The sequence below is a fragment of the Bacillus bingmayongensis genome (assembly GCF_000299035.1).
GTDB classification, from domain to species: Bacteria; Bacillota; Bacilli; order Bacillales; family Bacillaceae_G; genus Bacillus_A; species Bacillus_A bingmayongensis.
In genome coordinates this window covers 1,090,190-1,251,839 of record NZ_JH921518.1, presented here as the reverse complement: position 1 = coordinate 1,251,839, position 161,650 = coordinate 1,090,190, and the positions used below count along the sequence as shown (strand labels likewise).

Sequence of the window (161,650 nt, the reverse complement as noted above, 5' to 3'; positions counted from 1 at the left end):
GTGTTATCTAGTTTTGAGAGAACATAAAAAACTTGTTGAATTTTTTAATCAATTAAGTATAATAATGTTTGTCTCAAATGAATATAGTCTGGTAATGATGGCAGAGAGGTCACACTCGTTCCCATACCGAACACGGAAGTTAAGCTCTCTAGCGCCGATGGTAGTTGGGGCCTTGCCCCTGTGAGAGTAGGACGTTGCCAGGCAAAATGGAGGATTAGCTCAGCTGGGAGAGCACCTGCCTTACAAGCAGGGGGTCGGCGGTTCGATCCCGTCATCCTCCACCATATAATGTCGGAGGGGTAGCGAAGTGGCTAAACGCGGCGGACTGTAAATCCGCTCCTTCGGGTTCGGCAGTTCGAATCTGCCCCCCTCCACCATTTCTTAATTAATGGGCTATAGCCAAGCGGTAAGGCAACGGACTTTGACTCCGTCATGCGCTGGTTCGAATCCAGCTAGCCCAGCCATTAAGAGCCATTAGCTCAGTTGGTAGAGCATCTGACTTTTAATCAGAGGGTCGAAGGTTCGAGTCCTTCATGGCTCACCATTTTAAAAAAATATGCGGGTGTGGCGGAATTGGCAGACGCACCAGACTTAGGATCTGGCGCCTTTGGCGTGGGGGTTCGACTCCCTTCACCCGCACTTTTAATAAAATATCTCATACATGTCATGCGGAAGTAGTTCAGTGGTAGAATACAACCTTGCCAAGGTTGGGGTCGCGGGTTCGAATCCCGTCTTCCGCTCCAATTTTCAATATGACATGCCGGGGTGGCGGAACAGGCAGACGCACAGGACTTAAAATCCTGCGGTGGGTGACCACCGTGCGGGTTCGACCCCCGCCCTCGGCACCATATGCGCCCGTAGCTCAATTGGATAGAGCGTTTGACTACGGATCAAAAGGTTAGGGGTTCGAGTCCTCTCGGGCGCGCTTTATTAACGGGAAGTGGCTCAGCTTGGTAGAGCACCTGGTTTGGGACCAGGGGGTCGCAGGTTCAAATCCTGTCTTCCCGATATTTAAAACATGGGGCCTTAGCTCAGCTGGGAGAGCGCCTGCCTTGCACGCAGGAGGTCAGCGGTTCGATCCCGCTAGGCTCCACTTTAGTTTTATGGAGGTATACCCAAGTCTGGCTGAAGGGATCGGTCTTGAAAACCGACAGGCGGCGAGAGTCGCGCGGGGGTTCGAATCCCTCTACCTCCTCCATTTTATAATAATTAAAATGGAATGATAGGATAGTTAATAAAAACTATTAGATGTATAAAGATAACTAAAAGATATAATTAATATTTACTTCATGGAGGTATACCCAAGTCTGGCTGAAGGGATCGGTCTTGAAAACCGACAGGCGGCGAGAGTCGCGCGGGGGTTCGAATCCCTCTACCTCCTCCATTTTATAATAATTAAAATGGAATGATAGGATAGTTAATAAAAACTATTAGATGTATAAAGATAACTAAAAGATATAATTAATATTTACTTCATGGAGGTATACCCAAGTCTGGCTGAAGGGATCGGTCTTGAAAACCGACAGGCGGCGAGAGTCGCGCGGGGGTTCGAATCCCTCTACCTCCTCCATTTTATAATAATTAAAATGGAATGATAGGATAGTTAATAAAAACTATTAGATGTATAAAGATAACTAAAAGATATAATTAATATTTACTTCATGGAGGTATACCCAAGTCCGGCTGAAGGGATCGGTCTTGAAAACCGACAGGCGGCGAGAGTCGCGCGGGGGTTCGAATCCCTCTACCTCCTCCATTTTTAAAATAATATTATATCGTCGCGGGGTGGAGCAGTCTGGTAGCTCGTCGGGCTCATAACCCGAAGGTCGCAGGTTCAAATCCTGTCCCCGCAACCAATGGTCCCGTGGTGTAGTGGTTAACATGCCTGCCTGTCACGCAGGAGATCGCCGGTTCGACCCCGGTCGGGACCGCCATTTACATAAAGGCTCGGTAGCTCAGTCGGTAGAGCAGAGGACTGAAAATCCTCGTGTCGGCGGTTCGATTCCGTCCCGAGCCATCTTTTTTTTGACAAGCCGGCTTAGCTCAATTGGTAGAGCAACTGACTTGTAATCAGTAGGTTGGGGGTTCAAGTCCTCTAGCCGGCACCACTTAGGGGCATAGTTTAAAGGTAGAACAGAGGTCTCCAAAACCTCCGGTGTGGGTTCGATTCCTACTGCCCCTGTAGAAAATAAGGGCCTATAGCTCAGCTGGTTAGAGCGCACGCCTGATAAGCGTGAGGTCGATGGTTCGAGTCCATTTAGGCCCACCATATTCCGCAGTAGCTCAGTGGTAGAGCTATCGGCTGTTAACCGATCGGTCGTAGGTTCGAGTCCTACCTGCGGAGCCATGGCCCGTTGGTCAAGTGGTTAAGACACCGCCCTTTCACGGCGGTAACACGGGTTCGAATCCCGTACGGGTCATATAAAAGAGTCAGCAATTAGCTGGCTCTTTTTTGTGTGAAAATATAATGTGAAAGTTCTTTCCTTTTCTAATACAAGATAGGATCAATCTAAAATTCCCTTTATTTCATAATAAATAAAGGGAATTTGGAAAAACTATAGTATGTATAAAAAGGAGGGAATAGAGCTACATGACAACAGTTAGAGAATTTATGAGTACCGATATCGTACAATGTACACCGCTAGATAATGTATATGAAGCTGCTGTGAAAATGAAAGAAGAGGACATTGGAATGATTCCAGTTGTAGAGAACAATCAAGTGGTTGGTCTTGTCACAGATCGTGATTTAGTTGTTCGTGGAATTGCTGAGAAACATCCTGGGTCTAATAAAATTACAAATGTCATGACAACAGGAATTGTTTCCGTATCTCCTGATGACTCTATTGAAAAGGCTACGGAGTTAATGGCACAGCACCAAATCAGAAGACTACCTGTAGTTGAAAATGGCGAGCTTGTTGGGATGTTAGCGCTAGGTGATTTAGCAACAACAGAGAAAGCTGATGATCAAGCAGGATTTGCTTTAAGTGAGATTTCCGAGCATACAGAATAAAGGAGTATATACAGAGTATTTTTTAGTCTAGAAAATACAGTGTGTTTAGATGTTAGAAAATAAGTAAGATTGGATACGTTTTATTAATAATGCAAGTAAAACTATATTGTGATTAAAACGTATCCAAAATATTAGGAATAGATGTATAGAAGATGTAAAGATGCTTTATTAAGTATATCTGGAGAATGACGTATGTTAAGCTTATTTGAAATTTTGGTTAATAATTTTTATTACTAATTTTTGTTATGTTAAAAAATGATATAATAATAAATATAAGTTTCATAAGGGATTTTGAATATATTAATATCGATAATGCTATGATTATCTACTACGCTATCAAGGATTTCATATATAAATAGAAACGGAGGGGAAATGATATGAGGGATGTACAGAGTAACCCCAATTGGAATTTGGTTACAGATGTCTATGTGGAACCAAATAATTTTGCGGATTTATTTTCTTTACTTGTACCAAATCGTCCAAAAGGCGAAGGAAAAGAACGGACAATTTTAGCTTGGAAAGAAAAAGAATTTTATAAACAAGAAAACTTGGCTCCGTTTATCTTATATGCAATGAATAAAGTACAGAGCTTGCCACAGTTTCATAAAGATGAAATACCAACTTTAGTTCGTATTGTTCGTTTATGCCAGGAAATTGGTTGGTATAAAGAAGCTTATACATTTATGGTGAATCAAAGGTTAGATGAATTTGTGCATACATCTATGGAATATGAAACATGGGATATTTTAACTCAAGTTGTGGCTTGGAACTACTTAATCGTAAAATATCGAGTCGGTGAATTAGAAAATAAAGATATAATCATATGGGAAAGAATTAAATTTAATGAAAAATGTATTGAAAAATGTGAAAACCTATTATCTCATAAGGAAGTAATGGAACTTACATTCTTTTATATTTGCAAACAGGCAAAATTATTGTCCAAAGAAGAATTGGATCAAGAGATGATGCATTTAGCAATATACTGTAATACATACGTTTATGACATATACATATATGACTTATTAAAAAAATATCGTAAGTGTACAGATTTTTTAACATATTATGGACCGAGTCGTTCTGTTGTTGCATGTCAAAGGGCTGTAATTGCTCAAATTTCTGACCGCCTTAATCCGTTAAAAACTACGCATGTGGATGATTATCTTTATGTAATGAAGGAAATGATGGAGCACATGTCGTTTGAGTTTATGAATCGATACGAGCACTTCATTGGAAAACTATTATCATATGTACCATTTTTTGAAATGATTCAAGTTCCGCAACATGCATATTATTGTGAAGAGTTGATGTATGTTTGTAAAGGAATTGAACATAAAGAAGAAATCTTGCGGAATTATATATTTATACAATTACATGATTGTTTACCGTCATTTATTAAGCAATTTCTAAAGAATAAGCGCTATGCAACGATTCATGATATTTTATTTTACTGGTGTGATGATGAACAACGAATGGGCTTAGAAAAGAAGTATAATTTAAGTTTTATTTATGAACGATATGCGTGCGGATAAAGAGAAGCCCTTCGTTTTTCTTTGTTCAAGTAATATAGTGTATATAGAAAAAGGGATCTCACCTTCAGGTGGGATCCCTTTTGTAGTCGTAAATGTAGAAGATTGTTCTAAGCTTCTTGCTGCTTCTTACGGTGCTCAGGAATATAGATATATTGGGAAATAATTACTAATACCCCTATAAAAAATACAGGGAATATAGCAGCAACATGAAACCCACTATAAATAATATTTGTTATTAAACCGCCGATAATAACAAATGCAGCATATATATGAGAAATTTGTTTCTTTAGACGGATTTTGAATACTTCCATCAAAGATTCAATTGCAACAAATGAGATGATGATAGCTAAAAAGACAAGGTTAGTATTGTAAATTACTAAGCAACAGATTAAACCGAGAAAAGCTAAATACTCAATTATTAAGGGAATATTACGTGGCATACAATATTACCGAACCAAATAAGGCAGTGGATTTACTGCGTTTGTTTTTTCAAAATTCCATTCACCATTATGTAATTCAAAATGGAGATGTTGTCCAAATGAATGACCTGTATTTCTCATATGTCCTAATAATTGCCCGGTTTGAACTTGATCACCAACTTCTACTGAACGGTCTTTCATATGAGCGTAAACTGTTGTATATCGTTTACCTTGAATATAATGTGCCACAAATACGACATTTCCATAGCTAGCGGAGTAATAAGACTTTATAACTTTTCCTGCAGCAGCTGCATGAATTGAAACATTACCTGGTGCGGTAATATCTACACCATAATGCATTTGTTCCCAGCGCATATCAAATGTAGAACTAATCGTTCCTTGAGTAGGAAATTTAAAAACAGCAGGAATAGAAGGAGCGGCTTGTTTAGGTTGTGGTTGCTTTTGAATGATATAATGTTGTGCTACAAATCCATAAGCTGTTCCAAAACGGATTTTATACCAAGTACCGACTGTTTCTATAACTTCTACTTGTGTTCCGTTTTGTAAAGATCCAATCACGGAGGTATTTGTTCCGGCCCCACTGCGGACTTTTAATACAGGTGCACCAACATAAAAGGAAGATTGATTTTGTGTCGTAATTCCTTTTACTAATGGCTCTGATGTATGCGATACAAATTCTTTTTTTACATATCCTACTTGCCCATTATGTGAGATTTTATACCACTCCCCTTTTGTTTCTTGTACAGAGATGAATTTGCCGTTTGGTAATCTATCAATAATAGAGGATTTGATATTTGGCTCAGAGCGAACGTTTAAAATATTGGCATTTACGATATAACTATTTTTAAGTTTAGTAGATGTAGTAAACGCAATATCTGTTTTTTTTAAGGAGTTAGTTTTATTTCTTGTGTTTATTGCATTATTCAAATATAATATTTTTGTGTCTGATTTTATAGTTTGAGTGTTTTGAGTAGGCAATTGCTGAGCTGCTACAGTGCGCGTATCTACTTGATTTATGGATGGAAGTAGAGAGGCGACTGCGACAGTAGTTGCCGTTAAAGCTGTAGCTTTCTGTTTCATCTAATATTAGCCCCCCATAGATGTATTAATATATTTTTTATTATAGTATAAAGATATAATACTTTGTGCATTGTTCACATAACTGTAATATGAAATGAGAAAAAATAACAATTTTTTAATGGAATCGAAATATATGACAAGAATAACAGATAAATAATCATTATAATATGAATAAAGGATAATCGATATTTTCTGAATAGACAGTGAAAAGTTGCTTTTGTACTTATTAGTAGGAGAACAAGTAGCCATGCCTATATGAATGTTTATTTTTCATATTTTATATAGTGGAACTTAGATGTAAATAATTCTCGTTTTATAATCTGTAAGCCAACTGGTTATTAATCCTTATCAATTAGGATAAATGGGATTACAATAAGTTAAAACAGTTGCTGATGACCCACGACAGTGTTATACTGACTATGGTAATTTCATATTGTGCTAGGAGAGCTGGTGTTGCCAGCTGAGAGTAAGACCGAGAGTCTTTGATCCTTTTTATTACCTGATCTAGATTATGCTAGCGTAGGGAAGCAATTCGGACATGAACAGTCAGTCCCTGTTTCTTTGCGTAAAGAAACAGGGCTTTTTTATTGGACAAATTCATAGTAACAACCACTAGGGGTGCTTTGCATGCTGAGAGAGGAATAATCCTTAACCCTTACGGACCTGATCTAGGTAATACTAGCGAAGGGAAGTGGAACAACGAATAAATGTGTTTTTATTTGCTGTAGCCACTTCTTATATATAGGAGTGGCTTTTTTATTTAGATAAACAGATATGAAGGAAGGGGAAATATAAATGAAATTTTGTGAGAGATTATTTGAGACTGTGCAGCCTGTTTGGGAAAAAAGTCATAATCACCCGTTTGTAACGGGGATGGGGGACGGTACGTTAGACAAAGATAAATTCCAATATTACATCATACAAGATTATTTATATTTACTAGATTATGCAAAACTATATGCAATTGGAGTTGTGAAAGCGACTAATCCGCAAGTTATGGCAAAATTTGCAGAACAAATAGATGGCATTTTAAATGGAGAAATGACAATCCATAAACAGTATGCAAAACGCCTTGGTATTTCTGTAAAGGAGATGGAAGAGGCAAAACCATCTGCTAAAAATTTAGCGTATACAAACTATATGATGTCAGTATCTCAAAATGGTACGCTTGCAGAGTTAATTGCGGCTCTTCTTCCATGTATGTGGAGCTACTGGGAAATTGGAAAACGTTTAAATGATATTCCGGGAGCAAGGGATCATGAGTTCTTTGGGGAGTGGATTCAAGGATATAGCTCAGAAGAATATGGAGATCTTTGCATTTGGTTAATGGATTTATTAAATGAACTAGCTATTGGGAGATCTGAACAAGAGTTAGCCAAATTAGAAGAGATTTTCTTATATTCCAGCCGATTTGAGTACTTATTCTGGGATATGGCGTATCGTAAGGAGATGTGGGGTTTTGAGGAACAAGAGCATACTACAATTTCATAATGTTTCTTTTCATTATGATGAAAAGCCAATCATAAACGGCCTAGATGCTTTCGTGCAAGAAAAGGAGTTTGTTAGCATCATTGGACCGAGTGGCTGTGGCAAAAGTACATTGTTTCGTTTAATTACAGGATTAGAAGAACCGACGGCTGGAACTATCCAACTGACAGAAACAACGAGTCATCCTGTAGGATATATGCCACAAAAAGATATGCTCCTGCCGTGGAGAACGATTATTGAAAATGCGGCATTACCTTTAGAATGTCAGGGTGTAAAGAAAAAAGAAGCGCATGTAAAGGCAAAGGAACTCTTAGAACAATTTGGTTTGCAAGGATACGAGGATAAATATCCGAAAGATTTATCTGGTGGAATGCGGCAACGGGTATCCTTTATTCGAACCTTATTAACAGGTGGGAATATTTTACTGTTAGATGAACCGTTCAGTGCACTAGATGCATTAACGAAATCAACTTTGCAAGAATGGTTGTTTGAACAATGGAAACAATGGCAAAAAACAATTTTATTTATTACGCACGATGTGGAGGAAGCTCTTTTTCTTTCTAATCGAATTTTAGTTGTGAAGGAGCAGCCCATAACAACTTTGACGGAGCGTATCGTTCCCCTTGGAACTGATCGTTCAAGAAAAGATTTGTATAAGCCTGAGATACTCGCGCTAAAAGATGAGCTACTTGGTATGTTGCAAAGACAGGTGCTCGTATGAAACGTATGACAGAATTATTACCTGCATTGATTTTAAGTAGCATTTTACTTGTGAGCTGGGAAGTGGGAGCTAGAATTGTAGACGAGATGTACATCTTACCATCCCCGACTGCAATTCTAGCTAAAATGTGGGCGTTGCGAGATATATTGCTTACAGTTCATCTACCGGCGACATTATACGTAGTTTTAATAGGAGTTGTTATTTCCATCGTGCTCGGTGTGGGACTCGCGATGTTAATGAATGCTAGTTCATGGATGGAAAGAGCATTTTATCCACTGTTAGTTGCATCACAAACGATTCCAATTACAGCTCTAGCGCCATTATTTGTTTTATGGTTTGGATATTCAATTTGGAGCAAGGTAGTTGTGACAGTTTTGATTACATTTTTCCCGATTGCAGTAAATACGTATGACGGATTACGCAGTACAAAAAAGGAATGGGAGGAACTTTTAGTAACATACGGTGCAACGAAAAAAGACATTTTTCTAAAGTTAAAGTTGCCATCTGCACTTCCTTACTTTTTCTCTGCTTTAAAAATTGCAGTTCCTCTTAGTGTCATTGGAGCAGCAATTGGTGAGTGGCTTGGCGCTCAAGCGGGTCTAGGGTACTTTAGTAAACGAATGATGACACAATTAGATGGAGCAGGCGTATTTGCACCTATTGTACTCTTATCATTATTAGCCATCTTCTTTGTATTACTGGTTTCTATATTAGAAAAGAAATTGATTAGTTGGAGGAAACATTCATGAAATTATTCAAACGCATCTTTGTGTTTACATTATTAGTTGCAATGATTGCAGGATGTTCTAGTAATTCGGCATCAGATAAGAAAAAGAAAGAAAAAGAAATTACAGTGATGCTCGATTGGTATCCAAATGCGGTCCATAGTTTTATCTATGCGGCAATTGAAAAAGGATATTTTAAAGAAGAAGGAGTGAAAGTGAATATTAAATTTCCTTCTAATCCGACGGACCCATTAACGTTAGCGGCAGCAGGGAAAGTAACAGTCGGTTTATATTACCAGCCAGATGTTGTCATTGCAAAAGCAAATGAACAAATCCCGGTAAAATCAATTGGGGCGGTTGTACGTTCACCATTAAACCATGTGGTATCGTTAAAATCGGCTGGAATTCATTCACCAAAAGATTTAGAAGGAAAGACAGTAGGTTATTCTGGAACGCCTTTAAGTGAGGCATATTTAAAAACGATGGTAAAAGAAGCTGGTGGTAATCCAGATAACGTAAAAGTAGTAGATGTTGGGTTTGATTTAGTACCAGCGTTAATTACGAAAAAGGTAGATGCTGTCACAGGTGCTTATATTAACCATGAAGTTCCTGTTATGCGTCATCAAGGCCATGAACCTGCATACTTTAACCCAGCTGACTATGGTGTACCAAATTATCATGAACTTGTTTTTGTAACAGGTGATAAAACATTGAAAAAAGATAAAGAAGCGTTGCAATCCTTTTTACGCGGTGCGAAAAAAGGATACGAATTTATGAAGAAGAATCCCGATGAGGCACTGGGTATTTTATTAGATCATCAAGAAAAAGAAAACTTCCCGCTTGTTCCAGAAGTTGAAAAAGAAAGTATGAAAATTTTATTAGAGAAAATGGAAACGAAAGATGAGCCATTTTTATCAGATTCAAAAGAGTCATGGGAAAAACAAAATAAATGGTTGAAAGAAAAAGGAATGACAAAAGAGAGCGTTCCTGCTAATGAATTATTCGAAAACATTTTAAAGTAGGCGAATGAATATGAAAGACGAGCTCCATGTTATCTCAAATGGCCAGATGACATTCAAAGAGTTAGCGAATGTAGCAATGCAGATTGAGAGTGAGATTGATTATTTGCATATTCGTGAGCGGGAGAAAAGCACGAAAGAATTATATGAAGGTGTAGAGGGCCTCCTGAAGAGGGGCTTTCCAGCATCTAAGCTTGTAATGAATGATCGAATTGATATAGCGATCTTATTAAATATCCCTCGCGTACAATTGGGGTATCGAAGTGCTGATGTTAGATCTGTAAAGGAAAAGTTTTCTTATTTGCATGTTGGGTATTCTGTGCATTCTTTGGAAGAAGCAATAACAGCTTTCAAAAACGGGGCAGATTCCCTTGTTTATGGTCATGTATTTCCAACGAATTGTAAGCAGGGTGTTCCAGCAAGAGGGTTAGAAGAAATTGCAGATATGGCAAGGCGATTAACGATACCGATTACAGCTATTGGTGGGATAACACCTCAAAATACAGCAGCGGTTCTTAGCTCTGGTGTGAGTGGTATTGCTGTTATGTCTGGAATTGTAAGTGATAGTAATCCATACGAGAAAGCAAGAATGTATAAGGAAACAATAAGAAAGTGGGCGGAAAATCATGAGTAAGATATATGATGTAACCATTATTGGCGGTGGTGTAATTGGTAGTTCAGTTGCACATTTTCTAGCGGAAAGAGGATACCAAGTTGCGATTGTTGAGAAGAAAAGGATTGCATCTGAAGCTTCTAAAGCAGCGGCAGGTTTACTTGGTGTACAGGCAGAATGGGATGCGTATGATCCACTATTTGAGCTTGCTAGAGAAAGCCGTGCAATATTTCCGCAACTTGCAAGAGCTTTACGCGAAAAAACGGGTATTGATATTGGATATGAAGAGAAAGGCATATATCGGATTGCCCAAAATGAAGCTGAGAAGACAAGAATACTAGATATTATGGATTGGCAACAAAAAACAGGTGAAGAATCATATTTTATGACAGGAGATGAGCTTCGTGAAAAAGAGCCATTTCTCTCTTCGTCTATTACCGGCGCTGTATATTATCCGAAAGATGGTCATGTTATTGCACCGGAACTGACAAAGGCATTTGCGCATTCTGCGGCCATTTCTGGTGCTGATATATATGAACAAACAGAAGTATTTGATATCAAAATAGAAAACAATCGAGTAGTAGGAATGATTACAAATGAAGGTATGATTCCATGTGAAAAGGTAGTAATTGCCGGTGGTTCATGGAGCACAAAACTCCTTCATCATTTTGATAAAGAGTGGGGTACATACCCTGTGAAAGGAGAAGTTGTTGCTGTAAAGAGCCGTAAACCACTATTGCAATCCCCGATTTTCCAAGAGCGGTTTTATATCACGCCAAAACGTGGTGGACGCTATGTAATTGGAGCAACGATGAAGCCACATACGTTTAATAAGTCTGTACAACCAGAGAGTATTACATCGATATTAGAGCGTGCGTATACAATTTTACCAGCTTTAAAAGAAGCGGAATGGGAAAATACTTGGGCGGGATTACGCCCCCAATCTAATCATGAAGTCCCTTATATGGGGGAACATGAGGAAATAAAAGGATTATATGCTTGCACTGGCCATTACCGAAACGGCATTTTATTAAGCCCCGTTTCTGGTCAATATATGGCCGATTTAATAGAAGGAAAGCAAGGGAATCATTTATTAGATTCATTGCTTTCTAAATCGATTTATCCTGTATGAACTGGTAGTAAACGACTGATTGATGGGGAATAAAGAGAACAAATATTGATTAAAGTTTCACTTTATATAAACACATTTTGATTTTTTAACATGTAAGTCAATGTTACAAAGAATAAAAGCTGAACTACATTGGTTTTTTTCTCTTTGTTTTTACTTGGCATGGGGCAGGAAGAAGATCTGCCCGCTTCTATGCATGGTCGGATGCTCTCTCACATCTAAAAAGAAAAGGTTTATATAGAAAGGGGATGGAAGTTTGAACTTAAAAATTAATGGTAAGCAAGTAGAGGTACCGGTGAGCATTAAAACAGTAGCAGAATTGCTTACACATTTAGGATTAGATACAAAGATTGTTGTGGTAGAACGTAACCAAGATATTTTACAAAAAGAAGATCATCAAGATACATCTGTTTTTGATGGAGACCAAATTGAGATTGTAACTTTCGTAGGAGGCGGTTGATTATGTTAAACATTGGACCATTTACATTCAAATCTAGACTTTTATTAGGAACAGGGAAATTTTCAGATTTTGATGTGCAGAGAAAAGCAATTGAAGTATCAGAGGCTGAAATTTTAACATTTGCAGTACGTCGTATGGATATATTTGATGCAGGCCAACCGAATTTATTAGAAAAAATTGATGTGAAAAAATATACATTATTGCCAAATACAGCAGGAGCAAGAAATGCTGAGGCAGCAGTTCGTATTGCAAAATTAGCAAAAGCTTCAGGGCTTTGTGACATGGTAAAAGTAGAGGTTATTGGTGATGATAGAACGTTATTACCAGATCCAGTGGAGACTTTAAAAGCATCTGAAATGTTGCTTGAGGAAGGGTTTATCGTTCTTCCATATACATCTGATGATGTTGTATTAGCTCGTAAGTTGCAGGAGCTTGGTGTGCATGCGATTATGCCTGGTGCCTCACCAATTGGTTCAGGGCTTGGAATTGTGAATCCATTAAATTTAAGCTTTATTATTGAACAAGCAACTGTACCAGTCATTGTCGATGCTGGTGTTGGTAGTCCTGCTGATGCTGCGTTTGCTATGGAATTAGGAGCAGACGGTGTGTTATTAAATACAGCTGTATCAGGTGCGAAAGACCCTATTAAAATGGCAGAAGCAATGAAACTAGGTATTCACGCGGGACGTTTAGGATTTGAAGCAGGACGTATTCTACGTAAACGCTGTGCGACAGCAAGTAGCCCGTTAGAAGGAATGAGTGTAGTTGAATAATCGTTATTCTCGCCAAGAGTTATTTTCGCCAATTGGTGAAAAAGGACAGCAAAAGATAGGAGAAAAACATGTACTAATCATTGGCGCTGGGGCACTTGGTAGTGCGAACGCCGAGATGCTTGTGCGTGCTGGTGTTGGAAAAGTGACAATTGTGGATCGTGATTATATTGATTGGAGTAATTTACAACGTCAGCAGCTATATTGTGAGGAAGATGTAGAAAATAATTTTCCGAAGGCCGTAGCCGCACAGAGACGTCTGCAAGCAATTAACAGCAATGTAATCGTAGAAGCTTTTGTTCAAGATGTAACAGCAGAGGAGGTAGAACAGCTTGTTACAAATGTGGATGTGATAATTGATGCAACTGATAATTTTGAAACACGTTTTATCGCTAATGATATATCACAAAAATATTCAATTCCATGGATTTATGGAGCATGTGTAGGTAGCTATGGTCTTTCTTATACAATTTTACCAGGAAAAACACCATGTCTATCTTGTTTACTACAATCTATCCCGCTTGGAGGAGCAACATGTGATACAGCAGGTATAATTTCACCTGCTGTATCTCTTGTTGTTTCTCATCAAGTAACGGAAACTCTCAAAATTTTAGTAGAGGATTATGAAGCACTTCGAGATGGACTTGTATCGTTTGATGTATGGAAAAATGAATATTCATGTATGAATGTGCAAAAGCTTCGCAAACATAATTGTCCATCATGTGGTGAGGAAGCAGTGTATCCATATTTAAATAAGGATAATACTTCAAAAACAGCAGTTTTATGTGGAAGAAATACAGTCCAAATTAGACCTCCGCATAAAGAACGATTAGATTTTGAACGATATAAAGAACTGTTGCGTGACCATGTAGCGGATTTAATGGTGAATCCATATTTACTATCGTTTTCAGTTGAAGATAAGAGATTAGTTGCATTTCAAGATGGCCGGGTTCTCGTGCATGGAACGAAAGATATAGTAGAAGCAAAAACAATTTATCATCGTTATTTTGGATGAAAAGGATGAGTGAAATGAAAGTGAATAAAGCTTTAACAATTGCTGGATCTGATAGCGGCGGTGGTGCTGGTATTCAAGCAGATTTAAAAACATTTCAAGAGCTGGGTGTATACGGAATGACAGCCATTACAGCTATTACAGCCCAAAATACACTTGGTGTTCAAGGGGTATATCCAGTTACGCCCCAAGGGATTCAGGAACAATTAAATTCAATTGGTACTGATTTAACACCGGATGCTGTGAAGCTTGGCATGTTGTTTAGTAGTGAAATTATTAAGGGTGTTGCAGAGAATATTAAAAAGTTTGGCTGGAATAATATTGTACTAGATCCTGTAATGATTGCAAAAGGTGGAGCGTCATTGTTACAACAAGAAGCAGTGCAAGCGTTAAAGGAGTATTTATTACCAATTGCAACAGTTGTGACGCCGAATGTACCAGAAGCAGAAGTATTAACAGGGATGGAGATTCATAACATCCAAGATAGTAAAGAAGCTGCGAAAGAATTGCATAGATTAGGAGCTAAATACGTCCTTATGAAAGGTGGACATGCAGCGTATCAAGGAAATGAAGTAATTGATTTCTTATTTGATGGTGAGCAGTTTATTGAATATAGAAGTGAACGAATTGATTCCAAACAAACGCATGGTAGTGGTTGTACATTTGCATCTGCTGTAACGGCGGGACTTGCAAAAGGGTACCCAATCGAAGAAGCAGTTCAAGAAGCGAAGAAGTTTATTAGTATAGCGATTGAAGAGCAATTAAATATTGGGAGTGGTCATGGACCAACGAATCATTTTGCATATAAACGTCAAGGAAGTCATGTATAAATATTCAGGATTTGATGAAGAAGCCAGTTTTATAATTGGCTTTTTTATTGTTTACTTTTTCCATATTTAGGAGTATTATATCAGCCAGAATCTGTTTTTTTGTAACGCTGAGTCCAATTAATTTGGAGCGGAGGAACCAAATTGTGCATGGTCACTAGGGGTGAATCTTTCATGATGAAAGTAGGGCTACTCTCAAAGTCCGAATCCGACAGCTAACTTCGTAAGCGTCTTGGGAGAGGATGGTGCATTGATGGATACATCGCTTCATCGGTCTGATTAGTATAGGAGAATATCAAGCTATATTTGAATTCTTTTATGCTAAGGAGGAAGATGTGCATGGATGGGGAAAAAGAAGTAACGCTCATTTGTGTAGGGGAAGAGGAAAAAGTAAACAGTTTACGAGAATTAGTACCTTTTCAACAAGATATGATTATTTTTACAGTAAATGAACATGTAGCAGCTGAAGTGCGAGCATGTGGATTTGAAGCAACCTATTGCTGCAATGGGGAACAGAAATTAACCGATATTTGCAATGGGATTAAAAAAGTAATCCTTCTAGGAGATGAACTTCCAACAGTTGGCTTTTTTACCGAACGTATTCGTTTTTCTTTTCAAGCGCCTATTACAGTTGTCACAAGAAATAAAAGATATCCAGTAAGGCTCTATCAAACAATTGGAGCTAAATTTGTAGTGTTTACAAACTGTGATAACATTTCTTTTTTATTTTTTGAATAGGGTGGGGGAAGTGAAGATGAAGGTGTTATTACGAGAGGATATAGCGAACCGTTGGGCAGTATCAGTAGAGCGAGTTGAAGAATTAGCAATGCAAGATTCTATTTTCCCAAAACCATATATGATATTACCATCAGGAGATAGTTTGTATTTAGAGATTGAGCTGATTGCGTATGAAAAAATACATGTGGAGTTGACGCAAGTGTGCTTTCGTGGGCGGAGTTTACGAACGTTTTTATCATGTTATTAACAAATGATGAATGATTCTGATTATAGTGGATAATAGGCTTACGAATGAGAAAAGAGCGGATTCTAGGTACTAAAATAGTATCTGGAATTATTCGCTCTTTTTTATTATCATTTCAAATTAAAAGTTAATTTTAATGAAAAGCAAAGAAAAAACGAGAAAACAGACGGTAAAATATTAATATCAATCAATGTAAGCGGTTAAACAGGTGAAAACTTTCTTATTTTAAGTAATATACCTCTTTACAACTCAAATATAGAGGAGTATATTTACATTCATAAATTGTTCATAATATTTCCAAAAACAACCTGATATCGCTGAGTCCAAGTATTTGGAGCGGGGGAACCAATTTTGTGCATTGTCACTTGGGGTGAATCTTTCATTACGAAAGTAGGGCTACTCTTTAGGCCCGAATCCGACAGCTAACCTCGTAAGCGTTTGGAGAGGAGGTTTACTTTTGTGTTGTTCATTTTTGAACACTGAGTAGAGCCTCAGTGTTCTTTTTTTGATAGGTAGATGGTAAAATTTAACATTTTTGAGATGGGGGATTGGAATGCTAGATATAGTGATGATCGGAATCTTTGTTGTATTAGTAGCATCTATGATAGGGCTTGCGAGCTGGTCAGATAAAGTTGTGAAAGAAGGGAAGCAATCATGATGATTGCCTTATCAGTTATTGTCGCAGTGATTACTGTGTATTTAGTTTATGCGTTATTAAATCCGGAAAAGTTTTAATTAGGGGGAATCATTCATTATGATTTGGGTCGCAGTTGTTATCACAATGCTATTGTTTATTCTTGTGGCAAAGCCAACGGGCATTTATTTAGAGAAGGCTTTTCAAGGTAGTAGAAAACTAGATAAAGTATTTGGACCTTTTGAAAAGCTTATTTTCAAAATTACAGGTGTGAAGTCATACAATCAAACATGGAAACAGTATGCATTATCACTAGTTGCACTTAATGGTTTTATGATTGTTGTCGTATATTTCATTTTCAGGTTACAAGGCGTATTGCCGTTAAATCCGGCACATATTGAAGGTATGGAGCCAACGCTTGCTTTTAATACAGCAATCAGCTTTATGGCAGATACAAACTTACAGCATTATAGCGGTGAAAATGGATTATCTTATTTATCACAATTAATAGGGATTACATTTTTAATGTTTGCTGCACCGGCAACAACATTAGCCCTTGTAATGGCCTTTATAAGAGGATTAGCAGGCAAGGAACTTGGTAACTTTTTCGTTGATTTTACACGAGCTTTAACAAGGGTCTTTCTTCCGATTGCATTTGTTACAGCACTGATATTTGTTGCGCTTGGTGTACCGCAAACTTTAGATGGGGCGGTTACAGCACAAACGATTGAAGGTGTGAAACAAAGTATTTTACGCGGTCCTGTAGCTTCATTCGTTTCAATTAAGGAACTAGGTAATAATGGTGGTGGATTCTTCGGAGCAAACTCCACACATCCATTTGAAAACCCAGGACAAATCAGTAACATTTTGCAAATGATGCTTATGATGCTATTACCAACAGCTTTACCGTTTACGTACGGAAGAATGGTAGGGAATAAAAAACAAGGACGTATCCTTTTCGTTTCACTATTTATGGTATTTTTAGTGGGATTCACAACGATTGTGTCATCAGAATTGCATGGCAACCCAGCATTAAATCAAATGGGAATGGAAAGCGTGCAAGGCAGTACAGAAGGAAAAGAAGTACGATTTGGAACGGTATTTTCTTCGCTATATGCGACAGTAACGACGGCAGCCGAAACAGGTGCAGTTAATACGATGCACGACACGTTGACACCAATTGGCGGATCGGTACCACTTGTAAACATGATGTTAAATACAGTGTTTGGTGGGGTTGGTGCAGGCTTTGTCAATATCATTATGTACGCAATTATCGCAGTCTTTATATCTGGATTAATGGTTGGACGGACACCAGAATTTTTAGGTAAAAAAATTGAAGGAAAAGAAATGAAATTAATTGCGGTAACGATATTATTTCATCCATTGCTTATTTTAGGATTTTCAGCATTGGCTCTTTCAACGCATTTAGGAACGGATGCTATTTCTCATTCAGGATTTCATGGGTTAACGCAAGTTGTATATGAATACACGTCTTCTGCTGCTAACAATGGATCTGGATTTGAAGGGTTAGGAGATAATACACCGTTTTGGAATATTACAACTGGTTTAGTTATGTTTTTAGGACGTTATTTCAGCTTAATTACAATGCTAGCTGTTGCATATTCATTGAAAGAGAAGACGGTAGTGCCAGAAACAGTAGGAACATTCCGCACAGATAATAGTTTATTTGGGGGCATTTTCATTGGAACGATTGTAATCGTTGGTGCATTAACGTTCTTCCCAATGTTAGTATTAGGACCAATTGCAGAATTTCTTACATTGAAGTAATGGAGGGTAAATGATGAGACCTGTAGTGGTAAAAGAAAAACAAGTGAATCAATCACGGGTACATGTTGTAGAAGATGAGGTTAGACAAGCGAAAACGATGGATCGTGATATCGTGACCCATGCAATGAAGCAATCTGTTGCGAAATTGAATCCGAAAGTAATGGTAAAAAACCCTATTATGTTCGTTGTGGAAATTGGATTTATAATCACTTTGATTTTATCCTTTCTTCCGAATGAATCTAGTAGTATACCAGGTTGGTTTAATATAACAGTTTCTCTTATTCTATTATTTACTGTCTTGTTTGCTAACTTTGCAGAAGCATTAGCAGAAGGGCGAGGAAAAGCACAAGCAGATTCTTTAAAACAATCGAAGAAAGATGTATTTGCGAATGTCGTAAAAGAAGATGGTGAAATTGTTCAAGTTTCAGCAACTGAACTGAGAAAAGGTGACGTTGTAATCGTGAAACAAGGAGAAATGATTCCGAGTGATGGAGAGGTTATTAAAGGGTTAGCATCTGTTGATGAATCAGCTATTACTGGAGAATCTGCACCGGTTATTAAGGAAGCTGGTGGTGACTTTTGCTCGGTAACAGGCGGTACAATGGTTGTCAGTGATGAGATTACAATTTCGATTACAAGCAATCCAGGTGAGTCATTTATAGATAAAATGATCTCTTTAGTAGAAGGAGCTGCTCGTCAAAAAACACCGAATGAGATAGCTTTAAACACAGTATTGACAAGTTTAACTCTTATTTTCTTAATTGTTGTTGTGACACTACCTATCTTTACAAACTATTTAGGTTTCAAGATTGATACAGCTGTACTTGTGGCACTTCTTGTTTGTTTAATTCCAACGACAATTGGTGGTTTATTATCAGCCATTGGGATTGCTGGAATGGATCGGGTAACGAAATTTAATGTATTAGCGATGTCAGGTAAAGCTGTAGAAGCTGCTGGTGATATTAATACAATTATTTTAGATAAAACAGGTACTATTACTTTTGGGAATCGGATGGCACATACATTGCTTCCTGTAGGAAACGAAACAATTGAGCAATTAGCAAAATGGGCTGCATTAGGATCGGTTTTAGATGAAACACCAGAAGGTCGCTCTGTAATTGAATATGTAAAATCAAAATCTCTATCATATAACAGTGAGCTTGCTGAGCAAGGTGAGTTTGTTCCGTTTAAAGCAGAAACAAGAATGAGTGGTGTAGATCTACTTGATGGTACAAAAGTAAGAAAAGGTGCAGTTGGTGCGGTTATTGAGTGGGTACAAGCACAAGGTGGTACGATTCCAAAAGATGTGAATCAAAAGGCGGATTTAATTTCCAAAGAAGGTGGGACACCACTTGTAGTGGCAGTCGATGATCGCATTTATGGCTTAATCTATTTAAAGGATACTGTAAAACCTGGTATGCGCGAACGTTTTGAACAGCTTCGCCAAATGGGAATTAAAACGGTGATGTGTACAGGGGATAACCCATTAACAGCGGCAACAATTGCGAAAGAAGCAGGGGTAGATGAGTTTGTTGCGGAATGTAAGCCAGAAGATAAAATTGCAGTTATTAAAGCAGAACAAGATAAAGGAAAACTTGTTGCGATGACAGGTGATGGTACAAACGATGCACCAGCATTAGCACAAGCTGATGTTGGATTAGCGATGAATAGTGGAACAACAGCTGCAAAAGAGGCGGCCAATATGATTGACCTAGATTCCAACCCAACAAAAATTATTGAGGTTGTAGGTATTGGGAAGCAGCTATTAATGACACGTGGTGCGCTAACAACATTTAGTATTGCAAATGATATAGCGAAATACTTTGCGATTATTCCAGCGATGTTTACATTAGCAATTCCACAAATGGAAGCACTGAATGTGATGAAGTTAACTTCACCGCTGTCAGCCATTTTATCAGCATTGATATTTAATGCAGTTATTATCCCATTACTCATTCCATTAGCAATGAAGGGGATTGCGTATAAACCGATGAGTTCCAATGCATTACTTGGTCGTAACTTATTGATTTATGGACTTGGAGGAGTTATTGTTCCTTTCATCGGAATTAAGGTAATTGATATGATTGTGGGATTGTTTATTTAAGGAAGAGGGGAAAAGAAAATGTCTAAAAAACAAAATATACTTTCACCGGTCATTCGTGTCACCTTTACATTTCTTGTCCTGTGTGGATTGTTATACCCACTACTTGTAACTGGAATTGCACAAGCGGTTATGAAGGATAATGCGGACGGCAGTCTTATATATAATGAAAAAAATGAAGTGATTGGTTCAAAACTAATCGGTCAAAATTTTAAAGATCCACGTTATTTTCATGGACGTGTCTCTAGTATAGAATATAAAGCAGAAGCATCGGGATCAAATAACTATGCACCATCTAATCCTGATTTAGTAAAACGTGTAGAAGAAAGTGTAGCGAATTGGAAGGATAAAAATCCGGCTGTTCCAGTTACGGAAGTACCAATGGATTTAGTGACGAATTCAGGATCTGGATTAGACCCTGATATTAGCCCAGAGGCAGCTTACGTACAGGTCGATCGTATTTCGAAATTAACGAATATTCCAAAAGAAAAGCTGAATCAGCTGATTAAGTCTCAAACAGAAGGTGCAGCATTAGGGTTATTTGGCGAAGATCGTGTTAATGTCTTGAAATTAAATTTGGAATTACAGAAAATAATGAAATAGTACCGTTGCTACCTCAATCCAATCGATTGAGGTAGTGCTGTTTACTAGGAAAGGTTGTGTGTGTAATGTATGCAGATGACTATAAACCAACATTTCAAAGGCGAACACCAGAAGAATATTTAGAATATATACGCCAGCAAAATCGTGGGAAATTAAAGCTGTATGTAGGTGCTGCTCCAGGAGTAGGGAAAAGTTACAAAATGTTGTTTGATGCGCAGGAAATGAAAAAAGAGAACATTGATATTGTAATAGGTTTAATTGAAACACATGGAAGAAAAGAGACAGAAGAAGCAATTGCTGATTTAGAAAAAGTTCCTTTAAAAGAAATGAATTATAAAGGAAAGGTATTTTATGAGCTTGATATAGAGGGGATTATAAAGCGAGCACCTAAGGTTGTTGTTGTGGATGAATTGGCACATAGTAATATACCTGGCTCAAAACATAAAAAACGCTACATGGATGTAGAAGAATTGTTAGACGCTGGAATATCAGTTTTATCGGCGTTTAATATTCAACACTTAGAGAGTGTTCATGATATTGTGGAGCAGATAACGAATGTAAAAGTACGAGAGCGCATTCCTGATTTTATTTTACAGAAAGCGAATGAGATTCAACTCGTTGATGTAACACCGGAAGTATTAAGGAAACGATTAATAGATGGGAAGATATATAAAGAAGAAAAGATTCAGCAAAGCTTACAAAATTTTTTTACGGTTAATAACTTAGGAGCTTTGCGAGAGCTATCGTTGCGCGAAGTTGCAGACGATATGGATGAGAAAATTAGTCAGTCGGTGACGGAGCCAATAGGTGTAAAAGAGAAAATTCTTGTCTGTGTGCAATACAGTTCAACAGCGGAGAAATTAATACGGCGTGGATGGCGTATGGCCAACCGGTTAAATGCTGAATTATATGTGTTAAATGTAGAAAGAGAAAATATAGAATCATTATCGGCAGGCAAAAGGCACACAATCGATGAGTGGAAAGCATTGACGAATCAATTTCATGCGACTTTTTTATTGGAAGAAGCGAAAGGAAGAAAGCCAGCAGATGTCATTATTGAAGTTGCGAAACGATTGCAGGTTACACAAATCTTACTTGGTCAATCAGCAAGAACAAGGTGGGAAGAAATTCGAAAAGGATCAATTGTAAATGAAATTATGAGACAAACAAAACATATCGATATTCATATTGTGGCTGATCAGAGAGTATAAAGTGTTTCTTTGAAATAAAGTTTGATAATTTATAATACAGTCTGATCGTTTATAAAAAAGATTGATCAAAATCATGTAGTGAACATACAGAATATTTCTTTTCTTGTTAAGTTAACGGGGCATTTATCTTCAATAACTATAAAACATTAAGGGGAAAATTGAATATAAATTGTTTATAATTTTGTATTGTCATTGTTTTATTACTGCCCATTTTTGCCCATGTTGTATCCCTATAAATAGGCAACTGCATAGGATAAAAGGTAAATGAAATCATGAGAGGAGCATGAATATGTACCGTAAATCATGCCATCACTATCAATGGCAAAATCCAATGCATACCAACTGGAATAACAACAATTGGATTTATAATTGGAATCCTTATTATTACGATAGGAACAATAATAACTGGAATCCTTATTATGGAAACATCAGATTAAAAGATTATGGATCAAAACCATTTGTAGTGAATATTAACCAAGCTACTAAGCAAAACAATACTTACCGCACCGCTTTATGGACAGGGGAAAACTTACAAGTGACTCTGATGAGTATTAATGTTGGAGATGACATAGGTTTAGAGGTCCACCCGACAACTGATCAATTCATACGTATTGAAGAAGGGCAGGGACTTGTTCAAATGGGTGATAGTAAAGATAAATTAGATTTTCAAGAAATGGCCTATGATGATTATGCGATTATGATACCTGCTGGAAAATGGCATAATGTAACCAATATAGGTAATATACCACTTAAAATTTACGCTATCTATGCGCCGCCAGAGCATCCATATGGTACAGTTCATGAAACAAAAGCAATTGCCATGTCTACTGAAGAAAACCGCTATTACTAATTAATAATTCATCGATTGAAAAATATTATTCTGGATAAAATTACCTAAAGAGTGTTGCGAATTATGAAAAGGAAAGGCTGGTATGTATATATCTGAATTCAAAGCCTATTCAGCCGAAATATTAAATCCAAAAATGTATTGTTTTTGAATAAAAAATATAGAGTTAGATTAATGATTGGGTATTCAACTAATAGGTGTTAATGCTCGACAAAACGTATCTTAAAACGATTAAACTTTTTATAAAAAAACTTAAATTTGCTGAAGAAGAATCTGTTTTGATCAATCTTTTTTCAAAATAGATTCTTCTTATACACTTTAAAATATAAGTTTTTGGGGTGTTTTTAATCAAACTTTATTCCTAAACTACATAAAGCGAGAATGTCTAAGTGCAGTAAAAGAGCTGTTTTGGGACATTCTCTTTTTTGCTTGTTATTTAGCTTTTTGAATCTCGTTTTTTCTTGTGTGATAACGAGTTAGTTTTTTCATCACATATAAGACCACGATTAGAAAAACAATCGCCCCTGTAAAGAAAATCCAAAAGTAATTTTGATTAAATAATAGAAAACCACTTACAATTGGTCCTGTGCCCATTCCAATATAACGAATGAAGTTATAGGTTCCAATGGCAGTTGCTCTTTCTTCTACAAATTCTTCTGTCAATAAAGTGGTATGAGTCGGCATGGATAATCCCATGCTAAAACCGTATAGGGATGTAGCCACAATAAGCATTGGGATATTTATATGATATACGAAAGAGAATAGGATAACGCATGCGATATTAAAAAAACTAGTAAGAAGTAAAGCTTGTTTTGTTGAGAGTAATATTTGTGAAAACTTGTAGCAATAACTTCCTAGCATAATACATAAGGACATTGGTACGAACGTAAGTCCAATCTCCCCTGCATTTAGATGAAATAAATTTGTTAATATGTTAGGTAAAAAAACGAGGAAACAGAAATAAATACAAAACTGCATAAAGCCAATAATTGCGATAGAAAATCCAGTGTTATTTCTTAAAATACTCCGATAATGATCTGCTTTTCTAGCTGCTTTAGGCGTAGCCGGTTTTGTTTCTGGAAGCAATGTAATATTTGCAATTAACAGGAATACGCCAATTGTAGATAAGAATAGAAAAATAGATACGTGACCATTTATGTTTCCAAGATAGCCGCCTATTAGGGGGCCTACTGCAGGGGCGAGGGCGAGTAGCATTTGATATGTACTCATTGCTTTCCCACGTTCTTTTCCTTCGAATAAATCACCAATAATAGTAGCAGCTATAACAGGAATGGCAGCTATTCCTAACGCTTGAACGGCTCTAAAAATAAGAAATAAATAAATGTTTGTTGTAAAGGCACAAACAATGGAACCGATAGTACCAATGAATAGACTTCGAATAAGAATATATTTTCGTCCTTTTGCATCAATTAATGGTCCGTAAACAAGCTGCATAATTGCAAGAACAAAAGTAAAAATAGAGACAGTTAAATTTACAAGATAAAGAGAGGTGTGAAAGGAATTTTGAATCATTGGTAAGACCGGTGTGTAAATATTTTGTGCGAAAGATCCTAATAGAGCACTCATGCAAACAATGTATAGAATGGATTTTAATTTAGATGAAGATAATGAATGTCTCATAATAAAACCTCCTTATTTTAGTTTCCTTGGAAACTAAAATAATTGTAACATTATTTTCTTGCTTGTAAAGATAAAAAAATAATTTTACAATGGTATATAGATAAATTGTTTCTGTGGAAACTTATAAAGTATCATGGAGGGGATCCGACTTGGACCGCACATTAAGGCAAATAGAAATACTTTCGGATATTCGTACACTTTTTCATAAAAAAGAAGAGCATATGAAGGAAAATGATGAGCTTTTTCTTCGTGAGACAGGTGTAAGTGGTATGTCTCTATCAGAACTACACGTAATCCAATGCATAGGAACAAAAGGCTTAATGAATGTGACAGCGATTACGGAAGAGATGGGAATGACAAAGGGAGCAATTTCTAAAATTTGTACAAAATTGTTTAATAAACAATTCGTTGAAAAGATGAAAATGTTAGATAATCAAAAAGAAATATTTTTCCGTTTAACAGATAGCGGAAATGAAATTTATATGGCGCATGAGAAACTGCATCAACAAGCTGAAGAGAAGTGGTTGTTACTTTTAGATCAGTATACAGAAGAGGAATTATCATTTATTCAAAGGTTTGTAAAGGATGTAGGAGCTCATTTAGAAAAGTAGAGGAAGAATTTTTTTGCTCACATTAAGCCTTCTGAATATGGTTTTTGTAAAGACTCATATATAATAGAAAGAGATACTTAACAAGATGAATAATTAAAGAGTCTATATATATAAAGAGGAGAGAAAGCAATGCTTGAAAATACGAGTTTAGTATTAGAAGGCGGCGGTATGCGCGGCGTATATACAGGTGGAATACTAGAATACTTTATGGAACAGGATTTATATTTTCCATATATTATTGGTGTTTCAGCAGGGGCGTGTCATGCGGCGTCATATATTTCAAGACAAAGAAATCGGAATAAAACAGTAAATATTGATTATGCAACACATCCGAGATACTTATCTTACAAAAATTTATGGAAAAAACGGCAACTATTTGATATGGACTTTATTTTTCATGAAATTCCAGAAAAGCATGTGCCATTTGATTTTGACACATATTTTAATAGCGCAGAGCGTTTTCTAGTAGGGACGACAGATTGTGAAACAGGTAAACCAATGTATTTTGAAAAAGAAGGAACAAATGAAGATGCATTGACATTACTACAAGCTTCTAGCTCATTGCCATTTATCGCACCAGTTGTAAATTACCATGGTAAACAATTATTGGATGGTGGAATTTCGGATCCAATCCCAGTTCGGAAAGCACAGAAAGATGGCTATGAGAAATCAGTTGTTATTTTAACGAGAAATCATGGATATGTTAAGAAAAAATCAAAATTTGGATGGATTGCAGCGAAGGCTTATAAAAAATATCCTAATCTTGTCAATACGATGCTTTCTCGTTATGAAGTATACAATGAGACACTTCACTATATTGAAAAAGAAGAGTTAGCTGGTAATCTATTTGTCATTCGTCCAGAAGTACCATTGCAAGTAGACCGAATGGAAAAAGACCCACAAAAACTGCAAAATTTATATGAGCAAGGATATAAAGATGCGGCAAGACAATTTGCGGATTTGCAGGCATTTTTACAAAGTTAATGAATGTAAAACCTCTTTAAGAGGTTTTTTGTTTTCGGGAATAGATTGAATATAAAATCTATTCTAGTTCAATATGTGGTATAATATGGATATAATGTTTGAAGGAATGATATATGTGGAAAATGTATATAAAGGAATTCGACACATTGGATATTTGGCAATGCTCATTTTTGGTGGAGTATTTTTATTACGCTTTATGATTCATGACGAACTTTTATTAGATCAACTAATTGGTTTCAGCACGGGACTGGTGATGTTTATTTCTTCGTTTTTAATCCAAAAGTATAGTAAAGAATTGCAAATGAATGAGAAATATTAGAAAAAGCCTTGGTTCATGAAATTTACGAACCAAGGCTTTTTTATTAATGCGGTAAGAAAATCAATTGATAAGCAAACAAAATACCAAATACGTATACAAGTGGATGAACAGCACGGAATTGTCCTTTTGCCATTTTCATAAGTGGATATGAAATGAATCCAAGTGCAATACCTGTTGCGATGCTTGATGTAAGTGGCATGCTTAAGATTACTAAGAATGCAGGGAATGCTTCGTCGAATGTATCCCAATCAATGTGACGTACAGATCCCATCATTAAGCTACCAACAATAATTAACGATGGAGATGTAATCGCTGAAACACCTGAAACAGCACCTACTAGAGGGCCGAAGAATGCAGCAACTGCAAATAGTACAGCAACTGTAATTGTTGTTAAACCAGTACGTCCGCCAGCTGCAACACCTGCAGATGATTCAATATATGCTGTTGATGGTGTCGTTCCGAACATAGAACCAATCGTTGCTGAGAAAGAATCAGATAGAAGAGCTCGTCCAGCTTTTGGAAGTTTGCCATCTTTCATAAATCCACCTTGCTGAGCAACACCAAGTAGTGTACCTGTTGTATCGAATAGTGTAACAAGGAAGAAAGAGAATACTACGCCGTATAACCCGTAATTAATAACATCAGAAACAGCTGTAATTGGATTAGAAACAATAATTCCTTCTGGTAATCCAGGCATTGATGTAATGCCTTTTGAGAATGTTAACTGTCCTGTGAAATAAGCGATAATTCCTGTTAATAACATTCCGAAGAATAATGCGCCGTTTACATTTAAGGACATAAGAATAAGTGTGATTCCAAGTCCAGCTAACGCTAGTAATACTGGAGCAGAATGAAGATCTCCAAGCCCAACTAAGTTTGATTCATGTTTTACTACAATCCCTGTCATGCGTAAACCGATAAAAGCAATAAATAAGCCAATACCAGCAGTAATTGCGTGTTTTAAGTTTTCAGGAATTGCTTCCATTAATTTTGTACGGAAAGATGTGAATGATAGCAAAATTAAAATCATACCTGCTACGAATACAGCAGAGAATGCAATTGCAAATGTCATTCCTTCATGTGCTTTTACAACAGAGTAAGAGAAATAAGCGTTAAGTCCCATACCCGGTGCAATTGCAATTGGTAAATTTGTAAAGATTGCCATAAATAATGTTCCGACAACAGCTGCAATAATTGTCGCTGTAAATGCTTGTTCAAACGGAACACCTGCATCCCCGAGGATGACAGGGTTTACGACAATGATATATGCCATTGTTAAGAAGGTAATAATACCTGCCATAATTTCAGTTTTAATAGAAGTTTTATGTTTCGAAAGGTTAAACATATAAACATCCTTTCTGTTTACGAATAATTTTCACAACAGTTATATATAATATTCGTTTTTAAGTCATATTGCAAGAGTTTTGCACAAAAAAATTTATAACAATTCATATTTTATGTCTTAATTTCGAATGTTAATCAAAAAAATGCCCTTATATTTCGGTTTTATATAAGTACTTTTCATAATTGTGTACATCATAAAAGAGAGAAATATGAAAGGGGAATAGTGGATGTCAGAACAAAAGAAGTTTTTAACATTACCACCGCAGCATCAAAATAGACAACCAGGGATTGAATCAATTATGAACCCTCTCCCAGAGTATGAAGATCCTAATTATCGTGGCAGTGAAAAATTAAAAGGAAAAAATGTACTCATTACAGGGGGAGATAGTGGAATTGGAAGGGCGGTAGCCATTGCTTTTGCTAAAGAGGGGGCACATATTGCTATTGCTTATTTAGATGAGCATGAAGATGCAAATGAGACGACAAGACTTGTGGAAAAACAAGGTGTAAAGTGCATATTACTTTCAGGAGATTTAAGTAGTGAACAACATTGTCAGCATATTGTAAAAGAAGCAGCTTCGACGCTAGGTGGTTTAAATATTGTTGTAAATAATGTTGCACAGCAATATCCACAGCAAAGTTTGGAATATATTACAGCACAGCAACTTGAAAAAACATTTCGCATTAATATTTTTTCTTATTTTCACGTTACAAAAGCCGCTCTTGCACATTTAACAGAGGGAGATGTAATCATAAATACAGCTTCTATTGTAGCGTATGAAGGAAATGAGCAGCTCATTGATTATTCTGCAACAAAAGGAGCGATTGTTGCTTTTACTCGTTCACTTGCAAAATCGTTAGTTCAAAAAGGAATCCGTGTAAATGGCGTTGCACCAGGACCGATTTGGACACCGCTTATTCCAGCGAGTTTCGATAAGAAGAAGGTATCTGAATTTGGAAGCAATGTACCGATGAAAAGACCAGGACAGCCATATGAATTAGCACCTGCTTATGTATATTTAGCTTCAGGAGATTCCACGTATGTTTCCGGACAGATTATTCATGTGAATGGCGGTGTAATTGTGAACGGATAAAAATAACCAGGAAGGGGCCTTGTATTTTCATTCATAAGAATAGAGCTCGTAGTAAAAACTAACTGTACCATCATATGTTATGGTCAATTTTAAAGGGGATGCTCGGGGGGATATGAATGAAAAAAGTATGTTTATTTGTAATACTCTTTTTCTGTCTACCAATCAATACTTTTGCTAGTGCAGACCATTTAATACTGATTAATCTTACGACAAATCAGCTATCTTTTTTTGAAAATGGAAATTATATAAGGACATTCCCGGTAACAACAGGGAGACAAAACACACCAACTCCTGAAGGAACATTTTGTATTATTAACAAATATAAAAATAAAGAATATCACCGAAAAAAAATTCCCGGTGGTGCACCGAATAACCCACTTGGAACACGGTGGCTTGGTTTAAATGAAAAAGAATATGCAATTCATGGTACAAATCGAGAAGGATCGATTGGAAGAAGGGAATCAAACGGTTGTATTCGTATGCATGATCGAGACATACAATGGTTATATGACCGGGTATCGTTACAAACCAAAGTAATTATTTCTCAGTTTTATACATCTCCAGAATATGCAGCGCATAAGCTTGGATATCGTGTTACAAGTTGGAATGGACGTATAATAGAAGAAGAACAAATTGGAATATTAACACTTGTAGATCGTATGAATATATATTGGCAAGAACCAAATGGTCAATTTACGAAAGTAAAAACGGTATTGCCAAATGAACAATATGCTGTTTATTCTCGCGGAAAAAATGGAAGCTATTATATAGGTAATAATTTGTATATTATGGATGAAACAGGTGAAAAAATTCGTTATGAGCAAGTGCCTTATTCTACTTTAAGTAATATTTATAAACGGAAATATAATGTACCGTAAAAGCTATCGTAAATAGACGATAGCTTATTTATTATATAAATACAAATTGAAAAACGACATAAAGCCTTTCCTTTTGGGTGGGAAGAGAGGATCCAGCCGCGGATAGAAGTGGTCAGAGCTTTTTTGCTCCGTGCAAAGTTAGAATAAAGAGAGAAAACGAGTGCAGGTCACCTGTTATTCTTCATAGCAGCGACTTATATGTTGAAAAAACAAAATGAATTTATATAGAAAAGTGTAAATTAGTTGGTCCAATCGCAACTATTCTGTTCTTGTGAATATAATACAGTACAGATTGGGGGCGGGCGCGTTATGAAAAAAGGGAATAGCCAATTTGCATTTAAAATCTTTTTGTTAACAAATTGTTTATTCATTATTTATTTGTATGTATCATTTATGTTTGATCTTTACATTACTTATATTGATTTAGTGCTTTTAGTTGGCTTTATTTGGTCCTTTGTTGAAGCGAGAGAAGGGGAAGATGGAATATATCGCAGGGTAACATTATTTGGAACCGCTTTTATATTGATTGTGTACATGACGGTGATGCATGATGCCTGGAAATATGGGATTGTTATGATGTAGAAGCATACCTTTAGCGGTATGCTTCTATATCTTTAAGTGTTGGAAGAGCAGCAATTGCTCCATAATTTGTACAAGTTAGGGCACCTACTTTATTTGCAAATGCCACAAAATGACTTAGAGTTGTAAAGTTTGGTAGGAGCTTATATTCTTCGTTTGAAAATTGATATAACATTGCTCCAACAAAAGCATCACCTGCACCAGTCGTGTCTATTTGCTGAACGATAATAGAAGGGATAATGAGTTGTTTTTCTTTTGTTGCAAGAAGTGTCCCGTTTTTTCCAAGCGTAATTGCAACACATTTTGCTCCATATGACAATAATAATTGTGCAGCTTGATACATATCTGTTTCCATAGTTAATAATATTGCTTCTTCATCGCTTACTTTGACAAAGTGTGCATTTGAAATGAAAATCAGGCAATCTTTTCGAAATTGCGGGATATCTTTGATTAATGCATCACGATAATTTGGGTCAAAGGAAATGAACATGCTGTGCTGTTTGGCATGGTGTAAAAGTTTGATATATGTTTCTTTTAAATTTCCTGGTAGTAATGCAGTTGCTGATCCAAAGTGGAGTATGTCACCTTTCTTGATGGTAGCAAGATCAATATCTTCAAATGTATATTCACCGTCAGCTCCTCTGATAAAGGTAAAATCCCGTTCTCCTTCTTTATCAATTGATACAAAAGCAAGTGTTGTTTGCTTTTCTTTTATAAGCATAGAGGTATTCACATGTGCATCTTGTAATGTTCTTTCAAGGAAATCACCAAATGGATCATTGCCGACTTGTCCCATAAAGGAGGAGTAACCACTAAGTTTTGCAATAGCAGCTGCTACATTTGCGGGAGCTCCGCCAGCTTTCTTTTCAAAAAGATTACCATCTGTTAATGGTGAATGAATATCACGGCATACAAAGTCGATTAGTAATTCTCCGATACAAAAAACATGTCTCATTTTTGTTCGCCCCTCAAATATTATGTTTATCCCGCTATTTGCGGGCAGTAAGACCCCCAACTCAAAATTCAGCGAAAGCAAAGAAGTTAGGTGGTGGGAGCTGCCCGTAAAAGCCTTCACTTTATACATATTATGAAAGATATGAGGGAGAAAAGAAAGAAAAATCCCCATTTCAAAAGGAAATGGGGATTCATGTATTAATATTTCGATCTAAAGGTCTGACAGCATGTTTCAACGCTTGTTGCCGCAGAACTTTCAAGTGTTTCACCTGTTAAGGCCGCGTTTGTATAAGAGTCATTATTTGGCTGATTTGTGTTTTGATCATCAGGCTGAACAAAGATCGCATTTGCTTGACAAAAGTTCCCTTGTCCCCAAAATGAACAATTGGAAACAGAACATCGTACTTCTGGCATCAGATCCCCTCCTTATACATTAGTGTGGGATTTTACACACGTTTCATGTATAGAGGAAGTTTCCTTTTCTTGTTACTTTTTGTTTTCCTTAAACCATTTTTCAAAAGTTTCTTTTGGCTTTTCGCCATGAATACGACTTACTTCTTTGCCATCTTTAAAATGAATAATTGTTGGTGTACCTTCAATTTTATATTCATCCCAAGTTGGGTTGTCGTTTAAAATATCAATGACTTTCATATCGATATTCATATCTTTTGCCATTGGAACAACGATAGGTGAAACTTTTTCACAGTGTACACAACCTGTTTGATAAAAATAAACTGTTTGTTCTTTTTTCTCTTCATTATTTTTACGGATTTCATCGGCCGAAATTTTATTTGTATAGTAACTTTCTTTCTTATTTGTTTCCATATTTGTTACGGCTAAAATAGCTGCAAATAAAACGATAATAATACCGCCGAAGATAAGCATTTTTTTCATTATTTCATCTCCTTATTTGTTTTTGATTACAATTAAACTGCAAATAGCAATCGTGATAAATCCGATAAGTGCTAAAAACGGGATGGTAATAAACCCAAACCAGTTAATATATTCTCCCGTACAAGGCACACGTCCGCATACTGCTCCTGCTTCTGAGAATGCAGAAACCTTTTGAATTGCATAATGATATAGCGAAATACAGGCACCGATACTTGCAATTGGTAAAGAATATGTAGCAATGCGATAGTCTTTTTTTACAACTGCAATACCAAGCCATAAAACAAATGGATACATAAAAATGCGTTGATACCAACAAAGTACACAAGGCTCAAACTTCATGATCTCGGAAAAATATAAGCTTCCAAGTGTAGCGATAAACGAAGCTCCCCAAGCAGTAAACAATGCATATTCTTGTTTTGTTTCACGTTTCATGTTTTTACCTCTCTTATAATAGTTACATACTAAATTATAGTATGAAGAGGGCAAGAAAATAAAGAGAAAATATTTTTATCAAGGGAAGTTTTATAAGACGAAAACTTGGAAATAAAAAAAACAAGGTTCACAAACCTTGTTTTTTAGGGACGATTTACAGCTTTTGTAGCATTGAAAAAGTTTTGAATAGCTTCTTTATTTATTTCTTGATTTATTTTTAAGACGGAGCCAGCGTGTTCGGTAAGAGCTGGTTCATATTCTTTATCAATTGGAATTCGCATTGTTTCCATCTTATCAATGGGTTGAAATAAAATGCTATTTCCAAGTGTAAATAGCGCCCCTATATCTAAATTTGTTTTTATATATGGAGAGAGTTCGTGTGCCATTATTGGTAAATTTAGTACTCCATCTATAGAGTGAACTTTATCAGTAAGGGTTTGTTTCAATGCCCGGAGTACTTCTTGTTGCCGTTTCACACGACCAAAATCACTTTCAGTATCATGACGAAAACGGGCATATTTTAATAAATCTTTCCCATGAAGAGCTTGTATCCCCGGCTGTAAATGTAGTCCCATATCATCGATTATTGTTTGTGTAAGATTGACTTCAATACCTTCAGGTGCGATTGTATCCACAATTTTAACAAATGCTTCAAAATCAATCGTAACGTAATGAGAAACATCGATTCCGAAATTATGTTGAATCGTCTTTCGTAATAATTCAGGACCGCCGTAGTAATAGGCAGCATTAATTTTATTATATTTTTTATCATAAGAAGGGATTTCTACATAACTATCTCGCATAATCGAAGCAAGCTTTGCTGTATTTTCTTTTTTATTGTACTGGGCAATCATAATTGTATCAGCACGAGCTTGTCGTTCGCCTCGTGAATCGCTGCCGATAATTAAGATATTCCATATGTCTTTTTCCTGTTTTCCCCCTTGAAACGAATGAGGATTATTCGCTTTTTCACAACCGATAAGCAATATAATCATGCAGAGAAATACAGATAAGGATTTATGCAAATGATCACGTCCATCCACTATTGATATGTGTATTATGAACAGTTTTGTGGAAAAATATTCAAAAAAGCGCTATTCTCAAAGGAAGAATAGCGCTTCATTTACATTTGTACTTGATCTATTTCTTCTAAATGTGATTTTTGTGAAGCATGGTCAATGTATTGAAATAGAAGCTGAAGTTGTTTATCTACTTCTGGCAGTTCTTTACTATATTTATAAGCATGTAAAAAATGTTCAATTCGTTTAGAAAATAATTGATCATCAGTTTGTACCATTAATACAAGCAACTTGTCCCAATTACAACAATATGTGTAATAGAGAGCCTTATCGTAGTCGTTATATGTGTGCATTGTGTACCCTCCTTACTGAGGAGTTACAAATAGTTTACGACAAGAGAGAAGAAATACACTTGAAAGAATTTGTTAAGGAAAATGTTGAGTGAAAAATAAAAAAACGAGGAAATTCCTCGTTTTTACGCTTTTGGCATTGGTGTAGGCGTTGGTTTCGCATAGCCTTCTTTATATTTATTATCAATGTAGTTTCGAATTTCAAGGGTGGATTTGCCTTTTTGCTGCATAGATGCAGATTCGACAGCAATTTCTAAGCAGTTTACACATGTTGTTGCGTGGGAATCCCAGACTACTTCTCCACTTGGCTTAATTTCTTGGATAAAACAGTTCTTATTGTTTTTATGTCCAACACTTTCTCCGCACCCACAGTAACAAGGTATCCAGTTTAATAATTCGGCATTTTTTCCTGCAACTGCATAGATATCTTTTAGCTGCGGATCTAGCTTATCTAAAAAGGTTGGAAGCGTGTCGACGCCCTTTGTTGTTTCTTGTATATCACCTTGCTGAGTATGAGAAGTGTGTTCTTCGTGTTTTTCTTTAGGTTCAGAAGATGGTTTTTCATCTGCAACGCTGCATCCAGAAAGCGTAAGACTGCTTATTACAAGTAGAGAGAATAGATATTTTTTCATCTGCATTTCCCCTTTGTTTTCGTGTTAGTAAAATTGTATCAAACTCTCTACTGCTTTCCTACGGTGAAGTTTGATTGCGTTTATTTTTCAAGCGCCATCGAATGGAGTGCCATAGAAAAAGGAGAGGGATATAGATATATACAATGTACATACCCGTTTGGGATAAAAGTGTATTTAATGCGTTGATACTTTCTCGGTTTGTAAAAAATAAGGAAGCGATGTATACAATAAAAATAAAAAAGGGTAGTGTGATATTAAATGGGATATGAAATGAACGCTTCATAGACTGACAAGAGTACCATATTGTTAAACAAAGATTTGGTAAAATGATAAGAAACCATACAAAAATAATAATATATTCAAACCGCTGAATAAAAGGGATTTTAATAATTTTTAACATCGTTAACGTAGGCCAAATTGTATGCTTGAGTAGTCCTTCACTATAGTATATAAAAGAGATAAGCGCTAAAATTACATAAAGAATGATTGTAAAAGCAGCACCGCCATGTGCCCATCTTTTTAAAGATTTTCCTTTTTCAATAAGTGGATAAAAGAAAAGGAGCGCTTCAAATCCTAAAAATTCTAAAGCGGAGTCTTTCGCTGATTTTGCAATATCTAAAGGTGAATGAGTGAAAATTGGTAAAATATTGCGAAAATGTGCGTATTTCATTGGGAAAATTAAAAAGAACAATACGAAAATAGGTAGTACAATTCCCCAAAAACAAATTCCTGTTACAGAACGGAACCCACCTTTTATAATATAGTAAGTGACTAATAAAAAGATTAAAGTGAGTTTCCATAATTTAATGGTCGGGAATACCCAAACTTGAACTACTTCGATATATGTACGAAGGACAGTGAGACAAAATAATAAAAAATAAATCGTAACAAGTAAAGAAAATAAGGAACCAATCCATTTTCCAAAGCATGTTGTATGAATATTGATCAGATCGTTATCTTTTTCTAACATTTTTAACATACAAAACAATACAAAGTGAGTTGCAATTCCCGCAAGAATAAGGGAAATCCAAGCGTCATAACCGGCACTTTTTATAATAATGCGTTGATAACCTAAAATTCCGATTCCAACTTGAAGAGAGTGAATCAAAAAAAATACCAAGTAAGGGGAAACGGTTAGTTCTTTACTGGTTGTACCCATCTTATCACCTCACTATTCTCCGATACCAGATTGTACAACGTTAACATCAGCGTTAATATTAATATTTATAGATGGATACATTGCTTGAATTTGCTGTATGCTCCATTTTCTTGATCGACTTCTAATTTGGTCACGTATTCCTAAAGGGTCTATTTTTTTTGCTGAAATTGCTGAATCAATTTTTGAGACTGATTTTTAATACTTTGCTCTACTTGATTTTTTACAGAGTTTATATTTTCTTTTTTTGATAAATCAAGCCAACTAGGGGAGTTTTTTATTAATCCGTTTAATTTTAACCGGATGGTCACTTTAGGAACATCACCTGTTTGATCAACTTGATAGACACTTTTTCCAGATAAATTTTGTGCTACGATAAGACCTTTATGATTGTCTTTTTTTATTGGCGCTTTATAACGACCGTTTTTAGTCGGATTAAGGAGCAACTTTACTAAAAAAGAGTCTTTTTTATCGGTATACATCACCACTTTGTCCTCTTTTAAAAAGGCAAGACCTTTTACAGAAACCGCATGATTATCAGCGATTTGAATGTAAGGAAGAAATGGATCGCATACAAACGAATAATAATTGTATAAAAAAATATTCAAAGCTGTCCGCGGAATATTTTCATTCATTATATTTTGTTCAAGTAAGTCAGCTAGATACAATGAACCGTTTGATGTGACATGATTTAGAAGCTCTTCGACTGAACCATCTACAAGTGCTAAGGGTAGTAAGTAAGGCGATCCAAGTGATTTCAAATGTAATAAATGTGCCAATATCACAACAAATCCTATAATCAGACCAAGTCCTCCGAAGGCACCCGCTAAAAGGATGAGTGGGAATCGGAGTAAACGAATGGTAGTAGACATTTTCACAGTTGGTGTTGTGAAAGAAGCAAGTGCAGATAAAGCCACAGCGATTAATAGGATTGTACTTGTTAAAGCTGCTTCAACAGAAGCTTGTCCAATTACAATTCCACCAACAATACCGATTGTTTGCCCAACTTTTGTAGGTAAGCGGGCGCCGGCTTCGCGGAGTAACTCAATTGTAATTTCTAAAAAAAGTGCTTCTAGGATTGGTGGAAAGGGTACATTGGCTCGAGAAAAAATAATAGGTCCTAATAAATCTGATGGAATCATTTGGTAATGAAATGTTAATACAGCTGTATAGATTGCTGAGGAAAATAGAGAAAATATAGCCCCAAAAAAGCGAATCAATCTAAAAGCTGAGCCGATCATCCATGGCAAATAGTAATCCTCTGGTGAAATGAAAAAATCTAATAGTGTTGTCGGTCCAGCTAATGCATAGGGAGAATTGTCTGTTAAAATTAACACTTCACCATTAATTAAAGCAAATACAGCTCGATCAATCCTCTCTGTTGGTAAAAGTAACGGAAAAGGAGAGTTACTATTATCACTAATAAATTGTTCGATCATTGTTGCATCAAAGGGAACGTCGAAATCAATGTCCGCGAGACGCTGCGTTGTGGTGTTAATATATTGCTCATTCGTGATCCCGTCTATATAGGCCACTACAACTTTTGTCTTTGATATAGATCCAACAACAATTTCTTTAAAGATTAATTGCTCTGTTACAATAGAGCGGCGTAATAAATGTAGATTCGTATCAATGTTTTCCACAAAACCAATTTTGGGTCCAATTACGCTATATTCATTTTCTGTATCGTTATATAAACGCTTACCAAGGACGGTACTTTCTGCTCGAATCAGAGCATATTGTTTAGCCTGTGATATATTTTGTAGTTTAACGAGCACATATCCCCCCAATAACTTTTCACGGATATCGTCAATGGAAGGTGAGATAACAATGTCTTCAATAGAGACGATGTTAGTCAAGTCGGCAATATCTTGTATTTGTTCTAATTGCTTTTTGATAGGTGTTAAAATAAATTGTTTAATTATGAGTGCTTCTACGACAGATTTATAATAAAAAAGGCATAGTGTTTCGTTTTCTGTAATGTTATAAGAAGCAAAATCAGTAGATTCCTTCATCGTATGAATAAATTCTGGAATGGTACAGCTCGTTTTTTTGTTTTTGGCTTTAGATTTTTTTCGTGGTAAGCCAAACATATTTTTCACCTCTTTCCCTTATATGGAATGCTCTCGTTAGTTTTTGGGGAAGGCAGAAATTTATACAGGAAACATAAAAAAGGCTGTTCAAAAGTTAGATATTGATTGTCTTTTGAACAGCCTTTTTTCAATTTAATAAATTATTTTTACATCTTGAATTGCACGTTGGAGTAAAGAATCAAAGTGAGTATGAGATGGGGGAATACACATATTAACGGTGTTCATCTTAGTAAATTTCTCATATATTCTAATTTGCTCATAACAAAAGGAAGAGCAACAAATGCTTCTTTCTTTTGTTATATTTAGTTTGTCTTGTTTTGCTTTACAGACTGTATTAATTTCATCATTTCGGCTCTTATATCTTCTTTCTGCACATTTAATTTTTCTGCAATTTGTTTGACATGCATGCCATCTTTTTTCATTTGTAATACATCATTGAATGGTGTATTACTTTTTTGTGCAATGATAGTTAGAACCGCTAGGTGATGTAAACGAATATGGTTATCTTGCATTGTTTTTTTCATTTGTTCTGGAGTGGAGTTTTGCATTTCGGCTACTTTTTGCAATAGTGCTTGTTTCATTTCTTTACTTATATGATGTTTATGCAGTTTCTTTGGATCCACGCCAAAATGTTTCGCTGTTTCTTTCCAAGATTTATTTTGTTTATAGTACGATAAAACATCTTTAATATCTTTTTTGCTAATCTTTGCAATGTGTGCGGCTTTCCAAATTTCATGCTTTTTGTAACCTTGTTTTTCTAATGACTGGATTTGTTCTTCCGAGATTATCTTATGATGATGCATTACAACTTCTTTTTGTGTAGCAGCTGCAGCTGGGAAGACAGATACTCCACATAGCAGTGCTATCATAGTCATACTTAATACCATTTTTTTGTACATACAAATTCCTCCTAATTGAATGAAATGGAAAACTTTACACATAGCATGTCCGTAAGTTGTGGAGAAGTTGTGAAAAACTTGTGAACATTTCAAGTTTTTTTTCGCGATGTAACAAAAAAGTTTTTTGTTAGTTTTACAACATAAAACATTGATTAATGATAGAAAACTGCGTTATAATCGAAATTGAAAATCAATATCAATATCAATAATAGACGTATACATATAGATAAAAATAAGGGAGAGAAACATATGACTACATATACTTCCATTGCGAATATCATTAAGGAAAGACGTTCCATTCGTACATTTACAGATAAAGCAGTAGAAAAAGAATTATTAATTGAATTATTAAATGATGCAACGTGGGCACCAAACCATCAGCATCGCGAGCCATGGAAATGTAAATTATTTATTGGAGAAGGTCGTAAAACATTAGTAGATGCTGTATTAAATTCCTTTACAGAAGAAGAAAGAGCAAAACGAGGTAAAATTTTATCAGATCGTTTTTTAAGTACGCCGGCTCAAATTGTTGTTTATATGGATGAAGATCCACGTCAAGTGCAACGAGATGAAGATTACGCAGCAGTATGTGCATTTATGCAAAACTTCCAGTTACTAGCATGGGAACGTGGTTTAGGTTGTGTTTGGAAATCAGGTGGGCTAAACTATAATCCTTTATTTATAAAAGGAATTGGACTAACAAAAGGACAACGAATTGTTGGGATTCTTCATATTGGTTATTTCGATAAAAAGCCAGAAGGAAAAGCGCGTACACCGATTACGGAGAAGCTTGAAGTTATTGAAGGATAATAAGAGGGGCATTCTTGTTTTGTACAAGGATGCCTTTTATTGTGGAATTCGTTTTCGTGAAATTGAGCTAACTATTTTTAACTTCTTTTTTAGATGGAGTATTTTGTAGGTTAGGACATTTCTCTTTTAATAATGATATAAATGCATCTTGATCTTGTGGAGAAAGTTTTACACTACCGAAAAGTGCTTTAGGATAATGAATTTCAACGCCTTCTAAAGCTGAAGATAAACGAAACCCCATAAGCATATCATTCGTTTTATTGATTTTCGTAATATCTTCATAAGGAATATTACAGCGAAACGGACCACAACATGCGTAGAAAGTCTTTTCTCTAAATTCATATCGAATATCAAAGGTTATCCAAAACCAAAAGAAATTAAAAACTGCAATAATGGAAAGAAAAATAATAAAATCAACAGAGGTTAATGTAGGATCTAGCCATAGTGGGAGTGTTAAAAGTAGATTTGGTAATAGACTCAATCCCAAAACAATATATAGAAAACCTCGATCTCGATGCACCTTCCATTTCATTTTGCTACCTCCTTATAAGGGGCCATAACTTCGTTTAATTCAGAGGTTATTACCATATATTTTAATTATTCGCTATAGAAATATAAAATCCCTTGTAAACTTAAAAGATGTTTTTTATATTGTATTTTTGTTTTGATGTGTTTAGTCTTCATGAAAGCTTGTTTCCCCTCATACACTGTCTTAAGGGAAAGTGTAAGGAGGGAAAATAATGAGAGCTAGTGATGATAAAGCACTGCAATATGCAATTGCCGAAATTACTGAAATTGCAACTGGATTTGGGCTGGATTTTTATCCGATGCGTTATGAAGTATGTCCAGCGGAAATTATTTATACATTTGGTGCATATGGAATGCCGACGCGGTTTTCACATTGGAGTTTTGGGAAACAGTTCTTTAAAATGAAGCTGCATTATGATTTGGGACTTAGTAAAATATATGAGCTTGTCATCAACTCTGATCCATGTTATGCATTTTTACTTGATACAAACGCATTGATTCAAAATAAATTAATTGTGGCGCACGTTTTAGCACACTGTGACTTCTTTAAAAATAATATTCGCTTCTCAAATACGAAGCGCGATATGGTTGAAAGCATGGCAGCGACAGCAGAACGAATTAAAGCGTATGAACATAAATATGGAAAGGAAGAGGTAGAAACGTTTTTAGATGCTGTTTTAGCCATTCAAGAACATATTGATCCATCGCTTATGCGGCCGAAGCTTGCTTGGAGTATAGATGACTTAGAAGAGGAAGAAGTAGAAAAGAAACGAGTTTCACAGTATGATGATTTGTGGAATTTAGATGATAGAAATAAAAAACGAGAACGTTCAAGTATGCGGAAGAAAAAGAAAATCCCGCCACAGCCAGAGAAAGATTTACTTCTCTTTATTGAAGAATATAGTAGAGAACTAGACGAATGGCAACGTGATATTTTAACGATGATGCGAGAAGAAATGTTGTATTTCTGGCCACAACTAGAAACAAAAATCATGAACGAAGGCTGGGCGTCCTACTGGCATCAGCGCATTCTTCGCGAAATGGATTTAACCTCTGATGAAGCAATCGAATTTGCGAAATTAAATGCAGGGGTTGTACAGCCATCGAAAACAAGCATTAACCCGTACTATCTTGGTATCAAAATCTTTGAGGATATTGAAGAACGCTATAATAATCCAACAGAAGAAATGAAAATGCGCGGTGTAAAACCGGGATCAGGTCGGGAGAAAATCTTTGAAGTTCGGGAAATTGAATGGGACGTATCATTCCTTAGAAACTATTTAAATAAAGATCTCGTGATGAGAGAAGATATGTACTTATTCCAGCGCCAAGGGAAAGAATATAAGGTAATTGATAAAGAGTGGGAACATGTTCGTGATCAGCTCGTCAATATGAGAACAAATGGTGGATTTCCGTATTTAGTAGTGGAAGATGGAGACTATTTAAAGAACGGTGAACTGTATATTAAGCATAGTTATGAAGGAATTGAGCTTGATTTAAAATACTTAGAGAAAGTATTGCCTTACATTCATCAGTTGTGGGGAAGAACGGTGCATATGGAGTCGGTCGTGGAGAATAAAAATGTTGTCTTTTCTTATGATGGAAAGATGGTGCATCGGAAGTATGTGTGAAGCCGCTGGAATCAGCGGTTTTTTTAATGATCAGTTTGTTTCAATTTTGTGAACAAGTATAAAGTTTGAGGTTTATATATTGTCATTATATTTTTTTATGTTTATTATATACCTATACGGGTATATGTAATTAGAGGCGCTGTATATTCGTATTTAGTAAGCGAAAAGAAAATTAAGGATCGTGGAGGTTAGAGAAGGATGAGCAAAAAAATCGTTGTAGTCGGTGGAGTTGCAGGCGGAGCATCAGTAGCAGCACGTCTTCGTCGTTTAAGTGAAGATGATGAAATTATTATGTTTGAGCGAGGAGAATATATTTCATTTGCGAACTGCGGGTTACCATATTACATTGGCGGTGTGATTCAAGAGAGACAGAAGTTGTTAGTGCAAACAGTTGAAAAGATGTCAAAGCGCTTTAATTTAGATATACGTGTATTAAGTGAAGTGATAAAAATTAATAAAGAAGAAAAAACAATTATTGTTAAAAATGTAATGACAAATGAAACGTACGAAGAGTCTTATGATATTTTAATTCTTTCACCAGGAGCGAAACCAATTGTGCCACCTATTCCAGGAATTGAAACAGCAAAGGCGTTGTTTACATTACGGAATGTACCAGATACAGATCGTATTAAAGGGTATATTGATGAGAAGAAACCACGCCATGCGACTGTCATCGGTGGAGGATTTATTGGAGTTGAAATGGCAGAAAATTTGAGAGAAAAAGGAATAGGTGTGACGCTTGTTGAGATGAATAATCAAGTAATGCCACCAATTGATTATGAGATGGCAGCGTATGTACATGAACATATGAAACAGCATGGTGTTCAGCTCATTTTGGAAGACGGGGTAGATGCTTTTGAAGAAGATGGAGCAGTCGTACGTTTAAAAAGTGGTTCAAAAATCAATACAGATATGATTATTCTTTCAATCGGTGTCCAGCCAGAGAGTCGTTTAGCAAAAGAAGCAGGGTTAGAACTTGGAGTAAGAGGAACAATTAAAGTAAATGAAAAACTACAAACTTCGGATTCGGCTATTTATGCGATTGGTGATGCGATTGAGGTAAAAGATTTTGTAACGGAAACAGAAACAATGATTCCGTTAGCATGGCCAGCAAACCGACAAGGTCGTCTATTAGCGGATATCATTCATGAACGTGCAGAATCTGTATACAAAGGGACGATGGGAACATCAATTGCAAAAGTATTTGAATTAACGGTAGCTTCAACGGGGGTGAATGAAAAGGTATTACAGCGCTTAAATATACCCTATGAGGTAGTACATGTACAAGCAAATTCCCATGCAGGTTATTATCCGAACGCATATCCTGTTTTATTAAAATTGATTTTTAATAAAGAATCAGGGGAAATCTATGGTGCACAAGCTGTGGGGCGTGACGGTGTAGACAAACGAATTGATGTCATTGCGACGGCAATGAAAGCTAAGCTAAAAGTAATGGATTTACCAGATTTGGAATTAGCATACGCACCGCCGTATTCTTCTGCAAAAGACCCAGTAAACATGGTGGGGTATGCTGCAAGTAATATAATTGAAGGACTTGTAGATACAGTGCAGTGGTATGAGATTGATCATATTGTCCAAAACGGTGGATATTTAATTGATGTTCGTGAACCAAATGAGTTGAAACAAGGGATGATTAAGGGTTCAATCAATATTCCATTAGATGAATTACGTGAAAGATTGGATGAAATTCCAGTAAATGAAGAAATATATCTTACATGCCAGCTCGGTATGAGGGGGGATGTTGCTGCACGTATGTTAATGGAAAAAGGATATAAGGTGAAGAATGTAGATGGCGGTTTTAAATTGTATGCAACTGCTTTACCAGACCATATTGTATGTGAATAAGGTAGAAGTTACTAAAGTAAAGTCCTATTCCCTATAATAAATATAAAATAGGGCTTTACAAAATACCCTAAAGGGTATATGATGAGGTTGTAAATTCAAATAAGAATTTTACTACAATTTGGTGCAATAGACATTTTTTTAGATAAAACATGTCTATTAAAGTATTGAGGTGATAATACGTTGGAATATAATCAAGATATTAAAAACCGACTTAAGCGAATTGAAGGGCAAATTCGCGGTGTACTTCGAATGATTGAAGAAGAAAAAGATTGTAAAGAGGTTATTACACAGCTAACCGCATCACGCTCTGCTATGGATCGCACAATTGGATTAATTGTAGGAACAAACTTGGAACAATGTTTGCGAGAGCAATTTGAAAAAGGCGATACATCAAATGAAGATTTAATTAAAGAGGCTGTACAGCTACTTGTAAAAAGTAGATAATCTGTCAAACGAATGTGTTGACAGATTTTAAAAAACATTTTACTATACCCCTACAGGTATATGTGTTTGGTGCTGTAGGAAGGATGTACAAAATGTGTTAGGAAAGCATTAAAATTTTTTAAATAAAATATACCATAGGGGGTAAGGTAGTGGGTGTTATAGGATTACAAGCGCAAGATGTTGCTGAGAAGGTTTTATTTGGAGAATTATTTATTTTAGATGTTCGTAATGAAGCGGATTATATGGATTGGAAAATTGAAGGGAAACAAGTTTCTTCTATTAATAAACCATATTTTGATTTATTAGAAGGCGTAGAGGGCATCTTGGAAGAGTTGCCAAAGGAAAAAGATATTCTTGTTGTATGTGCGAAAGAAGGTTCTTCCAAATTTGTTGCTGAGCAACTCATGGAGAGCGGTGTGACAAATGTTTATTATTTAACTGGTGGTATGAAAGCTTGGAGTGAATATGTGAAGCCGATTAAAGTAGGAAACCTAAAAGATGGTGGCAGCATGTATCAATTTAACCGCCTTGGAAAAGGATGTTTGTCCTATATGGTTATTTCTAACGGTGAAGCCGCAGTTATTGATCCTGTGAGAACAATTGAAATATATGAGGAATTTGCAAGAGAACAAGGTGCTGTAATTACAAATATTATGGATACGCATTTACATGCCGATCATATTTCTGGTGGTCGTAAGTTAGCACAGAAGGTGAAAGGTACGTATTGGTTGCCACCAAAAGATGCTGAGGAAGTTGTCTTTTCTTATGAGCCTCTTGTTGAAGGAACAGTAATTACAGTAGGAGAGACGAAAATTGATATTGAGGCAATCTATTCGCCCGGACATACAATTGGAAGTACATCATTCATTGTAGACGATGCTTATCTTCTATCAGGTGATATTTTATTTGTAGATTCTATTGGGCGTCCGGACCTTGCGGGTAAAGCGGAGGATTGGGTAAACGATTTACGTAACACCTTATATAAACGTTACAAGGATTTATCTCAAGAGTTGATTGTTTTACCCGCGCATTATTCGAAAGTGAGTGAACTGGATGAGCAAGGTGTAGTTCGTGCAACACTGAAAGATCTATTTAAGCGAAATGCAGGATTAAACATAGAGGATAAGTCGGAGTTTCGTAAAACAGTTACAGAAAACTTGCCACCTCAGCCGAATGCATATGAGGATATTCGCCAGACAAATATGGGGAAAATCAATCCAAGTGTAGATGAAGAGAGTGAGATGGAAATTGGTCCAAACCGCTGTGCGGTTCATGGTTAATGCGGGATAAAAGAAAAAATATTTTGGAGGTATGAAACATGAATGTAAAACAAGTATTAGATGTAAAAGGATTAGCGTGCCCAATGCCGATTGTAAGAACAAAAAAAGCAATGGAGGCTTTACAAACTGGAGAAGTGCTAGAGGTTCATTTAACAGATAAAGGTGCGATAAAGGATATTCCAGCTTGGTCAAAAACAGGTGGACACGAAGTACTACAGCATACGGAAGAAAACGGTGTACTGAAATTCTGGATTAAAAAGGCGTAAAAAATAAATTGTATAGAGAAAGATTGGAGGAGATGGTCTATGAGTGCAAATGTAGTATTAAATATCGTTTTAATTGTACTTGTTACTTGGTTTATTATTTTTCGCTTTTTACCGATTAAGGGAGTTAAAAATATAAATGGAAAAGAACTAAAAGCTAAAATGAATCAGAAGAATAAACAATTTATTGATGTTCGCACACCAGGTGAATTTAGAGGGAATCATATTCAAGGTTTTCGTAATATTCCCTTAAATGAGTTAGTGCAAAAAGCGAGTTATTTAGATAAAAACAAAGAAGTAATCGTTATTTGTCAAAGTGGGATGAGAAGTAAGCAGGCAACAAAAATGTTAAAGAAATTAGGATTTCAACATATCACAAATGTTTCAGGTGGTATGAATGCTTGGAATTAAGGAGGAACTAAAAATGAAAGAAATGACAGCCAAAGAATTAGAAAATAAATTAATGAACCATGAAGGATTAAACATTATTGATGTTCGTGAAGTAGAAGAAGTGGCGGAAGGGAAAATTCCAGGAGCTCTTCATATTCCACTTGGTTTATTGGAATTTCGCATGCATGAATTAGATAAAGACAAAGAATATATTATGGTATGTCGTTCTGGTGGAAGAAGTTCAAGAGCTGTTCAATTTTTAGAAAGCAATGGTTTCCAGGTTATAAATATGACTGGTGGCATGTTAGATTGGGAAGGTAAAACTGAATAATACTGTGTACGATGAAGAGTTCTTTTATAAATAAAGGATTTCGTATATTTCGTAAGATACCTATATGGGTATAAGGAGGTGGGGAGTTAACATGGAGAACAAGAAAAAAACAACGATCGTATTATTTAGTGGAGATTACGATAAGGCGATGGCAGCTTATATTATTGCCAATGGTGCAGCGGCCTATGATCAAGAAGTGACGATTTTTCATACATTTTGGGGGTTAAATGCGCTTCGGAAAGATGAACATGTAATAGTAAAGAAAAACTTCTTAGAGAAAATGTTTGGCAAGATGATGCCTCGCGGTGCAAATAAGATGGGGTTGTCTAAAATGAACTTTGCGGGTATGGGCCCTAAAATGATTAAGCATGTTATGAAAAAGCATAACGCTATGCCACTTCCAGATTTAATTGATATGGCAAAAGAGCAAGGTGTTAAGCTTGTAGCATGTCAAATGACAGTTGATTTATTAGGGCTAAAAGAGGAAGAAATTATGGACGATGTTGAGTTCGCTGGTGTGGCAGCTTATTTAGCAGATGCTTCTGAGGGAAATGTGAATCTATTTATTTAAAGGTAATTAATTAAAGAACGCCTTCTTTTTAGAAGGGAGAAAAATAAAGATGAGCTTCAGTTTTATGATTGTAATCTTTCTTATTGGCTTTGTTGGTTCATTTATTTCAGGGATGGTTGGTATTGGCGGTGCCATTATTAATTATCCGATGATTTTATATATTCCGGTGCTATTAGGGTTTACTAGTTATACGGCGCATGAAGTGAGCGGTATTACAGCTATTCAAGTATTTTTCGCAACATTTGCGGGTGTATGGGCTTATCGGAAAAGCGGTTATATAAATAAAACATTGGTGTTATATATGGGGACGAGTATTTTAGTGGGGAGTTTTGTCGGGAGTCTAGGTTCAAAAGTGTTAGAGGAAGGGCAAATTAATATTGTATATGCTATTTTAGCTACAGTGGCAGCTATTATGATGTTTGTTCCGAAAAGGAATCAGAGTGATTTCCCTTTAGAAGCATTGACGTATAATAAAGGATTAGCTAGCATTTTAGCATTTAGCGTAGGTGCTTTTTCTGGTATTGTTGGAGCAGGCGGTGCATTTCTACTTGTACCAATTATGCTTGTCATTCTCAAAATCTCTACACATATGACAATTGCGACTTCATTAGCAATTACTTTTATTTCATCTATTGGGATTACGATTGGAAAAGTAACTACAGGACAAGTAGTAGTACTGCCGTCTATAATCATCGCGATTGCAAGTTTAATCGCTTCACCCCTTGGAGCAAGTGTAGGGAAGAGGTTAAATCAAAAAATATTGCAGTGGATATTAGCGATATTGATTGTTTCGACATCTATTAAAATTTGGATGGATATCGCGTTGTAATATGATTTTTTTGAAGTTTATTACCAAATATTACCGTATAGATATCTTAAGAAGAAGGCTAGTATAGAAAGAATGTAAGAACGCCACTGAAGAATCAGTGGCGTTCAATTATTAAGCCCAAACAAGTTTCATCAATCTTTCATATTCATCATTTGCAGCTTTATATAATAGTTTAGTATGTTCAAATACAAGGGCAGGATTAAAGTATGGTTCTGTAAATACAAGAGAAGTCGAAATATCGATAGAATCCCTGTTGCTAATCGTGAATTTTGCGAATCTATATGCCGTATTTAGTTCATTTAGTAAATGCAATACTTCACTTTTCTTAGCTGAATCGTGAACTTGAGCGACATTGAAGCAATATATATCGACAGTAGGATGGTCGTTATGAAAGGCAGCGATAAGGCGAACTTTTGCACCTGTCTCTGTTTCTAAGTTCACTGAAAAAAATACGGATCCATCATTCTCATCTATGTGTTCTTCCATATGTATTTCATTGGATTTTAGATAACCTTTAAAGTCTGAAACGTTATGTTTAACTGCGGCTTTCATATATTTGTGCCTCCTGTTAATTGGAATATACATCTACCCTTTATTATAATTTAAAGATATAGGAATTGATAGTTAAAAAGTTAGAATTTTTAATTTTTTATTGCGCATTAACAAACAATAGGATAAATAAAGAATCCTTCACTGACAGAAGCTTTAAAAGGTAGAAAAACCCAGCTCTACCTCCATAGAGCTGGGTTTTATTAATTTTCATTCGATGTTGTTTCTGTATCTTCATCGTTACTGTTATTTTTGTTGTTGTTAGAATTTTGTTGATTATCGTTATCTTGTTTTGTATTGTTTATTTTTTCATTCGATGTTGTTTCTGTATCTTCATCGTTACTGTTATTTTTGTTGTTGTTAGAATTTTGTTGATTATCGTTATCTTGTTTTGTATTGTTTATTTTTTCATTCGATGTTGTTTCTGTATCTTCATCGTTACTGTTATTTTTGTTGTTGTTAGAATTTTGTTGATTATCGTTATCTTGTTTTGTATTGTTTATTTTTTCATTCGATGTTGTTTCTGTATCTTCATCGTTACTGTTATTTTTGTTGTTGTTAGAATTTTGTTGATTATCGTTATCTTGTTTTGTATTGTTTATTTTTTCATTCGATGTTGTTTCTGTATCTTCATCGTTACTGTTATTTTTGTTGTTGTTAGAATTTTGTTGATTATCGTTATCTTGTTTTGTATTGTTTATTTTTTCATTCGATGTTGTTTCTGTATCTTCATCGTTACTGTTATTTTTGTTGTTGTTAGAATTTTGTTGATTATCGTTATCTTGTTTTGTATTGTTTATTTTTTCATTCGATGTTGTTTCTGTATCTTCATCGTTACTGTTATTTTTGTTGTTGTTAGAATTTTGTTGATTATCGTTATCTTGTTTTGTATCGTTTATTTTTTCATTCGATGTTGTTTCTGTATCTTCATCATTATTGTTATTTTCTTTGTTATCTGATTCATCCTTGTTACTGCTATTAGATTTTGATTCTTTCGTTTTCTCTGAATTTGTTTTCTTGCTGCTCTCTTTATCATTAGAATCAGCTTTTTTATATTTAGGTAGTCCAAGGTGAGTACGAAGTTGATCTGTTAAATCTTCTAAATCTTCCTCTACTGGTGCATAGTAATACGTACCGCCGTCACTCGCACGGCCACATTCTTTATCACCAGCGGACATATAACAATCTTTACCATTGATTTGTAATTTTTCAATTGAAGAATCTGCACCATATTTATAGAATGATAACATATCATCAAATGTTAGATTCGTAACAAATTGTCCATTAATATCATCGATAATATTTCCTATTTTTGTTACAGAGTCAACGCTTGTTACTTTTTTCAAAATGGCTTCGATAACAAGTTGTTGACGTTGACCGCGCATTGCATCACTATCAATGTGGCGTGTTCTAGCAAGAGCAAGCGCTTCTTCACCGTTTAATTTTTGAACACCTTTTTCCAAGTGGATTGCTTCTGCATTATCGTTGCTATCTTGTTCAGTAAATTCAACAGGAACATCTACTTCAATACCACCTAAATCATCCACAATTTTCATAAATGATTTAAAGTTGAATTTTACAAAGTAATCAACAGGAACATGAAGTAATTTTTCTACCGCATCAATACTAGCTTGCGGTCCACCATCTTTTCCATTTTTAGCAGAACCATATGCATGTGCATGTGTAATTTTATCCATTTTCTTTTCTATTGGGATATAAGTATATGTGTCTCGCGGAATGCTTAAAAGTTTTACAGTTTTACTATCTTTATTAAACGTTGCAAGTAACAGTGCATCTGTTCTTATGGCACCACCGTATTCTTTACCACGTACATCACTTTCGTCAACGCCCATTATCAATACAGATACATTATTAGAAATAGGTTTAACAGCTTTATCACGTAAATCTGATTTATCACCGCGTGCTAAATCATGAGCGGCATTTCGAACAGCAGAGGATGCTTTATTTACTAGAAACCAAGTATAACCGCCTCCTATTATTAAAAATAATAAAAGGAAACTTATAATAATTTTTGTTTTTCGTTTTCCTGTTTTCTTATTATTTCGTATATTTTCTTGCAAAGATGGGTTTTGATCCATTTCATATACTCCTTCATTTGGATTGAAATACGATACTCATATCACCTAATTATAATGAAATTTGGCGAAAAAGAACATTACAAATCATTTACATTTCGCAAAAATCCAACTTATTTTACGAAAAGTCAGATTTTTCGACTTCTTGTAAAGGGAATTTTGGGAGAATGAGCAATAGAACAAGTATAGTTTGTTCTATTTGAAATAGAAATACATATTATGAAAAAATAATAAAGAAGTAAGATTTGTTGAAATATGTTCAATAGGATGATTATATTACATTCTATAGACCTTATATAATGAAGTAGAAAGACAGTTTGTTAGGAGTAAAGGAGATAGACATAATGAATCATACATCATTTCGAGCAATTCTTGTAAATGAAAAGGAAGGAATTCAATTTGAAAGAACCTTTGTTGAGAGGGAGATAAATGATTTACCTGAAGGAGAAGTGCTAATACGTGTTCATTATTCTTCATTAAATTATAAAGATGCTCTTTCAGCTACTGGGAATAAGGGAGTTACAAGAAAATATCCACATACACCAGGAATTGATGCAGCAGGAGAAGTGATTAGCAGTCAAGATCCTTCCTTTAAAAAAGGGAATCAAGTAATTGTAACAGGATATGATTTAGGAATGAATACATCTGGTGGATTTGGTCAATATATTCGTGTCCCTGCATCATGGGTCGTTCCGTTACCAGAAGGGCTGTCATTGAAAGAGAGTATGATGTATGGGACAGCAGGGTTTACAGCTGCTTTGTCTGTACACAAGTTAATTACATCAGGTATTACACCTGACATGGGGAAAATTCTTGTTACAGGAGCAACAGGAGGAGTTGGAAGTGTTGCAGTTAGCATTTTAGCGCGATTAGGATATGAGGTAGTAGCTGCGACTGGAAAAACGGAAGAGAAAGAAATGATGCTTCATTTAGGTGCGAAAGAGATTATTCACCGTGATGAAATGAATGATCAATCGGGAAAACCGATGTTAAAAGGAATATATGCGGGTGTGATTGACACAGTTGGTGGAAATACATTAGCAACGGCTCTGAAGGTTATTCAATACGGGGGAAGTGTAACGACCTGTGGTAACGTTGCGGGACATGAATTTAAAACTTCTGTATATCCATTTATTCTGCGTGGTATCAATCTGTTAGGAATCGATTCTGTACAATGTCCAATGGCATTAAGAAAGAAGATTTGGTCAATGTTAGGAAATGAGTGGAAGAATCTAAATTTATTACCTTATACGACAGAATGTACATTAGAAGAATTAAACGATAAATTTGAACCTATATTGCAAGGGAAGTTAAAGGGAAGAACGATTGTGAACGTATTAACGCAAGGTACAGAAGATCCAATGAAAAATGTACTACAAGATTAGGTAGTTAGTATATATCTATTTTGATTTGCTGGCATATAAGTTGTGGTTGTGAGAATAAAAGGGGATCTCCACTCGTTTTCTCCCTTTGTTTTCACTTGGTATGGGCAGAAAAAGGGTCTGACCGTTTCTATGCAAGGTCGGACGCTCTCTCCTACCCAAAAAAGAAAGATTTTATATCAGTTTTTTCAATTTATATTTATATAAAAAGACGATCTTTTATCAAGATCGTCTTTTTGTATTATAGTGTTTGTTTTAATGCAACTTTTCCCTGTTCTCCTAAAACTCCATCTGCAATATTTACAGATGGAAGTTTCACTTTATAAATTTGGAGGGAGAAATCGTGCTAGATAAAATTAAAAGCTACTGGTTTACCCAGCGGCTTTTTCATTCTTTTTATCCATCTGTTTTTGCTTTCGTACATTTGTAATGTAAATAAAGAGAAAAGCGATAAGTAACACCGAAGAGTACCGATATACAGTTGCATAGTCTGTAAAGTGTGCGATGAATCCGAAGATAATGGCTCCTGCTCCAATGCCAAGGTCAAATGCAGAAAAGAATGTTGCGGTAGCAACGCCACGGCGATGCGGGGCTACACGGTCAATCATCCATGCTTGTAAGGCAGGTTGAATGGCACCGAATCCACTTCCGTAACAGCTTGCTGCAATAATTAAACTTGGTATTGTTGTTGTATACGATAACAGGATAATTCCTGCAAATGTTAAGATAACACCGGGAATAATAACAAATGTATGGCCTTTTACATCGTATAGTCTTCCTGAGAAGGGACGTGTTACTGCGATGGCAAGAGCGTTAAATAAGAAGAAAAGGCTAATATCAGCGATACCAACTTGTGTAGCAAATAAAGTGATAAAGCTACCAATCCCCCCATACATTAATGTAATACACAATATTAATAATGAAGGAAGTAAAGCTTTCTTTTCGATAAATCCATCTAAAAATGATTCATGTGTCTGGTGAATTGGTTTTTCAGTTGCTTGAATTTTGAGTAGCTTTGTTAATATTAAAGAAATCACTGTGCAAGATAGCGCACATAAAAAAAGAATCGTAAAGTTATAAGTTTGCATGAGCCACAGTCCGATAAGAGGGCCAAGTGCCATAGCTATCGTTCCAGAGAGGCCGAAATACCCCATACCTTCACCACGGCGGGCTGCTGGAATTAAGTAGGAGACTACAGTTCCATATGTAGTAGTTGTAATACCGAACCCAGCTCCGTGCAAAATGCGAACAGCAAGAAGAAGAAAAACGGTAGAGGCAAACAGGTAACTACCCATGGCCAGTAGACAAATGGCAGTTCCAGTCATTAAAATGAGTTTTTTACTAAATTTCTGTAGTGCATTTCCAGTGAGCGGCCGAATAATTAAAGCTGCTACAGTAAACATTCCAACAACAAATCCGATGCTTGAACTCGTGCCACCAATTTCTTTAACGTAAACAGGTAAGGTTGGAATTAACATTTGAAATCCTAAAAACATACATAAGTTTGCTAAGATGAGCGCGATAAATTCTTTTGTCCATAATGGTTCTCGTTTTACGAGTGCTACTTCTCCCATATATTCATCCCCTCAATATTTTTTCTCTGTTCTTTCGAGTATATGTAGTGGCCAATGTAACAGTCAAGAAAGGTGAACTAAAAGAAGGTAACAATTTTTTTGGTGAAAAAATTACAAATTTGTGTAAATACTACACAAATGTTCTTAAAAAAGGTAAAGTATAGATGTATAGTCTGCTAGTCGTTATGATTGATAGGGATGTTTTTTTTTTAAAGAAAGCGGATTCAAACGGATAGTAAAGTAGAAGAGGATTTCTACTATTTTACTACATATGTTTGAAAAGGTTTACAAATTGATGATGAAGAAAGAGGCGTATACGCATGAGACGATTAGGTATTTCTATTTATCCAGAACATTCTACAGTAGAGAAAGATAAGGAATATTTAACATTAGCACATCAATATGGTTTTACACGTGTATTTACATGTTTATTATCAGTGGACGGAGAAAAAGAGAAAATTGTTAAAGAATTTAAGGAAACGATTTCGCATGCAAATGAATTAGGTTTCCAAGTACTTGTTGATATTAGTCCAGCCGTTTTTGAACAGCTTGGTATTTCTTATAACGACCTTTCATTCTTCCATGAATTAGGTGCATATGGTATTCGTCTAGATGTTGGTTTCTCAGGATTAGAAGAATCTATTATGACATATAACCCATATGGATTAAAAATTGAGATTAATATGAGTAACGGTACGAAATATGTTGATAATATTATGAGTCATCGTCCGAACCGTGAAAATTTAATTGGTTGTCATAATTTTTATCCGCATCGTTATTCCGGTCTTTCTTATGAGCATTTTATAAAATGCTCAAAACAATTTAAAGATTACGGTATGAGAACTGCTGCTTTTATTACATCATTTGATGCGACATATGGTCCATGGCCGGTAACTGAAGGATTATGTACAATCGAACAACATCGTGAATTGCCAATGACAACGCAGGCGAAACATTTATTTGCTACAGAATCTATTGATGATGTGATCATTGCAAATGCTTATGCATCAGAAGAAGAATTAAAAGCGCTTGGAGAAGTAAACAAAGAAAAACAAACGTTTGACGTAGAGATTTATGAAACAACAACAGATTTAGAAAGAAAAATTGTATTAGAAGAACCACATTTTTACCGCGGGGATGTATCTGAATATATGATTCGTTCCACACAAAGCCGTGTGAAATATAAAAAAGAAGAGTTTAAACCACATAATACAAGACCAATTAAACGTGGTGATCTTCTTATTGATAATGAACAATACGGTCAATATAAAGGTGAATTACAGATTGCCTTAAAAGATATGGTGAATACAGGTAAGACAAACGTAGTAGGTCGTGTGGTAGAAGAGGAAATCTTCCTATTAGATTATTTACAAGCGTGGGATAAATTTGGATTTACATTAAAGAAATAATTATTTTATAAATACAGTAAGAAAGAACAAGGAAAGACAGAACATGTCTATTAAATGAAGGGCGTGTTCTGTCTCAACACCAAAAATAGTTAAAGTTATCTCTTCACCTTATAATGTAGTTGTACAAATTGTCCAAAACGTTTTGTATCAATTAAAATTAAATCTATTTGTGGATTCTTTTCTTTAAATAAAGGAATACCAGAACCTAATATATGAGGTGAAACCGTGATAATATATTCATCAATTAAATCTTCCTTTATAAATGCATCGAGTATACCTGCTCCACCAACCATCCATATTTTAGAGCCTTTTTGTTCTTTTAACTTTTTTGTAAACGTTACTACATCTTCATTCACAAAATTCACATACTCACTTGAACCTTTTTTAGAAGTGGTAAAGACGTAGCATTTTTTATCAGGATACGGAAATGTTTCTGTGTGTTTCATTACGTAATCATAAGTCTTTTTCCCCATAATCGTTGTATCAATAGATTGATACATTTCTGTATATCCATTGTCACCTTCACCCTCTGTGTCATATAACCATTGTAAGTCATCATCTTCTTTCGCAATAAATCCATCTAAACTAGTTCCAATATATAAAATAACTTCACGTGCCATATTTTTATCTCCTTTTCTCTTATAGAATATCCCTTATTGATAAAATCATTAGGTACACACTATAATAACGATAAAACATGACAAGTAATGGCATGATAAAAGAAAAGGTGAGAGAAATGTCAAAAGCAAAGCGGTTGTTAGATATTCTTCTGTTTGTGAATGCGAAGAGAAAGTTTACAGCACAAGAAATAGCGGATGAATTTCAAATCTCTATTCGCACTGTTCATAGATACATATTAGACCTATGTGATATGGGATTACCAATTTATGCTGAACAAGGACGGAACGGGGGATATACAGTATTAACAAATAGACTTCTTCCGCCTATTTTATTTACAGAAGAAGAAGCTGTTTCAATCTTCTTTGCTTTTCAATCTCTAAATTATTATCGTAGTTTGCCTTTTGATACTGAGATTAACTCAGTTACACATAAATTATATAGTACACTTCCGAGTGATGCTAAAATAAAGGTGGATAAAATGCGTTCTTATATTGCCTTTTGGAATCCGAAAAGAACGATTGATGCACCATTTTTAAAAGATGTTTTAGAGGCTTCTATTGATGGTCGAAATTTAAACATTCAATATGAATCTAAATCAGGTATGAAAACAAAACATATTCATCCTATCGGTGTATATGCCCATGATGGATTATGGTATTTACCTGCTTATGATTATCGTAAGCAAAAAGTATTACTGCATCGTGTAGATCGCATTCTTTCAATCTTATCAACCGAAAAAGCTGAAGGTGAATTCATGAATTTGGAGGAATGGTTGACCTCTCATGAAGTGAAAAAACCAATTCGATTGCATGTGCAATTAACAATGGAAGGCGTACGTCAATGTAAAAGTGTTCCTACTTTTGAGGGCTTTGTAGTAGAGCAAGAAGATGGAACTGAATATATTGATACAATCATTGATAAAGGTGAACTTGGTTTTATAACGCCACTATTTTACAGACTTGGAATGCATGCGCGAGTTTTAGAACCAAAGGAATTAATAGATAATTTGCGTATACAAGCTGACGAGATTTTAACGATGTACCAAGATTTGAATTAAAATTACGATTCACTTAAGAAAGAATACATATGAAACAAAAAAGCTACCAAAAGGTAGCTTCTTTGTTTATTCATATCGTAAACATTCAATCGGATCAAGTTTCGCAGCTTTATTAGCTGGTAGTAACCCGAATAGAATACCGATTAGCATAGAGAGTCCTACTGAAATAAGTCCAAGTTTCACTGAAACAACAAGCGGCCATCCCGCAAATATTGCGACGATCCAAGCGAAGAAGATACCTAGCATAAATCCAATGAATCCGCCTAATGCTGTTAAGATACAAGATTCAATTAGAAACTGCATTAATACTTTCCCGCGTGTTGCACCAAGTGCTTTACGGATACCAATTTCACGTGTACGTTCTGTTACTGATACAAGCATGATATTCATAACACCAATTCCACCAACAAGTAGTGAAATAGCGGCGATACCACCAAATACACTTTTTAGAATACCTGTGAAGCTATCGACTTCTTTTAACATTTCTTGTGGATCTGGTACTTTGAATTTTCCTGTATGCTCTGGTTTTTTAGCATCATTTAATGATTTTACAACTGCATCTTGTACTGCGTCCTTATCTTGACCTGGAGCGAGTTTTACTGTTAAACCATCATAGTTGTTTTTACCAAATAGCACAGGCCAGTTTTCTGCAGAGATAGCACCTTCTTTAGATTCCATGCCACCCATCATTGCTTCTGTAGAGTATACACCGACTACTTTATAGGGAGTCCCCTTTATATCAATATATAAGTTTGGTTCCCATGAAGAGAATAATTTATCAAATGCATCTTTGTGTAACACGATTGTATGTTCAGGTTTATCTAAATCAGCGGCAGTGAACAACCTGCCGTGCTCAAGTTTGAAGTGAGATGTATCTTCAAAGTAATCGCCTTTTACACCAGTTATATCAAGATCTAATTCTTTTTTACCTGCATACGCTTTTTCTTTGCCTCTAACATCTGGATAAACATCTTGAACACCAGAAATTTTTGAGACACTTTCATACATGCTTGCGGATATTTTGCCATCCATATCAGAATAATCTTCTGTCGTATAGCTTACTGAAAATTGATCTTTCTTTTCTTTCCCAATCTGTTCACGGAACTTGGCGTTTGTTCCATCCCCGATCGAGATGATTGTAATAATGGCACTAACCCCAATAATAATTCCCAGCATCGTTAACACAGAACGCATTTTATGAGCGAAGATAGAGGAAAGGGCCATGCGTATATTTTCACTTGTGTTCAAAATTAACCTCTCCAATCCTGGACGATATTTCCGTCACGAATTACAATTTGACGTGCTGCCGCTTCCCCAATTTCTCTGTCATGGGTGATCATAATGATTGTTGAGCCTTGTTTGTTTAATTCGTAAAAGAGGTCCATAATTTGTTTACTTGTTTTCGTATCGAGTGCACCGGTTGGCTCATCGGCCAAAATGAATTTCGGATTGTTTACAATCGCACGGGCGACAGCAACACGCTGTTTTTGCCCGCCAGATAATTCGTTTGGTAAATGTGTTGCGCGATCTGCTAGACCTACTTTTGTTAGTGCAGCTAATGCACGCTCACGTCGTTCTTTTTTATCTACACCAGCATAAATAAGAGGTAATTCTACATTTTGCATTGCATTGAGACGAGGGAGTAGCATAAAGTTTTGGAATACAAATCCGATTTCTTTATTACGAATATGAGCTAGCTCCGTTTCAGACATATTTGAAATATTTTGCCCAGCTAACGAATAAGTCCCGCTTGTCGGTTTATCTAAGCAACCAATGATATTCATTAATGTTGATTTGCCAGAACCAGATGGTCCCATGATAGAAGTGAATTCGCCTTGATTAAGCGTTACATCAATACCATGCAATATTTGAACTGTTTCTTCACCGTTTTGAAAGGATTTCGTGATGCCTCTTAAATCAATCATTGGGCGTTAACCTCCATACCATCCTTTAAGTCTTTTTCTGGTTTAGAGATGATTTGGTCACCTTTTTTCACGCCAGAAACTTTTGCCTCGCTATCTGTTTCAAATTCAACAGTAACTGCTTGTTCTTTTGCTTTACCGTCTTTCACGATGAATACAACATTGTTATCGCCTTTTTTCACAATGCTGCTTTTTGGAACAACTGTACCAGTTGCTTCACCAGACTTGCTTGTTACGTATACATGGAAGCCAGTTTGTAATTCTTCATTATTATCTAATGTAACGATAAATTGATAGTTAGAAACTGTCTTATTTTCATCCATGCTCTTTACTGGGGTTGTACCGATTTCTGTGACTTTTCCAGTCCATGTTTTTCCTGGTACAGTTTTTGATGTAACAGTTACTTCTTGCCCAACTTTTACATGTGCTAGTTCATATTCTGATAATTGCCCTTTTACTTTTAGAGGACCAGCAGTGCGAAGTGTAATACCGCTCATACCTGTTTTTTCATCCGCATTTTTTGTAATATCTTCAATTACGCCATCAACTGGGCTTGTTACAGAAAGAGTATTTAGTTTTTCGTTGCTTGTTTGAATCATTTGAGTGGCTTTTTCAACTTCAAATTTTTTCATTTCAAGCTGTGATTCGAGTTGCGCGATTTCAGTTTCAGATGCTTTTAACATCTCCCCAGGTGAACCGGCATTTTTATCTTTTTGTAATTTTTGTTTTGCTGCATTTAGTTGTTTATTTAATAATTCTACTTCTTTATTAGCAAGTTTTTTTTGCATTTCTGCTTCTGTTACACCTAACTTCATAGAAGGATCATTGTATTTAAAAAGTAGCTGTCCTTTTTTTACTTCATCGCCTTTTTTAACGGACAGTTCATACGTACCTTTTGATGGATCAAATGCAATTGTTTCAATTCCGTTTGGAATGACTTCGCCGCCAAATTTTTGTGCATTTTCAATCTGCTTCTCTGTGACTTTATAACTGCTGTATGCTATAACTACGTCAGAACCGCCACCAGCAAAAGTAAAATATGATCCTGCTGCAATCCCAATTGTTATCAAACTTGTAATTATCACTTTATTTTTCTTTTTCATTTATTTATCACCTTTTCGCTCGTTTTTGTATCTGCTTTCAGTATAGTAGAGTAGGGAAATGTGACAAATCGTTTTAGCTTACAATAACATTACAGTTTTGTAAGGTTTACATATTGGGAGACAAGCAGATTGTTTGACGCGTCTTTTCTTTCTTACAATAATATTGTATGAAGGAAAGGAGTGAGGAATATGGAAACATATTTTGGAGCATTTCCTGTGGAGAAATTTGTTCCGTACTCAAAACAACATGTCATTATACTTCTTCTTATCGGCATAGGAGCTTATTTTCTTTATCATTTTCAAGACCTACTTCGACAACAACAATGGAATATGATTATTCGATATACGATGGTCTTTTTATTTATCGGAAGTGAAATTGGACTTGATGTGTGGCAAATGAAAGCTGGGATTTTTCAATTAAGTACATCGCTGCCATTTGAGTTATGTACGATTAGTCTCGTGCTAGTAACGATTATGGTTATAACAAAAAGTTATAAAATCTATGAGATCGTCTTTTTTACTGGAATTATCGGAGCATCACAAGCAATTTTAACACCTAATTTACAGTATGCTTTTCCACATTTTCGCTTCATAGAATATTTCATCGCACACGTATTGCTTATTTGGGCACCGCTCTTTATGACTTGGGTAGAAGGGTATAGACCGACATTTCAATCGATTAAGCGTACAATGATTTTTTTAAACCTGTTGATTCCAATCATTTCATTTGTGAATTATAAAACCGGCGGCAATTATATGTTTTTGGCACATAAACCAGAAACTGCTTCATTACTTGATATGTTAGGTCCGCATCCATACTATATTATTTCGTTAGAAATCGCTGTGTTTATAGGCTGTTTACTATTGTATGTGCCATTTGCTAGAAGTGAAAAACATATGCAAAAAGAATTACTAGAATCATAATCTAGTGATTCTTTTTTATATGTTAACAGTTCGTTCTTATATAAAAATTGTATGTAGTGATAGAAAATGAAAAGAAGCAAGCATTTTTTAAGAATGCTTGCTTCTTCTTTTATTTCGTAGAAACTTCACCTTCTGTTTGTGTTTGCGGGATAAAGTATCCTACAATACCTCCAATAATTGCTGGGACAATCCAACCAATCCCTAATTTGTAAAAGGGAATTGTGCTTACAATAGATGTGATAGCAGCTGGCATCATTCCGACATTATCAAGCGCGTGAATGCAGCTAATAATGAATGCAGCAATCATAGCACCGATATATACAGATGGTTTACGCTTCGTATATTTATCAATGAATGATACGAAGATTAAAATGATTGTAATTGGATAAAGAATAATTAACACAGGTAATGTAATTTTAATTAATAAGCTTAATCCTAGGTTTGAGATGATGAAGCTAAAGATACAAACATATAATACAAGTTTTTTATACGAGACATTTGTTAATATATTTGTGAAATAGTTGGCAAATGCACTAACTACGCCAATAGCTGTAGTCAAGCAAGCAAATATAATTGCGATGCTTAGCAAAATATTACCGCTTCTCCCAAATAATTGATACATAACAGTTGCTAATAGCTGCCCGCCGTTTTCAAATTGTCCTAGGTTTCCATTTGATGCTCCGATATATCCAAGTAAGAAATAAACAACTGTTAAAAAGAAAGCAGCAATGCTCCCGCAAATAATCGTGTATTTTGCAATAGAAGCTTTTTCCTTTACACCGTTTTGACGAATAGCATTTACGACAATTGTCGACAAAACAAGAGCGCCAATAGCATCTAATGTTAAAAATCCTTCTAAAAACCCTTTGAAAAATGGAATTTCTTTATAGTCGCCGACAGGATTCGCAAATGAACCTGTTGGAGAAAGAATTGCTTTTGTTGCCATAATCGCAATAATTCCAAGTAAGATTGGTGTTAATATTTTTCCAATATGATCAACTAATTTGGATGGGTTTAATGATAAGAAGTAAACAACCGTAAAGAAAATAAAGCTAAATAGTAACATGGAATACCATTGATCTTGAAAAAGCGGTGCGATTCCAATTTCATAAGAAACCGATCCAGTTCGTGGAATAACAAATAGTGGGCCGATTGAAAGGTAGATAATGATAGCTAGTACTGCTGCGAATTTTGGATGAACACGGCTCGCTAAGTTTTTAAAACTACCACCTGCAAGGGCGACAGCAACGATTGCTAATAATGATAAACCTACATCTGTAATGATAAACCCTGAAATGGAAACCCACATGTTTTCTCCTGAAGAAAGTCCGAGAAGTGGTGGAAAAATCATATTACCAGCGCCGAAAAAAACTGCAAATAGCAATAAGCTAATCGAGAGAATTTGCGATGGCTTTAAAGTTGTACGCATATATAGAAAATCCTCCTAGATATCTTTTTGTCGAAAATTCAAATAATTTGTCGAGTAACTGTTTTAATTTTAATCGTCTGATGACTAGAAAGCAACAGGAAATTTTAAATAATTTTAAAAATAATGCGTTAAGTTGAATAATTATACTTTTGTATTTCATGAAAAATTTGGGTTATAAAAGGAGTTAAGGAAGGAGAAAAGCAGTTTGAAAGAAGTGTGTTATGGGGAGTAGAGGAAAGAGAGAGTCTTTAATAGCAAAAAACAAGCACATACCGTTTCGATATGTGCTTGTGAAATAGTTAAAAATATATTTTCCTATCGCGTTCTTCTTTTAAAATTTCAACAGCTTCGCGGAAACGCTGGGAATGAACGATTTCACGCTCGCGTAAAAAGCGTAAACTATCATTTATATCTGGATCGTCTGATAGATCGATTAGCCACTGATAAGTTGCTCTTGCTTTCTCTTCCGCAGCAATGTCTTCATATAAGTCTGCAATTGGATCTCCTTTTGCTTGTATGTATGTGGCTGTAAATGGAACGCCGCCTGCATTGTGATAAAATAGTGCACTATCGTGATTGGCGTAATGAGCATCTAGGCCAGCTGCTTTCATTTGCTCAGGTGTTGCATCTTTTGTTAATTTGTACACCATTGTGGCAATCATTTCAAGATGTGCAAATTCTTCTGTACCGATATCTGTTAATAAACCGACTACTTTATCAGGAATGGTGTAGCGTTGATTTAAATAGCGGAGTGCAGCAGCTAATTCGCCGTCCGCACCACCATACTGCTCAATTAATAATTTTGCAAGGGCCGGATTACAAGTACTTACTTTAACAGGATACTGCAATTTTTTTTCATATATCCACATATTTTATCTCCTTTATATTTGCCATGGCCAAGGGCCTTTGCTCCATTCCCACGGCGCATTAGAATAGCTATTTCCAAATTGTTGAAGCGGACCATACTTTTCCTCAATTTTTTGTTTTTGCAATCTTCTTTTATAGGAAAAATCATTAAATTGATTAATAGCTGCGATATCGTCTGGATGGGTATCTAAATAAAGAGTGAGTTCGACTAATACAAAATCGAGTTCTTGCAGTTCTTCCAGCCACTTATAATATTCATCTGGCAATGTTTGAGCCACGGATTCCCTCACCTTCCTTTCTTATAGGGATTTTCATAAAAATCATAGAAAGCAGGCCATAAAGTGCCCTTCCTTAACGCTTCGTTAGGTGGGAATTGAGGCAAGTTTGGTGGTTGGAATCCCATATATAAATGTGGAGGAGTTGAATAATATCTCTTTCCAATCGGCGGACAAGGATCGTTTGGACCACGGTAAGGTGTGTAAGATTTCATAAATTTGTCCATAACATAAACCTCCTTTACAAGTGAAACATTCATCACTATGTATTGTATTCAGACATAATTGTCATTTATGACTCATATAGAAAAACTAGTAGGGTCAAGGGGGAAATGTAAGTGGAGACGATTACAAATTGCATTGTATTAGAAGTAAGAAATTTAAAGGAAACATTATACTTTTATGAAGGGATTTTGGGGCTTCAACCGAGTAGACACAGGCCACAATTACATGTACCTGGTGTTTGGTATGATATTGATTCAACAAGAATTTGCTTCATTTTAAATAAGAAAAAGGGCGAGAATTTTAGTAGGGAAATGCCTTCTTCTATAAAATTTAGTTTGCCCCTATGCGACATAGAAAAAGTACGAAAAAAATTAGAATTCTATTGCGTGTCATTTGAAGAATTAGAGAGCTGTAAAACGGAGAAACGGGGGATTGCTGTGCATGATCCTGACCAGTATAAAATTCTAATTGAGTCGAGGACTGTATAAGTATGAAAGACTCACTATAAGAGGGAGCGATAGTATGAATAGTACGTATGAAGAAAGTGCCTTGTTTGAGCATAAATTTTGGTTGAAGATCCTTGGGGATCATGCCCAGTTTATTTTAGATGCTTTAGCTCCAAATGAAAGAGAAGATATTCAAAAAGCGATGTATTTGGTCCAAACATTTGATAGATTTCTCAGTAATATTCATACAGTAAATTTGCTTGCATTTGCGAAAGATGCACATACAGCAGCAGAGGAAATTAGAACATTTAAGTTAAGTATTATACAAAAGCAATTGGAAGGAAAAATTGCGATTCATTTTACACCAACTTTTCTTAATCATATGGTGAACGAAGTGGAAGAGTACATAACAGTATTAGAGTATTTAATAAAAGGAGAGGTGCCGCCTATTTTCCACGAGTTACATTATCATCTAGCTTGGCTAACGGATGCAGCGGGTCATGCAGGTGCCATTTCAGGTGGGCTAGATCTTGTCGAAAAACGACTTAAAGAGAAAAGTGAGGAATATGAAAAGCATTTTGAACAATTTTACTTAAAAGCTGTGGAAATGACGGGTTACTTACGGACGGAACTACACTCTTTTCCAGCTCTAAAAAAGTTTACAAAAGATGTTTCATTAGAACTGACACTATTTTCACGTTTCCTTAACGAATTAGAGGAATTAGAGTTATCAGATCAAATATTAAGTTTAGTATCTGGAAGAATAGCAGATCATATGGCAAGGGAAGAGTGTTATTACTTATTGAAGTTAGCTCAAGCTTCTGGCTTAGAGATGCCAAAGTGTAATCCGCTCTGAGAGTAGCTGAAAAGTCACGATTATGTGGCTTTTTGTTTGTTCATGTCTTCTTTTTGCTGCTTTATTTGTTCAATACTAGCATTTAATGTTTCCATAATGTTGATGATGTTGGTAGTAGGAGATATAAGTTCATTTTTTTCTTGTTGTTCAATTTTTTCTTCGATGAGATTACTAAGAGCTTCTCTATATTCATCCGTATACTCTTCAGGTTTGAATGGGTGTGTAAGATGATGAATTAAATTCATCGCAGTTGTTAATTCTTGTTTTTGTATAGGATGATCTTCATTACTTGGAAGATTAGGAGTATGTTTTATATTGCGAATTTCATTTGGATAATGGATCGTTTGTAAAATAAGCCCATCTTGAAAATTGCGGATAATGGCTAAATGTTGTTTTTTACGGATAGAAATATGAATAAGTCCAAGTTTATTTGTTCGTTCTAGTGATTCTTTTAATAATAAATACGTCTTTTCGTTGCCGGGAGTAGGGCCTATAAAATAGGAGCGTTCGAAAAGAATGGAATCTATCTCATCACTTTGAACAAAGGAAAAAATGCGAATTACCCGTGGTTCATATGCTTTTTGTAATTCAGCTAATTCTTTATCCTCGATCAAAATATATTTATGTGGTGCATATTCATAAGCCTTTACAACCTCTTCATTATTTACTTCGTGATCCGTGCAATCAGGAGCAACTCTTTTATATTTAATCGGTGTTAGACATTCCCTATGAAGACTTAGAAATTTAATATCCTTTTCCTCTACGGCGCTATATAGCTTAATTCCGACGTTTAATAGTCCAAGTGAAAGAGTGCCCTTCCATACTGTATGCATACGAATAGTCCCCCTTTATATGAAAAGAAGATGAATAGGTATATTATGAGGTATTAACCAAACTTGTATACATCCTTTTATTTTTTATGTTTTAGGAGAAGCTAAACAGACATTGGGAGGATTCATACATGCAGTTAGCCACACATGAATTACGTGATTTAAGTGAACTGCTGGGTGTTACAACACGATTAATACGATGTCTACATATATACAGCAAGCACAGGATCCTGAATTGAAACAAATGTTACAGAAGCATCTGTCTTTTCATGTACAAGCTTATAACTTGAAGGTGGAGTTTGTACAAAAGGAATCTCCTCCTAATATTTCAAAGTTTCAGCCATCTAAATTAAATCCAGTGTTACCTTCGTATACAAAGGCTCCTTCACAAGAGTACTTGCCAGTTACGCCAAGCGTAGCTGCAAAGCCCCCTAATGATCGATCCATTGCACTTGGGTATTTACTAAATCAAAAATCTTCTGCATTTAATTGTGCAGGTTCTTTATTAGAGATTGCAAATCCAGAGTTAAGGATGCTTTTAGAAAATACGTTTTTAAATAGCGGTCACCACGCTTATGATATTTGGCAGTATATGGTGAAAAAAGGATATTATCAGTTATCCCCAGCACCGAGTTCTGAAATGCAAGCTATAGCAAGTATGTATCAGCCTATTAATGAAGGATAACCAAAAAGATTGACAAGTTCTATCAAATATTTTAAGGTGATTTTATAAGATTGCGTATATAAAGGGGAGTAACTTGTCACAATAAAGTCGTCATTACGGGGAGAAACCCTCGGCTTTATTGGCAACATTTTTGTTGTTAGTGAGACCTTTACCGGCAATGGTAAAGGCCCCTTATTGTCTTTTTTAGGACCTTTACTATATTTGGTAAAGGTCCTTTTTGTCTGCAGAAAAGGAGAGGTGAAAAGTGAAAAAGTTTATAAACAGATTTCGATTTATGCTTCATTTTCGTCGATTTGGTCCATTTCTATATGACTTTTTTACATCAAAAGAAGTCGCTATGCAAAAGAAAATACTATCCATTGTATTTTTAATCGGGTATGTCGTATTTCCATTTGATATTATCCCTGATTTTTTGCTATTCTTTGGGGGATTAGATGATATTGCTGTTGTCTTATTTATTTTGCAGCGAATTGTGAAAATGGCGCCGAAGCACTTACAAGAAAAATATAATTTAAATAAAGGATAGGAGTTAATAAATGGAGCAGTTTATTTTAGATGTAATTGACTATTTAAAGCAGTTTTCTTATTTTGGTGTAATTCTAGCATTAACATTCGAGTTTATTCCAGCAGAAATCGTTTTACCCCTTGTTGGGTATTGGGTATATGAGGGAGATATGAACTTTTGGCTTGCGGTATTAGCTGGAACAATTGGAGGGACGACGGGGCCATTAACCTTATATGCACTCGGTTATTATGGTGGTCGTCCGTTATTAATGAAATATGGAAAATACTTTTTTATAAAGGAAGAGCAAATTAAAAAATCAGATCATTTCTTTGAAAAATATGGACCAGCTGTGGCGTTTCTTGGCCGATTTATTCCAGGGGTTCGTACGCTTATTTCCATTCCATGTGGAATCGCAAAAATGAATATTTGGCAGTTTAGCATATACACATTTGTGGCGATGTTGCCTCTTACGACGTTATATGTATATATAGGATTGAAATTAGGTCCTCATTGGAAAAAGGCAGGTGCAATTGTTGAACAATATACCTTACCGATACTAGGAGTTGTTTGTTTAATTGTGATAGGAATGTTCATTTTCAAGTTTGTGAAAAAGAAAAATAAAGTGGAGTCAATGTAAAAAACACCTATAGAGGTGTTTTTTACGTTGGAAAAGCAATGTGAACAGGAATTACGAAAGATATTGAGATAAGTTATAAAGATGTTGTGGAACTTTACATGAAACTGACTGTACGTTTACAAAGCTTTAATATTTTTTATCGTTCATTTAAACGTGGTTAATATGTGTTAGTTACAATGTTCCTTGTACAGCATTAAACATACAAGGGGGATTTACGTGAGCAGGAACGTGTTTCAGAAGGTAAAAGGTCTTATAGGATTATTAGCAGTTTTCATTTTAGCGTTTGTATCGTTTCCATGGAATACTTCTGCACAAACAGAAGAGAAGAAACAAGAGAAAAAACCGGAGGAGAAAAAACTTGTCTTTCCGGTTGTAAGTGACATACATATTAAAAATAGCGGAACAGATGATACGTTTCGCTGGAAAAGAGCGATTGAACAGTTTAATACACTTGCGCCAAAACAAGACGCATTTGTTATCGTTGGTGATTTTACAGATTCAGGTTCTACGCAGCAATATGATCGTTTTATGCAAGTTTATAATCAGTATGCCAATAAAGATGCAGTGAGAATGAATTCACTTGGAAACCATGATTACTGGAATGGTTTATCGGTAGAGGATGCACAAAAACGCTTCTTAGAAAAGACTGGTATGGAATCTGTTTATTATCATAAAGTAGTGAAAGGATATCACTTCCTTGTTATGTCACCAGAAGATGGAACGACACATGGATATTATTCTGATAAACAAATTAATTGGTTGAAGGAAGAAATTGCAAAAGCAAAAGCTGATGATCCAGAAAAGCCAATTTTCGTGTTCTTGCACCAGCATATTAAAGAAACTGTGTATGGAAGTCATGAGTGGGGAACGAAGGATAGTGCAAAAATTAATGAAATATTGAAAGATTACCCACAAGCCATTACTTTCTCTGGTCATTCTCATTACCCATTAGATGATCCAAGATCGATTCATCAAAAAGACTTTACATCTGTTGGCACATCTTCTGTAAGTTACATGGAAGTAGAGGGCGGGAAAGTGCAAGGGAATATTCCGCCAGGTGCAAGAGAATTAAGCCAAGGTTTACTAGTAGAAGTCGATGATAAAGAAGTAACGATTAATCGCCGTGATTTCCACACAAATTCTTGGACAGGTGAACCGTGGAAAGTGCAGTTGCCAGCAAAAAAAGAATCTTTTGAGCATGTAGAGAATCGTGATAAAGAAAAACCGTCCTTTGACCAAAGTGCAAAATTAACAGTATCAAATGTGACGGAAAGTTCAGTAACAGCGACATTTCCACAAGCAGTGGACAACCTACTTGTTCATTCTTATCGTTTACAAGCAAGAGATAAAGAAACAGGAGAAATCAAAAATAAGCTATTAGCCTTCTCCGAGTTTTATCGTGATCCGGTGCCGAAAGAACTTACGTTTACATTGGCGGGACTAGATAGTGGAAAAACATATACGCTAGAAGCAGTAGCTATCGACTCATTTGGTAGCGAAAGTGAACAACCATTACAAGCTGAAGTAACAACGAAAAAAGAAGTTATTGATCCAAATGTGAAAGTTCCAAAAGCGGACGTATTTGATGTAAACTTTTTAGATGGTACATTTAAGGATCATTCACCATTTGAAGCAAATGGGAATGTGAAAGGAAATGTACCGATTGAATATGATAAAGCATTGAAAAAACATGTGATGAAATTAAATGGTGCAGCAAATACATTTGGTTATATTCCATTTTCAGCAGAGCAAAAAACGAAGGTAGCAAACACATTTACTTTAGAAACTGTGTTTTCGATGAATGAAATTCGTGGTCAAGGTATTTTACAAAATACAGAGAGTGGTGGAATTGGATTTGAATCTACTGGAAATGGATATGTAGAATTATGGGCTCATATTGGTGGTAGCTATAAACGTGTAGGTACACAATTAGAAGCAAATAAAACATATCATCTAACAGGAATTTATAACGGAAACGAAGTAGCGATTTATGTAGATGGTAAAAAAGTAAATAGTCAGCCAGCAACAGGTAAAGTGTATCATCCAAATGTATCGTTTGCGATTGGTGCCGACCCAACAAGCAATGGTAATGGCGGTATTCCATTGAATGGACAAGTTGTGCTTGCGAAATTGTATAGTAAAGCGTTAACTTCATCTGAAGTATTAGCGGCATATAATGAATTTACAAATCGTACGAAATTAGAAGAGCTAAATGTTTTATATGAAGAGATGGGCAAAGCAAAAGAAACATTAGCGAGTTCTTATGAGTTTGGTGACAAACCAGGTCAATACTCACAAGCTGCTTTTATAGAATTACAAACAAGTTATAATGAGGCAAAAGCAGCATTTGAAAATATGGCGACGACAGGTGAGCAAGCAGTTGGGGCTTATCATGGTTTAAAAACAGCACATGAAGCATTTTTACTATCAAAGGTAACGGATCAAGAAACACCGAAAGAAAAACTACAAAAGGTTATAGATGTAGCAAAAGCATTATTAGAGCAAGTACAAGTTGGGCAAGAGCCAGGGCAATATCCAGAAGGACCAGTAAAAGCGCTGGAGAAAAAAATCACAGTAGCAGAATCTGTAATGAAAGATCAAGCAGTGAAAGATCAATATGTAGAAACAATGCAGCGTACATTGGAATATGCAGTGCAACTTGTAGAAAAGAGCGTAAATAAATAAATAAACAAAAAAGAAGCTTGTCATGGCAAGCTTCTTTTTTGTTATACTAAAAGTAGAAAGACAGGATAAGGGAGCGAATAATTTGGAAGAGAAAAAGCTAAAAAGAATTCTTGAATATGTATGGATTGCAGTTGTGCTCCTTGTTGGATATTATTTTTTGAAAGACAAAAGCATATGGATTCTGTTTTTAATGACTTTTTTATTAGCAGGACTAGGAACGCTGTTTATTAACTTTTTCTTTGATAGCGTGGCTGCATGGAAAAAGAAAAAGAAAGAAACAAAATGATAAAGGAGAATGGATATGTGAACATGGAAGCCTGTGTATCAATTGGTGGTCATAATGATTGTAATTACGATTGATATTGTAAATGATTCGTCACCAATAGGAGACTGTGATTGGTTTACAGCTTGCATCGGCATATTTTTCATTCTACAAACCTTAATGGACAAACAAACTCGAACGTAAAACAGCTCGCCAATATGACGAGCTGTTTTTTTTATGCTTCTTTTTGTTCATTATTATTCTTTTCAGTCAGTAAGTTGCTGTTGCGTCTAGAGTAGAAGAAATATACACATAGTCCAATGACAAGCCAAACGGCAAAACTTTTCCACGTTGTTGCAGAAAGGTTCATCATTAAATATAGGCAGCAACAAATTGCAACGATTGGTAGTATAGGAACAAAAGGGGCACGGAAGCCTCTTTTTAAATTTGGATGTGTTTTTCGTAAGATGAGTACAGCGCAGCAAACAAATACAAAGGCTGTTAATGTACCGATATTCACTAAATTTGCAAGTAGATGTAAATCTAGTAATCCTGCTAATAAAGCTGCTGCGATTCCAGTAATCCATGTGTTAAATAAAGGGATTTTTACCCTTTGATTGACTCGAGATAACGCTTTTGGAAGTAGACCGTCACGGCTCATTGCATAAGAAACGCGAACTTGTCCATACATAACAACTAAAAGAACAGTCGTCATTCCTGTCATTGCTCCGACGGCTAATAAGCCAGCAATTGTATCTTCACCAACGAAATGAAGCGCAAAAGCAACTGGGTCAGAAACATCTAGTTGTGTGTAAGGTACCATTCCTGTTAACACAAAGGATACAATCATATAGAGTGCCGTACAAATGAGAAGGGAGCCGATGATTCCAATCGGTAAATCGCGCTGTGGTTTCTTCGTTTCCTCCGCGGCTGTTGCGATAGCATCAAATCCTAAGAAAGCAAAGAATACAGTTGCTGCACCTGTAATGATTCCATCATATCCAAATGGTAAAAATGGTGTCCAGTTTTCAGGCTTAACATACTTTGCACCCGCTACGATAAAGGCAATAATTACTGCCAATTTAATTAATACCATAATGTTATTAATGCGAGCACTTTCGCGTACACCGAAACTAAGAAGCAGTGTAATTAAAAGTAAAATACATACAGCTGGTAAATCAATTATTCCGCCTTTTCCCACTCCGGGGGCCGAGGCAATAATGGCGGGCAGATGAATATTAAACCCGGAAAGTAAGGATTGTAAATACCCGGACCACCCTACGGCTACTGCTGCAACAGCTAGTAAGTATTCTAGCATTAAGCACCAGCCAACGATAAAGGCAACGACTTCTCCAACTGTCATATATGCATAGGTGTAAACGCTTCCTGACATAGGTATAGAAGAAGCAAATTCTGCGTAACAAAAGGCAACGCATGCACAAGTAAACGCAGCAATAAGAAAAGATAACATAATACCCGGACCAGAATGTTTGGCCGCAACAATACCTGTTAAGACGAAAATGCCTGTCCCAATTACAGCGCCGATCCCTAAAAAAGTTAAATCTAATGCGGTTAATGTTCTTTGTAATTGCCGTGGTGATTCAGTCGTAAGTGGTTTCTTTCGTAATAATGATTTCACTTGGACTCTCCTCTCATTCTTCGATCTTCACAACTGCGAATATAATATGAGCCCACTGAAAAATAGTCTATAAGTGAATAGAGGTACAGTTGTGTGCTTTTATCCCGCTTTAACGGACAGTAATACTCTCACCTCAAAATTCTGCGAAAGCAAAGAAGTTAGGCGGGAGATAAACTGCCCGTAAAAGCCCGATTGGTGAAGGCTAATAATCAGTGAGGGATGGAGAAAACCCCCACTGATTAAAGTTTCACTTTATAAAAAATATAGAATTGCTGTAGTCATTTTAATATAATTCAGAATATTTTGTCAAATAAAAAATATAACAAATAAAATCTTAAATGTAAGGAAAAACTACCATCAGAAATAGATGTATTTTATAAAGTAGGAGAAGATACTATGTTGTTTTATTTTGAACTTGTCGTTATTTTACTTTGTACGAAATTAGCTGGCGATATTAGTGTAAGGCTCGGTCAGCCATCGGTATTAGGTAAATTAATTGTTGGAATTATTATTGGACCTGCTGTCTTTGGAATTATTAATAGCTCTGAACTCATTGATGAACTGAGTGAGATTGGTGTTTTATTACTTATGTTTATGGCAGGGTTAGAGACTGATTTAGAAGAATTAAACCGTAATTTAAAATCTTCATTCGCGGTAGCGATGGGAGGTATCATTTTTCCTTTTCTCGGTGGGTATTTGGCTGGACTCGCATTTGGGATGTTACAATCACATGCCATTTTCCTAGGATTATTACTTTGTGCGACTTCTGTAAGTATATCTGTTCAAACATTGCGAGACTTGGGGAAAATGAACACAAGAGAAAGTACAACGATTCTAGGAGCTGCTGTATTCGATGATGTTATCGTTGTTATTTTATTAGCCTTTGTAATGAGTTTTTTAGGCACACAAGACGTGAGCATTACACTTGTCATCGCTAAGAAAATCATCTTTTTCGTAAGCATTGTTTTCATTGGCTGGAAAGTTGTTCCGTGGATTATGAAAATGTTGGTGCCGCTCCGTGTGTCAGAGGCGTTAATTAGTGCAGCACTTATTATTTGTTTTTCATTTGCTTACTATAGTGAACAAATGGGGATTGCTGGTATCATTGGTGCATTTGCTGCAGGGATTGCGATTTCACAAACAACATATAAACACGAAGTAGAACATAAAATAGAGCCGATTGCCTATGCGATTTTTGTACCAATCTTTTTTGTTAGTATCGGGATGGAGATTACATTTCAAGGTATTGGTAACCAAATTTGGTTTATCATTATAATGACGATCATTGCAATTCTTACGAAATTAGTGGGATCTGGATTAGGCGCAAGGTTAACAGGATTTAATTTGAAATCCTCCATTAGTATTGGGGCTGGGATGGTATCGCGTGGAGAAGTAGCACTTATTATTGCAGCAAATGGACTCACAGCGAATTTATTGGCGAAAGAAAATTTCACAGCAATTGTAATTGTTGTTATCCTTACAACGATTATTACCCCGCCATTATTGAAGAAGTATTTCGTATAAAGATAAAGAGTTATACCTGCTGAATAGTAGAACCTTAAGAAGAGCGAAATGTTCACTGGTCTATTTTTGGTAATTTTTATCATTTTAACCGAAAAGACCCCCTCCTCTAAACGAAGTGAAGGTGGAGGTAGTTCAAAAAACATTGCCTATGAAATAGGTAATGTTTTTTTCTGTTTCTCTAAAAAAAGAATTGACGAATAAAAAGAAACAATGTATTGTTTTGTCTTGTGAAAAAAAGTTTTATATAACAAAACAAAAGGAGAGTTCAGAATGAATCAATATATTGGTAATTTAATTATTCGTATCGTGTTAGGAGTTACGTTCTTTGCACATGGTTTAGCAAAGTTTCAATCAGGTATTGATAATGTAGCAGGTTGGTTTACAAGCATTGGCTTACCAGGCGGTCTTGCATATGGGGTTGCAACATTTGAATTAGTTGGTGGTCTATTATTAATCATTGGTTTAGGTGTTAGATATGTAGGATTATTATTTGCTCTTATCTTAGTTGGTGCAATTGTAAAGGTAAATGGAGCAGCTGGTTTATTAGGAGATGGAAAGAATCCTGGATATGAATTAGATCTAGCATTATTAGCAATGGGAGCTTATTTATTTGTTACAAAGGCAGAAGGGTATGTAGATCGTTTCCTAAAGGAAAAAGTAATGAAAACAAAATAATGATTATACAAAGTACTGTTCTTTTCGTAAGAAGATTTACGAAAAAGACGGTGCTTTTTATTTATCCCGCTATTCTAGGGCAGTAATGCTCCCACCTCAAAATTCGGCGAAAGCATTGTCCAGCTCTAGCGGCTAGAATCTCCGGTCGTTTCGCCCCCTCGGACGAGGCAAAAAGCGCCTCTCTGTCGGGTGCTCCAACGTCCTGCGATTCTGAGCGAGCCGCTTCCGCTTTTCTAAAGAAGTTAGGTGGGAGATAAACTGCCCGTAAAAGCCCGATTGGTGAGGGCTAATAATCAGTGGGGGATGGAGAAACCCCCCCACTGATTAAAGTTTCACTTTATTTTTTTAAAAAGTATTGACTTAGTATTCGGTTGTAACTATAATGATTACAACAGATTATTAAGCATGAAGTATAAGGTTGATAAAGAAGGTATATTTTTTTAATCCAGTTGTAACTATAAAAGTTACAACTGGATTAATCACAACAAGTGAGGAAATATAAAAAGATAATACAAGTATAAACCTATATAAATAAACGGAGGAAAGCACATGTCAAAATTACATTTAGAAGTCTTTACAGGATCTGAACAAGCATTTCAAGTTACATCAACAATTATTTATGGAGAGAAGGATGCAATCCTTGTGGATGCACAATTCTTATTAAGTGACGCACACCGTTTAACAGCTCAAATTATTGAAACAGGAAAGAACTTAACTCATATTTATATTACACATTTTCATCCAGACCATTATTTTGGATTGAATGTATTACAGGAAGCATTCCCGGAGGCAAAAATTGTAGCATTACGAAACACTGTAGAAGATATTCGCAATACATTTGTAAAGAAAGTGGAACAATGGAAACCATCTATTGGACATAATGTGCCCCATCAACCGATTATTCCAGAGGAGTTAAAGGAAGATAAGCTAATTTTAGAGGGGAACGAATTAATCATTAAAGGTGGTTTACAAGGTGACACACCTAATAACAGTTATGTATGGATTCCATCATTAAAAGCTATTATTACAGGAGATATTGTTTATAACAATGCATTCGCCTGGACGTTAGAAACAGATGCAGAAGCTCGTAATAAATGGTTAGAAACATTACAAGAAATTGAAAACCTACATCCAGAAATTGTTGTAGCTGGTCATCGTGATTATGATACACCAAATACAATAGAGGCAATTGAACATACTCGTAAATATTTAGTGGCATTCGATGAAGTTCTTGCGGGAAATCCTTCAAGTGAAGAAATTCAAACTGCGATGAAGGAACGATTCCCGCATGTTAAAGCATTAGAAATCGGACTGGTTTTAGCAGCAAATGCGTTTGGAGGAAAAGAATAATGGCACAAAAAACAAACTTAGAAATTATTCGAAGCACATATGAAGGACCATCTTCTTCAAATGCAAAACATTTAGCGGAAGCTCTTTCTGAAAAAGTAGAATGGACAGAGGCAGCTGGTTTTCCGTATGGCGGAACGTATATTGGTGTAGATGCAGTAATGGAAAATGTATTTAGTCGTTTAGGATCGGAATGGAATGATTATAAAGCGAGTGTAAATACGTACCATGAAGTAAAAGGAAAAGATGTTATTATTGCTGAAGGTGTGTATTCAGGAGTTTATAAAGAAACAGGAAAAGCATTTGAAGCAGAGTTCGTTCACGTATGGCAACTTGAGAATAGAAAAATCGTAAAGTTTAAGCAACATGTAGACAGTCATATTGTTCGTGAAGCGATGAAGGCTTAAAGTAGAATAGACAAACAAATGGAATCGACTGTTTGCAGGCGATTCCATTTGTTTATGTAACAATTAGAGGAGATATCAAAATACATAATATGAAAAAATGGATAATAGGGACGATTACGACTATCGTAATTGTAATGGGTGTTATATTTGGCGCTTATAAATTTCTTGAGTATGTCGAAGCAGAGGATAAACGTTTAAAGAAGCAGAAAGTAATTGCTCAAAAGGAAAAGAAGGTAGTGGAAGAAACGCCACAAGTTAGTGAAGATGAAATCATATCTACTATGCATAAGATGGTGCATCAAAAGGTAAAATCCTCTGAGAAATGGGGATTTATTGAAATGACACAAAAGGAAATTCGTAATGCAAAGAAAGCTGTAGAGAGCAGCAAAAATTTTAATTATAAATCAAAATTACTTTCCATTTTAGAACGCTGGGAAAGAGGGGATTTTTCGCAAACAGTTGAGGAACATAACTTTTTGTGGAAAATTCAAGGTGGGGATACTGGCAAGGCAACAGAACGTTTATCGCCAGCAGAAGAAAAAAAGTATGTGAAAGAGATGAAAGGTAAATAAAACCATCGTCATTGTTGCGAAAACAGTATCGGTGTATTTATTAAAGCACCATCATTAGAAATAATGATGGTGCTTATTTGTTAGGAATGCCTTCGTATTAAAGTACTACTTGGCTGATGGACAATGGTTTTGAAGTGAGAAAATAAATAACAGCCAGTCACAACAATCATAGTTCCAAAAATTTGTACCCAAGTTAGCTCTTCTCCTAAGAAAAGAAACGCTAAAATTGCAGTGAAAATTGGGTTGAAATTTAGAAAAATTCCTGATGTAGTGGCACCTAGTTTTTGAACACCAATATTCCAAAATACCATACAGACTACAGTAGAAATTAAGCCTGTATATAGTAGTGAAGTGACAAATGAAGCATTGATATGAGAGATAGTAAAGGTTGGTATGTTAAATGGGAGTAATATAATGACACCAAAGATACCAGAATATAAAGTTACCATCATCGGTGTAGTTGTTTTTGTTGCCCATTTACTACAAACTGAATAGATACCCCAAATACAGACTGCAGCAATCATCCATAAATCTCCGCTATTAAAATGTAATGAAAATAAAAGTGCGATATTTCCTTTTGAAAGGACGAGAATAACACCGAAAAAAGAGAGAATCATAGAAATAATTTGAAGCATATTTATTTTTTCTTTTAAGAATAAAGACGAAAATAATGCAATTGAAATCGCATTTAATGTGGAAATGAGTCCAACGTTCGTTGCTGATGTTTGCTCTAACGCTAAGAATTGAAAAATGTTAAAGAGAACAACGCCAGTGATTCCCATAAGTAGTAAGGGAAGAATGGCAGCACGCGGCGGAAGAAGTTTCTTTTCTTTAAACCAAACAATTGGCAGTAGACAAATAACGGCAATGATCCACCTTAAACTTGTGAGTGTCATCGGAGAAGCATGATCGACAAGTGATTTTCCGACAACAAAGTTTCCTCCCCATAATAAGCTTGTTAGTAATAATAAAAAGACATAAAAATAAGGCATAGTTTGGAACTCCTTTTATTAGTATTACAAATTAAAAAACTGACAAAAACCCTTTCTTTTTAGGTGGGAGAGAGAATCCGGCCATGCATAGAAGCGGTCAGAGCCTCTTTTAGCTCCATGCCAAGTAAAAACAAAAAGAGAAAACGAGTGCAGGTCTTTTTTTGTTTTTCATAGCAGTGACGTATATGGTGAAAATCTAAAAAGGATTTATATCATGTGAATTGTAAATAATTTTAGCATTTTTCTTGTTTATCTAATACGTTGTTTTGTATAATTAATAAAATTCAAAATAATATTCTGCAAATAATTATAATAACAAAATTTTATTCGAATTAATTGAGTTTATTATATGTTTTTTCGAAGAATCGTCGGTAAAGAAAAGGGGGATTTTTATGGAGTCATCTGTTATTAAAGTGTTAGATGATTTGGACGTACAAATTTTAGATATTTTACAAAAAGAGTCACAAGTAAGTAATGCCGAACTTGCACGTCGCGTTAATTTGTCGCCAGCTGCTATGCATGCTCGAATAAAAAGGCTGGACGGTGAAGGATTTATTGATAAGCAAGTTGCTATTTTAAATCAAGAAAAGCTTGGATTTGATTTATTATGCTTTATTTTTATGAGTACGAATATTCATCAGTCGGAAAAGCTTGAAGTGTTAGAAAGAGAATTAGAATCTATGCCTGAAGTGTTAGAATGTCATTGTTTAACAGGGGAGTACGATTATTTATTAAAAGTTGCAAACCGTGATCGAAAGGAACTTGAGCGTTTTATTAGAAAGCTGAATAAGCTGGGAATTACGCGCATACAGACTAGTTTAGCACTGCGTAAAATAAAATACTCAACAGTATTACCGATACGGAATTCAAAACTAAGTACTGAGTGAAATGAGTACTTGGTTTTTTTTGTGAAATTCAGAATAACGATTGACGAGAAGGAAAGGTGGTTGTATTATTATATAAAATTATGAATTAATATTCATTGGTAGTTATAAATATTTATATGTATTGTAAGGGGATAAAATATGGAAATTTCCAATGCGGTTACAAATGATGTGAAAGAGATTTATAACTTAATTGAAATATATTCAAAAGAGGGAGTTGTTTTACCGCGCTCTCTTTTGTCTCTCTATCAATATTTACAGTGCTTATATGTCGTAAAAGAAGGGGAGAAAATTTTAGGAGTTGCTGGTTTACATGTATTAGGGGAAGACCTTGCTGAAATACGGTCATTGGTTGTAGTAGATACATATGCAGGGAAAGGACTAGGGCGTATGTTAGTAAATCATGTAATGGATGAGGCTGCGAAAATAAAGGTGAAAAGAGTTATTTCCTTAACGTATCAAACTACGTTTTTTCAGAAGTGTGGTTTTGATTTTGTTGATAAAGAATCATTACCGGAGAAAGCATGGATTGATTGTAGACATTGTCCAAAATTTGATTGTTGTGATGAGGTAGCGATGATTCGGTATGTTGTATGAATGATAAAAGAGGGGGATCTCCCATGCCCATCAACTTAAGAATATTAACTACCCCTAAGTGTAAAAAAACACCACCCTTTCTGCATATTTCTACAAAAATAATAGTGTTTTTGTTGTTATATGAATACAAATTTATCCCGCATTAACGGGCAGTAAGACCCCCACCTCAAGATTCAGAGGGAAACGAGGAAGATAGGTGGGGGATCAACTGCCCGTAAAAGCCCGATTGGTGCGGGCTAATAATCAGTGGGGATGAAGAAAAACCCCACTGATTAAAGTTTCACTTTATCATAACTTGATGGTCTTGGTGTTATAACCCAAAATAGAACATGAAACACACCTTGATGATATAAACCAGACTTTATTATTGTTTTAGGATCTGGATTAATAGGAGATAAAATTCCGCCGCTATTAGGTTCTCGTTTAGATAAAGGTATGGGCGAATATATGAAGTATAATAAAGAACCTAAAATTATTGTTTCAGGCGGGCAAGGTCCTGATGAGTTAGTAAGTGAAGCTTCGGCGATGAAAAAATATTTGGTAAATAAAGGTGTGAAGGAAGAAGATGTATTAATGGAGGACGAGTCTAGGAATACATTACAAAATATGATGTTCTCTAAAAATATAATGGATAGTATAAAAGCAGATCATAAAAGTATTTTTGTAACAAATAATTATCATGTATTCAGAGCAAGTATTTATGCTAGACTAGCTGGCTTAAAATGTGAAGGGGTTTGTTCTAACACAGCAAAATATTATTTGCCTAGTGCTTTCCTCCGAGAGTATATCGGCATTCTAGTTATGTACAAATGGTGGCATATCACTTTTGTTTCATTCTTACTTTTGTTTATAATGATTTCTTCTTAAATTACTCACCACATTTTTAACCTCTAATTATGTAGTATGCAATATCCTCTTTTTATTTGGATCCTGCCCCATCAAGCTAAAGGGAAATTTTGTCCATAAAATATACGCTAAGCAAACATCTTATACCTCTTTTTTGTCTATTCTTTTATTATAAAAAAGCGGTTAATAATTTATTCTAATTATTACTAGAATAAAAGGGAAAGCTTTGCATATTATGCAAAGCTTTTGTCTTTATTTACTCACAAAATATCCAATTGTATAGATAATCCATAAGTGGACCGGATAGAAAATATAAAACATATATTTTGTGAATGCATTATTTAAGCCACGTTCGCCGTTATAGAGGAAAAGGAAAGGCAGAGCGAATACCATCATCCATTGGTTATTGTAACCGAATAGCCCCATATCCGTGAAAATTTCTCCACTCGTAATTAAAGTTGGAACATCGATTAATGAAAATAACGTATATGTGATAATTAACCAAGATTTTTTCTCTTTAAAGAAGTAGAAAATTAAAGTCATTACTACCCCAAAAATGCTTGCTTCTGTAAACATTCCTAACAATGCCGCAATAATAGCAGCTGGAATTCCTACTAAATAGTTCTTCGTGCGCTTTGTATAATCAATCGCTATTAATAAAACAATGCCTAGCCCTAACGACAAGAAAATATTATTTGATAATCTACCCTCTGTTGGGAAGATATATTGAATAAGCGCTGAACCTGCAAACATAATCGCTGCCCACATAAATACACGCGTAGCATACTTTTTACGATTTCGTGTATAGAAGAATCCTTCTACTACAAAATAGAAGAAAATCGGTGCTACAATACGTCCTGGATGATGCATCCACATTGGCATACCTGGAATATAAGTATACACGTGATCAATGACCATAAGGATCATTGCAAAAATCTTTAATTGAAAAGCATTTAACCTCATAAAATACAAAACCTCCACTTTACATGTTACTCAGATACTATTAATCTTCTAGAAACACTATTTTGTTTTCTTACATATACAATATACTTTCGTAAAGCCTCTATAATAAAAGTATCAATTATTTGTCCAAGAGGTTCTTTTATAAAGAATAGAACCTCTCGAAAAGTAAAACTTTGGGTAAACTTGCTATATTATTTTTAGATGAAGTATCTAAAACATCAAACGCATGCATTGTTAATTCATAAGTTTTTTCAAATAACTTCGTCGAATGATGAAAAAGCTTATCACAAATAGCAATAAAAATATTCCTACACCTATTGCTGTGACTCCATAAACCCCTGATGAAAAACGGTTACGCATTCCAAGCATGATTCCACATAGAATAATAGATGCAATTGTAAACGGGATAAAAATTAAAGTTGCTAACTCCTTGGTCACAACAGAAGCTAATTCTTTTACAGAAAAGCCAATTTTTCGGATTCCTGCATATTTTTCTTTTTCGCCTTCAAAAGACGTTTGCAGGTAGAAATAAAGAATGCTCATTGCCGCGCTCAAAAAGATAAGACTCAGCATGAAACCGATAAAGAATAAGAGACTAACAGTAGACTTCTCTGTACTGTATAAATTAATTTTTGAAAGAATTAGGTGCTCATTCTGTATCGTGGTAATTTTTGAGAAAATGGTTTCAGGTAAGTCGAGTTTTTCGGTCCAATTCTCAACCTCATAAGCAAATATTTTAAATACAGGATAATCGATTGTTTCATAGACCGCATCTGGGACGATATAGTACACCTTTTGGAAGCCTGAAGATAAAATATTTCGTTTCTCAAGGCCCGCATATTTAAGGTTTTCAAATGGGGAGTCATGAATAAATTCCGTACTTGGAAGGATATCTTTATTTCCTGCTGCAACATAGTACTCGTCATCCTTTAGTGAAATCACCTTATGAAAGCCAAGTGCATTATAATTCGAAACTGACATAAAGCCGATATTCCGTTGTTTATCTGTTTTAAACGCCGAATAATACGAATCATAGTTACCTTGCTTGGATAATGTAGCTTCAATGAATGCAATATCTTCCTTTTCAACTACCGGTGTATTTCCTGGGAGTGAGATATATTGGAAGCTGTATGGCTCGTTTGATTCTACTCTCGTATTTATATTGTAATAGGAACTGTACAATACGTTTGTACATACAAATACACCTAACAACAATACTGTTAATAAGTAGATAAGGTGGGCATGTGAGCGTCCTTTGGCTTTTATGTTCGAAACATAAAGCATATTTGTTTTTTTGTAGTATGACGGTCGTTTTTGTAATACACGAATCGATAACAACATTCCCTGCGTTATAATAAAATAAATGGCTAATAGCGAACTAACAAATAGTAAAATATAATGGATCGTTCCAGATGATTCAACCCAATTCATTTCTAATATGAGCGATAGTGCTAAGAATCCGCTCGTAATTGCGGATAGTAACAACTTCCATGGTGCAGGCGCTATTAACTTTTCCTGTGTTACATCTGCTTTTAACAGATGAACAGCTTCTTCTTTGTTAATAAAACGTGTTATAAATTTAGAAACGATAAAGAATAAAATTGCAAATAGAATAATCGTTAATGCGATAGCTTGTATTGGTATATACATACCAAAGCTACTCGCTTGTAACACTCTTTTGGTGACCATTAAAAACAATGGGGCGATTACAAGCCCAAGCACAATCGCTGTTATAATTGCTACACCAGCAATAAGCATATTTTCTCTGAACACCATCTTACGCACTTGCTTCATAGATGCTCCAGTAATCATAAAAATGCCAAGACTTTTCGTTTTCTTTTTCAAAAACGAAAACATCGAATAAATGATGAAAACGAATGAAAAAATATACACAATAAAGCTCGTAAGTATCATTACAAGGCTGAGTGTGCTCCCTGTTTGAATGATCGCCAGCATTGGATGAAATGCTACGATCGAAAATAAGAAAAATATCAAGATGGAAAATACACTGCTTAAAAAATAGGAAATATATGTCCATTTATCGCGCAAAATGTTTTGAAGGACAATATGATTAAAACTCATGCTGCCCACCACCTAAAAATGTAAGTGTGTCCATGATTTCCTGATAAAACTTCTTTTTATTATTACCTCGATGCACTTCATTATAAAGGATACCGTCTTTTATAAAGATAACGCGATGTGCAAAGCTTGCGACGTAGGCATCATGTGTCACCATTAAAATGGCTGTGTTAAAAGTCTTATTAATTGATTCAAACAATGTCATAACATCATTTACTGCTTTAGAATCTAGGTTTCCAGTCGGCTCATCAGCCAATAATAAACCTGGTTCATGAATTACAGCTCGCGCAATCGCCACACGTTGTTTCTGTCCTCCTGAAATTTCAAATGTACGCTTTTTTAAAATTCCTTTAATTCCTAAAAAAATTGCAACTTTCTCTAAACGTTTATTCATTTCCGTAGCGTTTACAGAGTCGAGTGTCAAAGGTAATAAAATATTTTCCTCTACTGTTAAAGTATGAACGAGGTTAAAGTCTTGGAATACAAACCCTAATTCTGAGCGACGAAACTTCGCTAGTTCATTGTCATTTAACTCATAAGGATTTTTTGAATTAATTGTAACTGATCCCTTAGTTGGGCGATCGATTGTTGAAATGCAGTTAAGAAATGTTGTTTTCCCGCTACCGGAAGGACCCATTACTGCAACGAACTCATTCTTGTCTAAATGAAAATCAATGCCTTTTAATGCTTTATAGGTAATTTCCCCTGTATATTCCTTTTGAAGCTCCTTTACATTTAAAATTGTGTTTGACATCAGTACTTCACTCCTTTGTATCTTTCGTTACTTTAGTATAAACGGGCCTTTTACTACCTAACATCTCTCAACGTGACAGCAATATGACAAAATTGTCACATTCAAAACGGCTACCTTATTTGGTAGCCGTTTCTATACTTTCTGAAAAATCTATCGTAAATATTGTTTCATTATTGGCGGAATATAGATCGTATGGATGGTTTAATGTGGAGAGGATGCTTTTTACTAAGTAAAGACCGATACCAGTCGCTTCTCCTTTTGTACGACCTTTAGTTCCTGTGTAAAATAATTCAAAAACACGCTTTATTTCACTTTCAGGTATCGTTTCTCCTTTATTTTTAATGAGTAACCGTCCATTTTCATAATGGATCATAATGGATGATTGTTTCTCTCCATATTTAACAGCGTTACTTAATAACTGGTAAACAACAACCTTTAGCCACTTACGATCTGAATAAAGCAATATATGCTCCGGTATGGTGCTTTTAGGAAATATTTCTTCCTCAATAAAATAATCCCTTAAATCGTTAATAACTTCCTGTACGACATGTTTTAACAGAATTGGTTCTATTTTTAAATCTGCTAATAATTTAGTAGAACGACTATACGTTAGTAACTGATTTAAAGAGAAATTCAGCTTATCACATTCAATTTTTACTTTTTGCCATTCTACAAATGAATTTGGTTCCTTAAACTGATTGGATTGTATAAGCAGTTGAATGACAGAAAGTGGCGTTTTCATTTGATGGACTGCATGAGAAATCATTAATTGCTGATCATGTAAAGAACTCTTATACTCCTCTTCTTTTGATAGAAATAAGGATTGAATATATTGCAATTGTGTTGCGTACGCTTTCTCGTATGGGGCAACTGGTTGATAAATCATGAAACTGTCTGTGTGTATACTCTTTTTCTCAATATGTGCATACATTTTCTTACGACGTAAATAACGGAAGAGAAGTAAGACGATTAATAAAGAAAAAGCTAAAAATACAAAATAGGCATAATGATTTTCAAAGCCGTCTAATTGATGAATAGCAATTGGTAAGCTAATAAATGTAATGATATAAAGGATAATAAAGCTGATATGGTCTTTTAAAAATAACTTCATACGAGTTTCTCCGTTAACTGATAGCCGATTCCTCGAATAGTTGAAATTTCTAAAGTAGAATGAATTGCTTCTAATTTCTTTCGTAATCTTGCAATATTTACTGTTAATGTATTTTCCTCCACAAATTCTTCCTCATCCCAAATGGCTGTAAGTAGTTGCTGTCTTGTTACAACATTAGGATACGCTTCAAAGAACATTATACAAAGCTGGAGTTCTTTTACCGTTAATAACTCCTCCTGTTTAGATGTACATAGTCGCACAGTATCCAAGTTTAAAATTGTATTCCCTTGTTTTAAAATTCTCATCTGTATATTCTTTGCGTATTCCCCATAAACACGGCGAATTTGTCCATTTATTTTGGCAAGTACTACTCCTAATAAAAAGGGTTTTGTAATGAAATCATCAGCCCCATTCTCTATCCCATACACTTGATCTGATTCATTTATACGAGCAGAAAGAATTACAATAGGACAATTCGATACCTGTCTTATTTTACGAGACCAATAATAGCCATCAAAGGCAGGAAGAGTGATGTCCATTATGACAAGATGGGGTTGAAAATCCTGAAAAACTTCTAGTATCCTTTCAAAATCTTCTACAATGAGGCAATGATAGCCGTATTTTTCAAGATGGCTTTTTAGCGTACCTGCGATATTCATTTCATCTTCAACAATCAATAATTTATACATCTAATCCTCCTGTTTCTTTATTAACTTTATCCTATATCTTAATTTTAAACTATTATTACTTGGGGTCCCACCCCGTATCCATCAACTTAAGAGTTGTATATTTGTATTTTTATAAAGTGAAATTTTAATTAGTGGGATCTTACTGATCGTAAATAGCGGAATAAAATTAAGAGCGACTTATTAGAACTAGAAAAAGGCAGTTACTTCTTTTTTAGAAGGACTGTCTTTTTTAGTGTTTGAAAAGTTTCCATAGCTTTCTATTATATTACATACTCCTTTTTATTTATAATTCTTAATATAAAATATGAACGCTTTTTGATACTTGCTTTTATTTTTGTTATATGTTCTAGTTGACGGACATATAAACCGATGGTAGAGTTTTTTTTGCAGCAACTAATGAAGTGCAAAAATGGCGTTATGCTTATAAAATCATAATAGAAAACAACAGGGTACGCATAGTTAAATTTGTGTATGGGGGAATAGAAATCTTTTTACTCATGACCATTTCAGCTATGTTTTTTTATTTTAAGTATTTGTCGCTATTGAATAGACTGATCATGATAGAGAAAGGGTGAAATGAATGAAGGAATCTTTAAAATTACAATTTCAAAATACACGTTTTACTTTGTTTGTTGCTTTGGCAGTATGGCTAAAAACTTACATAATTACACGGACGAGTTTTGATTTGAAACTTGAATCTTTCATGCAAGAATTGATCTTATTCATTAGTCCATTAGCAGCATCATTACTGTTTGTGGGTCTCGCATTATTCGCAAAAGGAAAGAAACGTAATTATATAGCACTTGGAATTGATTTTATTTTAACAATCGTTCTTGTTGGTAACGTAATGTTCTACGGATTTTACAATGACTTCGTTACTTTACCGGTACTTGGACAAACCTCTAACTTTGGACAGTTAGGATCCAGTGTGAAAGAACTATTTAATTATAAAATCATTGTTGCATTTGCTGATATTATTATCTTTTCGGTTCTATTAAAGAGAAAGAAGGAATTTGCAAAAACTGAGCGTGTATCACACCCAGTACGTTTTTTATATTTTGTAGTAACAATTGGTATTTTCTTTGTAAACTTAAATCTTGCAGAAAAAGAGCGTCCGGAGTTATTAACACGTTCTTTTGACCGCGTTATGCTCGTAAAGAACTTAGGTTTATATACTCACCAAGTATATGATCTTGGCTTACAAGCAAAATCAAGTTCACAAAAAGCATTTGCTGATGGTAGCAAATTACAAGAAACAGAAAACTATGTGAAGACAATACAAAGTAAACCAGATCCAAATATGTTTGGCGCGGCAAAAGGGAAAAACGTAATTGTCGTTTCTCTTGAATCACTACAAACGTTCTTAATTGGTGCAAAAGTCGGCGATCAGGAAGTTACACCATTCTTAAACCAATTTGCAAAAGAAAGTTATTACTTCGATAACTTCTTCCACCAAACTGGTCAAGGAAAAACTTCAGATGCTGAGTTCTTAGTGGATACATCGCTATATCCGTTAAACCGCGGTGCTGTATTCTTTACACACGGTAACAATGAATATACTGCAACACCAGAAATTCTGCGTCAGCAAGGGTATTACACAGCTGTATTCCATGCAAACAACGCAACATTCTGGAACCGCAACATCATGTATCCAGCACTTGGTTATGATCGTTATTACAACGAACTTGACTATAAAATTACTCCAGAAACAAAATTAAACTGGGGATTAAAAGATATCGAGTACTTTAATCAATCAGTGGATATGTTAAAACAAGTGAAGCAACCATTCTACACTCGCTTCCTTAGTTTAACCAATCACTATCCATTTACGTATGATGACGATACAAAATTAATTGAGCCTTACAACTCTGGTGACCGCGTATTTGACGATTACATGGTAACAGCTCGTTACTTAGACGAAGCACTGAAAAACTTTATTGAACGTCTAAAAGCAGAAGGTATTTATGATAACTCTGTTATCGTATTCTATGGTGACCACTATGGTATTTCTGAAAACCATAACCGTGCAATGGCACAATTCTTAGGAAAAGAAGAAATTACAACATTTGATCATATGAATTTACAACGTACACCAATGTTCATTCATGTTCCAGGTCAAACAGAAGGTCAAACAATTTCAAAACCAACTGGTGAAATTGATATTAAACCAACAATTCTAAACTTACTTGGTGTTGATTCAAGCGATGACGTTCGTTTTGGTCATGACGTATTCTCACCAGATAATAAAGGATTCGTTGTTCTTCGTGACGGTAGTTTTGTTACAGAGAAGTATATGTATGCAAACAGTACATTCTATGACCGTACAACTGGTGAAGTCGTAGAGGTACCAAAAGAAGAAGCACAAGCAATGATTGATCGTGCCCAAAATGAACTGCGCATGTCTGACGAATTGATTCAGGGAGACTTGCTTCGCTTCTCTGACAGTAACAAAATCAAGACAGGTGAAGTAAAAACAATTATCCAAGAAGAGAAAAAAGCATCTAAGTAAATGTAACAACCAAGATTTTTGATAACCCTCATTCAAAGTTCTAATTGAATGAGGGTTAAGTTTTGTAAGAAGTTTAATCATTTCTGAAATTTCGTGATTGACATTTTATAAATTATTCATGTACAATAAACATGAATGACATTCAGTCATTTTATTTCGTGGAAGGGTGTAGATAATGAGTAAAAAAGAAAAAATTGTATACGCTGCTATCGAATGTTTTAGGGAAAAAGGGATTGAAAAAACAAAGATTTCGGACATTGTGAAATCAGCTGGTATTGCTCAAGGAACCTTCTATTTATATTTTTCTTCAAAACTATCCGTAGTGCCTGCTATTGCAGAAGTTATGGTTGAGAAGATGATATGTGCAGTTGAAGAAAAAACAAAAGCTAGCTCTTCTTTCTTAGATACATTGTCGCAAATTGTAGATGCAATTTTTGATTTTACAAAGGAACATCACGAAATACAAGCATTAATATATGTCGGTTTAGCATCAACTGAACATATAAAAAAGTGGGAGAGTGTATATCAACCTCTTTATATTTGGGTAAAACGCTTTTTAGAAGAAGCGAAGGATGCTAATGTTATACGGAATTCTATTCATGTTGAAAGAACCTCAAAACTTTTTATTGCTTTAGTTGAATCGGCAGCAGAACAAATTTATTTATATGATCAAACAAAAGAGGAGGAAGCGAATTTACAAAAAGCTGAAGTTTTGGATTTTTTAACACATGCATTGAATATAAGAAAATAACTATCCATTAGTTATAACATAATGGATAAATTTTCAGTCAAAAAAATGAATGACAGTCAGTCATAAGAGGTGGAATGTATGAAAAATAAAGCTTGGTTATATGTAATATTAACATGTATTTTTGAAGTTTTTTGGGTGTTTGGTTTTAATACTGCTCACGCATGGTGGCATTGGGTAATAATTTTAGGGATTATTGTTGTTGATTTTTATATGCTTTCTAAAGCGTGTGAACATCTTGCGACAGGAACAGTATATGCCGTTTTTGCCGGAGCAGGAACTGTGGGAACTTTCTTAATGGACGTTTTTCTTTTTGGTGGAAGCTTTAGTCTAGGGAAATTATTTTTCATAGTTATGGTAGTAGCTGGCGTTATTGGCCTAAAGTTAGCTGATAACAAAGAAGTAGAAGAAGAAGTTATGAAAGGAGCTGCTTAAGGATGGGATGGATTTTTGTCCTTTGTGCCGCAATTAGTGAAATTGTTGGTGTAATAGGTCTTAAAATGTACAGTAAGGATAAATCAGTAACAAATGGTGCTATTTATATAGGAGGATTTGGTATTTCTTTCGCATTCTTATACACATCTTTCCTATTTTTACAGGTAAGTGTAGCTTATGCAGTTTGGATTGGGATAGGAACAGCAGGTGCCGTTTTGTTAAATATGTTCCTATTTGGAGAATCAAAAAGTAAGGCACGTATGATTAGTGTGGCTCTTATTGTATGCGGAGTGACAGGTTTAAAGGCTCTTTCTTAAAGATAGAAAAAATTTATTAAAAATATCGTATAGGAGGAGCTGTAATGTCTTATTTAATTTACTTTGCTATGATTATAAGTGTACCACTATATGCACAATTTAGAGTGAAAAAAACGTATAGTAAATATAAAGAAGTACTTTCAACATCAGGTATGACAGGAGCTGAATCAGCACGGAAAATTTTAGATGAAAATGGTTTGTATCATGTGGCTGTGGAAGAAACTCCGGGACATTTATCTGATCATTATGATCCAACTGCGAAAACAGTTCGTTTATCAACTGAGAATTATTATGGCCGTTCAGTTGCTGGAACAGCTGTAGCGGCACATGAGGTAGGGCATGCAATTCAAGATGCGAATGATTACAGTTTTATGCGTTTGCGTCATTCATTAGTGCCAGTCGCAAATTTGGGTTCAAATATATCGTGGATATTCATTATGATTGGAATGTTTACAACAATGACAAACATGTTATTGTTAGGAATTATTTTAATGGCAGCAGGTGTCCTTTTTCAAATGGTTACATTACCAGTTGAAATTGATGCCTCGAAGCGTGCAATGCATCAAATGAAGGCGTTGGGAATTGTTTCAAATGATGAATATGGGCAAGCTCGTAAAGTATTAAGTGCAGCTGCTTTAACGTATATTGCTGCTGCCGCGGTAGCGGTATTGGAGCTAGTTCGTTTATTGCTTATTTACACAGGTATGCAACGGAATGAAGAGTAGAGATAAAAAACATATATATTTTGATTTAATCTCCTAATAGAAAAAGAAGGAACATTCTTCTATGTTCTATTAGGAGATTTTTCTATGGAGAAAAATTCACGTTAACTGTCACTCTATTGTTGACAGTACAATAAATCTTCATATAGAATGAGTGACAGTCATTCTATACGCGTGTGAAAGGACTCAGATAATGAATAAAAAAGAGAAAATTGTTTATGCAGCTATTGAAGTGTTTCAGGAAAAAGGAGTTGAAAAAACAAAGATCTCTGACATTGTGAAATTGGCTGGCATTGCCCAAGGAACTTTCTATTTGTATTTTCCTTCTAAATTATCTGTTATGCCTGCAATAGCAGAAGTTATGGTTGAAAAGATGATACGTGCAGTAAAAGAAAGGGTACAGAATAATGAACCTTTTTCAAAAAAAGTGAAGCAAGTAATAGATGCGGTTTTTGACTTTATAGCGCAATATCGTGAAATACAAGCATTAATGTATGCTGGTCTTGCATCCACTGAGCATATAAAAGAATGGGAAACTGTATATCAGCCTCTTTATATGTGGTTAAGTCAATTCTTAAGTGAAGCAAAAGATTCAGGTGCAATTCGTAATTCTATTCATGTTGAAAGAACTGCAAAGTTATTTATCGCTCTTGTTGAATCTGCAGCAGAACAAGTTTATTTATATGATCATAAAAAGGATGATCAGGCCGATCTTCAGAAAGCTGAAGTACTAGATTTTTTAACACATGCATTGGATATTCAAGAATAAACAGTTAGGTGAATCCATTTATAGCAAAGAGATGGGTTCATTTTGCTTAAAATGAATGATAGTCAGTCATTTTAGGGGAGGTTTATGAAAAATAAGGTAAGAGGTAAATACTATAAATAAATCGCATCGTTCAATTCATATAGAGGATATAAATTTCAGCAAATAGTGATCTTATTTTTATGTCCCCATTTGTGGGGATGAAGAATTTTCGCTAATTAAAACCCTTTTGGGTATTATTTTTTGAGAAGAATTTCACATCAATGATTTTTACAGAAAGAGGTGTTGATAAATGAAGAAATCAATAAAAGAACAAAAGATGGTATTAATCATTCTTCTTAGTAATATATTCATTGCATTTCTCGGAATTGGTCTTATTATCCCAGTTATGCCGTCATTCATGAATATTATGCAATTATCAGGAAAAACGATGGGGTATCTTGTTGCAGTGTTTGCAGTGGCACAATTACTGATGTCGCCATTAACAGGACGCTGGGTTGATCGGTATGGTAGGAAGAAAATTATCATAATTGGTTTATTTCTTTTTGGTACTTCAGAACTTATCTTTGGTTTAGGAAGAGATGTATGGGTACTTTATATATCAAGGATGTTAGGGGGAATTAGTGCTGCTTTTATTATGCCTGGTGTTACGGCATATGTTGCAGATATTACCTCAGTTCAGGAACGACCAAAAGCGATGGGATATCTTTCTGCGGCTATTAGTACAGGGTTTATTATTGGGCCTGGAATCGGTGGTTTTATTGCAGAATACGGTATACGTGTACCCTTCTTTTTTGCGGCAGCCATTGCCTTTATCGCATGCGTTTCTTCTATATTTATTCTGAAAGAGCCGTTAACGGCGGAACAGCTAGCAGAAATTTCTGCTAATACGAAGCAAACAAACTTTATGAGCGATTTAAAAAAATCACTAAATCCGGTATACTTTATCGCATTTGTTATTGTGTTTGTACTTGCTTTTGGTTTATCGGCATATGAAACTGTTTTTAGTCTGTTTTCTGATCATAAATTCGGTTTCACACCGAAGGATATTGCTAGTATTATTACAATAAGCTCAATCTTTGGTGTTGTTGTACAGGTATTTCTATTTGGAAAGTTAGTAGATATACTTGGTGAAAAAGTCTTGATTCAAGTCTGTTTAATTACAGGTGCCATATTGGCGGTAGTATCCACCTTAATCTCTAATTTTTGGGTAGTATTGGCTGTAACTTGTTTTATCTTTCTCGCATTCGATTTGCTTCGTCCGGCATTAACGACATTTTTATCAAAAGCAGCTGGAAAAGAGCAAGGGTTTGTTGCTGGAATGAACTCAACTTATACAAGTTTAGGAAATATTGTTGGGCCGGCTATGGGAGGAATACTATTTGATATAAACATCCACTATCCGTATCTTTTCTCTGCTTTCATTATGGCTATTGGCATCGGTATTACAGTCATGTGGAAAGAAAAACAAATGGTAGAAAGTTTAGCGAAATAATGAAAAACAAGTGGAGTTAAATTTTTAAATACACTTTAAAAATGAGTAAAAAGCTCCTTTGAAATTTGAAGGGGCTTTTATCCCGCATTAACAGGCAGTAATACTCCCACCTCAAAATTTGGCGGAAGCAAAGAAGTTAGGTGGGAGATAAACTGCCTGTAAAAGCCCGATTGGTGCGGGCTAATAATCAGTGGGGGATGAAGAAAACCCCCACTGATTAAAGTTTCACTTTATAAATCTATAGAAATTGCTGTAATGAATTTTCATTTTTTAATAGAAATCTTGATTTCTTGTGGAATTCAAATGGCGATAGATTGATAATAAGAGTTCAAAAACGATATAGAGAGGAAGTAAAAACATGGATTACTTTATTAGTAAAGATGGCTTTAGCCTGAAAGAGATTGAAGAGGTTGCCAGAGTAGAAAATGAAGACTATTTTAAAATTGTAAATAAAGTAAAAGAATATCATAGTATAGCGAAATGCAAGGTCGTTTATCCTAAAAATTTATTAAAAAATAAAAATGGCATTGAAATCTTATTCTTTTTTGATAATTATCTTGTTATCGGCATGTTAGATGAAGATAAAAATGTAGTTATGGCAAGATTAAAGTATGATAATATCACTGAGGTTAAAATGTGGTTTCGTAATAGTACGGAATACGGTTCTGTAAATGCAGCTTTAGTAATTTTTAATACAGGAAAGGAAATTACTTTGGATAGTTTGAAAGATGCTGATGGGGCAAAAATACGTCATTATGTAACAAAAATTGATAATATTTATAGTATTATTTGAGTGATTGTGCGATAAGCTACCTTTTGATTATCTGCTTTGAATACGGTTGAGGATGGAGTTCTGATGTAGAAACATGAATCAATCTTATCAATTTTTAAAACACATCAAGTATATTCATTAACTAGTTGATATAGTTGCGTAGGAATCAAAAACGTAATGCATACGATTGAAAATGTGTCTAAGCATAAAATTTTTATATATATATTTATTGTTATATCAAAAGATTATTTTCGGATGATAAATGTATGATTTTGATGTCAGATTAATATTAAAATGCTTGTAGCATAATAAAAATATAATTGTTAAGATGAATGTAAGTGGTAAATAGGAGGTAAAAGTATCGATAAATATAATGGGGTTTAGATGTGGTAAATACGTAGTAAACAAGTAAGTATGTTATGAGTGAGATTAAGTGGCATCAGTAATAAAAAACAGTAAATGAAAAAGTAGTATAACGATAATAACGCACGAACTGACATCAATTAGAAATGGGAAAAATCCTTGTAACTTTTCATCTAACTTAGAATAGGTCCTAAAGTCATGAAATGTTTAAAAACGTATAGTCAATGTATTCTCAATGCATAAGCAAAGTGTTAATGAAGTTAGTAACAAAAGAAGGGGAATTTAAACATGCAATAAAATGACTGATTGTCATTCATGGAGATTTCCTGAAAATAATCAAATTATGATTTGAACGTATATGTAAAAGCGAAATTCACACGGGTTTTAACACGAGATTTACCATGTTAAGTAAAAGAAGTAACAGACAAAAGTAATATGAGACATTAACGAAAAATAGTATAAATAAAACAAGCAACGTCACTAGAGCACCTAAAGTATAATTAATAAAGCATAAGCAATGTCATAAGAAATAGCAAGATAAATTAGTTAAGGGATAGGCTATCCTTTAAAACTACGTTATTTCAAATTGAAACGTTTTCGATTTGAAAACTGATAAATCCCTTAAGATTTACGATTACTTTACCAGATGCAACCTCGAAATATAAAATGGATTAACATTTACACTTTTCAAGAATGATATGCAAATCAAAAAACATCCCTCGTTTTTGCTTTGCATTTATAATTCCGATTATAGCTTTGAATGTTGTATATGTAGCGTTTAAGCGTCCATATAATACCACGATAAATAACAAAGGAGATTGACCGCCAAGGATTTGTATGTAGGCTGTCATCTCCTTTGTTATTTTATTATTTAAGTAATAGTGGAGGTTTTGCTATTTTTAAAAAGAGTCTGTCTTCATAGTCCGTTAGTTGACTCTGTTGGATGAATCCATAGTTTTGAAAAGTCTGTCCAACCAAAAGAATCAATTGTTACGTTCTTTAGAGACGATGGGTATGTTTTCTTTTTTAAAACATGATAATTAAATAAAATAATATATTCCGTTTGAAGGAATCTTTCAATTTCGTACATAAGCTCATAACGCTTCTCTTTATTCTCTTCCAATAAGAATGCATCTAGTAAACAATCAATCTGCTTTTTGTAGTGAGGATGCATAAAGCGATTGATAAAACAGCTTTTACTTTTAAATACATTTAGAAAGGCGATTTCTAAATCAGAAGCAAATACTTCTCCCATTAAAATAATATCAGCGTGTTGATCAATAGAACGATCTGAGTAGTCTGAGACTGGAAAAGGATGGAGCTGTATTTGAACTCCTAAACTTTGACAGCGCTCTTTTAGCCAGAGGGCATCGTAAGCACTGTCTTTAAATGAAAAGAAATAGATGTGTATAGTTTCCCCTTGATATGTACTCTTTTGCAAGTATTCTTTTGCTTTATGTAAAGAATAGGATAGTTTTATTGTTGCTCGGCTTCTACTTGGAAAGAAGCTGGATGCAGGGATAGTCCGCATACCTTTTAAATCATGAATAATAGATTCAACATCATATAGTTCCCTCCAAGCTTTTCGAAAATAAATATCATGATGTGGACCAGGCTTTGTAAAGTTGAAAGCAGCATATATACACCCGGTTTCTTCTATTTGCACTTCGTATTCTTTTGTATGTTCAGTATTTGGTAGTTCATAATGTGTATGTATTTGTGCATGTTCTGGAATACGCCAAAACTCAATACGATCAAGCAAAGCACGTTCTTTAAAATGGCCCGTAAATGCTTCCAATATAACTTGATCTTCGTCATAACAATGTAATTTAAAAGCGCCCGTCCCGATATAATGATGATTTTGTATTTCTACATCATGCGGTAAAATGGCTAATTGCATCGAACTTACATAATGTAGAAAAAACAAGTTCGGCTTTTGCAAGTGAAAGCTGATTTGTAACGGTGATGGTGTTTCAATCTGTACAATCTCTTCTGTTAGCCAGGCATAGGGAGATTGAACACACCGTAGTCTTTCAAATGAAAATTGAACATCTTTAGAAGATAAAATTGTTCCATGATGAAACTGGATGCCTTTTCGTAAATAGAAGGTCCAGGTAAGTTGATCCTTACTAACCTCCCATGTATGTGCGAGGTGTGGCTCAATTTCTTCTGTGGCGTAGTTGTAATGAACTAATGTATCAAAAATTTGACTAATGAGATGACTTTCTGTTGTGACAGCTGCAAAGGCTGGATCAAGTGGCAATATTTTTCTCGAACAAGGTATCTTTAATACGTCATACATATCGTTTAAAGGCTGGTATCCAAAGTGCTGCTGTAGTTTTTCTTCTAAGCTTTTTCGAAGGGAAGGTGGAAATGGTTGTTTTAAAAGAAGAAATACTTCTTTTAATTTATCTTGTTGTAAGAGAGATTCAGCATAGGGCATAACTACTTCTGAAATGGTATGGAGAAAGAGAATTTCACTTTTATTTCCTCGCCCTCGTCCTGGTGTCCACGTAATTAATTTGTCTTCCGTCATTTTTCTAAGTAAAATTTTCACATTCTTTGTACTGCAATATAAAATATCTGCTAATTCATGCAAGCTATTTTGCATGTATTGTTTTTCTGGATCATGCAATCGTAGTTGAATATAATAGTCCATCACTTTCATGTTTAAATGACTCCTTCTTATTAAAAGGGGAAATTCTTTAGAATATTCTAACCTTTTTCTTCCACTTTTTCAAAGTAAAATGAATACACATAAGGGGGAGGAAAAGAATGGGATTTTGGAGTATGCATCGCAATATAAAAATTAGAATTATAACTTCATTTTTAACACGCACTGTATCAACAATGATTTTCCCGTTTATGGCGATTTATTTTTCAGTAAAACTGGGTAGTGTCCTTGCAGGTGTCTTATTACTAATAAACGTAATGACGGCACTTGTCATTGGGCTTTATGGCGGTTATATTGGAGATCAATTAGGACGAAAAAAGGTTATGATTATAGGGCAAGTGATACAAGTAGTTTCGATTGCTTGTATGGGAATCGCGAATTCAGATTATGTAGATTCACCTTGGCTCACTTTCGTTTTTATGTTAACGCATAGTCTTGGTTCAGGGCTTATGAATCCGGCAACAGAGGCAATGCTAATTGATGTAAGTACACCTGAGAATCGAAAAATCATGTATAGTATCAATTATTGGGCAATCAACTTGTCTATTGCGATTGGAGCGATATTTGGGGGATTATTATTTGAACATTACCGTTTTCAACTATTTGTATTATTAACAGTAGTAGCGCTGCTGACGCTGTATTTAATTGCTGTATATATAGAAGAAGTATATGTCGCTCGGCCAATTATAAAAAAGAAGCATGTGCTAAAGGACATGGTTGAAAGTTATAAAGTTGTTATGACAGATGGGGCATTTTTAATATTTTGTTTGGCGAGTATATGTACTTTATCGTTAGAATTTCAGCTTAATAATTATTTAGGTGTACGCTTGCAAAAGGAATTTGAAACAATTCAGTTTGTATTTGGAAATGATATTCGTTTTGATTTAACAGGTATCCGTATGCTAAGTTGGATTTCCGCAGAGAATACGATTTTGATTGTTTTATTTTCAGCTCTTGTTATTAAAATGATGAAGCGTTTTAATGATTTGAAAATATTATATGTAGGGTTGTTTATCTATACAATTGGATTCACTATACTTGGATCAAGTAATAGCTTGTTGATTTTATTAATAGCTGGTCTGTTTCAAACGGTTGGCGAGATGATGTATGTGCCAGTTCGTCAATCCATTATGGCTGATATGGTTCCGGATGATGCACGGAGCTCTTATATGGCTATCAATGGTATGGTATTTCAAGTGGCAAAAATGAATGGAGCATTAGGCGTTATGCTCGGTTCATTCATTGCATCATGGGGAATGAGTCTTGTTTATTTTTTGATTGGTGTAAGCAGTATTGTATTGTTTATGAAAGCGATCAGAAGGAATGAATATCGTGAAGAAAGCATAACTCATCTTGGATAGGATTATACAAAAAACGGATCATTTTTTAGAATGATTCGCTTTTTATCCCGTAAAAGCCCGATTGGTTTAACTAACCATCAGTGGGGGATGAAGAAAACCCCCACTGATGGAAGTTTCACTTTATATAGCCACTTGCTTCTAAAAAGGATCAGTTTCCGCTAGGTCATTGATAGCACTTGGATTTGTTAAAAGATTTTTTAGTTCACCTACTTCAGAGAGAGCGACAAGGATATAGCCACTAATTAGTACAATGAGTCCAATGACCCTTAATGTTTGTAAGCTAATTTCTCTTTTGTTTTCTTCAGAATTATTTGGGGGCGTTGAGGTTTGCTTGTTGTTCATAGTAGGGCTCCCATCTTTTTTGTTTATATATGTGATGAACAATTGCATAACTTATGGATGGTAAATAAAATGAGTCAAAATTATAGTCATTTTCACTATATGAGAAATGCCTAAAAAAGTGATTAGAAATTAGCGGAAGTGTGTTGGGAAATGAAAAAAAGACTGTGAACAACAGTCTTTTTTCATTAAACATTCTTTTGTTTTTTAAAAGCTCGTTGATGAAAGCTTTGTTTTATAAAGAAGAAATAAGTTTTTTTGTTTTTGGAATGATAATAAATTTGATAAAAAGTATGCTGATTACAATAGTTAAAAAAGCAGGCAAAAACTGCTGTATAGAAACAAGTATCATGACTGTAAATACTATTAATTGAACGATTGCTAATAAAAACACAAGGGTAAGAAATTGGCGTATCCTTTCTTTAACTGGAATGGGATATAATGCTACAATATTATTTCCCAAAAAATATTTCCATAAGGAACGCAATTGCATAGAGGTCATATATAAGAGACAACAAGTAATAGCGCCTTTTACAAATACATTTGGTACGAAATATAAAATGAAAGAACCAATGGCAGTTAATCGAATATATATACCAAAATAATCATTTGCACGTAAGAATGATAAAGTGTTCAAATATAAAAAAGTAGATTGTTTTTTATGTAATATAGGTTCTAACCAACTTGTTAACCATTTTCTTTGTTTTACTTGTTTTTTCAGATGAGGAACATCGGTGAAAAAGTTTGCAAATTGGTAAAAGTGCATGTCCATTTTTTCTTCTTGTTCAATGATATATTCCCAGTTAATTCGTTTTGTTGGTTGTTTTACTGTATAAATAAGTATAAAGGTTGGAAGCAAAAGAACAGCACCTAATAGAACGACTGATACGGACTGGAAGAGCATATAAAGAGTAAGTGCGTTACAAGTGAAACGAATGATAAACCAGATTTGGCTGTTATAGTGATCACGCCAAATCCAATTGATATATAGGTTCCAACTTTTTAGCAACATTAAAATGAAAAAGATCGTACATAAGAATGGAACAGTTGTCTGTAATGTTTGCATTGCTAGTGGTGTAATGATTAGAAACGTAAATAACAATGGAAATAGCTGCATGACATAATTATATAGAAGAGATTGTTTGAAATAAGATGCTAATTTCTCTTCTAGTGCCAGTAAATACACAGCGTCAGGTTTCTGGAGAAACGTACGAATTGGGCATCTAGTTATAACGATTGTAAGTACAATTATGATGAGTAATAATGAGATTCCTTTAGAAGGAGATGTTTTCAGAAACTTTGCGTAATAATATGCGCCCACGCATGAAATAAAGATGAAGCTATATAATAAACCACTAATCATACGTGCAAAGTACATGATGACATTTTGAAGATGCTTTTGGAAACGAGAGCTCCATAGTGTTTCAATTGACATGTTTTTCACCTCTATCTTTCATTATAAAGGTTTCTTGTTGAGACCAAAATAAAAACGAGCAAGTTGCTTTATGCAGCTTGCTCGTTTTTATTTCTTTTTTCATCACGATTCATTAATGGATAAAAGGCAAAGCCAATTACAAATAAGCCGATTCCAAGAAGGAATGTTTTTATATCTGAGGATCCAGTTTTAATGACCCATAGTGCATAGCAAAGTGCAATGACTGCGACAATACCATCCATAATTCGTGAACCCATTTCATTTTTATATGTTTCACCAGTTGTAACAAGTTTTAATTGGAAGATTGGTGAAACGAGATAAGGGATTAAGTAAGCTAAGGTTGAGACAGTAATAACGAATGTATAGGCCTCGGCAATCGTCCCTGATAACGTTGAGAACAAGAAGACTTGTGACATAATGTTTGTCAGTCTTAGTGAATAAATTGGACTACCTTTTTTATTTGTTTTTGCGAAGAAGGAAGGGAAAAATCCTTCTTTTGCCGCTTGATATGGTACTTCTGAGCTTAATAAAATCCAACCTAATATTGAGCCGAATAGGGAAGTAAGAGCAAGTAAAGCCATTAATTTCCCGCCGCCATGACCCATTGCAGCATTTAATGCATCAGCTAATGGGCGTTCAGAAGTTTGTAGTTTATCCATATGAAGCACACCCATTGTTAAAATGGTAATTCCTAAATAAATGGCAACAGTTATTAATAAGCCAGCGACAGTTGCATGTTTTACCGTTTTTGGAGATTTGGCACGGTTTGATAAAAGAACGGCTGATTCAATACCGATAAATGCCCAAAGTGTTGTGAGAGCAGCTAAATTCACTTGTGAAAGCAGTCTGTGTGACACGCCTTCTTTATCAATCATTGGTGTGTACCATTGTCCAAATTTTGAAGCTTGAAATGCAAACAAAGTAACAACGATGAATAGAAGGAATCCAGTCACTTTCGTTGTTGTTGCTAAGAAGTTTAATTTCCCAGCTCCGTTTACACCGTTGGTTAAAATCATATGCGTTCCCCATAATAAAAAAGAACAGATGGAGAATGTAATAAGCTTTCCAACTTCCACATTGAAAGTTCCAATTGAAAATAAGAGGCGTGTATCTTTCATAATCGGGAAGAAGAGAGATAAGTAACCTGCAAAAGATGTAATAATAGCAACATTACTTGCCCAGTTTGCGACCCAATAGCCCCAAACCATGCTGAATCCAGCCATTTTTTTCTTTTTTGGTGATGAGAATAATGCATATGCATGACTTTGTGGCCCTGTTGTTAAATCGGGACGACGAATTGCTAAATTACCGAAAACAAGAGCTAGCATTAAAACACCAAACCCTGTTGTTAACCAAGCTAAAGTAACACCGAGAGGGCTTGCTGTTTGCGCTAATGTACTAGGCACCATGAAAATACCAGCGCCAACCATATTGCCGACAACGAATGCTGTCAGTACCCAAAAGCCCCATTTTTTTTGTTGCATAAAAAATACCTCCAAAGTTAGTATAACCAAGTCAAGCGAGGAGATATGTATGTCTTCCAAAAATGAAAGAAAGGTAAGCTTCATACAAAACGAAAAAAGCACGTGTCATTGTCGCTACGTGCTTTCTATCTTATAGGAAACCCACGACATACCTCTCGATAGCTCTCCACAAACAAAATGTTTGTGACAGTTCTGCACTTATTAAATAACAGACCCAGCAAGAATGCATGGTGGACATTGCTTACTTCGGCAACCATTCCTTTTTCATTCGTTCATCGATGCCACTACATCTCCCGAAATGATACTCTTAATGACTGCAACCTCTACCTCACCGAGATACGAATGAGGATTTATGTATTAAATTAACATAATCAAGGGTAACAAATGTATTTTTATACGTCAATGGATATAGTAATAATCAGATTATAGTGAACAATTTGTCATTAAAAGTAGGGACGAGAATGTTGTTTGAGAAATAAAAAAGAAGCTAGATCTACAGCCGTAGACTAGCTTCTAAAATAAAATGTTAAATTAAGTTTAATACAGTTACTTTTTCACGTGTCATAGACTCAAGGCTCTTACGAATACCTTGTGCTCCCATACCAGAACCTTTTACACCGATGAATGGGAAGTGGTCAGGGCCACGCTCTGTACGTCCGTTAATTTGAACAGAACCAGTGTCAATTTTGTTAGCAATTGCAAATGCTTTGTTAATGTCTTTAGTGAAGACACTTGCTTGTAAGCCGAAATCTGATTTATTCGCAATTTCAATTGCTTGCTCATCAGAAGAAACGCGGATGATTGGAAGGATTGGGCCGAATGGCTCTTCCCAAGCAACTTTCATTTCTTCTGTTACATTGTCAATTAATGTTGGGTAAATTAAGTTGCGCTCGCGTTTGTTACCAATCACGATTGTAGCGCCTTTTTCCACTGCATCGTCAACTAATCCTTGAACGAAATCAGCAGATTTATCGTCAATTAATGGAACGATTGTGCTGTCTTGTTCTGGAGAACCAACAGATAGTTCAGCTACTTGTTCTTTTAATAAGCTAACAAGCTCGTCCGCTACATTTTCATGTACAAGCACGCGCTTGATTGCAGTACAACGTTGACCTGAGTATGAGAATGCACCGCTAACGATATGTTTTGCAGCTTCTTGTAAATCAGCATCTTCGCGTACGATACCAGGGTCTTTACCGCCAAGTTCTAATACAAGCGGAATCATAGCAGCTTTTTTCGCTAAGTGAGCACCTGTATTCGTACCACCTGTGAACGATACCATATTTACGCCAGGATGTTCTACTAAGTAGTCACCGATAACAGAACCGCGTCCTGTTGCTACGTTTACAAGTCCTTTTGGGAGACCTGCTTTATGAAGAGCTTCAACCATTTTAATACCGCTAATTGCGCCTTGTGTTGCTGGTTTAAAGATAACGGCGTTCCCCATAATAAGAGCTGGTGCAAGTTTTGCAGCAGATAAGTTTACAGGGTAGTTAAATGGTGCGATTGCTAAAATTACGCCACGTGGTGCACGTTGAACGATTGCAAGTTTAGATTTAGATCCACCAGGGAAGCTATCACCCATCATGCTTTCGCCATGCATATGAAGTGCTTCGTCTACAGTGTAGCGAATTAAGTCCGCTGTACGAACAACTTCTTTTTTCGCATCTTTATAACCTTTACCGACTTCTTTCATTACAACATCGGCAATTTCATCTTGCATATTTACGAGCTCATCAGCCCATTTATATAAATATTTTGCACGTTCTTGAAGAGAAGCTTCAGCCCATTCTTTTTGAGCTTCTTTTGCTGATGCAATTGCTTCGTCAACTTCTTCACGAGTAATCGCTTGTACTTGTCCAATTACTTCATGTAAATATGGTGATGGAATATCAATTGTTTGCCCAGAAGAGCTTTCTCTCCATTCACCGTTTAAATAAAATTTGTACGTATTGCTAGTTGTCATGATTTGTCCTCCTAAAATAGCAACTTGTAAGAGTGAGTATATGGTGATTGTAGGGGGTTTGAGAATATTTTTCAAACAAAATGTTTATGAAAACGATTTCTTGTGTGATTTTAATTTTGTATGCCCTTTCTGAAAGGGGTTTACTTTATTTTTAAGTGAAATATAGGGTTTATAAATAGTATTAATAGATAATTTTTTTCGAGTATGGGAAAGGGAGTATGTATTTTATCCCCTAAAAGCCCGATTGGTGCGGGCTGATAATCAGTGGGGGATGAAGAAAACCCCCACTGATTAAAGTTTCACTTTATATTTCTTGTGATAAAAGTTTGTTTTGTAAAATAATGAAAAAAACAATTGACAGAAAAGTTCCTAAAGTTATAAAATTAAAAATGGAAAATAAATGAAGGAGGTGTGCGTAATGATTGTAATGGTAAATATGGCTGGCTTAGCTGGATTATATGATGGAAAACGTTCATATTATTACGCAACCCGTACGGAAAGATAGTGCTTTTTTGTTTTTGAAAAAGCGTACGTTGCGTATTTCGTAACGTACGCTTTTATGCGTTTTTGCGCATATCGTCAAGCGGCGGTATGCGCTTTTTTGTCTCTATTTTGATTGTTTCCATACTTTGTATGGTTTCGATAAAACAAGATATGAAAGGGGAAGAGGTATGATGAAACAGTATAGTTGGCGCGGTATAAAGATAGGGGCTTTTGATAGTGGATAACAGAAATAGACTGAAACAAGATTGAGAAGGGAGAGATTTCATTGTTTTCAGTATTACAAAAGTTAACATGGTTTTTTAAAGAACATTGGAAGAGGTATAGTATCGCAATTGGAGCGCTTCTAATTGTAAATGTAATAGAGGTAATACCTCCGAAAGTAATCGGATTAACAATTGATCATATAAAAATAGGATCTTTAACAAGTGAAGTAATTATGAAATATATTTGGATTTTATTTGGAGCGACAATAGGTGGATATATACTCACGTATGTATGGCAACACCAATTGTTTGGCGGGGCATTCGTGCTTGAAAAAACGATGCGTTCAAAATTTATGGGGCACTTGCTGAAAATGACACCGACCTTTTATCACAAAAATCGTACTGGTGATTTAATGGCGAGAGCGACAAATGATTTGAAGGCGATTTCTATGACTGCTGGTTTTGGGATTTTGACACTAGTGGATTCTAGCTTATATATGCTCACAATTGTTTTTATGATGGGCTTTTCAATTAGTTGGCAACTTACAATTGCGGCACTTCTTCCTTTGCCGATTATGGCATATGCGATGAATATATATGGAAAAAAGTTACATGAACGCTTTACGGTTGCTCAAGATGCTTTTGGAGATATGAATGATAAAGTACTTGAATCGATTGCTGGCGTGCGTGTTATCCGTGCATATGTACAGGAAAAAGCTGATGAAGAAAGATTTCATCAATTAGGAACAGATGTATATGAAAAAAATATGAAAGTAGCAAGAATTGATGCGTTGTTTCAGCCAACAGTCAAGATGCTAGTAGGTCTTAGTTATTTAATTGGTCTTGTATATGGAGCGTTTTTAGTATTCCAATCAAAGGTTACTCTTGGAGAACTTGTTTCCTTTAACGTTTACCTTGGAATGATGATTTGGCCGATGTTTGCGATTGGTGAATTAATCAATGTGATGCAGCGCGGAAATGCTTCGCTAGACCGCGTTAATGAAACATTAGCGTATGAGCCTGACGTGAAGAACGTGAAAAAGCCGAAGCGTGTACACGAACCAGAGTATATCGACTTTGATAAAGTTTCCTTTTCGTATCCGGCTTCACCAGATATGAATTTGAAAAATGTTTCTTTTTCATTAAAACAAGGAGAAACACTTGGTGTTGTTGGGAAAACTGGGAGTGGTAAAACGACCCTTGTTCGTCAACTTCTTCGTCAGTATCCACTTGGAGACGGGGAGATTACGGTGTCGGATGTTACGCTGGATGAAATTCCGACTGAAAACGTAAGAGGCTGGATTGGGTATGTACCACAAGAGCATATTTTATTTTCAAAAACGGCAAGGGAAAATATTTTATTTGGAAACAGAGAAGCAAGCGAAGAGGAACTTGAAAAGGCTATTGAAATTGCAGCATTCAAAAAAGATTTAGAGTTCCTTCCAGAAGGGTTAGAGACACTTGTTGGAGAGAAAGGCGTTTCTTTATCTGGTGGGCAAAAACAGCGAATTTCGATTGCGCGAGCGGTTATTCAAAATCCAGAAATTTTAATTTTAGATGATTCATTATCAGCTGTAGATGCCAGGACGGAAGCGGCAATTATTGAAAATATACGAAGAGAAAGAAGCGGAAAAACAACAATTATAACAACGCATCGGTTATCAGCTGTGCAGCATGCTGATTGGATTCTCGTTATGGATAATGGTGAAATCATAGAAGAGGGAACACATGATAGGCTCGTTTCTAATGATGGCTGGTATAGAGAGCAGTTTGAAAGACAGCAGGGGGAAAATATAGAGGGTGAGGTGAAAATATGAGCGTTTCAAAGCGGTTATTTAGGTACGCCATGAAAGTAAAGGGAACCATTATTGCGGCACTTGCAATGTTATTTATTTTCGTTATTGCCGAGCTTGCAGGGCCATTTGTGGCAAAGACAATGATTGATGATCATATTGTTGGGATTGAGAAGCCTTGGTATGAAACGGAGCAAGGTGAGGATGCCGTATTATATAACGGAGCTTGGTATAAGCGAAGCGACCGTTTTGAAAAAGGAGAACAAAAAGGAAAAGAAGTTCGTATTATACAAGTTGGTTTCACTTATTATTTTGTACCTAACAAAATTGCAGCCGAGGGAACACGTTCTGTAAAGGGGGATATAATTACAGTTCAAAGCGGGAAAGCAACGCAAGTGTATAAAGCAAAAATGTTAACAACTAAAGAAGTGTATTCGTTTTATGAACCTGAGATGAAACGATTACTTTTACTTGGCGGAGGATATTTTGCACTATTGTTAGTCTTATCTTTGTTTGCATACGGTAAACAGTTTTTTTTACAGAAAGCATCTAATAAAATCATTCAAATTATGCGTGAAGATGTCTTTTCTCATATTCAAACATTACCGATTCGTTACTTTGACCATTTACCAGCAGGGAAAATTGTATCGCGTGTAACGAATGATACGGAGGCAATTCGTGAGTTATATGTGACAGTTTTAGCGACATTCGTTTCTAGTTTTATTTATATTATTGGAATCTTTATTGCGTTATTTTTACTTGATATTAAATTAGCGCTTCTCTGTTTAATTATCATCCCAATTTTAATTGTTTGGGCTGTTGTATATAGAAAATATGCCTCTGTGTACAATCATAAGGTGCGCTCTCGATTATCAGATATTAATGGAACAGTGAATGAATCCATTCAAGGAATGCCTATCATTCAGGCATTTCGTCAAGAGCGTACAACGAAGAAAGAATTTGAAGAATTAAATGAAGATTACTTTAAGTACCAAAATAAAATTTTAAATTTAAATGCAGCAACATCACATAATTTAGTAGGTGTCTTGCGCAACATTGCCTTTACGGGGGTTATTTGGTATTTTGGCGGCGCCTCTTTGAGCGCTACTGGAATTATTTCTTTAGGGATACTGTATGCATTTGTCGATTATTTAACAAGGCTCTTCTCGCCAATTACAAATATGGTAAATCAACTTGCAAATTTAGAGCAAGCGCGAGTTGCATCAGAACGTGTATTTGAACTGTTAGATGAAAAGGGAGAAGTACTCGAGGAAGATCGCATTCCACGTCTTAATGGAAATGTTCGATTTGATAATGTTTCATTTTCTTATAATGGAAAAGATGAAGTATTAAAACATATTTCTTTTGAGGCAAAAAAAGGAGAAACAGTTGCCCTCGTTGGTCATACTGGATCCGGAAAAAGTTCCATTATGAATGTACTCTTCCAATTTTATGAGTTTCAAAAAGGAAAGCTTACAATTGATGGGCATGACGTAAAAACTATACCAAAGCAGGCACTCCGTGAACATATGGGGATTGTACTGCAAGATCCATTTCTATTTAGTGGAACAGTTGCATCAAATGTAAGTTTAGAGAATCCAAATATTTCAAAATCTCGAATTATAAAAGCACTGCATGATGTGGGAGCAGAGAGATTTGCGAACAATATAGATGAAGAAATTACGGAAAAAGGAAGCACGCTTTCAACAGGGGAGCGTCAACTTATATCATTTGCTCGTGCATTAGCGTTTGATCCAGCCATTTTAGTTTTAGATGAAGCGACCTCAAGTATTGATACGGAAACGGAAGCAATGATTCAGGGGGCTCTAGAAGTTGTTAAAAAAGGAAGAACAACATTTATTATTGCGCATCGCCTTTCAACAATTAAGAGTGCAGATCAAATTATTGTACTGGATCGGGGCACTATTCTTGAAAAGGGCTCTCACGATGAATTAATGCAAAAAAAGGGTCGTTATTATGAAATGTACAAAACACAAATAGAAGGAAGTCAAAGTGCATAATTTTCACGAAATGTTCAGAAAATTTTAAAGCGATGTTTACAAATAGGACCGTTCCTCTCTCTATCCATGTGATATTTTGGAGTAAAGGAGGAGATAGGGATGGAAGAATTATCAGTTACATTTAACATTGCTTTCTTTTTATTATTGTGCGGGATGATCGGGTATTGTGTATTAGAATCTTGAAAGGACTTGCTTCAGTAGCAAGTCCTTTTTTGTATAGCAAAATCCATGTTGATTTTCCCACATATAAGTCGCTGTTATGAAAAGAAAAGCAGATCTCCACTTGTTTTCTCCTTTTGTTTTCACAGGGCATGGGGCAGAAAAAGACCCTGACCGAATCTATGCCTGGCCGGACGCTCTCTCCCACCCAAAAAGGAAGTTTTTTTGTTTTACCTTTTCCTCTATAAATGCTATATTTAAACATGTTACTTATTTTTTGTATGTATCGATTTTGTATCATTTTGTTTGATTATGAAGAAAAAGGATACACTAATGACGAACATTTTCATTGAAAAATTGTTCAAGATTGCATACAATCAATATAGTTCTTAAATTCCTATCAGAATACTTGGAGGATTAACGTTATGAAAAAATTATTTTCAGTGCTTGCAGTAGCTACACTAGCGGTTGGTATTGTAGCGGGCTGTGGCAAAGAAGAGAAAAAAGATACAGCTAGTCAGGATGCACTGCAAAAAATAAAACAAAGCGGTGAAATCATTGTTGGTACAGAAGGTACATATCCACCGTTTACATTCCATGATGGAAGTGGAAAACTAACTGGGTTTGACGTTGAGTTAGCAGAAGAAGTTGCAAAACGTTTAGGTGTAAAACCAGTATTTAAAGAAACGCAATGGGACAGCTTACTTGCAGGACTGGATGCAAAACGATTTGATATGGTTGCAAATGAAGTCGGAATTCGTGAAGATCGTCAAAAGAAATATGATTTCTCTAAACCGTATATTTCTTCTTCAGCAGCACTTGTCGTTGCAAAGGACAAAGATAAGCCAGCTTCATTTACTGATGTAAAAGGATTAAAAGCAGCGCAGTCTCTAACGAGTAACTATGCTGACCTTGCAAAGAAAAATGGCGCAGAAATCCAAGGTGTAGAAGGCTTTAGTCAAGCAGTAGAACTACTTAATACAGGACGCGTTGATTTCACAATCAATGATAAATTATCAGTGTTAAACTATTTACAAACGAAAAAAGATGCAAATATTAAAATTGCAGCAACAGAAAAAGAAGCATCACAAAGTGGGTTCTTATTCCGTAAAGGTAGCGATAAATTAGTACAAGAAGTAGATAAAGCGTTAGAAGATATGAAAAAAGATGGTACGTACGACAAAATAACGAAAAAATGGTTTGGTGAAGATGTATCTAAGTAGTGTATTGATTTCAGATCGATTATCTACATGGATAGATATCATGCAAGCATCCTTCATGCCTATGCTGGAGGGTGCTCTTTTCAAGACGATTCCATTAACGCTTATCACATTTGTAATCGGTCTTATATTAGCGACTTTGACGGCTTTAGCTCGTATTTCAGGTAGTCGCCTGTTACAATGGATCGCTCGTATCTATGTATCTATTATTCGCGGAACGCCACTTCTTGTACAATTATTTATTATTTTCTATGGGCTCCCAACTTTAAAAATTGAGATTGACCCATATACAGCAGCTATTATTGGTTTTTCATTAAATGTTGGTGCATATGCATCTGAAATTATTCGTGCCTCCATTTTATCTATTCCGAAAGGACAATGGGAAGCTGCGTATACAATTGGAATGACATATCCACAAGCACTAAAACGCATTATTTTACCGCAAGCAACACGTGTATCGATTCCGCCGCTTTCGAATACATTTATTAGTTTAGTGAAGGATACTTCATTAGCATCGTTAATTTTAGTAACAGAAATGTTCCGAAAAGCACAGGAAATCGCAGCAATGAATTATGAATTTTTAATCGTTTATTTTGAAGCAGGTCTTATTTATTGGGTGATTTGTTTCTTACTATCTATCGTGCAACAAATATTAGAAAAACGTTCAGAACGTTATACTTTAAAATAATCCTTTTACAAAAGGAGTTTTTGTTTTTATGATTTCAATTCAATATTTACAAAAGAGTTTCGGTGATAACACTGTACTTAAGCATATCGATTTATCAGTAGAAAAAGGTGAGGTTGTTGTAATTATTGGACCGTCTGGCTCTGGTAAGACAACACTTTTACGTTGCCTTAATGTATTAGAAACGCCAAATGCCGGTATCGTCCGCATTGGTGATAAAGAGCTGGATTTCTCTAAAAAAATAACGAAGAATGATATCGTAACGCTTCGTACACAAACGGGTATGGTGTTCCAGCATCATAATTTATTCCCGCACTTAACAGCGATTCAAAATGTAATGGAAGGGCTTGTTACAGTGAAAAAGATGGGGAAAGAAGACGCGAAGAAAAAAGCGACGTATTTCCTTGAAAAAGTTGGACTGGGTGACAAGATGAATTTATATCCATTCCAACTATCAGGCGGACAGCAGCAGCGCGTTGGAATTGCTCGTGCGCTTGCGATGGAACCAGGGGTTCTATTATTTGATGAACCAACGTCAGCATTAGATCCAGAACTTGTGCAAGAGGTCCTAAAAGTCATGAAAGAACTTGCAAAAGAAGGAATGACAATGGTGATTGTAACGCATGAAATGCGCTTTGCTCATCAAATTGCGAATCGTGTTATCTTTATGGATGGCGGTGTTGTTGTAGAACAAGGGACACCAGAAGATGTATTTACAAATCCGAAAGAAGAACGAACAAAGAAATTCTTGCAAATGCTTCAATAGTAAGAAAGGTCTCAGGGCGAATGCCCTGAGACCTTTTTTGCCATATATATTTATTTTTGGAATCCGCCAAGGCTTTGCTCAGCCATTGCTACTAAACGTTTTGTGATTTCGCCACCAACAGAACCGTTTGCACGAGCTGTAGAATCTGCTCCTAATTGTACACCAAATTCTTGAGCGATTTCATATTTCATTTGATCGATTGCAGCTGTTGCGCCTGGTACTACTAATGGATTTGAAGAATTTTGGTTTGCCATAGGAATATATCCTCCTTAGAGTATAAAAAATTTTTGGTTGGATTAGCTGGAGTTGAACCAGATGATCGCCCCGTTTGACGCCAATCCATCGTTTGAGGTGAATGTACTCATAGTATGGATGTTACGTAGAAAGATATGCGGGTTAATGGTTTGTAAAATTTGTAAATGATTCGGTGTGAAAAGTATGAAATAAACAAGTGGGTAAACGTTGTATTTTTCTAAAAGAAGGCTACACTAATTGTAAATATGAAACCTCTATAATTGGAGGAGTGAATTATATTTGGAGGAGTTTATATGGCGATATGTCCGCTTTGTAATGCATTGGAAGCTCAAACATATTCTTGTCCAACTTGTACAAATGTACTCCAAGATTATGGGAAAGTTGTGGATTACATAGATGATTATAGTGCATACATGGATCAAGATTTATTAATAGAAGTAGACGGTTTAACAGGGGAGAATTCTCAGCAATATTGTGTTCATGTTTTCTATTGCGGGGCGTGTGGTACACAAACTGAACTAACAGTGAAACTAGTGTAATACAGTGAAACTTCCACCTATCATAAGGCGGAAGTTTCATCTTCTCGTAATTGCTGTTTCGGGCGGGGGCGAGAGTGTTCTGTTAAATGGAAGGCATATTCGTAAAATAACTGCCTCGTCAGCTCACTATGTTCTTGTAATTTCTCGGATTGAAAGACAGTTCTTCCAGGTTTGGAATTGGCTTCAAATAGCCAAACCTTCCCATCTTTATCTAAACCTAAATCAAAACCAATCTCTCCAATATTTCCTTCCATGCACTGATCTAAAGTAGAACTTATTTGCAAGGCTGCATCTGTTAATTTATTCATGATTCGAACACGCTCCGTCGCATCAGGAAAGATATCTTGGAGTAGTTTTACTTCTCCACCACTATTTATATGCGTTGTCATACTGCCTTTTCCAGCGATTTTCGCAACGATGGCACTAACTCTCCAATTACCAAAACGATTTTTATTTGTATGAATTCGAAAGTCTACCGGCTGCCCACCTATACGTAATAAAACAATTCCTTGCTGGACAATAAATTGTTTTAAATCATGTCCTTGCATAACGTGATTGATCAGTGTTTCTAAAGAGTGATACTTTCGTAATTTGTTTTGTCCGCCTTCTCGGTAACGGCAATAATAACAGCTTTCTGTAGTCGAATAAAAAATTTGAAAAATATTTTTTCCAAAACTACCATGCACAGGTTTCATATAAACGTGTTTGTATGATGATAAGAAATGCTCTACTTGCTCGAAGTGCCGAAATGTTTCTGTTTGAGGTAACAGAGAAGCGACTGGTTTTTTATCCATAAGAATCTGGTGTATATTCCATTTATCGAAAAACCCTGGATTGAACCATGGGATGGCGTACTTTGTTTGTAATTGTTTTTTTGCTCGAACGATAGGTTTATACATCTCTGCTTGCCGATTAGGTAACCGATCGTAAATAACGTTTGGAAAAGGAACTTTACATTGCATCCAGCTTTCCTCTTTGAAAAAGTATCCATTAATCGTTTCTTCATCCCAGTTTATATGTTGTGCACCAAATAAGAAAACGAATGGATGTAAAGAGTGAGGTGGGGTCAGTAACTCCTTGAAACTGATAGAACGATTGCCAATGGGATGAGAAGTGGATTCCGTAAAACCAGTTGTGAAAATACCAATCAATGGTCCAAAGATAAGTGTTTGATTTTGAATGAAAGCTTGCATGGCGTTTGAAGGCGGAAGCAAGAGTTCTTCTGCGATCTGCTTGCCTATTATAATTTCGTGAGCATAAGTATAATGAATTTCAATATTTTCACATGTCGTATGTCGTGTACCGAAGGAAAGAAATGTAAAGGGAGAAGTACTAGAAAATATATAGGGCAATGTTAGCGACCTTGGGTGATCAATAGAAATTTGTAATGTGTAAATATGATCTTTCAATATAGTAGTCACTCCTTTTTCAGTTACGGTCTAAATCGATTCAACCGTAATGGGCCGTGGGAAGCTTCTTCGGCCAGTGAATAATCATGCTGTTTTCACATTAGCATGTATAATCCCAAGTGCTCTATTTTATCCATTATGTAAAAAGAGAAAAGGGGACTGCTCAATCGTTTTTTATTCCTATTGTAAAATTTTATGATAATGGATTAGTTACTTGTGAAAATGGATCAGAGCAATTTCATTATATACATTGCAAACATGCTTCCATATCATTATACTGTTGTCCGTATAACGATATTCTATTTTTGGATGATCAATGTGTTAGGACGGAGTTTTATCCCGCTATATACATACAAATTGAAAAAGCTTTCTTTTTGGATGTGAGAGAGAATCCGGTCATGCATAGAAGCGGTCAGGGCCTTTTTTCGCCCCATGCCAAGTGAAAACAGAGGGAGCAAGCGAGTGGAGGTCCTCTTTTGTTTTTCATAGCAGTGACTGATGTGTGGAAAGATCGAAATAGATTTATCCCGCTATTCGCGGGCAGTAAGACTCCCGCTGATTAAAGTTTCACTTTATATACATTGATAAATAAAGTGAAATTTCTTCACATCTCGTGCATAGTTTGTTATTGTAAGAGGGTGCGTATCAAAAGGTACTCAAAGGGCGAGGACTATAGACCAAGCCCGCTAAAGGAGGAAAAATACAATGACAAAAAACATTCATGATGTTGCATATGAATTACAAAAAGCAATTGCAGAAAATACAGATTTCCAAGCTTTAAAAGCTAGTTATGCAGAAGTTCAAGGAGATGCAGCATCAAAAGAACTATTTGATCAATTCCGTACAATGCAAATGGGCTTACAACAAAAGATGATGCAAGGCCAAGAAATTACAGAAGAAGATAACCAAAAAGCACAAGAAGTTGTAGCGCTTATTCAGCAAGATCCAAAAATTGTAAAGTTAATGGAAGCAGAGCAACGTTTAAATGTTGTGATTGGCGATATTAACAAAATTATTATGAAGCCACTTGAAGAATTATATAGTGCATATCAAGCTTAATGTAAAAGACGTTTCCTGAACTAGTGGGAAGCGTCTTTTTTCTATGGAATTCATCAGTACTTTGGCGGAATCTTCTGTTCTTAATTAATTGGAGAAATTAAAGCTATATAGGAAATAAGGTAGAGGAATGTGCCTGAAAAATATGTGATAAGGATGGGAAAATTCGTAATAAATATTTATTTTAATATAATAGAATGAATGTAAAGGTTTTCATCGTTTATTGTCAAAATAATGTCGAATTCATATTGTTGGAAAAGTAATACATTTATAATATAATAATCAACAGGACATATTACACCAAGTTAATTAACTAGGTGTAATATGTTGTGTAGTTTACATAAAAAGCTTTATTGTACACGATTTTGACATAAAGGGATGATTAGTTTGAGTACAGAAGTAAAAGCAAGCAACGTGAAAACAAAAACAACAAAAGGGGCCGATCTTGTTGTCGATTGTTTAACCCAGCAAGGAGTTACACATGTTTTCGGCATTCCGGGTGCAAAGATTGATTCTGTGTTTGATGTGTTGCAAGAGCGTGGACCAGAGTTAATCGTTTGTCGTCATGAACAAAACGCAGCATTTATGGCAGCGGCTGTTGGGAGATTGACAGGAAAACCAGGTGTATGTCTTGTTACATCAGGACCAGGAACATCAAATTTAGCGACAGGTCTTGTTACTGCTACTGCAGAGAGTGATCCCGTTGTTGCTTTAGCAGGTGCAGTGCCGCGTACAGATCGTTTAAAACGTACGCATCAATCTATGGATAATGCTGCACTATTCGAACCAATCACAAAATATAGCGTAGAAGTAGAGCATCCTGATAACGTGCCAGAAGCACTTACAAATGCATTTCGTAGTGCAACTTCTACACATCCGGGGGCAACGCTCGTTAGTCTTCCACAAGATGTAATGACTGCTGAAACATCTGTCTCATCCATTGGTGCGCTTTCTAAGCCACAGCTTGGTATCGCTCCCATACATAAAATTGAAGCAGTCGTAGAACAAATTAAATCAGCAAAATTACCAGTCATCTTACTTGGTATGAGAGCGAGTACAAATGAAGTAACAAAGGCAATCCGTGAGTTAATTGCTGATACACAGTTGCCAGTTGTTGAAACGTATCAAGCGGCTGGAGCAATTTCACGTGAATTAGAAGATCATTTCTTTGGGCGCGTTGGATTATTCCGTAACCAACCAGGTGATATTTTACTTGAAGAAGCAGACCTTGTGTTATCAATTGGTTATGATCCAATCGAGTATGACCCAAAATTCTGGAATAAACTTGGCGAAAGAACCATTATTCATTTGGATGATCATCAAGCCGATATCGATCATGATTATCAACCAAGCTCTGAATTAATTGGTGATATTGCATTAACTGTAGACAGCATTGCAGAGCAATTACCAAGACTTATCTTGTCAACGAAATCAGAAGCTATATTAGATCAATTACGTGCGAAATTATCCGAACAAGCTGAATTACCAGTTCGTGATTCACAGGGACTTACCCATCCACTGCAAGTAATTCGTACACTTCGTTCCTTAATTGATGATGAAACAACGGTTGCATGTGACATCGGTTCACATTACATTTGGATGGCGAGATGCTTCCGCTCATATGAACCACGCCGATTATTATTTAGTAACGGTATGCAAACATTAGGGGTTGCACTTCCTTGGGCAATTGCAGCAACATTGGTTGAACCAGGTAAAAAAGTGGTTTCTGTTTCCGGTGACGGTGGCTTCTTATTCTCTGCGATGGAACTAGAAACGGCAGTACGCCTCAATTCTCCAATTGTTCACCTTGTTTGGAGAGATGGTACATATGATATGGTAGCCTTCCAACAAATGATGAAATATGGCAGAACATCAGCGACAGAATTTGGTGATGTTGATATTGTGAAATATGCAGAAAGCTTCGGTGCTACTGGACTTCGTGTGAATTCTCCAGAAGAGTTAGAAGATGTGTTGAAAGAAGCAATGAAAGCAGAAGGCCCTGTAGTTGTAGATATTCCAATTGATTACCGCGATAACATTAAATTAAGTGAAAAATTACTACCAAACCAATTGAACTAATAGTAAAGGAGGAGAGAGGAAATGGGCATTGCGCAGTTACTAGACATTGATGCAAAAAAGATGAAAACGAATAATGAAGTATATCAAACATCGACAATGCTAGCTTTATTGGATGGTATATATGATGGAATTATTAATTTTGAGAAGTTGAAAGAACACGGTGATTTTGGCATTGGTACGTTTGATCAATTAGATGGTGAAATGATTGCTTTTGATGGAGAGTTTTATCATTTACGTTCCGATGGTTCAGCTGAAGTGGTAGAGCCAGAAGAAACAACACCATTTTCAACTGTAACATTTTTCGAAAAAGAAATGAGTTATACAATTGATCGCCCGATGAATCGTGAAGAAGTAGAAGCTTTATTACACGAATTAATGCCAAGTAAAAATTTATTTTATGGTATTCGCATGGATGGAACATTCCATGAGGTAAGAACGAGAACCGTTCCACGTCAAGCAAAACCGTATACGCCGCTTGTAGAAGTGACAAAATCACAGCCGATTTTTTCTTTCTCAAGTACAAAAGGAACAATGGCAGGATTTTGGACACCAGATTATGCGCAAGGTATTGGAGTAGCCGGTTATCATTTACATTATATTGATGATGAACGAAGCGGTGGGGGACATGTTTTTGACTTTGTTGTAGAAAACTGTAAGATTCAAATTTGTCAGAAAGCACATCTGCATTTAGCTCTTCCAGAAACAGCTGATTTTATGGCAGCGGATTTATCAAGAGAAAACCTTGAAAAGGATATTGCGACTGCGGAAGGTGCAGAGTAAAAAAGAAGCCAAATTGGCTTCTTTTTTACTTAGAAACGAATGGGTGTTTTTTGAAATAAAAACGCCAAGGATAATCCACAGCTTCTTCTGCATAGTCAATGTTAATGCGAGGACCAGCAGTAATATCATATTCAGAGGATAGGTGTTCTTCCTCAGGAACTAATTCAATATAGAGTTCATCACCTTGCAAAGATAGCCCACGTTCCTCTAAAGTAATACCGAGCGCACGGCATAGTTTTCCAGGTCCATTTGTTAAGTTCTTATATTGCGTTTTTGTAATGTCAGTTTTATCATAACGCGCTATTTTCATTACTTCTATTCCATCGACTGGCTCTAGTGCACGGATGAGAACTCCTTGGGGGATGCCAACTGGAGCAGTGATGACATTAAAACAATGATACATACCATAAATAAGATACACATAAGCATGCCCAGGCGCACCAAACATAATTTCTGTTCGTTCGGTTCGCCTCCCGTCATAGCTATGGGCTGCTTTATCATCTGGTCCCTTATATGCTTCTACTTCTACAATGAATCCGCTCCGTTTTATTCCATTTACTATATGTACAAGTTTATGACCAAGTAAATGTCTAGCGACTTCTAATGTATCGCCTTCATAAAAAGAAGGAGGTGCTTTCATATTGGTAGCTCCTTTACTGCTGATATATGTATATATTAAACCAAATTTGTGGTGAGGATTCTAACTCGTTCTAATTAATAAATTTATTTCATAAATTATGGATAGAGTAAAAGCAGCTAAGAGGAGGGAAAACGACATGATTTATCGCTTGTTGGCTCTTAATATAGATGGGACACTACTACAGAAGAATGGGAAGATATCAAAAGGAACACGAGAAGCTATTGATTTTGTGAAACGAAAAGGTGTATATGTTACGCTGTTTACAAGTCGGCACTTTCAATCAGCTCATAAAATAGCAAAGTCATTAAAACTAGATTCCATATTAGTTACGCATAGCGGTGCTTTTATTTCTGCGTCATTAGATAAACCACTCGTTCAAAAACGATTATCAGAAGAGAAAACGTTTAATATCGTGCAAGTACTTGAACATTTTGAATGTAATATCCGTATTTCACATGAACGTTTTTCTATTGGTAACCGTGAGCAAAATACACCAAATTTAATTGCGCGCACTGTATTATCAAGTACGGATCCATTATTTTATCCTGTTCAATTTGTAGATTCATTAGGTGACACACTTCGTGATCAGCCTGTTGAAGCTCCGAAAATTGATGTTGTCTTTGCGAGTAGAGGAGAAAGAGAACGCGCGCTTAAAACGTTGAGAAAAGCGTTTAAAAATGTCGAGTATATAGAATCCGATGGGGGAAGGGCAGAAATTCTTCCGCTACATGTATCGAAACTAAGAGGATTGCAATTATTAGGAGAACACCTTGGAATAGAATTGAATGAAATGGTGGCGATTGGAGATAGTTTGGAAGATTTAGATGTCATTACGAGTGTTGGATTAGGAGTTGCGATGGGAGATGCACCTATTCCATTGAAGCAAGCAGCAGATTGGATTACTCGTTCTAATAGTGAAAATGGGGTCGAGTATATGATTAAAGAACATTTTCGAAAGCAATTTCCACTTCCATTTCTAAAAAATCATTCGCAGGTTCATAAACGATGACGCATTACTGAAGAAACGTAGCTTTTAAGCTACGTTTCTTCATTTTTTAATCCGTTATTTGTTAGAAAGATGTAGTCAAAGTGGAAGTAGAAAATGAAAAAGAAAAAGAACCAGGTAAACCGGGAACTTCATCAGAAGGACACTTGGATAAAGATAAATCATCAAGTGAACAAACTTCTAATGGGGATCAAAAATTACCAGCGACAGGTCATTCTACGAATTGGCTTCCGCTTCTTGGCGGTATCTTAATTCTGTTAGGAATTCGTTTGAGATTTATAACTAAAAGAGTTTGATAAAAATAAAAGGCACAAGGGATGATACTATCTCTTGTGCCTTTTATTTAGTAGAAGGAATAAGGAAAAACCTTCTATATTGACCTGAAAACGCCCTTCAAGTAAACTAAAGAGAGTTTACAAATGAAAAGGTGATAAGTGTTGTTAATTTCAATTAAAACGTTACAAGATGATCGTTTTTTACGTCCGCTGCAAAATATTAGCGGCTTATTTTTTGAGGAAAGCACGATAGGATTTGAGAAAGAAGATGCAAATCTTATTGTTGAAATACAGATAGAAGGAAATGTGACAGCTTCAGCTCGTTTAACAGACGTTGCAACTGGCAATGTATATGAAGAAACGTTTGAAAAAGATTTATCTTTCTTTACAGTAGAAAAAGAACGTATGAAACAAGTAAAGCACGTTGTTTCTTATGTGTATCTTTCTGTTTTACAGCAGCTAACTGGGATTGAGCAAAGTTGGGGCATTTTAACGGGAGTACGTCCAACGAAACTTCTTCACAAAATGCTGCAAAATGGTATGTCAAAAGAAGAAGCGCATAAAGAACTTCGTGAAAGTTATTTAATTCATGAAGAAAAAATTGAGCTTCTGCAACGCATTGTTGACTGCCAATTAGCAGTTGTTCCAGATTTATATCGTTTGAAAGAAGAAGTAAGTATTTATATCGGTATTCCGTTTTGTCCGACAAAATGTGCGTATTGTACATTCCCGGCTTATGCGATTAATGGACGTCAAGGATCTGTTGATTCTTTCTTAGGCGGTCTGCACTATGAAGTTCGTGAAATCGGTAAGTTCTTAAAGGAAAAAGGTGTTAAGGTTACAACGATTTATTACGGAGGCGGTACACCGACAAGTATTACAGCAGAAGAGATGGATATGTTGTATGAAGAAATGTACCAATCGTTCCCGGATGTGAAAGAAGTACGTGAAGTAACAGTTGAGGCAGGTCGTCCAGATACGATTACACCAGAAAAATTAGAAGTACTAAATAAATGGAACATTGACCGTATTAGTATTAATCCACAGTCGTACCATCAAGAAACGTTAAAAGCAATCGGACGCCATCATACGGTGGAAGAAACGATTGAGAAGTATCATTTAGCACGTAAAATGGGAATGAACAATATTAATATGGATTTAATTATTGGTCTTCCAGGTGAAGGGTTAGATATCTTTAAACATACGCTAGATGAAACAGAAAAGTTAATGCCAGAATCATTAACAGTTCACACATTATCATTTAAACGTGCTTCTGAAATGACGCAAAACAAGCGTAAATATAAAGTAGCAGGTCGTGAAGAAATTACAGCGATGATGCATGAGGCAGAAGAGTGGACGAAGAATCATAACTACGTACCATATTATTTATATCGCCAAAAGAACATTTTAGGTAACTTAGAAAATGTTGGTTACGCAATGCCATCGCAAGAAAGCATTTATAATATCGTAATTATGGAAGAAGTACAATCTATTATCGGTCTTGGCTGCGGTGCATCAAGTAAATTTGTTCATCCAAAAACGGGGGCAATTACACATTTCGCAAACCCGAAAGATCCGAAATCATATAATGATGGTTATATCAAATATACAGAAGATAAGCTTGAAATTTTAAAAGAGCTATTCTCTTAAGAGGCTGGCCTAAAGGTTCGTATATTGCGGGTCTTTAGGTTTCAGTTTCTTTTTTTATAAATAAAAACCTTTCTTTGTGGGTGGAAGAGAGGATCCGTCCGTGCATAGAAGCGGTCAGTGCCTTATTTAGCCCCATGCCAAGTGAGAACAAAAGGAGGAAACGAGTGGGGATTTCCTTTTGTTTTCATAGCAGATACTTATATGCCTGAAAATCAAAATGGATATATATTTGTAAAACAGTGTCGAGAATGATCAGAAAAAGAAGGTAAAAATGTAGAGGAAATGTCAACTTATACACGAAATGATAGATTTATGAAAGTGAAAAGGGGGCATATTTTGACATGTATATGACGATTGGGAGGATTTTTGATTTAACGGTTGGCAAGTATTCGAATAAAGAAGCGTTAGTAGAGCCAGAAAAGAATATTCGCTGGACGTATAAAGAATGGGATGAACAGATTAATAAAACGGCGCACGCTCTGCTTGCAGAAGGTGTGAAAAAAGGAGATACCGTATCTGTTTATCTATATAACTGTCGTGAATTTGTAAACGTTTACCTTGCTTGTGCTAAAATCGGTGCGATTTTCAATCCGATTAATTTCCGTTTAAAAGCGAAAGAAGTAACTTACATCCTTAGGGACGCATCCTCCAAAGTCGTTGTATTTGAAAAAGCTGTTGAACAGACGGTTGCTGCCATTGAACAAGATTTCCCAAACAGTTCTTTTTGGTACATAGAAGATGATGCGCCTTCATACGCTGCTTCTTATCATGAAAAAGTAAATGCAGCTTCATCTGAAGCGGTTGATATTATTATTGAGGAAACTGATTATTGTTCCATGCTCTATACAAGTGGTACAACGGGTCATCCAAAAGGGGTGTTACACCGTCATCGCGACATGGCCGAACATAGCATGATTTGTACGTATTTCTTAAAATATAACCGTGACAGTATTGGACTTGCAGTCGCGCCGTTATATCATTGCGGTGAATTAAATGCTGGTATTATACCAAGAATTCAAGTGGGCGGGAAAAATATCATTTTACACCAATTTGATACAAAGACGGTTTTACATACAATTCAAAAGGAAAAAATCACAACATTCTTTGCGGCACCAACGATGTGGAATATGATGTTACAAGAGGATTTATCACAATATGAACTTCGCACGATGAAAATTGGGATATACGGCGGAGCCGCGATGGCGCCAGCGCTTGTAAAAGAATGTAAAGAGCGTCTGCATATTGATCTTGTTCAAATTTATGGAATGACAGAGATGGGTCCGGTTATTGCATTCTTAGTAGAAGAAGATCAAATTACGAAAGCTGGTTCAGCTGGAACTCCTTGTTTTAGTCACGAAATTCGAATTGTAAAGCCGAACGAAGAGGGACCGACAGAACCGGATGATGTGTTACCACCGTATGAAGTGGGAGAAATTATTTCACGTGGACCAACCATGATGGCAGGATATCATAATCGTGAAGAAGCGAACGCAAAATCCATGTATAAAGGGTGGTACCATTCGGGTGATCTAGGTTATTTTGATAAAGATGGTTATCTGTATGTCGCAGATCGTGTTGACGATATGGTTATTAGTGGCGGAGTGAACATTTATCCGCGTGAAATTGAAGATTTCTTGCATAGTCATCCTGGCATATTAGATGTGGCTGTACTTGGTGAACCAGATGAGCTCTGGGGTGAGCGTGTTGTTGCGGTAGTGGTTAAAAAAGATGAACAGATTACGGCAGCGGATTTAGAAAGATATTGCAAAGAAAGTGATGAATTAGCTGATTATAAACGTCCACGTCATTACATATTTGCAGATGAACTTCCTCGTAATGCGAGTGGGAAGTTACAGAAATTTGTGCTTAGAGAATCGTTAAAGGGTGCTAAAAAATAGTAAAAATGCCTTTCCAATTTGGAAAGGCATTTTTTTATTTGCGCGAGAAACCTTCTTCATCAAGGTATTCTGCAGCTTCTGGATAAGAGTTAAATGTTCCGTCTAAGTTACTACCAGCGTACACATTCCACATATCGTCTTCTTGGATAAGAGTAAGGATATGTTCATCTTCATTGCGCCATTCTTCTTCTTTAGCAGGTGCAGCCTGTGCTACTACCTCTTCTGGCTCTTGAGATAGAAGTTCAATTGATTTTTGAATTAATGAGCGTAGTTCGTCTGCTGAAAATTCACGGATGTTAACCATGCCTTTATCGTCTGTTTTATAACCGCTAATACCGTTAGCGTATACAAAGCCATTACCATTTGGATGTAAATGATAAACAACGTTCTTTTTGTCTAAGCGACTTTCTTCAAAGTGAAAGTTCACACGTTTTAATGATACGTTCTTTCTTTCCAACCCTGGGAAAGATTCGATAATCGATAATTTTTCTTCAAAAGTTAGCATAATGCCTCCAAATATATAGTAAAAGATTTAATCTGTTCATTATAGCACAGTCGCTTCTCTTTCCAAAGTTAGAAAAAAGAGAGAGAAAGAGGTATGAAGACGTTTACTTCACGATACTGTAAATAGTTTCTTGTAAAAACGTCTGCCGAAATAATCTTTTACAGGGTACAATGGTACGTGGACATTACCCCGCATTAACTGGCAGTAACACTCCCACCTCAGAAGTCGGTGAGAGCAAGGAAGTGAGGGAGGGAGGAGATGAACTGCCGGTAAATGCCTGATTGGTTCAACTATTAATCAGTGGGGGATGAAGAAAACCCCCACTGATTAAAGTTTCACTTTATATCGAGGTGATTTTTTATGATTCAAAAAATAGCAAAGGAATGCCTAGCAGGTTTTACAGTTGCAATTGTTGCACTGCCGCTTGCAATTGCATTTGGGATTGCTGCAACGGGGACATCTGAAGGGGCATTAGTTGGATTGTACGGTGCCATTTTTGCAGGATTATTTGCAGCATTGTTTGGCGGTACAGCAGGGCAAGTAACAGGTCCTACAGGTCCCATTACTGTCATTGCGACAGGGGTTATTGCAAGGTATGGACTTGAGGCGAGTTTTCTTGCATTTATGATGGCAGGGTTATTTCAAATTTTATTTGGTGTATGTAAGCTCGGTTCGTACATTCGTTATATTCCATATTCTGTAGTTTCAGGATTTATGAACGGAATTGCACTTATCATTATTTTGGGCGAGATGAAGCATGTAAAAAATAGCTTTTTACTTGTTTTGTTAACAATTCTCGTTATGCTTGTTGCAGGGAAGTGGATTAAAGCAATTCCGGCGAGTTTAATAGCACTAGTTGGGGTTACGCTGGCATTGCCGTTATTTTCTCATGTATTACAAGGGCTTACGATTCAATTACCTTTTCTGGGAACGATTCCTCTGAACGACATGATTGAAAAAATCGGAGCAATTCCAGAAGCGATGCCTTCTCTTCATGTACCATCTTTTAGTGGATCGACAGTACTAGAACTTATTTTGCCGGCGCTTAGTATCGCATTACTAGGATCAATTGACTCGTTATTAACATCCGTTGTAATGGATAATGTAACAGGTACAAGGCATAAAAGTAATAAAGAATTGATTGGCCAAGGGATAGGGAATATTATGAGTGGCTTGTTTGGCGGATTAGCAGGAGCAGGTGCAACTGTAAGGTCTATTGTGAATATAAGAAGCGGTGGAAAAACAGCATTGTCAGCTTGTATGCATAGCATCATTTTATTTATTTTCATTATGGGGCTTGGTGCAGTTGTACAATATATTCCCCTTGCGGTATTATCGGGTATTTTAATTTTAACAGGTATTGGAATGTTCGATTGGGATAGTATGAAAAAGATGCATGTCACGCCAAAAGGTGATGTTGTTGTTATGCTTTTAACGATGGTGATTACAGTGAAATTTGATTTAATGATTGCGGTTGCGTTCGGTATAATACTTTCTTTCATTCTATACATGATGCAATGCAAGAAACGGAAAGCTTCTATTGTAAAAGGAGAAGGGGAAATGTATATGATTCAGGGACCACTTTCCTTCTTATCTGTCGATCGTATTTTTTCTTCTTTACAAGAAGTGAAATCTCATTTGACGTTGCGCTTGAATGACGTGCACTATATGGATACTTCGGGAGCGATGGCGTTATTAAACTTTATGGATCATACGGAGAAAATGGGTGCGAGTGTAACGCTTGAACATGTACAACCGCATATTGAAAAGACACTGCTCAGTTTAGCAAACGATGAGCAAAGAGAAAAGTTAAACATGGTGAAAGAAAAATAGATTTGTAAAGCGTCATTCTGAAAAGAAAGGCGCTTTTTTGTATGCAGTGTGCAGTAAGTAGAATGTATTTTTTTAGCAACATATCCACATTTTGAAACGCGATGTGCTATCATAAAAGAGGGGATGTAAAATAAAATATTTATAGTGATGAAAGGGATATTTTTAAGTTGGAGGGAAATTTGATGTACAAACAGTTACCACACGGTGTGAAAATTGGAATTACACGTTCAATTGTTGCTTCTTTTACAGAATATATGAAGTCAATCGAGTGGAATGAAGAAAAATTTGATATGCAACAATTTGTTGAACAGTGGAAACAGTACTTGTATACAAAATCAAGGTGGCTCGATCAAATCGATGACGAAGTAAAAAATCACCCAGATTTTCATCAAGAGCTAGCAATGAAAGTAAATGAAAAAATGAATCGAATATTAAATGAATATCCAACAAAAGAACAGTTATATGAGCTTGAAAATTTAGGTTTTAAAAATTTGGGCTCACTTTGTAAGGAACAAGCGCAATACTATATTGAGCATTTGCAAATGAGTTAAGTCATTTTACATACAAAAAAAACAAGTCGTATAAAGAATACGACTTGTTTTTTGTATGATGTGTCACCAAAGAAAGTATGCTAGGGAAGGATTAGTTTTCTTTTGATTGTGGTACAAACGCTTTCCAAGTAGATAAATCTATATCTTTTTTTACTAATAAATTCGCAGGAAATGTAAATGTCCAAGGTTTTGTTGAATTCGCTTTTAGTGTAAAATTTGCTAATGTAAAAATTCCTTTAGCAATGACATCTCCAGAAGCATCAGAAATATGCAGTGGAAGTTTTTCTAGTTTTACATTTTGATTATATCCATTTCGAATGAACATTGTTGCATGTAACTCACCACTTTCTTCGAGCTCCGTTTGTAATCCTAAGAAATTAATCTCATTCTCAGCAGGTGGTGTAAGATCTGCAACTATTTTCTGCAATCTTTCTTTTGCATTATCTGTTAATTGCGCTTCCCATGTAGGGTCCAAATCTAACTTGTGTTCAGGTTTCAATTCGAATACCAGTTGCCAATCTTCTTTGGATAAACATGCCTCAGTCATTGTATCTGTTTCGAATATAAATACCCATGGCATATTTGTATTTGCAGGAATAACACCTAAATCTGATAGATGGAATGCTTTACGTGCACACAGTTGTTCATCTTTATTCAGCAATTGTAATGTTATTGTTTCGAGTTTAATAGATTGTGAAACGGTATTACGAATAAAAGTAGTCACATAATAAGCATCATTTTGTTTTTCGGCTTCAATTCCAGCTAATGAGATTTGATTCTCTTGCAAATCTCCTAAATCTTTATTCAAGAATTGGTAAATATATTTTTGTTCTTGTGCAATTTCACTCCAAGATGGATGGAAGTATAGTGTAGGTTTTACACTTTTATTTTTAATTGAGCTTTCTTCATTCCCTAATAGTTGAGAGCTAGAGATGACGGAATCTTTTCCTTTTTTTTTTGCTTTTCTTAAAAATGATAACATGAAATGCACCTCACTATATGTTTTGTGGAATATTTAAATATTGTGCAAGATATAAAGAAATTTCCTTTTCAAAATGACTGAATGTTTGAGAGAAGATTTCAAGACCTTCTTTTTGATAAAGGCGTGTAGGATCTTCTTGCTGATATTGTCTTAATCCGATACCTTCTTTTAAATGCTGCATTGTATCTAAATGATTTACCCAAACTTGATCGAGAAAATGTAATCCCATTTGACGTAATGCTTGTTGTGACTCTATATGATTTTCTAATTCTTGTACACGCTCAATATACTTAGAAAGAGGATCCTGTATTCGTGCATGTAAATCTTCGATAGACTGAATGTCGTTAGCTGATAAGTGTGGGAATGTTTCAACAGGTACCACTTCTTTTATAGATTCTGTTAAACTAACAAAATCCCACTCTTCTGGAAGCATTCCTTCTAAGAGATATTGTTTAGCGATTGAATCTATTGTATGTTCAATCATTGGAACTACAATCTCTATCATATTTGTCTCTTCATTTAAAAAATGATTACGAAGTTTATAGATTACATTTCGTTGATCATTAATAACATCGTCTAATTTTAAATTATATTCACGAATTGAAAAGTGACTGCCCTCACAAACGAGTTGCGTACGATTCACAAAATCATGTACTTTCGGAGTAATGATGAGTCCATTAGCATCCGTTTTTAATGATTTCTTTAATTTCTCTACTTCTTCTTGAGCAAAGCGCTGGAACATATCATCTTCTAATGAAAGGAAGAATTGTGAACTACCAGGGTCACCTTGTCTGCCAGCTCTACCTTTTAACTGGTTATCAACGCGGCGAGATTCATGACGTTCTGTTCCGATAACATGTAAGCCGCCGAGTTCCAGTACACCGTCCCCTAATAAAATATCAGTACCGCGTCCAGCCATATTTGTCGCAATTGTAATTTGCCCTTTTTGTCCAGCTGTTGCAATTAAGTCAGCTTCTTGTTCTGCACTTTTTGCATTTAGTAACTGATAAGATAAGTTAGCTTTATCTAAGTAACGAGCTGCCACCTCAGACTGCAAGATGGACATGGTTCCAATTAAAATAGGTTGTCCTTTTGCATGTCGTTTGATAACCTCTTCACGCACTGCTTTATATTTATCATCAGCAGTCATATAGACTAGGTCTTTTAAATCTTCACGAATAACAGGACGGTTCGTTGGAATCGGTATAACGTCCATTCTATATACACGATTAAATTCTTTTTCCTCTGTTTTTGCTGTACCTGTCATTCCGGATAAAGTTGGATACATACGGAAGAAGTTTTGAATCGTAATGGATGCTTGGGTTTGATTTTCTGCTGTGATCTCCAAGCCTTCTTTCGCTTCAATCGCTTGGTGTAAACCGTCACTTAAAGAACGTCCATCCATTATGCGCCCTGTAAAAATATCAACAAGCATAATTTTGTTATCACGTACGATATAGTCAACATCTCGTTGGAATGTCACATGCGCACGCAAAGCTTGAATCATATAGTGATACAAAGTTTGATGTTCAATGTCATATAGGTTATCAATATCAAATAAATCTTCAATTTTTGTAATTCCTTCATCTGTAAAGCTAGATGATTTCGTTTCTGCATCATATGTATAGTGAACGGCATCTTGAAATGTCTTAATTACTTTTGCACATAAATAATGTAATTCAGAACTGCTGGATTTTTTGCCAGCAATAATGAGTGGAGTTTTGGCTTCATCAATTAAGACGCTATCGATTTCATCAATTATTGCAAAATGATAAGGACGCTGTACTTGTGAGGATGATGAAGATTCCATATTATCCCTGAGATAATCAAAGCCAAATTCTGTTCCGATGCCGTATGTAATATCAGCCTCATATGCACGTTTTTTCTCAATTGAATCAATTTCTGGAATATTTAATCCGACCTGCAGGCCGAGAAGCTCGTGGACTTGACCGATTAATTCTTTATCACGTTTTGCTAAATAGTCATTCACTGTAATAACATGTACGCCCTTTCCTTCTAAGGCGCGTACATAAGTTGGTAGAGAAGAGACGAGTGTTTTTCCTTCTCCTGTTGGCATTTCTGCAATATTTCCCTCTAATAATACGAGTCCGCCAATTAACTGTACATCATAGTGGCGTAATCCAAGCACACGCTTCGCTGCTTCGCGAACAATGGCAAATGCTTCTACTTTTATATCATCAATTGTTTTCCCGTTTTGAAGCATTTCTTTGAAACTAGCAGTTTTTTGGCGTAATGCCTCGTCAGATAGTGCTTCTATTTGTGGTTCAAGTGCATTAATTTCAGCAACAAGTAATTCATATTTTTTTAGCTTACGTTTTTGTGAATCCCCTAATATTTTTTTGAACGAATTCAGCATGCTATTACACCCCTCTTACTGACAATAGCTTCATTATAGCACATGTTCATAAGGAACAAGTAGAAGTAGTGAATAGAAGGAAAATACGGATAAATAATATCGTTAAGTATAAATATTGAATTTTTAATAGCTTCTTTATTTTTGATTTATAACAAAGAAAGAGAGTATTCAATATATAATAAATTTGTTATGATAATTTAATGAGATAATATGTGTGTAGGTTCAGTAGTATATAAGTACACATTGAAAAAACGGTATAAAACAGTTCTTTTTAGGTGGGGGCGGGCTGCCCGTAAAAGCCCGATTGGTGCGGACTAATAATCAGTGGGGGATGAAGAACCCCCCCACTGATTAAAGTTTCACTTTATATGGTGGAAAATCAAGATGGATATATAGTTTTTGTGAATATATAAGAAGTAGGAATAAAATATATTTCAGATTTAGATATGGTTTTACATGAATTTAGAATAAATGTATAGAAAGAAAAGAGAAGAAATATGAATAAAAAGTTTGTAAAAGGGGCAGCCATTTTAACGATTACAACCTTTCTATCGAAACTGTTAGGAAGCTTCTTTCAAATTCCGTTGCAAAATATCGCAGGAGATGAGGTGCTTGGTATTTTCAGGCTTGTTTTTCCTGTGTATATGATTGCCCTAACTTTATCAGTAGCAGGAGTGCCTCTTGCAATATCAAAGTTAATCGCAGAGCGTAATGAAAAACATGATCGAGAAGGAATCGCAAAATTATTCACATCTGCTTCTATTGTAGGGATTACATTTGGAGCCGTGGGTTTTGTGAGTATTCTGTTATGTTCAAGTGAAATCGCAGAAATACTTGGTGGACAAGAGACAAGGTTACCACTAATCGTTACATCATTTGCGCTTTTAATTGCCCCGTATATGGCAGTATATCGAGGGTATTTTCAAGGGTTTGGTGATATGGTTCCAACTGGTGTTTCACAAGTAATTGAACAATTTGTTCGCGTATTCTTTATGCTGACAATTGCCTATCTATTTGTGACTTGGAATAAAAGTAGCAGTGTTATAACTGGCGGAGCGATGGTGGGTTCTTTTCTAGGAGTTATTAGTTCGCTCATTTATTTAAGAATGACGTATGTAAAAAGTTCGTATTATTATAAGGGAATAATATATTCATTTCAAGATTTAAAAAGAGATGGTAAGAAGATACTAAGTGTATCGATTCCAATTGCTATTGGAGCATTATCAATGCCACTGTTAAATTTAATTGATTCTGTAACGATTCCTAATGTATTGCACGGAACTGCAAGCATGATTCAAACGCAGTATGGAATTTATAGTCGGGGGTTTGCATTTACACAATTGATTGTTGTATTTTCTAGTGCGATTGTATTTCCACTAATTCCGTTATTAACATCTGCTTTAGCAAAGAAAGATATGAAATTAGCGAAAGTGACGGTGCAGCAAACAAATCAACTTGCGCACGTTATAACAATGCCAATGACGATATGGCTGATGGCATTAACAGTACCGTTGAATATTGGTTTGTTTACAGATGCAAAAGGAAGCGGCATGTTAGCTATTATGATTGGAAGTTCGTATTTCACCTCTTATATGGTATTATCAATAGGCGTTTTACAAGGAATCAATCGTTCTATGCAGGCCGCATGGATTGTCATTGGGGCAAGTATTGTGAAAGGGCTGTTAAACCTTGTACTTGTTGGAAAGTTTGGAATAGACGGAGCGGCATATAGCACGCTTATCATATATATAATGATTTGTACTATAAATTACGCCTATATTAGAAGGTATCTTGCTTACTCGATAAAAATTGGGGGATTTTTATCCGTAATTATTATATCTTGCATATTTGGAATAGGATTGTATGAATTAACTACTATAATAAATGTAACAACTTCACGTTTTATCGCATTGCTGTATAGTTTCATTGCATTAAGTGTTGTATCACTTTTATATATGATTTGTGCGCTGAAATTAAACTGGATATCAAGAGAGCGAATCCCATTTTTGCGTAAATAAAGTGAAACATTTATTAGGGAAGATATGAATATTTATCTGGCCTTTATATGAAATATGTAATGCAAATAGTAAGTTAAGTTGCAGTGGTAAATTTGCACGGATTTATTATATATAGATAAGTTTGAAGCTATCGAATCTTTTGTCATGAGAGATTGATGGCAATTTGTTCAGTTGATTGCGAAATGTTGGAGGAGATTAAGCGTGCGGTTAGTTTTATCAGGATATTATGGTTTTTATAATGTTGGGGACGAAGCAATTTTGCAATCAATTATTAAAGCATTGCATGAAGAGGAGCCTAACCTTGAGCTTGTTGTACTTTCAAATGACCCTGACTATACAAAAAAAATGTACGGTGTTGAAGCGGTAAATCGTTGGGATATAAGAGCGGTGTATGGAGCGATAAAGAGAAGCGATGGACTTATTAGTGGTGGCGGTAGTCTACTGCAGGATCAAACGAGTGTGAAGAGTATTTTGTACTATACCGGTATTATGGGACTTGCTCGGCTGTTACATAAGCCGTATTATATTTATTCACAAGGAATAGGTCCGATTACTAAAAGACATAATCGTTTGTTAGTAAAGTGGCATTTATCGAAATCAGAATACATCTCAGTACGTGATGAAGATTCTTTTTTATATTTAAAAGAACTTGGGATAAAAAGAGAGATTGAACTTGTTCCGGATCCAGTATTAGCCTGGAGGTCAGGATACAAATCGGATTGGTTACAAAAGCATTCACTACATGGGAAAATAATCGCTATTAGTGTACGGTATTGGAATGCGAAAGAAGACTACATGAAAAAGTTAGCGATAGCAGTAAAAAAACTGAAACAGGAAGGGTATCATATTCTTTTTGTACCAATGCATGGACCTTTTGATCAAAATGCATCACGAGATGTGATTGATTTAATAGGAGAGGAGACTTATATGCTTCCCTATAAGATGGATATTAATGAGAAAATATCTATTTTATCAGAGTGCTCGCTTTTGATTGGTATGCGCCTCCATGCTCTTATTTTCTCGGCTGTGGCTGCAACACCAATGATTGGAATTTCGTATGATCCGAAAGTTGATTCATTTTTACGGCAAGTTAATCAGCCTATAATTGGAAGTGTAGATGGGGATTGGGATGCAGAAGATTTGTATAAAATGGCGAAAAAACAGTTGAATCAACATGAAGCTATGCAACATCATTTGCAAAAGAGAGTAGACGACTTACAAGTGCAAAGTGTAAAATCAGCAAAAAGATTGATCCGTCATTTAAATAAAGAGGGTGAAACAAAAGGTCGATGAATTGAGACCTTTTGAAATCACCCTCTTATTTTTATCCCGCTATTTGCGGGCTGTTTAAAGTTTCACTTTATCATTATTTTACCTAGGAGAAACTTTTGGTTTTATGCCGAAATTTCTTTTTTATATATTGTGTAGTAAGGTAAATGCCATAACTTTGTATGATGATAAAAGTGGGCATAATAAAATATCGATAGCGTGTTTGAATTTCAATGAGTAAGTGTACAGCTGCATAACCTAGAAGTAATAATAAGAAAAATGACAATTGTTTATTGTTTGTTTCTTTTATCACTCTCATGAAGGAGAGACAAGCAAATAGACAAATGCTAATATATGAAAGTTTTTCAATCGTCCGTAAGAGATTTTTTAAATTCGGATATTCATAACCTTCTAGTGCCCAGTAAACAGATGCGTCATAATCTCCCCACATGGATTGGAATTTATCATGAAGTAATACTACGAATTGCTTTTTATCTTTCGTACGTTCTTGAATGAGACTTTTTTCGATTGCAAACCGTTCCTCACCAACATCGTACTGATTGACAAGTTGATAGTCAGTAAAAGAGAATGTACCTACCGTTTCATGATTAAATCCTAATACAAATTTCCAATAAGGGTCCCTATTAGAAAGAGGGTATTGCGTAATACCGGCGGCTATAAATGAATAGCTCACAATATAATGAACGATATAATAAATACCAATTATTCCAACTAATTTTTTTAATACCATCTTTTTGCTTATTTTTTGCTCTCCTATTATATAAACTAGGAAGAGAAAACATGCTAGAGCAAGTAGAATGACAAGGCCGATTGGTCTCATAATATCTCCAAAAGCAATCAATACGCCGGCAAAAATCCATGCATATGGATGAGTAATTCCTTTTTTGATAAGAAGATAGAATCCGGCATAGAACAAGAAGGTTGCTAGGTGTTGATTTGTTAACACGGAACACATGATAATATTCGGTATATACATGGCAAAAGTAAGTGCAGCAATTCTACCACTAAATTCGTTAAAGAGTTGTGCAGCAATCCGATATATGAACAATGTAATACCAGTACAATATAGTATATTTAGTAGTTTAATTGCTAAGGTACCTGTTCCAAATAGTTTTACTACAGCAGCTTGATACATCGTAAATCCTAATTGGTAGACCCAAGTTGTAAAGTAAGGTTTAGTCGCAAAAGTGAAATCATGATTTGCAGCACTGATTGCCCCTTGATACATCCGTTCAAAGTCTTGGATTACATTTGTGTCGATTGTAAGTACCCATGATAGTCGGAGGCCGAATGCTAGTAAACAAATAAATAGGATAAATTTCCTTTTATTCATATATCGATTAACTATAAAGGCGACGAATAGAATAAGTATGACCCCAATGATAAGCATGAACAACAGAAAGGGTATATGATTATATGTAGGGTTATTTAGCAAAGATTGAAGAGAGTAAATGAATGTTAGAATAAAAAATAAGAATGCTAGTATCTGTAAAGATCTAGATGTGAACTTGTATAACTTAGGCATGATACATCCTCCAAACTATATTTATAGCTATGAAAAAATTAGATTAAGTAAAACTGTAATCCATGAAAGGGCTACTTATGACCAATAACATTATATATCATTATGAATGAGTATAAAGGATTTTATTTGTTGAAATATGGATCCACCTGATGATTCAAGATGGGGATAATTTCCTGTAAGAGCCTAATGGTGAGGGGGATTTCACTTTATAACTATATGTTTAGTTTGAAATCACAAGAGGAAATTTTCCTACTCTCTGCTAATTTTTATTTATCCCGCATTAACGGGCAGTAAGACCCCCCACCTCAAAGTTCAGCGAAAGCAAGGGAGTTAGGTGGGGGATCAACTGCCCGTAAAAGCCCGATTCGTGAGGGCTAATAATCAGTGGGGGATGAAGAAAACCCCCACTGATTAAAGTTTCACTTTATCGTGTCAATCTATGTAGTATATAATCGATTTGGAAACAGTAATTTATTAGATTAAGAGGAGGATAAACGTGAAAAAATTTTCAAAAGGCTTAGCGGCAGTTGCATTAACTGGTTCATTACTTTTAACTCCTGTAGCGAGTTATGCGGCAAGTGATGATATTACAGGGCATTTATTTGAGCCACAGTTACGCTTCCTAATTGACAGAGGGATTATGTCAGGATACGGAGGAAATGTATATTTACCTGATAAAAATGTAACAAGGGCGGAGTTTGCTACATTAATAGCAAAAGCATTACAGTTACCTAAAGCAGATTCAAACTTTACAGATGTTCCGCAATCCTATGGTTTATATGATGGTGTGAGTAGAGCAGCTCATGCAAAAATTCTAGTTGGTCGCGGAAATAATATATTTGCGCCGGATGATGAAATTACGCGTGAAGAGATGGCAGTAATGGTGCGAAATGCATTAGTATATAAAAATATTAATGTCCCTTTATCTCCGTTAACTTTTACTGATGCAAAGCAAATTCAATATCCGGAGCATGTTCAGTTTGTCGTAGCAGCTGGAATTATTAAAGGATATCCAGAAGATCATACATTTAGACCAAAGTTATCTGCTACAAGGGGTACTGCTGCAGCATTTTTAAGTGGAATGCTTCAAAAGATTGATAAAGAATCTGTGGAAACAAAAAAATATGTAGTGACGAATGTAAAAGAAGATGGAACAGAAGTAGAGGTAGGGAATTATAGTACGTATAAAGAAGCTGTTACAGCTGCGCAAAACGAGGGAATGAACGGAGTTAAGTATAACGGTGAATTTGTATGGATTCAAGGCGGATTTGCAAGTGCAAAGAAATTAGAAACAACGAATACAATGAATATATATAATGATAACTTACAAAGTATTATTACATACGTTCAATACGGAACGGAATTCAAAGTGTTGCAGGTTGAAGAGGACCGAGTGAAAGTTCAAATTTCTGACTTGGTTGGCTATGTTAAGAAAAATGAAGTAACTTTAATTCCTGAAAATGAAATGAAAAAATCGTTTTATTATGTAAAAGGGGACGGCTATTTATATCATAAATATTATACTTATAATACTAGTTCACCAGGTTATACAGAATTTCGATATGGCGCGGCACCGTCATTTATGAAACAGGGACAACAAATATATAGTGTAGATGGAAAAACATTCGGAAATGAAACTTTCTATCAATATTTTAACTATGTATCTTTACGAACAAAAACAAAATATACAGCAGAAGAGTTAGATCGTTATATTAAATGGATTAAACCAGACTCTCCACTTATTGGATTAGGGAAGAAGTTTAAAGAAGTAGAAAGTAAATATAATGTAAATGCACTTTTCTTATATTCATTAGCAGTTCATGAGAGTTTATATGGAACGAGTGATCTTGCAAAAGATAAGAATAATTTATTTGGATTAAGAGCAACAGATGACAGTCCGTATGGTAACGGTGAACAGTTCAATTCGAAAGAAGACTGTATTGAACATGCGGCAAAAGTGTATATGAATGAAGGATATTTAAATCCAGGACATTGGCGTTATACAGCGACGTATACAGGTAATAAAGCAGGCGGCCTTAATATGAAGTATGCATCGGATGCCAATTGGGGGAAAAAAGTAGCTGGTCATATGTTCCGCTTTGATATGTATTTAGGTAAGAAAGAGTATAATAGATATAAACTTGCACGTGTGACAAATAATGTAGATGTAAAAAATAATCCAAGTGTGTCAGATGAACGCCTGTATCGTTTAAGTACAGACACGGTTGTAACTGTTACAGGAGAAGAAACAATCAATGGTCAGCTCTGGATTAAGGTCGTTTCGGATGATCCTAAGGTACAAGAAGGGTACATTATAAAAGAAAATGTAGAGTATGTAAAACACTAATGAAATGTGGACAGGCTTAGCGTATTGTATACGAATAAAGCTTACTATATTCAGAAAGTAATATCGAAATGAAAAAGACGAACCATCCTTGCGTGTGTAACGAAAGGGTGGTTCGTTTTTTTTGTAAAAGTAATGTGATGATAGAGTAGAAGCAATCTTTAGGTAATTTTATAGTTGAATTTTTAGATGAAGTTCTAAATGAGTGAATGAGTATGTAAATACAAATTGAAAAAACGACATAAAACCATTCTTTTTAGTTAGGAGAGAATATTTGACCGTGCATAGAAACAGTTAGACCATCTTTCTGCACAGGCATGTCAAGTGAAACTTAGGGCTTACTGTTTAGAAACAGCGGGATAAAAATATTTTTATATTTTATATATTGTAGTAAACGAAAGTAAGAAGAAAGAAATAACTGTCTGCGAAAACTCGATTTATTTGGCTAATGAACCATCCGTTGAAGGTGAAGAAGCCGATCTACTAATAGAAGTTTCATTTTATTTTTGATGAGATAATTTGAACTTGAAAAAAATGTTTTTTGTTAAAATTCGACAAAAAAACATTTTTTTCTAAATAAACAAACAAATAAAAAAATTCCGAAAAAAACGTTAATTAATAGGGTATTTTTATAAAACATCTTTATTTTGGGATATTTTTCAAAAGATAGGAATAATATAACAGGAAAAAAACGACAAATATTTAGTTTGGTATGTCGAATGATGCGATAAAAAGCTCTTTAAAAGAAAATTACGATGGCGTATTATGCATATGATTTAAGATTTAGCAATTTTGTAAATCATTGTTATATTTACCGTATTTTGTTCATTCAAATGATTTATAAGATATTTGATTTTAAATTATCTACAAATTTAATTGCTAAATTAAAAGGTAACTAGTTTTTGAATACATACTTCTGAAGCTAGTAATATATTTTCTGAGGAGGAAATAGAGAAGATGGCAAAAAATAAATCTTTCAATAAGTTAATGGCTGGTACAATGACAGCTGCAATGGTAGCTGGTGTAGTAGCGTCGGTGGCAACTTCTGCTGAAGAAAATGCATTTAAGGATGTTCCAAGTGAACATTGGTCTGCTAAAGCGATCAATGATATGACAGCAAAAGGTATCATTGTAGGTAACGGTGATGGTACATTTGGTTTCGGAAAAGATGTAACTCGTGCGCAAATAGCTACTTTTATTGTGAAAGCACAAGGACTTCAACATGAAAAAGCTACACCATCATTCTCTGATGTTCCTGCATCTAATATATATGCGAACTTCATTGGAATCGCTGAGAAGCATAACATTATGTCTGGCCTAGGAGACGGTAAATTTGGTCCAGACCAAAAATTAACTCGTGCTCAAATGGCACAACTTATTGTAAATGCATACGGCTTTACAGCTGATGAAAATAATAAAAAGACTTTCGATGATATTGATAATTTACCTTGGGAAACTGCGAAATCTTCTATTGAAACGCTTGCTAGCTTAGGTATCGTAGCTGGTCAAGGCGAAGGTAAATTTGATCCAAATGGTGTTGTAACTCGTGAGCAAGCAGCTCAATTCATTTACAATGCAATGAACTACGAGCCAGGATCAACTGGCGAAGCAAAAGTTCAATCAGTAGAGGCAATTAATGCATCAGAAATTAAAGTATCATTCAATCATCCAGTAGATCGGAAAACAGCTACTGATTTAACAAAATATACTTTTAAACACAATGAAAACGATGTAGCACTTGAAGATTTCGAAGGTAATGGTGTTTTAACAAAAGATGGAAAAAGCGTAATCTTCAGATTGAAAGAGGATAAAGCATTTTCTAATGGCGACAAATATGCAGTGCATGTAAGCACAGGCGTATTAGGTGCAGACTTAAAACCTATTCCAAAGTATCTTGATACAGTAAAAACATTCTCTGACTCTGTAAAACCAGAATTATTAGGAGCAAGAGTTGTCGATGGTGACAAAGTACAATTAACATTCAACAAGCCAGTGAAAAATAATTCAAAAGTTAAAATTGACGGTTTACTAGTTGAACCAAAAGATCTTGTAGCAAGTAAAACGCCAGGCGTTTATACGTTAACAACTAACAAGCTTACAAACCCTGAAGGAATCTTCGACAGAGGTGAGCATGCAGTAGTTGCATATGATGTGGAAGACACATTACCAGCAAATCCGAATAGAGCTTCTATCTTAGAAACGAAATATGTTGTGTCTGCTGATACAACTGAACCAGAAGTGAAAGCAGTAAAACAAATTAACAGTCATACATTCAAAGTAACGTTCTCTGAAACATTAGGACAAGATCCTGAAATCACTGTTAAAAAAGGAAACTACACATTCCCGAATGCTGGTGAAAGAAATGTAACAGGTGCACCAGGACATGTACAATTTACTATCGATCCAACTGATTCAAAATCATACATTGTTTCCATTGCTGAAGATGAAAATGGTGCACGTAACCCATTATATGCAGCAGGTGAAAAGAGTGTAGCATTAAGTGTAAACTTGAAAAACTTTAAAGATAACGTACACTTACTTGGTAAGCCTGTAGATAAGGGCGTTACATTATCTCAAGATACTGCTACACCAAAAGTTGTATCTGATAACTTAAATACAATTGAAGGTAACACATTAAAAATTAAATTTAATGGCGGCATCGAAAAAGCTGATGCATCTAAAGTTGTTGTACGTGCTAATAACGGTGTAGTAATCACACCTACAGAAGTAAAAGCAGAAGGCAACTTCTTAAATATTACATTACCTTCACCAGCTGTAGCGGGACCATATGATGTACAATTAAAAGATGGCGCTGTGAAGTTCGCAAAAGTTCTTGATCTTGCTTATTACTCTGTAAATACAAATGCTAACACTGAGTTTACTACAAAAGTTGGCAATATTGATGTATCTACACCTGTAGTGAAAAAAGATTCGTCAATCATTTCCGCTGAGGGAGATGTAGTTACAATTAACTACGGCGAAGATATGAGCAGTAATGCGAAGCTACTAGAAAACTATACAATTGATGGTAAAGCTTTACCAGAAGGTACAACTGCGGACTTCTATGGTAACAAACAAGTTGTTAAAGTTAAGTTGCCAGCTGACTTCCTTAAGAAAAATCAAGATGTTAAATTCACAATTAGTACAAATGTATTAACTGCATCTGGTAGCAAAGTAGTTGCAAATGAGCAAACGCTAGCACCAGTAGAAAACATTATCAGATTTATTGATAATGAAGGACCACAATTAGATTCAGCTGTATATTTAAAAGCAGATAAAAACGATGAATATACAAATACAATCAAGTTAACATTCAATGAAAACCTAGGAGATATCACAAAAGATGGTAAAGAATTCATTGATGACTTGAAAGTTGTTGTAAATAACAACGCTTCAACAGTTACAGGAATTGAAAAAGATGCGAAAGAAGCAAATGTTGTTTACTTAACATTAGATCCAAACGAAAAACCAATAAATCTTCTACAAGCTGCAACAATTAGCGTAGTACCACCTAGTAAGACTAATGCACAAATCAATATCGTGGACGTAGCAGGAAATAAATTAAGTCTTGGAAGTGTAGTTGCGTCTACTTCTGAAGTGAGCACAAAAGCAGCTCCAGTTGCTGCAGAAAAAGTTGCAGAAGCAAAAGCTACTGAAGCACAAAAATAATAGCGGTAGATAGTTGAACTATCTATGAACCTTACTAAAAACCCCTGTAGAGACATTCTCTACAGGGGTTTTACATGTAAAATAGGTTGTTTTGTTTATCCCGCTATTCGTGGGCAGTAAGACCCCCACCTCAAGCTCATGTAGAGGTAGGTGGGGGTAGTTCAATGTAATATAGTTTGTATCAATAATAATCAGTGAGGTAGAATCACCCCACTGATTATATTTTTTCCTATATTCAGTCTGCCTTAAGATCAACGATTAAATAAGCGAGTATCACAACAAAGAAAATACTAACGGACGGTGCAGTTAATACATGTCCAGCTGTAAAAGCGATGCCGAGTGATAACGCTAATGCGCTAGCCAGTAACATATATTTCACAGTTAGAATCGATTTGGAATTTGTAATTACTCGCATGAGTAGTCGAATTCCAAAGTAAAGAAATGGTAACAGGTACATCAGAAAACCAATGATTCCATAAGCGAAGAATAAGTCATGAAAGTCCATTTCAACGAGCTTAACTTTATCTTTATAGTTTCCTGCATATCCCATACCGAGTAGTTTTTGTGATATAGGTGCTTCTTTATAGTATTGTTTATATACTTTTAAAAACCTATCACGGTCACTATAAATTAAACTAGTCATTTCTCCGCTTGTTAATTTTCCTTCTGCATGTTTTTGCGCATCTTCAGGATTTTCTTTAATGACTTTTCCTTCTTGTCTTGCTTGCTCTTCTCTTACTGATTTTTTATATTCATACATCTGTAAATGAATGCCCATATTTTTTGCAATAGGGGTAAGTGGTGTTACGACAACTAAACCTCCTAGTACAACAAGAGCAACGACTGTATTTACGAGCTTGGTGAAGCCTTTTCCTTCTTTTTTACGTTGCATCATATATTCAATGAAAGAAAAAAGAAGCGCAACGCCTAGTGTAATCACAATCGCTCCGTAACCAACCTTTGTTCCAACCATAATGCTGGCATACATCGCTAAAATTGTTGGAATCCAGTAGTATATTTTTGAAAACGATGTTGTTTTATGTACGGAGTAAAGTACAACCATCGGGAACGTAATTGCTAAAATAGCACTTAACTCATTTCCAGCAAAGAACCATCCTCTAGAACCAAGTTTTGAATGTGGATAGCTTTGGAAATCCGTTCCAGATACAATTGAGACAAACATAACAATACTGAAAATTAATGTTGCATATAAGAAATACGTCATTAATTTATGGTAAGCGTATTGTAAATCTTTTAAAGTTTTGAATGCGAGTATATATCCGAATAATAAACAGATTGGGTATATATTTTTTGCAATAAATTTAACTTCTTCTCCCATATAAAAAGGAGACTTAACTAACATATTGTTTATGAAACCAGCTACTATTGTTACACCTAGTAAGCATACATATATAACATATTTCTTATTACCAGGTTGTTTCCAATTGAGAAGTAGATATCCTAGAGCGAGAGCCATAAAGGCAAATCTTACTACAATTCCGACTGTCGCACTCATGTGTAATGTGTAGATAGAAAAAGATGTTAATAAATCTAAAATTGGTTGCAACACAATGAATAGTAACAGGAAATGTGGGAAGTAGTTATTCGTCTGGTTCAACTTGTTAACCATGTTTTCCTCCATTTCTTCATTTTTTACATGATAAGGTTGATACATCAACATAAGAATACACCATTTTATTATAACGGTAAATAGAAGCGGATATGCGACAAATATGTTTTAATGCAGATATTTTTTTACATTATAATGGTAAGATTCCTAAATTTTCGGGTTTATTAGACAGAAAATTACGAAAAAAGAAGGGTTTTCTACCTCTTTTCTTTAATTATACAAGTATAATCTTTAGAGAAGAAAGAGGGATATATAATGGAAGTAAAAAGTAAAGCAGAGTCTGTAGTTGTGAAATATGAAGGACGAGTAGCAACGATTATGATGAATCGCCCAGAAGTATTAAATGCATTAGATGAACCTACGCTGCAAGAATTATTAGCAAGACTGAAAGAAGTAGCTGAAAGTTCCGTTCATATTGTCGTATTATGCGGAAATGGACGTGGCTTTTCTGCGGGTGGAGACATTAAATCTATGCTTTCTAGTAATGATGAAAGCCGTTTTGAAAGTATTATGAATACTATTTCAGAAATTGTCTTGACGTTATATACAATGCCAAAACTTGTGATCAGTGCCATTCATGGACCAACTGCGGGACTTGGCTTAAGTATTGCTTTAACAGCTGATTATGTATTGGCAGACATTTCATCTATCATTGCGATGAATTTTATTGGAATCGCTTTAATACCAGACGGCGGGGGACATTTCTTCTTACAAAAACGTCTTGGTGAAAATATGGCAAAACAAATCATTTGGGAAGGTAAAAAATTATCTGCAACAGAAGCGCTAGAACTAGGATTAATTGACGAAGTCATCGGAGAAAACTTCCAAGGTGCTGTCAAACAAAAAATCAATGAATGGCTTCAAAAACCAATTAAATCAATGATTCAAACGAAACAAATTCTATGTGAAGTTAATCGTTCGAATTTAGAACAAACATTGCAGCTTGAAAAACGCGGACAATACGCAATGAGAAAAACAGCTGATCATAAAGAAGGAATTACTGCATTTTTAGAAAAGCGTCCGCCGGCGTTTAAAGGGGAATAAAAAGGAAGAAAGTGCTAACACATTTTAGTATAATTGTGTTAGCACTTTTTATTAGGAGAAATAGATGAGAAAAAAGAGAAAAAGACTCATTATAATTACACTTTTATTCGCTATGTATATTACGTTACATAGCATCCCTAATGTAGCAGTCCGAACGGCTATTTTTCTTTCGGGGCATCCTATTATTGCTTTACATGGAGAAGTGCAAAAGAGGCCTAATCCATATCAAGAAGCGATACCAGAATCATTGCGAGTTATATATAGTGAGCAGAAGGCTGATTATGATGTATATTATTTTTCTAGTCCATATGCGAAGGAAAAAGGAAGGGACTGGGGAAGTGCTTATGTAAAGAAAGTATGGTTTATGTATAATGTAGAACTAGAGAAATTGTAAGAATGAGAGGAGCGACAGAGAGACTATGTCAACTTATAACAAACTAGTTAGAGACCTTGTTCCAGAAAAGATTTTAATGTCTGGAAAAACATACACATCGAAAAAACTAACAGGTCAAGCATACATACAAGCATTAGCGAAAATCGGAACAGAAGAAATCCGTGAATTCGCCTCAATGAAAGAACGGGAACATGCATTAGATTCACTTGCGGATGCACTAGAGGTCATCATCGCATTAGCGCGTGCAGAAGGTGCAACATTTGAAGATATTGAACGTCTTCGTAAGCAAAAAGAAGAAGAGCGTGGTGGATTCCAAAGAGGAATCTATTTAATGGATGTTTCGGAGGAGTAGTTTGATAGATAAAAAGCACAGCTCTTATAACCGAGCTGTGCTTTTTATTTTACTTTTACTAATGTCTTTTTCCCTACAAACAGACTAATAACAAGAAATACTCCCGTTAGCATCCATCCAATTGCAATCGCAGTAGAGGTATGAAGAACATAAGAAACCTGTAAACAAATTAAAGATGCTAAAAACCAGATTAATGCAATTTCTACATGTTTTTTCGTTAATTTCATTTCAATAAATCCCCTTTGTTATTCATATGTACTAAAGAATATTTTACCATAATTATGAAATTGCAAAAATAAAATATGCAGAAATCCTCATCGTTATTAGTAGAGGTTTTTTGATAATTTCTGTATACTGAATATTAGAAAAACGAAGTGGAGGAACCTACATTGGCACATCATGCAAAAGAAACGATGGAATTAATTAAACAGCTTGTTTCTATTCCAAGCCCGTCTGGAAATACAGGAAAAATCATTAACTTTATAGAAAACTACGTAAAAGAATGGAATGTAGAAACGAAACGTAATAATAAAGGTGCGCTTATTTTAACGTTAAAAGGAAAAGATGATGCGCAGCATCGTTTATTAACTGCTCACGTTGATACATTAGGTGCAATGGTAAAAGAAATTAAATCTGACGGTCGCCTTCGCTTATCAATGATCGGCGGATTTCGTTGGAACTCTGTTGAAGGAGAATATTGCGAAATCGAAACAGCGAGCGGTAAAACATATACAGGTACAATCTTAATGCATCAAACATCTGTCCATGTATATAAAGATGCAGGCGAAGCAAAACGCGATGAAAAAAATATTGAAGTTCGTATTGATGAGCGCGTATCTTCAGCGGATGAAGTTCGTGAACTAGGAATAGAAGTAGGGGACTTTGTCTCATTCGACCCACGCGTCCAAATTACAGAGAGCGGCTACATAAAATCACGTCACCTAGACGACAAAGTAAGCGTGGCAATTCTACTAAAATTAATTAAAAGATTACAAGACGAAAATATTACATTACCATATACAACACATTTCTTAATCTCTAATAATGAAGAAATCGGCTATGGCGGTAACTCTAACATTCCAGAAAAAACAGTAGAATATTTAGCTGTCGACATGGGAGCGCTTGGAGACGGACAAGCATCAGACGAATACACAGTATCTATTTGCGCCAAAGACTCAAGCGGCCCATATCACTACGCGTTACGCAAACACCTAGTGAATCTTGCAAAAGAAAATAACATTGAATATAAAGTAGACATCTATCCGTATTACGGATCAGATGCATCCGCTGCAATCCGCGCTGGTTTTGACGTGAAACACGCTTTAATCGGAGCAGGGATTGATTCTTCTCATGCATTCGAGCGTACACATGAGAGCTCGATTGTGCATACGGAGGCACTTGTGTTTGCTTATGTGATGTCTGAGTTGATTGGGGAATAATAAGCATGATTAGCTGATTGAGAGTATTGAAAAGTATTACTAATCAGCTTATGGAAGAAGTTGTCCGAAAAGGTCGCTGAGAACGGCTTTTTAGAGACAACTTCTTCTTTTTTGTCTTTATATGGTAGTTACTATAAAAAAACAAATATAAGAAAAGCAGTCATCATGAAATTGTATTTTTGTTATATATGTATTTTGTCGAAATGGAAGGAAAGGTGTTTACTATATAGAGGGGGTATTATAAACTATATAGGTGAGAATTATAACTGGTTTTTTTTGTCAGTTATTAATTGATTGATTAAGAGATTTATATGTCACTTTTTTAAGAAGATTTGGAGAGGAGAATTGTTTTTTTTATGAAGTATCGAGTAGTAGCTGCAAGTATTTTAGCAGTAAGTTTATTAACGCATCCAGTTAGTAGTTTAGCTCAAACAAACACATTTCCAGATGTACCTGATTGGGCAGAAGAGGCAGTAAGTTATTTAGTTGATAAGAATGTAATTAGCGGGATGCCAGATGGCACATTCGGATCAAATGGCACATTAACTCGTGCTCAAGCAGCAACAATTATGGCAAAAGTTTTAGGCTTACAAGTTAATGAAAGTGCGAAACCATCTTTTAAAGATGCGCAAAATCATTGGGCAACTAAGTATATCGCAGCGGCTGAAAAAGCAGGGATAATTGCAGGAGAAGGAAACGGTGTATTTAATCCGGATGGACAAGTAACTCGCGCAGCTATGGCAGCGATGCTTGTGAATACATATAAATTAGATCAAGAAGTTAGCGGACAGTTAACTACGAAATTTGCAGACTTAAAAGGCCATTGGGGTGAAAAGTTCGCTAATATTTTAGTAGAATTAAATATCTCTGTAGGTACAGATGATGGCTGGAAACCGAATAACCCTATAAAACGTGTAGAGGCAGCACAACTTACTGCCAAAACTGATATGTTGAAGAATGGTGAGCAGGAAACGAAAAAAATGTACATAGATAGAAAATTCATCACATATCATCAGCCATCACTATCATCAGGTATTACATCAAATCAACATGAACCTCAAACCGTTATCGTAAAAGAGGAACGAGATGGTTGGATTAAAATTGTAACGGATAAAGGGGACAAATGGACACCTTTAAAAGAGAAAACAGAGTATATTGATAAAGCATTTACTACTTATCAAGAAGCATCACATTCATCGAAAGTAATGGGGAAATACGATCCACAAACAGTAACTGTGATTGAAGAAAAAGGAAGCTGGATCCGTATTCGCGTAGGTGACGGCTTCCAATGGTTAGATAAAAATCAATTGAGCCAAGCTAATTTCTTAGAAGGAAAAGCAATTGTTATTGACCCAGGCCATGGCGGCGTAGACCCAGGCCATGAAGGGGTAAACATGGATGAAAGTAAGATTGTATTAGATACATCCCTGCGCGTACAAAAATTATTTGAACAAAAAACGCCATTTACTGTATTGTTAACACGCGAAACTGATGTAAGGCCAGGAACGGATGCAGCAGATTCGCTAAAAGAACGTGTTGAATTTGCTCAGGAAAACAAAGGGGACATCTTTGTAAGTATTCATGGTAATGGATTTGATGGAAGTGCTAATGGTACAGAAACTTACTACTACAGATCAGCAACTCGAACAAACCCATACGTAGATGAAAGTCGCGTACTAGCAGAAAAAATTCAAAACCGCCTAGTAGACGCCCTTGACACACGTGACAGAGGAGTAAAAGAAGGCGACTTCTACGTTGTTCGAGAAAACACAATGCCTGCTGTACTAACAGAACTAGGGTTCGTTGACAACCAGATAGAGGGTGAAAAACTATCCTCCCCAGAATGGAGACAACGTGCTGCAGAAGCGATTTACTCTGGTATTTTAGATTACTATGAGTGGAAAGGTAATGACGTTTCTTCTTACCGTTTATAATTGAAAAAGAGGTTACCCCATGGCGGGGTGACCTCTTTTTGCGTGTGTGTAGCGAGCGCAAATTTTGGCGAGAGGTCGATATCTCATGTCGAACCGCCGATATATGCTGAGAAACGGTCGATATATTTTGAAAAGCACTGATATATTTGAAAGAATGGTTGATATCGTTTTATTTTAATTATCTTATACATGTTCATCTGCTTGATCCAACAGATTTGCTAGTATCATGCTATTCTCTTGATCCGCATCATATTGTACAATATCGTCATACTCAAACAGTTCGAATTCTTCACCAAACTCCTGCTTCATAAATTCGATAAATTCACTAATATTTTCTCCAATTTCTTTATTACGACGAAACTCCATCATAATCGCTCTAAACCGATGCGGAGGAATATCGCATTTAATATGATAAGATTTTCTGATACTAAAAGCATTGCCTGAATCGTATAAGCTGTATGTATACAACAGAACTTCATCCCCTTTTCTTACATGATATGTATATCGTTCCATAATTGGATAAAATTCATCCGTCCTAAATCATTCTGAGGCTACCTGTTTGCGGTAGCCTCTTTTTGTGTGGCGGAATTTGTTGGAAGGTTGATATATTGGAAAGAACAGTTGATATCGTTTTATCGAGAGGAAGTGTTTTTGTTTCGGCAGAAACAGTAGAATCCCCCACCTCAAGCTCATGTAGAGGTAGGTGGGGGTAGTTCAATAGTGTGGGATATGGCGATTTAGGGTAATTATTAAATGAAAGTGAGATAAAGCAGTGGGGTTCTTGTTATGTGACTGAATTTTAAATAAAAGTTGAATATTCAGTATATTTGTATTATTATTAGCTTATTATCGGATGACAGTGATTAGCCTCTCTGCATGCCCGGATATGATTTCGTTTAATCCAATAGAGGATGATTGGCTGCTTTCCACTTGAACTTCCTTAGCAGGAAGACAAGCCATAGGGATAGAGACAGTAAAACCCAATGTAACTCTTTACATTGTTTTTCTGGCTCTTTTTATTTTTATAGGATGATTTTAAGAAAGCGTTATCAACAATGGCGATGTTTTAATCTTATGTATGCTCACTTTAACAAAAGGATTTATGAAAATAAATACTTATAGGTTGGTGATCTTTTTGGTGAAAGAAAAAAAGGAACTACAAAAAGACTTGAAAACCAGGCATATCACAATGATTTCAATTGGTGGGGTTATCGGAGGGGGATTATTTGTAGGAAGTGGGACAATTATTCAATCAACAGGTCCAGCTGCCATTTTGTCCTATATCATTGGCGCTTTAATGGTTGTACTTGTAATGCGGATGCTTGGGGAAATGGCTGCGGTAAATCCTGATAGCGGTTCTTTCTCGACATATGCACATAAAGCAATTGGGCCTTGGGCAGGATACACAATCGGTTGGTTATATTGGTTCAATTGGGTCATCATTATCGCAATTGAAGCGGTATTGTTAGGAGTGATGATCAACAATTGGTTTCCTTCCATACCAACATGGATAGCCAGTTTTTTCATGATTGTTCTTATGACAATGACAAATATTTATTCAGTCAAGTTATATGGAGAGTTTGAATATTGGTTAGCACTTATTAAAGTTGTAGCGATTCTTGCATTTTTAGTATTAGGAATTTCGATGATTTTTGGAATTGTTCCTGATGTAGATAGACCAGATTTTTCTATCATCTCTGAAAACGGAGGCTTTTTTCCAAAAGGGATTATGCCTGTACTACTCAGTGTTGTATTTATTTCCTTCTCTTTATCGGGGAGTGAAGTAGCTGCAATTGCGGCCGGAGAATCTGAAAATCCAGAGAAAAATGTGATACGAGCGATTAATAGTGTTGTATGGCGTCTTATGATTTTCTTTGTAGGGTCTGTATCGATTTTGGTCATTTTTATGCCGTGGAACAATGCGGAATTATTGAAACTGCCTTATGCAAGTTTATTTCAGATGGCAGGAATTCCTGCGGCTGCGGAAATTATGAATGGGGTTGTATTTCTGTCGCTCCTTTCGGTTATGAATTCTGGTATATACACGAGTTCTCGTATGTTATTTTCACTTGCGAAAAAAGGAGACGCTCCTCTTATGTTTTCCAAGTTAAACAGTAGAGGGACACCAGTTTGGGCGATCTATGCAAGTATCGTATTTGCATTCATTTGCGCCATGCTAAAGTTCATATCTCCTGATAAATTATTTGCTTTTTTAGCGAATAGCTCAGGTGGAGTTACGATGCTGATGTATATGTTTGTTGCCGTTTCTCATATCAGGTTAAGAAGACAAGCTGAACGGGAAGACCCTGGAAAGTTAAAGGTGAAAATGTGGCTGTTTCCGTATCTCACTTACGCAACGCTTGCGATGATTATTACGATATTTGTTGCACAAGCGTTTATAGCGGATATGCGTATGCAATTTTATATGACGATGTTAGCGACCGCTATCGTAATCGCAATCTATTTTCTAAGAGATAGAAATAAGCGAGTGCCAATAAAAGAAGATTTTACGATGATAAAAGATTCGAAAGTTAGTCTAGAGAAGGACTAAGCTGTTATTACAAAATAAAGGAGGATATGTTGATTAAATGTGAGTTATAGAATAAAACGATGCATAATAATGGGGGATGAATATGCGTAAAGGAACTTTTTTCATGGCAGGACACTCAAGACTACCAAAAGGGATGGCTGTACGCAGTGTCTATGAAACATTAACAATTACAATAGAGGCAGATCACAAATATCATGTCATTATTGAGGCGTCATGTACTCTTGCTACCGAACATGGGAGAGACTTTATTTCGCAAATTTTAAGAGGGCATAGTTTACGAGATGGCATTGAAGAGATCATTCAAGAAATCTCCTATCACTATCAAGGGAAAGCACAAAACGCAATTATTAGCGCTTTAAAAGATTTGTACCGCCAATATACAAACTATGTAAACGGCGAAAAGCCACAAGAAGAATATGAGGAAACAAATTTATAACAAACTGCCCAGCTTACCCCGCATTAACGAGCAGTAAAACTCTCATCTCAAAATTAAGCAAGAACAAAGAAGTTAGATGGGAGGTAAACTGCCCGTAAAAGCCCGATTGGTGAGGGTTAATAATCAGTGGGGATTTTCTTCATCCCTCACTGAGGGTAGTTTTAATTTATTGGAATATACTTTACACTTCCTAGCACAGATGCTTTTTCTACTCCAAATAAAGAATACAATTTCTACAATCAAAAGATTTTCGCATTGATTACTGACATTGAGCCAATTGATTTTAGATCGTTGGGAACATGGTTATAATCCCTTACTTCAGTAAATGGTCCATAGAATCAATTGATGCAAATAAAAACGAAGTGAAAAACGGATTACGAGCAATTGCTGTTGTACCTGCAGAAGATTATAAACCGAATAAAGAACATTATGACAATATAATCTATTCATTCCGCGGAACAGTCCTCACTTTAATTTTTTTAAAAAAATGAATAGAAAGAAAAATGTGATATATTCATAATATCCAATTATTTTTAAGGGAAATGGGGAAAAGAACAATGGAAAATCAAACAGTTGAAAATAAGGAACTAACGATTTTTAACCACATTGGAAACACAATTGTGACAGAAGATAGAGAAATTCAAATTATTTCAAGATTAGAAGAGCCTCTTATTGTCGTGTTAGCAAATGTATTAAGTGATGAAGAGTGTGAAATGTTAATTGAAATGTCTAAAAATAAAATGAAACGTTCTAAAATTGGTGTTTCGCGCAAAATAAATAACATTCGGACGAGTAGTGGTACGTTTTTAGAAGTAAGTGAGGCCGTTACTAGAATCGAAAGACGAATCGCTTCAATCATGAATGTTCCTGCCTCACATGGAGAAGGATTACATATTTTAAAGTATACAGTTGGCCAAGAATATAAAGCACATTATGATTTTTTTGCAGAAAACAGTGCGGCAGCAAATAACAATCGTATTAGTACCCTTGTCATGTACCTAAATCATGTAGAAGAAGGTGGAGAGACTTTCTTTCCAAAACTCAACCTTTCTGTATCTCCGAAAAAAGGAATGGCAGTATATTTTGAATATTTTTATCAGGATGCATCATTAAACAAGCTCACTTTACATGGCAGTGAACCTGTTATCAAAGGTGAAAAATGGGTTGCGACGCAATGGATAAGAAGAAGACCTTTATATTAAGATAACACTCGATTTGGATTACATTCATTTTTTATAGTTTATGAAATTTGAATATAGATATAGGTCTATCTGTAAGAATCTCTCATTGGTATTATTGTTTTCTATTTATGCTCCCTCGCTTTCGTTTGCAGCCGAGACAGTAAATAAGATCGGCTGGGTAAAAGAAGAGGAAAATCGTTAATGCTTTTCTTGAAAAGTTATGTTGTATATGTAATAAGCATAGAACATCCCAAATGAATATATTGACATTTATAATATTTTGAATTATCATTTAATTATTAAATGACAAGATCCATAGGAGAAATAAGCCTTCTCTATATCCGATCTTCATTTTCTGTTTGCTCATATTTTTATAAAAAAACTGTCTATTATTACTGTACTTTAAGAGATTAAAGAACACTCGTAATTTCAAGCCAGTTGTACGTTTTCTACAATTTTTACATTGTAGATGCGTATGACTGGCTTTTTAATTTATCCAGACTAAGGAGGAATTAAGATGTCAATCATTACGGCACAAGAAACGAAGATGAAGTTTGCGAAGAAATATGAGGGATATGAAATTGTTCCTCATCCAGAACATAAACGTTTGTATCATATTGTGTTAGACGGGCAGTTGCTTCAACAATTTTTCGAAGAGGTAAAAGAACACTCTGAGCAATCATTACAATATATTCCGTATTCCCGCTTTATCCTTGCTGATGGAATGAAAAAGCTCTTTGGTGAATCGTTTATGGAAAATGTTCGGGGCATTATTCATGACCGAGAAACGGGCGGATTTACAATTGGTGTACAGGGAGAAACGACAGATGCAGGGAACTATGTGAAATTTGCAACGGCATTAACACATTTAATTGGTACGTCTAACTTTGATGCAATGACAGGAACGTACTACGCCAGATTTAACGTAAAAGATACAGACAGCAGTGATTCGTATCTTCGCCAGGCGTATCGATTATTCACGCTTCATACAGACGGAACATTTGTGGGTGAACCTACAGATTGGCTTCTTATGATGAAAATTGAAGAAAAGAACGCAGTAGGGGGCGAGTCGCGTTTACTTCATTTAGATGATTGGGAAGAGCTTGATAGATTTCGGAAGCATCCACTCGCATCGGTCAAAATCACGTACAAAGCACCTCCAAGTAAAAATGCGCAAGAAATTGTATATCGTGAAACATTTTTTGATGTGAACAATGCACCATGTATTTGCTTCATTGATCAATTCGCTTACCCTGATAATATCGAACAGGCAACATATTTGAAGGAATTATCAAACTCTGTGGAGAACTCTCCAGCAACGCATGCATTAAAACTACCGGTTGGTGATCTCGTTCTATTAAACAATCTATTTTGGATGCACGGGCGCGCTCCTTTTGAGAAAAATAAAGATTTATACCGAGAGCTTATGCGCCAGCGCGGTTGTTTTTCTAAATAATACATGTGGCGGGTCTTACACCAAGACCTGCCTTTCCTAATATAGGGGATACAAACATAAGGGGGAAGTAATATGTATGATTTTCTAATTATCGGCGGAGGAATTGTCGGCTTATCAACCGGAATGGCCTTAACGAAAAAATTCCCTCATGCCAAAATAGCAGTAATTGAAAAAGAGAAAGAACTTGCGTATCACCAAACAGGACATAATAGCGGTGTCATCCACTCCGGCATTTACTACAAACCAGGCAGCTATAAAGCTAGATTCGCAAAAGAAGGGAACGCAGCAATGGTCGAGTTCTGCAAAGAAAATGGCATTGCCTATGACATGTGCGGAAAGGTGATTGTCGCAACAGAAAAAGAAGAACTTCCTCTTTTACATAACTTGTATGAAAGAGGCTTGCAAAATGGTTTGAACATTTCTAAAATCGATCAAGCAGAATTAGCGGAAATCGAGCCTCACGTAAAAGGACTTGGAGCCATTCGCGTTCCTTCTTGTGGGATTGCTGATTATAAAGGAGTTAGTCATACATTTGCACGTATTATAGAGGAAAGCGGAGGAGAAGTACACTTAGGCACAAAAGCAGAACAGATTTTTGAACACAAAGATTTCGTTACAATCGAAACAAACAAAGGCGTCTTTGAAACAAAATTTCTTATTAACTGCGCTGGACTACATAGCGATCGCATCGCTAAAAAAGCAGGAATCATCACAGACATGAAAATCGTCCCGTTCCGAGGAGAGTATTACGAACTCGTTCCAGAAAAGCGCTATCTCGTCAAACACCTAATTTATCCTGTTCCAAACCCAGATTTCCCATTCCTAGGCGTTCACTTCACAAGAATGATCAATGGGGACGTACACGCAGGGCCAAACGCAGTATTAAGCTTTAAACGTGAAGGTTACACAAAAAAAGACTTTGACATAAAAGACTTCATGGAAACAATGACATACGCCGGCTTTTGGAAAATGGCAATGCCAAATATGAAAGAGGGCCTAAAAGAAATGGTCCGCTCTTTCAGCAAACAATCTTTTCTCAAAAGCTTGCAGCGCTTAATACCAGAACTCACAGAAAAAGATATCATCCCAACGCACGCTGGGGTAAGAGCACAGGCGATTTTATCCAATGGAAATATGGTAGATGATTTTTGCATTATCCCTGGTATAAATTCTATGCATATTTGTAATGCACCGTCTCCAGCGGCAACAGCGAGTTTGAAAATTGGGGAGGAGATTGTAAGTAAAGTGCCGGATGTGATTTTGGACCGAATTTCCTTGTCAAAAGCTACTTTTTGAGGTAGCTTTTTAATTTTTTTTGGTAAATAACAAAATTTGTTGAATTACGGATATATATTGAGAAAAAAGCGATATCTTTGGAAAATAAATGGTATAGGAGAAGAATACTTAATATTTCTGTATGAAATATGATGTATACGGATATTTTCGAAATATTTATATGGTGTAGTCCCTTTAATGAAAGCGCTTTATTTGTTAGCCTATCATCCATATCGTTAGACAGGGAATTAATTTTATGAAACAATAGTAACAGGTAAGGAGAGGGTGCTTTTCCTTAAGTGCTTCGTATTGAATTTATTCTATAAGAGAAAGTGTGCTTAATGATTTTAAATGAAATAAGGAGCTGTTTTTATTATATGCAACAAAAAAATGATTTGGATTTTAGCCCTCAAGATGTAAATGTAGTGAACCCAAAACAAGCCAGGAAAGCCGTTGTTGCTACTGGTATTGGGAATGCAATGGAGTGGTTTGACTTTGGCTTGTATGCGTATTTAGCGGTTGTTTTAAGTCAATTATTCTTCTCGGGTGTTCACAATAGTGGTCTCCAACTTGTACTTACATTTGGTACATTTGCTGCCGCCTTTCTAGTTCGACCAATTGGAGGTATTTTCTTTGGTAGAATTGGTGATAAATATGGTCGGAAGATTGTTTTAAGTACGACTATTATTTTAATGGCGCTTTCTACATTATTTATTGCGCTACTACCAACCTACGAACAAATTGGAATTTGGGCACCGATTTTATTATTAATTGCTCGTATGGTTCAAGGATTTTCCACAGGAGGCGAATATTCAGGAGCGATGGTGTATATCGCTGAATCTTCACCTGATAAGAAGCGTGGTATACTCGGTAGTGGACTTGAAATTGGGACGCTTTCTGGTTACATCGCCGCTTCAGTAATCGTTACTGTTTTGACAGTCGTGTTAACAGATGAACAAATGCTTAGCTGGGGATGGCGTATCCCGTTCTTAATTGCTGCACCAATTGGTTTGGTCGGTTTATATTTACGCCGCCATTTAGATGAATCTCCCATATTCCGAGAAATGGAAAAAGCGCAGGAAGAGTCTGAAGAAGATAAGCAAATTTCGTTCATTGATATTTTGAAATATCATAAAAAAGATTTTCTTTTAAGCACAGTAATTGTTGCCTTCTTTAATATTACAAACTATATGATCCTTTCTTATATTCCTTCTTATCTAACACAAGTACTAAAAATCAAAGAAACAACTGGTTTAATCATTATTTCAATTACGATGGCACTCATGATTCCACTGGCGCTTTATTTCGGGAAATTAAGCGATAAAGTTGGTAATAAACGTGTAGTACAATTCGGATTACTCGGTTTGACATTATGTTCAATTCCTGCCTTTTTACTAATTAGCAATGGACATATTGCGGCTATTTTTATAGGTATCTTTATTTTAGGTTTCTTCCTTAGTGTTTATGAAGGAACATTACCTTCCTTATTACCATCTCTCTTTTTCACAGATGTACGTTATCGTGCGCTCTCGATATCATTTAATATCTCCGTATCCATATTTGGTGGAACAACACCGCTCGTATGTTCATATTTAGTTCATGCTACTGGAAATGCACTAGCACCCGCATTTTATTTAACTGGTGTCAGCTTAATCGGCTTAATTGTATTTAGCCTACTATTTATCACAACGTCAGGTCGTGCACTAAAAGGTTCGTACCCGACTGTAGAAACGAAAAAAGAAGCACACGAAATAGCGAAGCAAGACCCAGAAGAAGCACTTTGGTGGCACGAAGAATCTTTAGAAATTGAAGCAGTAAAAAACTCATAATATATGAAAAGTAATGTATATTTTTTCAATTTTTAAAATTATTAGATTGAATAAGTAACGTAGCGCACTTTTCTCTAATTCAAACGAGAGCAAAAAAATCCCCCTTATTACAAATGGAATTGTAATAAGGGGGATTTTTCATAGTAAGAAATTGAATTTGTTTTCTTTTCTTACACGGCTTGTTTTTCTTCTTCTGAATTATCTTTTTCCCAACACTCTGTATTCTGTAAGCCAGGAATAGAATCAGCCTGGAAAACTGGTGTTTTTCCAGCCTTCTTTTGCTTGATATAGTCTACTAAAGCGGCGTATGCAAACTTACCAAGAAGGGTAATGGCAATTAAATTTGTAAATACCATCAGACCCATAAATAAATCAGCCATATTCCAAACCGTTTGAAGCGTCGCAACGGATCCGAATACAACCATCGCAACTACCGCAACACGATAAATCATTAACAAGCCTTTACTTTCTTTAATAAATGCAATATTTGTTTCACCATAATAGTAGTTTCCTAGTAATGAACTGAACGCAAATAAGAAAATAATAATAGCTAAGAAACTGCTTGCCCATGAGCCGATTTGTGAACTTAATGCAATTTGTGTTAACTCAATTCCTTCTAAATTTGCTTGCTTATATGCCCCGGAGCATAAGACGATAAATGCTGTTGAAGTACATACTAAAAACGTATCAACGAAAACGCCGAGCGCTTGAACAAGTCCTTGTTTTACAGGATGCGAGACATCTGATGTAGCGGCAGCGTTTGGTGAACTACCCATACCAGCTTCCGTTGCGAATAAACCGCGCTGAATACCGAACTTCATTGCTGCCCCAATGCCACCCGCAACTGCTTGATCTAAACCAAATGCACCTCTAAAGATTTCTAGAAAAACATCCGGTAATATATAGAAGTTTTTAATCACAACAAAAACAGCTACGGCGATATAAACAATAGCCATTGGCGGAACAATCGTTTCTGTAATACGTGCAATGCTTTTAATACCACCAAAAATAATAATCGCAACGAGTGTAGCCATTGCAATTCCTACGATGTAACGTTCTAACCCAAAAGCATTTTCAAATGCTAATGTTACTGTATTTGCTTGTACAGAGTTGAAAATTAATCCGTAAGTAACGGTAATGAGGAGTGAGAACCAAACGCCCATCCAGCGTTTATTTAAGCCCTTTTCCATATAATAAGCAGGACCCCCGCGGAATCCACGTCCGTCTTTGACCTTATAAATTTGTGCAAGTGTACACTCTACAAAACTTGTAGCTGCGCCAATAATAGCGATGAACCACATCCAAAATACTGCACCAGGTCCTCCCATCGAAATCGCTAGCGCCACACCAGCTAGGTTTCCGATCCCGATGCGAGCTGCTGCACTCAAACAAAATGCTTGAAACGGGGATATACTATCCTTTTTCTTTGTTTTTTTGTTAAACCCATTACTGATTAATCGTATCATGTCACGAAAATGGCTAATTTGTACAAATTTTAACTTAAAAGAAAAATAAAGTCCGAGACCGATTAACATTACAATAAGAATATATGACCATAAAATGTTATTCGTTATTTCAAGAAATTTACTAAAGGTACCGACCATATAATGCACTTCCTTTTCTAGTTATATATAAAAGTATATTTTAAAAATAACGTAGACGCAAATCGAGTGTGGGAGGATGTTGATTTAGAAGGGGTTGTAATATTTTTCTGACTTTTTTTTTTCTGAAATAACTTAGTGGAGCGGGGTAGCGAAATTTGTCGCGTGGTCGATATATTTGGAAAATCGCTGATATATTGAAAGGAATTCGTCCGCCGATTTGGAGGATCTTTTTAGTTGATAATCAAGTAACATTCGCAGAGTTGCACGAAATTATTCAAATTATAATGGGATGGAAAATGTTGTCGTTTGAGCATCGATAACTATAAGAACTTAATAAATTATCATATCGAAACGAATGATAAAAATGCTAAATGTAATTTCTGGTTAAAAAGATTGAATATTCAGTATTTTGTTTATCAATTTACAAAAAAGTATTCTTTCTACGGAATATGTATAATTGTGGTAATATTTAGATAAATGTATGTTACGAAGCGAAACAAAAAATATTTGGTAAAGGAGCATTAAAATAATGAAAAAAATTGTATTAGCAACGTTAGGATTGGTAATGGCTTTAGCGATTGGGTGGAATAACGAAGGTGATACACAACATGCTCTGCAAAAAGAAGAAATCATCCAGTACTCGCATGCTGATCATTTTTAATTGATATAACAACAGAGTGATTATTTGAACTGCCCCTCAATTGTTAGATATGGCTAATAATTGGGGGGCAGTTCATTTATTAAGGGAATTTTTAGGATGAATCTTCATTTTAAAATAGATACTATAATATTTAAGATTGCTTTGAATGGGATTTGCGGATATCTTGTGTATTTTCATCAGCTAACTCAGCCTCGATATGAGAGACTTTCGAAGACTCAGCCATACGCCAATAAGTGATAAAGCTTATAGCAATACAACCAGCTACATAGAAGTAGAAAAGCGACTCTTGTCCAATGCTCTTCAGCCATAACGCAATGAACTCCGCCGTCCCGCCGAATACCGCAACAGTAATTGCATAAGGGAATCCCACGCCAAGGGCACGGATTTCAGTCGGAAAGAGCTCGGCTTTCACGATCGCATTGATGGAAGTATAACCGGTAACGATAATGAGACCTACCATCATAAGCAAGAAAGCAACAATAGGATCTGCTGTTTTTTCCATAATCAGGAACAGTGGCACCGTCAGTAAAGTCCCCAATATACCAAACCCAATCAATAGTGGGCGTCGTCCAATCCGGTCGGATAACATACCAGCAAGCGGTTGAAGTACGACGAAAACCAAGAGGGCGATAAAGTTAATCCAGCTAACAACTTCCTTAGGAAGACCGACAGTATTCACCATGAACTTCTGTAAATACGTCGTGTACGTATAGAAAGCAACAGTTCCACCGAGCGTTAGCCCGACTACTGTTAATACTGCTTTAGGATGCTTCAGTAAAGCCCGAATCGTTCCAGCGCTCTCGCGGCTTTTAGAATCCATTTTTGAGAACTGCTCCGATTCATCCATCGTGCGGCGCAGCCACAATACAGCTACTGCCCCCATTGCCCCGATAATAAATGGAATACGCCAGCCCCAAGATTTCATATCCGGCTCGCTTAGTATTTGCTGGAGAACGATCTGAACACCAAGTGCGACCAGCTGTCCCGCAACAAGTGTTACATACTGAAAGCTCGAGTAGAAACCACGGCGACCGCTACTAGCCATCTCGGACAAGTATGTAGCGGAAGTGCCATACTCTCCACCTAATGATAATCCTTGAAGTAGACGTGCGAGAACGAGAATAATAGGTGCCATTATGCCAATGGTGCTATAACCTGGCGTGCAGGCAATAATGAGGGAACCACCAGCCATGATAGTGATAGAAAGCGTCAATGCAGCACGTCGACCATAACGATCAGCGTAACGCCCCATCAACAGACTTCCGAGTGGGCGCATCAAGAAGCCGACGGCAAAGATGGCTGCCGTATTAAGCAATTGACTGGTCGGGTCTCCCTTAGGGAAGAACTCTGCTGAGAAATACACGGCGAAAGCAGAATAAACGTACCAGTCGTACCATTCAATTAAATTTCCAACTGAACCTTTGAAGATGTTTCCTGTGATGCGCCTTGTATTGGCGCGTTCGATGGATTGAGACATGATTAAACCCTCCTTTGAATAAATTTCTTTTTTGCATTTGAAAACAATCATCATGAACTAAAAATGAAAGCGGATTAAATATAAATAGATTATATCTTTTTGTTTTAAAATTCTCAATATAATGAAAATTTTATCTATTCTACAGATGAGTAAAGGGTGCGGGAGTTATATGGGATATTTTAGTTTTTGTGTGGGTAAGGGAGAAGTTGTAAGTGCTTTAATTGAGAGGTGAATTGCTGTGGTGACAATGACCTTATCAGAAGCGGAAAGACAATACAAAGTAGAAAAGTGAATATTTTGGCTTTAACTCCTCCTGAAAGGTTATTTAATCAAGCGTTATAGCGTATCATTTTTCTTTTATATATAGTTTGTTAAAATAGTAGTAATTGTAATTAATTGTAACTGTGGAGGTAAAAATGTTAGACCAACTCATAACTGAATTTGCTAAAGTAACCAATCAAGTTAATGATATAAATACTAATGAATCTTATTTGATTATAAAGACAGATGATAAAGGGCTATACGTTGAAACGGAACTTTTACGCGAGAAGTACAAAAGAGGAGAAGAATCACATCCATATTTTATGGTAACTTTTGAAACTCTTCAGCAAGCTTGGCAAAAGCTCATAACTGTACGTACGGTAACAAGTGAAGATTTTGGAAAAGTGAGCGAACATAATGCCTTTTTGATGGCTTTCCTTTCACAACTTCCTTTTGTGAATATAACTGACTCAAAATCTATTGTATTTAAAGAGTTTCAAACAGATGATCTACCATGTGAGCAATATGATAAAGTGATCACATTTTTAGAAGAGGTAATGGATAATATATATGATCCGAAAAATCTAAGCCATCAAATTGATGGGAATTTGTATAGAGTGAAATCTCGTGGACGACAAGATTTGAGGTTATTGGGCTTTTTGGATGAAGTTCATGAGATTAATATAACTCTATTAAATGGATATATTGAATCAAAAAATAAGGATGCTTTTATTCAAAATTTGATTTTGAAGCAAGAATATTTTCGAATCGCCCTATTTATACTTGATCTTTTACATAGCTATTCAAACCATAAGAAGAAAGAGGCTTTAGTGAATTTAGGAATGACGATTGTTCGAAATTCACGGGGGGATAATTTAATGGTTGAATCAGTAGCTAAAGAACGTACTCATAATTTGCTAATGTGGTTTGAGAAGGTAGGATTAATTAACGATAAATGGGCTCCAGTTGAACAATATTTAAAAGAGAATAGTGAAAAGGGCGGTAATATGAGTAGTAATTTACGTGAAAAGTTTTTAACTGTTATGAATGAGTATTTAAAAGCAAGAACGGAAAAATTTGCAGGACATAAACTTGGTTCAGTTGTTCGAAATGAAATGACAACGGAGATAACGCGTTTACCTTTTATCGATCATAATCAGTACGTTGTTACAGGTTCAGTTGGACAAGGGAATTGGGCCGCTGTTCCATGGCTTGCTATTATGAATAAAGATATTACGACATCGACGCAGCGAGGCTATTATATTGTTTATTTATTTAGCGAAGATATGAAAAAGCTATATTTAACGCTAGCGCAAGGAGTAACTGAAACTTCTAAAGAGGAAATGGAAGAAATTAAACAAGAAATTCGTCAACATATACATATGTCTATAAAAGTGAAGAAAGATGATGGGATTTTCTTGGGTACAAGTTCAAAAGCAAAAGGCTATGCAAACTCAACAGCAGCATACATTGTATATGATGTTAATCAAATGCCAAGTGAAGCAAAATTAGTAGAAGATTTAAAAGAAATGCTTAGCTATTATGAGGGATACATTGCTTTTAGAGAGAAAGGGATTGATCTTCCGATGGTTTCCGAGAAAAAAGAAATGGATTTGAACGAGAAGGAAATTGTAGAGCATGTCTCTTCTTATATGAAAAGCAAAGGTTTTTATTACGATAAACAAGATATTATTAACTTTGTCTTTTCTCTAAAGACGAAGCCCTTTGTTATTTTGTCTGGTATTTCAGGGACAGGGAAAACAAAAATTGTTCAGTGGTTTGCTGAAGGTTTAGGTGCAACTGAGGAAAATGGACAGTTCACGCTTATTCCTGTGCGTCCTGATTGGAGCGATAGTTCTGATTTGCTTGGTTACGTGAATATTCAAGGTGAATTTCAGGAAAGGCCGTTAATCCAAGTTCTTAAAAAAGCAACAGAGAATCCGGACAAGCCTTATTTTGTCGTGCTTGATGAGATGAACTTAGCTCGCGTAGAGTACTATTTCAGTGATTTTCTAAGTGTCATTGAAAGCCGTAGATGGGAAGAGAGAGTGTGTGTTACATCGGCTGTCCTTCCAGAATCAATTGTTGGGGAACGAATTACGATTCCATCAAATGTGTACGTCATTGGAACGATTAATATGGATGAAACGACACATCCATTAAGTAAAAAAGTACTCGATCGTGCGAATACGATTGAATTTAATCAAGTGAAATTAGATTCCTTTGAGTTTTTAATGGATGCAGAAGAAGTACAGGCAAAGTGTGTTTCCAACAGTTCATTGACAGCCAAGTTTCTTCATTTAAAAGAATGCTTTCAGCTTAATAAAGAGCTCGTGAAGAAAGTATCTCATATTTTAATTGAAATGAATGAGATTCTTGAGATAATTGGAGCGCAAGTTGGGTACCGGATACGTGACGAAATTTGTTTTTACATGGCTTACAATGAAAAAAGTGAACTATTATCGTTTGATGAGGCGTTAGACTATCAAATGTATCAAAAGATCTTACCGCGTATTGCAGGAAGTGATGGACGGACAGAAGAGGCATTAAAGAAATTATATACGCTATGTACAAATCAAGAGTTTGATAATGAAGATGTGATGTCTTATGCGAAGTATCCTCGTTCTGCTAAGAAGCTGTCTCATATGTTAAGGAGGTTCGAGTATGATGGCTTCACCTCTTTCTGGATCTAACGATGATATAGAACTAGTTAAGATTGAAACAGCAGATTTGTCATTGACGATTAAAGGGAATCCCTATCATGAAAAATATGAGAGCTTAAAAAAACATCAATCAATTGCTTCAGATGAAATGATGCATTTTCATGTGTCTGGAGAAGTAGAATCTATCTTGGTATATGATGCTCGATTACAAAAGCCCAGCGAGTTGACCGAGCACCCTCCCATTTTTTTCGAGAATAGGAGTTATCAACTCGTTGTCGTCCCTAAAAACGATCAGGAGTTGTCTTTTCATCATGAACATCCATCACTTCGAAAGGCAATCAGCTCTACTCAAATGGGCTCATTGAAACTATTAATGGGGAATCTATCATTTCCAAATGAAGTAGGTTATACAACATTTGAAATTCGAAATGATAAAAAGTCTTTACTAACAGTTACATTAGAAATTTTTCCAGCAAAGCTCGATTATAAAGATGACTATCGAGCGCTATTGGAAGAAGTGAACGATGAAATTTATAATTTGGCATTTCATTTATTGAAAAGAACTTACTTAGGAGCATCAACAATCTATGCGACTAATCCATCTAAAAGTGAGTTTTATAGAATTTTAAATGACTCTTTTCATAGATTTATGAAGTCGATTTCTCATATTAAAAGGCAGCCGCATCATACACTTACTACTCGACATCAGCTTGTACAAGGAGAGAAGATTCGTAGGCTTGATTCTGTTGGAATGAATTACTTACGAAAAAGACCTCACTTGTTTCAAGAAGTAGGAGCAAACATAGTTCCGTCTAA

149 protein-coding genes, 22 tRNA genes, 1 rRNA gene, 4 pseudogenes and 5 riboswitches (1 of these 181 only partly in view) are annotated in these 161,650 nt (G+C 35.7%); of the genes and pseudogenes, 124 read left to right on the top strand and 52 right to left on the bottom strand.

The features are described 5' to 3' along the window. Positions 1 to 87: 87 nt before the first annotated feature. From rrf to Y7E_RS0120920, 25 genes are all read left to right on the top strand, one after another. Positions 88 to 203 (top strand): 5S ribosomal RNA (rrf, locus tag Y7E_RS0121040). A gap of 5 nt (positions 204 to 208) precedes the next feature. Next, positions 209 to 284 (top strand) — tRNA-Val (locus Y7E_RS0121035). 9 nt (positions 285 to 293) lie between these two features. Continuing rightward, positions 294 to 377, top strand: a tRNA-Tyr gene (locus tag Y7E_RS0121030). 12 nt (positions 378 to 389) lie between these two features. Continuing rightward, positions 390 to 464, top strand: a tRNA-Gln gene (locus Y7E_RS0121025). A 4-nt stretch (positions 465 to 468) separates the two neighbouring features. Next, positions 469 to 544: transfer RNA gene (locus Y7E_RS0121020), tRNA-Lys, on the top strand. 14 nt (positions 545 to 558) lie between these two features. Next, positions 559 to 639, top strand: a tRNA-Leu gene (locus tag Y7E_RS0121015). 29 nt (positions 640 to 668) lie between these two features. Next, positions 669 to 743, top strand: a tRNA-Gly gene (locus tag Y7E_RS0121010). A 16-nt stretch (positions 744 to 759) separates the two neighbouring features. Continuing rightward, positions 760 to 848: transfer RNA gene (locus Y7E_RS0121005), tRNA-Leu, on the top strand. A gap of 3 nt (positions 849 to 851) precedes the next feature. Beyond that, a tRNA-Arg gene (locus tag Y7E_RS0121000) sits at positions 852 to 925 on the top strand. A gap of 9 nt (positions 926 to 934) precedes the next feature. After that, positions 935 to 1,008: transfer RNA gene (locus Y7E_RS0120995), tRNA-Pro, on the top strand. A gap of 12 nt (positions 1,009 to 1,020) precedes the next feature. Next, a tRNA-Ala gene (locus Y7E_RS0120990) sits at positions 1,021 to 1,093 on the top strand. A 12-nt stretch (positions 1,094 to 1,105) separates the two neighbouring features. Then, a tRNA-Ser gene (locus Y7E_RS0120985) sits at positions 1,106 to 1,198 on the top strand. 93 nt (positions 1,199 to 1,291) lie between these two features. Further along, positions 1,292 to 1,384 (top strand) — tRNA-Ser (locus tag Y7E_RS0120980). A gap of 93 nt (positions 1,385 to 1,477) precedes the next feature. Next, a tRNA-Ser gene (locus Y7E_RS0120975) sits at positions 1,478 to 1,570 on the top strand. Between the two features lie 93 nt (positions 1,571 to 1,663). Continuing rightward, positions 1,664 to 1,756: transfer RNA gene (locus tag Y7E_RS0120970), tRNA-Ser, on the top strand. Between the two features lie 23 nt (positions 1,757 to 1,779). Continuing rightward, a tRNA-Met gene (locus Y7E_RS0120965) sits at positions 1,780 to 1,856 on the top strand. A gap of 2 nt (positions 1,857 to 1,858) precedes the next feature. Continuing rightward, positions 1,859 to 1,934, top strand: a tRNA-Asp gene (locus Y7E_RS0120960). A gap of 10 nt (positions 1,935 to 1,944) precedes the next feature. Further along, positions 1,945 to 2,017 (top strand) — tRNA-Phe (locus Y7E_RS0120955). A 15-nt stretch (positions 2,018 to 2,032) separates the two neighbouring features. Further along, a tRNA-Thr gene (locus tag Y7E_RS0120950) sits at positions 2,033 to 2,108 on the top strand. 3 nt (positions 2,109 to 2,111) lie between these two features. Beyond that, positions 2,112 to 2,182 (top strand) — tRNA-Trp (locus tag Y7E_RS0120945). A gap of 10 nt (positions 2,183 to 2,192) precedes the next feature. Then, positions 2,193 to 2,269: transfer RNA gene (locus Y7E_RS0120940), tRNA-Ile, on the top strand. Between the two features lie 3 nt (positions 2,270 to 2,272). Beyond that, positions 2,273 to 2,347, top strand: a tRNA-Asn gene (locus Y7E_RS0120935). A gap of 1 nt (position 2,348) precedes the next feature. Continuing rightward, positions 2,349 to 2,420 (top strand) — tRNA-Glu (locus Y7E_RS0120930). A gap of 170 nt (positions 2,421 to 2,590) precedes the next feature. Beyond that, positions 2,591 to 3,010: a CBS domain-containing protein gene (locus Y7E_RS0120925; RefSeq protein ID WP_017153226.1), complete on the top strand. Its 420-nt coding sequence runs from the start codon at positions 2,591 to 2,593 to the stop codon at positions 3,008 to 3,010. A gap of 377 nt (positions 3,011 to 3,387) precedes the next feature. Continuing rightward, entirely contained in the window at positions 3,388 to 4,539 is a 1,152-nt protein-coding gene (locus Y7E_RS0120920) for a DUF3965 domain-containing protein (protein ID WP_017153225.1), read from the top strand. A gap of 107 nt (positions 4,540 to 4,646) precedes the next feature. Here the strand turns inward: Y7E_RS0120920 and Y7E_RS0120915 are convergent, their stop codons facing one another. Both Y7E_RS0120915 and Y7E_RS0120910 read right to left on the bottom strand, forming a co-directional pair. Then, entirely contained in the window at positions 4,647 to 4,979 is a 333-nt protein-coding gene (locus tag Y7E_RS0120915; RefSeq protein WP_017153224.1) for a hypothetical protein, read from the bottom strand. Positions 4,980 to 4,985: 6 nt separating this feature from the next. Continuing rightward, positions 4,986 to 6,059: an SH3 domain-containing protein gene (locus Y7E_RS0120910; RefSeq protein WP_017153223.1), complete on the bottom strand. Its 1,074-nt coding sequence runs from the start codon at positions 6,057 to 6,059 to the stop codon at positions 4,986 to 4,988. Between the two features lie 430 nt (positions 6,060 to 6,489). Beyond that, a riboswitch (TPP riboswitch) is annotated at positions 6,490 to 6,602 on the top strand. Between the two features lie 61 nt (positions 6,603 to 6,663). Further along, positions 6,664 to 6,766: riboswitch (TPP riboswitch) on the top strand. Positions 6,767 to 6,854: 88 nt separating this feature from the next. Here Y7E_RS0120910 and tenA point away from each other — a divergent pair. The 19 genes from tenA to Y7E_RS0120815 all read left to right on the top strand — a co-directional run bounded on the left by tenA (position 6,855) and on the right by Y7E_RS0120815 (position 22,992). Beyond that, a complete protein-coding gene (gene tenA / locus Y7E_RS0120905) occupies positions 6,855 to 7,550 on the top strand; it encodes a thiaminase II (protein ID WP_017153222.1) in 696 nt (231 codons plus the stop codon). Continuing rightward, the gene (locus tag Y7E_RS0120900; protein WP_017153221.1) at positions 7,519 to 8,268 is read left to right on the top strand and encodes an ABC transporter ATP-binding protein; all 750 of its coding nucleotides are present in this window, start codon (positions 7,519 to 7,521) and stop codon (positions 8,266 to 8,268) included. Before tenA ends, Y7E_RS0120900 begins: the two co-directional genes overlap by 32 nt. Further along, positions 8,265 to 9,017, top strand: coding sequence for an ABC transporter permease (locus tag Y7E_RS0120895; protein ID WP_017153220.1), 753 nt, complete (start codon positions 8,265 to 8,267; stop codon positions 9,015 to 9,017). Before Y7E_RS0120900 ends, Y7E_RS0120895 begins: the two co-directional genes overlap by 4 nt. Beyond that, complete coding sequence (locus Y7E_RS0120890) at positions 9,014 to 10,015, top strand: ABC transporter substrate-binding protein (protein WP_017153219.1); 1,002 nt, start codon at positions 9,014 to 9,016, stop codon at positions 10,013 to 10,015. The genes Y7E_RS0120895 and Y7E_RS0120890 overlap by 4 nt, the downstream gene beginning before the upstream one ends. A gap of 10 nt (positions 10,016 to 10,025) precedes the next feature. Continuing rightward, positions 10,026 to 10,646 (top strand): thiazole tautomerase TenI, encoded by a 621-nt coding sequence (tenI, locus tag Y7E_RS0120885; RefSeq protein WP_017153218.1) that lies wholly within the window; start codon positions 10,026 to 10,028, stop codon positions 10,644 to 10,646. After that, on the top strand, positions 10,639 to 11,757 hold the full coding sequence (gene thiO / locus Y7E_RS0120880; protein ID WP_017153217.1) for a glycine oxidase ThiO: 1,119 nt from the start codon (positions 10,639 to 10,641) through the stop codon (positions 11,755 to 11,757). The genes tenI and thiO overlap by 8 nt, the downstream gene beginning before the upstream one ends. A 253-nt stretch (positions 11,758 to 12,010) precedes the next feature. Continuing rightward, positions 12,011 to 12,214, top strand: coding sequence for a sulfur carrier protein ThiS (gene thiS / locus Y7E_RS0120875; RefSeq protein WP_017153216.1), 204 nt, complete (start codon positions 12,011 to 12,013; stop codon positions 12,212 to 12,214). Between the two features lie 2 nt (positions 12,215 to 12,216). After that, positions 12,217 to 12,987, top strand: coding sequence for a thiazole synthase (locus tag Y7E_RS0120870; protein WP_017153215.1), 771 nt, complete (start codon positions 12,217 to 12,219; stop codon positions 12,985 to 12,987). Next, complete coding sequence (locus Y7E_RS0120865; protein WP_017153214.1) at positions 12,980 to 13,999, top strand: thiazole biosynthesis adenylyltransferase ThiF; 1,020 nt, start codon at positions 12,980 to 12,982, stop codon at positions 13,997 to 13,999. Before Y7E_RS0120870 ends, Y7E_RS0120865 begins: the two co-directional genes overlap by 8 nt. 5 nt (positions 14,000 to 14,004) lie before the next feature. After that, positions 14,005 to 14,826 carry a bifunctional hydroxymethylpyrimidine kinase/phosphomethylpyrimidine kinase gene (thiD, locus tag Y7E_RS0120860; protein ID WP_081584681.1) on the top strand — a complete coding sequence of 274 codons (822 nt, stop codon included), beginning with the start codon at positions 14,005 to 14,007 and terminating at the stop codon, positions 14,824 to 14,826. Between the two features lie 95 nt (positions 14,827 to 14,921). Then, positions 14,922 to 15,069: riboswitch (cyclic di-AMP (ydaO/yuaA leader) on the top strand. Positions 15,070 to 15,162: 93 nt separating this feature from the next. After that, entirely contained in the window at positions 15,163 to 15,561 is a 399-nt protein-coding gene (locus Y7E_RS0120855) for a hypothetical protein (protein WP_017153212.1), read from the top strand. A gap of 16 nt (positions 15,562 to 15,577) precedes the next feature. Further along, positions 15,578 to 15,808 (top strand): hypothetical protein, encoded by a 231-nt coding sequence (locus Y7E_RS0120850; RefSeq protein ID WP_017153211.1) that lies wholly within the window; start codon positions 15,578 to 15,580, stop codon positions 15,806 to 15,808. A gap of 302 nt (positions 15,809 to 16,110) precedes the next feature. Beyond that, positions 16,111 to 16,256: riboswitch (cyclic di-AMP (ydaO/yuaA leader) on the top strand. 102 nt (positions 16,257 to 16,358) lie between these two features. Further along, complete coding sequence (locus tag Y7E_RS0120845; protein ID WP_017153210.1) at positions 16,359 to 16,463, top strand: hypothetical protein; 105 nt, start codon at positions 16,359 to 16,361, stop codon at positions 16,461 to 16,463. After that, positions 16,460 to 16,540 carry a K(+)-transporting ATPase subunit F gene (gene kdpF / locus Y7E_RS30160; protein ID WP_000972380.1) on the top strand — a complete coding sequence of 27 codons (81 nt, stop codon included), beginning with the start codon at positions 16,460 to 16,462 and terminating at the stop codon, positions 16,538 to 16,540. Before Y7E_RS0120845 ends, kdpF begins: the two co-directional genes overlap by 4 nt. A 19-nt stretch (positions 16,541 to 16,559) precedes the next feature. After that, positions 16,560 to 18,227, top strand: coding sequence for a potassium-transporting ATPase subunit KdpA (gene kdpA, locus Y7E_RS0120835; RefSeq protein WP_017153209.1), 1,668 nt, complete (start codon positions 16,560 to 16,562; stop codon positions 18,225 to 18,227). A 13-nt stretch (positions 18,228 to 18,240) separates the two neighbouring features. Further along, on the top strand, positions 18,241 to 20,331 hold the full coding sequence (gene kdpB, locus Y7E_RS0120830; RefSeq protein WP_017153208.1) for a potassium-transporting ATPase subunit KdpB: 2,091 nt from the start codon (positions 18,241 to 18,243) through the stop codon (positions 20,329 to 20,331). An 18-nt stretch (positions 20,332 to 20,349) separates the two neighbouring features. After that, positions 20,350 to 20,931 carry a K(+)-transporting ATPase subunit C gene (gene kdpC / locus Y7E_RS0120825; protein ID WP_017153207.1) on the top strand — a complete coding sequence of 194 codons (582 nt, stop codon included), beginning with the start codon at positions 20,350 to 20,352 and terminating at the stop codon, positions 20,929 to 20,931. 65 nt (positions 20,932 to 20,996) lie between these two features. Beyond that, the gene (gene kdpDN, locus Y7E_RS0120820; RefSeq protein WP_017153206.1) at positions 20,997 to 22,142 is read left to right on the top strand and encodes a KdpD-like non-kinase potassium sensor; all 1,146 of its coding nucleotides are present in this window, start codon (positions 20,997 to 20,999) and stop codon (positions 22,140 to 22,142) included. Positions 22,143 to 22,431: 289 nt separating this feature from the next. After that, entirely contained in the window at positions 22,432 to 22,992 is a 561-nt protein-coding gene (locus Y7E_RS0120815) for a cupin domain-containing protein (RefSeq protein ID WP_017153205.1), read from the top strand. Between the two features lie 429 nt (positions 22,993 to 23,421). On the opposite strand, the gene Y7E_RS0120810 is transcribed toward Y7E_RS0120815, so the two are convergent. Continuing rightward, complete coding sequence (locus Y7E_RS0120810) at positions 23,422 to 24,630, bottom strand: MFS transporter (RefSeq protein ID WP_017153204.1); 1,209 nt, start codon at positions 24,628 to 24,630, stop codon at positions 23,422 to 23,424. Positions 24,631 to 24,779: 149 nt separating this feature from the next. Here Y7E_RS0120810 and Y7E_RS0120805 point away from each other — a divergent pair, with 149 nt between their 5' ends. From Y7E_RS0120805 to Y7E_RS0120795, 3 genes are all read left to right on the top strand, one after another. Next, entirely contained in the window at positions 24,780 to 25,241 is a 462-nt protein-coding gene (locus tag Y7E_RS0120805; RefSeq protein WP_017153203.1) for a MarR family transcriptional regulator, read from the top strand. A 129-nt stretch (positions 25,242 to 25,370) separates the two neighbouring features. Further along, the gene (locus tag Y7E_RS0120800) at positions 25,371 to 26,225 is read left to right on the top strand and encodes a patatin-like phospholipase family protein (RefSeq protein WP_017153202.1); all 855 of its coding nucleotides are present in this window, start codon (positions 25,371 to 25,373) and stop codon (positions 26,223 to 26,225) included. 115 nt (positions 26,226 to 26,340) lie between these two features. After that, positions 26,341 to 26,544: a hypothetical protein gene (locus Y7E_RS0120795; protein WP_026049291.1), complete on the top strand. Its 204-nt coding sequence runs from the start codon at positions 26,341 to 26,343 to the stop codon at positions 26,542 to 26,544. Positions 26,545 to 26,587: 43 nt separating this feature from the next. Here the strand turns inward: Y7E_RS0120795 and Y7E_RS0120790 are convergent, their stop codons facing one another. Beyond that, complete coding sequence (locus Y7E_RS0120790) at positions 26,588 to 27,889, bottom strand: NCS2 family permease (protein ID WP_017153200.1); 1,302 nt, start codon at positions 27,887 to 27,889, stop codon at positions 26,588 to 26,590. Between the two features lie 226 nt (positions 27,890 to 28,115). On the opposite strand from Y7E_RS0120790, the gene Y7E_RS0120785 reads away from it, so the two are divergent. The 3 genes from Y7E_RS0120785 to Y7E_RS0120775 all read left to right on the top strand — a co-directional run bounded on the left by Y7E_RS0120785 (position 28,116) and on the right by Y7E_RS0120775 (position 30,442). Next, positions 28,116 to 28,982 carry an SDR family oxidoreductase gene (locus Y7E_RS0120785; protein ID WP_017153199.1) on the top strand — a complete coding sequence of 289 codons (867 nt, stop codon included), beginning with the start codon at positions 28,116 to 28,118 and terminating at the stop codon, positions 28,980 to 28,982. Positions 28,983 to 29,098: 116 nt separating this feature from the next. Further along, positions 29,099 to 29,860, top strand: a complete 762-nt coding sequence (locus Y7E_RS0120780; RefSeq protein ID WP_017153198.1) for a L,D-transpeptidase — start codon at positions 29,099 to 29,101, stop codon at positions 29,858 to 29,860. 309 nt (positions 29,861 to 30,169) lie between these two features. After that, positions 30,170 to 30,442 carry a hypothetical protein gene (locus tag Y7E_RS0120775; protein WP_017153197.1) on the top strand — a complete coding sequence of 91 codons (273 nt, stop codon included), beginning with the start codon at positions 30,170 to 30,172 and terminating at the stop codon, positions 30,440 to 30,442. 10 nt (positions 30,443 to 30,452) lie between these two features. Here the strand turns inward: Y7E_RS0120775 and Y7E_RS0120770 are convergent, their stop codons facing one another. The 11 genes and pseudogenes from Y7E_RS0120770 to Y7E_RS33285 form a co-directional block, all read right to left on the bottom strand. Then, positions 30,453 to 31,394: a carbohydrate kinase family protein gene (locus tag Y7E_RS0120770; protein WP_017153196.1), complete on the bottom strand. Its 942-nt coding sequence runs from the start codon at positions 31,392 to 31,394 to the stop codon at positions 30,453 to 30,455. 197 nt (positions 31,395 to 31,591) lie between these two features. Next, positions 31,592 to 31,807: a DUF1540 domain-containing protein gene (locus Y7E_RS0120765; RefSeq protein WP_017153194.1), complete on the bottom strand. Its 216-nt coding sequence runs from the start codon at positions 31,805 to 31,807 to the stop codon at positions 31,592 to 31,594. A 72-nt stretch (positions 31,808 to 31,879) separates the two neighbouring features. Further along, positions 31,880 to 32,287 (bottom strand): thioredoxin family protein, encoded by a 408-nt coding sequence (locus tag Y7E_RS0120760; RefSeq protein WP_017153193.1) that lies wholly within the window; start codon positions 32,285 to 32,287, stop codon positions 31,880 to 31,882. A gap of 12 nt (positions 32,288 to 32,299) precedes the next feature. Beyond that, complete coding sequence (locus tag Y7E_RS0120755) at positions 32,300 to 32,719, bottom strand: disulfide formation protein C (RefSeq protein WP_017153192.1); 420 nt, start codon at positions 32,717 to 32,719, stop codon at positions 32,300 to 32,302. 143 nt (positions 32,720 to 32,862) lie between these two features. Next, on the bottom strand, positions 32,863 to 33,744 hold the full coding sequence (locus Y7E_RS0120750; RefSeq protein ID WP_017153191.1) for an LCP family protein: 882 nt from the start codon (positions 33,742 to 33,744) through the stop codon (positions 32,863 to 32,865). Between the two features lie 98 nt (positions 33,745 to 33,842). Beyond that, the gene (locus tag Y7E_RS0120745) at positions 33,843 to 34,091 is read right to left on the bottom strand and encodes a YhdB family protein (RefSeq protein WP_017153190.1); all 249 of its coding nucleotides are present in this window, start codon (positions 34,089 to 34,091) and stop codon (positions 33,843 to 33,845) included. 122 nt (positions 34,092 to 34,213) lie between these two features. Then, on the bottom strand, positions 34,214 to 34,720 hold the full coding sequence (locus tag Y7E_RS0120740) for a PCYCGC motif-containing (lipo)protein (protein ID WP_017153189.1): 507 nt from the start codon (positions 34,718 to 34,720) through the stop codon (positions 34,214 to 34,216). Between the two features lie 58 nt (positions 34,721 to 34,778). Next, positions 34,779 to 35,879: a GerAB/ArcD/ProY family transporter gene (locus Y7E_RS0120735; protein WP_017153188.1), complete on the bottom strand. Its 1,101-nt coding sequence runs from the start codon at positions 35,877 to 35,879 to the stop codon at positions 34,779 to 34,781. Positions 35,880 to 35,891: 12 nt separating this feature from the next. Further along, positions 35,892 to 36,550: pseudogene (locus Y7E_RS35155) on the bottom strand (Ger(x)C family spore germination protein); the annotation flags it as partial. Positions 36,551 to 36,601: 51 nt separating this feature from the next. After that, positions 36,602 to 37,969, bottom strand: a pseudogene (locus tag Y7E_RS30155) (spore germination protein); the annotation flags it as partial. 302 nt (positions 37,970 to 38,271) lie between these two features. Then, a complete protein-coding gene (locus Y7E_RS33285; protein WP_017153186.1) occupies positions 38,272 to 38,868 on the bottom strand; it encodes a hypothetical protein in 597 nt (198 codons plus the stop codon). A 249-nt stretch (positions 38,869 to 39,117) separates the two neighbouring features. Here Y7E_RS33285 and Y7E_RS0120720 point away from each other — a divergent pair, with 249 nt between their 5' ends. Next, positions 39,118 to 39,678: a nitroreductase family protein gene (locus tag Y7E_RS0120720; protein WP_017153185.1), complete on the top strand. Its 561-nt coding sequence runs from the start codon at positions 39,118 to 39,120 to the stop codon at positions 39,676 to 39,678. A gap of 67 nt (positions 39,679 to 39,745) precedes the next feature. On the opposite strand, the gene Y7E_RS0120715 is transcribed toward Y7E_RS0120720, so the two are convergent. Next, positions 39,746 to 40,210: a PH domain-containing protein gene (locus tag Y7E_RS0120715; RefSeq protein ID WP_017153184.1), complete on the bottom strand. Its 465-nt coding sequence runs from the start codon at positions 40,208 to 40,210 to the stop codon at positions 39,746 to 39,748. Between the two features lie 208 nt (positions 40,211 to 40,418). On the opposite strand from Y7E_RS0120715, the gene spoVR reads away from it, so the two are divergent. From spoVR to Y7E_RS0120670, 9 genes are all read left to right on the top strand, one after another. Continuing rightward, positions 40,419 to 41,837 carry a stage V sporulation protein SpoVR gene (gene spoVR / locus Y7E_RS0120710; RefSeq protein ID WP_017153183.1) on the top strand — a complete coding sequence of 473 codons (1,419 nt, stop codon included), beginning with the start codon at positions 40,419 to 40,421 and terminating at the stop codon, positions 41,835 to 41,837. A gap of 198 nt (positions 41,838 to 42,035) precedes the next feature. Further along, complete coding sequence (gene cdr / locus Y7E_RS0120705) at positions 42,036 to 43,703, top strand: CoA-disulfide reductase (RefSeq protein WP_017153182.1); 1,668 nt, start codon at positions 42,036 to 42,038, stop codon at positions 43,701 to 43,703. 180 nt (positions 43,704 to 43,883) lie between these two features. After that, positions 43,884 to 44,147 carry a metal-sensitive transcriptional regulator gene (locus Y7E_RS0120700; RefSeq protein WP_017153181.1) on the top strand — a complete coding sequence of 88 codons (264 nt, stop codon included), beginning with the start codon at positions 43,884 to 43,886 and terminating at the stop codon, positions 44,145 to 44,147. A 149-nt stretch (positions 44,148 to 44,296) separates the two neighbouring features. After that, complete coding sequence (locus Y7E_RS0120695; RefSeq protein WP_017153180.1) at positions 44,297 to 45,427, top strand: MBL fold metallo-hydrolase; 1,131 nt, start codon at positions 44,297 to 44,299, stop codon at positions 45,425 to 45,427. A gap of 38 nt (positions 45,428 to 45,465) precedes the next feature. Next, a complete protein-coding gene (locus tag Y7E_RS0120690; RefSeq protein WP_017153179.1) occupies positions 45,466 to 45,693 on the top strand; it encodes a sulfurtransferase TusA family protein in 228 nt (75 codons plus the stop codon). A gap of 39 nt (positions 45,694 to 45,732) precedes the next feature. Beyond that, positions 45,733 to 46,101, top strand: coding sequence for a rhodanese-like domain-containing protein (locus Y7E_RS0120685; RefSeq protein ID WP_017153178.1), 369 nt, complete (start codon positions 45,733 to 45,735; stop codon positions 46,099 to 46,101). Between the two features lie 13 nt (positions 46,102 to 46,114). Beyond that, positions 46,115 to 46,411: a rhodanese-like domain-containing protein gene (locus Y7E_RS0120680; protein ID WP_026049290.1), complete on the top strand. Its 297-nt coding sequence runs from the start codon at positions 46,115 to 46,117 to the stop codon at positions 46,409 to 46,411. 91 nt (positions 46,412 to 46,502) lie between these two features. Continuing rightward, complete coding sequence (locus Y7E_RS0120675; protein ID WP_017153176.1) at positions 46,503 to 46,982, top strand: DsrE/DsrF/DrsH-like family protein; 480 nt, start codon at positions 46,503 to 46,505, stop codon at positions 46,980 to 46,982. Positions 46,983 to 47,031: 49 nt separating this feature from the next. Continuing rightward, entirely contained in the window at positions 47,032 to 47,811 is a 780-nt protein-coding gene (locus Y7E_RS0120670; protein WP_017153175.1) for a sulfite exporter TauE/SafE family protein, read from the top strand. A 111-nt stretch (positions 47,812 to 47,922) separates the two neighbouring features. On the opposite strand, the gene Y7E_RS0120665 is transcribed toward Y7E_RS0120670, so the two are convergent. Together Y7E_RS0120665 and Y7E_RS30150 are read right to left on the bottom strand one after the other, a co-directional pair. Beyond that, positions 47,923 to 48,363 carry a hypothetical protein gene (locus tag Y7E_RS0120665; protein WP_017153174.1) on the bottom strand — a complete coding sequence of 147 codons (441 nt, stop codon included), beginning with the start codon at positions 48,361 to 48,363 and terminating at the stop codon, positions 47,923 to 47,925. An 893-nt stretch (positions 48,364 to 49,256) separates the two neighbouring features. Further along, positions 49,257 to 50,459, bottom strand: a pseudogene (locus Y7E_RS30150) (LCP family protein); the annotation flags it as partial. Between the two features lie 341 nt (positions 50,460 to 50,800). Between Y7E_RS30150 and Y7E_RS0120655 the strand changes: the two are divergent. Next, a complete protein-coding gene (locus Y7E_RS0120655) occupies positions 50,801 to 51,841 on the top strand; it encodes a YhdH/YhfP family quinone oxidoreductase (protein WP_017153172.1) in 1,041 nt (346 codons plus the stop codon). 368 nt (positions 51,842 to 52,209) lie between these two features. On the opposite strand, the gene Y7E_RS0120650 is transcribed toward Y7E_RS0120655, so the two are convergent. Further along, positions 52,210 to 53,412 carry an MFS transporter gene (locus Y7E_RS0120650; protein WP_017153171.1) on the bottom strand — a complete coding sequence of 401 codons (1,203 nt, stop codon included), beginning with the start codon at positions 53,410 to 53,412 and terminating at the stop codon, positions 52,210 to 52,212. Positions 53,413 to 53,732: 320 nt separating this feature from the next. Between Y7E_RS0120650 and Y7E_RS0120645 the strand changes: the two genes are divergently transcribed. Then, entirely contained in the window at positions 53,733 to 54,821 is a 1,089-nt protein-coding gene (locus Y7E_RS0120645; protein WP_017153170.1) for a DUF871 domain-containing protein, read from the top strand. Between the two features lie 95 nt (positions 54,822 to 54,916). Here Y7E_RS0120645 and Y7E_RS0120640 read toward each other — a convergent pair whose 3' ends face one another. Further along, on the bottom strand, positions 54,917 to 55,441 hold the full coding sequence (locus Y7E_RS0120640; protein ID WP_017153169.1) for a dihydrofolate reductase family protein: 525 nt from the start codon (positions 55,439 to 55,441) through the stop codon (positions 54,917 to 54,919). A 116-nt stretch (positions 55,442 to 55,557) separates the two neighbouring features. On the opposite strand from Y7E_RS0120640, the gene Y7E_RS0120635 reads away from it, so the two are divergent. Next, a complete protein-coding gene (locus tag Y7E_RS0120635) occupies positions 55,558 to 56,499 on the top strand; it encodes a helix-turn-helix transcriptional regulator (RefSeq protein ID WP_017153168.1) in 942 nt (313 codons plus the stop codon). 66 nt (positions 56,500 to 56,565) lie between these two features. Here Y7E_RS0120635 and Y7E_RS0120630 read toward each other — a convergent pair whose 3' ends face one another. The 3 genes from Y7E_RS0120630 to Y7E_RS0120620 are packed head-to-tail and all read right to left on the bottom strand — an operon-like array spanning position 56,566 to position 59,524. After that, positions 56,566 to 57,723 carry an ABC transporter permease gene (locus Y7E_RS0120630; RefSeq protein WP_422666717.1) on the bottom strand — a complete coding sequence of 386 codons (1,158 nt, stop codon included), beginning with the start codon at positions 57,721 to 57,723 and terminating at the stop codon, positions 56,566 to 56,568. 26 nt (positions 57,724 to 57,749) lie between these two features. After that, positions 57,750 to 58,424 carry an ABC transporter ATP-binding protein gene (locus Y7E_RS0120625; RefSeq protein WP_017153166.1) on the bottom strand — a complete coding sequence of 225 codons (675 nt, stop codon included), beginning with the start codon at positions 58,422 to 58,424 and terminating at the stop codon, positions 57,750 to 57,752. Continuing rightward, positions 58,421 to 59,524 (bottom strand): efflux RND transporter periplasmic adaptor subunit, encoded by a 1,104-nt coding sequence (locus Y7E_RS0120620; protein ID WP_017153165.1) that lies wholly within the window; start codon positions 59,522 to 59,524, stop codon positions 58,421 to 58,423. Before Y7E_RS0120620 ends, Y7E_RS0120625 begins: the two co-directional genes overlap by 4 nt. A 189-nt stretch (positions 59,525 to 59,713) precedes the next feature. Between Y7E_RS0120620 and Y7E_RS0120615 the strand changes: the two genes are divergently transcribed. After that, positions 59,714 to 60,448: a YwaF family protein gene (locus Y7E_RS0120615; RefSeq protein ID WP_017153164.1), complete on the top strand. Its 735-nt coding sequence runs from the start codon at positions 59,714 to 59,716 to the stop codon at positions 60,446 to 60,448. 109 nt (positions 60,449 to 60,557) lie between these two features. On the opposite strand, the gene brnQ2 is transcribed toward Y7E_RS0120615, so the two are convergent. The 4 genes from brnQ2 to Y7E_RS0120595 form a co-directional block, all read right to left on the bottom strand. Continuing rightward, positions 60,558 to 61,877 (bottom strand): branched-chain amino acid transport system II carrier protein BrnQ2, encoded by a 1,320-nt coding sequence (gene brnQ2, locus Y7E_RS0120610; RefSeq protein WP_017153163.1) that lies wholly within the window; start codon positions 61,875 to 61,877, stop codon positions 60,558 to 60,560. A 299-nt stretch (positions 61,878 to 62,176) separates the two neighbouring features. Further along, the gene (gene cotJC / locus Y7E_RS0120605; protein WP_017153162.1) at positions 62,177 to 62,746 is read right to left on the bottom strand and encodes a spore coat protein CotJC; all 570 of its coding nucleotides are present in this window, start codon (positions 62,744 to 62,746) and stop codon (positions 62,177 to 62,179) included. Between the two features lie 12 nt (positions 62,747 to 62,758). Then, a complete protein-coding gene (locus tag Y7E_RS0120600) occupies positions 62,759 to 63,022 on the bottom strand; it encodes a spore coat protein CotJB (RefSeq protein ID WP_017153161.1) in 264 nt (87 codons plus the stop codon). Between the two features lie 8 nt (positions 63,023 to 63,030). Further along, positions 63,031 to 63,246, bottom strand: coding sequence for a spore coat associated protein CotJA (locus tag Y7E_RS0120595; protein ID WP_017153160.1), 216 nt, complete (start codon positions 63,244 to 63,246; stop codon positions 63,031 to 63,033). A 111-nt stretch (positions 63,247 to 63,357) separates the two neighbouring features. Here Y7E_RS0120595 and Y7E_RS0120590 point away from each other — a divergent pair, with 111 nt between their 5' ends. After that, positions 63,358 to 63,732: a VOC family protein gene (locus Y7E_RS0120590; RefSeq protein ID WP_017153159.1), complete on the top strand. Its 375-nt coding sequence runs from the start codon at positions 63,358 to 63,360 to the stop codon at positions 63,730 to 63,732. Positions 63,733 to 63,766: 34 nt separating this feature from the next. After that, positions 63,767 to 64,546 (top strand): DUF2935 domain-containing protein, encoded by a 780-nt coding sequence (locus Y7E_RS0120585; RefSeq protein ID WP_017153158.1) that lies wholly within the window; start codon positions 63,767 to 63,769, stop codon positions 64,544 to 64,546. A gap of 20 nt (positions 64,547 to 64,566) precedes the next feature. Here the strand turns inward: Y7E_RS0120585 and ku are convergent, their stop codons facing one another. Then, entirely contained in the window at positions 64,567 to 65,379 is an 813-nt protein-coding gene (gene ku / locus Y7E_RS0120580; protein ID WP_017153157.1) for a non-homologous end joining protein Ku, read from the bottom strand. A gap of 128 nt (positions 65,380 to 65,507) precedes the next feature. Here ku and Y7E_RS30145 point away from each other — a divergent pair. The 6 genes and pseudogenes from Y7E_RS30145 to Y7E_RS32865 all read left to right on the top strand — a co-directional run bounded on the left by Y7E_RS30145 (position 65,508) and on the right by Y7E_RS32865 (position 70,354). Continuing rightward, positions 65,508 to 66,061, top strand: a pseudogene (locus tag Y7E_RS30145) (spore coat protein). 244 nt (positions 66,062 to 66,305) lie between these two features. Then, entirely contained in the window at positions 66,306 to 66,587 is a 282-nt protein-coding gene (locus Y7E_RS0120570; protein ID WP_017153155.1) for a YkvA family protein, read from the top strand. Positions 66,588 to 66,597: 10 nt separating this feature from the next. After that, on the top strand, positions 66,598 to 67,203 hold the full coding sequence (locus tag Y7E_RS0120565; RefSeq protein ID WP_017153154.1) for a DedA family protein: 606 nt from the start codon (positions 66,598 to 66,600) through the stop codon (positions 67,201 to 67,203). Positions 67,204 to 67,419: 216 nt separating this feature from the next. Further along, positions 67,420 to 69,888, top strand: coding sequence for a LamG-like jellyroll fold domain-containing protein (locus Y7E_RS0120560; protein WP_017153153.1), 2,469 nt, complete (start codon positions 67,420 to 67,422; stop codon positions 69,886 to 69,888). A gap of 82 nt (positions 69,889 to 69,970) precedes the next feature. Continuing rightward, on the top strand, positions 69,971 to 70,174 hold the full coding sequence (locus Y7E_RS0120555) for a hypothetical protein (RefSeq protein ID WP_026049289.1): 204 nt from the start codon (positions 69,971 to 69,973) through the stop codon (positions 70,172 to 70,174). Between the two features lie 54 nt (positions 70,175 to 70,228). Beyond that, positions 70,229 to 70,354 (top strand): RpiR family transcriptional regulator, encoded by a 126-nt coding sequence (locus Y7E_RS32865; protein WP_154652045.1) that lies wholly within the window; start codon positions 70,229 to 70,231, stop codon positions 70,352 to 70,354. A 31-nt stretch (positions 70,355 to 70,385) separates the two neighbouring features. On the opposite strand, the gene Y7E_RS0120550 is transcribed toward Y7E_RS32865, so the two are convergent. Then, positions 70,386 to 71,789, bottom strand: coding sequence for a branched-chain amino acid transporter BcaP (locus Y7E_RS0120550; RefSeq protein ID WP_017153151.1), 1,404 nt, complete (start codon positions 71,787 to 71,789; stop codon positions 70,386 to 70,388). A 396-nt stretch (positions 71,790 to 72,185) separates the two neighbouring features. Between Y7E_RS0120550 and Y7E_RS0120545 the strand changes: the two genes are divergently transcribed. From Y7E_RS0120545 to Y7E_RS0120520, 5 genes are all read left to right on the top strand, one after another. Then, positions 72,186 to 73,313 (top strand): cation:proton antiporter, encoded by a 1,128-nt coding sequence (locus tag Y7E_RS0120545; protein WP_017153150.1) that lies wholly within the window; start codon positions 72,186 to 72,188, stop codon positions 73,311 to 73,313. A 270-nt stretch (positions 73,314 to 73,583) separates the two neighbouring features. Beyond that, positions 73,584 to 73,988, top strand: a complete 405-nt coding sequence (locus tag Y7E_RS0120535; protein ID WP_017153148.1) for a DoxX family protein — start codon at positions 73,584 to 73,586, stop codon at positions 73,986 to 73,988. Between the two features lie 549 nt (positions 73,989 to 74,537). Next, entirely contained in the window at positions 74,538 to 75,338 is an 801-nt protein-coding gene (locus Y7E_RS0120530; RefSeq protein ID WP_017153147.1) for an MBL fold metallo-hydrolase, read from the top strand. Beyond that, a complete protein-coding gene (locus tag Y7E_RS0120525) occupies positions 75,338 to 75,742 on the top strand; it encodes a nuclear transport factor 2 family protein (protein WP_017153146.1) in 405 nt (134 codons plus the stop codon). Before Y7E_RS0120530 ends, Y7E_RS0120525 begins: the two co-directional genes overlap by 1 nt. Before the next feature lie 89 nt (positions 75,743 to 75,831). Continuing rightward, a complete protein-coding gene (locus tag Y7E_RS0120520; protein ID WP_017153145.1) occupies positions 75,832 to 76,314 on the top strand; it encodes a DUF6241 domain-containing protein in 483 nt (160 codons plus the stop codon). Between the two features lie 80 nt (positions 76,315 to 76,394). Here Y7E_RS0120520 and Y7E_RS0120515 read toward each other — a convergent pair whose 3' ends face one another. Further along, complete coding sequence (locus tag Y7E_RS0120515; protein WP_017153144.1) at positions 76,395 to 77,306, bottom strand: DMT family transporter; 912 nt, start codon at positions 77,304 to 77,306, stop codon at positions 76,395 to 76,397. A 392-nt stretch (positions 77,307 to 77,698) separates the two neighbouring features. On the opposite strand from Y7E_RS0120515, the gene Y7E_RS0120510 reads away from it, so the two are divergent. The 3 genes from Y7E_RS0120510 to Y7E_RS30140 all read left to right on the top strand — a co-directional run bounded on the left by Y7E_RS0120510 (position 77,699) and on the right by Y7E_RS30140 (position 79,654). Beyond that, positions 77,699 to 78,193, top strand: coding sequence for an Lrp/AsnC family transcriptional regulator (locus Y7E_RS0120510; protein ID WP_017153143.1), 495 nt, complete (start codon positions 77,699 to 77,701; stop codon positions 78,191 to 78,193). Between the two features lie 138 nt (positions 78,194 to 78,331). Further along, entirely contained in the window at positions 78,332 to 78,787 is a 456-nt protein-coding gene (locus Y7E_RS0120505) for an N-acetyltransferase (RefSeq protein ID WP_017153142.1), read from the top strand. Positions 78,788 to 79,150: 363 nt separating this feature from the next. Beyond that, a complete protein-coding gene (locus Y7E_RS30140) occupies positions 79,151 to 79,654 on the top strand; it encodes a YdcF family protein (RefSeq protein ID WP_313771943.1) in 504 nt (167 codons plus the stop codon). Positions 79,655 to 79,885: 231 nt separating this feature from the next. On the opposite strand, the gene Y7E_RS0120495 is transcribed toward Y7E_RS30140, so the two are convergent. From Y7E_RS0120495 to Y7E_RS0120475, 5 genes are all read right to left on the bottom strand, one after another. After that, positions 79,886 to 80,596 carry a TraX family protein gene (locus Y7E_RS0120495; protein ID WP_017153140.1) on the bottom strand — a complete coding sequence of 237 codons (711 nt, stop codon included), beginning with the start codon at positions 80,594 to 80,596 and terminating at the stop codon, positions 79,886 to 79,888. 234 nt (positions 80,597 to 80,830) lie between these two features. After that, positions 80,831 to 82,678: an FtsX-like permease family protein gene (locus Y7E_RS0120490; RefSeq protein ID WP_017153139.1), complete on the bottom strand. Its 1,848-nt coding sequence runs from the start codon at positions 82,676 to 82,678 to the stop codon at positions 80,831 to 80,833. Beyond that, positions 82,668 to 83,429 (bottom strand): ABC transporter ATP-binding protein, encoded by a 762-nt coding sequence (locus Y7E_RS0120485; RefSeq protein WP_017153138.1) that lies wholly within the window; start codon positions 83,427 to 83,429, stop codon positions 82,668 to 82,670. Before Y7E_RS0120485 ends, Y7E_RS0120490 begins: the two co-directional genes overlap by 11 nt. A gap of 115 nt (positions 83,430 to 83,544) precedes the next feature. Continuing rightward, on the bottom strand, positions 83,545 to 84,540 hold the full coding sequence (locus Y7E_RS0120480) for a sensor histidine kinase (protein WP_017153137.1): 996 nt from the start codon (positions 84,538 to 84,540) through the stop codon (positions 83,545 to 83,547). Further along, on the bottom strand, positions 84,537 to 85,229 hold the full coding sequence (locus Y7E_RS0120475) for a response regulator transcription factor (protein WP_017153136.1): 693 nt from the start codon (positions 85,227 to 85,229) through the stop codon (positions 84,537 to 84,539). The genes Y7E_RS0120480 and Y7E_RS0120475 overlap by 4 nt, the downstream gene beginning before the upstream one ends. A 580-nt stretch (positions 85,230 to 85,809) precedes the next feature. Here Y7E_RS0120475 and Y7E_RS0120470 point away from each other — a divergent pair. From Y7E_RS0120470 to Y7E_RS0120435, 8 genes are all read left to right on the top strand, one after another. Further along, entirely contained in the window at positions 85,810 to 87,738 is a 1,929-nt protein-coding gene (locus tag Y7E_RS0120470) for an LTA synthase family protein (RefSeq protein WP_017153135.1), read from the top strand. Between the two features lie 172 nt (positions 87,739 to 87,910). Then, positions 87,911 to 88,489, top strand: a complete 579-nt coding sequence (locus tag Y7E_RS0120465; protein WP_313771950.1) for a TetR/AcrR family transcriptional regulator — start codon at positions 87,911 to 87,913, stop codon at positions 88,487 to 88,489. 78 nt (positions 88,490 to 88,567) lie between these two features. Then, positions 88,568 to 88,921, top strand: coding sequence for a DMT family transporter (locus tag Y7E_RS0120460; protein WP_017153133.1), 354 nt, complete (start codon positions 88,568 to 88,570; stop codon positions 88,919 to 88,921). 2 nt (positions 88,922 to 88,923) lie between these two features. Beyond that, positions 88,924 to 89,238, top strand: coding sequence for a DMT family transporter (locus tag Y7E_RS0120455; RefSeq protein WP_017153132.1), 315 nt, complete (start codon positions 88,924 to 88,926; stop codon positions 89,236 to 89,238). A gap of 44 nt (positions 89,239 to 89,282) precedes the next feature. Continuing rightward, on the top strand, positions 89,283 to 89,963 hold the full coding sequence (locus Y7E_RS0120450; protein WP_017153131.1) for a zinc metallopeptidase: 681 nt from the start codon (positions 89,283 to 89,285) through the stop codon (positions 89,961 to 89,963). Positions 89,964 to 90,150: 187 nt separating this feature from the next. Further along, positions 90,151 to 90,729 (top strand): TetR/AcrR family transcriptional regulator, encoded by a 579-nt coding sequence (locus Y7E_RS0120445; protein WP_026049287.1) that lies wholly within the window; start codon positions 90,151 to 90,153, stop codon positions 90,727 to 90,729. Positions 90,730 to 91,018: 289 nt separating this feature from the next. Next, positions 91,019 to 92,221, top strand: a complete 1,203-nt coding sequence (locus Y7E_RS0120440) for an MFS transporter (protein WP_017153129.1) — start codon at positions 91,019 to 91,021, stop codon at positions 92,219 to 92,221. Between the two features lie 358 nt (positions 92,222 to 92,579). Beyond that, positions 92,580 to 93,014, top strand: coding sequence for a DUF3908 family protein (locus tag Y7E_RS0120435; protein WP_017153128.1), 435 nt, complete (start codon positions 92,580 to 92,582; stop codon positions 93,012 to 93,014). Positions 93,015 to 94,272: 1,258 nt separating this feature from the next. Here the strand turns inward: Y7E_RS0120435 and Y7E_RS0120430 are convergent. After that, positions 94,273 to 96,024: an SgrR family transcriptional regulator gene (locus Y7E_RS0120430; RefSeq protein ID WP_017153127.1), complete on the bottom strand. Its 1,752-nt coding sequence runs from the start codon at positions 96,022 to 96,024 to the stop codon at positions 94,273 to 94,275. Between the two features lie 107 nt (positions 96,025 to 96,131). On the opposite strand from Y7E_RS0120430, the gene Y7E_RS0120425 reads away from it, so the two are divergent. Then, complete coding sequence (locus Y7E_RS0120425; protein WP_017153126.1) at positions 96,132 to 97,391, top strand: MDR family MFS transporter; 1,260 nt, start codon at positions 96,132 to 96,134, stop codon at positions 97,389 to 97,391. A 138-nt stretch (positions 97,392 to 97,529) separates the two neighbouring features. Here Y7E_RS0120425 and Y7E_RS0120420 read toward each other — a convergent pair whose 3' ends face one another. The 4 genes from Y7E_RS0120420 to gapN form a co-directional block, all read right to left on the bottom strand. Beyond that, complete coding sequence (locus Y7E_RS0120420; RefSeq protein ID WP_017153125.1) at positions 97,530 to 97,733, bottom strand: hypothetical protein; 204 nt, start codon at positions 97,731 to 97,733, stop codon at positions 97,530 to 97,532. 232 nt (positions 97,734 to 97,965) lie between these two features. After that, positions 97,966 to 99,165 carry an ABC transporter permease gene (locus tag Y7E_RS0120415; RefSeq protein ID WP_017153124.1) on the bottom strand — a complete coding sequence of 400 codons (1,200 nt, stop codon included), beginning with the start codon at positions 99,163 to 99,165 and terminating at the stop codon, positions 97,966 to 97,968. Positions 99,166 to 99,233: 68 nt separating this feature from the next. Then, on the bottom strand, positions 99,234 to 100,649 hold the full coding sequence (locus Y7E_RS0120410) for an amino acid permease (protein ID WP_017153123.1): 1,416 nt from the start codon (positions 100,647 to 100,649) through the stop codon (positions 99,234 to 99,236). A 151-nt stretch (positions 100,650 to 100,800) separates the two neighbouring features. Continuing rightward, a riboswitch (Lysine riboswitch) is annotated at positions 100,801 to 100,983 on the bottom strand. A 192-nt stretch (positions 100,984 to 101,175) separates the two neighbouring features. After that, positions 101,176 to 102,615 carry an NADP-dependent glyceraldehyde-3-phosphate dehydrogenase gene (gene gapN, locus Y7E_RS0120405; RefSeq protein WP_017153122.1) on the bottom strand — a complete coding sequence of 480 codons (1,440 nt, stop codon included), beginning with the start codon at positions 102,613 to 102,615 and terminating at the stop codon, positions 101,176 to 101,178. A 769-nt stretch (positions 102,616 to 103,384) separates the two neighbouring features. On the opposite strand from gapN, the gene Y7E_RS0120395 reads away from it, so the two are divergent. The 5 genes from Y7E_RS0120395 to Y7E_RS0120370 all read left to right on the top strand — a co-directional run bounded on the left by Y7E_RS0120395 (position 103,385) and on the right by Y7E_RS0120370 (position 109,966). Further along, complete coding sequence (locus tag Y7E_RS0120395) at positions 103,385 to 105,139, top strand: ABC transporter ATP-binding protein (protein WP_017153121.1); 1,755 nt, start codon at positions 103,385 to 103,387, stop codon at positions 105,137 to 105,139. Then, positions 105,136 to 107,136, top strand: a complete 2,001-nt coding sequence (locus Y7E_RS0120390) for an ABC transporter ATP-binding protein (RefSeq protein ID WP_017153120.1) — start codon at positions 105,136 to 105,138, stop codon at positions 107,134 to 107,136. The genes Y7E_RS0120395 and Y7E_RS0120390 overlap by 4 nt, the downstream gene beginning before the upstream one ends. Before the next feature lie 584 nt (positions 107,137 to 107,720). Continuing rightward, positions 107,721 to 108,518, top strand: a complete 798-nt coding sequence (locus Y7E_RS0120380) for an amino acid ABC transporter substrate-binding protein (protein WP_017153119.1) — start codon at positions 107,721 to 107,723, stop codon at positions 108,516 to 108,518. Continuing rightward, positions 108,505 to 109,203: an amino acid ABC transporter permease gene (locus tag Y7E_RS0120375; RefSeq protein ID WP_017153118.1), complete on the top strand. Its 699-nt coding sequence runs from the start codon at positions 108,505 to 108,507 to the stop codon at positions 109,201 to 109,203. Before Y7E_RS0120380 ends, Y7E_RS0120375 begins: the two co-directional genes overlap by 14 nt. Before the next feature lie 28 nt (positions 109,204 to 109,231). Beyond that, positions 109,232 to 109,966 carry an amino acid ABC transporter ATP-binding protein gene (locus tag Y7E_RS0120370; protein WP_017153117.1) on the top strand — a complete coding sequence of 245 codons (735 nt, stop codon included), beginning with the start codon at positions 109,232 to 109,234 and terminating at the stop codon, positions 109,964 to 109,966. Between the two features lie 50 nt (positions 109,967 to 110,016). On the opposite strand, the gene sasP is transcribed toward Y7E_RS0120370, so the two are convergent. Continuing rightward, positions 110,017 to 110,220 carry a small acid-soluble spore protein, SasP family gene (gene sasP, locus Y7E_RS0120365; protein WP_017153116.1) on the bottom strand — a complete coding sequence of 68 codons (204 nt, stop codon included), beginning with the start codon at positions 110,218 to 110,220 and terminating at the stop codon, positions 110,017 to 110,019. A gap of 294 nt (positions 110,221 to 110,514) precedes the next feature. Between sasP and Y7E_RS0120360 the strand changes: the two genes are divergently transcribed. Next, positions 110,515 to 110,760, top strand: coding sequence for a hypothetical protein (locus tag Y7E_RS0120360; protein ID WP_017153115.1), 246 nt, complete (start codon positions 110,515 to 110,517; stop codon positions 110,758 to 110,760). A gap of 20 nt (positions 110,761 to 110,780) precedes the next feature. Here the strand turns inward: Y7E_RS0120360 and Y7E_RS0120355 are convergent, their stop codons facing one another. Continuing rightward, positions 110,781 to 112,169, bottom strand: a complete 1,389-nt coding sequence (locus tag Y7E_RS0120355) for a YheC/YheD family endospore coat-associated protein (protein WP_017153114.1) — start codon at positions 112,167 to 112,169, stop codon at positions 110,781 to 110,783. 705 nt (positions 112,170 to 112,874) lie between these two features. Here Y7E_RS0120355 and Y7E_RS0120350 point away from each other — a divergent pair. The 3 genes from Y7E_RS0120350 (at position 112,875) to budA (ending at position 116,084) form a co-directional block, all read left to right on the top strand. After that, positions 112,875 to 113,228, top strand: coding sequence for a YlbF/YmcA family competence regulator (locus Y7E_RS0120350; RefSeq protein WP_017153113.1), 354 nt, complete (start codon positions 112,875 to 112,877; stop codon positions 113,226 to 113,228). 384 nt (positions 113,229 to 113,612) lie between these two features. Beyond that, positions 113,613 to 115,304 (top strand): acetolactate synthase AlsS, encoded by a 1,692-nt coding sequence (gene alsS, locus Y7E_RS0120345; RefSeq protein WP_017153112.1) that lies wholly within the window; start codon positions 113,613 to 113,615, stop codon positions 115,302 to 115,304. 21 nt (positions 115,305 to 115,325) lie between these two features. Further along, entirely contained in the window at positions 115,326 to 116,084 is a 759-nt protein-coding gene (gene budA, locus Y7E_RS0120340; RefSeq protein ID WP_017153111.1) for an acetolactate decarboxylase, read from the top strand. A 25-nt stretch (positions 116,085 to 116,109) separates the two neighbouring features. On the opposite strand, the gene Y7E_RS0120335 is transcribed toward budA, so the two are convergent. Then, positions 116,110 to 116,724, bottom strand: coding sequence for a DNA-3-methyladenine glycosylase (locus Y7E_RS0120335; protein ID WP_017153110.1), 615 nt, complete (start codon positions 116,722 to 116,724; stop codon positions 116,110 to 116,112). A gap of 136 nt (positions 116,725 to 116,860) precedes the next feature. On the opposite strand from Y7E_RS0120335, the gene Y7E_RS0120330 reads away from it, so the two are divergent. The 4 genes from Y7E_RS0120330 to Y7E_RS0120315 all read left to right on the top strand — a co-directional run bounded on the left by Y7E_RS0120330 (position 116,861) and on the right by Y7E_RS0120315 (position 121,553). Further along, complete coding sequence (locus Y7E_RS0120330) at positions 116,861 to 117,733, top strand: Cof-type HAD-IIB family hydrolase (protein WP_017153109.1); 873 nt, start codon at positions 116,861 to 116,863, stop codon at positions 117,731 to 117,733. A gap of 80 nt (positions 117,734 to 117,813) precedes the next feature. Further along, positions 117,814 to 118,026 carry an LPXTG cell wall anchor domain-containing protein gene (locus tag Y7E_RS0120325; protein WP_017153108.1) on the top strand — a complete coding sequence of 71 codons (213 nt, stop codon included), beginning with the start codon at positions 117,814 to 117,816 and terminating at the stop codon, positions 118,024 to 118,026. A 138-nt stretch (positions 118,027 to 118,164) separates the two neighbouring features. Beyond that, a complete protein-coding gene (locus Y7E_RS0120320; RefSeq protein ID WP_026049286.1) occupies positions 118,165 to 119,655 on the top strand; it encodes a coproporphyrinogen III oxidase in 1,491 nt (496 codons plus the stop codon). Between the two features lie 341 nt (positions 119,656 to 119,996). After that, entirely contained in the window at positions 119,997 to 121,553 is a 1,557-nt protein-coding gene (locus Y7E_RS0120315) for a fatty acid--CoA ligase (protein WP_017153106.1), read from the top strand. Between the two features lie 34 nt (positions 121,554 to 121,587). Here the strand turns inward: Y7E_RS0120315 and Y7E_RS0120310 are convergent, their stop codons facing one another. Further along, complete coding sequence (locus Y7E_RS0120310; RefSeq protein WP_017153105.1) at positions 121,588 to 122,058, bottom strand: hypothetical protein; 471 nt, start codon at positions 122,056 to 122,058, stop codon at positions 121,588 to 121,590. A 360-nt stretch (positions 122,059 to 122,418) separates the two neighbouring features. Between Y7E_RS0120310 and Y7E_RS0120305 the strand changes: the two genes are divergently transcribed. Both Y7E_RS0120305 and Y7E_RS0120300 read left to right on the top strand, forming a co-directional pair. Continuing rightward, complete coding sequence (locus Y7E_RS0120305) at positions 122,419 to 123,891, top strand: SulP family inorganic anion transporter (RefSeq protein WP_017153104.1); 1,473 nt, start codon at positions 122,419 to 122,421, stop codon at positions 123,889 to 123,891. Positions 123,892 to 124,073: 182 nt separating this feature from the next. Continuing rightward, positions 124,074 to 124,442, top strand: coding sequence for a hypothetical protein (locus tag Y7E_RS0120300; protein WP_017153103.1), 369 nt, complete (start codon positions 124,074 to 124,076; stop codon positions 124,440 to 124,442). A 91-nt stretch (positions 124,443 to 124,533) separates the two neighbouring features. On the opposite strand, the gene Y7E_RS0120295 is transcribed toward Y7E_RS0120300, so the two are convergent. Both Y7E_RS0120295 and secA2 read right to left on the bottom strand, forming a co-directional pair. Then, positions 124,534 to 125,424 (bottom strand): accessory Sec system S-layer assembly protein, encoded by an 891-nt coding sequence (locus Y7E_RS0120295; protein WP_017153102.1) that lies wholly within the window; start codon positions 125,422 to 125,424, stop codon positions 124,534 to 124,536. Between the two features lie 13 nt (positions 125,425 to 125,437). Continuing rightward, a complete protein-coding gene (secA2, locus tag Y7E_RS0120290; RefSeq protein WP_017153101.1) occupies positions 125,438 to 127,801 on the bottom strand; it encodes an accessory Sec system translocase SecA2 in 2,364 nt (787 codons plus the stop codon). A gap of 497 nt (positions 127,802 to 128,298) precedes the next feature. Between secA2 and Y7E_RS0120285 the strand changes: the two genes are divergently transcribed. Together Y7E_RS0120285 and csaB are read left to right on the top strand one after the other, a co-directional pair. After that, entirely contained in the window at positions 128,299 to 129,819 is a 1,521-nt protein-coding gene (locus Y7E_RS0120285; protein WP_017153100.1) for a putative polysaccharide biosynthesis protein, read from the top strand. A 201-nt stretch (positions 129,820 to 130,020) separates the two neighbouring features. Next, on the top strand, positions 130,021 to 131,112 hold the full coding sequence (gene csaB / locus Y7E_RS0120280; RefSeq protein WP_017153099.1) for a polysaccharide pyruvyl transferase CsaB: 1,092 nt from the start codon (positions 130,021 to 130,023) through the stop codon (positions 131,110 to 131,112). Positions 131,113 to 131,194: 82 nt separating this feature from the next. Here the strand turns inward: csaB and Y7E_RS0120275 are convergent, their stop codons facing one another. Continuing rightward, the gene (locus Y7E_RS0120275; protein ID WP_237741398.1) at positions 131,195 to 132,442 is read right to left on the bottom strand and encodes an ArnT family glycosyltransferase; all 1,248 of its coding nucleotides are present in this window, start codon (positions 132,440 to 132,442) and stop codon (positions 131,195 to 131,197) included. A 688-nt stretch (positions 132,443 to 133,130) separates the two neighbouring features. On the opposite strand from Y7E_RS0120275, the gene Y7E_RS0120270 reads away from it, so the two are divergent. Together Y7E_RS0120270 and Y7E_RS0120265 are read left to right on the top strand one after the other, a co-directional pair. Beyond that, positions 133,131 to 134,981, top strand: coding sequence for an S-layer homology domain-containing protein (locus Y7E_RS0120270; protein WP_017153097.1), 1,851 nt, complete (start codon positions 133,131 to 133,133; stop codon positions 134,979 to 134,981). Positions 134,982 to 135,935: 954 nt separating this feature from the next. Further along, on the top strand, positions 135,936 to 138,647 hold the full coding sequence (locus tag Y7E_RS0120265) for an S-layer homology domain-containing protein (RefSeq protein ID WP_017153096.1): 2,712 nt from the start codon (positions 135,936 to 135,938) through the stop codon (positions 138,645 to 138,647). A gap of 235 nt (positions 138,648 to 138,882) precedes the next feature. Here Y7E_RS0120265 and Y7E_RS0120260 read toward each other — a convergent pair whose 3' ends face one another. Beyond that, entirely contained in the window at positions 138,883 to 140,277 is a 1,395-nt protein-coding gene (locus tag Y7E_RS0120260) for an O-antigen ligase family protein (RefSeq protein ID WP_026049285.1), read from the bottom strand. A gap of 255 nt (positions 140,278 to 140,532) precedes the next feature. Here Y7E_RS0120260 and Y7E_RS0120250 point away from each other — a divergent pair, with 255 nt between their 5' ends. The 3 genes from Y7E_RS0120250 to Y7E_RS0120240 all read left to right on the top strand — a co-directional run bounded on the left by Y7E_RS0120250 (position 140,533) and on the right by Y7E_RS0120240 (position 142,067). Then, positions 140,533 to 141,321, top strand: coding sequence for an enoyl-CoA hydratase (locus tag Y7E_RS0120250; RefSeq protein WP_017153093.1), 789 nt, complete (start codon positions 140,533 to 140,535; stop codon positions 141,319 to 141,321). Between the two features lie 64 nt (positions 141,322 to 141,385). Beyond that, complete coding sequence (locus tag Y7E_RS0120245; RefSeq protein ID WP_017153092.1) at positions 141,386 to 141,715, top strand: hypothetical protein; 330 nt, start codon at positions 141,386 to 141,388, stop codon at positions 141,713 to 141,715. Positions 141,716 to 141,740: 25 nt separating this feature from the next. Continuing rightward, positions 141,741 to 142,067 carry a nucleoside triphosphate pyrophosphohydrolase gene (locus tag Y7E_RS0120240; protein ID WP_017153091.1) on the top strand — a complete coding sequence of 109 codons (327 nt, stop codon included), beginning with the start codon at positions 141,741 to 141,743 and terminating at the stop codon, positions 142,065 to 142,067. Between the two features lie 44 nt (positions 142,068 to 142,111). Here the strand turns inward: Y7E_RS0120240 and Y7E_RS0120235 are convergent, their stop codons facing one another. Then, positions 142,112 to 142,294, bottom strand: a complete 183-nt coding sequence (locus Y7E_RS0120235) for a hypothetical protein (RefSeq protein WP_017153090.1) — start codon at positions 142,292 to 142,294, stop codon at positions 142,112 to 142,114. Positions 142,295 to 142,456: 162 nt separating this feature from the next. Between Y7E_RS0120235 and Y7E_RS0120230 the strand changes: the two genes are divergently transcribed. Both Y7E_RS0120230 and Y7E_RS0120225 read left to right on the top strand, forming a co-directional pair. Continuing rightward, complete coding sequence (locus Y7E_RS0120230; protein ID WP_017153089.1) at positions 142,457 to 143,506, top strand: M42 family metallopeptidase; 1,050 nt, start codon at positions 142,457 to 142,459, stop codon at positions 143,504 to 143,506. 356 nt (positions 143,507 to 143,862) lie between these two features. Continuing rightward, positions 143,863 to 145,440 (top strand): N-acetylmuramoyl-L-alanine amidase, encoded by a 1,578-nt coding sequence (locus Y7E_RS0120225; RefSeq protein WP_017153088.1) that lies wholly within the window; start codon positions 143,863 to 143,865, stop codon positions 145,438 to 145,440. A gap of 183 nt (positions 145,441 to 145,623) precedes the next feature. Here Y7E_RS0120225 and Y7E_RS0120220 read toward each other — a convergent pair whose 3' ends face one another. Then, on the bottom strand, positions 145,624 to 145,953 hold the full coding sequence (locus Y7E_RS0120220) for a hypothetical protein (protein WP_026049284.1): 330 nt from the start codon (positions 145,951 to 145,953) through the stop codon (positions 145,624 to 145,626). Positions 145,954 to 146,542: 589 nt separating this feature from the next. Here Y7E_RS0120220 and Y7E_RS0120215 point away from each other — a divergent pair. The 7 genes from Y7E_RS0120215 (at position 146,543) to Y7E_RS0120185 (ending at position 154,168) form a co-directional block, all read left to right on the top strand. After that, positions 146,543 to 147,991: an amino acid permease gene (locus Y7E_RS0120215; protein ID WP_051128669.1), complete on the top strand. Its 1,449-nt coding sequence runs from the start codon at positions 146,543 to 146,545 to the stop codon at positions 147,989 to 147,991. An 82-nt stretch (positions 147,992 to 148,073) separates the two neighbouring features. Then, on the top strand, positions 148,074 to 148,427 hold the full coding sequence (locus tag Y7E_RS0120210) for a DUF3870 domain-containing protein (RefSeq protein WP_017153085.1): 354 nt from the start codon (positions 148,074 to 148,076) through the stop codon (positions 148,425 to 148,427). A gap of 299 nt (positions 148,428 to 148,726) precedes the next feature. Then, positions 148,727 to 148,918, top strand: a complete 192-nt coding sequence (locus Y7E_RS33725) for a hypothetical protein (RefSeq protein WP_017153084.1) — start codon at positions 148,727 to 148,729, stop codon at positions 148,916 to 148,918. Positions 148,919 to 148,969: 51 nt separating this feature from the next. Beyond that, complete coding sequence (locus tag Y7E_RS0120200) at positions 148,970 to 149,629, top strand: 2OG-Fe(II) oxygenase (protein WP_026049282.1); 660 nt, start codon at positions 148,970 to 148,972, stop codon at positions 149,627 to 149,629. Positions 149,630 to 150,125: 496 nt separating this feature from the next. Further along, positions 150,126 to 151,064, top strand: coding sequence for a glutarate dioxygenase GlaH (gene glaH, locus Y7E_RS0120195; RefSeq protein WP_017153082.1), 939 nt, complete (start codon positions 150,126 to 150,128; stop codon positions 151,062 to 151,064). 72 nt (positions 151,065 to 151,136) lie between these two features. Then, complete coding sequence (lhgO, locus tag Y7E_RS0120190; protein ID WP_017153081.1) at positions 151,137 to 152,360, top strand: L-2-hydroxyglutarate oxidase; 1,224 nt, start codon at positions 151,137 to 151,139, stop codon at positions 152,358 to 152,360. 356 nt (positions 152,361 to 152,716) lie between these two features. After that, positions 152,717 to 154,168, top strand: a complete 1,452-nt coding sequence (locus tag Y7E_RS0120185) for an MFS transporter (RefSeq protein WP_017153080.1) — start codon at positions 152,717 to 152,719, stop codon at positions 154,166 to 154,168. Positions 154,169 to 154,338: 170 nt separating this feature from the next. On the opposite strand, the gene Y7E_RS0120175 is transcribed toward Y7E_RS0120185, so the two are convergent. After that, positions 154,339 to 155,772 (bottom strand): alanine/glycine:cation symporter family protein, encoded by a 1,434-nt coding sequence (locus Y7E_RS0120175; protein ID WP_017153078.1) that lies wholly within the window; start codon positions 155,770 to 155,772, stop codon positions 154,339 to 154,341. A 155-nt stretch (positions 155,773 to 155,927) separates the two neighbouring features. On the opposite strand from Y7E_RS0120175, the gene Y7E_RS32005 reads away from it, so the two are divergent. Both Y7E_RS32005 and Y7E_RS34815 read left to right on the top strand, forming a co-directional pair. Continuing rightward, complete coding sequence (locus Y7E_RS32005; protein WP_017153077.1) at positions 155,928 to 156,092, top strand: IS1096 element passenger TnpR family protein; 165 nt, start codon at positions 155,928 to 155,930, stop codon at positions 156,090 to 156,092. A 209-nt stretch (positions 156,093 to 156,301) separates the two neighbouring features. Then, entirely contained in the window at positions 156,302 to 156,433 is a 132-nt protein-coding gene (locus Y7E_RS34815; RefSeq protein WP_000725024.1) for a hypothetical protein, read from the top strand. Between the two features lie 130 nt (positions 156,434 to 156,563). Here Y7E_RS34815 and Y7E_RS0120160 read toward each other — a convergent pair whose 3' ends face one another. After that, the gene (locus Y7E_RS0120160) at positions 156,564 to 157,910 is read right to left on the bottom strand and encodes an MFS transporter (RefSeq protein WP_017153076.1); all 1,347 of its coding nucleotides are present in this window, start codon (positions 157,908 to 157,910) and stop codon (positions 156,564 to 156,566) included. Between the two features lie 416 nt (positions 157,911 to 158,326). Here Y7E_RS0120160 and Y7E_RS0120155 point away from each other — a divergent pair, with 416 nt between their 5' ends. Next, positions 158,327 to 160,864, top strand: coding sequence for an MrcB family domain-containing protein (locus tag Y7E_RS0120155; protein ID WP_017153075.1), 2,538 nt, complete (start codon positions 158,327 to 158,329; stop codon positions 160,862 to 160,864). Next, positions 160,839 to 161,650, top strand: partial view of a restriction endonuclease-like protein gene (locus Y7E_RS0120150; RefSeq protein WP_026049280.1) — the 5' portion only. It continues 1,657 nt past the right edge of the window; only the first 812 of its 2,469 coding nucleotides appear in the window; the start codon lies at positions 160,839 to 160,841; its stop codon lies off the right edge, out of view. Before Y7E_RS0120155 ends, Y7E_RS0120150 begins: the two co-directional genes overlap by 26 nt.

Bases quoted from the DNA above. Each gene is read 5' to 3' on its own strand.
- Y7E_RS0120210 (WP_017153085.1), top strand. From the start codon at position 148,074: ATGCGTAAAGGAACTTTTTTCATGGCAGGACACTCAAGACTACCAAAA.
- Y7E_RS0120155 (WP_017153075.1), top strand. From the start codon at position 158,327: ATGTTAGACCAACTCATAACTGAATTTGCTAAAGTAACCAATCAAGTT.
- Y7E_RS0120780 (WP_017153198.1), top strand. From the start codon at position 29,099: ATGAAAAAAGTATGTTTATTTGTAATACTCTTTTTCTGTCTACCAATC.
- Y7E_RS0120460 (WP_017153133.1), top strand. From the start codon at position 88,568: ATGAAAAATAAAGCTTGGTTATATGTAATATTAACATGTATTTTTGAA.
- Y7E_RS0120485 (WP_017153138.1), bottom strand. From the start codon at position 83,429: ATGTCAAACACAATTTTAAATGTAAAGGAGCTTCAAAAGGAATATACA.
- Y7E_RS0120455 (WP_017153132.1), top strand. From the start codon at position 88,924: ATGGGATGGATTTTTGTCCTTTGTGCCGCAATTAGTGAAATTGTTGGT.
- Y7E_RS0120435 (WP_017153128.1), top strand. From the start codon at position 92,580: ATGGATTACTTTATTAGTAAAGATGGCTTTAGCCTGAAAGAGATTGAA.
- Y7E_RS0120810 (WP_017153204.1), bottom strand. From the start codon at position 24,630: ATGAGACATTCATTATCTTCATCTAAATTAAAATCCATTCTATACATT.
- Y7E_RS0120160 (WP_017153076.1), bottom strand. From the start codon at position 157,910: ATGTCTCAATCCATCGAACGCGCCAATACAAGGCGCATCACAGGAAAC.
- Y7E_RS0120925 (WP_017153226.1), top strand. From the start codon at position 2,591: ATGACAACAGTTAGAGAATTTATGAGTACCGATATCGTACAATGTACA.
- Y7E_RS0120430 (WP_017153127.1), bottom strand. From the start codon at position 96,024: ATGAAAGTGATGGACTATTATATTCAACTACGATTGCATGATCCAGAA.
- Y7E_RS0120415 (WP_017153124.1), bottom strand. From the start codon at position 99,165: ATGTCAATTGAAACACTATGGAGCTCTCGTTTCCAAAAGCATCTTCAA.
- tenA (WP_017153222.1), top strand. From the start codon at position 6,855: ATGAAATTTTGTGAGAGATTATTTGAGACTGTGCAGCCTGTTTGGGAA.
- Y7E_RS0120470 (WP_017153135.1), top strand. From the start codon at position 85,810: ATGAAGGAATCTTTAAAATTACAATTTCAAAATACACGTTTTACTTTG.
- Y7E_RS0120380 (WP_017153119.1), top strand. From the start codon at position 107,721: ATGAAAAAATTATTTTCAGTGCTTGCAGTAGCTACACTAGCGGTTGGT.
- Y7E_RS0120185 (WP_017153080.1), top strand. From the start codon at position 152,717: ATGCAACAAAAAAATGATTTGGATTTTAGCCCTCAAGATGTAAATGTA.
- Y7E_RS0120300 (WP_017153103.1), top strand. From the start codon at position 124,074: ATGTACAAACAGTTACCACACGGTGTGAAAATTGGAATTACACGTTCA.
- thiO (WP_017153217.1), top strand. From the start codon at position 10,639: ATGAGTAAGATATATGATGTAACCATTATTGGCGGTGGTGTAATTGGT.
- Y7E_RS0120330 (WP_017153109.1), top strand. From the start codon at position 116,861: ATGATTTATCGCTTGTTGGCTCTTAATATAGATGGGACACTACTACAG.
- Y7E_RS0120565 (WP_017153154.1), top strand. From the start codon at position 66,598: ATGGAGCAGTTTATTTTAGATGTAATTGACTATTTAAAGCAGTTTTCT.
- Y7E_RS0120265 (WP_017153096.1), top strand. From the start codon at position 135,936: ATGGCAAAAAATAAATCTTTCAATAAGTTAATGGCTGGTACAATGACA.
- Y7E_RS0120910 (WP_017153223.1), bottom strand. From the start codon at position 6,059: ATGAAACAGAAAGCTACAGCTTTAACGGCAACTACTGTCGCAGTCGCC.
- tenI (WP_017153218.1), top strand. From the start codon at position 10,026: ATGAAAGACGAGCTCCATGTTATCTCAAATGGCCAGATGACATTCAAA.
- Y7E_RS0120285 (WP_017153100.1), top strand. From the start codon at position 128,299: ATGAATAAAAAGTTTGTAAAAGGGGCAGCCATTTTAACGATTACAACC.
- kdpA (WP_017153209.1), top strand. From the start codon at position 16,560: ATGATTTGGGTCGCAGTTGTTATCACAATGCTATTGTTTATTCTTGTG.
- glaH (WP_017153082.1), top strand. From the start codon at position 150,126: ATGTCAATCATTACGGCACAAGAAACGAAGATGAAGTTTGCGAAGAAA.
- Y7E_RS0120740 (WP_017153189.1), bottom strand. From the start codon at position 34,720: ATGAAAAAATATCTATTCTCTCTACTTGTAATAAGCAGTCTTACGCTT.
- Y7E_RS0120425 (WP_017153126.1), top strand. From the start codon at position 96,132: ATGGGATTTTGGAGTATGCATCGCAATATAAAAATTAGAATTATAACT.
- Y7E_RS0120715 (WP_017153184.1), bottom strand. From the start codon at position 40,210: ATGAAATGGAAGGTGCATCGAGATCGAGGTTTTCTATATATTGTTTTG.
- Y7E_RS0120505 (WP_017153142.1), top strand. From the start codon at position 78,332: ATGGAAATTTCCAATGCGGTTACAAATGATGTGAAAGAGATTTATAAC.
- Y7E_RS0120235 (WP_017153090.1), bottom strand. From the start codon at position 142,294: ATGAAATTAACGAAAAAACATGTAGAAATTGCATTAATCTGGTTTTTA.
- Y7E_RS0120175 (WP_017153078.1), bottom strand. From the start codon at position 155,772: ATGGTCGGTACCTTTAGTAAATTTCTTGAAATAACGAATAACATTTTA.
- Y7E_RS0120275 (WP_237741398.1), bottom strand. From the start codon at position 132,442: ATGAATAAAAGGAAATTTATCCTATTTATTTGTTTACTAGCATTCGGC.
- Y7E_RS0120410 (WP_017153123.1), bottom strand. From the start codon at position 100,649: ATGCAACAAAAAAAATGGGGCTTTTGGGTACTGACAGCATTCGTTGTC.
- gapN (WP_017153122.1), bottom strand. From the start codon at position 102,615: ATGACAACTAGCAATACGTACAAATTTTATTTAAACGGTGAATGGAGA.
- Y7E_RS0120760 (WP_017153193.1), bottom strand. From the start codon at position 32,287: ATGAAAAAAATGCTTATCTTCGGCGGTATTATTATCGTTTTATTTGCA.
- Y7E_RS0120635 (WP_017153168.1), top strand. From the start codon at position 55,558: ATGTCAAAAGCAAAGCGGTTGTTAGATATTCTTCTGTTTGTGAATGCG.
- Y7E_RS0120615 (WP_017153164.1), top strand. From the start codon at position 59,714: ATGGAAACATATTTTGGAGCATTTCCTGTGGAGAAATTTGTTCCGTAC.
- Y7E_RS0120890 (WP_017153219.1), top strand. From the start codon at position 9,014: ATGAAATTATTCAAACGCATCTTTGTGTTTACATTATTAGTTGCAATG.
- Y7E_RS0120770 (WP_017153196.1), bottom strand. From the start codon at position 31,394: ATGAGACATGTTTTTTGTATCGGAGAATTACTAATCGACTTTGTATGC.
- Y7E_RS0120420 (WP_017153125.1), bottom strand. From the start codon at position 97,733: ATGAACAACAAGCAAACCTCAACGCCCCCAAATAATTCTGAAGAAAAC.
- Y7E_RS0120315 (WP_017153106.1), top strand. From the start codon at position 119,997: ATGTATATGACGATTGGGAGGATTTTTGATTTAACGGTTGGCAAGTAT.
- Y7E_RS0120535 (WP_017153148.1), top strand. From the start codon at position 73,584: ATGAATCAATATATTGGTAATTTAATTATTCGTATCGTGTTAGGAGTT.
- Y7E_RS0120775 (WP_017153197.1), top strand. From the start codon at position 30,170: ATGAAAAAAGGGAATAGCCAATTTGCATTTAAAATCTTTTTGTTAACA.
- budA (WP_017153111.1), top strand. From the start codon at position 115,326: ATGGGCATTGCGCAGTTACTAGACATTGATGCAAAAAAGATGAAAACG.
- Y7E_RS0120915 (WP_017153224.1), bottom strand. From the start codon at position 4,979: ATGCCACGTAATATTCCCTTAATAATTGAGTATTTAGCTTTTCTCGGT.
- Y7E_RS32865 (WP_154652045.1), top strand. From the start codon at position 70,229: ATGATTGTAATTACGATTGATATTGTAAATGATTCGTCACCAATAGGA.
- Y7E_RS0120310 (WP_017153105.1), bottom strand. From the start codon at position 122,058: ATGCTAACTTTTGAAGAAAAATTATCGATTATCGAATCTTTCCCAGGG.
- Y7E_RS0120895 (WP_017153220.1), top strand. From the start codon at position 8,265: ATGAAACGTATGACAGAATTATTACCTGCATTGATTTTAAGTAGCATT.
- kdpDN (WP_017153206.1), top strand. From the start codon at position 20,997: ATGTATGCAGATGACTATAAACCAACATTTCAAAGGCGAACACCAGAA.
- Y7E_RS0120350 (WP_017153113.1), top strand. From the start codon at position 112,875: ATGACAAAAAACATTCATGATGTTGCATATGAATTACAAAAAGCAATT.
- secA2 (WP_017153101.1), bottom strand. From the start codon at position 127,801: ATGCTGAATTCGTTCAAAAAAATATTAGGGGATTCACAAAAACGTAAG.
- Y7E_RS0120745 (WP_017153190.1), bottom strand. From the start codon at position 34,091: ATGCACACATATAACGACTACGATAAGGCTCTCTATTACACATATTGT.
- Y7E_RS0120655 (WP_017153172.1), top strand. From the start codon at position 50,801: ATGAATCATACATCATTTCGAGCAATTCTTGTAAATGAAAAGGAAGGA.
- brnQ2 (WP_017153163.1), bottom strand. From the start codon at position 61,877: ATGCGTACAACTTTAAAGCCATCGCAAATTCTCTCGATTAGCTTATTG.
- Y7E_RS0120690 (WP_017153179.1), top strand. From the start codon at position 45,466: ATGAATGTAAAACAAGTATTAGATGTAAAAGGATTAGCGTGCCCAATG.
- spoVR (WP_017153183.1), top strand. From the start codon at position 40,419: ATGAGAGCTAGTGATGATAAAGCACTGCAATATGCAATTGCCGAAATT.
- Y7E_RS0120920 (WP_017153225.1), top strand. From the start codon at position 3,388: ATGAGGGATGTACAGAGTAACCCCAATTGGAATTTGGTTACAGATGTC.
- Y7E_RS0120855 (WP_017153212.1), top strand. From the start codon at position 15,163: ATGGATGGGGAAAAAGAAGTAACGCTCATTTGTGTAGGGGAAGAGGAA.
- Y7E_RS0120785 (WP_017153199.1), top strand. From the start codon at position 28,116: ATGTCAGAACAAAAGAAGTTTTTAACATTACCACCGCAGCATCAAAAT.
- Y7E_RS0120375 (WP_017153118.1), top strand. From the start codon at position 108,505: ATGTATCTAAGTAGTGTATTGATTTCAGATCGATTATCTACATGGATA.
- Y7E_RS0120650 (WP_017153171.1), bottom strand. From the start codon at position 53,412: ATGGGAGAAGTAGCACTCGTAAAACGAGAACCATTATGGACAAAAGAA.
- Y7E_RS0120450 (WP_017153131.1), top strand. From the start codon at position 89,283: ATGTCTTATTTAATTTACTTTGCTATGATTATAAGTGTACCACTATAT.
- Y7E_RS0120525 (WP_017153146.1), top strand. From the start codon at position 75,338: ATGGCACAAAAAACAAACTTAGAAATTATTCGAAGCACATATGAAGGA.
- Y7E_RS0120640 (WP_017153169.1), bottom strand. From the start codon at position 55,441: ATGGCACGTGAAGTTATTTTATATATTGGAACTAGTTTAGATGGATTT.
- Y7E_RS0120250 (WP_017153093.1), top strand. From the start codon at position 140,533: ATGGAAGTAAAAAGTAAAGCAGAGTCTGTAGTTGTGAAATATGAAGGA.
- Y7E_RS0120295 (WP_017153102.1), bottom strand. From the start codon at position 125,424: ATGTTATCATTTTTAAGAAAAGCAAAAAAAAAAGGAAAAGATTCCGTC.
- kdpC (WP_017153207.1), top strand. From the start codon at position 20,350: ATGTCTAAAAAACAAAATATACTTTCACCGGTCATTCGTGTCACCTTT.
- Y7E_RS0120675 (WP_017153176.1), top strand. From the start codon at position 46,503: ATGGAGAACAAGAAAAAAACAACGATCGTATTATTTAGTGGAGATTAC.
- Y7E_RS0120200 (WP_026049282.1), top strand. From the start codon at position 148,970: ATGGGGAAAAGAACAATGGAAAATCAAACAGTTGAAAATAAGGAACTA.
- Y7E_RS0120390 (WP_017153120.1), top strand. From the start codon at position 105,136: ATGAGCGTTTCAAAGCGGTTATTTAGGTACGCCATGAAAGTAAAGGGA.
- Y7E_RS0120530 (WP_017153147.1), top strand. From the start codon at position 74,538: ATGTCAAAATTACATTTAGAAGTCTTTACAGGATCTGAACAAGCATTT.
- cotJC (WP_017153162.1), bottom strand. From the start codon at position 62,746: ATGTGGATATATGAAAAAAAATTGCAGTATCCTGTTAAAGTAAGTACT.
- Y7E_RS0120495 (WP_017153140.1), bottom strand. From the start codon at position 80,596: ATGAGGTTAAATGCTTTTCAATTAAAGATTTTTGCAATGATCCTTATG.
- Y7E_RS0120490 (WP_017153139.1), bottom strand. From the start codon at position 82,678: ATGAGTTTTAATCATATTGTCCTTCAAAACATTTTGCGCGATAAATGG.
- Y7E_RS0120360 (WP_017153115.1), top strand. From the start codon at position 110,515: ATGGCGATATGTCCGCTTTGTAATGCATTGGAAGCTCAAACATATTCT.
- Y7E_RS0120765 (WP_017153194.1), bottom strand. From the start codon at position 31,807: ATGCCAGAAGTACGATGTTCTGTTTCCAATTGTTCATTTTGGGGACAA.
- thiD (WP_081584681.1), top strand. From the start codon at position 14,005: ATGAGTGAAATGAAAGTGAATAAAGCTTTAACAATTGCTGGATCTGAT.
- Y7E_RS0120720 (WP_017153185.1), top strand. From the start codon at position 39,118: ATGACTACATATACTTCCATTGCGAATATCATTAAGGAAAGACGTTCC.
- Y7E_RS0120225 (WP_017153088.1), top strand. From the start codon at position 143,863: ATGAAGTATCGAGTAGTAGCTGCAAGTATTTTAGCAGTAAGTTTATTA.
- Y7E_RS0120685 (WP_017153178.1), top strand. From the start codon at position 45,733: ATGAGTGCAAATGTAGTATTAAATATCGTTTTAATTGTACTTGTTACT.
- Y7E_RS0120670 (WP_017153175.1), top strand. From the start codon at position 47,032: ATGAGCTTCAGTTTTATGATTGTAATCTTTCTTATTGGCTTTGTTGGT.
- Y7E_RS33285 (WP_017153186.1), bottom strand. From the start codon at position 38,868: ATGTACAAAAAAATGGTATTAAGTATGACTATGATAGCACTGCTATGT.
- Y7E_RS0120815 (WP_017153205.1), top strand. From the start codon at position 22,432: ATGTACCGTAAATCATGCCATCACTATCAATGGCAAAATCCAATGCAT.
- Y7E_RS0120245 (WP_017153092.1), top strand. From the start codon at position 141,386: ATGAGAAAAAAGAGAAAAAGACTCATTATAATTACACTTTTATTCGCT.
- Y7E_RS0120520 (WP_017153145.1), top strand. From the start codon at position 75,832: ATGAAAAAATGGATAATAGGGACGATTACGACTATCGTAATTGTAATG.
- Y7E_RS0120790 (WP_017153200.1), bottom strand. From the start codon at position 27,889: ATGTTTAACCTTTCGAAACATAAAACTTCTATTAAAACTGAAATTATG.
- Y7E_RS0120335 (WP_017153110.1), bottom strand. From the start codon at position 116,724: ATGAAAGCACCTCCTTCTTTTTATGAAGGCGATACATTAGAAGTCGCT.
- Y7E_RS0120260 (WP_026049285.1), bottom strand. From the start codon at position 140,277: ATGGTTAACAAGTTGAACCAGACGAATAACTACTTCCCACATTTCCTG.
- Y7E_RS0120370 (WP_017153117.1), top strand. From the start codon at position 109,232: ATGATTTCAATTCAATATTTACAAAAGAGTTTCGGTGATAACACTGTA.
- Y7E_RS0120845 (WP_017153210.1), top strand. From the start codon at position 16,359: ATGCTAGATATAGTGATGATCGGAATCTTTGTTGTATTAGTAGCATCT.
- Y7E_RS0120220 (WP_026049284.1), bottom strand. From the start codon at position 145,953: ATGGAACGATATACATATCATGTAAGAAAAGGGGATGAAGTTCTGTTG.
- Y7E_RS0120515 (WP_017153144.1), bottom strand. From the start codon at position 77,306: ATGCCTTATTTTTATGTCTTTTTATTATTACTAACAAGCTTATTATGG.
- Y7E_RS0120215 (WP_051128669.1), top strand. From the start codon at position 146,543: ATGAAAATAAATACTTATAGGTTGGTGATCTTTTTGGTGAAAGAAAAA.
- cdr (WP_017153182.1), top strand. From the start codon at position 42,036: ATGAGCAAAAAAATCGTTGTAGTCGGTGGAGTTGCAGGCGGAGCATCA.
- Y7E_RS0120545 (WP_017153150.1), top strand. From the start codon at position 72,186: ATGTTGTTTTATTTTGAACTTGTCGTTATTTTACTTTGTACGAAATTA.
- Y7E_RS0120475 (WP_017153136.1), bottom strand. From the start codon at position 85,229: ATGTATAAATTATTGATTGTTGAAGATGAAATGAATATCGCAGGTACG.
- Y7E_RS0120645 (WP_017153170.1), top strand. From the start codon at position 53,733: ATGAGACGATTAGGTATTTCTATTTATCCAGAACATTCTACAGTAGAG.
- sasP (WP_017153116.1), bottom strand. From the start codon at position 110,220: ATGGCAAACCAAAATTCTTCAAATCCATTAGTAGTACCAGGCGCAACA.
- Y7E_RS0120630 (WP_422666717.1), bottom strand. From the start codon at position 57,723: ATGGCCCTTTCCTCTATCTTCGCTCATAAAATGCGTTCTGTGTTAACG.
- Y7E_RS0120305 (WP_017153104.1), top strand. From the start codon at position 122,419: ATGATTCAAAAAATAGCAAAGGAATGCCTAGCAGGTTTTACAGTTGCA.
- Y7E_RS0120240 (WP_017153091.1), top strand. From the start codon at position 141,741: ATGTCAACTTATAACAAACTAGTTAGAGACCTTGTTCCAGAAAAGATT.
- Y7E_RS0120595 (WP_017153160.1), bottom strand. From the start codon at position 63,246: ATGGACAAATTTATGAAATCTTACACACCTTACCGTGGTCCAAACGAT.
- Y7E_RS0120585 (WP_017153158.1), top strand. From the start codon at position 63,767: ATGAATAGTACGTATGAAGAAAGTGCCTTGTTTGAGCATAAATTTTGG.
- ku (WP_017153157.1), bottom strand. From the start codon at position 65,379: ATGCATACAGTATGGAAGGGCACTCTTTCACTTGGACTATTAAACGTC.
- Y7E_RS0120735 (WP_017153188.1), bottom strand. From the start codon at position 35,879: ATGGGTACAACCAGTAAAGAACTAACCGTTTCCCCTTACTTGGTATTT.
- Y7E_RS0120800 (WP_017153202.1), top strand. From the start codon at position 25,371: ATGCTTGAAAATACGAGTTTAGTATTAGAAGGCGGCGGTATGCGCGGC.
- kdpF (WP_000972380.1), top strand. From the start codon at position 16,460: ATGATGATTGCCTTATCAGTTATTGTCGCAGTGATTACTGTGTATTTA.
- Y7E_RS0120625 (WP_017153166.1), bottom strand. From the start codon at position 58,424: ATGATTGATTTAAGAGGCATCACGAAATCCTTTCAAAACGGTGAAGAA.
- lhgO (WP_017153081.1), top strand. From the start codon at position 151,137: ATGTATGATTTTCTAATTATCGGCGGAGGAATTGTCGGCTTATCAACC.
- Y7E_RS0120680 (WP_026049290.1), top strand. From the start codon at position 46,115: ATGAAAGAAATGACAGCCAAAGAATTAGAAAATAAATTAATGAACCAT.
- Y7E_RS0120620 (WP_017153165.1), bottom strand. From the start codon at position 59,524: ATGAAAAAGAAAAATAAAGTGATAATTACAAGTTTGATAACAATTGGG.
- Y7E_RS0120755 (WP_017153192.1), bottom strand. From the start codon at position 32,719: ATGAAACGTGAAACAAAACAAGAATATGCATTGTTTACTGCTTGGGGA.
- Y7E_RS34815 (WP_000725024.1), top strand. From the start codon at position 156,302: ATGAAAAAAATTGTATTAGCAACGTTAGGATTGGTAATGGCTTTAGCG.
- Y7E_RS0120850 (WP_017153211.1), top strand. From the start codon at position 15,578: ATGAAGGTGTTATTACGAGAGGATATAGCGAACCGTTGGGCAGTATCA.
- Y7E_RS0120480 (WP_017153137.1), bottom strand. From the start codon at position 84,540: ATGAAGTTATTTTTAAAAGACCATATCAGCTTTATTATCCTTTATATC.
- Y7E_RS0120665 (WP_017153174.1), bottom strand. From the start codon at position 48,363: ATGAAAGCCGCAGTTAAACATAACGTTTCAGACTTTAAAGGTTATCTA.
- Y7E_RS33725 (WP_017153084.1), top strand. From the start codon at position 148,727: ATGGTTATAATCCCTTACTTCAGTAAATGGTCCATAGAATCAATTGAT.
- Y7E_RS0120870 (WP_017153215.1), top strand. From the start codon at position 12,217: ATGTTAAACATTGGACCATTTACATTCAAATCTAGACTTTTATTAGGA.
- Y7E_RS0120510 (WP_017153143.1), top strand. From the start codon at position 77,699: ATGGAGTCATCTGTTATTAAAGTGTTAGATGATTTGGACGTACAAATT.
- kdpB (WP_017153208.1), top strand. From the start codon at position 18,241: ATGAGACCTGTAGTGGTAAAAGAAAAACAAGTGAATCAATCACGGGTA.
- Y7E_RS0120440 (WP_017153129.1), top strand. From the start codon at position 91,019: ATGAAGAAATCAATAAAAGAACAAAAGATGGTATTAATCATTCTTCTT.